Source organism: Pelagihabitans pacificus, assembly GCF_009371985.2.
In the GTDB taxonomy this organism is placed as follows: domain Bacteria; phylum Bacteroidota; class Bacteroidia; order Flavobacteriales; family Flavobacteriaceae; genus Pelagihabitans; species Pelagihabitans pacificus.
The window spans coordinates 173,015-370,641 of sequence record NZ_VIKU02000005.1; the positions used below are offsets into that span (position 1 = coordinate 173,015).

The 197,627-nt window shown below is 44.5% G+C and carries 179 protein-coding genes, 2 tRNA genes, 1 rRNA gene, 1 pseudogene and 2 riboswitches (1 of these 185 cut by a window edge); of the genes and pseudogenes, 68 read left to right on the forward strand and 115 right to left on the reverse strand.

All coding sequences use genetic code 11. The annotated features are described in order from the left end of the window. From FK220_RS16160 to FK220_RS16175, 4 genes are all read right to left on the reverse strand, one after another. A protein-coding gene (locus tag FK220_RS16160; RefSeq protein ID WP_152575383.1) for a penicillin-binding protein crosses the window boundary here: on the reverse strand, positions 1–234 show its 5' end (the start). 1,773 nt of this gene lie to the left of the window's left edge; the window shows 234 of its 2,007 coding nt (coding positions 1–234); its start codon is at positions 232–234; its stop codon lies off the left edge, out of view. Further along, positions 235–561, reverse strand: a complete 327-nt coding sequence (locus tag FK220_RS16165) for an FtsL-like putative cell division protein (protein WP_152575384.1) — start codon at positions 559–561, stop codon at positions 235–237. 78 nt (positions 562–639) lie between these two features. Beyond that, the gene (rsmH, locus tag FK220_RS16170; RefSeq protein WP_152575385.1) at positions 640–1,533 is read right to left on the reverse strand and encodes a 16S rRNA (cytosine(1402)-N(4))-methyltransferase RsmH; all 894 of its coding nucleotides are present in this window, start codon (positions 1,531–1,533) and stop codon (positions 640–642) included. Beyond that, positions 1,523–1,996, reverse strand: coding sequence for a division/cell wall cluster transcriptional repressor MraZ (locus FK220_RS16175; RefSeq protein ID WP_152575386.1), 474 nt, complete (start codon positions 1,994–1,996; stop codon positions 1,523–1,525). The genes rsmH and FK220_RS16175 overlap by 11 nt, the downstream gene beginning before the upstream one ends. Before the next feature lie 225 nt (positions 1,997–2,221). Between FK220_RS16175 and FK220_RS16180 the strand changes: the two genes are divergently transcribed. Continuing rightward, the gene (locus FK220_RS16180) at positions 2,222–2,986 is read left to right on the forward strand and encodes an alpha/beta fold hydrolase (RefSeq protein WP_152575387.1); all 765 of its coding nucleotides are present in this window, start codon (positions 2,222–2,224) and stop codon (positions 2,984–2,986) included. A 76-nt stretch (positions 2,987–3,062) separates the two neighbouring features. Then, positions 3,063–3,680 carry a ribosome biogenesis GTP-binding protein YihA/YsxC gene (gene yihA, locus FK220_RS16185; RefSeq protein WP_152575388.1) on the forward strand — a complete coding sequence of 206 codons (618 nt, stop codon included), beginning with the start codon at positions 3,063–3,065 and terminating at the stop codon, positions 3,678–3,680. A 48-nt stretch (positions 3,681–3,728) separates the two neighbouring features. Here the strand turns inward: yihA and FK220_RS16190 are convergent, their stop codons facing one another. Further along, on the reverse strand, positions 3,729–4,109 hold the full coding sequence (locus FK220_RS16190; protein ID WP_152575389.1) for a GTPase: 381 nt from the start codon (positions 4,107–4,109) through the stop codon (positions 3,729–3,731). Between the two features lie 51 nt (positions 4,110–4,160). Between FK220_RS16190 and bla the strand changes: the two genes are divergently transcribed. The 3 genes from bla (at position 4,161) to FK220_RS16205 (ending at position 7,443) form a co-directional block, all read left to right on the forward strand. Further along, positions 4,161–4,901: a subclass B1 metallo-beta-lactamase gene (gene bla, locus FK220_RS16195; RefSeq protein WP_152575390.1), complete on the forward strand. Its 741-nt coding sequence runs from the start codon at positions 4,161–4,163 to the stop codon at positions 4,899–4,901. A gap of 30 nt (positions 4,902–4,931) precedes the next feature. Beyond that, complete coding sequence (locus FK220_RS16200; protein ID WP_238719069.1) at positions 4,932–6,554, forward strand: alkaline phosphatase D family protein; 1,623 nt, start codon at positions 4,932–4,934, stop codon at positions 6,552–6,554. A gap of 88 nt (positions 6,555–6,642) precedes the next feature. Continuing rightward, the gene (locus FK220_RS16205) at positions 6,643–7,443 is read left to right on the forward strand and encodes a DUF6503 family protein (RefSeq protein WP_152575391.1); all 801 of its coding nucleotides are present in this window, start codon (positions 6,643–6,645) and stop codon (positions 7,441–7,443) included. On the opposite strand, the gene gldC is transcribed toward FK220_RS16205, so the two are convergent. Both gldC and gldB read right to left on the reverse strand, forming a co-directional pair. Continuing rightward, positions 7,444–7,782, reverse strand: a complete 339-nt coding sequence (gene gldC / locus FK220_RS16210) for a gliding motility protein GldC (RefSeq protein WP_152575392.1) — start codon at positions 7,780–7,782, stop codon at positions 7,444–7,446. 3 nt (positions 7,783–7,785) lie between these two features. Further along, entirely contained in the window at positions 7,786–8,769 is a 984-nt protein-coding gene (gldB, locus tag FK220_RS16215) for a gliding motility lipoprotein GldB (protein ID WP_152575560.1), read from the reverse strand. A gap of 71 nt (positions 8,770–8,840) precedes the next feature. Between gldB and nadE the strand changes: the two genes are divergently transcribed. Together nadE and FK220_RS16225 are read left to right on the forward strand one after the other, a co-directional pair. Further along, positions 8,841–9,629 carry an NAD(+) synthase gene (nadE, locus tag FK220_RS16220; protein ID WP_152575393.1) on the forward strand — a complete coding sequence of 263 codons (789 nt, stop codon included), beginning with the start codon at positions 8,841–8,843 and terminating at the stop codon, positions 9,627–9,629. A gap of 166 nt (positions 9,630–9,795) precedes the next feature. Further along, complete coding sequence (locus FK220_RS16225) at positions 9,796–10,425, forward strand: response regulator (RefSeq protein WP_152575394.1); 630 nt, start codon at positions 9,796–9,798, stop codon at positions 10,423–10,425. A 93-nt stretch (positions 10,426–10,518) separates the two neighbouring features. On the opposite strand, the gene dnaG is transcribed toward FK220_RS16225, so the two are convergent. Further along, the gene (gene dnaG / locus FK220_RS16230) at positions 10,519–12,501 is read right to left on the reverse strand and encodes a DNA primase (protein ID WP_152575395.1); all 1,983 of its coding nucleotides are present in this window, start codon (positions 12,499–12,501) and stop codon (positions 10,519–10,521) included. 214 nt (positions 12,502–12,715) lie between these two features. Here dnaG and FK220_RS16235 point away from each other — a divergent pair, with 214 nt between their 5' ends. From FK220_RS16235 to FK220_RS16250, 4 genes are read left to right on the forward strand one after another with little or no spacing between them, the layout of a single operon-like run. Then, positions 12,716–13,141 carry a hypothetical protein gene (locus tag FK220_RS16235; protein WP_152575396.1) on the forward strand — a complete coding sequence of 142 codons (426 nt, stop codon included), beginning with the start codon at positions 12,716–12,718 and terminating at the stop codon, positions 13,139–13,141. A gap of 38 nt (positions 13,142–13,179) precedes the next feature. Continuing rightward, positions 13,180–13,785, forward strand: coding sequence for an SIMPL domain-containing protein (locus FK220_RS16240; protein WP_166204963.1), 606 nt, complete (start codon positions 13,180–13,182; stop codon positions 13,783–13,785). Between the two features lie 31 nt (positions 13,786–13,816). Then, positions 13,817–14,761 (forward strand): DUF4846 domain-containing protein, encoded by a 945-nt coding sequence (locus FK220_RS16245; protein WP_238719071.1) that lies wholly within the window; start codon positions 13,817–13,819, stop codon positions 14,759–14,761. A 34-nt stretch (positions 14,762–14,795) separates the two neighbouring features. After that, entirely contained in the window at positions 14,796–15,041 is a 246-nt protein-coding gene (locus tag FK220_RS16250) for a zinc-ribbon domain-containing protein (RefSeq protein ID WP_152575398.1), read from the forward strand. 88 nt (positions 15,042–15,129) lie between these two features. Here the strand turns inward: FK220_RS16250 and FK220_RS16255 are convergent, their stop codons facing one another. The 12 genes from FK220_RS16255 to rsgA form a co-directional block, all read right to left on the reverse strand. Beyond that, a complete protein-coding gene (locus tag FK220_RS16255) occupies positions 15,130–16,188 on the reverse strand; it encodes a coiled-coil domain-containing protein (protein ID WP_152575399.1) in 1,059 nt (352 codons plus the stop codon). A gap of 137 nt (positions 16,189–16,325) precedes the next feature. Continuing rightward, entirely contained in the window at positions 16,326–17,096 is a 771-nt protein-coding gene (locus FK220_RS16260; RefSeq protein ID WP_152575400.1) for a hypothetical protein, read from the reverse strand. Next, entirely contained in the window at positions 17,083–17,646 is a 564-nt protein-coding gene (locus FK220_RS16265) for an RNA polymerase sigma factor (RefSeq protein ID WP_152575401.1), read from the reverse strand. The genes FK220_RS16260 and FK220_RS16265 overlap by 14 nt, the downstream gene beginning before the upstream one ends. Positions 17,647–17,762: 116 nt before the next feature. Next, positions 17,763–18,740 carry a polyprenyl synthetase family protein gene (locus tag FK220_RS16270; protein ID WP_152575402.1) on the reverse strand — a complete coding sequence of 326 codons (978 nt, stop codon included), beginning with the start codon at positions 18,738–18,740 and terminating at the stop codon, positions 17,763–17,765. A 128-nt stretch (positions 18,741–18,868) separates the two neighbouring features. Next, on the reverse strand, positions 18,869–19,912 hold the full coding sequence (gene rlmN / locus FK220_RS16275) for a 23S rRNA (adenine(2503)-C(2))-methyltransferase RlmN (protein WP_152575403.1): 1,044 nt from the start codon (positions 19,910–19,912) through the stop codon (positions 18,869–18,871). 120 nt (positions 19,913–20,032) lie between these two features. Continuing rightward, positions 20,033–21,082 carry a tRNA preQ1(34) S-adenosylmethionine ribosyltransferase-isomerase QueA gene (gene queA / locus FK220_RS16280; protein ID WP_152575404.1) on the reverse strand — a complete coding sequence of 350 codons (1,050 nt, stop codon included), beginning with the start codon at positions 21,080–21,082 and terminating at the stop codon, positions 20,033–20,035. Between the two features lie 86 nt (positions 21,083–21,168). Continuing rightward, positions 21,169–22,398: a 3-phosphoshikimate 1-carboxyvinyltransferase gene (locus tag FK220_RS16285; RefSeq protein ID WP_152575405.1), complete on the reverse strand. Its 1,230-nt coding sequence runs from the start codon at positions 22,396–22,398 to the stop codon at positions 21,169–21,171. A 43-nt stretch (positions 22,399–22,441) separates the two neighbouring features. Beyond that, complete coding sequence (locus FK220_RS16290) at positions 22,442–22,768, reverse strand: nucleotide pyrophosphohydrolase (protein WP_152575406.1); 327 nt, start codon at positions 22,766–22,768, stop codon at positions 22,442–22,444. A gap of 3 nt (positions 22,769–22,771) precedes the next feature. Further along, positions 22,772–24,787 carry a DUF3857 domain-containing protein gene (locus FK220_RS16295; protein WP_152575407.1) on the reverse strand — a complete coding sequence of 672 codons (2,016 nt, stop codon included), beginning with the start codon at positions 24,785–24,787 and terminating at the stop codon, positions 22,772–22,774. 27 nt (positions 24,788–24,814) lie between these two features. Continuing rightward, positions 24,815–26,728, reverse strand: a complete 1,914-nt coding sequence (locus FK220_RS16300) for a DUF3857 domain-containing protein (protein ID WP_152575408.1) — start codon at positions 26,726–26,728, stop codon at positions 24,815–24,817. Positions 26,729–26,811: 83 nt separating this feature from the next. Next, positions 26,812–27,264, reverse strand: a complete 453-nt coding sequence (dtd, locus tag FK220_RS16305) for a D-aminoacyl-tRNA deacylase (protein WP_152575409.1) — start codon at positions 27,262–27,264, stop codon at positions 26,812–26,814. Between the two features lie 21 nt (positions 27,265–27,285). Continuing rightward, on the reverse strand, positions 27,286–28,245 hold the full coding sequence (gene rsgA, locus FK220_RS16310) for a ribosome small subunit-dependent GTPase A (protein WP_152575410.1): 960 nt from the start codon (positions 28,243–28,245) through the stop codon (positions 27,286–27,288). 223 nt (positions 28,246–28,468) lie between these two features. Between rsgA and FK220_RS16315 the strand changes: the two genes are divergently transcribed. Next, complete coding sequence (locus FK220_RS16315) at positions 28,469–28,909, forward strand: hypothetical protein (protein WP_152575411.1); 441 nt, start codon at positions 28,469–28,471, stop codon at positions 28,907–28,909. 76 nt (positions 28,910–28,985) lie between these two features. Here the strand turns inward: FK220_RS16315 and FK220_RS16320 are convergent, their stop codons facing one another. The 4 genes from FK220_RS16320 to FK220_RS16335 all read right to left on the reverse strand — a co-directional run bounded on the left by FK220_RS16320 (position 28,986) and on the right by FK220_RS16335 (position 33,079). Next, on the reverse strand, positions 28,986–30,068 hold the full coding sequence (locus tag FK220_RS16320; protein ID WP_152575412.1) for a bifunctional 3-deoxy-7-phosphoheptulonate synthase/chorismate mutase type II: 1,083 nt from the start codon (positions 30,066–30,068) through the stop codon (positions 28,986–28,988). Between the two features lie 118 nt (positions 30,069–30,186). Then, positions 30,187–31,047, reverse strand: coding sequence for a prephenate dehydrogenase (locus FK220_RS16325; RefSeq protein WP_152575413.1), 861 nt, complete (start codon positions 31,045–31,047; stop codon positions 30,187–30,189). Positions 31,048–31,109: 62 nt separating this feature from the next. Then, positions 31,110–32,255 carry a pyridoxal phosphate-dependent aminotransferase gene (locus FK220_RS16330; RefSeq protein WP_152575414.1) on the reverse strand — a complete coding sequence of 382 codons (1,146 nt, stop codon included), beginning with the start codon at positions 32,253–32,255 and terminating at the stop codon, positions 31,110–31,112. Continuing rightward, on the reverse strand, positions 32,252–33,079 hold the full coding sequence (locus FK220_RS16335) for a prephenate dehydratase (protein WP_152575415.1): 828 nt from the start codon (positions 33,077–33,079) through the stop codon (positions 32,252–32,254). The genes FK220_RS16330 and FK220_RS16335 overlap by 4 nt, the downstream gene beginning before the upstream one ends. A gap of 333 nt (positions 33,080–33,412) precedes the next feature. Between FK220_RS16335 and gldA the strand changes: the two genes are divergently transcribed. Continuing rightward, positions 33,413–34,306, forward strand: coding sequence for a gliding motility-associated ABC transporter ATP-binding subunit GldA (gene gldA / locus FK220_RS16340; RefSeq protein WP_152575416.1), 894 nt, complete (start codon positions 33,413–33,415; stop codon positions 34,304–34,306). Between the two features lie 14 nt (positions 34,307–34,320). Here gldA and FK220_RS16345 read toward each other — a convergent pair whose 3' ends face one another. The 19 genes from FK220_RS16345 to FK220_RS16435 form a co-directional block, all read right to left on the reverse strand. Further along, positions 34,321–35,862, reverse strand: coding sequence for a M20/M25/M40 family metallo-hydrolase (locus FK220_RS16345; RefSeq protein ID WP_152575417.1), 1,542 nt, complete (start codon positions 35,860–35,862; stop codon positions 34,321–34,323). 86 nt (positions 35,863–35,948) lie between these two features. Beyond that, positions 35,949–36,416, reverse strand: a complete 468-nt coding sequence (locus tag FK220_RS16350; RefSeq protein ID WP_152575418.1) for a hypothetical protein — start codon at positions 36,414–36,416, stop codon at positions 35,949–35,951. Between the two features lie 65 nt (positions 36,417–36,481). Then, a complete protein-coding gene (locus FK220_RS16355) occupies positions 36,482–38,809 on the reverse strand; it encodes an outer membrane beta-barrel family protein (protein ID WP_152575419.1) in 2,328 nt (775 codons plus the stop codon). Between the two features lie 82 nt (positions 38,810–38,891). After that, on the reverse strand, positions 38,892–39,881 hold the full coding sequence (locus tag FK220_RS20125; protein WP_238719072.1) for a LuxR C-terminal-related transcriptional regulator: 990 nt from the start codon (positions 39,879–39,881) through the stop codon (positions 38,892–38,894). Positions 39,882–39,974: 93 nt separating this feature from the next. Then, complete coding sequence (locus FK220_RS16365; RefSeq protein ID WP_152575420.1) at positions 39,975–41,309, reverse strand: hypothetical protein; 1,335 nt, start codon at positions 41,307–41,309, stop codon at positions 39,975–39,977. Between the two features lie 144 nt (positions 41,310–41,453). Beyond that, positions 41,454–42,554 carry a serine hydrolase domain-containing protein gene (locus FK220_RS16370; RefSeq protein WP_317168343.1) on the reverse strand — a complete coding sequence of 367 codons (1,101 nt, stop codon included), beginning with the start codon at positions 42,552–42,554 and terminating at the stop codon, positions 41,454–41,456. Between the two features lie 49 nt (positions 42,555–42,603). Next, positions 42,604–43,464, reverse strand: coding sequence for a head GIN domain-containing protein (locus FK220_RS16375; RefSeq protein WP_152575421.1), 861 nt, complete (start codon positions 43,462–43,464; stop codon positions 42,604–42,606). Between the two features lie 71 nt (positions 43,465–43,535). After that, positions 43,536–44,630 carry an acyloxyacyl hydrolase gene (locus FK220_RS16380; RefSeq protein WP_152575422.1) on the reverse strand — a complete coding sequence of 365 codons (1,095 nt, stop codon included), beginning with the start codon at positions 44,628–44,630 and terminating at the stop codon, positions 43,536–43,538. Between the two features lie 78 nt (positions 44,631–44,708). Next, positions 44,709–45,662, reverse strand: a complete 954-nt coding sequence (metF, locus tag FK220_RS16385) for a methylenetetrahydrofolate reductase [NAD(P)H] (protein ID WP_152575423.1) — start codon at positions 45,660–45,662, stop codon at positions 44,709–44,711. Positions 45,663–45,945: 283 nt separating this feature from the next. Continuing rightward, a complete protein-coding gene (gene metH / locus FK220_RS16390) occupies positions 45,946–48,633 on the reverse strand; it encodes a methionine synthase (RefSeq protein WP_152575424.1) in 2,688 nt (895 codons plus the stop codon). A 131-nt stretch (positions 48,634–48,764) separates the two neighbouring features. Further along, a complete protein-coding gene (locus FK220_RS16395; RefSeq protein ID WP_152575425.1) occupies positions 48,765–49,775 on the reverse strand; it encodes a homocysteine S-methyltransferase family protein in 1,011 nt (336 codons plus the stop codon). A gap of 100 nt (positions 49,776–49,875) precedes the next feature. Continuing rightward, positions 49,876–49,994, reverse strand: a riboswitch (SAM riboswitch). 173 nt (positions 49,995–50,167) lie between these two features. Further along, positions 50,168–51,229, reverse strand: coding sequence for an NAD(P)/FAD-dependent oxidoreductase (locus FK220_RS16400; RefSeq protein WP_152575426.1), 1,062 nt, complete (start codon positions 51,227–51,229; stop codon positions 50,168–50,170). A 65-nt stretch (positions 51,230–51,294) separates the two neighbouring features. Beyond that, positions 51,295–52,119, reverse strand: a complete 825-nt coding sequence (cobA, locus tag FK220_RS16405) for a uroporphyrinogen-III C-methyltransferase (RefSeq protein ID WP_152575427.1) — start codon at positions 52,117–52,119, stop codon at positions 51,295–51,297. Position 52,120: 1 nt separating this feature from the next. Further along, positions 52,121–54,211, reverse strand: coding sequence for a nitrite/sulfite reductase (locus tag FK220_RS16410; RefSeq protein WP_152575428.1), 2,091 nt, complete (start codon positions 54,209–54,211; stop codon positions 52,121–52,123). 80 nt (positions 54,212–54,291) lie between these two features. After that, entirely contained in the window at positions 54,292–55,539 is a 1,248-nt protein-coding gene (locus FK220_RS16415; RefSeq protein WP_152575429.1) for a sulfate adenylyltransferase subunit 1, read from the reverse strand. Between the two features lie 53 nt (positions 55,540–55,592). After that, positions 55,593–56,492, reverse strand: coding sequence for a sulfate adenylyltransferase subunit CysD (cysD, locus tag FK220_RS16420; RefSeq protein WP_152575430.1), 900 nt, complete (start codon positions 56,490–56,492; stop codon positions 55,593–55,595). A 132-nt stretch (positions 56,493–56,624) separates the two neighbouring features. Next, positions 56,625–57,248, reverse strand: coding sequence for a phosphoadenosine phosphosulfate reductase domain-containing protein (locus FK220_RS16425; RefSeq protein ID WP_152575431.1), 624 nt, complete (start codon positions 57,246–57,248; stop codon positions 56,625–56,627). 6 nt (positions 57,249–57,254) lie between these two features. Continuing rightward, positions 57,255–57,524 (reverse strand): DUF2061 domain-containing protein, encoded by a 270-nt coding sequence (locus FK220_RS16430; RefSeq protein WP_152575432.1) that lies wholly within the window; start codon positions 57,522–57,524, stop codon positions 57,255–57,257. A gap of 190 nt (positions 57,525–57,714) precedes the next feature. After that, on the reverse strand, positions 57,715–58,125 hold the full coding sequence (locus FK220_RS16435; protein ID WP_152575433.1) for an RrF2 family transcriptional regulator: 411 nt from the start codon (positions 58,123–58,125) through the stop codon (positions 57,715–57,717). Between the two features lie 255 nt (positions 58,126–58,380). Here FK220_RS16435 and FK220_RS16440 point away from each other — a divergent pair, with 255 nt between their 5' ends. After that, positions 58,381–58,917, forward strand: a complete 537-nt coding sequence (locus FK220_RS16440) for a lipocalin family protein (protein WP_152575434.1) — start codon at positions 58,381–58,383, stop codon at positions 58,915–58,917. A gap of 54 nt (positions 58,918–58,971) precedes the next feature. On the opposite strand, the gene FK220_RS16445 is transcribed toward FK220_RS16440, so the two are convergent. From FK220_RS16445 to metK, 4 genes are all read right to left on the reverse strand, one after another. Continuing rightward, positions 58,972–60,135, reverse strand: a complete 1,164-nt coding sequence (locus FK220_RS16445; RefSeq protein ID WP_152575435.1) for a trans-sulfuration enzyme family protein — start codon at positions 60,133–60,135, stop codon at positions 58,972–58,974. 176 nt (positions 60,136–60,311) lie between these two features. Continuing rightward, positions 60,312–63,698 carry a bifunctional aspartate kinase/homoserine dehydrogenase I gene (gene thrA / locus FK220_RS16450; RefSeq protein ID WP_152575436.1) on the reverse strand — a complete coding sequence of 1,129 codons (3,387 nt, stop codon included), beginning with the start codon at positions 63,696–63,698 and terminating at the stop codon, positions 60,312–60,314. A 52-nt stretch (positions 63,699–63,750) separates the two neighbouring features. After that, positions 63,751–65,043, reverse strand: a complete 1,293-nt coding sequence (locus tag FK220_RS16455) for an O-acetylhomoserine aminocarboxypropyltransferase/cysteine synthase family protein (RefSeq protein ID WP_152575437.1) — start codon at positions 65,041–65,043, stop codon at positions 63,751–63,753. Positions 65,044–65,161: 118 nt separating this feature from the next. Further along, positions 65,162–65,287, reverse strand: a riboswitch (SAM riboswitch). Positions 65,288–65,362: 75 nt separating this feature from the next. Further along, positions 65,363–66,619, reverse strand: a complete 1,257-nt coding sequence (metK, locus tag FK220_RS16460) for a methionine adenosyltransferase (RefSeq protein ID WP_152575438.1) — start codon at positions 66,617–66,619, stop codon at positions 65,363–65,365. Between the two features lie 546 nt (positions 66,620–67,165). Here metK and FK220_RS16465 point away from each other — a divergent pair. Further along, complete coding sequence (locus tag FK220_RS16465) at positions 67,166–67,780, forward strand: deoxynucleoside kinase (RefSeq protein ID WP_152575439.1); 615 nt, start codon at positions 67,166–67,168, stop codon at positions 67,778–67,780. Between the two features lie 58 nt (positions 67,781–67,838). Here FK220_RS16465 and FK220_RS16470 read toward each other — a convergent pair whose 3' ends face one another. Further along, positions 67,839–68,837, reverse strand: a complete 999-nt coding sequence (locus FK220_RS16470; protein ID WP_152575440.1) for an App1 family protein — start codon at positions 68,835–68,837, stop codon at positions 67,839–67,841. Positions 68,838–69,194: 357 nt separating this feature from the next. On the opposite strand from FK220_RS16470, the gene FK220_RS16475 reads away from it, so the two are divergent. Beyond that, positions 69,195–69,899, forward strand: a complete 705-nt coding sequence (locus FK220_RS16475) for an energy transducer TonB (RefSeq protein WP_152575441.1) — start codon at positions 69,195–69,197, stop codon at positions 69,897–69,899. Positions 69,900–69,980: 81 nt separating this feature from the next. Here the strand turns inward: FK220_RS16475 and FK220_RS16480 are convergent, their stop codons facing one another. The 4 genes from FK220_RS16480 to FK220_RS16495 all read right to left on the reverse strand — a co-directional run bounded on the left by FK220_RS16480 (position 69,981) and on the right by FK220_RS16495 (position 76,741). Further along, entirely contained in the window at positions 69,981–72,374 is a 2,394-nt protein-coding gene (locus tag FK220_RS16480) for a sodium-translocating pyrophosphatase (protein ID WP_152575442.1), read from the reverse strand. Between the two features lie 111 nt (positions 72,375–72,485). Beyond that, the gene (locus FK220_RS16485; protein WP_152575443.1) at positions 72,486–73,013 is read right to left on the reverse strand and encodes an inorganic diphosphatase; all 528 of its coding nucleotides are present in this window, start codon (positions 73,011–73,013) and stop codon (positions 72,486–72,488) included. Positions 73,014–73,166: 153 nt separating this feature from the next. Beyond that, entirely contained in the window at positions 73,167–75,659 is a 2,493-nt protein-coding gene (locus FK220_RS16490; RefSeq protein ID WP_152575444.1) for a DUF5686 family protein, read from the reverse strand. 104 nt (positions 75,660–75,763) lie between these two features. Further along, positions 75,764–76,741, reverse strand: coding sequence for a pyruvate dehydrogenase complex E1 component subunit beta (locus FK220_RS16495; RefSeq protein WP_152575445.1), 978 nt, complete (start codon positions 76,739–76,741; stop codon positions 75,764–75,766). 170 nt (positions 76,742–76,911) lie between these two features. Here FK220_RS16495 and FK220_RS16500 point away from each other — a divergent pair, with 170 nt between their 5' ends. From FK220_RS16500 to FK220_RS16535, 8 genes and pseudogenes are all read left to right on the forward strand, one after another. After that, positions 76,912–77,652: an electron transfer flavoprotein subunit beta/FixA family protein gene (locus tag FK220_RS16500; RefSeq protein ID WP_152575446.1), complete on the forward strand. Its 741-nt coding sequence runs from the start codon at positions 76,912–76,914 to the stop codon at positions 77,650–77,652. Between the two features lie 53 nt (positions 77,653–77,705). Further along, positions 77,706–78,674 (forward strand): electron transfer flavoprotein subunit alpha/FixB family protein, encoded by a 969-nt coding sequence (locus tag FK220_RS16505; protein WP_152575447.1) that lies wholly within the window; start codon positions 77,706–77,708, stop codon positions 78,672–78,674. Positions 78,675–78,758: 84 nt separating this feature from the next. Then, positions 78,759–79,388 (forward strand): bifunctional nuclease family protein, encoded by a 630-nt coding sequence (locus FK220_RS16510; RefSeq protein ID WP_152575448.1) that lies wholly within the window; start codon positions 78,759–78,761, stop codon positions 79,386–79,388. A 24-nt stretch (positions 79,389–79,412) separates the two neighbouring features. Then, positions 79,413–80,879, forward strand: a complete 1,467-nt coding sequence (locus FK220_RS16515; RefSeq protein ID WP_152575449.1) for a NupC/NupG family nucleoside CNT transporter — start codon at positions 79,413–79,415, stop codon at positions 80,877–80,879. A 96-nt stretch (positions 80,880–80,975) separates the two neighbouring features. Beyond that, complete coding sequence (locus FK220_RS16520; RefSeq protein ID WP_152575450.1) at positions 80,976–81,800, forward strand: thymidylate synthase; 825 nt, start codon at positions 80,976–80,978, stop codon at positions 81,798–81,800. Between the two features lie 107 nt (positions 81,801–81,907). Further along, positions 81,908–83,071: an ergothioneine biosynthesis protein EgtB gene (gene egtB / locus FK220_RS16525; RefSeq protein WP_152575451.1), complete on the forward strand. Its 1,164-nt coding sequence runs from the start codon at positions 81,908–81,910 to the stop codon at positions 83,069–83,071. Between the two features lie 56 nt (positions 83,072–83,127). Beyond that, positions 83,128–84,102: an L-histidine N(alpha)-methyltransferase gene (gene egtD / locus FK220_RS16530; RefSeq protein WP_152575452.1), complete on the forward strand. Its 975-nt coding sequence runs from the start codon at positions 83,128–83,130 to the stop codon at positions 84,100–84,102. Continuing rightward, positions 84,099–84,378 (forward strand): annotated as a pseudogene (locus FK220_RS16535) (DUF427 domain-containing protein). The gene egtD and the pseudogene FK220_RS16535 overlap by 4 nt, the downstream one beginning before the upstream one ends. A 50-nt stretch (positions 84,379–84,428) precedes the next feature. On the opposite strand, the gene FK220_RS16540 reads toward FK220_RS16535, so the two are convergent. Continuing rightward, complete coding sequence (locus FK220_RS16540; protein WP_152575453.1) at positions 84,429–84,725, reverse strand: isoamylase early set domain-containing protein; 297 nt, start codon at positions 84,723–84,725, stop codon at positions 84,429–84,431. 154 nt (positions 84,726–84,879) lie between these two features. Further along, the gene (locus FK220_RS16545; RefSeq protein WP_238719073.1) at positions 84,880–85,956 is read right to left on the reverse strand and encodes an aminotransferase class V-fold PLP-dependent enzyme; all 1,077 of its coding nucleotides are present in this window, start codon (positions 85,954–85,956) and stop codon (positions 84,880–84,882) included. Between the two features lie 71 nt (positions 85,957–86,027). On the opposite strand from FK220_RS16545, the gene FK220_RS16550 reads away from it, so the two are divergent. Together FK220_RS16550 and FK220_RS16555 are read left to right on the forward strand one after the other, a co-directional pair. Beyond that, positions 86,028–86,417, forward strand: coding sequence for a 2TM domain-containing protein (locus FK220_RS16550; protein ID WP_152575455.1), 390 nt, complete (start codon positions 86,028–86,030; stop codon positions 86,415–86,417). A gap of 11 nt (positions 86,418–86,428) precedes the next feature. Then, positions 86,429–86,911: a dihydrofolate reductase gene (locus tag FK220_RS16555; RefSeq protein WP_152575564.1), complete on the forward strand. Its 483-nt coding sequence runs from the start codon at positions 86,429–86,431 to the stop codon at positions 86,909–86,911. Positions 86,912–87,021: 110 nt separating this feature from the next. Here FK220_RS16555 and murI read toward each other — a convergent pair whose 3' ends face one another. Then, on the reverse strand, positions 87,022–87,810 hold the full coding sequence (gene murI, locus FK220_RS16560; RefSeq protein ID WP_152575456.1) for a glutamate racemase: 789 nt from the start codon (positions 87,808–87,810) through the stop codon (positions 87,022–87,024). Between the two features lie 6 nt (positions 87,811–87,816). Beyond that, positions 87,817–89,502: an alkaline phosphatase PafA gene (pafA, locus tag FK220_RS16565; RefSeq protein WP_152575457.1), complete on the reverse strand. Its 1,686-nt coding sequence runs from the start codon at positions 89,500–89,502 to the stop codon at positions 87,817–87,819. A 112-nt stretch (positions 89,503–89,614) separates the two neighbouring features. Between pafA and FK220_RS16570 the strand changes: the two genes are divergently transcribed. Then, positions 89,615–90,352, forward strand: coding sequence for an MlaE family ABC transporter permease (locus FK220_RS16570; RefSeq protein ID WP_152575458.1), 738 nt, complete (start codon positions 89,615–89,617; stop codon positions 90,350–90,352). Beyond that, a complete protein-coding gene (locus tag FK220_RS16575) occupies positions 90,352–91,119 on the forward strand; it encodes an ABC transporter ATP-binding protein (RefSeq protein ID WP_152575459.1) in 768 nt (255 codons plus the stop codon). The genes FK220_RS16570 and FK220_RS16575 overlap by 1 nt, the downstream gene beginning before the upstream one ends. A 24-nt stretch (positions 91,120–91,143) precedes the next feature. Here the strand turns inward: FK220_RS16575 and FK220_RS16580 are convergent, their stop codons facing one another. The 9 genes from FK220_RS16580 to porV all read right to left on the reverse strand — a co-directional run bounded on the left by FK220_RS16580 (position 91,144) and on the right by porV (position 101,154). Continuing rightward, positions 91,144–92,613, reverse strand: coding sequence for a DUF389 domain-containing protein (locus tag FK220_RS16580; RefSeq protein ID WP_152575460.1), 1,470 nt, complete (start codon positions 92,611–92,613; stop codon positions 91,144–91,146). Positions 92,614–92,615: 2 nt separating this feature from the next. Then, a complete protein-coding gene (locus tag FK220_RS16585; protein ID WP_152575461.1) occupies positions 92,616–93,695 on the reverse strand; it encodes a mannose-1-phosphate guanylyltransferase in 1,080 nt (359 codons plus the stop codon). Between the two features lie 87 nt (positions 93,696–93,782). Further along, positions 93,783–94,385 (reverse strand): SprT-like domain-containing protein, encoded by a 603-nt coding sequence (locus FK220_RS16590; protein ID WP_152575462.1) that lies wholly within the window; start codon positions 94,383–94,385, stop codon positions 93,783–93,785. Positions 94,386–94,682: 297 nt separating this feature from the next. After that, on the reverse strand, positions 94,683–95,363 hold the full coding sequence (locus tag FK220_RS16595; protein WP_152575463.1) for an SDR family NAD(P)-dependent oxidoreductase: 681 nt from the start codon (positions 95,361–95,363) through the stop codon (positions 94,683–94,685). Continuing rightward, on the reverse strand, positions 95,363–96,412 hold the full coding sequence (locus tag FK220_RS16600) for a M28 family metallopeptidase (protein ID WP_152575464.1): 1,050 nt from the start codon (positions 96,410–96,412) through the stop codon (positions 95,363–95,365). The genes FK220_RS16595 and FK220_RS16600 overlap by 1 nt, the downstream gene beginning before the upstream one ends. Positions 96,413–96,496: 84 nt before the next feature. After that, positions 96,497–98,149 (reverse strand): pyruvate dehydrogenase complex dihydrolipoamide acetyltransferase, encoded by a 1,653-nt coding sequence (locus tag FK220_RS16605; RefSeq protein ID WP_152575465.1) that lies wholly within the window; start codon positions 98,147–98,149, stop codon positions 96,497–96,499. A gap of 4 nt (positions 98,150–98,153) precedes the next feature. Continuing rightward, positions 98,154–99,152: a pyruvate dehydrogenase (acetyl-transferring) E1 component subunit alpha gene (pdhA, locus tag FK220_RS16610; protein WP_152575466.1), complete on the reverse strand. Its 999-nt coding sequence runs from the start codon at positions 99,150–99,152 to the stop codon at positions 98,154–98,156. A 191-nt stretch (positions 99,153–99,343) separates the two neighbouring features. After that, the gene (gene cdd / locus FK220_RS16615; RefSeq protein ID WP_152575467.1) at positions 99,344–99,829 is read right to left on the reverse strand and encodes a cytidine deaminase; all 486 of its coding nucleotides are present in this window, start codon (positions 99,827–99,829) and stop codon (positions 99,344–99,346) included. A 173-nt stretch (positions 99,830–100,002) separates the two neighbouring features. Beyond that, a complete protein-coding gene (gene porV, locus FK220_RS16620; protein ID WP_152575468.1) occupies positions 100,003–101,154 on the reverse strand; it encodes a type IX secretion system outer membrane channel protein PorV in 1,152 nt (383 codons plus the stop codon). Between the two features lie 462 nt (positions 101,155–101,616). Between porV and gldJ the strand changes: the two genes are divergently transcribed. Beyond that, a complete protein-coding gene (gene gldJ, locus FK220_RS16625) occupies positions 101,617–103,281 on the forward strand; it encodes a gliding motility lipoprotein GldJ (RefSeq protein WP_152575469.1) in 1,665 nt (554 codons plus the stop codon). 66 nt (positions 103,282–103,347) lie between these two features. Beyond that, positions 103,348–104,622 carry a UDP-N-acetylmuramoyl-tripeptide--D-alanyl-D-alanine ligase gene (locus FK220_RS16630; RefSeq protein WP_152575470.1) on the forward strand — a complete coding sequence of 425 codons (1,275 nt, stop codon included), beginning with the start codon at positions 103,348–103,350 and terminating at the stop codon, positions 104,620–104,622. An 83-nt stretch (positions 104,623–104,705) separates the two neighbouring features. On the opposite strand, the gene FK220_RS16635 is transcribed toward FK220_RS16630, so the two are convergent. From FK220_RS16635 to FK220_RS16650, 4 genes are all read right to left on the reverse strand, one after another. Continuing rightward, positions 104,706–106,409, reverse strand: a complete 1,704-nt coding sequence (locus FK220_RS16635; RefSeq protein ID WP_152575471.1) for an efflux RND transporter periplasmic adaptor subunit — start codon at positions 106,407–106,409, stop codon at positions 104,706–104,708. Position 106,410: 1 nt separating this feature from the next. After that, entirely contained in the window at positions 106,411–110,103 is a 3,693-nt protein-coding gene (locus FK220_RS16640; protein ID WP_152575472.1) for an efflux RND transporter permease subunit, read from the reverse strand. 182 nt (positions 110,104–110,285) lie between these two features. Beyond that, positions 110,286–110,360: transfer RNA gene (locus FK220_RS16645), tRNA-Val, on the reverse strand. Positions 110,361–110,446: 86 nt separating this feature from the next. Then, positions 110,447–110,986, reverse strand: coding sequence for a DinB family protein (locus FK220_RS16650; protein WP_152575473.1), 540 nt, complete (start codon positions 110,984–110,986; stop codon positions 110,447–110,449). A 179-nt stretch (positions 110,987–111,165) separates the two neighbouring features. On the opposite strand from FK220_RS16650, the gene FK220_RS16655 reads away from it, so the two are divergent. The 4 genes from FK220_RS16655 (at position 111,166) to FK220_RS16670 (ending at position 118,392) form a co-directional block, all read left to right on the forward strand. Further along, a complete protein-coding gene (locus FK220_RS16655; RefSeq protein ID WP_152575474.1) occupies positions 111,166–114,381 on the forward strand; it encodes a DUF1553 domain-containing protein in 3,216 nt (1,071 codons plus the stop codon). Between the two features lie 68 nt (positions 114,382–114,449). Next, the gene (locus tag FK220_RS16660) at positions 114,450–115,913 is read left to right on the forward strand and encodes a DUF1501 domain-containing protein (RefSeq protein WP_166204965.1); all 1,464 of its coding nucleotides are present in this window, start codon (positions 114,450–114,452) and stop codon (positions 115,911–115,913) included. A gap of 22 nt (positions 115,914–115,935) precedes the next feature. Further along, positions 115,936–116,997, forward strand: a complete 1,062-nt coding sequence (locus tag FK220_RS16665; protein WP_152575475.1) for a twin-arginine translocation signal domain-containing protein — start codon at positions 115,936–115,938, stop codon at positions 116,995–116,997. 21 nt (positions 116,998–117,018) lie between these two features. Next, positions 117,019–118,392 (forward strand): c-type cytochrome domain-containing protein, encoded by a 1,374-nt coding sequence (locus FK220_RS16670; protein ID WP_152575476.1) that lies wholly within the window; start codon positions 117,019–117,021, stop codon positions 118,390–118,392. A gap of 61 nt (positions 118,393–118,453) precedes the next feature. On the opposite strand, the gene FK220_RS16675 is transcribed toward FK220_RS16670, so the two are convergent. Then, on the reverse strand, positions 118,454–118,843 hold the full coding sequence (locus FK220_RS16675; RefSeq protein WP_152575477.1) for a lipocalin family protein: 390 nt from the start codon (positions 118,841–118,843) through the stop codon (positions 118,454–118,456). Positions 118,844–119,025: 182 nt separating this feature from the next. Between FK220_RS16675 and FK220_RS16680 the strand changes: the two genes are divergently transcribed. From FK220_RS16680 to FK220_RS16720, 9 genes are all read left to right on the forward strand, one after another. Next, a complete protein-coding gene (locus FK220_RS16680; RefSeq protein WP_152575478.1) occupies positions 119,026–119,769 on the forward strand; it encodes an SDR family oxidoreductase in 744 nt (247 codons plus the stop codon). Positions 119,770–119,772: 3 nt separating this feature from the next. Then, positions 119,773–120,012, forward strand: coding sequence for a DUF7218 family protein (locus tag FK220_RS16685; protein ID WP_152575479.1), 240 nt, complete (start codon positions 119,773–119,775; stop codon positions 120,010–120,012). Between the two features lie 172 nt (positions 120,013–120,184). Next, entirely contained in the window at positions 120,185–120,841 is a 657-nt protein-coding gene (locus FK220_RS16690; RefSeq protein WP_152575480.1) for a DUF2461 domain-containing protein, read from the forward strand. Between the two features lie 69 nt (positions 120,842–120,910). Further along, positions 120,911–121,519: a nitroreductase family protein gene (locus FK220_RS16695; protein ID WP_152575481.1), complete on the forward strand. Its 609-nt coding sequence runs from the start codon at positions 120,911–120,913 to the stop codon at positions 121,517–121,519. Between the two features lie 3 nt (positions 121,520–121,522). Then, entirely contained in the window at positions 121,523–121,963 is a 441-nt protein-coding gene (locus FK220_RS16700) for a nucleoside deaminase (RefSeq protein ID WP_152575482.1), read from the forward strand. 19 nt (positions 121,964–121,982) lie between these two features. Then, positions 121,983–122,282, forward strand: a complete 300-nt coding sequence (gene hpf, locus FK220_RS16705; RefSeq protein WP_152575483.1) for a ribosome hibernation-promoting factor, HPF/YfiA family — start codon at positions 121,983–121,985, stop codon at positions 122,280–122,282. Between the two features lie 412 nt (positions 122,283–122,694). Further along, positions 122,695–127,710, forward strand: a complete 5,016-nt coding sequence (locus FK220_RS16710; protein WP_152575484.1) for a translocation/assembly module TamB domain-containing protein — start codon at positions 122,695–122,697, stop codon at positions 127,708–127,710. Continuing rightward, positions 127,703–130,021, forward strand: a complete 2,319-nt coding sequence (gene tamL, locus FK220_RS16715) for a translocation and assembly module lipoprotein TamL (RefSeq protein ID WP_152575485.1) — start codon at positions 127,703–127,705, stop codon at positions 130,019–130,021. Before FK220_RS16710 ends, tamL begins: the two co-directional genes overlap by 8 nt. A gap of 75 nt (positions 130,022–130,096) precedes the next feature. Further along, positions 130,097–131,044, forward strand: coding sequence for a YihY/virulence factor BrkB family protein (locus FK220_RS16720; RefSeq protein WP_152575486.1), 948 nt, complete (start codon positions 130,097–130,099; stop codon positions 131,042–131,044). Positions 131,045–131,100: 56 nt separating this feature from the next. On the opposite strand, the gene FK220_RS16725 is transcribed toward FK220_RS16720, so the two are convergent. From FK220_RS16725 to FK220_RS16745, 5 genes are all read right to left on the reverse strand, one after another. After that, on the reverse strand, positions 131,101–132,300 hold the full coding sequence (locus tag FK220_RS16725; protein ID WP_152575487.1) for a Pycsar system effector family protein: 1,200 nt from the start codon (positions 132,298–132,300) through the stop codon (positions 131,101–131,103). 39 nt (positions 132,301–132,339) lie between these two features. Then, a complete protein-coding gene (locus FK220_RS16730) occupies positions 132,340–136,044 on the reverse strand; it encodes a ShlB/FhaC/HecB family hemolysin secretion/activation protein (protein WP_238719074.1) in 3,705 nt (1,234 codons plus the stop codon). Between the two features lie 182 nt (positions 136,045–136,226). Continuing rightward, entirely contained in the window at positions 136,227–136,910 is a 684-nt protein-coding gene (locus FK220_RS16735) for a head GIN domain-containing protein (protein ID WP_166204967.1), read from the reverse strand. A 105-nt stretch (positions 136,911–137,015) separates the two neighbouring features. Then, positions 137,016–137,186: a hypothetical protein gene (locus FK220_RS16740; RefSeq protein WP_166204969.1), complete on the reverse strand. Its 171-nt coding sequence runs from the start codon at positions 137,184–137,186 to the stop codon at positions 137,016–137,018. A 14-nt stretch (positions 137,187–137,200) separates the two neighbouring features. Further along, complete coding sequence (locus tag FK220_RS16745) at positions 137,201–138,559, reverse strand: NAD-dependent succinate-semialdehyde dehydrogenase (protein ID WP_152575490.1); 1,359 nt, start codon at positions 138,557–138,559, stop codon at positions 137,201–137,203. 183 nt (positions 138,560–138,742) lie between these two features. On the opposite strand from FK220_RS16745, the gene FK220_RS16750 reads away from it, so the two are divergent. Next, positions 138,743–139,072 (forward strand): YtxH domain-containing protein, encoded by a 330-nt coding sequence (locus FK220_RS16750; RefSeq protein ID WP_152575491.1) that lies wholly within the window; start codon positions 138,743–138,745, stop codon positions 139,070–139,072. 1 nt (position 139,073) lies between these two features. Beyond that, complete coding sequence (locus tag FK220_RS16755) at positions 139,074–139,427, forward strand: hypothetical protein (protein ID WP_152575492.1); 354 nt, start codon at positions 139,074–139,076, stop codon at positions 139,425–139,427. A 276-nt stretch (positions 139,428–139,703) separates the two neighbouring features. Here the strand turns inward: FK220_RS16755 and FK220_RS16760 are convergent, their stop codons facing one another. From FK220_RS16760 to FK220_RS16790, 7 genes are all read right to left on the reverse strand, one after another. Then, entirely contained in the window at positions 139,704–140,228 is a 525-nt protein-coding gene (locus tag FK220_RS16760) for a DUF3124 domain-containing protein (protein ID WP_152575494.1), read from the reverse strand. A gap of 67 nt (positions 140,229–140,295) precedes the next feature. Then, positions 140,296–141,330, reverse strand: a complete 1,035-nt coding sequence (locus FK220_RS16765; protein WP_152575495.1) for a helix-turn-helix transcriptional regulator — start codon at positions 141,328–141,330, stop codon at positions 140,296–140,298. A gap of 165 nt (positions 141,331–141,495) precedes the next feature. After that, the gene (locus FK220_RS16770; RefSeq protein ID WP_152575496.1) at positions 141,496–141,975 is read right to left on the reverse strand and encodes a hypothetical protein; all 480 of its coding nucleotides are present in this window, start codon (positions 141,973–141,975) and stop codon (positions 141,496–141,498) included. Between the two features lie 100 nt (positions 141,976–142,075). Further along, entirely contained in the window at positions 142,076–142,585 is a 510-nt protein-coding gene (locus tag FK220_RS16775) for a Dps family protein (protein WP_152575497.1), read from the reverse strand. A 147-nt stretch (positions 142,586–142,732) separates the two neighbouring features. After that, positions 142,733–143,335, reverse strand: coding sequence for a DUF2652 domain-containing protein (locus tag FK220_RS16780; RefSeq protein ID WP_152575498.1), 603 nt, complete (start codon positions 143,333–143,335; stop codon positions 142,733–142,735). A 15-nt stretch (positions 143,336–143,350) separates the two neighbouring features. Then, positions 143,351–144,628 (reverse strand): DUF2254 domain-containing protein, encoded by a 1,278-nt coding sequence (locus tag FK220_RS16785; RefSeq protein WP_166204971.1) that lies wholly within the window; start codon positions 144,626–144,628, stop codon positions 143,351–143,353. Positions 144,629–144,641: 13 nt separating this feature from the next. Further along, positions 144,642–145,355: a flavodoxin family protein gene (locus FK220_RS16790; RefSeq protein ID WP_152575500.1), complete on the reverse strand. Its 714-nt coding sequence runs from the start codon at positions 145,353–145,355 to the stop codon at positions 144,642–144,644. 206 nt (positions 145,356–145,561) lie between these two features. Here FK220_RS16790 and FK220_RS16795 point away from each other — a divergent pair, with 206 nt between their 5' ends. From FK220_RS16795 to FK220_RS16810, 4 genes are all read left to right on the forward strand, one after another. After that, a complete protein-coding gene (locus tag FK220_RS16795) occupies positions 145,562–146,137 on the forward strand; it encodes a hypothetical protein (RefSeq protein WP_152575501.1) in 576 nt (191 codons plus the stop codon). Between the two features lie 80 nt (positions 146,138–146,217). Continuing rightward, on the forward strand, positions 146,218–146,646 hold the full coding sequence (locus FK220_RS16800) for a hemerythrin domain-containing protein (protein WP_152575502.1): 429 nt from the start codon (positions 146,218–146,220) through the stop codon (positions 146,644–146,646). Between the two features lie 25 nt (positions 146,647–146,671). Further along, positions 146,672–147,766 carry a DNA topoisomerase IB gene (locus tag FK220_RS16805; RefSeq protein ID WP_152575503.1) on the forward strand — a complete coding sequence of 365 codons (1,095 nt, stop codon included), beginning with the start codon at positions 146,672–146,674 and terminating at the stop codon, positions 147,764–147,766. Positions 147,767–147,844: 78 nt separating this feature from the next. Next, on the forward strand, positions 147,845–148,732 hold the full coding sequence (locus FK220_RS16810) for a mechanosensitive ion channel family protein (RefSeq protein WP_152575504.1): 888 nt from the start codon (positions 147,845–147,847) through the stop codon (positions 148,730–148,732). 38 nt (positions 148,733–148,770) lie between these two features. Here the strand turns inward: FK220_RS16810 and FK220_RS16815 are convergent, their stop codons facing one another. Next, entirely contained in the window at positions 148,771–148,983 is a 213-nt protein-coding gene (locus FK220_RS16815) for a hypervirulence associated TUDOR domain-containing protein (protein WP_152575505.1), read from the reverse strand. 289 nt (positions 148,984–149,272) lie between these two features. On the opposite strand from FK220_RS16815, the gene FK220_RS16820 reads away from it, so the two are divergent. Beyond that, complete coding sequence (locus FK220_RS16820) at positions 149,273–149,545, forward strand: hypothetical protein (RefSeq protein ID WP_152575506.1); 273 nt, start codon at positions 149,273–149,275, stop codon at positions 149,543–149,545. A gap of 70 nt (positions 149,546–149,615) precedes the next feature. Beyond that, positions 149,616–150,065, forward strand: a complete 450-nt coding sequence (locus FK220_RS16825) for a ferritin-like domain-containing protein (RefSeq protein ID WP_152575507.1) — start codon at positions 149,616–149,618, stop codon at positions 150,063–150,065. A gap of 63 nt (positions 150,066–150,128) precedes the next feature. Here FK220_RS16825 and FK220_RS16830 read toward each other — a convergent pair whose 3' ends face one another. The 3 genes from FK220_RS16830 to FK220_RS16840 are packed head-to-tail and all read right to left on the reverse strand — an operon-like array spanning position 150,129 to position 152,552. Further along, positions 150,129–150,554, reverse strand: a complete 426-nt coding sequence (locus FK220_RS16830) for a BLUF domain-containing protein (RefSeq protein ID WP_152575508.1) — start codon at positions 150,552–150,554, stop codon at positions 150,129–150,131. 54 nt (positions 150,555–150,608) lie between these two features. Continuing rightward, positions 150,609–151,439 carry a formate/nitrite transporter family protein gene (locus FK220_RS16835; RefSeq protein WP_152575509.1) on the reverse strand — a complete coding sequence of 277 codons (831 nt, stop codon included), beginning with the start codon at positions 151,437–151,439 and terminating at the stop codon, positions 150,609–150,611. Between the two features lie 57 nt (positions 151,440–151,496). After that, positions 151,497–152,552: a helix-turn-helix transcriptional regulator gene (locus FK220_RS16840; protein ID WP_152575510.1), complete on the reverse strand. Its 1,056-nt coding sequence runs from the start codon at positions 152,550–152,552 to the stop codon at positions 151,497–151,499. A gap of 220 nt (positions 152,553–152,772) precedes the next feature. Between FK220_RS16840 and FK220_RS16845 the strand changes: the two genes are divergently transcribed. After that, complete coding sequence (locus tag FK220_RS16845; RefSeq protein WP_152575511.1) at positions 152,773–153,486, forward strand: SOS response-associated peptidase family protein; 714 nt, start codon at positions 152,773–152,775, stop codon at positions 153,484–153,486. On the opposite strand, the gene FK220_RS16850 is transcribed toward FK220_RS16845, so the two are convergent. Together FK220_RS16850 and FK220_RS16855 are read right to left on the reverse strand one after the other, a co-directional pair. Continuing rightward, positions 153,481–154,506 carry a helix-turn-helix domain-containing protein gene (locus FK220_RS16850; RefSeq protein ID WP_152575512.1) on the reverse strand — a complete coding sequence of 342 codons (1,026 nt, stop codon included), beginning with the start codon at positions 154,504–154,506 and terminating at the stop codon, positions 153,481–153,483. The two genes, FK220_RS16845 and FK220_RS16850, sit on opposite strands and share 6 nt — an antisense overlap. Before the next feature lie 157 nt (positions 154,507–154,663). Further along, positions 154,664–155,710 carry a helix-turn-helix domain-containing protein gene (locus FK220_RS16855; protein ID WP_152575513.1) on the reverse strand — a complete coding sequence of 349 codons (1,047 nt, stop codon included), beginning with the start codon at positions 155,708–155,710 and terminating at the stop codon, positions 154,664–154,666. A gap of 223 nt (positions 155,711–155,933) precedes the next feature. Here FK220_RS16855 and FK220_RS16860 point away from each other — a divergent pair, with 223 nt between their 5' ends. From FK220_RS16860 to FK220_RS16870, 3 genes are all read left to right on the forward strand, one after another. Continuing rightward, complete coding sequence (locus FK220_RS16860; protein WP_152575514.1) at positions 155,934–156,095, forward strand: DUF1328 family protein; 162 nt, start codon at positions 155,934–155,936, stop codon at positions 156,093–156,095. 17 nt (positions 156,096–156,112) lie between these two features. After that, complete coding sequence (locus tag FK220_RS16865; RefSeq protein ID WP_152575515.1) at positions 156,113–156,319, forward strand: hypothetical protein; 207 nt, start codon at positions 156,113–156,115, stop codon at positions 156,317–156,319. Between the two features lie 206 nt (positions 156,320–156,525). After that, on the forward strand, positions 156,526–157,044 hold the full coding sequence (locus tag FK220_RS16870) for a DUF421 domain-containing protein (protein WP_152575516.1): 519 nt from the start codon (positions 156,526–156,528) through the stop codon (positions 157,042–157,044). Positions 157,045–157,092: 48 nt separating this feature from the next. Here FK220_RS16870 and FK220_RS16875 read toward each other — a convergent pair whose 3' ends face one another. Next, a complete protein-coding gene (locus FK220_RS16875; protein WP_152575517.1) occupies positions 157,093–157,515 on the reverse strand; it encodes an arsenate reductase family protein in 423 nt (140 codons plus the stop codon). A 132-nt stretch (positions 157,516–157,647) separates the two neighbouring features. Between FK220_RS16875 and cls the strand changes: the two genes are divergently transcribed. Next, positions 157,648–159,069 carry a cardiolipin synthase gene (gene cls, locus FK220_RS16880; RefSeq protein WP_152575518.1) on the forward strand — a complete coding sequence of 474 codons (1,422 nt, stop codon included), beginning with the start codon at positions 157,648–157,650 and terminating at the stop codon, positions 159,067–159,069. A gap of 10 nt (positions 159,070–159,079) precedes the next feature. Continuing rightward, positions 159,080–159,682 (forward strand): hypothetical protein, encoded by a 603-nt coding sequence (locus tag FK220_RS16885; protein ID WP_152575519.1) that lies wholly within the window; start codon positions 159,080–159,082, stop codon positions 159,680–159,682. Between the two features lie 12 nt (positions 159,683–159,694). Here FK220_RS16885 and FK220_RS16890 read toward each other — a convergent pair whose 3' ends face one another. Together FK220_RS16890 and FK220_RS16895 are read right to left on the reverse strand one after the other, a co-directional pair. Further along, positions 159,695–161,218, reverse strand: coding sequence for a GH3 family domain-containing protein (locus tag FK220_RS16890; RefSeq protein ID WP_152575566.1), 1,524 nt, complete (start codon positions 161,216–161,218; stop codon positions 159,695–159,697). 97 nt (positions 161,219–161,315) lie between these two features. Further along, complete coding sequence (locus FK220_RS16895) at positions 161,316–161,879, reverse strand: type 1 glutamine amidotransferase domain-containing protein (RefSeq protein WP_152575520.1); 564 nt, start codon at positions 161,877–161,879, stop codon at positions 161,316–161,318. Between the two features lie 239 nt (positions 161,880–162,118). Here FK220_RS16895 and FK220_RS16900 point away from each other — a divergent pair, with 239 nt between their 5' ends. From FK220_RS16900 to FK220_RS16910, 3 genes are read left to right on the forward strand one after another with little or no spacing between them, the layout of a single operon-like run. After that, positions 162,119–162,715 carry a fasciclin domain-containing protein gene (locus FK220_RS16900; protein ID WP_152575521.1) on the forward strand — a complete coding sequence of 199 codons (597 nt, stop codon included), beginning with the start codon at positions 162,119–162,121 and terminating at the stop codon, positions 162,713–162,715. Between the two features lie 7 nt (positions 162,716–162,722). Beyond that, the gene (locus FK220_RS16905; protein WP_152575522.1) at positions 162,723–163,352 is read left to right on the forward strand and encodes a fasciclin domain-containing protein; all 630 of its coding nucleotides are present in this window, start codon (positions 162,723–162,725) and stop codon (positions 163,350–163,352) included. 35 nt (positions 163,353–163,387) lie between these two features. After that, positions 163,388–163,531 carry a hypothetical protein gene (locus FK220_RS16910; RefSeq protein ID WP_166204973.1) on the forward strand — a complete coding sequence of 48 codons (144 nt, stop codon included), beginning with the start codon at positions 163,388–163,390 and terminating at the stop codon, positions 163,529–163,531. A 106-nt stretch (positions 163,532–163,637) separates the two neighbouring features. Here FK220_RS16910 and FK220_RS16915 read toward each other — a convergent pair whose 3' ends face one another. From FK220_RS16915 to FK220_RS16925, 3 genes are all read right to left on the reverse strand, one after another. After that, on the reverse strand, positions 163,638–163,784 hold the full coding sequence (locus FK220_RS16915) for a hypothetical protein (RefSeq protein WP_166204975.1): 147 nt from the start codon (positions 163,782–163,784) through the stop codon (positions 163,638–163,640). A gap of 222 nt (positions 163,785–164,006) precedes the next feature. Next, positions 164,007–164,537, reverse strand: coding sequence for a hypothetical protein (locus tag FK220_RS16920; RefSeq protein ID WP_152575523.1), 531 nt, complete (start codon positions 164,535–164,537; stop codon positions 164,007–164,009). 265 nt (positions 164,538–164,802) lie between these two features. Beyond that, positions 164,803–165,645 carry a bacteriorhodopsin gene (locus tag FK220_RS16925; protein ID WP_152575524.1) on the reverse strand — a complete coding sequence of 281 codons (843 nt, stop codon included), beginning with the start codon at positions 165,643–165,645 and terminating at the stop codon, positions 164,803–164,805. 274 nt (positions 165,646–165,919) lie between these two features. On the opposite strand from FK220_RS16925, the gene FK220_RS16930 reads away from it, so the two are divergent. After that, positions 165,920–167,305 carry an NAD(P)/FAD-dependent oxidoreductase gene (locus FK220_RS16930; RefSeq protein WP_152575525.1) on the forward strand — a complete coding sequence of 462 codons (1,386 nt, stop codon included), beginning with the start codon at positions 165,920–165,922 and terminating at the stop codon, positions 167,303–167,305. A 74-nt stretch (positions 167,306–167,379) separates the two neighbouring features. On the opposite strand, the gene FK220_RS16935 is transcribed toward FK220_RS16930, so the two are convergent. Further along, entirely contained in the window at positions 167,380–167,802 is a 423-nt protein-coding gene (locus FK220_RS16935; protein WP_152575526.1) for a BLUF domain-containing protein, read from the reverse strand. Positions 167,803–167,816: 14 nt separating this feature from the next. Beyond that, complete coding sequence (locus FK220_RS16940) at positions 167,817–168,845, reverse strand: helix-turn-helix domain-containing protein (protein WP_152575527.1); 1,029 nt, start codon at positions 168,843–168,845, stop codon at positions 167,817–167,819. 732 nt (positions 168,846–169,577) lie between these two features. Between FK220_RS16940 and FK220_RS16945 the strand changes: the two genes are divergently transcribed. Genes FK220_RS16945 through FK220_RS16960 form a run of 4 tightly spaced genes read left to right on the forward strand, consistent with a single transcriptional unit; the run spans position 169,578 to position 174,684 of the window. Beyond that, positions 169,578–170,258: a DUF4331 family protein gene (locus FK220_RS16945; RefSeq protein WP_152575528.1), complete on the forward strand. Its 681-nt coding sequence runs from the start codon at positions 169,578–169,580 to the stop codon at positions 170,256–170,258. Positions 170,259–170,281: 23 nt separating this feature from the next. Further along, complete coding sequence (locus tag FK220_RS16950; RefSeq protein ID WP_394352433.1) at positions 170,282–171,043, forward strand: DUF4331 family protein; 762 nt, start codon at positions 170,282–170,284, stop codon at positions 171,041–171,043. Between the two features lie 10 nt (positions 171,044–171,053). After that, positions 171,054–172,403 (forward strand): tetratricopeptide repeat protein, encoded by a 1,350-nt coding sequence (locus tag FK220_RS16955; RefSeq protein ID WP_238719075.1) that lies wholly within the window; start codon positions 171,054–171,056, stop codon positions 172,401–172,403. A 55-nt stretch (positions 172,404–172,458) separates the two neighbouring features. Then, positions 172,459–174,684, forward strand: coding sequence for a TonB-dependent receptor (locus tag FK220_RS16960; protein WP_152575529.1), 2,226 nt, complete (start codon positions 172,459–172,461; stop codon positions 174,682–174,684). Between the two features lie 200 nt (positions 174,685–174,884). On the opposite strand, the gene FK220_RS16965 is transcribed toward FK220_RS16960, so the two are convergent. From FK220_RS16965 to FK220_RS17050, 18 genes are all read right to left on the reverse strand, one after another. Then, a complete protein-coding gene (locus tag FK220_RS16965; RefSeq protein ID WP_152575530.1) occupies positions 174,885–175,679 on the reverse strand; it encodes an anti-sigma factor in 795 nt (264 codons plus the stop codon). A 1-nt stretch (position 175,680) separates the two neighbouring features. Beyond that, the gene (locus FK220_RS16970; RefSeq protein WP_152575531.1) at positions 175,681–176,214 is read right to left on the reverse strand and encodes an RNA polymerase sigma factor; all 534 of its coding nucleotides are present in this window, start codon (positions 176,212–176,214) and stop codon (positions 175,681–175,683) included. A gap of 105 nt (positions 176,215–176,319) precedes the next feature. Further along, entirely contained in the window at positions 176,320–177,921 is a 1,602-nt protein-coding gene (locus tag FK220_RS16975) for an ATP-dependent DNA ligase (RefSeq protein WP_152575532.1), read from the reverse strand. Continuing rightward, complete coding sequence (locus FK220_RS16980) at positions 177,918–178,943, reverse strand: ligase-associated DNA damage response exonuclease (RefSeq protein WP_152575533.1); 1,026 nt, start codon at positions 178,941–178,943, stop codon at positions 177,918–177,920. The genes FK220_RS16975 and FK220_RS16980 overlap by 4 nt, the downstream gene beginning before the upstream one ends. Positions 178,944–179,014: 71 nt before the next feature. Further along, on the reverse strand, positions 179,015–179,446 hold the full coding sequence (locus FK220_RS16985; protein ID WP_238719076.1) for a hypothetical protein: 432 nt from the start codon (positions 179,444–179,446) through the stop codon (positions 179,015–179,017). Position 179,447: 1 nt separating this feature from the next. Beyond that, on the reverse strand, positions 179,448–180,953 hold the full coding sequence (locus FK220_RS16990; protein ID WP_152575534.1) for a cryptochrome/photolyase family protein: 1,506 nt from the start codon (positions 180,951–180,953) through the stop codon (positions 179,448–179,450). Then, positions 180,920–181,063, reverse strand: a complete 144-nt coding sequence (locus FK220_RS16995) for a DUF2256 domain-containing protein (RefSeq protein ID WP_152575535.1) — start codon at positions 181,061–181,063, stop codon at positions 180,920–180,922. The genes FK220_RS16990 and FK220_RS16995 overlap by 34 nt, the downstream gene beginning before the upstream one ends. A 179-nt stretch (positions 181,064–181,242) precedes the next feature. After that, the gene (locus FK220_RS17000) at positions 181,243–181,890 is read right to left on the reverse strand and encodes a flavin reductase family protein (protein ID WP_152575536.1); all 648 of its coding nucleotides are present in this window, start codon (positions 181,888–181,890) and stop codon (positions 181,243–181,245) included. 334 nt (positions 181,891–182,224) lie between these two features. Beyond that, the gene (locus FK220_RS17005; RefSeq protein WP_152575570.1) at positions 182,225–182,542 is read right to left on the reverse strand and encodes a TIGR03643 family protein; all 318 of its coding nucleotides are present in this window, start codon (positions 182,540–182,542) and stop codon (positions 182,225–182,227) included. Between the two features lie 31 nt (positions 182,543–182,573). Continuing rightward, positions 182,574–182,795 (reverse strand): hypothetical protein, encoded by a 222-nt coding sequence (locus tag FK220_RS17010; RefSeq protein ID WP_152575537.1) that lies wholly within the window; start codon positions 182,793–182,795, stop codon positions 182,574–182,576. A 38-nt stretch (positions 182,796–182,833) separates the two neighbouring features. After that, positions 182,834–183,001, reverse strand: coding sequence for a Lacal_2735 family protein (locus FK220_RS17015; RefSeq protein ID WP_152575538.1), 168 nt, complete (start codon positions 182,999–183,001; stop codon positions 182,834–182,836). A 480-nt stretch (positions 183,002–183,481) separates the two neighbouring features. Next, positions 183,482–183,556: transfer RNA gene (locus tag FK220_RS17020), tRNA-Val, on the reverse strand. 59 nt (positions 183,557–183,615) lie between these two features. After that, the gene (locus FK220_RS17025; RefSeq protein ID WP_152575539.1) at positions 183,616–184,827 is read right to left on the reverse strand and encodes a bifunctional folylpolyglutamate synthase/dihydrofolate synthase; all 1,212 of its coding nucleotides are present in this window, start codon (positions 184,825–184,827) and stop codon (positions 183,616–183,618) included. Then, the gene (locus FK220_RS17030) at positions 184,828–185,769 is read right to left on the reverse strand and encodes an energy transducer TonB (RefSeq protein ID WP_152575540.1); all 942 of its coding nucleotides are present in this window, start codon (positions 185,767–185,769) and stop codon (positions 184,828–184,830) included. Further along, positions 185,769–186,155 (reverse strand): ExbD/TolR family protein, encoded by a 387-nt coding sequence (locus tag FK220_RS17035; protein ID WP_152575541.1) that lies wholly within the window; start codon positions 186,153–186,155, stop codon positions 185,769–185,771. Before FK220_RS17035 ends, FK220_RS17030 begins: the two co-directional genes overlap by 1 nt. Before the next feature lie 8 nt (positions 186,156–186,163). Further along, positions 186,164–186,856: a MotA/TolQ/ExbB proton channel family protein gene (locus tag FK220_RS17040; RefSeq protein ID WP_152575542.1), complete on the reverse strand. Its 693-nt coding sequence runs from the start codon at positions 186,854–186,856 to the stop codon at positions 186,164–186,166. A 50-nt stretch (positions 186,857–186,906) separates the two neighbouring features. After that, complete coding sequence (gene nhaD / locus FK220_RS17045) at positions 186,907–188,244, reverse strand: sodium:proton antiporter NhaD (RefSeq protein ID WP_152575543.1); 1,338 nt, start codon at positions 188,242–188,244, stop codon at positions 186,907–186,909. A 13-nt stretch (positions 188,245–188,257) separates the two neighbouring features. After that, the gene (locus FK220_RS17050) at positions 188,258–189,490 is read right to left on the reverse strand and encodes a Glu/Leu/Phe/Val dehydrogenase dimerization domain-containing protein (protein ID WP_152575544.1); all 1,233 of its coding nucleotides are present in this window, start codon (positions 189,488–189,490) and stop codon (positions 188,258–188,260) included. Between the two features lie 275 nt (positions 189,491–189,765). On the opposite strand from FK220_RS17050, the gene FK220_RS17055 reads away from it, so the two are divergent. The 3 genes from FK220_RS17055 to FK220_RS17065 all read left to right on the forward strand — a co-directional run bounded on the left by FK220_RS17055 (position 189,766) and on the right by FK220_RS17065 (position 197,300). After that, complete coding sequence (locus FK220_RS17055; protein WP_152575545.1) at positions 189,766–190,908, forward strand: acyl-CoA dehydrogenase; 1,143 nt, start codon at positions 189,766–189,768, stop codon at positions 190,906–190,908. Between the two features lie 406 nt (positions 190,909–191,314). Further along, positions 191,315–195,823, forward strand: coding sequence for a glutamate synthase large subunit (gene gltB / locus FK220_RS17060; protein WP_152575546.1), 4,509 nt, complete (start codon positions 191,315–191,317; stop codon positions 195,821–195,823). A gap of 10 nt (positions 195,824–195,833) precedes the next feature. Beyond that, entirely contained in the window at positions 195,834–197,300 is a 1,467-nt protein-coding gene (locus tag FK220_RS17065) for a glutamate synthase subunit beta (protein WP_152575547.1), read from the forward strand. Positions 197,301–197,553: 253 nt separating this feature from the next. On the opposite strand, the gene rrf is transcribed toward FK220_RS17065, so the two are convergent. Continuing rightward, a 5S ribosomal RNA gene (gene rrf, locus FK220_RS20325) occupies positions 197,554–197,627 on the reverse strand; the annotation flags it as partial.

Below are 197,627 nucleotides of genomic sequence, written 5' to 3' on the forward strand. Positions count from 1 at the left end.
CGTATAACGCGAGACCGAGGTAGCCAACAAACTACCATCATCGGAGTAGAGATTACCACGATTCGGTGCTATGGTGAACATTTTGGTAGTACGCTCTTGGGCCAAGTCGCGATATTTCTCACCATCGACCAACTGTATGCTTACCAACTTTACCATAACGGCAATGGCAAATAGAAACAGGCCTGCTGTTACTACGTATAAACGAGTGAGTATGTGCTTGTCCTTAACGGCCACTTATTCGTCTCCTTTGATTGATTTTACCCTAATTTTTCTTGGCGGCACTTCTGACGGGTACAACTCTTTTTCGGCAACAGTCGTCGTGATAGTCGATTCCAATTTTAGTCGCTGCACATCTTTGTGCACATCCACAAACTGACTACGTAATTCTTTCACCTCTTCGTTCAGGGCCGCAATTTGATGCACTTTCCTGTCGGCACTATGACTACTTCCGATCATGACCGTCGCCAGGAACGAAACAAAAATGATGAACAGCCAGTTCTTCGGGGCATCGCCACTTACCAGAAACTTTCCTTTTAAAATGTCTAGAATTCCGTTTTTCACTTTTGTTTTATTTAATTTTCCTCTCCCCCTTTTGATTTCAAACAGGATTGCTTAAGACTGAAAACAATTCCTGTCATTTCATATTCTTTCGGCGATTCTCAACTTGGCACTTCGGGCCCTGTTGTTCGCCGCTATCTCTTCTTTGGTCGGCACTACCAAGGGGCCGACTTTTTTAAAGGGCACCTTGACGTTTCCATAAAAATCCTGCTCGGCCTCCCCTTCGAATTTTCCAGATCTGATAAATCGTTTCACCAAACGATCTTCAAGGGAATGGTAGCTGATCATACTGATCCTGCCACCAACCTCCATCAAATCCGGTATCTGGAGTAAAAACTCCTTGATCGCGGCTATTTCCTGATTTACTTCGATACGAATGGCCTGATATACCTGGGCCAAAATCTTATGCTCTTTGGCACCGGGCAAGAAACGCTTCAAAACGGCCTTTAACTCGGCCGTGGTCTTGATAGGCGCCTTGACCCTTACTTCTTCGATCGTTTTTGCCATCGCATTGGCGTTTCGTAGCTCACCATATTCAAACAACACCCTTCTCAGGTCGTCATAGGAATATTCATTGACCACTTCGTAGGCCGAAATCGGATTCCGTTGGTTCATTCGCATATCGAGATCCGCATCGAAACGGGTTGAAAAGCCCCGCTCGGCTTGATCAAACTGATGCGAGGATACTCCAAAATCTGCTAGTATACCATCTACCTTTCGAATGCCATAGAACTTTAAGAACTGTTTGATGTAGCGGTAGTTTTCATTGATCAATGTAAACCGGTCATCGTCAATGGCATTTTCCAAGGCATCTTCGTCTTGATCGAATGCAAACAACTTTCCGCCGTCTCCCAGCCGTTTTAATATTTCGTTGGAATGCCCTCCGCCACCGAAGGTGACATCTACATATATTCCATCTTTTTTAATGTTGAGTCCGTCGACGGACTCTTTCAGCAAAACCGGATTATGATACATCGTCGTTCGTATCACCTTCCGTTCCCATCACCTCTTCGGTCAAAGCTTCAAAATCGACGGCCGTCTCATCCAACACTTTTTCATAGCTTTCCTTATCCCATACCTCTACCATATTAATGGCACTACTAAGCACTACCTCTTTTTTAATGTGGGCCACCTCGATCAGATTTTTTGGAATCAACAAACGCCCGGTACTATCGATTTCGACCATTTTCACACCTGCGGTAAACCGTCTGATAAAGTCACTGTTCTTTTTAAGGAAACGGTTTTTCTGGTTCATCTTTTCCATCATGGCATTATATACTTGCATGGGATAGAGTTCCAAACAAGGCCTGAAAACCGCCCTTTTTAAGACAAAACCATCATTTAACAAGGGAGACATCTGATTCTTTAGCGCAACAGGCAGCATTATCCTACCTTTGGCATCAGCTTTACAATCATATGACCCAATGAAGTTTATCACCTTAAATGGTTGGTTTTTGGTTTAATAACTCAAAACTACAAATTTTATTACCACATTTTACCACAAATTACCACTTTGTTGATAATTTTTGTGGCATTACTGTGTATTTTGGCAGCCAAAGAGGGAAAAAACGATGTCTCTTTTGTAAAGAAGGATACGTCCCGATTTGTTACTATTCTGTGTTAAATACCTATATTTGCCGATAAAGCCAACGCAGTTCCCTGAATGGAAGACAAACTAATCACCGAAGGAAAATACCGGTATATCGAAATAGGGGAAGGTGCCCCTATTATCATACTACATGGACTCATGGGCGGTTTGAGTAACTTCCATGGGGTTACCGAGTACTTCCCCCCGAAAGGTTATAAAGTATTGATTCCCGAATTACCGATCTACGACATGCCGGTCATGAAGACCAACGTAAAGCAATTCGCCAAATTCCTGGAAAAATTCATCGAGTTCAAAGGACTGAAAGATGTGATACTTTTGGGCAATTCCCTTGGGGGTCATATTGGGCTATTGCATACCAAAATGTATCCTGAAATGGTCAAGGCCTTGGTGATTACAGGAAGTTCGGGATTATATGAAAGCGCCATGGGGGATGGATACCCCAGACGTGGCGATTACGATTTTATCAAAAAGAAAGCCCAGGATGTATTCTACGATCCCGCAGTGGCTACCAAGGAAATCGTGGACGAGGTTTTTGAAACCGTGAACGACCGTAACAAGGTCATCCGTACCCTGGCCATTGCAAAAAGTGCCATTCGCCACAACATGGCAAAAGACTTGCCAAAGATGAAAACCCCGACCTGTATCATATGGGGTAAAAATGATGGGGTTACCCCTCCGGATGTTGCGGAGCTTTTCCACGAATTATTGCCCGATTCCGATTTGTTCTGGGTCGATAAATGTGGCCATGCCCCCATGATGGAGCACCCCCAAGAGTTTAATAGAATTTTGGATGCCTGGTTGGAAAAGAGGGGCTTTTGATCCAAGATCAAAATTTTAGTTTCAGGCTTCCAATTTCCGCCTTTCCAAAACTAGATACCCCGAAAAACAATGAATCGTGAAAATCAAGTCCGCCGACTTCATCATGAGCAATTCCGATGTGGCAAAATGCCCTAAGGAGCCCTTGCCCGAATATGCTTTCATCGGGCGATCCAACGTAGGGAAATCTTCCTTGATCAACATGTTGACCAATCGTAAAAGTCTGGCCAAAACCTCGGGAAGACCTGGAAAAACACAGCTTATCAATCATTTCAAGATCAATGGCAACTGGTTTTTGGTCGATTTGCCGGGCTATGGCTATGCGAGGGTCTCAAAAAAAAGCAAAAAGACATTTCAGAAATACATAACCAACTACTTTGAGCAACGAAGGCAATTGGTTTGTTCCTTCGTTCTGGTTGACATTCGTCACAAGCCTCAAAAAATAGATATGGATTTTATGGAATGGCTAGGCGAAAACGGCATACCTTTCTGTATTGTCTTCACCAAAGCCGACAAATTAAAACCGGTCATGATCGAAAACAATGTGAGCGCGTATCTGGAGGAACTATTGGAAGGTGCTTGGGAAGAAGCCCCAAAATACTTTATCACCTCTTCATCGAAGGGAATCGGACGGGAAGAACTACTTCGTTTTATCGACGAAATCAATTCTGGCTTCTTCGAGGAAAACGCTAAATAGGATAAAAAAACTTCAAGTTTCTACTTTCGGGATTTGCTGCCAGGAATTTCACCCTGCGGTACGTTCATTAATCAAAACGATGAGTTCCTCTACCTTTTTTAGGGCGTTCAACTCCTCGGTTCTTATCAGAATATCCAATCCATGACTACTTTCAACCAACACGATCGGAAAAGTAAACTTATATCCGAACTTTGATTTATAGGCCTTTGAAAATTCATCACGATGCAGAAACGCCATCTGCAAATCGGAATGCCGTCTAAATTGTCGCCACCCCCTATTCTCCGCAAAGGTACCGTAGGTAATGTTGCATAGACTACATTCATAGGTGCTCGGGCTAAAAATTTTGTGGGCACTATCGACTACCCTATTCCGAAAACCAGCATCGGAATTATAGACGAAGATGAGTTTTTGAGCTGTGTTCGATTCCATATTTGAAAGGTAATAGTTTATCTTTATAAAGCATAAAATCACTTGGGTTCCATGAATTTCAAAACGACCACTCTCTTTATTCTTGTCGTCTTATCCCAAACATTTTGCATGTCCCAAGAAAAAGTAGTGGCCTATAGTTCGGACAACCTGAAGGTCATAGCCCTTTCGGAAAATAGCTATGTGCATATTTCGTTCTTGAAAACCAAGGAGTATGGAAAAGTGGCTTGTAACGGCCTTGTTTATCTAAACGATAAACAGGCTTTAGTTATCGACACCCCTGTCGACCAAACCAGCTCATTGGAATTAATCCAATGGATTACCGAACAACGGGACCATCGATTGCACGCCGTGGTCGCCAATCATTTTCATCGGGATTGTCTCGGGGGGCTAAAGGCATTTCACCAAAAAAACATTACCTCCTATGCCAATAACGCGACCCTATCTTTGGCGAAGGAACGAGGGAGTACGGTTCCACAGAATGGTTTTGACAACGAATTACGTCTTGAAATTGGTAAGACCACTGTAATCAACCGATTTTTGGGACCTGCCCATACTTCGGACAATATTATAACCTACCTACCGGAAGAGGAGTTACTCTACGGTGGATGCATGGTGAAATCAATGAATGCGAGCAAGGGTAATCTGGCCGATGCCAATGTCGAGCAATGGGGTACCACCATCGAGAAAATAAGGAATTCCTATCCAGATCTCAAAATCGTTGTTCCCGGACACGGGCCCTCCGGTGGCATGGAGTTGTTGGATTATACGGAAAAACTGTTCGAAAGAGAGTAAGTCGGATTGCCTTAGTTTAATTGAAAACAGATGATGATGAATTACAAATATGTCTTTGCAGCACTGCTTTTGATGAGTATCATTTGCTGTACCCACAAAAAGAATAACCCAAAACCGCCGGAAGCCCCGTTTTCCGAGGTTGACACCTTGGCCATTAATGACTGGTGGAACAGGGCCGACAATCCGATTATCAACTTGAAGGTAAATCGGGACAGTGTGGTAGCTTTTGGACTCTACACCGTATCGAACAACACCTTAAAACTAAGCGCACAACTGTATCCGCTCTACCCGGAGGAAACCAAGGTAGTGCGTCTCGAAATAAAGGAAAATGATGGTTGGAAGGAAATACAACAACAGGAAGTAAATCCCCTGGGTTGGTCCGCCCTTTTCCGTATCAAGGGTTGGGACACTTCTAAAGACATATACTATCGAATACGACATGGGGAAAAGGCAACATTTGAAGGACGTATTAGAAAGGACCCCAGGGATAAGGAACAAATCGTACTGGCGGCCCTTTCCTGCAATTCGAACAAGGATAGGGGAATGCGGGAAAACTATGTGCGCAACATCAACTACCAAAATCCAGACCTTATCTTTTTCGCTGGCGATCAGTCGTATGATCATACGGAGCACACGGCGGCCTGGTTGAAATTTGGGTTGCAATTCAGGGAAACCTTTCGAAACAGACCCTGTATTACAATCCCGGATGATCATGATATCGGTCAAGGAAATCTTTGGGGTGAAAACGGCAAGATATCCACTTCGCAAGGAAGTCCGGATGGGGGCTATCGGTACCATCCCGAATATGTAAAAATGGTCGAACGATGCCAGACAGCCCATTTGCCCGACCCTTATGACCCCACACCAATCGAAAGGGGAATCGGCGTGTACTATACCAACTTAATTCTGGGAGGAATCGATTTTGCCATTTTGGAAGACCGAAAATTCAAGTCAGGTCCCGAAGGCAAGATTCCCCAGCAGGGACCCAGGCCCGATCATATTAGAAATCCTGATTATGATCCTTCCTCCATCGACCTCCCCGGACTTACCCTTCTAGGAGACCGACAACTGGAATTCTTGGAAGATTGGGGTAGCCGGCGTGCCGAAATGCCCAAAGTAGTTCTCTCACAAACCGGGTTCTGTGGTGGCGCACACATCCACGGCAGCTTGGATAATCGATTGCATGCCGATTTGGACAGTAACGGTTGGCCCCAAAGCGGACGTAAGAAAGCGCTGGAACTGATCCAAAAAGCAAAGGCAGTGCATATTGCCGGCGATCAGCATCTTGCAACCGTCATAAGGCATGGCATTCATAAATTTGGCGACGGCCCTTGGGCCTTCGTGGTTCCCGCTATCGTGAACGATTATTATAGCCGATGGTGGTGGCCCGAAGATGAAAAATCGGGCGCTAACCCAAATCCGAACACTACCCTCCCCTGGACGGGCGATTACCTGGATGGTTTCGATAATAAAATAACAATGATGGCCTATGTGAATCCGGAGTCACCCTCAAAAGGAGGGGGTTACGGACTAATCCGATTCGATAAAATCGAAAGAAAGGTTACTTTTGAATGCTGGCCGCGGTACGTAGATGTAACCAAGGTCGACGCCCAACAATTTGAAGGTTGGCCGATTACCATCGGTTTGGAGTGAGCCAGTAGATTTTGACATCAAAAAAATGGTTATCACACGTAAGTATCCCGCAGTAAATGCGTCTTATTTTGGAAGTAAAGGAATATAGATGAATACGACCAGGCTTATTTTTTTATTAGTACCCATACTATTCATCTCCTGCAACCAAAAGGATGCTTCAAAAAAAACGGTGACCGAAGAAGCGATTCCAGCGAAAAATCAAGACGCAACGAAGAAAAATCGAGCCGACATACTCACACAGGAGACCATCTCGGCGCACGGAGGTGAGTTGTACGACAAGGCGCACTATGCGTTTACGTTTCGCAATAAACGGTATACTTTCCGTAACGACAAAGGCCGCTATATCTATACCGTAAAAAGCGTTAAAAACGGGGACGAGATTTATGATACCCTTGAAAATGGACGGCTAACCCGACGGATAGACAACAACATTATTTCACTCTCGGAAAAAGACGTGGCCAAATATTCCGAAGCACTCAACTCAGTCATCTATTTCGCTACCCTTCCCCATAAACTGGCCGATCCTGCGGTGAACAGAACCTACTTGGGAACGACGACTATCAAAAATAACCCTTACGATATTTTGGGAATTACTTTTCAAGAAGAGGGCGGAGGAAAAGACTTTGATGACGAATTTCATTATTGGATCAACCAAGATACCAAAACGGTCGACTATTTGGCCTATAGCTATAGCACCAACGATGGCGGGGTTCGCTTTCGTGCCGCGTACAACCCTAGGAATATAGATGGTATTCGGTTCCAGGATTATATTAATTATGAAGCCCCTATCGGGACTCCCCTAAAAGAACTTCCCAAACTATACGAAGAGGGGAGGTTGAAAGCGCTTTCCAGAATTATCACGGAAGATGTGATGAATCTAAAAAACTGATTATTTTTCTTTCAAGTCCATTTTTTCCGCAAAATAGTCGCAAAAATCCTTCATGGTTGCGGTCATTTTTTCATCTTGAGTCGCCTTCATAAAGGTATCGGACAGCGACACCAAAGTTTGATGGAAGAAAATCTTCATCTCGTCGACCGGCATGTCCTTGGTCCATAAATCGATTTTTAACGATTCCTTGTTTTTGCTGTCCCAAACCGATAAGAGCATGGCCTTGGCCTCCTCATTATCCACACCACCATCCTGGGCCGACCAGGTCAGCTGTTCCGGCACCCTATTTTCATCCAACCCGACCCGGAGCGTTATTTCCGACGTATGAAGCTTTGACATTTCTTATTTATTAGGTTTATAGTTACTTTTCTTAAAAATTTCGTCCGCTGGCAGGTTAAGTAATTGTTGAAGACTAACGGAATTCTTCTCCATAAAGGCCCTAACAATTTGCCAACCCATGTACCGACCAATACGGCCGGGAGATTCATTATCAAGTTCCAGACCGAACTTGGAGAACGGGGCGAGATCCAAAAATCTTGGATTCAATTTGGTATCGGTACTATACAAATATTCGTTCTCGACAAAGTTACGCCATATAGGTTCTTCATTAGCCGCTGCCCAAACCAACTGATCCTCGGTATAACCGATTTTCACGGCATCGGAAGCCAATGGCATCAATTTATCCTTCAGATACAGTTCCTTTCCATAGTAAATCATCTGGGCCAAAAAACTACGCTCTCGAGGTTTGGGCACCACGGATTTTGCAAAAGCCGAGGCTACATCCGATACCAAAAACCGTTTTTCCAGGCCTTTTGCAAGGTAATTGGACATTCCCTGATAAAATTCATGCCCTGAACCTAAATAATTGTCCAACCCGATAAGGACTAACGAATCCGTGGCAATAATCCTATTCTGGTAATCTACGTTGTTGGTTACCGTGATAATCCTTGGTACTTTTTGCTGCGGAAAATAATAGCGAATATGCTTGTAAAGGAGCTCCAAACCCTTTCGCTGTTCCTTAAAGTCCGGAAATGCCTTTTTTACTTCGGAGCGAAGCACTAGTTGTAATGAGTCGCTCAACATGGCGGCCCAAACACTATCGGCAAATTGTTCGGGAAAAAGATACGGATACTTTCTTTTAAGCTTTGGAATATCCTCGGCCTTGGCGCCATCGAATTCCAGATCAAAACGGGAAACTTCTAAGTTCAATGGTATTTTGGCTACCTCTTCCGATACTTTTGGATCATCATTACAACCAAAAAACATCGCTATTGTTGTCAGAATCACAAAAAGCTTGGAGATGTTCCCAAGAAACGGTCGCTTCATTTTCCTTTTAGGCATGAACACTTTATTTTTACGGTGGCAAAGTTAATTGTTTTTAAATCATACGTTCTTCTATGCAAACCGAAAAAGTAGTAAATCACATTGTAGATTGGTTAAGGGATTATGCAACCAATGCCAGAATAAAGGGTTTCGTCATTGGAGTATCCGGTGGCATTGATTCGGCCGTTACTTCCACACTCTGCGCCAAAACGGGACTCGATCTTCTTTGTATTGAAATGCCCATACACCAAGCCGAAAATCAGGTTAACCGAGCGTCCCGGCATATTGATTGGCTTCAGGAAAATTTTAAAAATGTACAAAGACAACCCGTAAACCTTACCCCAATCTTCGATAGTTTCGTCAATGCCCTTCCTACGGTGGAGAACGAAGAAGAGCGATTCATGTCATTGGCAAACACCAGGGCACGACTTCGGATGACCACACTTTATTACTTTGCCGCGCTAAAGGGATATCTGGTCGCAGGCACCGGTAACAAGGTGGAGGATTTTGGCGTTGGTTTTTATACCAAATACGGGGATGGTGGTGTAGACCTTAGCCCAATTGCAGATTTACTAAAAACACAGGTATACGAGCTAGGGAGATTTCTCGGTGTGAGCGAAGAAATTATGAAGGCGCCACCCACCGACGGACTTTGGGGCGATGACCGAACGGATGAAGATCAAATCGGTGCTTCCTATCCCGAACTTGAGTGGGCTATGAAAATGCAGGACGAAGGAAAAACGGCCGATGACTTTTTAGGCAGGGAAAAGGAAGTTTTTCTTATATTTACCAGATTGAACAAGGCAAATCGGCACAAAATGGTGCCAATACCCGTTTGTAAGATTCCGACGTCATTTTTATGACATCTTATCCTAAATTATTGTGGTATAGTCGAATAAAATATTAAAATTGATAAATTGTGCAAAAAAAAATGCATTTTTGATAAAGATTTAAAGCATTAAGCCTTACATTGCATGTCAGTATTAGTGGACACGCGACCAACATACCAAATAGATATAAACCTGTATTATGATTAAAGTAATTATCGCCGACAATCACCCGATTATACGGATGGGCGTAAAACATGTGCTAGAAGCGGCGTCTGGCATAGAAGTAATCGATGACGTTGCGACCACAGAGGAATTGTTCGCGAAATTGGATAAAGTGACCCCGGATGTCGTCATGTTAGAAATGGATATTCCAGAAGTTAACGGTATTGCGGCACTTAGAAAAATAAAGAAAGAGTTTCCGGATGTCAAAGTATTGATGTACAGTGGCCAGTCTGAAGATGTATATGCATTAAGCACTATCAGGGCAGGGGCTTTTGGTTACTTATCGAAAGCGTCCGATATTGACTATTTAATTTCCGCCGTGCGCAAAGTCGCGGAAGGCAACATGTTCATCACCAATGAACTGGCACAACGTCTCGCCTTCGACGAAGGAACGCAGAAACCAAGAAGATTTTTTAGAAAACTGTCTTCTAGGGAAGTCGAAGTGTTGAAGTTGTTGGCAAGTGGGAAACGTAACAAAGATGTTGCACTTGGCCTCAACTTAAATGAAAAAACGGTAAGCACCTATAAAGCACGTTTAATGAAAAAATTAAATGTAGACAACATGGTAGACCTGCTACAGCAAGCAAAGGCTTTGGAGCTCTACTAGTTGATCGACCGAAAATAATTCTTAAAAGCCTCTTTAATGGAGGCTTTTTTTTATTGCCAAAAGGTCCCTATTCGGAAAGGTGACAGACCCAATTCAAGAAAGTACCCTATTCAGTTTTTGGTTGAGCAGTTTGTTCAAGTTCAGGTAGTTCATAATCTCCTCCAAGGTTTCCCGATTATCGCTTTCGGTCTCCTCTTGGGTGTTTTTTTGTAGCGATGCCATTCTCTTTTTGATCAAAAAACAGCGCAAGGTCAAAATAGTCTCACTTACCAGTTGTGCCACCCCCGTTTTTTTCCCTTTCGGATAAATATCTTTTCGCTCCCAATTATGTAAACGATATTTCTCCTCTTCCATCAAAATGGATGAAATCTCCGAAATCGTTTCTTGGTCCAATTCGGTCATAAAACTGTTGATCGAAAAGTCCTCATTGGCATTTAATTCTTCGATAAGCTTATAGTAAATTTCCCTAAAATGCGCATTGGCCAATTCAATTTCATCTTCCTGTAAATCAAGATAAATCTTTTCATATACTTTTGCTACCACTGACTCGGGTTCCAATTCCAAATTACCTTGGTCATTTTCCTTGAGTACCAAATCTTCGAACGCTTCTTCCTTATCACCATACAATAACAGCATCTCAATAATTTTACGCTCTAACTCGTATTGCACGTCTACTTTTTCAACACTGGCCTCATTTTTGACTACCTCAAAAGCCTTTTGTCGCTGGGTTTGTTCCTTAGCCGCATCGGTAATCTCCTTTTTACCTATTTGAGCCAAGGTGCTGAAGAGTACGGCCTCCGATACGTTCATAATATGGGCACACTCTTGAATATAAATCTCCCTCTTGATCGCGTCGGGGATTTTGGCAATGCTATTGACGATGTCACGAACCGTATCGGCTCTTTTTATCGGATCATTGGCAGCTTCCCTGGCGAGAAGATGGGCCTTGAACTGGATAAAATCTTTGCTGTTTTGCTCCAAATAGGCGGCCACCTCTTCCAATTCGTTGTCCTTCGCAAAGCTGTCCGGATCTTCTCCCTCCGGAAACGAACATACCTTTACATTCATGCCCTGTTCCAGGATGAGGTCGATTCCCCGTAAGGAAGCTCTGAGTCCGGCCGCATCGCCGTCGAACAGTACGGTAATATTTTTGGTCAATCGATTGATCAATCGAATCTGTTCCGGGGTGAGGGCTGTACCACTTGAGGAGACCACATTCTGAATGCCGCGTTGATACAATTGAATCACGTCGGTATATCCCTCCACCAAATAACAATTGTCTTCTTTGGCTATTGCCTGTTTCGCGAAATAGATTCCATACAGTACCTTGCTCTTATGGTAAATGGCACTTTCCGGTGAGTTTAGGTATTTGGCCGCTTTCTTGTCGTTGGTCAATATTCGCCCTCCGAACCCAAGCACTCTGCCGCTCATTGAGTGAATGGGAAACATCACACGCGCCTTGAAACGATCGAAGGTTTTCGGATTGCTGGAATCATTGGCATTCTCCTTTACGATGGTAAGACCAGTCTTTTCGAGGTAATCCAACCGATATCCCTTGTCAAGGGCCGCCTTCGTAAATCCGTCCCATTGATTCAAACAATAACCCAACCCGAATTTTTTGATGGTGTCATCGGTAAAGCCCCGCTCTTTGAAGTAGGTCAGCCCTATCGCCTTTCCCAATTCAGTATCCCATAACATTTCGGAAAAGTGCCGTTGTGCGAACTCAGAAACTAAATACATGCTCTCCCGTTCGTTAGCTTCCTGCTTCTGTTCGTCGGTTCGTTCGGTCTCCTCGACCTCGATATTATATTTTTTTGCCAGGTATTTTATTGCCTCTGGGTAGGTAAAATGTTCGTGCTCCATTAAAAAGGCTACGACGTTACCTCCTTTACCACTACTAAAGTCTTTCCAAATCTGCTTTACGGGGGAAACCATGAAACTAGGAGTACGCTCATCGGTAAACGGACTCAAACCTTTGAAGTTGGAACCCGATTTCCTTAACTGTACAAAATCGCCAATAACCTCCTCTAATCGAGCGGTCTCATATACTTGGTCTATGGTAGCTTTAGAAATCAAATTGTATAGGGCCCTAAGAATAATTCAATTCATCAGTATCGGTAAATATAAGCTAAAATCCAAGCTTCCAAAAGTTCATATCCCCTTTTTCAGGGGGTGTATTTTCCCTATGTCAAGGGTAGGGAAAAGGGCAGGAACCCCACAACTTTGTACCATCGAAATTTAACCGCCGAACTATGTCGGTAAAACCTTTAACAATCTAAAAAACAATCGTATGATCTGGGGAATTTCATTAGTACTATTAAGCATTATTGCCGTGCCATCCTTGATATTGGCAAAAAAACCGAACGCCAAAGAGTTATTGGAAAAAATCGAACCGTATCAGGGCTGGATCGGTATCGTATTTTGCTTCTGGGGGGTGTGGGGTGTCATAAACGCCATAATGAACTTGGGTTGGCTTTCCGTAGCGCCAATCTATTGGATAACCTTTTTGGTGGGCAATAGTGTTTTAGCCACCTTGGGTTTCATGCTTGGGGCGGGGCTCATGAACAAACTATTTTTGTCAAAAAATGAGGCCGCGAAGGCCAAGGCAGAGGAGCTACGGGCTAAAATTGCCCCTAAACAGGGCAAATTAGGTATCTTAGGCCTAGTCGTTGGAACGTGGATGATTATCGCCTCCTTCCTATTCACGATCACTTAACAGCATTCATTTTATAAAACCATTAAAAAGCAATGACCATGAAAAAAGGAATTTTGAGTATCATCTTCATTTTGAGCAGTATGGGTATGATGGCACAGACCAATCAAAATCAAATCTCGGTAAGTGGTGTTCATACATACAGTATCACACCCGAGTATTCTTCTAAAATGATTGTCAGCCTTGCAAATGTCTACTATGATACACAGACGATGGGTATGTCTGAAATAAAATCGGGCTATCTGGACAAGTTAGCCAAAGTAGGCATTAGTAGCGACCGTTTAACCGAAGACGATCTTTACTATGCCCTTATGGGGTATGACAAGGAAGGAACCATTATAGAATTCAAGACGAACTCACTGGAGGAAATGAAAAAATTCCTGAAGGTGAAGTCCATCGGTGTGACGAAATCAGATGCTACCCTAAAGACGGTGCTGACGGAAGAGCAAATGGCCGAATATGCGAAAGCAGCTTATGGGAATGCGAAAAAGAAGGCGGAGGCAATTGCCAAAAAAATTGGAAGAACCGTTGGGAAGGCGATTTCCATTAACGACTCGAACAGTACCAAAATCAATGAGTCATTATATTATGGAAGTAATTTCGAGTCAAGGGAATATTACATCTCGGTTTCCTTTGAACTATTATAAAACTAGTTGGTTGTTTAAATACCCTGTTTACTTGGGAAAGAAAAATCGTTTTCCCGGAGAGTTCGAACAGGGTTCTTTTTATTCATTAGGAATGGTATACAGAAAGCACGTTACTTTAGGTCTATTGCTGGTTTGTTTTTCCTTCATTGTACCCGGCTGCCGATATTCGGTGTCACAGAAGAAAGTACAGACTGAGGCGCAAGCGAACGAAAACCTAGGGACTTCCTTTATGAACCCGAACGGGCCTACCATCTTCTCTCGCTTCGAAACACCTAAAGGTTTTGAAAAAGTAGCAGTCGATAGCTCCTCTTTTGGGTATTTCCTGAGGAATCTCCCCTTAAAGGAGCCGGATGCCCCCGTACTGTATTACAATGGGGAAGTCAAACCCAATTCAGCCATTTACGAGGCCGTAGTAGCCCTTCCTATTGGAAAAAAAGACCTGCATCAGTGTGCCGATGCCATCATTCGATTACGGGCCGACTATCTTTATCAGGAAAAAAAGTACGACAGCATCCATTTCAATTTTACCAACGGATTCAATGCTGCCTATGCCGAGTGGCGCAAGGGCAAGCGCATTGTGGTCAATGGCAATCGTGTATTTTGGAAACAAAAAGCCCGGCCCTCCGACCGGCCGGAAGATTTTTGGAACTATCTCGAAATGGTCTTCAGCTACGCCGGTACCGCTTCGCTCGAGAAGGAGCTCGTATCCATAAGCCCGTACGAACTTCAAATCGGGGATGTTTTCATACAAGGTGGTTTTCCCGGCCATGCGGTTATTGTGGTAGATTTGGCCAGCCATCCGAACACGGGTGAAAAAATATTTCTCCTGGCACAAAGCTACATGCCCGCCCAAGAAATACAGGTTTTAACAAATCCGAATGACGATACCCTAAGCCCTTGGTACCGTGCCGAAACAGCTGATCAGGTGACTACCCCCGAATGGATTTTCGAATGGAGGGATTTGAAACGATTTTGAGATTCGATATCTTTAAGCAAACCATGAGCGATAGATGATTCTCTTTTTCGGAACGAGGCCAGGCAAGACTGAAATAAAACAACTCAACGGCGTAAACTGCCCTTATTGTGGGCAGCAAGGAACGATGACCGTCTCACGAACCAGTAATTGGTTTCATCTTTTCTGGATACGGATTTTCAAAATATCCAGTTATAGGATGGCGGAGTGCTCGCATTGCAAAAGGGTCTTTTATCAAGAAGAATTCACGGAGGCGATGCGGACCGCCATGGAAGGCAAATGAAATTGCTACCGCCCAGATACAGAAAATCTTCCCAAAACCATCCAGAGGTTTTGGGAAGATTTAGCTTTACGCGAATCACCATTTTTTTTTACAGATCGAACCGAAGCCCCAAGGAAATATTATGTTGTTCGATAGCTGCATCCTTAAAAATGGGGCTTAGATCATACTTTGCGTAGAGTTGCACCCCACCGACGCCTATGTAGCCACTAAGCCCATAGACAAAATCGCTGGTGTTGTACCCTCGCTTCAACTTGTCCTTGACGTTATCCCCATCACGGGTGTATTTCAACTTTTGACGGGTACCTAGGTTAAAACCGCCGTAACCCCCTATTCCCAAACGAAACTTCCGGTGAATGGAATAGCGAATACGGTCTTCGGTCTCGGATACTCTTGAGGGTCCAAATTCGAAATGCACCGGAAATACAAGATTATCCATACGGAATTTGGACTTCCTGAGGTCAAAATCGAATTCCTGTAGCGAAGTTTCCCCATTAGTGACCACAAAATATTGATTATCCTTTGGTTTTAGACCATTGAACTGTAAGGATATCCCATAATGGAACCGCATGAAATTTGAATTCTGAAATACGCGTGTTCGCCAGTTCCAACCTAGTTCAAAGAACCTACTACCTCCAATTTTATAGGGAGAATCTTCTAGGGACTGCCCTTCGATAATGGCATTGTTAAGTCCGACTGCGACCACGAAATCCGAATAGGTGCGCCGATCGTAACGTGGTTGCCTTCTTTCAAATACATGCCATGGCTCCCCGTCTACGTTGATACTGAACCCGACACCATCGCTAACAATGGAAAGTTCCGAGTTTTCTTTTAACACCTCTCCTTTGTTGCGGTCCAATAAAGCGATTTGATTATCGACTATGGCAATTCGATCCTCAATGTTCATTGCTCTTTTTTGGGCAGCACTTTCCTTGAGCACCTTCGCTTCTTCCAAACTGATCAGCCCTTCATCAAGACGGTCATTGATATCTTCTACTTCCCTTTTCAAGGCTTCCTTTTCCTGTTGGGTAATCTTTTCCTTCAGGGTCTTCAGCTCCTCTATCCTTTCCTGATAACGTTCTTGGGCAACCAGTTGCGAAGACATATTCGATACCAGTAATGCCATTAAAAAAAGTGTTATTGTTCTCATTTGTACTTGTTTTTACAGCCCTCCTTACCCCCGAAAGGGGGAGTCGGATTGAAGGCTTGATTAGTGATTGATGAATAAACTTCTCCCTGCCCCATTGCTACACAATGGGGTAACTTGTTCTTTTAACTATGCTTGGATTAATCGTTGCGTTGGGCCACCGCAGTACGCACTTTAAGGAAACCCGTTTTTAGCTTTTCGAGTATTTCATCCCGAAACGATTGATCGAGTTCCTCTTCCACATCGGCCAACAAAGCCATGGCATCTACGGTCTGATCGTTTCTTAATAGCCGATTCGATACCAATTCCCTTTGGGCTTGTAGCAATAGTGAATCTACTTCGGCCTCCGTTAGGACAATATCGTTCTCTTCCAAATCATCTACTTTCGCCAGCACCTCGGCAATCTTTAGATCGATGAATTTTTCTGTATTATCTTTCAAAACTTGTATGTCGGCTTCGACCACGGCACTTTCCACTACCTCATCGGCAACTTTTGAAGGATTGGAATCGGTACTGGCCTTCTCATTTAAAAATAGCTCCTGGGAGGTATTCCGGGATGTTTCGCCGGTTTTGGCCATACCCTGTTCTGCAGCTTTTACCACGATTTCCTCGACCGTGTTCGTCTCCTTTTTCACCCCTTCCAAAGACGGCTTTTCCACTTTGCTCGCAGGGGTAGTTACGATTTGTGGTTCGTCGACCACTACAGATTTAGTAGTATTGAGGTACCATAGTGAAAGTAGCAAAAGAGCGGCTACACTTGCCGCAATGCCCCACCAAAAATTACCCTTGTATTTTGGTTCTTCGACGGCATCCAGCTCATGGGAAATCTTTTCCCAGGCATTTACCGAGGGTTGTATCTCCCGTCGTCGTAACTGCTCCTTAATGCGCTTTTCAAATTTATTCGGTTCCATAACCAATAATATTTTGTTTTCTTAATTGTTCTTGCAACAGTTTTCTTGCCTTGAACAGTTGTGATTTTGATGTACTCTCCGAAACACCCAGTAATTCTGCAATTTCTTGATGCTTGTACCCCTCTACGGCATACAGTACAAAAACGGTTCGGTACCCATCGGGCAAGGTATCGATCAATGATTGGATATGTTCCGCGTCTATTTCAGTAGCGGTCACCGCTCTCTTATGGGCCATCTCCTCATATATTTCCCCATCGTACACTACAAATTGTTGTTTTCTAAGGTAGGAAATACTCTCGCGAACCATAATTCTTCGAATCCAGCCTTCAAAACTTCCCTCATGCCTAAAACTTCCCAAGTTTTTAAAAACCTTTACAAAACCGTTGATCATCACGTCCTCGGCAAATTGGACATCCTTTACGTAACGCCTGCAGACCCCGAGCATTTTTGAAGCATAGGTATCGTACAACCGTTGTTGCGCCTCGCGGTTTCCCGATGCCGATTTTTTGATCAGCTGCTTTTCATTTTTAAAAAAATGTATGATCTGCAAAACGGTTTTGGTTATCTTCTATTTGGATAGACGCACCGAACATTAAAAAAGTTGCCTAGTAGTATGAAAAAAATTAATCGCTCCATTAAGATGCTGAAAATCAATTATCTAAGAGTTTATATTTTTCTGTCCACCACATAATTTACCATCAATTCCAGGGCACTCTTATATTCCGATTCAGGATAAACGGCCAATAATTGCAACGCTTCTTCCTTAAAGGATAACATTTTCTGAACGGCATAATCAAGCCCTCCTTGTTGCTTGACAAAATCGATTACTTCCCTCACTCTTTTTTTATCCTTGTTGTAGTTTTTGACGGAGTTGATCAACCACTTCTTTTCTTTGGAATTGCAGTTGCCGAGAACATGAATCAGCGGGAGTGTCATTTTCTGTTCCTTGATATCGATACCGGTAGGTTTGCCGATTCGTTCTTCCCCATAATCAAAGAGGTCGTCCTTAATTTGAAAGGCCATACCACATAGTTCCCCAAATTTTCTGAATACCGCTACTTGATCTTTATCGGATGATACCGACTGTGCTCCCATAGCGCAACACGCTGCTATCAAGGTAGCCGTTTTTTGGCGTATGATATCATAGTATACCTCTTCCGTAATATCGAGCCGTCTTGCCTTTTCGATTTGCAATAGCTCTCCCTCGCTAATCTCCCGCACGGCTACGGAGATAATTTTGAGCAAATCGATATCATCGTGTTCAATACACAGTAGGAGCCCTTTTGAGAAGAAGTAATCACCTACCAAAACGGCGATTTTATTCTTCCATAATGCATTGATTGAGAAAAATCCCCTTCTTTTATGGCTTTCGTCAACTACATCGTCGTGCACCAAGGAGGCGGTGTGTATCAACTCAATGACCGATGCTCCCCGATAGGTACGTTCGTTGACCTTCCCTTGGTTCAACAATTTGGCCGTCAAAAAAACGAACATGGGCCGCATCTGTTTGCCCTTTCGGTTTACGATATAGTAAGTAATACGATTAAGGAGTGCCACCTTGGAAGACATCGAATCGCGGAACTTGGTTTCAAACAGCTCCATTTCGTGCTCAATCGGCTCCCGTATTTGCGATACAACTTTCAATAGGTTCTCTTTAGCCTCTTATCTCTCCGGCGAAGGTTAAAATTAGGGAAAAGATGACAGTAAACGGTAGAGAGTATTCAGTAATCGGCAATTTTTACCGGTTGACTACTATTGAATACCACTTAGATTCATGACTTGTTGGCCAATTGCCCGCAAGCGGCATCGATATCCTTTCCTCGGGAGCGGCGTACCGTGACGGTAATGTGGTTTCTTTCCAGGGTATCTACATACATCTGAATAGCCTTATCACTCGCTTGCTGAAATTCTCCATCGTCAATGGGGTTGTATTCGATAAGGTTTACTTTGGAAGGGGCAAACCTGCAAAACTTTACCAGCGCATCGACATCTCTTTGGGTATCGTTGATTCCTTGCCATACCACATATTCATAGGTAATCCTACTTTTGGTCTTTTGGAACCAGTATTCCAAGGCTTCCCGGAGATCCGCCAAGGGGAGGGTGGCATTAAAAGGCATGATTGAAGTCCGAATCTCGTCAATGGCGGAATGTAAGGATACCGCCAGGTTGAACCTTACCTGTTCATCGGCCATTTTTTTTATTATTTTGGGTACTCCCGAAGTAGAGACGGTTATCCGTTTCGGGGACATGCCCAGACCTTCGGGTGAGGTTATTTTATCGATCGCTTTCAGCACATTGTTATAATTCATCAACGGCTCCCCCATACCCATGAACACTATATTACTTAACGGTCTGTCGAAGTAGAGACGACTTTCATTGTCAATAGCGACTACTTGATCATAGATTTCATCGGGGTTTAGATTGCGCATGCGCTTTAGGCGTGCCGTCGCGCAGAATTTACAATCCAAACTACAACCAACCTGACTCGATACGCAAGCCGTGGTGCGGGTTCTGGTGGGGATCAATACCGATTCGACGACCAGTCCGTCGTGTAATCGAACCGCATTTTTGATGGTGCCATCTTCGCTGCGTTGTATCTGATCGACCCGAATATGATTTATTACAAAATAATCTTCCAACAGTGCCCGGGTCTCTTTTGATATATTGGTCATAGCATCGAACGAATGGGCCGATTTTTGCCACAGCCATTCGTAAACCTGATTGCCGCGGAAGGCTTTGTCGCCCTGCGTCACGAAAAAGTCCCTTAACTGATTTTTGGTCAGGGCCCGGATGTCTTTCTTCTTCTCGATCTGCATACGCTTTGAAACTAAAAACCCCTCTTTATCTTTTGATGACGGATAGAGGGATTCTTCAGGTTTTACGGAAACTCGCTTTGGGTTTCCAGAAAATCTTGCTTTTTTAGGAGCAGCGGTAGGTTATAGTATTAACATCGCATCACCGTAGGAGTAGAATTTGTACTGCTCCAAAATAGCTTCCTTATAGGCCCTCTTCATCAAGTCATGCCCTATAAAAGCCGATACCATCATTAACAAGGTCGATTTTGGCAAATGAAAATTGGTGACCATTGCATTGGCAATGCTAAACTCATAGGGGGGGAAAATGAATTTATTGGTCCACCCATCGAACGTGTTCAACATGTGATCGGAAGAAACCGCACTCTCCAGTCCACGCATGGCGGTGGTGCCCACAGCGCAGATCCTTTTCTTCTTCCGCTTGGCATTATTTACAATTTCAGTGGCCTTCTCATCGATAATCAGCTCTTCACTGTCCATCTTATGTTTTGAAAGATCTTCGACCTCAACCGGGTTAAAAGTCCCAAGACCCACGTGCAACGTCAACTCGGCAAAATCAATTCCCTTAATTTCCAATCGCTTTAAAAGATGCTTCGAAAAATGGAGCCCTGCAGTAGGTGCCGCGACAGCTCCTTCGTGTTTGGCATAAATGGTCTGATAACGCTCTTCATCTTCCGGCTCTACCGTTCTTTTGATATATTTAGGTAAGGGTGTTTCCCCGAGCTCCCTCAACTTTCTGCGAAAATCAATGTACGAACCGTCATAAAGAAAGCGAAGTGTTCTACCTCGCGAAGTGGTATTGTCGATCACTTCCGCCACCAACGTCTCGTCATCGCCGAAATACAATTTATTCCCAATGCGTATTTTACGGGCAGGATCCACCAAAACGTCCCAAAGGCGTTGTTCCTCGTTCAATTCCCTTAAAAGAAATACCTCGATCCTAGCTCCGGTCTTTTCTTTGTTACCGTATAAACGGGCTGGAAATACCTTTGTATTGTTCAGTACCATCACATCTCCCTCATCGAAATAATCGATCAAGTCTTTGAACATTTTATGTTCAATTTTCCCGGTTTCACGGTGAATGACCATTAATCGGGACTCATCCCTGTTCTCTGCGGGATATTCTGCTAGTAGATTCTGTGGAAGTTCAAAATTGAAATGCGATAGTTTCATTGAGTAAATTTAAGTTGGGCTTTTGCGGCTGCAAATATACGACCCGCAAATAGGGGTTGTCAAGTAAATGCATGATTAATTGGAAATTATGTCTTGCGGATATCTATGCCCAGTTTTTTCAGGTCTTTCCAAAAATCCGGGTATGATTTGGAGACTACCTGCGCATCATTGATGTATAGGGGCGTTTTTAAGGCTAACGGGGCAAATGCCATTGCCATCCTATGGTCATTGTAGGTATCGATAGCCACATTTTCAACCCTATTTTTCCCAGGTGACAGTGTCAAGCTCTTATCGCTTACCGAAATATCGGCCCCAAGTTTTGACAGCTCCGTATCCAATGCCTCCAAGCGATCGGTCTCTTTAATTTTAAGGGTATGCAATCCGGTGAGGTTGCAACCGATTCCCAGCCCAAAACAGGTAACGGCAATGGTCTGGGCAATGTCCGGGGCATTGGCCAGGTCCAAGTTCAGCGTTTTTGATTTTGGGTTTCCTATTTTCTTGAGTTGGATTTCGTTTTCATAAAAAACAGTTTTCACTCCTAGATCCCTGTAGATTTCCGCGAGCACACTATCTCCTTGTAGACTGTTCCTTTTATAGGAAGACAAGATAATTTCGGCACCAAAATCACTGAGGGCCACGATACTATAAAAATAACTGGCAGAACTCCAGTCCGATTCAACGGTAAGCGTTGCAACATCGACGGAAGCCTTTGGATATATCCTGATACGATTGCCTTCAAAGGAAGTTTTGACCCCGATTTCGTTTAAAAGACCCAAAGTCATTTGGATATAAGGCACCGAAGTGATCTTTCCTACCAGTTCTAGCTGGAGTCCGTTCGAAAGGCTGGGCGCGATCAAAATAAGGGCAGAAATATATTGGCTGCTAATGTTGGCAGGAAGACTCACCGAATCCTTCAACAACTTTTTCCCTTTGATCCGTATGGGAGGATAGCCCTCTTCTCTCTCATACGAAATCGCTGCCCCTAAACTTTTAAGGGCTTCTACCAATACTTTGATAGGGCGCTCCGTCATTCTTTGAGACCCCGTCAACGTAACTTCCTTACCCTCTTGGGAAGCAAAATAGGCGGTTAGAAACCGCATGGCCGTGCCGGCATGGTGAATATCGACAACACCGTCATGTATCTTCAATCCTTGCTGCATTACCTGAGAATCATCGGAGTTCGATAGGTTATTGATTTCAACATTGGGGTACAGTGCCTGTAACAGCAATAGGCGGTTCGACTCACTCTTGGAGCCGGTTATTTGAATTTTTGAATATAACTTTTTCTGTGGCGGACCGGAAAGGTATAGCTTCAAGTTGACGTATTTAAGACCTTAAAAAGAAAGCTCAAATATAAAACTATTTGAGCTTTTTGTTATTCTGGTGCCGATCATGGTCACGCTTTGCCTTTAGGGCAAGTTTTTTGTCGAAGGCCAACTGCAAGTCTATTCCTGTTTGATTGGCCAGACAAAGTACAACGAAAAGTACATCGGCCAGTTCTTCGCCCAGGTCTTTTTCCTTATCGGACTCCTTTTCACTTTGTTCGCCATAGCGGCGTGCGATAATCCTAGCGACCTCGCCTACCTCTTCGGTCAGCTGGGCCATATTAGTGAGCTCATTGAAGTAACGAACCCCGTGTTCCTTTATCCACTTATCGACCGCGAGCTGTGCATTTTTTATGTCCATCGTCTAAACTTTGGACAAAACTACCTTTTCATTCATTTTTTCTATCATTTTTTTATAATATTCTTTTAAGGAACCATAATAAACGGATGGAATGATAGGTTGGTTGATTTCGGAACTCACTTTCAATTGTATCATGTTGCCCTTATCGATGATTTCATACTTAAAGCTGCCTAAGGCATCGGGCATGGCCATAGCCATCGGTTCAGGCAAGGTTTCTACTTTGTACCCTGCTGGAAGATTGATGGAAGAAATAACACTCCGGCCCGATGGATATCCGAAATCAACCGGAAATTCCCTTTTCTCCAGCTTGAAAGGGTTTTCGGTAGTCCTTAAAAAAAGCATGGGAGAAAAATAGATCTTATCCGCAACAACGTCAAAGGCACCCTCATCATAATACTCGTAGGAAGTTACGGCCGCCTTGGAGAGATCATTACGGTTCTTTACGTTGAAATTATCGATTTCAATACCTCCATTCTCGTTTTCCAACTTTTCCAAATAGTCTTCTTCATTTGTCTCGTTGTAACCTTCTCTAAATTGGATGGCATCGTGATTGGTATAAGAAATACGAATCTTTCCGTTGACATCCCCATTTTCTTCCATAACTGCGCTGCAGAATATTTTCTTGGAACTGTTTTCTTGCGGATACAGGTCTACCAGTGAAGAGCTACCATCCTTTTTGATAATTCTGCCTTCCCAGTTCAAAGTTCGAAAAGGAAGCACATTGGGTGTGCTGTACGCATGGGTCGCATCCAACAACACCGTACCACCCTGTAACTGCACCCCGCAAATGACATAGTCGTACCCTTCCCGGGTCGGAAATATCGGAATACCATGCTTTCTCGTACTGACCAATACGGGATTGGCATCCAAACCTGCGTAGCGCAACATCGAAGTAAGCATTAAATTGATCTCAGCGACATTACCAGTGCGTTCCTTAAAGGCTTTTTTTACACCATCGCTGGTGTACTTACCATAAAAACCATTCCATTTTACCTTGGATTTTATAAAGCTAAAAATGATTGCCAATTTTTCGACATCGGTGGTGGCCGCCGCTACCAAAGGATCTATTTCATCCTCAAAATAACCGGTTTTTTTAAGTTCGGCCCCGAAACCGGGATTTTCGTAGATCGATTTCACTACGGCTTCCCAATCGGTGGCGTATTGTTTCATCGGGCTGTTCGGAAACTTGGTATAGCTCAGCTCATATTTCATTCCCGACCGATAATTATCGATAGACCCAACATGTGGTTCCTCGTGGAGTGCCGGAATATTTTCCAAATTGTAATGCGCTATAGTAATTCGATAGTTGATGGTGCCCTGCTCGGTGGTACTTCTTGGGCCGATCCAATTACCCGTTGCAACCTTTTGGGCGATATTCACTGTTTTGAGGGTGTTTTCGACCTTGGGCACAACACTCAAAAAGCCTTTGGTATTTACCCTATAATTGAAGTACTCCGGCATCTCCATCGATGCTTCCAACTTGTTGACGGGTATATCATGCTGAAAAACGAACTCATCTACTTGGGCTATAAAGGGGGATGAAATTTTGTATTTATATTCGATGACTGAACCCTCTTTCAGATTGGGCATGGTAAATGATTTTTCATACCAGCTCTCGGTGAGTTCCATGGTAAACTCCCCATCTTTTCCCAATTTCACATCCTTCACTTTTCCTCCCTCCAGATTATAGGTATATGCTTTGAGCCCGGAAATCGTTTCCCGATCACTACCATCTTCGTACAGCCGTATTTTTTTGGTAGCATAATCAAACCCGGCCGGGTCATAAATTTTAACACGCTCGTGTACATCGGTATTCAGTTGAAACCCTTGTCCATTGACATAATCGAAATAGGTTCTGCGATACTTGTACAAATAGGCCGCGACCGCAGCAGTATCTCTGGGATGTGTCTTTTCTTCGAGCTCAGCCTTTGAAACTTTGCCAAATTTGAAATCCTGGGCAAAAAGGCCGTTTACGACAAACAAACATGTCGCTAAAAGGGGGAAGGGGAAATGTTTCATATTACAAAAAATTGGTCATTACAAAGCTTATGGATTGGTTTTTACGAGCACGATCTGCGCATTGTCATTTCGTGCCACCTGTTTTCTGAAATCCCTGTATAGATTGTATTTTTCCTTAGGATAAAAACCTTGTTTAATGAGCAGGCTTCTTTGGTATTGTACCGTATTCATCTCGGGATGATATTGGATACGCATAGTATAGCGGCCGAACTCGGTATCGATCTGTTTTGGTTCGGGTATTGCCTCCACATTAAATCCTTCCGGGAGTTTGACAAGGAATTCATCCTCATCAAAGAATCCCCGTTGTATGTCAAATGGCTGTCTTCGATTTCGGTACCTATCAGGGATGTACGAATTTCTGTTGAAGGCATTGACGGTGAATAGGATGCGGTCACCACTCAAAGTAGCGTAGTTAACGGCGTTGAAGGGCACCTTTTCGGTAAAAACTATACTATCTCGATTGTTTTCAAAACGATACGTCCCGATCTTTAGATTATTGATGTTATCCCAATAGTCTTTGTAATGTTTCACGACCTCGTCGTGATCCAGCGTTTCGAGCTTGAAATGGTTGTCATATTGTATGCCCTCCGTTTCGATCCGTGCCTCGCCTGAAATATGCCCTTCGTGCGAAAGGGTATAATCAGCCGTTGTTTTTTGATAGTTCTGTTCGTTCAGATACGAAACGGTACGAACGATTTTACCTCCTTCCGGAGTTACGATCAGGGCATTCCTATCATCTGTAAAATCACCGACAAAACCAAAGGGATGTACCTGAGAGGTACAATCGATCCAATAGTATTGCCCTTTATAAGGAATAGCCAAAATAGCGTGATTTCCCTGCAATCTTGCAAAGTCGGAATCAAAATCCACTTTTCGTTCTCCTGCATGGATTACGGTGTAAAAGGATGCCACGTCGACTGCCTTCAACAGGGCGTGGGTATAATTGGACAGTCCCTTACAGTCCCCGTACTTGACGCGATCAACATCGATAGCACTTATGGGCTTCCATCCTCCGATTCCAATCTGTACGCTTACATATCTGGTGTTTTCCTGAACGTATTTGTAAACAATCTTGGCTTTTTGCAAGTCATCTGTTTCACCTTTTACCAAATTCCTTACCTTGGCAATTGTTTCTTCATTCAAGATGTCCCTATCTTTCAGCAAGGTATTGTCGATCCAACCACCTAATTGCTTCCAATCGGCTACCGAGGCATCATGCCCCTTTAACGTAAAATCCTTTAAACGTACGGCCAATCTAGGTGCGATACTTCTAAAACCCGGACTCAGGCTTTCCGGTCTAATGGCCGGAATATTCGTGGCCGTAAACAGGAGCTGTCCAGGTTCTTCCTTTTCGACCAGGGAAAGACCCTCCAAATTGTATTTCTTTATATCCGGCTTCAGCCCAGGATCATCATAGGTGATTTCGTAATGACTTTTTTCAACGCTCGACAAATAACCTCCCAAGAAGTACCATGGTGGAAAAAAGCCCGTATCGGATGTCTCTACCTCATACCTGAATTCAAGGGTATATGGGTACTGAATAGGCGTATAGTCAAATGTCAGCAAGCGGTCATCAGTATACAGCGAAAAACCGTCAACGGCACTAAGATCCCGAAAGTCTTTCTTTTTGATATGCTCGATTTCCCGACCCTGACGGTCGTAAACAAATGCCTCGATTTTTTTTATGTGGGTTTCCTTATCATGGGAAGCGGTGGTTCTTACGTGACGATTGCCCCTCTTATTCATTACGGTTACTGCCCGCCTAACCGTGTAGGTCATTTTTTGGGGAGAACCGATATGTATTTTCATATAGTCTAACCGTACTACCGCATTGGCATTATCGGTAAGACTTTTATCCAATAAAAGGGCTTGGTATTTATTTTCTTGTGCAGACGACACGAACATGCAAAGGAGGGAACTTGCAAGAAAAATAAAACGCATTGGTGTTGGTTTGGTTTGGTACTTATATAGAAAACGGTAATTCCTACAATTTGTGCGCAAATCTAAAAAAAATCTTAAAATTCCTATTCCTTATTCTTGGTATCTACGATGATTGTCACGGGACCATCGTTCAACAGCGCAACTTTCATATCGGCACCGAATATACCAGTCCCTACCTTACGACCCAGATCGCTTTCCAATTGCTTTATAAAAGTCTCGTATAAAGGAATGGCAATGGTCGGCTTCGAAGCTTTGATGTAAGAGGGGCGGTTGCCTTTCTTGGTGGAGGCGTGTAGGGTAAATTGGCTTACGACAATTGCATCTCCTCCTACCTCTACCAACGAATGGTTCATCACTCCGTCGCTATCATTAAAAATCCGTAGGCAGACGATTTTTCTCGTAAGCCATTCGATATCCTCCAAATTGTCGCCGTCTTCGATACCCAATAGAATTAGGAGTCCGTTTTCAATTTCGGAAACCACCTCTTTATTAACGGTAACGCTTGCCTTTGCAACTCTCTGTATTACTGCTCTCATAGTCGCTTTGCCATACTTTACTTACTGGGATGCTTTAGGATCGTGATCATCAATTCGGTGAATATTTTCCTCGTCGGAGACCATCTGTACGTAACTTTTGTAACGGCTCCATGCTACCTCATTGTTTTCAAGTGCCTTTTTGACCGCACATTGCGGCTCATCGATGTGCAGGCAGTTGTTGAACTTACAGTCGCTTTTCAATCGAAAGAATTCCGGAAAATAATCCCCGATTTCATCTTTTTCCATATCTACGATTCCGAATCCTTTGATACCTGGGGTATCGATAATCTGCCCACCAAAGTCTAAATCGTACATTTCGGCGAAGGTAGTAGTGTGTTGGCCCTGCAAGTGTTGTAGCGATATTTCGGAAGTTTTAAGGGATAGGGCCGGTTGTATGGCATTGATCAAAGTCGATTTACCGACCCCGGAATTACCCGCGAACATACTGGTCTTGTCTTTCATCAATTCGCGCACCTTATTGATATTCTTACCGGTCTTTGCCGAAATGCCAATACAGGTATACCCGATAGTTCGGTACAAAGAGGCCAAATACTTCACTTCGGCCAATTCCTCATCATTATAGGTGTCGACCTTATTAAAAAGTAATACCACGGGGACATCGTAGGCCTCGGCCGTTGCCAGAAACCGGTCGATAAAGAGCGTGTAGGTAACCGGATTGTTTAAGGTAACCATTAAAAAAACTTGGTCTAAATTGGCTGCGATGATATGGGTTTGCTTCGATAATTTGACCGATTTTCTGATGATATAGTTCCTCCTATCACCAATGGCTGAAATTGTTCCCACCTCCGCATCACCCATTCTTTCTATCTCAAAGGTTACGTTATCCCCTACCGCTATAGGATTAGTGCTTTTGATTCCTTGAATACGAAACTTGCCCTTAATACGACATTCGTAAAAAGCACCATCCTCGGCCTTAACGCTATACCAACTACCGGTCGATTTATATACTTTGCCCTTCATTCATCAGTGCAGTTTCAAAACTTATGACAAAATAACGGTTTTTTGACCATACATACCCTTATCGTTGGCCTTTAAAAGAAAGGCGCGGCAACCGGTCTGCTACCCATATACTGGTAGTGGGTTCTCACGGATTTCCAGTATTTCAGCATATTTTGAAGTAAATGATTTTAAAAACTGATGCCGAGTCTTTAACTTCATTCGCTAATCATAAAAACAGACCGTTATGAAAAAAATCTCCTTGTTCGCCTTGCTTTTTGTTGTCGCCCTTTTTGATATGACCGCTCAACAGTATAAGGTCATCACCAGTGTAGAATCGATCGTACCTAACGGATTGGGACGTTCAAGAATCGTAGATTCCCAGGAAGAAAAAGATTTTTCACAGTTTACCTCCGAACAAACCGAGGAAGACAATTCGCGAAATAAATCAAAACGCAAGGAAATTCGAGTGAAGAATTTCGAGGAGACCAAGCTTTTGAATTTCTACAATCTCGGGGGCATCCGATTTCAGAATATCGCCGCCAATGATGCGGTTATCTCTTCAAAAATCAATGCCCTTGTCGCAGACGGTTGGGAACTGGCCTTTGTAGTCAGTGGAGTAGAAAGTAATGCCGGCACCGAAGACGGACAGGGTATTTTTATTACCCGGTACATTTTCAAAAAATAATAAAAGCAAGTAACCGATACCGGTCAAAGCGAATCATCGTTTTGACCGGCATCGGTATGACTCCGCCAAAGATGCACTATGCATTAATAATCTTCTCCTGGTGATTAATCGACTCTTGGTGGATTGCCTTGAACATCTTCAAAACAAATTCTTCGCTCAATCCTTTGGTCTCACCCTCTAAAATCATCGCCCCTAAAATTTGGTTCCATCGGTTTGACTGAAGTACCGCAACGTTCTTTTGCTTTTTCAACTGTCCTATCCCATCGGAGACCTTCATTCGTTTTCCCAATGTCTCGATCAACTGGTGGTCCAAAATATCAATTTGCGCCCTTAAGTTGCTAAGTTTGCGGGTATACTCGGCCTCGCTATCGGTTTCTTTCCTTATTTTTAAATCCTTCATAATCTGTACTAGGCGGGCCGGGGTCACCTGTTGTGCCGCATCGCTCCACGCATTGTCGGGATCGTGATGCGTTTCGATCATCAAACCATCAAAATTCAAATCCAAAGCGGTTTGGGAAACATCAAAAATCATATCACGTTTTCCGGTAATGTGGGAAGGGTCATTAATTATCGGTAAGTCGGGAAACCTGGTCTGCAGATCGATAGCTAACTGCCACTCCGGGATATTCCGATACTTCGTTCTTTCATAACTTGAAAACCCTCGGTGTATTACCCCTAATTTTTTGATATTCGCCGTATGTAGTCGCTCTACGGCCCCTAGCCAGAGCGAAAGGTCGGGGTTTACAGGATTCTTGATCAACACCACTTTGTCGGTACCTTCCAGAGCATCGGCGATTTCCTGAACGATAAACGGACTCACGGTTGACCTAGCGCCTATCCACAACAAGTCGACATCGTGTTCCAAGGCCAATTCAACGTGGGCACGGTTGGCCACTTCAGTAGCCGTTTTTAAACCGGTTTCCGCCTTTACCTTTTGAAGCCATTTTAGTCCAAGCGCCCCTACGCCTTCAAAATTGCCGGGTCTCGTACGCGGTTTCCAAATACCTGCCCGGTAATAGTTGACATCGGTATCTTTCAATTCATTGGCGATACGCAATACTTGCGCTTCGGTTTCGGCACTACAGGGCCCGGCAATTACAAGGGGATGACCGAGATTCATGTCATCTAACCAGGACCTCATTTCTTTTGTATTTTCCATCGTTCTATAATTCGTTTTTAGTATGGCTTTTCTATGTTCAACTATGTATCCTTGGAGAGGAAATATACTTAGTGCAAATCACTAAACCCAATCCGTATAGGTCAATTTCAAGTAATGCTTATTTCTTGGTCAACGGTATTCCGTCTAAAATTTCCTTTATCTTGTTCGTATCGTTCATTTCCTTGTAGATACCCTCATAATCTTGCCTGAGCAGCAATTCCTTAAAGGCTTCCAAGTTGGCAATATACTCTTCCAAGGTCTCTATCACGTTTTCCTTGTTCTGCTCAAAAATCGGCGTCCACATTGCCGGGGAACTTTTGGCAAGACGCACCGTGCTTTCAAAACCACTACCTGCCATGTCAAAAATATCGCGTTCGTTTTTTTCTTTCTCGATAACGGTCTTTCCCAACATAAAAGAGCTGATATGTGATAAATGCGACACGTAGGCGATATGTTTATCGTGCGCCTCGGGATTCATATAGCGAATGCGCATCCCCATTTCCCTGAACAGTTCCAAGGCCCTTTCCTGCAACTTAAAAGCCGTTTTTTCCACTTCGCAGATGATATTGGTCTTGCCTTCATATAAATGTTCAATTGCCGCCGAGGGGCCTGAAAATTCGGTTCCTGCAATGGGGTGACATGCGAGGAAATTACGTCTTTTGTGATGGTCTTCCAGTGCCTTACAAATTAGGTTTTTGGTTGAACCTCCATCGAACACTACGCAATCGTCGTTCACCAGCTCCAAGATTTTGGGAAGCTCCGTTACCGAAGCATCCACTGGAATACTTACCAAAACCATATCGGCCTTTTCCAGTTCTTCATAGGCTGACATGAAGTCGATCAGTTTCAAATCCAACGCCTGCTGCAAGTGATCTTTATCGGTATCGATACCGTAAATTTTACTTTCGGGGTGTAGGCGTTTGATATCCTTTGCAAAAGACCCCCCGATCAAACCGATACCGATGATGAATACGTTCATTTTCCAGATATTAGCTACTAGCTATTCACTAAAGCGTTTCTTCCTTGATTATACCCAAATTGCTAAAACCTTTCAATGGCTTCCGTTATTTTTTCCTCCTTTACACAAAGCGAGAAGCGAATATATCCTTCCCCATTGCTACCAAAAATTGTTCCCGGTGCTATAAAGATATTTTTTTCGTAGAGGACGTCATCTATAAATGCCTCGGCCGATTTGCTGCCTTTGGGCAACCTCGCCCACACAAACATCCCTACCGCATTCCTATCGTAACTACAACCGAGTTTATCGACCAATCGGAACATTAAATTTCTCCTATTCCCGTAGATAACGTCCAATTTCTCGAACCATTCCTTTCCACTTCGCAACGCTTCGATAGCCCCTTTTTGAATGCCGTAGAACATTCCTGAATCCATATTGCTTTTCACTTTTAAAATAGCATCGATGTGGTCGGCGCTTCCCAATACCATTCCGACACGCCACCCGGCCATATTGAATGTCTTACTGAGTGAATTCAGTTCCAAAGCAACTTCCTTGGCTCCCTCCATCGCCAACAGACTATTCGGATTTTTACTCAAAACAAAGCTATACGGATTGTCATTGACCAACAGCATATTATTTTCTTTGGCAAAGTCGACCAGCTCTTGTAATTGATTGGAATTGGCCGTAGCACCGGTTGGCATATGTGGATAACTTACCCACATCAATTTCACCTTGGACAAATCTTGGGAACGCAGATCTGCTAAGTCGGGGAACCATCCATTTTCTTCCGACAAATGATATAATTTAGGAGTGCCACCGACCAATTTAGTGACCGCCATATAGGTGGGATAGCCCGGATTGGGTATCAACACCTCATCGCCCTCGTTTAAAAAAGCCATGCTGATGTGCATGATACCCTCTTTGGAACCCATTAGGGGCAAGACTTCCGAACCTGGATCTACCACTACCCCGAACTTGGACTCGTAAAAATCGGCAATCGCCTGTCGCAACTCCGGTAAGCCCTGATAACTCTGATATTGATGCGCCCCCACCTCAACAATCGATTCCTTAAAGGAAGCGATGACCGCATCGGAAGGCGCCAGATCGGGACTTCCAATGCCCATGTTGATGATCGGTCGACCTTTGGCAATGAGTCCACGTACCTCCCTCAGTTTTTTGGAGAAGTAATATTCCTCGACGGTATGTAAACGATCCGCGGTGCGTATCATATTCGTGCGTTTTTATATTCACCCAACACCCTAAAGTCTTCCGACATGATGTTCAAAAGTGATTTCGCCTTATCGAAATGGTCGTATTCCTCAAAAGTAACATCCACGAAAAAGGCATACTTCCATGGCGTTTTAATTATCGGAAGGGATTGTATTTTGGTCAAATTCAGATTGCAATCGCTCATAACGTTCAGTACAGTTGCCAAACTACCCCGTTTATGGTCGGTAATAAATCGGATGGAAGCCTTATTGATTTCAGCTTTTGGCAGTTCCTTATTTTTTGTCTTTACAATGATAAAACGGGTAGCATTATTTTTAATGGTCTGTATCTCCGCAGCTACGATGTCCAAATCATACAAATCTGCCGCTACTTTGGGGGCGATTGCTGCGATTCCCTTTAATTTTTGTTCTTGAATCCGTTTTGCAGTCTCCGCGGTATCGACATCTTCCACCAGTTTGATGTTCGGATGGTCTTTAAAAAACTCCTTACACTGCAACAATGCCATCGGATGGGAGCGTACCTCTTCGATATCATCCATGGTCTGCCCCCTTAACACCATAAGATTATGATGAATGTTCAGGTAGTGTTCCCCGATAATATGAAGATTGTTCCGGTAAACCAATGCATAATTGGGAATAATGGATCCGGCAATTGAATTTTCAATGGCCATAACCCCCTTGTCAGACGAGCCATCGAGGAGGCGTTCTACCAACGAATCGAACGACATACATTCAACCAGATCGACCTCGTTGCCATAATATTCCCTGACCACTTGGTGATGGTTCGAACCCTTTATTCCTTGAATCGCTATTTTTAGACGCATCTCTTGCTAATATGGATGAAATGAAAAAAGTCCCGCTTATCGCGGGACTTTATATCATATCACTTTTCAATATCCTATAACAGTCCCGCTTCTCTTTTAAAGAAGTAAAAAAAGAAACCGTTATAGAAATACTGTCTTGTCATTGTACACTTAAACTTTGGCTAAAGTAACAATTAAATTTAGAAATCATATTCCCGAGTACTATTTTTTTGATTTTTTTAGATTAAGGGGATTCCCATTGCGAATCAATAAAACATACTGTTCGTTTATTGAGAATACGCGTTGGTCCCAAATCGGTGGTTATTGTTTATTTTTGAATTTAAAATAAAGGCAATGTCTATCACCGTCAAAAATATTACCAAGACTTTTGGTACCCAAAAAGCACTCGACCATGTATCGTTTGAATTGGCAAAGGGGGAAATTGTTGGGTTTCTTGGTCCGAACGGCGCGGGTAAGTCGACCATGATGAAGGTGTTGACCACCTATCATGTAGCAGATGAGGGCGAGGCCACGGTTAACTCGTTCGATGTCTTGAAAGACAAAAAAAAGGTACAAGAAAGTGTCGGTTATCTACCGGAGCACAATCCCTTGTATCTAGACATGTATGTAAAGGAGTACCTTGTTTTTAACGCCAACGTATATAAGGTGGATAAAGATCGAATTGCCGAAGTCATCGAAAAAACAGGGCTTGCACCGGAAGCCCATAAAAAAATAGGGCAACTCTCCAAAGGATATCGCCAACGGGTGGGGCTGGCGGCTGCAATGCTCCATGATCCCGACGTTTTGATATTGGACGAACCAACTACCGGTCTCGATCCGAACCAGTTGCTGGAAATAAGAAAACTCATTCGGGAAGTCGGAAAAGAAAAAACCATTTTGCTTTCAACACATATCATGAAAGAGGTAGAAGCTGTATGTGATCGAGTATTGATTATCAACAAAGGGGTGTTAGTGGCCGATAAAAAATTATCGGAATTACGTGAAGATGAGGATCAAATCATCGAAGTGGAATTTGATTACCGCGTAGAAGAGGCATTTTTAAACAGACTTCCCCATGTAACCCATGTAAAGAATGTGAGCGGCTTTGTCTATCACATCACCTTCAGTACATCGAATGATATGCGCCCAGCGGTATTCGATTTTGCGCACGACAACCAGCTCAAAACACTTCAGTTAAGTAGAAAAAGTAAAAATCTGGAGAGTTTGTTCAGCGAATTGACTTCTTGACCCCTAACGACCAATCATAGTTCCTCCGTCAAAATCGCTATCATCGTCTTTATTCCTTCCCGATAGTTTCCCAGTCTTAGGTTTTCATTCGGACTGTGCTGATTGTTATCCCGATTGACCGTCGGAACCGTTACGGCAGGAATGTTCAAGGTGGTCACAAAAGGGGATATCGGAATCGAGCCGCCACTCATTCGAATCATGATGGGTTCTTCTCCGAAAGCCTTTTTCAACGCTTTCCGAAGCCATTTCCCAACCTCGGAATCAAAATCGGTACGAAAAGACTGGTACGATATCTCCGAGGTGAAGGTAGCTATCTTCTCGTTGGACAACCGCTCATCCTTGGTCGGCACTCTATCGATTACCTTATATCCTTGATTTTCAATATGTTCTTTTATAAGCAGCAGTAGCCGTTCCGGGTCTGTTTCCAAAACAAGGCGCACATCGATTTCAGCCCTTGCCCAAGCAGGTATGATGGTTCGTACTTTTTCATCGATCCAACCAGACTGCATCCCACGAATATTGAGTGAGGGGTATTGAATGGCTTCTTGGTAGTAGCTTCCCACTTTGTCGGTAGAAGCGATTTGAAGTCGTTCCTTTATCCGCTCTTCATTGTCGGGTACCTTTCTCAAGACGCGTTCGGTCTCGGCGTCGATGGAGACTCCATCATAGAAACCTGGAATCGTCACGCGTCCCACATCGTCTTTCATGGAAGCCAACAACTTTGATAAGCGGAGGGCAGGATTTGGGGCATAGTTTCCAAAATGACCACTGTGCTGGGGAACCACGGGGCCGTAGGTGGTAAGGGTAATCGTTGCGATACCACGGGCACCGAATGTGAGCGTTGGTTTGTTGGTAATATGCCTGGGACCATCAAAGATGATGAGCATATCGGCTTTCAGGGCTTCTTCATTTTCTATGACCGCCTTGGGCAGATGGGGGGACCCCAACTCTTCCTCAAAGTCCATAATTACCTTAATGTTGTAGTTGGGAACACTATTTTGGGAAGCAGTGGCGTCCAACGCCGCCAAAAACATGGCCACCGGTCCTTTGGCATCGCTGGCAGATCGAGCAAAAACCCTGTAATCATCCTCAAAGGATGTGGTATCGTCCCACACTATTTGTTCCCATTCCCCTGTTCCATCGGGCTTTTTGAGTACGGGCTCATAGGCACTTTTTTGAAACCATCGGGTGCTATCGACCGGCTGTCCATCCAATTGCAAATAGATAAGGACCGTTTTTTTGGCCTTGGGATGCGATCGCTGTGCCAGCAATAAGGGAACCGTTGGTGTTCGCAAACGTCGGGTATCAAAGCCACGGTTCTCAAATGCTTTTTCGCACCAAACAATGTTCCGCTCGATATCGTCAGGATAGAAGGCGTCATTGGGGATGCTGAGCAATTCCCTTAGTAATGGGAGGGACTCTGTTGCATATTTGGCGGATAAACGGTCTATTTCGGTTGTCTGCTGTGCCCTACTGGAAGTAGCAAGCAACAAACAGAAGATGAAAACGCATTGAAATTGGGTGATAGTTTTGAAACAAGTACCGTTATAAATCATCTTAGCGACCGTTTGGAATTAAACCCAAGGGTCGCTAAGATACTATAATTCCCAGGTCGATACGAAAGGGGAAGTAAAAAATACCCTTAGAACTTTAAAGCCAGCCCAAACCCATTTTCATTGCTGGTCGGCACTAATCGATAAGAGGTTTTTGAACCTAAGGCATCATTGTATTCAAGAATCGCTTTTTTCTTGTTTTTTTTGGCCGCGTTAAAGAAAATCGAGCTGATGATAGCAGTACCGGCAAAAGCAATGGCCGGAGCCGTCACTACCTTGTCATCGTTATATTCCACTATGAACCAAATGCCCGCTCCGAGATTGGCCGTTCCGGCGATGAGTCCGCCCAACGACTGCTTTTTATACTTCTGCCAGTTCATTTCGGCTACCGTGCTCTCGGTCATAATGGCGTCAATTTCTTTCCAACTTAACCTCTTTTTATCCTGGTAATATTCATCGCCCCACGAACCTTGAAATGAGGTGATTTCCTGGGCACTTAAACCAAAGGCGAAAGTAGCAATGAACAAAACAGTGAGGGCAAACTTTGAATACTTCATCTCTTTTTTGTTTAAAGATACTTGTTTTTTATTAAACAGATTGATATTTAACCTTGATCTAACAATTATCGTATCCTATCTAATCCTTGGTCTATATCCTTATTTTTATAGTTTAGGTCTTTCACTTTTCCAAAGGAGTATTTGAGTGAAAGGACAATCTCCCGTGCATCGGCAAAGTAAGCACCTTGGGCCTCGACCCCATCTACTGCATAGCTTTCCTCAAAGTTCATGGCCCTTGTGATATCGTTGAATCGCAAGGAACAATCTAGTTTCTCAAAAAAAGTCTTGGTGATCGCCGCTTCGAGAACGAGCAATCCGTTTCTTTTGAAAACTCCTTCGTAACGATCGGTTAGCCCCCAACCTCCAAAAGCCAAGGTCATATCTTTTCCAACTTTGAACTGATGATTCGTATAGAGGTAAAAGTAAGGTTTTGAACTGCCCATGGCAGCATCCGGATCCTCTATTCGCCGCATCGAAAGGGTACCGTAGTTGGTGGAAGTCCATATACCGCTCGTGAACGGCATATTCAAAGCTAGTTCTAAAAAATACTCCTTATCAAGATTCCTTTGTGAAAGCACCGCACGCTCTAGTTGATCATCATAGGCAATGGTAAAATAGGTAGGATTCTCTATGCTCGAATAACTGATCGTAAACGAATTGTTCTTTAATTGAAAAACCGTCGATAGTTCTTCGGTAAGGGTCGGGACCAGGTTTACATTACCGGAACCCTCTAAAAAAGGATTGATGAATGCGGTAATCGAACTTGCCCTGGAATAATTCGGTCGTGTTATATTTTTTGCATAATTGACCGTGATGCTTTTCGTGCTGTCCAATGCGATATTGAACATGGCTTTGGGAAAAAAATTGGTTTGCTGCCGATCGACCAACGGTATCGTTTGGGTCGTTTCCCCACCCTTGACGTTATTTTTTTCCACCCTTAGCCCCGCGTTAAAGTTCATCTTTTCACCGACCCCAACGGATAATTGCGTATAACTCGCATAAAGTTGTTCCGAATAATCATAGTCGATTGTTGAAAGGCTGTCTGGCTGAAAAAATAGGATTTCGGTAAATGCATTCGCACGGGCCTCACTCAGGTTTGCACCGATTTCCCATTTAAAGTTGTTACCAAAGGTCTTTTCGATATCAAACCGATAGGCTAATACCCCTATGCGATACTTTTGATATCTATCTTGGGCATTAAAAAGTCCTGTATCATTAAAGTTATTAAAAATATCAGTGTCCAACTCTTGAACAAAAGATGAATATTGTAGTCCGGTAAAGACGTTCATGCCATTACCCAATTTCTTGTTATAATTGAGATTCGCGCTTACGAAATCCTTACTGTTATCATTCAAGGTCCGGGTGACGATGGTATCTTCAATAAGCCCTTGTCGAAGAAAGGTATCGGTATCTATCGGGAAGGTATCGGTCTGCAATCGGATATTGGTATTCGCCGAAAAGTAGTCGGTTTCGTTTATTTCGTAGGAAAGGCCGACTCCCATATTGATTTGTTTCCTATCATTGGCCTCTATCAATACCAAATAGTCCGAAAAAGCATTTTGGGCAGGAATGGAAAATTCGAAACTGTTGCTCTCCCAGGTTTGCAAATCATTGTATCCAAAACTGGTCTTCAGGCTCAATTTATTTCTACCCAGATTAAGATTGATTCCGTTGTAGTTGTTAAAATTTCTTTTGAACGAGAGCATTTCCGATAAATTGACCATCACGCCCTCGCTGTCCATAGACTTACTGGTTATCAATAATACTGCCCTCCCTTCAGCTTCATATTTTGCCGACGGATTTCTAACAATCTCGATGCTGCTGATAGTTGCTACCGATAAGGCTTTGAATTCTTCCAAAGATATGCGTTGATTCCCTAGATAAATTAATGGAATCCCCTTGCCTAGAACGGTTATCGATTCCCTATCCGGACTTATCCGAATGCCCGGAAACTTCGACAGCAAGTCAACGGGATCCGGAATTGAGGAAAATACGGGATTCGTAACGTCTATTTCCAGGTTTCCGTTTCGGTTAGTGACCATCGGTTTGGCCGCCGTAACCGTAACCTCGTCCAAATCGGTTCTGCTTTCCTGTAAGCGGATTGTGAACAATTGGTCACTATCAACCACTACATGCAGCTCTTCCACCTCATAACCCAAACAGGAAATTTGTAAACGATACCTACCGAAAGGAATCGCCTCGAATAAAAATCGTCCCTTGTTCACCGTAGTGTATTGGAGCAACGCATCATTATCCTTTTCATATAACAAAATATCACCCACCGCGACGGGTGTATTTTGTTCATCGGTAATCTTGCCGGAAATTAAGTAGTGGGTCTGACCGAATCCAGATAAATTGGCGAACAATAAAATGATCAAACACGATCGATACATGGTTTTCGTTTGCTACGCAAGTAACAAAGTGAATTGTATGTATCGAAAACAACAGGGTCCTATTTAAGGACTAGTACCCCTACTAATTTTGATGTCGTTGCAGCAACTCCTTTCTTCCGGACACCTGTAATTTGTTGTAGATATTGGTGATGTGTGTCTTGACCGTACTAAGACTGATAAAGAGTTCTTCGGCAATCTGTTTATTGCTCTTGCCCTGCAGGATGAGCTGTTGCACATTTTGTTCCTGTTTGCTCAAATCGTTTAGGGGAGGTAGTTTGCCCGAGCTCCGTATGCGAAAAGTCATGACCAAAAGTGCTACCAGTAACATGCATAGGATGATATTCACGATAGCACTGGTCCGATAACGACGCTCGGCTATTTCGGTTGTTAGAAAAGCCAGTTTATTTTCCAAAAACAGGTATTCCCCCCGGTCAATATCGCTCTTCTTCAACTCGCTCAACAAGGCCAAATAATAGTCGGGGTTTTTGGCAATATCTTTTTCCAATAATTGCTGATAATCCAGCTGTTTGATTCCGATCAATTTTACCATTAAAATTTGCAGCGAGTCCTTGGCATAACTTTTCAAATTGAGTACATAAGCACTTGAAAGACTATCCTCTTTTTTGACTTCAACGGCCCGCAAAGCGGTTTCATACCTGCGTAACCGTCGCCATTCGCGATCAGCTATGTTGGTATTCGTATAATCAGCAAATGGGATACCGCTTCTTTTAAAATAAATGCTGTCGTTCCTTGAAAAAATGAACAGCTGTTCGGTCCGAAGGGTGCGCCTCAAGGCATTTTCCACTTGTTCGATATAAATGCGATAGATGGCATCCTTATCGGTTATTTTCAACTTTTTAAATGAAAAGAAGCCGTTTTCGTCAACGGCGGAACGAGCAATAGGGGTTTCCTGGCCATTATCGGACAGGTCTTCCAACGCTACCCGACTCAAATATACATGTCCATTGGGTATGGAAACCGCTTCCAAGTCTAGATGGCCCGAAATATGGGTTTGGGCAGCGAGTTGGAAACCGCCCAACAGAATAACAACCACAAATGCTAGCCTAACCATAGGTCTAAGTTAATCGATTCCAAAAAGAATGGCAACTCGAAATACGGGTCCTGACTTTCGGCATCCTATAAGCACTGTTGCTGAAGCCATTTTTCAATCTTTGGATAAGGAGACACTTGCTTCCGGGACGAGATAAAATGGAATCGACCATTCCGAGACCACTTCTTTTTCAAATTTTTTCTTCACACGGAGCACATTTTTACCGGCGTTCATTTGCCCGGTATCCAGGTAACAGATCACACCAAACTGACCTGTTTCCGGATGGTTCTGTTTAATAAAATCGACCCGGATTCTTACTTCGTCCACGAATATTTGGTTGTACTGCTGGTAGCAGTCAAGGTATTGGGCCCGTATGAGCCTGGTGTTTTCGTCCTGATTCCGGTTCTCGTCCTCCTCGAAGGGTCCACATATTTTCTCCTGATATTTCCGCTCGTTACCGTAAATGGGAATAAAAAGTTTCAACACCTTGGATTCTATCACGTCGGAATCGATTTCCGGGGTCAATAAAAACCCGCTGTCCCCATTTTGATTGCGATAATATTCCTTGTACACCGTATCCTTATAAAACCGATCTGGTCGAACCAGATGTACCATATCGGACTTGGCCCCCATCACCACCGATACCACCATTCCACAAAATAAAAATAGGAGCAATAGGCCTATCAAGGGTTTCTTTTTTTTGAAATTGGAGCCGAAGGTCATGGTGATTTGCAGCAATATCTTGTACAATGGTCCGTACATGGCCATGGATCCAACCCGAACGATCCTGTACATCCAAGTCTGCACGATTACATTTTCCTTGAATATTTTAAGGTTGCCCACAATACCCATTACCGTCTGAATAATGAACAGCAGCGCTATGGCTCCTATCGGTATCAGCAATAATTCCTTGGGAATATACTCCGATAGCACGTTGAACGCAAAGAGGTAGATACTCAAGGTAATGGCCAGATAAGCGTAAATTAATAGCAGGCAAAAAGCCGCAGCGAAGATAACACTGCAAAGTTCGTCTACTTTTTGGATGGTTTCCTCCTGCTTCGGAAGAATCGAAAGAATTTTTTCAGTATATATCTTGGAATACGCACTGTCTTCCAGACTGTAGTCCGGAAATACGGAATTCAGACCCACAAGACCCACCCAAAATGCCCTCAAAAAGAAGTGGATAACAAACATGGAAACCAAAATACTGACCGCCAGCAAACCTGAAATAACAATAAAATAACCGAGAGGGTACTGTTTCGGGGGAAGGAGGTCGATAAAACGATAGGTTGCCCAAAAAACAACATCGAACAATTGAAACGTTCCGAAGGTAGCTATCGCGGAAACCAGTAGCTCTGCTTCCCAACTTTCATCCTTCAAACGTTGTAGCCAATGGCTCGATCTCGCACCGGTCGGTTCTTGGGCAGGGCTCTTCTCTTCTCCTTTCATATTTCGGTCAACTTTTGGTCGGTTAAGAATCATGTCCACCTCCCCATCATTTTCCCGGACATCCATGGGGAATGAACCAACGAGGTCGGTAGAACCATATGGTAATATACTTTTTTTTGGCGATTTCTTCCAAAAGGGATTTTCTTAAAAGGAAGGTTTCTTTGACGTCATCAAGAGGTTGACTGTTGTATCCAATACGTCCTGCACCTTTGGGTCGGTACAGTTGATGAGAATAGCAACAACCATCTGCTCATTTGGATACACAAAAAAGTTCGAATACCCCCCAACCCCATTACCTACATGTCCGTAATAGGAACGGCCCTTGGTATCCTCGCTCACTTGCCAACCAAGTCCGTAATAGGTCGGGGTCCCATTGATGTTTTGGGAAGTCAAGAAAGGCTGCAAGGTTTTTTTGTCCAAAATTTTCCCTTCCAGATAAGCTTGACCCAATTTAGCTATGTCCCCAGAGGTCGACAGATACCCGCCTCCGGCAAGTTTATAATGATTGTTTACCGGAATCGCCTCCCGAAACCCTAATCGATTCCTTGAATAGGAGGTAGCCAATCGATGTGCTCCCGGCCAAGTGTCGGAACCCTTCTTGGCGGTGGGTGCGAACGTATGGTCCATTCCCAAGGGCTCCAATACCTTCTCGTGTACATACTCTACAAACGGTATACCACTTGCCTCCTGCATCGCCAAGGAAATCAACACCCAGTCATAGCTATTGTAGTGGTAACCGGTACCTGGCTCAAAAAGTAAGGGGTCATTCTTAAAAAGGTCGATACCTTCCTTAATGGAATAGGGTCTGTTGAGCCCATATTCGGTTCCGCGATAGCTACGTATCCCCGCCGTATGACTTGCTAACTGCCGAATCGTGAAATCGTATTTCTTTTTGGGATAATAGGGTACATAGGTACGGAAAGAAGCATCCAGATCAATGATTCCTTCTACTACCATATGCGCCAAGGCCGTCGCCGCGATGGGTTTGGAAACACTGGCAACACGAAAAACCGTCTCTTCCGGTATGATTCGGGTTTTTGCTTCCAAATCGGCATGGCCGTAGCCCTTTTGAAAGATGGTTTTCCCTTCTTCAAGCACCGTTACCGATAAACCGGGAATCTTTTGTTGATTTACCAAATCGGCTAAAAGGTCGTCTGCTTTGACTAGCCCCTCCAAACGGGTATCATCACCGAGAATCCTTTTCTTGGCAAAGAGGTTATTTAGATATTTGGCAATTGGATTCACAGCTCTAGGCACTTTTACATCTTACTTGACATCCTTCAAAAGTGAGTGATCAGTCTTTAAAGAGCAATCTTCCCTTATACAATTCCTCCACCGCTATTTCGTCGGGTCGTGTGTTACTGATCACGTCCCCGGTTCCCCGAATCACCCCTCGTATCGATAGTTGGGGATCTACCAGGATGTCGTTCGAACCGCGGTGGTTCACTACCACATTCTGTACCATTAAATCCTCGGCCTCGATACGGGAATCGCCCGCGGCGATAGTAATATTAAAAGTTTCACTGGTTCCCCTCAGCTTAAAATAGGCAATGCCGTTTACAACCACATTGAGGTTCTCGGCAGCTACTTCCAAATCGAAGGCTCCGTCGGTCGTCTCGGATTCCGTATTAACAAAACTCTCTGAAATCAATCGTAAGTCAGCATAGGACAAAACACTATCGCTTTCTACGGGCCAACCGGTACTACTCCGTATTTCGGTCAGGTTCGGCACCGTTACGTATACCTTGGTGACCCCGTATTCCCGAAAAAAATTACAGTCGTTGGTATCGCGCAATAGTAGGCGGCTTCCACTGACCACAGCGGTCACTTCCTCACGGAGATTGTCGCCGGTTTCGATTTCGACTTTCTGGGTCTCCCCCTGTTTTACGATGAGTGATATATTTTCGAAAACGGTAATTTCTGTAAAGGGGTCGACCATCACCTCCTCCCTGATAAGCTCACCGGTGCTTTGAAAACAATCCAGGGCCGATTCCGAGTTACAGGATGCAATTAAAAAACCAGCTAGCGCATAAAAAATTATTTTCACCGCCTTCGGGAATACCCCCTTTTTGTATAGTTGGCTTTCTCCCACTTCGGTCGAGCGATGCCGATCAAGGGAGAAACGCAGTGTACCGAATTTTAGATGTATTCGCATATTCAGCTGTTTATGGCACGAGTCAAATCGTCTTAAGTCTTGGCTCTTACCCCTGTTTCCCATTTCCCAAATTACAGGCGCACCCCTACCCCGAATTCTACGGCTTCAGCGGCGGCGGCATGTGATTTCAACGTGATGGCGCCAAACCATTTTTTTCCAAAATACCGTTTCAATCCAATCCGGTTGTAGACCCTTCCCTCAAAATCGAAGGGATAGTACACATAGTATCCAAGCTGTGTGATGACACTCAATTTATTAATAAAAAGCTCATGGCCCAAGAAAAGTCCGACCCGCTTGAAATCGGTATCCGCCGAGACATTGTTTTCAGGAAAAGAAATACTTTGATAGCGGATCAACTCCTTTAGAAAATTACTAAAAAAAATATCCGTCCCCAGTTGAAGGGCACTTTTACGACCTAATCTTTTATCGGTATAGGCCGAAACAATGTAAAAGGGAAACTGCCCGGCCCCAATATTATCACTTTCGTTGATTCCGGACCTAAAAACCAAGTTATAGCGCAAAGGCTCCTTAACTTTTGGTTTCTCCCTAGTGATATATTCGTTTGCCTCGTCCCCGATGGAGTAAATCAACCCCGCATTGAATGCCAGCGTATTCGTCGAGGTGTTCGGCGCCCTAACATTCGCGTTGGAATAATGAACCACCGTAATACCGGCCTTCAGCCCTAGACCATCTAAAATATACTCTCTTCGGTAGTTCAAGGTCAAATAAGTACTACTCAACAACCGAGATCCATAGGCATTGTTTCTGAAATTCTCCGTTCTATCGTAGGGATTGGTTGCAAAAGAGATCCCCTGACCTATCCGAAATTGGAGATTTCGCTTAAAAAAGTAAAAATTATAGTGGGCATAGAGTCCGAAGGTTTTTCCCAAAGTTGGGTTGTGGGTATCCTGGTAAACGAACGAGGCACCCGAATCCGGGTAGTTATACCATTGTTGCCATTCTTCTTCGCCAAAGGTTTTTCTACTATATCCCAGAATAATACCGGAAGGGTGTTCCGAAATAAGATGTGAGATATCGGTATTGTGCAAAAGAATAGATCCGTAAAAGGCATTGGCGTCCAAGGTGTACTTTTTCGCTACTCCTCCTTCTTGGGAAAAACACCAACCTATCGAAAAAAGAGAAATTAGCAGTACCCTGGGGCTCATGGGGGTCAAAGGTAAAAATATTCAAGGTGTAAAGTTCCAGGTTTGGTGTAATATTATTTGCACCCTAAACCGAAAATTTTAGAAGACCTTGCTAGCGATCGCCTTGATATTATCCGATTTTCCCATCGAGTAATAATGCAATACGGGTACCCCGGCCGCTTTCAATTCCTTTGATTGTTCAATGGCCCATTCGATACCTACTTGCCGTACCGCCTTATTGTCTTTGCAAGCTTCTACCGAATCGATCAAATCTTGAGGCAAGTCAATTCGGAATACTTGGGGTAGTAACTGTAAATGCCGCTTCACCGCGATGGGCTTTATCCCCGGAATAATAGGCACCTCGATTCCCATTTGCTTGGCAGCCTCCACGAATTCAAAATACTTTTTATTGTCGAAGAACATTTGGGTCACCACATAGTCGGCCCCTGCATCTACCTTTTCCTTTAAACGGATGAGGTCCGATTTCAACGAAGGTGCTTCCAAATGTTTTTCGGGATAGCCGGCCACTCCAATACAGAAATCGGAGCAGTTATCCGTTTCGATGACCTCGTGCAAATACTTGCCACAGTTCAGGTTTTGAATCTGTTCCACGAGATTCAAGGCATAGGGGTGGCCTCCTTTTGTGGGCTGAAAGTACTTTTCCTCCCGCATGGCATCCCCACGGAGAGCCATTACATTATCGATGCCCAAGTAGTGGCAGTCGACCAACAAATACTCGGTCTCTTCCTTGGTAAAACCACCACAGAGTACGTGGGGTACGGTATCCACGTCGTATTTGTGCTTGATAGAGGCACAGATTCCCACGGTGCCCGGCCGCATTCGGGTCAGCTTTTTATCCAGAAGTCCATCACGGTCGATGTACACGTATTCCTCCCGTGAAGTAGTTACATCGATAAAGGGTGGTTTGAACTCCATCAGTGGATCTATATTGCCATATAGCTCTTCAATGCTACGCCCCTTTACCGGCGGAATAATTTCAAAGGAGAACAAGGTGTTCCCCGCCGCTGCTTCAATATGATCTGTTACTTTCATAATCCTCTCCCCTCGCCCTCTCCAAACGGAGGAGTGCTTCCCGGGATTTATTTAATTAATATTTCATTAAGGGCGTTACCCTGACAAAAGTTGTCGTTTTGTCCGGGCCGGGCTTTCGGCAGTCGCTTCCCGAGACCGCTCGGGAGCGCTTCAACAATGCCTCTATCCCTGACGCGGGCCTCTCCGAAAGCACGGGAAGCCATTTCACCAAAGTCCCTTTTTACCAAACTGTTACGAGCACCCCAAAAGTCCCAAAACTTTAGAAATCTCTTTTGTACCATCCTTAGTCCGCGATATTGGGCGCCAGCCATTTAGCAGCTTCATCAATACTGATTCCTTTTCGCTCGGCAAAATCCCGCACCTGGTCTTCCTTTATCTTTCCGAGACCAAAATACCGTGCTTTCGGGTTTCCAAAATAATATCCACTAACCGAAGCCGCTGGCCACATGGCCAGACTTTCGGTCAATTTTACCCCAATGCGTTGTTCGACCTGCATCATTTCCCAAATCGTCAATTTCTCCAAGTGGTCCGGACAGGCCGGATACCCTGGTGCAGGGCGAATGCCTTTGTACGATTCGTTGATCAATTCCTGATTACTCAAATCCTCACCATCCGCATAGCCCCAATGACGGGTACGTACCTCCTTATGAAGGTATTCGGCGAACGCTTCGGCCAATCGATCGGCCAAAGCCTTTATCATAATCGAACTGTAGTCGTCGTGATTTTTTTCATATTCCGCCGCTACCGTTTCCGTACCGAATCCTGTGGTGACGCAAAAACAACCGATGTAGTCCTGAATACCCGATTCCTTGGGTGCAATAAAATCGGCAAGGGCATGGTCGGGCACCCCTTCTTTTCGTTGCAACTGCTGTCTTAACGTCCGGAACACATGCGTTTCTTCATTTACACGAACCTCGATGTCATCGTCATCAACACTGTTGGCGGGAAAAAGACCAAAAATTCCTTTGGCCTTTAATTGCTTTTTGGCCAGTATCTCCCGCAGCATCTTTTGGGCATCGGCAAAAAGCTCGTTCGCCTGGGAACCAACCACTTCATCCGTTAGGATATCCGGATATTTACCATGCAAGTCCCAGCTCCTGAAAAAAGGTGTCCAGTCGATAAAGGGTACCAACTTTGTTAGATCGAGGTCCTCGATGACCTGGATGCCCAATTCGTTGGGTTCTACGATTTGCGCCGTTTGCCAGTCTATCTTGAACTTATTGGCCCTAGCGACTTCAATCGGCTTATACTCCTTTTGAACAGATCTTTTCAGGAATTTGTCACGGAAAACCTCATAATCTTCCTTAATCGTTCGTTTATAGGCATCCTTGCTTTCCTTTTGTAGGAGGTCGCCAACTACCGTCACCGCTCTTGAGGCATCGTTCACGTGCACAACCGCAGCTTCGTAGTGTGGGTCGATCTTGACGGCGGTATGGGCTTTGCTGGTAGTCGCCCCACCAATCAATAAGGGAACGGTGAAGTTCTTTCGTTGCATTTCTTTTGCCAGGTGCACCATCTCATCCAAAGAGGGCGTAATCAGCCCACTTAGCCCTATGATATCAACATTGTGGGCGATGGCTTCCGCGATGATTTTTTCCGGAGGCACCATCACGCCTAGGTCCACTATTTCATAGTTATTACAAGCCAGCACCACACTTACGATGTTCTTACCAATGTCATGTACATCGCCCTTTACGGTAGCCATCAAAATTTTTCCCGCCCCTTGGGTGTCCCCCACTTGTGGATTGTTCAGTTTCTCTTCCTCTATATAGGGCAATAGGTAAGCCACTGCTTTTTTCATAACCCGGGCGGACTTCACCACTTGTGGCAAAAACATTTTTCCACTTCCAAAGAGATCCCCTACGACGTTCATTCCGGTCATCAAATGACCCTCGATAACCTCAATGGGTTTATCAACATTTTGCCGGGCTTCTTCAACGTCTTCCTCGATATACTGGTCGATTCCTTTGACCAAGGCACGTGTTATACGATCTTGTAACGGTTCCTTTCTCCAAGAAAGGTCTACTTTGCTTTCCTTGGCCCTGCCTACCACCGATTCGGCGAAGTCGAGCAGCCGTTCCGTGGCATCTTCCCTTCGATTCAGGATAACATCCTCCACACGTTCCAACAGGTCGTTGGGAATATCGTCGTACACTTCCAACATGGTAGGATTAACGATGCCCATATTCATCCCGGATCTGATGGCATGGTAGAGAAAAACCGAATGCATCGCCTCCCTGACCGGATTGTTCCCCCGAAAACTAAAGGAAACGTTGCTCACTCCCCCGCTTACACTACAGTGCGGAAGGTTCTCACGAACCCATTTGGTGGCCTCGATAAAATCGATGGCATTGCGTTTGTGTTCCTCCATTCCGGTTGCGACCGGAAAAATGTTCAAATCGAAAATGATATCTTCCGGCGGAAAACCTACCTTGTTCACCAAAATATCGTAGGAACGCTTTGAAATTTCGATTCTCCTGTCGTAATTGTCGGCCTGGCCCACCTCATCAAAAGCCATCACAATCACCGCGGCACCATATCTTTTAATGCGTGTTGCCTGATAAATAAACTGCTCTTCCCCCTCTTTCAGACTTATCGAATTTACAACGCATTTTCCTTGAACAACCTGTAATCCGGCTTCGATTATCTCCCATTTAGAGCTATCGATCATGATAGGTACACGGGCAATGTCGGGTTCGGCGATAACGAGGTTCAGAAACTTCACCATAGCCTCCTTGCCATCGATGAGTCCGTCATCCATATTAATATCGATAATCTGTGCACCACCTTCTACCTGTTCACGGGCCACATCCAGGGCCTCTTCGAATTTCTCTTCCTTTACCAGGCGAAGAAACTTTTTTGAACCGGCCACATTGGTACGCTCCCCCACATTAATAAAATTGCTTTCAGGAGTAATGACCAAAGGCTCCAGACCGGATAATTTGAGATATTTGGGTTTAGTTTCGTTCATTATTGATTGTGCAATACTTCGATAAAAGGTTTATAAAAATGATGCAAGGGTCTTTTTCGTTATTGATATCGGCGTGAATGTTGAACTTGTCCTTCGGTGCTTGTACCTCCGTAATTCCGACAGACCTGCCATCATACCGAAACGTATTCGCCCTCAATGGGTCGGGGAGCATATTCACCGACCAACCGTGCAATCGCAGCGATATGCTCGGGAGTAGTTCCACAACATCCGCCCACGATGTTTACCAACCCTTTTTCTACATACTCCTTGATTTGGGCCGCCATTTGTTCGGGCGACTCATCGTACTCGCCGAACGCATTTGGCAAACCTGCATTCGGGTGAGCAGAAACCGCATAATCCGTGCGACCGGACAACACCTCTAGGTGGGGCACCAATTGACTCGCCCCCAAGGCACAGTTAAACCCGACCGAAAGTAAAGGAATGTGGGAAATCGAAATCAGGAAGGCTTCGGCCGTTTGTCCCGATAAGGTTCTCCCGGAAGCGTCGGTTATCGTACCGCTAACCATAATAGGGACTTCGATACCGCGTTCCTCTTTTACTTCTTCGATGGCAAATAGGGCCGCTTTGGCATTCAATGTATCAAAAATAGTCTCCACCAAAAGAATGTCGGCGCCACCATCGAGCAAGGCTTCCACTTGTTGTTTATACGCAATCCGCAATTCTTCAAAAGAGATTGCCCGAAACCCTGGGTCGTTGACGTCTGGTGACATGCTGGCGGTCTTGTTCGTTGGACCGATGCTCCCCGCAACAAATCGAGGCTTATCGGGCTCCTTGGCGGTAAATTCCTCCGCCACCTTTTTGGCTATTTTGGCCGATTCATAGTTGAGCTCATATACGAGGTCCTCCATATGGTAATCCGCCATCGCAATCGTAGTTCCGGAAAATGTATTTGTCTCCACAATATCGGCACCTGCTGCAAAATACTTTCGGTGCACCTCTGCGATTGCTTCCGGTTGGGTCAACGACAATAGGTCATTGTTTCCCTGTAACGGGTGTTCCCAATCTTTAAAACGTTCGCCACGAAAGTCTTCTTCTTGAAACTTATAACGCTGCAGCATGGTACCCATGGCACCATCCAATACCAATATCCGCTGTTTTAATACCTCTTGAATCTTGCTCATTGATCTCGTTTATACTATTGCGCTCAAAAAAACCTTTGTAAATCGAACAATCGTTACGTAGTAATGCTATCAAGTAAGGGAAGAGAAGGAAATACTCCTTGAGTTATCTGCCTGGATACCGGGCTGAACCCGATAGCAGGTAGAATGTAGCACCTTCTTTAAAGTAAAGGGTTGCTAAGGCTTCGTAGGGTCTAATCCCTCCACCTTTCTTGATAACTTATTACAAATTTTCTAATGAACTGGGTGCAAAGTAACGGCACCCGCGATTCAAAAGCAAGGAATGTGTTCGCTTTTTGGAACTTATTGGGTGAATGGCGTTTAACCATCGACCAAATTAAAGTCCCCTGAATCCTAAAATCACAGAGGCCTCGGCACTAAATGGATATGCTTGATCAAGCGATAGGTTGCACCACTTCTTTTTTGGCTTCCTTCCTACTACCATCAAAACCCTCGACTCCCCCTACCGTGGTGTATTTCATCACATAGCGTTTTCCCGGATTGATTATTTGATAAGCGTACTGGCACATGACCGCCGCCTCATGAAAACCGGAAAGTATTAGTTTCAACTTGCCTTCATAGGTGTTGACGTCACCGATAGCGAATACCCCGGGAATATTGGTCTGATAGTCCTTGGCATTGTTCACCTTAATCGCATTTTTTTCAATTTCCAGACCCCAATCACCGATAGGGCCTAATTTTGGAGAAAGTCCGAACAGGGGGATAAAGGCATTGGTCTCCACATAGGTCTCCCCTTTATCGGTATCGTTATGTCTGATGACGACCGCTTCCAAATGTTCGTCTCCGTATAGTTTTTTCACCTCCGCTTCCGTATACAACTTGATTTTTCCCTGTTTCGCAAGTTCGCTTGCTCTTTCAACCGAATCCAGGGCCCCTCGAAACTCTTTTCTTCTATGTACCAATGACACTTCAGATGCCACATCGGCAAGATAAATCGCCCAGTCCAAGGCGGAATCCCCGCCACCGGCAATGACCACCTTTTTATTTCGATAGGTTTCGGGGTCCTTGATTATGTAGGACACCCCTTTTTCCTCAAAATCGGTAATCGAATCTATGGGAGGTTTTCGCGGTTCAAAGGAGCCCAATCCTCCTGCAATGACGACGACCCGGGCATGATGACGTGTTCCTTTATTGGTGGTTACAATGAACGAACCATCGTCTTGCCGATCTAACGTTTCGGCTCGTTCGCCAAGCGTGAATCCGGGATTGAAAGGGCCAATCTGTTCCATCAGGTTGTCGATTAACTGCCCCGCCAAAATCTCTGGAAAAGCCGGGATATCGTAAATGGGTTTCTTGGGGTAAATTTCTGAACATTGCCCCCCTGGCTGCGGCAAAGCGTCGATCAGATGGCATTTAAGTTTTAGGAGTCCGGCTTCGAACACTGTGAAAAGTCCGGTCGGACCTGCGCCGATAATGAGTATATCTGTTTGAATCATCCTTTAATTTTTTGCTTCATCCGAAGCTATTGTTTTTACCTAATAACTGTTCACTATAATTGATGCTATACCGCCAATAGCTCCCTGCTTGCGATGGTTTCCGATAAGCGGTTCATCGCTTGCCGATGCCGTACGACTTCCCCTATGATAATGATTGCCGGGTTCGACACTTTCTGTTTCACTACTTCACGGTCTATGGTCTTAATAGTACCTATGGCTACTTTTTCATTCTTCATGGTGCCATTTTGAATGATGGCAACCGGTGTATCTCCCTTACCCCCCTCTTTGAAAAGGGTCGTGATCTCTTGAAGCTTTCCCATTCCCATCAAAATCACGACCGTGGCGTTGCTCTTTGCCGCTAGTCGTACGTCCGAGGATAAGCGATGATCTTTGGTGGTCCCCGTAATCACCCAAAAGCTCTCGGTAAGACCTCTTTTGGTCACTGGTATTTGTTGACTTGCAGGCACGGCCAAGCAGGATGATATGCCCGGAACCATGGCGACCTCCAAACCATTGGCCGCCGCATACTCCATCTCCTCTGCCCCACGACCGAATACAAAGGGATCCCCTCCCTTTAATCGGACTACATGGCCATGAGTCCTGCCTAGACTGACGATAAGTTCATTGATCTGCTCTTGTTGGTAGGAATAGCACCCCTTGCGTTTCCCCACAAAAATTTGATCCGCCTGGGGTGCATATTCCATCAACTTGGGGTCGATCAATGCGTCATATAGAACAACGTCGGCACTTTGCAATGCCTTTATTGCTTTAAGGGTAATCAATTCCACGTCACCGGGGCCTGCACCGACCACCGTTAGTTTTCCGTCATTTCTTTCCTGTCCCCCGGAGGTAGACAGGGGCAAATCTGTACCATGTGTAGGATAGCCCATATTATACTTCTTGGAGTTCCCGGGTTCGGTATTGCCCCGCGACTTTCAGAAAGTCACAAGCTTGTGCCATGTACGTTTGGGCAAAACGCTCCGATGGAGCATTTTTATTCAGTTGTAAGACCAAGTCTTCGAATGAACCCTGTTGGGATATTCTTCCCGTATCGATGAATTTCGTATCAAAATCCTTGATGATACTTGCGTGGGTATTGGTCTTGGTTCTTTCAGCGGTCAATAGAGCTTTGGCAGCGTTGACCATTGAAGAATAGGAATAATAGATACTCGCAGCCCATTTTTCCGCCTCTAGCGCTTCTGCTGCACGCTGTATTTTTTCGTCACTTTCCAACAGGAGGGTCGCCACCAAATCTATGACAACCCCGGCGCATTCCCCGACTCCGATAGCCTTGCGATAGGTCTTGGTCGTTCCCCAATCGATAAAGTCTTCAGGTACCAAGTTATCGACCGATGTAAGTGTTTTGAGCAAATCGTAAAAGTATTGCTCCCCTTTTTTTACATAATAGTCCGTGTAGGTAAGGCCCTGTCCGTATGAATCATAGTCATCGAGTACAAGCCGTAAAGCCTGTGGGCCGCGTTTACTGGGGATCTTTACCACCTTATCGGCAAAACGTCCCTTCCCGTTACCGTAGTTGCCTCCTCCCAAAAGAACTTGTAGTGCCGGGGCGACCAATTTGTCCTTGGTGCGAATGCTCATCCCTTGAAAACCTATATGGGCCATCGTGTGTTGTCCGCAGGCGTTCATACAACCACTGATCTTGATGATCACATCGGGATTATCGATGTACCGTGGATATTCCGCTTTGATAACGCGTTCCAATTCCCGGGCAATTCCTGTGCTGCTGGCAATGCCCAGATTACAGGTATCGGTTCCAGGGCAGGCGGTGATGTCCAAGGCTGTATTATATCCCGTTTCAGCAAAACCCAATTTTCTTAATTCGCTGTAAAAAAAAGAAATCGATGCTTCGGGTACAAACGGTACCAAAATATTCTGGCGTAAGGATAGTCGGAGTTCACCCCTTGCATATTTCTCCACCAACCGGGCTAATAATCTTGCCTTATCGGTATAGAAATCACCTAAAGGCACTTTGATCCCTATAGCGACATAGCCTGATTGTTTTTGAGGTACCAAGTTGGTCTTTTTCCATCGTTCAAAGGTCTTTGTATCCTGTATCGTAACGATTGGGGCTACGGTTTTGGGAGCCTTGACTGTGGGAGCGGTATCCGGGTCGATGATTACGGATTTATGGGGAATCGCCTTTTCCTCGTTCCTCAGTAGCCTTTTGAAGCTATCGAGGCCTATATCCTTCAATAAGAACTTCATACGTGCCTTGGCCCTACTTTTTCGTTCCCCATAGCGATCAAAGACCCGAACCACCCCTTCCATCAACGGAATAATCTTATCGGTCGGCAAAAAGCCGTACAGTACATCGGCGTGCCGCGGTTGCGATCCCAGGCCACCTCCTATCAATACCTTAAATCCTCGAACACCATTTTTCATTTTAGCGATGAAACCTAAATCGTGCATATAGGATAAGCCTGTATCGGAATCGCTCGCCGAAAACGACACCTTGAATTTCCGCCCCATTTCCTGCCCGATAGGGTTTCGAAGAAAATATTTGAAGATTGCATCGGCGTAAGGAGAAACATCGAATGGTTCATCAACATCGATACCGGCGGTTTCACTTGCAGTTACATTTCGTACGGTATTGCCGCAGGCTTCCCGGAGGGTCACCTCATCCTTTTCCAATTGTGCCCACAATTCTGGAGTTCGGTCGAGGTCTACATAGTGTATTTGAATATCCTGACGTGTGGTAATATGAAGCCTTCCGGTAGAATATTCATCGGCTACATCACTGATGCGCCTCAATTGACGGGCCGTGACCCTCCCATAGGGCAATTTTATGCGGATCATCTGTACCCCTTGTTGCCGCTGTCCATAGACCCCTCGTGCCAAACGCAGACTACGGAATTTTTCCCCATCGATAGTTCCTTCCTTGAACTGGCGGATTTTGGCTTCCAGTTCAATGATATCTTTCTCCACAATCGGATTCTCTATTTCCGTCCTAAAGCTTCGCATTTTATATCTGTTTTCCTATCGGTTAAATAGGTAATTATCTTTTGTTCCTGCCAGATTTTTTCGTTCGAATAAACATGCCCTTAACCGATGAACCCCGCCCCTACGGTATTATTGGTTTGGGAATCGATTATGATAAAGGATCCGTTTGTTCGATGCTCTTTAAACCTATCAAAGAAAATGGGCTTGTTCAACCTAAAACTTACCTCTGCAATATCATTCATTCCCAAAGTGCTTACGTTGGGATCCACTCCCGAATAATCCGGTTCGATCTTGTGGTGGATGGTCTCCACTTTCCCCAAGACCTTGTTGACCCCATGTTGTACGATGTATCTGTTACCTACGGTCAAATCTTGGGAATCCATCCAGGAGACCGTAGCTGTAAATCGTTTGTCGACCATCGGTAGGTCACCAACCTTTACCAACATGTCGCCCCTGCTTAGATTGATTTCGTCTTCTAAGGTAATCGTTACCGAAGATCTTCTGGAGGCCGTACCACACTGTTGATCATAAAACCAGATTTCCTTGATTTTGCTACGTGTCTGCGACGGAAGGGCCACTACCTCATCACCGACGTTCAATTCGCCACCGTATACTTTCCCGGCAAAACCCCTAAAATCGTGGTGCGCCTCCGTTTTAGGACGGATGACATATTGTATCGGAAAACGCGGTGTACCCACATTGTAAATGTCTTTGTTATCCAAGGCTTCCAGATGCTGCAACAAGGTTGGCCCATTATACCAAGGGGTGCGTACCGATTTGTGTACAACATTATCGCCTTGGAGGGCACTTACCGGAATAAAGGAAATCTGCTGTTCCTGATACTCCCTTTTTTGCATCAGCTTCTGAAAGTCAGCTTTGATTTCGTTGTATTGGTCCTCCGAAAAATCGACCAGATCCATTTTATTGATGGCTACCACAACATCCTTGATACGCAAAAGGTTGTTGATAAAAAAGTGGCGATGGGTTTGTTCGATGACTCCTTTTCGAGCGTCGATCAAGATGATGGCCGCTTGGGAGGTCGAAGCTCCGGTAACCATGTTTCTTGTGTATTCCACATGGCCGGGTGTATCCGCAATAATGTAACTTTTCGTATCGGTGGAAAAATAAATATGTGCCACATCGATGGTGATCCCTTGTTCCCGTTCCGCGACCAAGCCATCAGTGGCCAAGGAAAAATCCAAATAATCATAGCCGTTTTTCTTACTGGTTCGCTCGATGGCCTCCAGTTTATCGGTAGTCAGTGATTTGGTGTCGTACAAAAGCCTACCGATCAAGGTACTTTTGCCATCGTCTACACTTCCTGCCGTTGCTATTTTTAATACTTCCATTTCTTGGTATTTAAGGGGCTGTACATGGTAGCGCCCACCTATTTGTTTAGTAGTTAAAAGTACCCTTGCTGTTTTCTTTTTTCCATGGCGGCCTCCGAACGCTTATCGTCAATTCGGGCACCGCGTTCAGACAGGGTCGACTCGCGTATCTCCTCGACTACTGAAGCGATATCGGCAGCCTCGGAGAACACTGCCGCCGTACAACTCATATCCCCAACCGTGCGAAAACGGACCATTCGTTCCAAGACTTCTTCATCTTCCTCTTGAAATACGTAGTCGGAATGGGACCAAATCAATCCGTCCCTTAAAAAGACCTTACGTTTGTGGGCGAAGTAAATCGAGGGGATTTCTATTTTTTCTTTTTCGATATAGGACCAAACATCGAGTTCGGTCCAGTTCGAAATTGGAAAAACCCTTACATTTTGACCTAGTTCAATCTGGCCATTGAGCATATCGAACAATTCGGGACGTTGGTTTTTTTCATCCCATTGTCCGAAATCATCACGGACGGAGAAGATACGTTCCTTAGCCCGTGCCTTCTCCTCATCCCTTCGAGCCCCTCCGATACACGCATCGAACTTGAATTCTTCGATGGCATCCAGTAAGGTGGTGGTCTGCAACGAATTTCTACTGGAATATTTCCCCGATTCCTCTTTCACCTTTCCTTGATCGATAGAGTCCTGCACCTTTCTTACAATCAACTCCAATCCGAGTTCCTCGACCATCCGGTCTCGAAAATCGATTGTTTCCGGAAAATTATGACCGGTATCGATATGTAGTAAAGGAAACGGAATTTTTGCTGGCCAAAAAGCTTTTTGTGCCAATCGGACAAGGGTTATCGAGTCTTTTCCTCCCGAAAACAACAGTACGGGGCGCTCGAACTGAGCGGCCACCTCCCGTAAAATATAGATGGCTTCGTTTTCCAAAGGATTTATATGTGATGTGTCTTTCATTATAAAGTTCAAATTCAAGTATCAAGTTCAAGTGTCAAATTCAAGCGCGGGTTCACATTTTTAGAATGTACTCCGCCGTACTACCGCAATCATCTTAGTTTCTTCTCTTTTCTCTTTCCGCCTTCCTATTTTCTAAGTATGCAGACCACATTCCCTGTTCCCAAGAACCTTGGTCGGATCGAAATAGCGGTGCTCATTGGGAAGACCGTGCTCCTTTAGGTACGCATCCAACTGGGTATCGCTCCAATGGTAAAACGGACTCACTTTCAGCACCCCATCTTTGCCAAGACTCAAAATATCCAAGGAATCACGCAATGCAGTCTGGCCTTTTCTCAAATTCGTAAACCATATGTCGGGCCGATACTTATCCATGGCCCTTCGAAATGGCTCCAGTTTTACCTGTTCGGTAAACTTCGCATGTCTCGGGTCTTCTATCCCAGGAACCCCCATTAGCACATCTCGATGTGCCGATGTTTGTTTGGGAACAAATAGATCGATATTCAAGTGCAACCTGCCAATCAATTCTTCCGCATGTCGATATGTGTCCTGGGTATTATAGCCGGTATCGCACCAGATAACCGGAATGTCTTGCTTTACCGCTACCACCGCGTGCAGTATTGCTACTTCATAGGGGCGAAAATTGGTAGTTACTACGGCCCGGTCGGATTGGTTCACTGCCCATGAAATGATTTCTTTTGGTGAAATACCTTGAAACTGCCCATTCAGTTTTTTAATTTGTTCCTTTATCAATGACATGGTTATTTATTTTGTTTTTCCCCAAGAAATCTTATTCCAAATACGTTCGTGAAAAAAATAAAGCACCATCTTGGTAATGAAGTCAATACTGGCAATCGACGCCGCTAGAACAACCTTTCCGGTAAGTAGATAAGATATCAATAACGTGTCCATAGTGCCAATGAAGCGCCAGCTTACCGCCTTTGCTACACTTCGAATGGGCTTTTCTGAATTCTTGTCTGAGGTATAATGACTTTTAGACGATTTTTTATCCAGTACGAGTTGGTCTACAATCATGAAAATGTATTATTCTAATTACCCTATATATTTAGTAGGAATATCAAAACTAATTTTATTCTACTATCTAGTACGTCAAAAACCATTAAAAATTACTTTTACCCTATAGATTTAATAGATTAATAAAAAAATGCCCTGATTATTGAGGATAATTTACTTGTTTTGAATAAAACGAATGAAAAAAAGGGTACTACTTGACCAAATCGGCCAGCGTATTATTACGATACACTTCCAAGGTGCTATCCCGCACCTTGAGCATCAGGGTATGTACCGAACAAGCATCCTCATCGGGACAGTCATCGCACTTTTCATAGAAATTAAGGCTTACACATGGCACCATGGCAATTGGTCCTTCCAAGACCCTCATAACATCCGTCATCAGCACTTCCTCGGGTTTCTTTATGAGATAATATCCTCCGCCCTTGCCTTTTTTAGAACCCAAAAAACCCGATTTACGTAGCGACAATAAAATGCTCTCCAAAAACTTTTGGGAGATATTCTCATGTTGGGCAATTTCAGAAATCTGTACGGGCGTGTTCCCTTTTTGGGAAGCCAGATATGTCAGTGCCTTTAGCCCGTATTTTGTTTTTTTCGAGAGCATGGAACGAAGATAGCAAATAAAACATTCCTGAAGCCAAAGCTGCTTTTGGCAAGTCGGTACGACCGTCAAAAGAAGTTTGCACCGAAATCCTATGGCTCGAACGGAATAGCCATTGGAATCCTTCGGTTCCAAACCGCCAATTGGAGCAAGCCGACCACGGCTTTTACGAAACAAGAACCATTGGTCGAAAAAACGGTTTTGCAGATACGTTTTTAACACTCCATACGTTCTCGTAATCTACCAAATCATTTAGGAATGAAAAAACTACACCTTATCGTATTTTTGGCAACTGCTTCCCTTTTCGTTGCTTGTGAAAAAGATAGCACCGAGGAGTCTATTAAAGAGGTTGCTGTGGAGCAATCGGCACTTTTGGGCACTTGGGAAGTGACGGGCTATGAAATCGAGGAAGGTAAGTCGGTCACCGAAGCCGACGGACAGCGTATTACACAGGAATACACTTCCTACGGAAAGGACTATGACATGACGGTAGAGTTTAACGAAGACCCGCGGACCGTTGTAAGCAATGGTTCTTATACCGCTGTCATCACCTATTCCTTGTTGGGACAGAAATATACGCAAGAGGTCCCTGCTTATTCCCTATTCGAAAGTGCTGCGTGGAGCTTGGAGGGTTCCGAAATCGTCATAGGGAATGATGGGGAGGAAACGCGCGCCAAGATTATCGAGATGTTGGAAACAAAGTTGGTGATGACTTGGGACTACGATGAAGTTCTGGAAACAGATGGCGCTATGGTCACCACAACCGGAAAGTTAACCCTCACTTTGGAGCGGTAAACCATCTTTAAAAAACAGATTCAAAAGGTTGGTTCTTTTAAAGTACCGGCTTTCTTATCGTAAGGCATGGTCGATATCGGAGATAATATCGTCGATATGTTCCAAACCTACCGAGATACGTACCATTCCGTCAGAAATACCCACAGCAGCCCGCTCCTCTGATGATAGCTTACTATGGGTGGTAGAAGCTGGGTGTGTTACAATACTGCGTGAATCTCCCAAATTTGCCGATAACGATAGGAGTCCGATCTTGTCGAAAAATTCCCTTCCAGCCTTTTTCCCCCCTTTGATTTCAAAGGCGACCACACAGCCCCCCGCCTTCATTTGCCTTTTGGCAACTTCATAGTTGGGATGGGATTTGAGAAAAGGATATTTCACCCAATTCACCTTTTCATGACCTTCCAAAAACGTAGCCAATTTCAAAGCGTTGTTACAATGCCTATCCACACGAACAGCCAATGTTTCCAGGCTCTTGGAGAGCATCCAAGCGTTAAACGGGGATAAGGCGGGACCGGTTATCCTGGAAAATCTGTATATTTTATCTATTAAGTCCCTTCTTCCGACCGTTATACCTGCGAGCACCCTACCTTGTCCGTCCATTAACTTGGTCCCGGAATGAATGACCAGATCCGCACCGAAGGTAATAGGTTGCTGCAAGTAAGGGGAGGCAAAACAATTGTCGATGATCAACATCAAATTATGCCTTTTTGCAATCTTGGCCAGTGCCTCCAAATCGAGAATATCAACCCCTGGATTGGTCGGTGATTCGGCGTATATCAATTTGGTCTTCGGGGTAATCATCGCCTCGATCTTCTCCAAGGCATCTATTCTAAAGTAGGAATGGTCGATGTTCCATTTGGGAAAGAAATTGGTCAACAATGAATGGGTCGATCCAAAAATACTTCGGGCCGACAGTATGTGGTCTCCACTCTCCAACAGTGCCGCAAAAGTTGAAAATACCGCTGCCATCCCCGAGGCAAAAGCAAACCCGTCTTCAGCCCCTTCCATCTGGCATACCTTCCGGATAAACTCCGTCGAATTGGGATTGGAATATCGTGAGTAAATGTTCCTGTCTTTCTCCTCCGCAAAAGATGCCCGCATATCCTCGGCATCCTCAAAAACAAAACTGGAGGTAAGGTACAACGGCACGGAATGCTCCAGAAATTGCGTTCGTTCAATTTGTGTGCGTACGGCGTTGGTTTCGAATTTATGATTCATCTTATTTTCTCATTTACAGTGATGGAACCTCTTTCAACCTGTTAAATTTTGATTGATAATTTTCTAAGACCAAAGACAAGAAATCGAAGAAAATAGGACATATGATAGGGCCGCCACCGTTTTATCTTTCTTTACTTGGATCAATCTTCTCCGCCCTATCATCTTTTTTCTCCGCATTACCCCTTTTCAGCTATCCTTAGAATATCCCCGAACACCCCTCTGGCGGTCACCGCGGCCCCTGCTCCCGCTCCTTGGATAACCAAGGGATTTTGACCATATGACTCGGTATAGATCTCGATTATGGAATCGGAGCCTTTCACCTGTCCGAGGGCACTTTCCTTGGGAACCGAGATAAGTTGTACATCGAGTATTCCCTTTTCTTTCTGGAGGTTTCCATGAAGGTCACCGACATAGCGTAAGACCCTTCCGGGCTTCTGATTTTTTTTGATTTCGTTGAACGTATCGTCGAGCACGTCCAAGTTGTTCAGGAAAAATTCAACTGATTCCGACCGCAACACTTCCGGAATCAAGTTTTGGATATTGATATCATAAAACTCATTGTGCAGATCCAACTCCCTTGCCAATATCAACAATTTTCGACCTACGTCGTTGCCCGAAAGATCTTCCCGGGGATCAGGCTCGGTAAATCCTTTTCGCATCGCATCTTTCAGGATGACCGAAAATGGGGCATCCACCTCGGAAAACGTATTGAAAATGTAACTTAGGGAACCCGAAAACACCCCTTTGATCCGAGTGATGTTCTCTCCTGATAGATGCAACAGCTTAATGGTATCGATTAGCGGAAGCCCTGCTCCCACATTGGTTTCATATAGATACTGTTTTTGATTTTTTGAAAGTTCGTCCCGCAATAGTTGGTAGTAATCGAATCCCAACGTATTGGCAATCTTATTGGACGATACCAAATCAAATCCGTTTTCGGTAAAATCGAAGTAATGGGCCACAAAATCAACACTGGCGGTATTGTCAACAGCGATCAAATTCTCCAAGTGATGTTGTTTGGCATAGCGGAAGACATCTGTCATTTCATACGATTTCCCCTTATCCTTGATAGCCGATTTCCATCCTTTTTTGATACCATCCTTGTTCAACAGTATTTTTTTGGAATTGGCTACAGCAAAAATGTTTAAATCGATACCCTTTCGTTTTTCAATCGTGACGGCAGATTTTAGAATTTGATCGATTAGGGTACCCCCCACATTTCCGTGACCGAATAGCGCTAGATTTACTTTTTTACTGATTCCAAATATCTGCCCGTGCATCACATTTAAGGCTTTGTGCAAATCGGACTTCCTGACCACAAGACTCACATTCTTTCCCGAAACCGTATTATTGAACAACAGGGGTATGATCTGGTTCTTGATCAAGGCGTTATAAGGCTTGTGGAATGTACTTAAATCCTGACCGATAATTGAAATAACCGAAACTTCGCCAACCACCGTGATAGTATTGATGTCCTTGGATTTAAAATCGGTACTAAATTCGTTATCAAGGGCTCTCTTGGCGTCCTTGGCCCTGTTTTGGGGTACTACCAAACCGATTCCCCTCTCTGAAGATCCCTGGGAAATTATACTTACACTAATGTTATTCGCCTCGAGTGTCTTAAAGATACGGGCATCGATGCCTACTTTTCCCAATAAGCCCCTACCTTCCAAATTAATCAACGCGACATCCTCTATTACGGAAAGCGATTTGATTCCGTCTTTGCTCGACTTCGCGCTGATAAGGGTTCCCTCGTTATCCCCATTATAGGTATTCAAAATTCGAAGCGGAATGTTTTTTTCTATCAATGGAATGATTGTCTTCGCATGTAGTATGGTCGCCCCAAAGTTCGCGAGTTCGTTCGCTTCACTGTAGGATAGATTGGCGATGCGTTTCGCCTCGGGAACCAAATCGGGATCGGCCGTATAGATGCCATCGACATGGGTATAATTCTGTAATTCCTCGGCATCCAAAAAATTGGCCAACAGGGCCGCCGTGTAGTTGCTGCCGTTGCGCCCGAGGGTGGTCGTTTCACCAGCTTCGGTCGAGGCGATAAACCCGGTGATGACCGGCACCGTATCAGGACCCAGTTTTGCAAATCGTAGCAAAACGTTCTCCTTGGATGGCTCATCGAGCAATTTTGCATCACCGAAGGTATCATCGGTTTTGATGAGTTCCCTGGCATCCAACAATTGGGCCCTTGCCCCCTTGCCGATCAATAATTTGGTAATCAACTTAGCGGAAATCAGTTCTCCGTAGGCCAGCACCTCATCCTTTATCTTCCCGCTGTAGTCCCCTAACAGCGATACACCTTCAAAAAGCTGTGCCAAACCCCTGAACTCGTCGGACAACTTTACGTTCGAAAACGTATGCTGTTGGTATTTCTCGAAGATTTCGAAATCTTCTTTATAATCCTCCCCATTGGCCGCTTTGGTCAAAATGGTTTCCAACTGATCGGTCGCCTTTTCCCTTGCCGACAAAACCACGGCAATATGCTCCCCTGCCTTTGCTTTGGCTTCTATGATATCCAACACCCTACCAAGTCCTTCACCGTTACTAAGTGATTTTCCCCCGAATTTCAGAATTTTTATTTTTTTGGAGCGCCCATTCCTGTTGAAAATGTTGTACAACAGTTTTTCCATCTGCTCGAACTCCATCAAAAAGGCATCATGCCCATGCAACGACTGCACCTCGCCGTAGGTTACGTTGCTATTGGCCTGAGCCAATTGCTTAAAGGTTTCCTTGTTCTCGTTGGCGGTAAAAAACAAATCGGAATCAACACCGATAATATGGATATTGGTATTGCTGTTCTGAAGGTTGATAAAATTGTCGTCACCATGCCTGGTGATATCAATGGTTTTGAGCAATTGGTTCATCAACTTGTAGGCAGACAGCTGGAAACGCTCTTGCAGTTTTTTTCCATGATGCATCAACCAACTCTCCACATTGAATATCTGCAGTTCTTCATTGGTGCTTCGCTTGAAGCGTTCCTTGAAGGATTCCGGAGTACGGTAACACAACATGGCATGCATCCGTGCGTCATGCACTGGCTGACTTGAATTGACCAAAAATTGCTCTTGAATTTGGCAGTTGGCAATCAACCAGTCGGTAGATTTCCAATCGGATGCCACTGGAACCAGATGTTCGGTTATCGTTGGATTTAAAGCTGCCATTTCCCACGCAATGCCCCCGCCCAGGGAGCCTCCGATGATGGCAAAAAGCTTCTTGATTTTCAACTGTTCCAAACCCAAAAGAAAAATTTGGGCAATATCACCTGCCACAAAATCCTTGTAGTTATCAATAACAAACTTATCATAACCGTTACCGGGGATATTGAAAGCCAATATGGTATAGCTATTGGTGTCTATACACTTACCAGGTCCGATCAAGGCCGACCACCAACCTTCTTCCCCAGCCACATTGGAATTTCCGGTGAGGGCATGGTTGACCAGAACCACCGGAGCCGAATGAAGATCCCTACCGAATATTTGGTAGGAAAGTTCGATATCCTGGATTGCCCCACTTAGTGCGGTATAATGAGGTAAACTAAGGTGATTTAGCATTGGCTATGGGTATTGGCACCCAAAGATTTAACTCTTTGGGTGCTACAAAGTGTTAGGCAAAAACCGATTTGTCAATGGTGGAAAAGGCACTGACCAAATCGGCCTTCAAATCTTCCACATCTTCCAGACCTACCGACAAACGAATTAGGTCTTTCGTGACACCGGTAGACTCCTGTGCCGTATCGTCCAATTGTTGGTGCGTGGTACTGGCCGGATGGATAATCAAGGACTTGGTATCCCCAATGTTGGCCAGTAAGGAAAAAATCTTGGTTTCGTCGGCTATTTTCTTGGCCGATTCAAAACCGCCCTTCACCCCGAAGGTAACGATACCACTTTGACCCTTGGGTAAATAGGCTTCCGCTTGGGCGTAGTATTTACTGCTTTTAAGACCGGGATAGTTGACCCAGGCAACTTCCGGTCTACTTTCCAACCATTCGGCGAGTGCCAAAGCGTTTTCGCTATGCTTTTTCATGCGCACGGAAAGGGTTTCCAAGCCTTGAATAATCTGCCATGAATTGAACGGGCTTGGAGCTCCGCCGAAATCCCGCAATCCTTCGATACGTACTTTGGCGATAAAGGCTGCAGGTCCAAGCGCCTCATGATATACCAAACCGTGGTATCCCGGGGAGGGTTCCGTGAACTCCGGGAACTTACCGTTACCATAGTCAAAGGTTCCTGCATCTATGATGATTCCGCCCAAGGAGGTTCCATTTCCATTGATATATTTGGTCAAAGAATGTATAACAATGTTCGCCCCATGCTCAATAGGATTCAAGAGCGCAGGCGTCGCTACGGTGTTGTCCACTATAAAAGGTACCTTGGCGGCCTTGGCCTCGGAAGAAATTGCTTTTAGATCAAGTACATCCAACTTCGGGTTTCCTAGGGATTCGGCAAAAACCGCCCGAGTATTCCCTTGCACCGCTTTTCCAAAATTGGTGGGATCTTCCGGGTCTACAAAGGTTGTCGTAATGCCCAACCTCGGTAAGGTATTCGCCAATAGATTATAGGTTCCCCCATAAAGACTATTGGAGGCGACAATATGATCTCCGGCACGTAAGAGCACCAGAAGAGCAGTCGAAATGGCCGCCGTTCCCGATGCCGTAGCCACTGCTGCGATACCACCCTCCAAGGCTGCAAGCCGCTGCTCCAGCACATCATTGGTAGGGTTGTTCAAACGTGTGTAGATAAAGCCTGGTTCGGAAAGGTTGAACAGATTGGCCGCGTGATCGGCATTGTTGAATACATAGGCCGTACTTTGGTAAATGGGGACTGCCCTAGTTCCACCATTGGCGGCTACGTCGTGTCCGGCATGTAATGCGTTGGTTGAAAATTTTTGTTCGCTCATGATTTTGTTTTTTAATCGTTAAACATCAAATTAAAAAAGCCAAACCTTCCCCACCGTCGTTGCGGACAAGTAAAATCAAAGAGTTATAAGAAAGCTTAAATTACAGAAGTAACTTGTTGCGTTATCTGTCACGCCTCAGGCGTGATAGAATTTAGCACCTTCTCCGTATCTGACAAGCCGTCTGGATAACAAAGGGTTGCTAAGGCTTCAAAGGGTCTATTCCCTCCACCTTTCTTGATAACTATTCAATACGTGTTTGAACTTTGGAAATACAAATATATAAGGGGGGAATGGAAAATCCCCCCTTTTTTTCAAAAAATTACAGCTTAAAGGCTTTTTTTACCTTGTCTACCATATCCAATTTTTCCCAGGTAAAAAGTTCTACTTCTTTCTCAATACGGCCATTATAGGGAGACTCATAAACTTTTTTCACCGTCTTCGGTTCTTTACCCATATGGCCGTACGCAGCGGATTCCAAATAAATCGGATTTCGTAACTTCAAACGCTTTTCAATGGCAAACGGGCGCATATCAAATAATTTTTCGACTTTTTTAGCAATCTCCCCATCGGTCAGATCGACCTTTGCCCTACCGTAGGTATCCACGAAAATCGAGGTGGGTTCCACCACTCCGATCGCATAACTTACTTGCACCAAAATCTCATCGGAAACTCCGGCAGCCACTAAATTCTTTGCAATATGCCTTGAAGCATACGCCGCACTTCTATCTACCTTACTGGGGTCTTTGCCACTAAAGGCACCACCGCCATGTGCCCCTTTCCCCCCATAGGTATCCACAATAATTTTGCGTCCTGTCAATCCAGAATCCCCATGGGGACCACCGATCACAAATTTTCCCGTTGGGTTGATATGGTACTTAATTTGGTCGTCGAATAAATTCTGAATCTTCTTCGGCAATTGCTTTTTAACTTTGGGAATGACAATTTCAATGATGTCTTTCTTAATTTTTTCCAACATCTTTTTATCGCTTTTGTCGAAGGCATCATGTTGGGTGGATACTACAATGGTATCAATCCGCTGTGGCACGTTATCATCCGAATATTCGATTGTTACCTGCGACTTGGCATCGGGCCTTAGGTAATCGATTTGATTCTTAGCTTTTCTTAAATCGGCGAGCACCTGTAATATCTTGTGCGAGATGTCCAAAGCTAAGGGCATATAGTTTGAAGTCTCGGTGGTCGCATAACCGAACATCATTCCCTGATCTCCAGCACCTTGCTCTTCTTTTTTTCCACGATCGACCCCTTGATTAATGTCTTGCGACTGCTCATGGATCAATGAGATGACCCCACAGGAATCGCCGCTGAACTGATAGGCACCTTTCGTATATCCTATTTGGTTAATGACGCCTCTCGCGATGTTTTGAACATCCAAATAGGTCTTGCTTTTTACCTCCCCGGCAAGGACTACCTGTCCTGTAGTAACCAAGGTTTCACAAGCGACCTTGCTTTCCGGGTCGAATGCTAAAAAATGATCCAAAAGTGCGTCGCTAATTTGATCGGCCACCTTATCAGGATGTCCTTCACTTACAGATTCAGAAGTAAATAAGTATGACATAGTCTATAATTTTTTTTGAAGGGATTTGACGATGTCGCTAAAAGAAGAATGATATGGATATGGTATCTATATCAACTGCTTTAGCATTTTTTAATGTCGATTTTAATTCGACAGCTGTCTTTTATGAGACAGGTTCTGAAACTTATTCAGAACTTAGAGGTTGCAATCAGTCAAATCCTTCCTCCTTTGTTATCCGGGCAAAAATAAGAAAATACTTTTGTCTTGAAAGCTATTCTTTTGAGAATTGTTCAAACTACCATAAATTTCGATATAATACCGGAATATCAAAACTTGCCCCTGTAAGGGGATTGTCCTATATTTCTGAATGGAATCGGTCTATGCCCTATTGGGATTTGTCCTGTACCCTTTCAAATTTAGGTGACACTTTCAACGTCATTTTAGGCCCTGGCGTACCACTGTTCTAAAACTTTTGCCATAAGCTATTTTCAAGGTATTTGGGCGTATATTTTTTCCCAAACTGGATATACTTCGTATATTGTGTGCCATCTCTTTAAGCAGATAACCAACCCTTAAAATAACGCGATAATGCACATTGCAGTTGCAGGAAACATAGGTGCCGGCAAGACTACCTTGACAAAATTATTGGCCAAACATTACAAATGGGAAGCCCATTTCGAGGAAGTAGTCGACAACCCCTATCTAGATGATTTTTACACACAAATGGAGCGTTGGAGCTTTAACCTGCAAATCTACTTTCTGAACCACCGGTACCGCCAGATTTTGAAAATTAGGGAAAGTGGTAAAAACGTTATCCAGGACCGTACTATTTATGAGGATGCTTTTATCTTTGCCCCGAACCTTCATGCCATGGGGCTCATGACCAATAGGGACTTTACCAACTACAAAAGCCTGTTCGAATTGATGGAAAGCTTGGTACAACCGCCGGACCTATTGATCTATCTCCAAAGCTCCATACCCAATCTCGTCAATCAGATTCATAAACGGGGCAGGGAATATGAAAATTCGATTTCCATTGATTACCTCAGCCGTTTGAACGAACGTTACGAAGCCTGGGTACATACCTATGAAAAAGGGAATCTTTTGATCATCAACGTCGACAATCTAAACTTTGTCGACAACCCCGAAGACTTAGGAACGGTAATCAACAAGATCGATGCGGAAATCAACGGCCTATTTTAACCGATAGCAGGTCTCATCGCACAAGACCTATCGCAGAAAACATGCGCTTGCCAACATGTTAAATTAGACCCAGTTGTTTCGCGTGAATACCGGCTTGGCCGCTGTCTTCCACAAAGGAAACAGGCGTATGGTATTCTTTGAATAACATCCTGATCCTTCTCATACGTTTCCGGTGGCCGACATCACGTAGATAAATGGCAATAATTCTATTCGGATACCGTTCGTTAATGGCCTTGTAGATATCCGCATCGTGTTCCCCGCTATCGCCAATAAGGACAAAACGGAGTTTTGGATAGGTATTGAGAATATTCTCTATTTCATGTGTTTTATGGGGCTTTTCCGTTTTACGATTGCCTAGGGTGGCCGCCATACTTCGTAAGAGGATCGGGCCCTTTGGAAAACGGTTCTTGTTTAAGAAAAACTCCAAGTAACGATAAAGGTTCCATGGACTATTACTTACATAAAAAATGGGATTGGCTTTGTCGCCCGATTTTCCCCGATGCAGTTGATGGTAGAATTCGGCGGCACCTTCCAGAGGTATTCGAATGGAAGCGTTTTTGAAAAAGGTATTATATAGGGCTTTCCATTTCAGGAAAGAGGCCACTCCAGTATGGAGAATGGTATCGTCAATATCACTAATGACGCCAAAATCCGCTGTTGACGAGGGAATCAACATTTCCCCTGGGAAACGATTTCCTTTTTTGATTTTTCTTCCTAAAAAGGGATTCGAGTAAGATAATTCATAAGAGAGCCATCCTTCACTATTGGTAAGTTCGCCCAGACCCGAGAGGGACTCGTCAAGCAAATAATATCCATGCTTGTCGGTAAAGGTATCAACCGATTTCCCATTCGGAAGTAAGACGTCCAAAGGAGCGTGTTTGATCTCATCGGTTTCGAAGCGTCTATAGGTATTCCGTAGAATCCCGTACCAGCCTTTTTCGGCCAAATCGATTTCCTCGTCCTCTAGGGCCCTACCTCTTAAATAAAGGTGTTCGTCGGTACCATAGGTCTGGAAGGCGATAATTTGTAACTCGTCTTTCTTGCCGAAAATTCGCATGGCTTAAAGATAGGGGTAAATGAATTGATGGCTTTCAAATTTAAATTAAAACGAACACCGCTAGTACTATCATTGCCAGTAAAATATACGTTGTTTTGAGTATCCTTTCCGGATAAATATGTCCTATCTCCCTACGGTTCGAACCACCGTTCAATTGGCAGCGTCCAACATGATTCCAATTTTTCCCATTCCCTCGATCAAAAGCCGACTTCACTCATTGGCCCTAGTAATCCAGCTCCTGATCGCCTAGGTTTGAAGTGTACCAACCTATTGGCCTACCATCGATCCGGATAGATGGTCGACTTTTTAAATCAGTATAAAACCAGCTTGTAGATAACAGGCACAAAACTTAGGGAAATGGAACTAAAAAAGAACAAGAAAGCGGACCTGAACAGAAATCGGGGTCTTTATTTTATCACTGGTCTGGTGTTGGTTATGGCTTTGTCATACATCGCCTTGGAGTGGAAGACCTATGATGACCCCACGAAATTTGACACCGGACTACACATTCAGGACGAGTTGACCGAACCCGTCCCCATAATTTTGCCGAATACCCCACCCCCACCTCCACCCCCTATCGCTCCAACGGTAATAGAGGTGACACCCGACGATGACCCAGTGGAGGAAACTGTCATAGAAAGTAGCGAACCAGACCCCAAAGAAGAAATTTTGGATGTGCGCGAGATAAAAACGGAGGAAGTAGAGGAGGATGTGCCCGTTTCATTTATCGTAGTGGAAGATGTGCCTATTTTCCCGGGTTGTGAAGAAGCCACTGACAAAAGAGGTTGCTTCCAAACAATGATGAAAAAGCATATTGAGAAACATTTTAGGTATCCGGAAATTGAAAGGGAAATGGGAATCCAGGGCAAAGTATCGGTGCTATTTGAAATACAAAAAGATGGAAGCATCGGGAATGTTCGGATGCGTGGTCCTAATGAAAACTTGGAAAACGAGGCTGCGCGTATTATTTATAAACTACCAAAAATGACTCCCGGAAAGCAACGGGGGACCCCTGTTCGTGTGCCTTTTGCACAACCCATTGTCTTCCGATTACAAAATTAATCAGCAGCTTTTTCTAGACAGCAAAAAAAGGATGCAACCTTGACCGTTGCATCCTTTTTTAGTGGGTAGTATCTCAAAAACTTATTTCCGGATGTCTCCCTTTTCGATGGTAACTTCCGTCTCTGTTCCTTTTGTATTTACAGTAGCAGTTTCGAATTCCTCGATTTGCTTTTTTACTTCGGCCTTTGTTCCTGTAAAGGTTTTTTCTTCGGTTACTTTTTCCCCGTTTACAACACTGGTATATGCGATGGTAGCTTCCGCCAAGTCAGAACTTGTGGTATCCATGGTCACGGTGATCGTTTTTTCCTCCTGATGGATGTCACCGGCCATACCGGTTACGCTCAAAGCGATACTCGGTGCGATAACCAGGGCTACGACCGACATGAGTTTCAACAAGATGTTCAGGGAAGGGCCCGAGGTATCTTTAAAGGGATCACCGACCGTATCACCAACAACGGCTGCTTTATGCGCATCGGTTCCTTTTCTACCTTGCTCCTCGATCATCTTCTTCGCATTGTCCCAGGCACCACCGGCGTTGGACTGGAAAATCGCCATCAATACACCACAGGTGGTCACCCCTGCCAACAATCCACCAAGCATTTCGGCCCCCCCAATGAAACCGACCGCAACGGGAACAGCAATGGCCAATAGACCCGGAAGTACCATTTCCTTTATCGAGGCAGTGGTGGAAATCGCCACACACTTATCGTATTCGGCAACGCCATCGGCTGCATCAAAGGTAGCGCGTTGAGCAGGAGTTGCCTTGGACATGTCGGAATCAAGGTCACGCATGACCTCCAAAGCCGCTTTCAATTGTGGGATATCCCTAAACTGTCGCCGTACCTCCTCGATCATGGCCATAGCAGCGCGACCAACGGCGTTCATCGACAGTGCCGAAAATACAAAGGGGAGCATTCCCCCGACCAACAGACCTGCCATCACCGTGGGTTTGGAAACATCGATTGCGGTAACATTGGCGGTTTGCATAAAGGCAGCGAACAATGCCAAAGCGGTCAAGGCCGCAGAAGCGATCGCGAATCCTTTTCCAATGGCGGCCGTTGTGTTCCCGACCGCATCCAATTTATCGGTACGCTCACGAACCTCACTTGGCAATTCGGCCATTTCGGCGATGCCCCCCGCGTTATCGGAAATGGGTCCGTAGGCATCTACGGCCAACTGGATGCCAGTATTGGCCAACATCCCTACCGCCGCAATCGCAATTCCATATAAGCCTGCAAAATGATGGGATACCAGAATCGCAATGGCAATTAAAATAATAGGAATCATAGTCGACATCATTCCGACACCGAGACCTGCAATGATATTGGTTGCCGCTCCCGTTTCGGATTGCCGAACAATCGCCGTTACGGGTTTTGTGCCTGTCCCTGTATAATATTCGGTAACCTTACCAACCGCCAATCCGGCGACAAGTCCTGCAAGTACCGCAAAGAAAACACCGATTGCGCTATACTCGGTACCGCCAAACATCCAGCTTTCCGGCAGCATGGTGGTGATAATGAAGTATGAAGCTACCAACATAAGCGCAGCCGATCCGAATTCCCCTATATTAAGGGCAGTCTGTGGATTACCACCGTCCTTTACCTTTACAAAGAAGGTTCCGATAATCGACATGATAATTCCGATAGCAGCCAGCACCAAGGGAAGATACACCGCTCCAAGCCCATCAAAAGCTCCTGTAAAAGCGGGAATTTGGGTAAAAGCGGCACCCAATACCATGGTACCAATGATAGAACCTACATAGGATTCAAAAAGGTCGGCCCCCATTCCGGCCACATCCCCAACGTTATCCCCCACGTTATCCGCAATAGTCGCCGGGTTCAACGGGTGATCTTCAGGAATACCGGCTTCCACTTTCCCAACCAAGTCGGCACCGACGTCGGCAGCTTTGGTATAGATACCTCCACCAACACGGGCAAACAGCGCAATAGAGGAAGCCCCCAAGGAAAATCCCGACAATACGTTCAACACTTCACCGATTTCCCATCCTTGACCACTGTATAGCATAAATAATCCGCTTAGGCCCAAAACCCCGAGTCCGACCACTCCGAGTCCCATTACGGCACCTCCCGCAAAAGCAACTTCCAAGGCTTTTCCCAAGGAAGTCCTAGCGGCTTGGGTAGTACGAACGTTCGCCTTTGTGGCGACGCGCATACCGATAAATCCGGCCAATGCGGAACAAATCGCGCCAACGATAAACGATACCGACACCATTCCGTTGGAACCTTCCTCGTTACTTCCCTTGAAGAATAATAGAATGGCTACCGCCACCACAAAAATGGACAATATCTTGTACTCGGATTTGAGGAACGACATGGCACCGTCGGCGATATTTTTCGCGATTCGGGCCATTTTGGCGTCACCGACTTCTTGCTTGGCAACCCATGCATTTTTAATGCCTACAAAGACCAGGGCTAGAATTCCAAATGCTGGTAAAAACTGAACAATATACTCCATGTTGTTTAAGTTGTTTTAAGTTTTTTTTAACGGCTGCTAAAGTAAGAAAAACGAACAGAATAAAAAAAGCCGTTTTTTCAGGTGAAATGACTCTTAAAAACAACCTCTTTTTTAGATGGTAAAAGAGCGTTTCTTTTTGTGTTCACTTTCTTCGTAGCGCTGTACACAATTATGATAGATTTCAATTGCTTCTTTCGCATCTCCCCAGCCTCCGACGTCTACCTTCTTCTTTTCCAAATCTTTATAGACCTGAAAAAAATGTTCGATTTCCTTCAATCGATGTGGGTTGATATCGCTGATATCGTTTCTCTTATTCCATATCGGGTCGGAGACCGGCACACAGATGAGCTTTTCATCAGGGCCCTTTTCATCGGCCATATGAAAGACCCCGATGGGTTTCACCTCCATCACGACCATGGGATAGGTAGGTTCGGTGCCCAGAACGAGCACATCAAGCGGGTCGTGATCCAAGGCCAAGGTCTCGGGTACGAATCCGTAATCTCCAGGATACATCATCGACGAAAATAGCGTTCTGTCGAACCTTATTTTATGCAAGGTAAAATCGTATTCGTACTTATTTCGGCTTCCTTTCGGGATTTCGATCAATACATCAAAAACTACTTGCTTCTTTTTACTCATTTCGGAATCTTTTATTAGTCTTTTTGTGTATGCAACGAAACGAATTTAAAACATCGAAATTGCCTTTTGTCCAAGGTTAATTTTTCAACCGTGTTTTGTTAATAGTGTAGGGGGAAATAAGCATTTTCCCCTTCGCGGAAATGAAATTGGTTTTTAGAAGCTGAACCCAAACGTACCCGTTACTGCAAACGGTCGTGCATTCGGACGATCCAAATAGTTGCCCCTAAAGTTAAAATCGATCCGGAATATTTTGAAAATATTACCGATTCCGACCGAATATTCGTAATAGATCCGCTCGTCAGGGGAGATCAACGGAATATTGGTCGGGGCGTTCAATGCAATGTTACTATCTGACAATTCTCCCCAAACCCCGCGTAGACCAACTATTTCCCTTAGATTAAGCTTTCTCAGTAATGGAATTCGTGAGAAAAGTCTTCCGTTGAAGTTGTGCTCCAGGTGGACCGCCGCATAGGTGTCGGAAACGAATTCATAGAAATCCATATTCGCAAAGGTACCATAAGTGGTGAAGAGCGTCTGGTTCCCCGGAATGACATTCAACAGGCTCAACGGTACATCACCGAAGGTTTTGCCTAGTTCAATGGTGCTGTACAAACGTCCGAAACCGCCTATCTGCCACGGCTGGCTATAGGAAAACTGTAGTTTATTGTAATTGAAATCACTTCCCCACGGGCCCTCGATACCTCTTGTATAATTTAATAATATTGTACTGTAGGTGTCGTTGATATCCCGCCGTTCCACTCCGTATCCGATGGTTCTTTTTCCAGGGGTGTAAATGACCACGGTACTTACATCGAGCTGTTTTGTTTCGGAAGCGACAGTGTCGGTATCGGGATCGATATAATCTAAACTAAAGTCCTCCGGGAGCGCGGAGCGCAGTGTTCGAAAGGTAGAACCCAATCGAAAACGGACATTGGTAATCGGTTCGATCTCCAAACCAAAGGCGCTCAAATTAATATTGGTAAGCCTGTTGTTGGCCCCTACGGTCAGTACTGCCGAAGATGCGATACTTCTCCCCAACACATCGTTGGTCGCCGTAAGGCTAACCCCCAACTGCTCGATATCCCTGCGGTGGCCCCCGGAGACGATCAAGCGACTTTGTTTGTCCAACAAAAACTTACCCGAAATACCGTGTTTGAATTTTTTATCGCTGAACCCGTAAGCCATATAACCTTCCAAACGCCATGGATCGTTTTCCCCAAAATAGGTACGGGCTCCCAAACGGATTCTGGGGCCTTCGGCATCATTGAAGCCAAAAACATCGTACACGCTGCCGATATCCATATTCCATTTATCGATTTCCACATATCCGGAAGCCAAAATACTGACCAAGTTGTAGTACGATTTAAACTTGGGAACCGTTTTGAGCGTATCGAGCAATTGGTAAATGCCCTTTTCATCCTTATTTAATTCTTCAAGCCGATTTCGGGCCCAAAAAACGCTATCTTGGTTCATCACCGATGGATCGAACGGATTTCGGTCTTTTCGATAGAATTCCTTCGGTTTTTCCTCGTCAAAAACATAATTGTTGTAAACCGTTGTGCGCTTTCCGTAAACACCCCTGGATTTTTCCTTTTTCTGAAAACTAAAGTCACTTAGCATGTAATCGCGCTTCAATAGAAATACGGAATCGTTTACCACATCGAACTCCTGCTCGATATAAATTTCCTTCACCCAATTGATATTGGCACTTTTGGTGACCTCCAAATTGATATTCTTGATAGCGAAGGTAGAGTCGTTGACCCAAAAATCGCCCTTGAAGGTCAGTTCGTTTTTTCGGCGTGGATAGTAGACTATATTATAGCACCATTTATTATCGATATAGGCACTATCGCGCAACGCGTAGTTATAGGTATCGATGCCGGTACGCGATAACGGACTCGTAAAACTCTTGTCAAAAAATTTAAGGTAGTTGTTGTAGATATCGTAGTCCTGATACAGGTCGTCGACAAAGGCGATAATTGCCTGATTATTGTCGAAACCTGAATTCTTGTTCCCAAGGATTTGTTCCTTTTCCTCGTTGAGGATATTATCGCCATGCACCTTACTAAAGGTTTCATTGAGGAAAATAGGAAGATACGTTTTACCCGTAATGCGCGAAGTATCCAAATCTTGAAACACGAACTCGAGTCCCTTAAAAATCTTGCGCTGCATCAAGGCACTGTCGATGGTGTTCAGATCGAACTCGACCTTTTCATACTTATCATAAGCGTATTGTTTGAACTTCCGAATGCCGTTCTGTCTTTTTTTCGCCCAGATTTTCTTCAAAATCTCTACCGCAGGATTGTTCTTCTTCGACTGTTTTCCGGATATGACCACTACCTCTTTCAACTGCTGGGTCGATTCCTTGAGTACCACCTTCATATTATAGGTAACCCTTGAGGTCAAAGGAATTTCCAAATCTTCGTACCCTATGAAAGAAATGAGAAGGGCGTCATGGGTTTTATCCGATTCCATATAAAAACGGCCATCGTCGTTCGTAATGGTACCCTCGAAGGAATTTTTGAAGATCACATTGGCGAAGGCAACCGGGTTGTCGAACTCATCGACCACCATACCCCCCACCTTGGTCTGTGCGCTGATACTGACGGTAAATAGAAGGATAAGTGGTAAAAGAAGGTTTTTCATGTAGTTCATTCGGTTCCTGGCACTTCCAATCAAAGAATGTACCAAAAAAAAACTTCGCCTACTGTGGGTCGGCGAAGCAAATGTACCTTACAAAAAGGTTTATTTTATCGATATAACACTTTATTAACAGCTTTGATCACGTCCTCGTGGTTGGGAAGCCACTCCTCCAACAACACAGGGGAATAGGGGGCTGGAGTATCCGCAGTATTGATACGTTGAATGGGGGCGTCCAGATAATCAAAGGCGTTTTCCTGCACGTGATAGGTGATTTCGGTCGATACGTTTCCAAAAGGCCACGCTTCCTCTACGATCACGAGACGGTTCGTTTTTTTTACGGAATTCACCACGGCATCATAATCTAGAGGCTTTACGGTACGCAGGTCGATAATCTCACAACTAATGCCTTCCTTCCCAAGCTCATCGGCAGCCTTATCGGCTTCCTTGATAATTTTTCCAAAGGAAACGATGGTCACGTCACTGCCTTCCCTGCGTATGTCGGCTACCCCCAGCGGAATGGTGTATTCCCCTTCGGGCACTTCTCCCTTATCCCCGTACATCTGCTCGGATTCCATAAAAATAACCGGGTCATCATCGCGAATAGCGGATTTTAACAAGCCCTTGGCATCGGCAGGATTTGAAGGTACTACCACTTTGAGACCGGGACAGTTGGCATACCAGCTCTCAAATGCTTGGGAATGGGTCGCTGCCAATTGACCCGCAGAGGCGGTAGGGCCACGGAAAACGATAGGGCAGGGAAACTGCCCGCCAGACATTTGCCTGATTTTTGCCGCATTATTGATAATCTGATCGATACCTACCAAGGCAAAATTAAACGTCATAAATTCGATGATGGGACGGTTACCGGTCATCGTAGAACCCACGCCGACACCAGCAAAACCCAATTCCGAAATAGGCGTGTCGATGACTCGTTTGTCGCCGAACTCGTCCAACATTCCTTTGGAAGCTTTATAGGCTCCGTTGTATTCGGCAACCTCCTCGCCCATTAAGTAAATGGTTTCATCCCTTCTCATTTCTTCGGACATGGCTTCGGCAATCGCTTCCCTAAATTGTAATGTCTTCATAAGTGTGTGACGTATCTTTGATTAAAAATGCACGCAAAAATAGGAAAATATCCATTGAGTTTGGGAAGTATGGAATCAAAAAAAGAGACAAAATTTACTATGCATGCATAGTAAATTGGTTAAAATTCCCTATCTTAGCCCGAGAAATTAAACGACTAAAACGTATTTGAATGAAAATATTAGTTTGTATCAGTAATGTCCCCGATACCACCTCGAAAATCAACTTTACCGATGGTGATACCAAATTCGATACGAATGGGGTACAATTCGTTATCAATCCGAATGACGAATTTGGTCTGACCCGTGCTATGTGGTTCAAGGAAAAACAGGGTGCGACCGTACATATTGCCACCGTAGGCGAGGCATCGGTAGAACCTACCATGCGAAAAGCCCTGGCCATTGGTGCCGATGAGGGCATTCGTGTAAACGCTCTTCCCACCGACGGCTTTTTCGTAGCCCAACAATTGGCCGAGGTCGTAAAAAATGGGAACTATGACCTCATCATAGCCGGTAGGGAGTCTATCGACTATAACGGCGGTATGGTACCGGGCATGCTCGCCACGCTATTGGATATGAATTTTGTGAACACCTGTATCGATTTACAGATAGAAGGCACTAACGCAACCGCCGTTCGTGAAATCGATGGGGGAAAGGAAACCATCGCCACTAGTTTGCCGCTAGTAATCGGTGGCCAAAAGGGATTGGTCGAGGAAAGCGACCTTCGCATTCCTAACATGCGTGGTATCATGATGGCCCGAAAAAAACAATTAAATGTAGTAGAGCCTGTTGAGACAAACCACGGGACCACGGATGTCAAATTTGATAAGCCGGCCCCCAAAGGTGCCGTAAAGTTGGTCGATACCGTAGACGAATTAGTCGATTTGCTTCATAACGAGGCAAAGGTGCTCTAGTGAGGATTTATTAGACAAAAAAGATTTAGAAAAACAAACATTAAAAAAACAAGATGTCTGTACTAGTATATACCGAATCCGAAAACGGAAAGTTCAAAAAAACGGCTTTTGAAGTTGCCTCCTATGCCTATGAGGTAGCCAAACAGATGGGTACTACGGTGACCGCCGTTGCAATAAACTCCGACAATCCCGAAAGCTTGGGCACTTATGGGGTTGCCAAGGTCTTGCATATTTCCGACGATAGTCTTAGTCCATTTAATGCAAAGGCGTATGCCCATGCAATCGAACAGGCGGCGCAACAAGAAGGAGCGCACATAGTAGTAGTCGGCTCTAGCGCCGATTCCAAATTTTTGGCACCGATAGTGGCCGCCAAATTAAGTGCGGGCTATGCACCCAATGTGGTGGCCGCCCCGGAAAACACCAATCCGCTTACGGTAAAAAGAATGGCTTTTAGTAACAAGGGATTCGCCCACACCCAACTCAACACCGATCATAAAGTTATCGGGGTGTCGAAGAATGCCTTCGGGACCGTCGAAAATAAGGTCGATACCGCTGTGGAGGCCTTTACTCCCTCATTGAACGATGCCGATTTCACCACTAAATCCGTCGAAGTCGACAAGGTGGTCGGAAAAGCGACGATTGCCGACGCCGATATCGTAGTATCCGGTGGTAGAGGATTAAAAGGTCCCGAAAATTGGGGCATGCTCGAGGAATTGGCCGATGTATTGGGAGCGGCGACCGCCTGTTCCAAACCGGTTTCCGATATGGGATGGCGTTCCCATAGTGAACACGTGGGACAAACCGGAAAGCCCGTGGCAACCAACCTGTATATCGCAATCGGAATCTCCGGAGCAATACAGCACTTGGCCGGAGTCAGTGCCTCCAAGACCAAGGTAGTGATCAATACCGACCCAGAGGCCCCGTTTTTCAAAGCGGCTGATTATGGGATTGTGGGAGATGCCTTTGAAGTGGTACCCCAACTTACCGAAAAATTAAAGGAATTTAAGGCCCAAAACGCTTAATTTTTGTTAATTTGCAACCCTTAAAGGGCTGTTTAAATACTGGTACGCCCAAGCATTTAAACAGCCTTCCTTTTTAACGGGTATATGAGCTTAGTAAGATTAAAAATAAAGGGGATATCCTACAGCCAAACGCAGAACGGGGCCTATGCCTTGATTTTGAATGAAGTAGAGGGCGATAGAAAACTTCCAATCGTAATCGGAGCGTTTGAGGCACAATCGATTGCCATTGCTTTGGAAAAGGAAATCAAACCCCCCAGACCCCTCACCCACGACCTCTTTAAAAACTTTGCCGACCGTTTCGATATTGTAGTGAAGCAAGTAATTATCCACAAATTGGTAGATGGGGTTTTCTATTCAAGCATCATCTGCGAGCGCGATAAGATAGAGGAAATCATCGATGCCAGAACCAGCGATGCCATTGCATTGGCATTACGTTTCAATGCGCCGATTTTCACGTATAAGACCATCTTGGACAAGGCCGGCATCTTTTTGAAATTTTCTACCAAGGACAAGGACAAGGACGAGAGCGATGAAAGCATTATGGTCGATGAGATTCTACAGGAAGGGGAAACCGTTGAAATCGATTCCGGCACTTCCGAGGGCTACACCGAAATGACCATAGAGGAACTCAACAAGGAATTGGATAAGGCGGTGGCGAATGAAGACTACGAAAAGGCCGCCAAACTACGGGATGAAATCTCCAAACGAAACTAACCTACCGACCAATACCACCCCTGCATGAGGAAGAACAGACTAGTGATATTGTTGCTTGCTCTTTTTGCCATCCTCCCATTATTTTCACAAGATACCCTTGCCCCCGAAATCATTCGGGAAACCTTGGAATCGGCTACCATCAATGATATCCAGACCGACGCGGCAATAGATCCAGTCCCGAACCAGGGTTTTTCAATCAAAAGCTTGGGCCGCGGGGTGCTGGGAATGTTGGTACTCGTCCTGATCGCATTTCTCTTTAGCGCCAAACGAAAGGCTATCAACTGGAGGACTGCCGGAATAGGGCTTGGGATTCAGCTTTTGTTGGCAATTGGAATCCTAAAGGTTCCGTTTATCAGGGATATTTTTTCATTTTTGGGAAAGTTGTTCAATGCGATATTGAATTATACCATCGCTGGAAGTGAATTTCTTCTAGGAAATCTACTCAATCTTGAAAATCCTAACATCGGGTACATCTTTGCCTTTCAAATACTGCCGACCATCATTTTCTTTTCCGCCCTGACCTCGGTCCTTTTCTATTTAGGAATCATTCAAAGGATTGTTCAGGGTTTGGCCTGGCTCTTGACCAAATCGCTCGGAATTTCCGGAGCGGAAAGTCTGTCGGTGGCCGGGAACATCTTTTTAGGACAGACAGAGGCACCTTTGATGATCAAGGCGTATTTGGAAAAAATGAACAAATCGGAAATTATGCTGGTCATGATCGGCGGAATGGCCACCGTGGCCGGTGGGGTACTTGCCGCCTATATTGGTTTTTTGGGGGGCAACGATGAGCAGCTTCGGTTGGAGTTCGCCCGCCATTTGATCGCCGCCTCGGTCATGGCGGCACCGGGGGCCATCGTGATTTCCAAAATCCTATATCCACAGACGGAAGCCATCAACACCGAGGTGAGCGTCTCCCAGGAAAAAATCGGTACGAACTTATTGGACGCCATTTCGAATGGAACTACCGAAGGGCTCAAACTAGCCGTGAACGTCGGGGCGATGTTGCTGGTTTTTGTAGCCTTTATCGCGATGTTGAACGGTATTTTTGAATGGATCGGGGATTGGACCAGCCTCAATGGTTGGATCGCCAAAAATTCTAGCTACGACAAACTATCATTGGAAGCTATTTTAGGAACCCTCTTCGCCCCCTTAATGTGGTTGATAGGGGTCGCCAAGGAAGACATCATGTTGATGGGCCAACTCTTAGGGATCAAGTTGGGCGCCAGTGAATTTGTCGGCTACATCCAATTGGCGGAATTGAAGGATATGGCAAGTGCCCCTAGATTCACCTATAACAAATCGATTATTATGGCCACCTATATGCTTTGTGGCTTTGCCAACTTTGCCTCTATCGGTATCCAGATCGGTGGTATCGGCTCCTTGGCCCCCGGACAGCGAAAGACCTTATCCGAGTTCGGAATGCGGGCCGTTTTAGGTGGGTCGTTGGCCTCCTTGCTTTCCGCGACCATAGCCGGAATGATTTTGGGGTAGCTAGGGTTAGGTTGATAACCTTTTGATAAAATCGACCTTCCAATTTATCTTTTCACCCAACATTTTTCTACTTTAGTCCACCATAAAAAAAGAGCAATGCGGCAGTACCACGACTTACTACACCACATTTTGGAAAATGGAAACCAAAAAGGCGATCGCACCGGCACCGGCACCAAAAGTGTCTTTGGGTACCAGATGCGGTTCGACCTCAACGAGGGCTTTCCCATGATCACCACCAAAAAGCTGCATTTGAAGTCCATCGTCCATGAACTCCTTTGGTTTCTGAAAGGCGATACCAATGTGCGTTATTTGCAGGAAAACGGGGTACGTATTTGGAACGAGTGGGCCGATGACAATGGGGATTTAGGCCCCGTATACGGCCACCAATGGCGCAATTGGAACGATGATGAGATCGATCAGATCAAGGAGGTGGTCCATACCCTAAAAACCAATCCGAACAGCCGACGGATGTTGGTCTCCGCTTGGAACCCCAGTGTACTGCCCGATACCTCCCAATCATTTTCCCAGAATGTCGCCAACGGCAAAGCGGCGCTTCCGCCCTGCCATGCATTTTTTCAATTCTATGTGGCAGACGGTAGGTTGTCCTGTCAATTATACCAACGTAGTGCCGATGTCTTTTTGGGGGTACCCTTTAACATCGCCTCCTACGCCTTGTTCACTATGATGATGGCCCAGGTTTGTGGTTACAAGCCGGGAGATTTTATCCATACGTTCGGGGATGCCCATATCTACGACAACCATATGGAGCAGGTGCAACTACAACTGAGTCGGGAACCGAGACCCTTGCCGAAAATGCTACTCAACCCCGAGGTCACGGATATTTTTAACTTTAAGTTTGAGGACTTCACCCTGGTCGATTACAACCCGCATCCACATATTAAAGCGGCGGTGGCGGTTTAAAATTGGTAAAATACCTATTTGGTTTTCCTTTTTAACCATTTTTTGACCTTTTCAAGTCAATAGGGACTGTACGGTTATTCGTATCTTTATGGCAAGAACGCATTGCTATGATACTTACCGATTCCCTTTTGGATTTCTTTGTGGAAACCCGAAAACACAGCGAAGACATTTGCTCCCCCCTTGAAATTGAGGACTACGTAGTGCAGCCCATAGTGGATGTTTCCCCTCCAAAATGGCATCTGGGCCATACGACCTGGTTTTTTGAGGAGTTTATCCTGAGACGACACGGGAAGGACTACCAAGTCTTTAACGAGGATTTTTCCTTTGTTTTTAACAGCTACTATGAAACCGTAGGGAAACGTGTGGTTCGTTCCGACCGTGGAAACCTCTCCAGACCCTCCGTACAGAAGGTATATGAGTACCGAAGCTATGTGACGGATGCCATCAGAAGATTATTTGAGGAAAACCAGGACCAAGAACTGCTCGCTGTCCTGGAAATTGGTATCCATCACGAAAAGCAACACCAGGAACTGTTGTTGACAGATATCAAGTATATTCTGGGGAACAATCCGTTACTACCAAACTATTCGGATCGTTATGACGAGTATCCCGTCGAATCCCATTCCGAGGATTGGATTGCTATGGAAGAGGGGATCTACGAAATCGGTCACAGGTCAACGGACTTCTGTTATGACAATGAGCTTGGGCATCACAAGGTGTATCTACACCCCTATAGGATATCCAACAAATTGGCTACCAATCACGACTTTATCGATTTTATCGAGGCGGATGGTTATAGGCGATTCGACCTTTGGCATGCCGAAGGGTGGGATTGGGTACAACAACAGGGGATTACCTCCCCTTTGTATTGGCACCAAATCGAAGGCGAATGGCATTACTATACCCTACAAGGTTTGACAACAGTGAGATCCGCGGCACCCGTAACCCATATCTCGTATTTCGAGGCATTTGCCTTCGCCCAATGGAAGGGTTGCCGACTACCAACCGAATTCGAATGGGAAGCGGCCCAGCAGTATTTCAACTGGGGAAGCCGATGGGAATGGACCGAAAGTGCGTACCTGCCTTATCCCAATTATCGGAAAGCTGATGGGGCCTTGGGCGAATACAACGGTAAGTTTATGGTGAATCAAAAGGTACTACGGGGTAGCTCCGTGGCTACCCCCATCAAACATAGCCGCCCCACCTATCGGAACTTTTTTCAACCCAATTTACGATGGCAATTCACCGGATTGCGATTGGTACAATCGTAATTTTACCCTTTCACCGATAAACGTATAGTTTCACCCCTATTTACGACAGAATAGTTATGCAGCAAGAAACAGCGACTACTTTCGAGACCCAATTCGAGGAGGAAGTTCATGACGGACTCAACGCATTCCCAAAACGATTGCCCTCCAAATACTTTTATGATGAAATCGGCGATAAGCTCTTTCAGGACATTATGCATATGCCCGAATATTATTTGACCGACGCGGAGCTCGAAATTTTCGAAACCCATAAAGCCGAAATTACCGAACGGTTCGCCGCCGATGGCCAACCCTTTAATCTAATCGAACTAGGTGCCGGCGATGGCAAAAAAACCAAAATCCTTTTAAAACAGCTTTCCGAAAAAAATATCGACTTTACCTACGAACCCATCGATATTAGCCAAAATGTGCTTGACGGGCTTGAAAGTTCGTTGCATAGGGAACTACCGGAAGTAAAGGTAGCAACACAACAAGGGACCTACTTTGAGGCGTTGGAACGTATCAACACGGACGATGGCACACGAAAAGTCATCTTGTTTTTGGGTTCCAATATCGGCAATCTATTGCATGAACAGGCCATCGTTTTCTTAAAACACGTACAGGATCTCATGCAAGAAGATGACCTTTTCTTTGTTGGGCTGGATCAGAAGAAAAACCCGCAGACTATCTTGGATGCCTACAATGACCCCGCAGGCATCACAGCCGAATTCAACAAGAATATCTTAAGACGCATCAACCGGGAACTGGAAGCGAACTTTCGTCTCGATGCCTTTCTTCATTGGGAAGTTTACGATCCCGAAACGGGAACGGCAAAAAGCTATTTGGTTTCCAAGAAAAGACAAACGGTTGAAATTAAAAAACTGGATTTAGATGTCAATTTTGAAGCTTGGGAAACCATCCATACCGAGATTTCGCAAAAATATGATGATGCAACCGTTGCCTGGTTGGCCGAGCAGTCGGGACTGCAAGTAACGCATCAATTCGCCGACCAAGCGAATCAATTTAAAAATTATATCTTCAAAAAAAGGGAATGAAAGCAATTTGGAACAATACGATTGTCGCAGAAAGTGATGACACGGTAGTGGTAGAGAACAACCACTATTTCCCCCCGGAAAGCATCAAAAAAGAATATTTCAAAAAAAGTACTACCCATACCACCTGCCCTTGGAAAGGGGTTGCATCGTTATACCCTGGAAATTGATGGAAAAAAGAACGTAGACGCCGCCTGGTTTTATCCAGAGGTAAGCGAATTGGCCAAAGGCATCAAGGGAAGGGTTGCCTTTTGGAAAGGGGTGAGTGTGGAAAAATAAAAAACCGGATAGTCAAAAACTATCCGGCTTTATTTTCCGTTCAAAAAGGACTAAAGTTCTAAAACCGCGTTTTCCGAACCTGCGTAATCGTTCCACTGGTAACGATCTGCTTCCGCTTCGTTTACGTAATTTCCATCAATGATGTATTTGAACTCGTAGCTACCTTCTTTTGGCAATTCAAAGGTACCTTTGAAATTTCCATTTTTCAATTTTTTCAACATGCTCCCTTTGGGATTCCAATTGTTGAAGTCGCCTACAACGGCTACTTTTTTAGCTTCTTCGGCAGGAACTGTAAAAGTTACCTTGCATACTGGTTTTGTCTTTAGATATTGTTTAGCGATTGCCATGTTTTCTAATTTTAAAATTTTGGGCAAAATTAAAGTATAAATCTCCTAGTATCCAATGATTTAAGTCAGTTTTATTAATTTGGTAATATTCCCCGTGCTTTTAAATTGGTTCAACAAAAAACCCGCCGTCTATTTCTTAAGTATGTAAGATATACTATCCTGTTTTTAAGATTCTTACAATAGCGTCGATTTCCGCTTCGGTATTGTAAAAGTGAAAACTAAGTCGAATACCACCACCACGTTGGGAGCATACAACGTCGTTTTCAACGAATTTTTGAAATAATGCATCATCTCCCTTGATATTAAAAATGGTACTGTGTGATGATCTCCCGACCACCGATTCTTCCAATAGCCCGAGTTCGGTAAACGCCGTTTTGGCTTTCTTGGACAGCACCTCCAGCCGTCGTTCTATCGTTTTCATGCCAATACCATTTAGAAACTCCAATGAAAACTTCAAACTTCCAAAATTAAGGGTATCTAAATGACCAGGCTCCAAACGCTTTGCAAAACGAACGTTGTCTTTGCCATCGACATTACCATTGGCGGCATTGAAACCGGTAGATTGCAGCGCGATTCGGTCTTCGACGCCGTCCTTAAAGAACATGAATCCGTTTCCGTAACCGGCCAACAACCATTTATAGGCACTTGTCCCCATAATATCCAAGGGGGAGGCCTCAAAATCGAAATCGGTCATACCACAAAATTGGGTGCCGTCGGCGATGATCAACAGATTCGGAAATTCCTTTTTTAGAGTAGCCAGGAAGTCCATATCGATTTGAATGCCATTGACCCATTGTACGATACTCAAGGCCAGAACGCTGATATCGTCCGATTTCACTTTCTCTAGAATATTCGCTTCCAAGTCGGCATCCAATTTGGCATAGGACACTTGAAATCCACGATCTTCAAAAGGCCAATTGACCGATGGGTAATCACTTTCGATCAATAAGATCCTATGTTTGCTATCCAACCCATCCAATAGCATATTGAGCCCCAAAGAAAAGTTGGGCACCAAAGCGACGTTTTCCACCTTGCAATTGAAAAAATGACCTACCCGTTTTCGAATCTCCGGAATCCCTTCGATCATCGCCTTCATCTTCATACGACTCCCCCCGATCAGAAAATCAAGATCGTGTTCCTGACGCCACTCCAAAAGCCCATCATAGAGTAATCCGGATGCGGCGGTGTTCGCATAGATACATTGACTTAAAACGGGGAACTGTTTACGCATTTTTTCCATAGGCCATAAAATGGCGAATTGGTAATTCGCCGTATCTTTGTTGTTAAAGATACTTCATCGCGATGTTCTCCAAAAATAAAAATACCAAGGAGCTGGACTTAGAGCAGCATGAGCTACTGGAGCAAGCCCACGCCCGTATCAAACAGAAAAAAAGATTATACACCCACTTTGTGATTTTTTTAATCGGTAGCGTGTTTTTAATCTTGGTGAATAAAATTCTGAAGTACGGGGCCACCTACGATTGGTTTATCTGGGCCATTACGTTTTGGGCGTTTTTGTTTGTCATACATGCCTTCAACGTCTTCGTTAGCCAAAAATTCATGGGAAGGGATTGGGAACGTAGCCAACGGGAAAAGTTGGTCGCCAAACAGCGACAGCGAATCGCGGAATTACAAAAGGAAATCGAAACCGATTTTCCGTTGTCAAACGTCAATAAAAAAAAAGAGCCGTGACCAAAATTACGATGATAGCCGCCGCGGCAGAAAACAATGCATTGGGGAAAGACAACGATTTGATCTGGCACCTGCCCGATGATTTCAAATACTTCAAGAATCGCACCACCGGCCATCCCATTATCATGGGCCGAAAGACCTTCGAAAGCTTTCCCAGACCCTTACCTAATAGAAAGCATATCATAATTACCCGGGATAAGGACTACATAGTAGATTTTGAAAATTGTAGCGTGGTACATTCAGTGGAAGAGGCTATACATTCTGTTAAAAACGAGGGGTTGGCATTTATTATCGGCGGAGGTGAAATTTACAAACAGGGAGAGCCGTTCGCACATACCATCGAACTCACAAGGGTACACGCACACTTTGAGGAGGCAGATACTTTTTTCCCGGAAATCGACGGGACTGTCTGGGAGTTGAAAAGCGAAAAATTTCATCCAAAAGATGAACGGCATGCATATGACTTTACATTGATGATCTACGAGCGCAAGTAGCGTTTCTTAAATTAGTTATCATTTTATGTTAGAGTTGCTGACTTACCCCTTAAGGATGTCTCACGACTCTGCACGAAGAAAAAAAGGTCACCGAGAAATTTTTGTCAAAATCAAAAATCCAAATAGGAGACTTCTACTCGGGTATCGGTATCCACCAAAAAACCAGTCAGTACGGCTACGTCAGCATTGGTATAAAAAATCCCGTTGGCCGATACTTCCGAGTGGTTCAATAAATCATTTCGTTCCAAAACGGCTTTGGTCTGGCGTGCCACTGCTTCACCTGAATCGATAATCTTCACATCTGCCGGCAACAGCTTTTTTAGAATTGGTATCAGATATGGGTAATGCGTACAACCCAAGACCAGAAAATCGATTCCAGCTTCAAGCATGGGTTCTAGATACCGTACCAAAAGTTCTTCGGTCTCCAGGGAATTTACCTTCCCGGCCTCGATTAGGGGAACGAGTCCGGCACCTTCTTGCTCTACAACCGTGATGCCATGGGCATGATTCTCCGCGGTACTGTGAAATAGCCTGCTGCTAAGGGTTCCCTTGGTAGCCAAAATTCCCACGCTTTTGGATTTGGAAAGCAGCGCGGCCGGTTTTATGGCAGGTTCAATGCCAATAAACGGCACAGGATAGGCCTTTCGTAAATAATCGATGGCATTTGTAGTGGCAGTATTGCAGGCTACTATTACCAGTTTGCAGCCCTTCTCCAAAAGTAATTCGGTGTTCTTGACACTTAGGGCGACAATTTGTTCAGGGGACTTTGTTCCATAAGGTGCATTGATGCTGTCGGCCAAATAAACGGTGTTCTCGTGAGGAAGCAGTTTGTTGATTTCTTTCCAGATGGAGGTGCCTCCGACTCCGGAATCAAAAAGCCCTATGGGTTGGTCGTTCATTTTTAATCAGTATTTCAGTACCTCTGCAATCGGTGAGCCGGTAGTTCCACTTGGAAAGGATATTCCTAACAACACTGCTAAGGTTGGTGCTATATCGGGGATTTCGGTTCGTTCTGCGGTGCTTCCATTTTTAATCCCTTTTCCATAGAACAGCAGCGGCACATGAGTATCGTAAATCTGGGGGGAGCCATGGGTCGAACCGGTCATCGAATAACTCGTGGTTCCTGGTGCTAGAACGATAAGAATATCCCCGGATCGTTTTTGATTGTATCCGTTTTGAAGGATGTAGGGGATGCCATTGGTATAGAAATTGTCTTTCATCTGCTGCGCAGTATACACCCGATCAATAGCAGGATACCGTAGTAATTCATTGGCAATGGTCCGCTGTACGTCCGCAGGATCTAAATCAAGGTTTTTGATGATTTTATGATTTAAAAAAAATTGATAGTTTGAGAAGTTCTTGACAATTTCCCTTGTACCAAAATTAAACTGTAAAAAAGGCACTAATTGCGTCCTTATACTATCCCATTTCATATATCCGGCAGGTATTCGCTGTGCCTTTAGATAAGCGGGCACTTCAATGGCCCCATGATCGGCCGTGAGAAAAACAGTGTAATCACCTTTCCCCACCTTTTTGTCGAGGGCCTTGAGGAATCGCTCCAAATCCAGATCTAATCGCAGGTAGGTATCCTGTATTTCCTTGGAATTCACTCCGAACTTATGTCCGACGTAGTCGGTGCTAGAAAAGCTGACAGCCAAAAAATCGGTCATCCCATCGGCACCCAACTGCTCTCCCTCCAAAGCGGCCAATGCAAAATCGGTCGTAATGCTGTTACCGTAGGGTGTATATTTCAATATTTCGAAATCTGCATTTTTATTTAATAGGTTGGGCGTACTATGGGGAAACGTAGGAGTCGATTCGGTTTCAAACAACCCCTCGTACGGATTATCATCGGGTCCGCTTTCGATATAGGCGGATATATCCTTAAGTGTAGTCCATGGTTTTTTGTAGCTCTTGATGATACCGGACGCGTTAAAATCATCGACCCATTTTGGCAGGGTGGGTCCATAATAGCTACTACTGATCCATTTGCCCTCATCATCGCCATTAAACCAGTAGGCCGCATTGGCGGTATGGCCACCGGGCAGGACTGCGCCCCTATCTTTAAGGGCGATGGCGATGGTTTTTCCCCGCATTTGTGTGTGAAGCCGTAATTCGTCGGTGATGGTACTCACCACCATCCGGTGGGGCGACATTTTCCCCGCATCCGAACTGGTTCCGACCGACATATAGGTGGTATCCGAAGCACAATATACTTCGGTTTCCGACACCTTATCGTACCAATCATTTCCTATAATCCCATGGGTAGCGGGCGTTGTTCCGGTATAAACGGAAGCATGTCCCGGTCCTGTACTGGTCGGTGCATAGTTAAAGTGATTGTTCTTACAATTAAATCCTTCATTCACCAAACGCTTGAAGCCCCCATTCCCATAATGGTCCCAAAAACGGGTGAGGTAGTCGTACCGCATTTGATCTACGACGATGCCTACGACCAATTTGGGACTGGTCTTTAACTCAGTGGGTGTGGCTTCGTTCGCCTTACTTTTTGACTTCCGTTGGGCAAGCGATGCCTGCGGGCTAAAACTTAATAGAAAAAGTAAGAAAGGGACAAAAATAAAATGCTTTGACATTCTCGGTTTATTGATGTGGCAAAAATAAATAAATTCAACCTGATTATTTTAAATGGAGGTTAAATGATAGCCTTTATTGTTATTTTTACGGCAAGAAGTCTAATTTTATTGCATGATTCACCTCTCTCAGATTGGCAGTTACTTTTTAATGCTACGTGAGGTCTTCAAAAAGCCAACCAAATGGCGAATCATGAAGACCTTGATTCTAAAGGAGATAGACGAGCTGGTGTACAGTTCTTTAGGTATTATCATTTTCATATCATTCTTTATCGGCGCGGTGGTCACCATACAGACGGCATTGAACCTTAGCAATCCGTTGATTCCAAAAAACTTGATCGGATTTGCCACCCGGCAGTCGGTCATTTTGGAATTTGCCCCAACTTTTGTTTCGATTATTATGGCCGGTAAGGTAGGCTCCTATATTACCTCTAGCATCGGTACCATGCGAGTGACCGAACAGATAGATGCCTTGGAGGTTATGGGGGTAAACGCCCTTAACTATCTTGTATTTCCAAAGATTATAGCCATGCTGTTTTATCCCTTCGCAATCGCCATATCTATGTACGTTGGTATTTTTGGAGGGTGGCTCGCCGGAGTTTTTGGAGGCTTTTTGACCAGTGCCGATTTCATAACCGGACTCACCCTCGACTTTATCCCATTTCATATTGCCTATGCCTTTATCAAAACTTTGATTTTTGCAATGATCATTGCCACCGTTCCTTCGTTTCACGGGTTTTACATGAAAGGCGGTGCCTTGGAGGTTGGTAAGGCAAGTACGACCTCTTTCGTTTGGACGAGCGTGGTCATCATTATCTTGAATTACATTCTAACACAACTTTTACTGGGCTGATGATCGAAGTAAACGACATACACAAATCTTTTGGGGATTCCCACGTACTAAAGGGCATTACCGCAACCTTCGAAAAAGGGAAGACCAATTTGGTCATTGGTCAAAGCGGTTCGGGAAAGACCGTTTTCCTAAAATGCCTATTGGGGCTGTTCACACCGGAAAAGGGATATATCAGCTATGATGGAAAGATATATTCCAAACTGTCGGACGATGAAAAAAGAAATCTACGGCAAGAAATGGGAATGGTATTTCAAGGTAGTGCCCTTTTTGACAGTATGACGGTTGCCGGCAATGTCCAATTTCCGCTCGAGATGTTTACCAAACAGTCAAAATCCGAAATGGAACATCGGGTCGATGATGTACTAAAACGCGTCAACTTGATCGATGCGCATCATAAATTCCCCTCTGAAATTTCAGGGGGAATGCAAAAACGGGTCGCCATCGCCCGAGCCATTGTCATGAACCCAAAATACCTCTTTTGTGACGAACCTAACTCTGGGCTCGATCCCAAAACGGCTATCGTGATCGATGATTTGATCAAGGAGATTACCGAGGAATATGATATCGTAACGGTCATCAATACCCATGATATGAACTCGGTAATGCAAATAGGTGAGAAGATTCTCTTCCTCAAAAATGGCTTTAAGGAATGGGAGGGAACCAAACACGAAATCTTTAAGACCGACAACGAGGCCGTCACCAGTTTTGTATACTCATCGGACCTCTTCAAAAAGGTGCGACAGATGTACATCGAGGAACGGAATTGATTTCTTATCTATCGATCGGGCTTCCTATTCCATCACACTGCGAAGTTGAACGGTCGTGTCTTTTAATCGGACCTTGAGCCATTCCAGTATTTTCTTGTTGTCGTTGGTCATCTGACGTTCGGTAAGACCCCTTTTCCATCGCACCTCAAAAATAGCGATGGTATCGACCTTCTTGAAATCGGTCCTCACGGCATTGTCATATCCTAGGGAGACTAGATTCGCATAGTTGGCCTTCGCCTCCGAACTAATGTCCAAAAACGGAATTTGTTTGGCCTCCAAACGTTTCAATCGGTTCAACTCCGACTCCAACAGCTGTATCTTCTCATCTTTCCCGACCAAAATGCTTTTTTGGGATTCGTACAACTCGGTCGCGTATTTGAACTGATCCAACTCTTCATTCCTTCCCCCTTGTACTACTTGGAAATCGGCATCCTTTAGTCTGGGAAAGTCCTCGTTCTTTTGTTTGTTCCAAGTCGCGATAACCGTAGCGGGGATGGTCTCGTTCCCCATACAAACCACTTCAATGATCGGGTTCTTGCCTTGGTTGTATTCGATGTCGGTAAAATCTTCCAAGTAGCGGCCTTCCCCTGAAAATTGGTACTTACCAATGGTTTGTGCGACAAAGTCATTGGCTTGTTTCCTGAAAATCGATTCCTGAAACACGTTGTAAAAGGTCCACCCAGCAGGGACCATTATCAACAGGGCGACAAAAGAAGCAATCCGGGCGATGTTTCTTCGTTTGCGGGAGTTCGCGTAGCGAACCATCGGAAACCTCAGGATTTTTATGACCAAAAAGGTCGCCAACGCAATGAAAATGGTGTTGATCGTAAAAAGGTACATCGCACCCCAGGCGTATTCCCAATTGCCCAAGGCCAAGCCAAAACCAACGGTACACAGGGGCGGCATCAATGCGGTAGCAATGGCTACCCCAAAAATTACCGATGCAATGGTTCCCTTTTTTGCCCGAGCGATAACCAATGCGAGTCCACCAAAAAAGGCGATCAACACATCCCGAATATCGGGAGCGGTCCGCGCCAATAGTTCCGAAGACTCTTCCCGTAGCGGGAACAAAAGGAAGAACAGATAGGCGGTGAGTATACTTAAAACCACCATGACCGCGAAGTTCTTCAAAGAACGCCGCAGGGTATCGATGTCGTTGATTGCCAACGATAAACCGACGCCCAGAATAGGCCCCATAAGCGGTGAAATTAACATTGCTCCGATCACCACTGCGGTCGAGTTGGCGTTCAATCCGACTGACGCAATAAAAATGGAACAGATCAATATCCAAGAGGTATGTCCCTTAAACGGAATGTCGGCAATAATAGCCTCCCTGGTTGCCTCCTGATCGGTATTGGGCCGAATATCGAGCAGGTCGTTCAAAAAAGACTTGGTACTGCCTAGCAAACCCTTAAAATCCCTTTTAACTTCTTCTTCCTTGCCCGAAGGTTTCTCGGTAGGTGTGATATTATCTTGATCTAAACCGTTACTCATAACTATGCATATTGATCTCCGAACTTCTCCTTTACTTTGGCCAATACTTGTTTGATGTCTTGCTCCTTCGATTTCGGATATATCAAAAGTACCTCTTCTTTATCGACAATGATATAATCTTCCAACCCGTCGACCACAATAATCTTCCCTTTGGGTGAGCGAATCATATTCCCGGTAGCGTCTTGGCTGATGACCTTACTGTTGACCACCGCATTGCCGTGTTCGTCTTTGTTTAGCTTATCGTACAAAGAACCCCAGGTTCCCAGATCGTTCCAGTCAAAAGTGGCCGGAAGCACAAAAATTGCCTTCGAATGTTCCAAAATCGCATAATCGATCGAGATATTCTCGGCCTTGGGATAATTTTCACTGATAAAAGCCTTTTCATCCGCATTGTTGTAACAGGACATTCCCGCCTCAAATAACGAATATTGATCTGGCTGATAATTCTTGAAGGCATTTACGATCGTGTTTACACTCCACATAAAAATACCTGCATTCCAAAGAAAATTTCCTTGCTCCAAGAATTCTTTCGCCGTCCCGTAATCGGGTTTCTCCCTAAACTGATACACTTTTTTGAGTCCGTCACCGCTTTGCTTCTCGAATTCGATATAACCGAAGCCCGTATTCGGAAAAGTAGGTTTAATTCCCAAGGTACACAACACTTCTTCCCTCCCACATTTTTCAAAACAGCTAATCACATCCTTAGCAAAAGCGTCTTCATCTTCGATCCAGTGATCACTGGGCGCTACGATCATGACCCCATCGGGATTCATTTTTTGTATTTTCAAGGCCGCATATAAAATACACGGGGCGGTATTGCGCATCGCAGGTTCCAAAACCACTTGCTCTTGCGTCACCATGGGCAACTGCTCGAGGACAAGATCGTTGTAGCGCTCATTGGTCAGGATGAGAATATTTTCGGTAGGCACAAACTTGTTGAGACGTTTGAAGGTTTTTTGGATCAAGGTTTCGCCCGTCCCGAGCATATCGTGAAACTGCTTCGGGTTTTCCGTTGTACTTACGGGCCAAAATCGGGATCCAACCCCGCCAGCCATCAATACTGCATAATAGTTCTTGTTCATGTCATTTCGTTTATGAAAGCGGTGGGCAATTTTTACCGACCGCGACCATTTTCATTTCAATCGACAAAGCAGGTGTGCGCAGCCCGATTATTCGCTTAAAAGTTCGACCTCGGCATTTGGTTGAAAAAGATAAACCTTCCCTGTCGCCAAGTCGACACATTCGTATCGTTTTACTCTTTTATTGCCCTTCTTAAAGCATTTGCCATTATAAATGCGAAAAATACTACCTAAAGGTAGCTCAAAAACGTAGGTTTTATCCGTTTGTTGCGCATCATATTGTTTCAAAGCTATGGATAATTGGGCATCGGTACTACTACTGGCCTTTGGATTCCTAAAATGCTTCGCCAGAAGGGGCAAAAGTTTCGACGGAAAGATTTCCGGACGTATAAAAGGGAGCATTAAATGTTGAAAGGTATGTTTCCATTCCAATCCATGGGGCTTGATGCTTCGTCCGTATTTCTCAAAGGCTACCAAATGAGCGATTTCATGGACCAAAGTAATGAGAAATCGGTATTTGTTTAAAGTGGCATTGACCGTGATCAGGTGCTTTCCATTGGACATTCTGCGGTAATCCCCATGGCGGGTCACCCGTTCGTTCACTATTTTTAAATGTACTCCGGTCTGTTTGATCAACACTAAACAGGGGTCTACCGAACGCTCGGGAAGGTATTTCTGAAGGATGGTATCCATTGGGCACAAAAATACTTCATTTGTTTGATACCTGTTATGTTCCGTGCGATGGTAGTTGATGATGCCTTCTGTTAAATTCCCCGGTTGTAAATATACCGCTCCCGGAAGATGGTGGAATGTTGGGCGTCGACATCGAGTTTGAAGTAGCTACCATCAAATGGTTACAGTTTACCAAACATATGAAAACCAATGATATCCAGATAATGTGGAACGGACGAAAAAGAATCGGAAAACACTTCAGGACAAGGTTTCAATCTAGAGAATTCCGTATCCAAACTATCTACAAAAAATGGTCGTTTAAGGGGTGCTACTGGATACCTGTAACAACTTACCATTATAAAACTTTTGCCCGGTCAAGGCAAAATCCTTGATGTAGGTAGCCATTTCCAAGGCGGTTAGGGGGGCTTGGTAACCTGGGAAAGCCTCCTCCAACATCTCGGTCTGTACGGCTCCCAAGGCCAACACGTTGAAAGACGGACCGGTTTCCTTGAATTCCTCTGCCCACAATTCGGTCAAGGTAATAACAGCGCCCTTACTGGAGCTATAAGCGGAGAGTCCCGGAAACTTCATGCTCCCTTGCACTCCCCCCATGGAACTGATGGTGACCACGTGCCCGTTTTTTGGCATGTTGGGCAATACAATTTTGGTAATAGCGGCTACCCCGAATACATTCACTCGATATATTGCTTCAAAGGCCTCCATGTCGGTCTCTAAAAACGGTTGATTGAGAAGCTTCCCAGCGTTGTTGATAAGGATATCGACGGTCTCAAAATCACTTCGCAAGAAAGCTTCCAACTTTTTCAGGTCCGGTATTTTAGAGAGGTCGAAAGAAAATGAAACGATATTGGGATGTTGCAAATCGGAAATCGGGGCATCATTTCTGGAAAGGGCAAGTACGCGGTGTCCGTCGTCGGCAAATAGTTTTGCCAATTCAAATCCTATTCCCCTGCTTGATCCGGTGATTATAATGTTTGCCATCAGTAATAGAAGATTTCCTTGGTAGGAGCATTGATGATTCCTTTCATCACCGGAATAGACTCATTGACCACCTTGGCCATGTGTTCATAATTCATTTCACTGGTTTCATCACCCACCTTATGGTAGTGGCCATAATTGGTAAAATCAAAAGTGCTATAGGTTTGGGAGGGTACGTTAAAAGCTTCGTGAAAAGGGAAGTTGTCGGACCGTTTAAATAGGTTGAACTCCTGCGCCTTGGGTAAAAACCCCGCAAAGGTATCATTGGCGTATCGGTTGCTTATATCGGCCAGGTTGGAGAGTTGGTAACCCGTGACATATAATAAATGGTCTTTCCCCACCATCGGAACGCCTACCATTTCAAAGTTCAACATTACGTACAAGTCCAAATCCTCGTTACTTAATTTTTCCGCCAAATGTTTAGATCCCAAAAGTCCTTTCTCTTCTGCCGAGAACAGGGCGAAGATGACACTTCGCTTGTTGCTTCTTGAAGCACCGAAATAACGCGCCAGTTCCATAACTGTTGCGGTACCGGTGGCATTATCGTTGGCACCATTGGCGATGGTGTCCCCGTTTTCCCCTTCAACCTTGCCAATGTGATCGTAATGGGCGCCTATGATAACAAATTCATCTTTTAGGGCAGGGTCGCGACCTTCCAGATAACCGACTACGTTGTAGGCCGGAACATCGATATTGGAAAGCGTGTCCTTATAGGTTCGAAAATATGGTTGTATCCCATTGGAGGCAAAACTATCCTCGATCAGTTTGGCCGCTTTTTCGATTCCTTCACTTCCCGTATCGCGTCCTTCCAAGTCATCCGAGGCCAAAAACTCCATCAAAAACTTGATCTTAAAAGCATTGGTAAACCCGGTGTTCGACGCATCGGCCTCCATCTCCGCACTTTGCTCTTTGGCCGGACCTGTCGGTACGTCTACGATACTTCGATCCCATTGATAGGTTTCTGTTTTCTCCAGGGTCACATCCTGTTTTAGTTTACTGGAGCTGCATGCGAACAGCGCGGCCAGGAGCAAAAGGGATAGGGATTTCTTCATAGTTGTAATTTAATCTTCTAAGGATAAAAAAGCATCCCTATGATTTTGGGATGCTCGTTTTGTTTCGATCCAGACATTTTGGGTCTAAGCCAGCATAGTGACCGGATTCTCCAAATAGGCCCTCAAGGTCTGTAGGAACTCTGCACCCGTAGCCCCATCCACGGTTCTATGGTCACAGGCCAAAGAGACCTTCATTGTATTACCTACCACGATTTCCCCATTTTTGACAACGGGTTTCTGCACGATAGCCCCAACGGATAATATGGCCGAATTGGGCTGATTGATAATGGATGTGAATTCCAATATTCCGAACATACCGAGATTGGAAACGGTGAAGGTGCTGCCCTCCATCTCCGCAGGGGTCAATTTCTTGTTCCTAGCCCTCCCGGCCAAATCCTTGACCGAAGCTCCAATCTGTGTCAGGGTCATTTGATCGGTAAATTTCAATACAGGCACCACAAGTCCGTCTTCAACGGCTACGGCTACCCCCACGTGTATATGGTGGTTATACCGTGTGGTGTCCCCATTCCAAGTTGTATTGACCTGAGGATGTTTTTTCAGTGCCATGGCTGCCGCTTTTACCACCATATCGTTAAAAGATACCTTGGTGTCTGGCAAGCTGTTTATTTGGGCACGTGAGGACATCGCATTGTCCATATCGACCTCAATCATCAAATAATAGTGTGGAGCGGTAAATTTGGACTCCGCCAGGCGCTTCGCGATCGTCTTCCGCATCTGGGAGTTCTTTACCTCCTCGCTTCCCTCTTCACCCACGGGTAAATTGATGGGAGCCGTAGCGATTGCAGAAGTCGTAGGCGATTTTTCTTCAACTTCGGGCGCTGTTTCAACCTTCGCGGCAGGTTGGTAATTCTCGATATCTTTCTTTATGATTCGGCCGTGATCACCCGATCCGGTTACTTGGGAAAGATCGATACCCTTGTCCGCAGCGATTTTTTTGGCCAAGGGAGAGGCAAATATGCGCTGACCATCTGAAACCGTTTTCGGTTGGGCCGCACTCTCTTCCTTGGGAGTTTCTTCCACCTTGTCTTCGACAGTACTAGTAGTAGCCTTCCCTGCACCGGGCTTCGCATTCAACACTGCTTGTACATCGGTACCTTCCGGCCCGATAACCGCCAGCACTGCGTCCACCGGAGACGATTCCCCTTCCTGAATACCGATATGTAATAACGTACCCGAGTAAAACGACTCGAATTCCATCGTGGCCTTATCGGTTTCGATTTCGGCCAGTATATCACCTTCCTCGACAGTATCGCCTACCTTTTTCAACCAAGTTGCCACTGTACCTTCTTCCATGGTATCGCTCAAGCGGGGCATTTTAATCACCTCGACTCCCTCTGGAATTTCGTTGGAAACCGATGCTTCCGATTTTTCTTTGGTTTCGGCTTCGGATTGTTTGTCCTCTTCCGGGGCTTCCGTTTTATCGGAGTCTTCCCCGGAAGACGAAGTGTCCCCGTTCAATAAACCCGAGATGTCTTCGCCCTCTTCCCCGATTATTGCCAAAAGGGAATCTACGGGAGCACCGTCACCCTCTGCAATTCCTATGTGCAAAAGGGTACCTTCATGAAAAGACTCAAACTCCATCGTTGCCTTATCGGTCTCGATTTCAGCTAAAATATCTCCCTCTTCGATTTTGTCCCCTACTTGCTTCAACCATTTTGCCACGGTACCTTCTTCCATGGTATCGCTCAAACGGGGCATATTGATTACTTCTGCCATTTACTTAAAGTTTATGTGGTACAAAAGGAAAATCTTCCTGTTCGTAGACCATGTCGTATAATTGTTGCTTCGGTGGATAATCCGATTCTTCGGCGAATTTCTCACATTCCGACACCAAATCCTTCACCCGTTTGTCGATGGCCTTGATTTCTTCATCGGTAGCATACTTCTTTTCCTTGATAACTTCAAGCACCTTGGTAATCGGGTCTATTTTCTTGTATTCCTGGACTTCCTCCTTCGTCCTATAATGCTGGGCATCTGACATTGAGTGTCCTCGATACCGATAGGTTTTCATTTCCAAAAAGGTGGGACCACCACCACTCCTGGCGCGCTCGATCGCCTTACTCATTTCTTGGGCTACTGTTACGGGATCCATACCATCGACCGGGCCACATGGCATCTCGTACCCAAGTCCCAATTTCCAGATTTCGGTGGAATAGGAAGTTCTTTCGACCGAGGTACCCATGGCGTAGCCGTTGTTCTCACAGACAAAAACCACCGGTAGCTGCCAAAGCATGGCCAAATTAAATGCTTCGTGCAAAGAGCCCTGACGTACCGCACCATCTCCCATGTAACAAAGGGTGACATTGTCCCTTCCAAAATATTTATCCCCGAAGGCCATCCCTGCCCCTAAGGGAATTTGCCCGCCTACGATTCCATGCCCACCGTAAAAACGGTGCTCTTTGGAAAATATATGCATCGATCCCCCCATTCCTTTTGAGGTGCCCGTTACTTTTCCGTATAGTTCTGCCATTACTCTTCTCGGATCAACGCCCATGCCTATGGGTTGTACGTGGTTCCTATAGGCAGTAATCATTCGATCTTTGGTAAGGTCCATCGCGTGTAGGGATCCCGCCAAAACCGCTTCCTGCCCATTGTATAGGTGAAGAAAACCCCTGACTTTCTGCTGGATATATACGGCGGCGAGCTTGTCTTCAAACTTGCGCCAGAATAACATATCCTCGTACCACTTTAGATAGACTTCCTTGGTAATTTTTTCCATTGATTATGTATTATATGCCATTCAAAAAAAACCTGAAACATACCGATAGCGGCCAGGTTAGGATTAAGGGAAACAAAAATACATATTAAATCATTAGTGGAAAAAAATTGAAGTAAAAGGTTTTTGGAAAAGATAAGGCTAGGATACTACCCGGATTTATCCGCTTGCTAGGCATTTTCCAAAGCTTCGGACTATTTCAAAAAAGAAGCACCGAAGGCAAGTGGCAATAAATCCGCCACGGAATCACATTCAAGTACGGAACCCACTTCACCCATCATTAGGATACGGATCGGATGCGCTTGCTTTACTTCGTATTCGGAAATGGATTGTCTACAATTTCCACAGGGGGCCGCTGCCCGATCTACCGTATAGTTTTTGGAAGATGCAGAAATGGCAATCGTTTTAATGGTTCCTTTCGGATACAATGCCCCTGCCTGAAAAACGGCGACCCTTTCCGCACAGAGGCCCGAAGGGTAGGAAGCATTTTCCTGATTACTCCCGATGACTATCGCCCCGTTACCCATCAATACGGCTGCCCCTACTTGAAATTGGGAATAAGGGGCATAGGCATTTTTTCGGGCGTTGATAGCGGTCAACATCAACTTCTTATCTTCCTCCGCAAGTTCTTCGATCGATTCGAAAATAGAAAGTTCAAATGTTATTTTTTGCTTTTGCATGGTGGGCGGTTTGGGTCTGGTTGAGAACCTTTATATGGTTCGATGCTTTCCCGCATGACAACTAAAAGTACGTTTTTTCCTTTTTACCTTTTGTCACGGTGCTTTTGTATATAAGAAAAACCTGCACGAAGGCAGGCTTTTCTTATTTTTTTGTCTTATTCCGTTCGAAACGGTTAATCGTTCAACATTTCGTCCCCAAGATTAAAGGCAAGCGAGAAACGCAGTGAGTTTTCCAATGGGTTCTTGACCTGTGAGGTAGAGAACAAATAGGAAAGGTCTATTTGGACAACGTTGAATTTGAAGCCGGCACCAAGGGTAAAGAACTTTCTGGCACCTTTTTCCTCACTTTCGTTGAAATATCCCGTACGAACCATAAACGAGTCCTGATAGGTATATTCTGCTCCTAGCGCCCAACTGAATTCCTTGAGCTCTTCCCCGAAACCATCGGGCGCATCTCCAAATGACTCAAAGACACCGCTAAAGAAACCTATTTGTTGGTACTCGTCGTTGTCGGAAGCATCGATATCGCCATCCCCGTCAAAATCTCGGGGCGTTGGAACCAAGAGCTTATTAAATTCAGAGGTGAAGGCGATGACGTTGTCCTGATCCAAAATCATATCAAAACCGAGTCCGAGGCCCAAATTAGTGGGAAGAAAGTTCTCTTGCCCACCTTCGTCATATTGTATTTTACCTCCTAAATTGGATATGTTGAAACCGCCTCTCCAACGACCATCAAAACTGCTATAGCCTATTTCCCTGGATCGATAGTATCCCGCCACGTCAACTGCAAACGCATTAGCAGCTTGTGAGTCGGTATTTCCGGTGGTTTGTGGCAATCTAAGATTGGAACTGATGAACCTACCGGCAACGGCCATGGAGAACGTAGGGCTCAGTTTTAAGGAATAGGAACCGTCCAAGGCCAATTCGTTTGGCTTTACCAAGGTAGCCGGATCATTGATCGTTTGCCGTAACTCTATTTCACCAAGGGTAAAGTACCTCAAACTGACAGCAAAGGCACTTTGGTCGTCAATCTTATTGAAATAACTACCACTGAGCAACCCAATGTCCTTTATTACACTTTCCAAATAGGGGGTATATCCGAGTCCTATGCCCATTTTTCGATCTGCAAAAGCAAACTTTGCAGGGTTCCACTGTTGGGAATAGGCATCGGCAGAAGTTGCCACCCCTATGTCTCCCATACCGGCCGATCTGGCATCTGCGGCAATGGTAAGAAATGGTACCGCCGTGGTAATTACCCGATCGTTGTCCTGGGCAGATAATTTGCAAGCAACAGCCAATAGTGTCAGTATCGCTAATTTTTTCATTCGTTCCTTTTAAAGATTTAGTTATTTAAGAAAATTACCAAAGGGAAAACTCCCAAAAGTATGGTTATATTACATGCTTAAACGGGCATTTTAGCATTATCTTATATAGCAGGTGTTTTTTTTCGATGTAACTGGTACTTTTTAGTGTAATTACCTTCCTTTTGGTTAACGGAAAAATTAAAACAAATTCACATGAGCGATAATCCTTGGAAAAAATATCACCGGACATAAAGAAAAGTCGGCACTAAATAATATTCTAGACTTTACGCCGTTATCTTTTTAAACCTACGCATGGGGCACACAAAGCTTGCGGAGCGTTTTGGGCAAAAATTTATTGAACAGATAAAATATAATACCCAAATCACCGTTTTACATGCCGAAAGTGACATTAAAATTAATCAAAATACAAACTCGAATTGCCTTGAACCCGTGATTCGAAACATTTGAACTCAAGTCCTAATTATGAAAAAACAGTTTATCAAAGTTGTACTTTCTTGTGCGGTAATCGCAGGCGGCTTTACGGTTACCAGCTGTAAAAAGTCTTCCGGATCAAAAGACGTGTCCAGAGCTACCGGGTGGAAAATTAACGCCAAAGAGGGAGGATTCCAATACAATACCGATTTCAAGGAGCAGGAGACCGCTCCTGGTCTTGTTTTTGTTGAGGGAGGTACATTTACCAAAGGTAAGGTGCAGGATGATGTAATGCACGATTGGGACAATACGCCTACCTCGCAGCATGTGCAGTCTTTTTATATGGATGAGACCGAGGTCACCAATGTGATGTACTTAGAGTATTTGGATTATTTGAAGAGTGTATACCCTCCCGAAAATCCGAAGTATGCGAATATTTACAAGGGAGCACTTCCCGATACTTTGGTATGGAGAAACCGTTTAGGATTCAATGAAACCATGACCAATAACTACCTGAGACATCCGGCTTATGCCGAGTATCCCGTTGTAGGTGTTAATTGGATCCAGGCTACGCAGTTCGCCGAATGGAGAACCGATCGGGTCAACGAGGTAATGTTGGAGCGCGAGGGCTATTTGGCCAAGGATGCCAAATATAAAGCAGCTACCGGAGAAGTCGGTGGAACCTTCAGCACGGAGACCTACTTGAACCGTCCGGAATCCGTTTATAATGGACAAATAGATTCGCTTCAAGGGAAGCAGAAAAAAGATAGTGTCAACACCTTTGCCAAAAGAAGTAGCGGTGTAATTATGCCAGAATATAGACTACCAACGGAAACCGAGTGGGAATATGCCGCACAGGCCAACCAAGGTTCTAGGGAATACAACAATTACCGAGGTAGGAAAAAATATCCATGGGACGGTGATTATACCAGAAACGGACAACGCGTTGGTCGTGGGGATCAGTTAGCCAACTTTAAGCAAGGTAAGGGAGATTACGGTGGAATTGCAGGATGGTCAGACGATGGTGCCGACATCACCGCACAGGTAATGTCTTACAAGCCAAACGACCTTGGACTTTATGATATGGCAGGCAACGTGGCAGAATGGGTAGCGGATGTTTATCGCCCTATCGTAGATGACGAGATAAGCGACTTCAACTACTATCGAGGAAATATCTACATGAAAACGGCCATAGGTGAAGATGGGAAGGTGAACATTCTCAGGGATAGTATTATATATGATACGCTTCCTACGGGAAAAATAGTTGCGGTCAACTTACCAGGTGAAATAAAAATGGTGCCTGTTGATGAAAATGAAACCTATTTAAGAACCAATTTTGACTCCAGTGATAATAGGGGTTATAGGGATGGTGATCCGGGATCATCTAGGTTCTTCGATCAATTTAGTGATGAGGAGGAGGAAGACCAACGAAAAATGTACGATTCCCCAAAGCATAAAGTGGAGCGTGATTCTACAGGAAAGCTCATTAGACAGTACGACGAATCGAACAGCCGAACAACCTTGATCAACGATGAGGTTCGCGTATTCAAAGGAGGTTCTTGGAGAGATAGGGCCTACTGGTTAGATCCCGCCCAGCGAAGGTATTTGCCTCAGTATATGGCTACCGACTACATTGGTTTTAGGTGTGCTATGTCGAGGGTAGGTTCCAAATCGAAATCAAAGAACAAAACCCCAAGAGGAAAGAAAGCAAAGTAAGCTAATACGCAATTTAGCACAGAAGTCCCGACGGATCCGTCGGGACTTTTTTTATACTTTTGCCTCATGACCATTGAACAACTGCACCAAGTCTTTTTAGACTTCCCCCATGTTTCTACCGACACCCGGAAAATTGTAGAAAATTGCCTCTTTTTTGCACTCAGGGGAGAAAACTTTAACGGCAATGCCTATGCGCAGGAAGCGCTGCAAAAGGGAGCAGCCTATGCAGTAATCGATGATAAGGGATACCTTACTTCCGACAAGACCATCCTAGTTGATAACGTGCTGCAAACACTTCAGGATCTGGCCACTTTTCACAGAAACCATTCCAATGCTAAAGTAATCGGCCTTACCGGAAGCAATGGAAAGACCACGACCAAGGAGTTGATTTACGAGGTACTTTCCAAAAAATATAAAACCATCGCTACAAAGGGCAACCTAAACAATCATATCGGGGTGCCCCTTACCCTACTTTCAATAACCGAGGATACCGAAATCGCCGTGGTAGAAATGGGCGCCAATCACCAGAAGGAAATTGAATTTCTGTGTAGTATTGCGCAGCCCGATTTCGGATACATCACCAACTTTGGCAAAGCCCATTTGGAAGGTTTTGGGGGCGTGGAAGGCGTCATCAAAGGCAAGAGCGAGCTCTACGAATACTTAATGGCCCATAACCAATCGGTGTTCATGAACGCCGATGACCCGATTCAATTGGAAAAATTGGGCAGCTACATAAAAAAGTACGGGTTTAGTACCGAAAAGACCGACTACTACAGAATCGAATTTTTAGAAGCCGACCCTTTTGTTCATTTGAAGTTTGAAGGTGTGACCGTATACACGCAACTCATTGGCAGCTACAATTTCGCCAATTGCGCAATAGCGATTTTGATCGGTAAGTATTTCAATGTTCCCGTTACAGACATCAAAGAAGCCTTGGAAGCATATGAACCTAAAAACAATCGTTCCCAAATCATTGAAAAAAACGGCCACCATATCGTTTTAGATGCCTATAATGCGAACCCGACCAGTATGAAAGCGGCTTTGGAAAGTTTTGACAAGATGGAAGGCACCCGCAAAGTGGTTATTTTGGGAGACATGTTCGAGTTGGGTGAGACTGCTGCCGAAGAGCACCAAAATATTGCCGATTTAGCGGATACAATGTCTTTTGAAGAAGTCCTTTTAACCGGAAAAAATTTCTATCAAACGACTACTAAATCGAAAAAATATGAATCTTTTGAAACGCTGGCGGCGTACCTAAATAAAAATCCTATGCCAGAAAGTACATTGCTGATCAAGGGATCTAGGGGCATGGCTTTGGAACGGGTGTTGGAATTGTTATAAAGTTTTGCCTTCGGAAGGAAACGTTTTCCTTTTGTCAAAAGCTACATCCAGGACACGGCAAGACCCCAGTATGACTGGTCGCTTTATTGAATCGTCTTGGTGATACTGCCACAACCAAGCATCTTGTCCCCAAAGTACGGATTGCGTATTTGGTCCTGAAAACTCAACCAAGTGGCTCCTTGGTTATTATCGGCCATCGGACAGAACTGCACGTATATCGGTTGATCCAAATCACTGAAATTGGAGGCGATTGCCACCATATGTTCGGATAATGGTTTAAACGCTATCCGTTGTTGCTCCAAATCGGCACCGTTGGAAATTCTTTGAACCTGTTCCTTGATTTTCCGAAGATGGGTTCGAAGGATTTCTTCCAACATGGCATCTTCCAATTGCGACAAGGCTTGCTCCATGGACTTTGCATGTTCAACGGCCTTGGATGCATCGGAAGCTACTAAAGCATCCTTCAATCCGGTATATCGATTTATAATGAGTGAAAACCTGTTTTCAAAATCCCCGTTAAAATTCATCGCCATTTCACTCCCTTCCATAACAGGCATCGATTCTTTAGAAGACATCATCGATTTTTTGCCTTGCAGTTGCGCGGCGGCATCCACCGTAAATGTACCATTGGTCACCACCTCATCGCCCGAAGTAAGTCCATCGAGTACGATATAGGAATCTCCAATAGTATTTCCCAAGGTTACCTCGACCATTTCAAAGGTAGGCTGCCGAGGATCAGGTTTTACGTATACCAGGGAGCGTTTTCCTGTCCATAAGACGGCAGACTTTGGCACGGTAAGCACCTGGTCGAAATTGGCTGCCTTTACAATACCTTCGACGAACATACCGGGTTTCAGAAACCCATCTTTGTTTATCAAGGTAGCCCTAACCGCCACGGTTCTTTTAGAAGCGTCCAATACCGGGTCGATAAAGGCTATTTTTGCAGTAAAAGCCCTTCCCTTGAATGCCTCGGAGCTTATACGGATTTCCTGCCCTACCCTTAGAACGGGGAGTTGATTCTCGTAAGCATCGAATACGGCCCATACCGTATATAAGTTCGATACTTTGAACAAAGGATCTCCCTGTTTGTAGAAATTACCTTCGGAAGCCATGACTTCGGTCACCGTTCCCGAAACATCGGCAATAATCGGAAAGTTCATTATCGGTTTCCCCGTTTTCAGTAGCTGATCGATCTGGGCATCGTTCATTTTCCAAAGGCCCAATGTATTTCGGGCGGCGGCGTACAATTTGTCATGGGTGTCTTTATACGATGCCGAGGTTAAGAGCTTATCCTGAGCGGCATATAGCTCGGGAGCGTAAATTACACCCAATTTTTTTCCTTTTTTGATATACTGTCCAACGTAGTTGACATCCAATTCCTCTATGCGCCCATCGAAGACGCTCGTTTGTACCGCATCGGTTTGTTCATTCGAGGTGATTTTACCCGATAGCACCAAGGTATTTCCTTCAATATCGCCTATACCGATTCGAGTGGTCTCTATATTGGCCAAGGCCATTGCGTTCTCGGTCATTTGAAACTGATTGGCCGCAAGGGCCCTGCCGGCAGTTTTTATTGCCGTCAAATCCATTCCGCAGAGCGGACAACTTCCCGTTTCGGCCTGTTGGATCTGAGGATGCATGGCACAGGTATATGCCAGCGCTTCTTCATTAGTGGCAGCATGTTGGTGATCCATCGGGTCGTCACTTCCCCCTGCAACCAAATATCCTATGAACAATCCTGCCGCCAAGACTAGCAAATACCCACCATATTTTCTTATCAAATCCATTTTAATCATTTTTGCGTTCTACATAGCTCAATGCCGCTTCCTTTTTCCAGCTAAACAGTACCGGGACGATCAACAGCGAAATCAAAGCAACCAGCATACCCCCGAAAGCGGGAATCGCCATGGGAATCATGACGTCGCTTCCCCGACCAGTCGCCGTCAATATGGGCAACAAGGCCAGCATGGTAGTTGCCGTAGTCATCAGGCAAGGGCGAATTCGTTTTTTTCCCGCTTCCAATACGGCCGCCCTTATCCCCGTAACATCCTTAGGCACCTCTTTATCAAAACGTTGTTTTAGATAGGTGGCCATCACCACGCCGTCGTCGGTAGCAATCCCAAAAAGCGCAATAAAACCGACCCATACGGCAACGCTTAGATTAATCGTCTTCATGTTGAACAAATCCCTGAAATTGATTCCTCCAAGCCCGAAGTTCATGAACCAGCTTTGGCCGTACAACCAAATCAATAGGAATCCTCCGGCAAAAGCTACCGCCACCCCGGTAAAGACCATAAATGAGATCGAAACGGAACGGAACTGCAAATATAAGATCAGCAGTATTGCCAAGAGCACCAAAGGTACCACAAAAGTCAGTGTTTTCTCCGCACGCATCTGGTTTTCATAGGTTCCGGCAAAGGCATAGCTGATTCCCCCTGGAAGCTTTAATTCATTTTTTTGAATGCTTTCTTCGATTGCGAGCCTGGCATTTTCGACCACATCGACCTCAGCAAAACCCTTTGCCTTGTCAAAGAGCACGTAGCCGACCAAGAAACTATCCTCACTTTTTATATTTTGTGGTCCCTGCTCATAACGGATATCCACTAGCTCGCTCAGAGGCACCGAAACATCATCCTTGGATTGCAGATAAATTTGTTGCAAGTCTTCCGGTGTACCCCTCAGTTCCCTTGGATATCGGACACGTACCCCATAGCGTTCCCTACCTTCAACCGTCTCGGTTAGTATTTTACCCCCCACGGCTACTTCGATCACCTCCTGTACATCAGCGATGGAGATACCATAGCGTCCGAGTTTGTTTCGATGGATATCGACCAGCAGATAAGGTTTGCCTGTGATACGGTCGGCGAAGACCGCTTCCGGCTTTACTCCATCGACTTTCTTCAAAATCGTTTCCAATTGGAGTCCGAATGCTTCGATTTGATTAAGGTCTTGCCCTTTTACTTTGATTCCCATTGGGGCCCGCATACCGGTCTGGAGCATCACCAAACGGGTTTCGATCGGTTGTAATTTTGGAGCGGAGGTTACTCCTGGCAATCGAGTCGCCTTGGAAATTGCCTCCCAAATATCTTCTTTATCCCTAATTTCAGGCCTCCAATTGCGATAGAACCTCCCTCCATCTTCCTCAACCAATTCTTCGCGATCCGAGCCGTTTCCCGAAGCCGCGACCCCCCCGGATTTTGTAACGAAAAGTCCTTCCTCGTTGGTTTTGAATTCCACCGGCCTTCCGGATTCATCCAAAATGTACTCCGGCTTATAGAAAATCACATTCTCGTACATGGAGAGCGGTGCTGGATCGAGTGCCGAGGCAACCCTCCCCGCCTTACCCACCACGGTGGCAATTTCAGGAATACCGGCAACGGCCATATCCAATTGTGCGAGTACCCTTTTGTTCTCGCTCACACCGGCATGTGGCATAGAACTGGGCATTAAGAGAAAGGAGCCTTCATCTAAAGAAGGCATAAACTCCTTACCTGTATTGAGCATAATTACCAATCCCAGAATTAGTAACACCGAAGGGACACTTAAGAATAAAACCTTGTTTGCCAGTGCCCAATTCAAAATACGTTCATAATAACTCCTAAAAAACAAAATGACCCCTAGAACCAAAAAACAAACCAATCCGACAAAGAAAAGGTTGATGAGCACATGGTAGCCATAACCCAAAGGACGCCAGTAATACCCTAATAGAGTTAAAATTGAAAGTAGACTCCAATAGGACTGAAAACGCTTTTCCAATGTTCTTGAAATCCTATCAAACCTGCCAAGAAGCCCAATCATACTAAAACCGATGAGAATAAGGCCCAGAAAGTTGCCATATATAAGACTTCCCAACCCAATGAGCCCCAACATCCCGTACAGCGCCATACCCAGGGTCTTCTTTATGGGAGCCCTATTAAATAACCGAGCTGCCGCCGGTGGTATCAGAAAAAGAGCAACAATCATCGAAGCCGTAAGCGCCGCTGTTTTGGTGAAAGCCAGTGGGCTAAAAAGTTTACCCTCTGCCCCTGTTAACGTAAAAACAGGAATAAAACTGATAATCGTTGTCAAACCTGCCGTAAGGATAGCCCCTGAAACCTCAATGGTCGCTTCGTAGACTATCTCATCGACCTTACGATTATCAGGGTTCAACTCCAAATGTCGCACAATATTTTCCCCCAAGATGATTCCCATATCGACCATAGTACCGATAGCAATGGCGATTCCCGACAAGGCAACGATATTGGCGTCGACCTTAAAAAACTTCATGGCTATGAATACCATTAATACCGCGATGGGCATCAAACTTGAAATCAATAGGGAAATCCTCAGATTGAAAAGCAATACGATTACCACCAAAATAGTAATAAGCAGCTCATAGGTAAGGGCGTCGCCCAAGGTACCCAAGGTTTCCTCGATAAGTTCGGCCCTATCATAAAAAGGCACGATCGTTAGCTTGGAGACGCGACCGTCTTTCAAAGTTTTTGAGGGCAGCCCTGTTGTGATTTCCTTGATTTTTTCCTTGACCCCTGAAATCGTTTGCATCGGATTCGCCCCGTAACGGGATACCACTACACCACCGACTACCTCGGCTCCTTCCTTGTCCAAGATTCCACGTCTTTCGGCCGGACCCAACGATACTTTGGCAATATCCTTGATGCGAATCGGAGTGAAGTTTTCGGTACGCACCTCTGCATTTTCGATATCCTCGACACTCTCGATATACCCAAGGCCCCTCACAAAATATTCGGCCCGATTCATTTCCAGTGTCTTGGCACCAACGTCCTTATTGCTTTCCCGTACAGCTTGGACGACCTCGGAAAGTGCCACGTTATACTGCCGCATCAGTTCGGGATTGACATCAACTTGGTACTCCTGAACATATCCACCAATCGAAGCTACTTCGGAAACCCCTTTCGCCGCAGCGAGTGCATTTTTCACATAAAAATCCTGAATGCTCCTTATCTCGTGTAAATCCCATCCTCCGGTGACCTTTCCTTCCGCATCCCTTCCTTCCAGCGTATACCAGAACAACTGCCCTAGGGCGGTGGCATCAGGTCCGAGGGTCGGTTGTACATCAGAGGGTAACAAATCACCTGGCAAGGAATTCAGCTTTTCCAGCAGGCGACTACGTGCCCAGTAGAAATCGACCCCCTCCTCAAAAATGACATAGACACTCGAAAAACCGAACATTGAGGAACTACGAACGGTCTTGATGCCGGGAACCCCCAATAGGTTGGAACTAAGGGGATAGGTAACCTGATCCTCTATATCTTGTGGGGAGCGGCCTTCCCATTGTGTATATACGATTTGTTGATTTTCACCGATATCGGGAATGGCGTCAACGGCAACCGGTTTTTGGGGCAATAGCCCCTTTCCGAGATCAAACGGGGCATGCACGATGCCCCAAATCAAAAACAGCAGCAACAATACCAGTGCCACCAATTTGTTTTCGATTAAAAATTTGATGCCTTTGTTCAGCATTGGCAATGTTTAAAAAGGTAGTATCCGTTCGTCGAGAAACTCCCGTAAACCTTAACGTTCAAAAGTACTAAATGATTGTAGGCGGTACGGAACTATTTCATCGGAAAAACCAAAAATAAACATGAATCGGGAAAACTCCGCTGACGAAAGTCATAGTACCTCTCTATATGGAAGAAGAAAAGTGGGTCATATTGGATTCGAACCAATGACCTCTGCCCTGTCAAGGCAGCGCTCTAAACCAACTGAGCTAATGACCCATGAATGGAGGGCAAAAATAGCCAAAAGATTGTATTTATTGAATATCGAGGCAAAAATATTGGCATCAAACCCAAAGAACCCTATTTCACCAGGTATACTCAGGGGGTCGTATATTGTTCATACGTAAATACAGATTCGCTTTGGCACGGTGGTTCGCCATATGATCCTGGACATAGAATAAGGCAAACGCCCTACTAACCTTGTTACCGCTGTGATACATGGTACATGTTTCATCGAGTTGCGCCTGACCGATGGCAATAATTACCCCGGTGGTGTATTCGAAGCTTTTTACGAGCATTTCAATAATCGCCTCCTTACCCATTTCACCGGCATCGGGTGTATTCGGTTTTACCTCCATTCCCTGTACATATCGCTTGGTCAACAACTCCGAAGCGGCTGCTATATGTACCATTTGCTCCGCAAAACTTTTGCTGACCTCGGTAGGTCGGTATGCGTACAGCTCCTCGGGCATTGTCTTCGCAACGGCCAGGCAATGCTCCGTAGCTTCTTGCCAGACCGGCAAATACATTCTCGTAAAGTCGGTTTTCGGGCCAACTTCGGTTTGGGCATTCATTACGCCAATAAAACACAAAAAAGGCCCCCAACACAGTATCTTTTTGAACATACGAATCACTTTGTCTAATTATGTATAAGCGATCGGAACTAAATCAGCGACAGCGCACGCGATTTCAAGTCACCGACCGTATTTATTCAAAATTATGACATAAATAACCAATCATAGCGTACCCTTTAAAATTCAAAGCCAAAAAAATGTATATTTAAAAGGATTAAAACCCTTTTCCGATGAAACGAAAGGTCTTATTCCTGGTTTTAGGGTATTGCTTACTGTCTTCCTGTTCATTCAATGCACCGGCAGAAATCACCAGTGCCTATCAAGATCTCCCCGAGACCATTGATTTCAATTTCCATGTAAAACCCATCTTGTCGGATCGATGCTATACCTGCCATGGTCCTGATGCCAACACCCGAAAAGCAAATTTACGCTTAGATCTGCAGGAAGAAGCCTTCAAACGGCTCACTAGTGGCAACCATGCGTTTGTAGCCAAAAAACCGGGACGTAGTGAAAGTATTGAACGTATCCTAAGTGACGATCCGGAACGCTTAATGCCCCCACCGGAATCGAACCTCAACTTAACGGCCAGGGAAAAAGCCATTTTAATCAAATGGATTGAACAAGGGGCTCAATGGAAACCCCACTGGGCATTTGTCAAGCCTAAGAAACCCCCTCTTCCCGAACAGGAAAATCCCGATTGGACAGTTCGAAATGAAATAGATTTGTTAGTACAACGGCAATTAAGGGAACAGGGGCTTGAACCTTCAAAAGAGGCCTCCAAGCAGCGCCTGTTGAGACGGGTTTCGATGGATCTGACAGGCTTGCCCCCCACTTTGGAACAAATCGACGCTTATATGAACGATCAAAGCCCTGACGCCTATGAAAAGGTCGTAGACGAATTGTTGGCAACGGATGCCAATGCCGAACGGTTGGCTTTGGATTGGATGGATATTTCCCGATACGCGGATTCCCATGGATTACATGCCGATGGATGGCGGTTGATGTGGCCATGGCGCGATTGGGTCATCAATGCCTTTAAACAAAACATGCCCTATAATCAATTTATTACCTGGCAATTGGCCGGGGATTTACTCCCCGGTGCCACCAAGGAGCAAAAATTAGCGACCGCATTTAATCGCAACCATCCGATGACCGCTGAAGGCGGGGCCATTGAAGAGGAATTTCGCCTAAACTACGTTTGGGATCGGACGGAAACAGTGGGTACGGCGCTGTTAGGGCTTACTGTTGCCTGTGCACGTTGTCATGACCACAAATTTGATCCTATTTCCCAAAAGGATTATTTTCAGATGACCGCCTTTTTCAATAATGTTAAGGAGTTGGGAATGACGGGAGATGATGGCAATTATGGCCCTATGTTGGCATTACCGGACTCCCAAACCGAAGAAAAATTAAACGCTCTGGACAAGACCATCCAACAAAAATCAAAACAGTTGGAATTGACCAAAAAGGAGCTAAAAGACCTGAATACCTTCATGAATAAATTACCCGGGAATTCAAGGAAAAATGGTTTGGTAGGGCATTATCCCTTGGAAAGGCTATCGCCACGACCAGGAAAAAAGAAGGGCTACCTTGTAGATGGCAATCCCGCCGTTACAATACGTGAATCCCCAAAAATAGTAGAAGGTAAAAAGGGGAAAGCCTTTGAGTTCACAGGGGAATACGACGAAGTTCATCTTGATAATGTTCCCAATTTCGAATGGACGGACAGATTTTCGGCAGGACTATGGCTTTACACCACCAAACGACAGGCCGGGAAGACCCAGACCCTTTTGGGCACCACTGGTGAAAAAAACAACTTTTGGCGCGGCTGGGATTTTTACCTCGATAGCTTGAACCATCTCAATGTGCGCTTGATCCACTCTTTACCCCATAACTATATTCATGTACGATCAAAAGACTCTATCAAAACTAAAGAGTGGCGTCATGTGGCCTTTACCTATGATGGTTCCGGAAAGGCCGAGGGACTCACACTTTTTATAGACGGAGAAGAAATAGGGACCAACATCCCATACGACAAACTATACAAGTCGATCAAAACAATCACGGTAGCCACCCATCAACTCACAGATCAACCTGTAAGAGTCGCGAAAAGTTATAGAAACTACACGGGGGAAAACGGCATTTTTTTAGGACGAATCGACGATATTCATATATATTCAAGAAGGTTGGTGCCTTTGGAAGTTCGTCATCTGGCCAAAGAAGACGGTAATCTGGAAAATCCAGACAATTCCTGGGCCGCAGACTATTGGGTAAGTCAGTCGCCCGAAGTAGTGAAATTAGAAAAAGAGCTGAAAAAACTGCGTGGTGAATGGCTTTCCCATATGAATCCGGTGATGGAAGTCATGGTTATGGAAGAAATGCCAACACCAAGACCCACTTTTGTTTACAACCGAGGGGATTATGAGCAGCCGATGTACGAAGTAGATGCCAACACGCCGGAAGTCCTGCCCGCATTTTCTAAAGATTATCCCAAGAACCGTTTGGGTCTTTCGCAATGGATCTTTTCGGAAGACAATCCGCTTACGGCAAGGGTCACCGTGAATCGATACTGGCAAATGCTATTCGGCAATGGCTTGGTAGAAACCCCACAGGATTTCGGTGTTCAGGGCTCCCTACCCTCCCACCCCGAATTAATCGATTGGCTGGCAACTTCCTTTGTGGAAAGTGGCTGGGATGTAAAGGCACTATTAAAAACCATGGTAATGTCACATACTTATCGGCAAACCTCCAAAGCTTCCTTGGACTTACGGGAAACAGACCCGACCAATCGCTATTTGGCCAGAAGTAATAGTTATCGGCTTCCCGCTGAGATGATACGGGACAATGCTTTGGCAGCGAGCGGTTTATTGGTGCAACACGTGGGAGGTAAAAGCGTGAAGCCTTATCAACCGGGCAATTTATGGATCGAAAAGAACAGCTTTTCCCACAAATTACTGAACTATAAGGAATCGGAGGGTGATAGCTTATATCGTCGCGGGTTGTACACCTTTATAAGACGCACCTCACCCCATCCTGCCATGACGGCCTTTGACACACCCTCCAGGGAGGTTTGTACGGTAAAACGGGAAAACACCAACACTCCTTTGCAGGCATTGGTATTAATGAACGATACCCAGTTTGTGGAGGCCTCCAGGGTTTTGGCGGAACGTATGCAGAAGGAAGGCGGTACAAGTTTGGAGGATCAGATTACTTACGGTTTTCGGTTGGCAGTGAGCCGGAAACCAAAAAAGGAGGAATCGGAAATCCTAAAAGAGTTGTATGAACGTCAATCAGAGCGATTTATAGCCTTTCCAAAGGAGGCAAACGAATTATTAACGGTCGGTAAAAAACCGATGGACCGAGCATTGAATCCGTCGAAGACCGCTGCATTGACGATGGTCGCCAATACCATTTTAAACCATGATGAAACCTATATGAAACGCTAAATAAAGTTCAAGTGTCAAGTTTGGGTACAACCCTTCTGAAATTGGCACTTGAGCTTGAGCTTGAAAACATGTGTACACACCACCATAATAAAAATTATACCCGGAGGGATTTCCTGACAAAAACCACTTTGGGGATGGGGGCGTTATCGATGGCCTCAATGCTCGACCCTATAGGCCTTTTCGCTAACGAACAACCGTTGATTCGTACCCCAAACGATGGAGGGGGCATTTTGGGCAAACCACACTTTCCCGCCAAAGTGAAACGTGTCATTTATTTGTTCCAAAGTGGGGCGCCCTCGCAGTTAGATCTCTTCGATTACAAACCACTTCTGAACAAAATGAACGGACAGGACCTACCTGAAAGCGTGCAACAAGGGCAGCGACTTACGGGAATGTCCTCGGGTCAGGCCAGTCTTCCCATTGCCGGGTCCATTTTTGATTTCAAGCAACATGGCGATAGTGGGGCCTGGATGAGTGATTTGATGCCGCACACTTCGAAAATTGTCGATGAGCTCTGTTTTATCAAGTCGATGTATACCGAAGCTATCAACCATGATCCCGCGGTTACTTTTTTGCAAACTGGCTCCCAACTACCTGGGCGACCTTCCATCGGATCGTGGGTGAGTTATGGTTTGGGTACCGATAACAAGAACTTGCCAGAGTTCGTGGTCTTGGTCACTAAGGACAAATACGGGCAGCCGCTCTATTCCAGGTCCTGGGGCAATGGCTTCTTACCTTCGCAACATCAAGGGGTACAGTTCCGTGCGGGTAAAGACCCCGTATTGTATTTGACCAATCCACCCGGGGTCGATGGCAAAAGCCGAAGGGAACAGCTCGACCATTTACAACGATTGGAACAGATCAATCACCAAGATGTGGGAGATCCCGAAATCCTAGCCCGGATGGCACAATACGAAATGGCGTTTCGTATGCAGACTTCGGTACCTGAAATCATGGATACCAGCGATGAGTCCGACTACATCTACGAGATGTACGGTGAAGATAGCCGCAAGCCCGGCACCTTTGCGGCGAATTGTATCTTGGCAAGACGATTGGCCGAGCGCGATGTAAAGTTCATTCAGTTGTACCATCAAGGGTGGGACCAACATGGTAACCTCCCGAACGCCATCAAGGTACAATGCAAGGAAACGGATCAGGCTACCGCCGCCTTGATTACCGATTTGAAACGACGGGGCATGTTGGAGGATACCTTGGTCATATGGGGAGGCGAGTTCGGTCGTACCAACTACTCACAAGGTCAGCTGACCCCCGATAATTTTGGAAGGGACCATCATCCGAAATGTTTTACCATATTTATGGCGGGGGCGGGAATAAAAAAAGGATTCACCTTTGGCGCTACCGATGATTTTGGATATAACGTAGTCCAGAATCCGGTGCACGTGCACGATTTTCAAGCGACACTGATGCACTTGTTGGGCGTAGATCATGAACGCTTGACCTTCAAGTTTCAAGGCAGGCGGTATCGCCTTACCGATGTACACGGAAAAGTGGTCAAGGACATCCTTGCCTGATTCAAATATTAAACGAAGTAAAATGAAGAAAAACAACCACCAAAGAAGGGATTTTATCAAAAAATCCGCGTTGGCTGCGGGAGCCGGGCTCCTCGCACCTCGTTTTACGTTTGGCATTACACATTCAAACAAGCATATGAAGGAAATCGTTGGTCATGGAAATTTTAAGTACAGTGTTGATAAGGAGTGGGGCGTACAAGATCCATCCAAAACTCCGGTAAACGATTGCCATGAAATGGTGCTCGACAGTAAAGGACGCATCTTGATGACCACTACCGGGGAAAACAACAACAACATTATCATCTATGACCAATCCGGAAAGGTGCTGGATTCCTGGGGCACGGAATTCCCGGGGGCCCATGGTCTCTCCATAGCCGGGGAAGGAAGCGATCAGTTTTTATTCATTACCGATCCGGACACCCACAAGGTTTGGAAAACAACTTTGGACGGCCAAATCATTATGACCCTGGAAAGACCTAAGGAAGTAGCGGGGTACACCAGCGACGATCAATTTAAACCGACCGAAACGGCCATCCTGCCCAATGGTGATTTCTATGTTGCCGATGGGTATGGACAAAACTATATTATTCACTACAATGCCAAGGGAGAGTATCTAGGCCACTTTGGCGGTTCTGGTGACGAAGACGACCAATTCAACTGTTGCCATGGTATTACATTGGATACCCGAGACGAAGCCAACCCTACTTTATTGATTACATCTAGGGCCAACCAACGGTTTAAAAGGTTTTCGCTGGACGGAAAGCATATGGAGACCATTCAACTCCCCGGTTGCTCGGTATGTAGGCCGGTCATCCATGGGGAAAATATTTATTTTGCGGTCATTGTGACCGAAACTTGGGACAACTGGGACGGGATGTTAGCGATTTTGGACAAGGAGAATCAGGTAGTATCCCTTCCTGGGGGCAGTGCGCCCGAGTACCGTAAGGGCAGCTTGGTAGCCCCTGTCTACGATGGAAAGACCTTCCGAAATCCTCACGATGTATTGGTAGATGACGACGGTAATCTCTACGTACCACAATGGGCATCGGGAAAAACGTATCCCATTAAACTAAATAGGATATAATTACCAAACTGCAACCCATTCATGATTCCATTGGAATTTACCACCTTTATCGGGCGTTTTCATCCACTCTTCGTGCATCTACCTATCGGTTTTCTGTTGCTGGCCATTTTGTTGGAATGGTACGAGAAATATACTAAGACCGACAGCAAGAGTAAGCTGGTACCCTATGCCTGGTTTCTAGGCGGTATCAGCGCAGCGATAGCGGCCCTTTGCGGCTGGTACTTGGGCGAAACCGGGCTTTACAGGGAAGAGGACCTTTTTGTACATCGCTGGCTAGGGATTGCATTGGTGGTAGCCTCCTTTCTAGGCTGGTACGTCAAAAAGAATCGGGAAAAATCCAGTTCGTTGGTCCAAAACGGATTTAACATCCTCTTGCTGGGAATGCTTTTCGTGGAAGGCCACAAGGGTGGAAATCTGACACATGGCGACAGCTATCTGACAGAATACGCTCCCGAACCCCTTCAAAAATTGCTTGGTGCAGAGGTAGGAAAGGATTCATTACCAGAATTTAGTACACCGGACTCCGTACAGCTTTATAATGACCTAGTATACCCCGTATTCGAGACCAAGTGCATCGCCTGCCATAACGACGAGGTACAAAGGGGCGGGTTGAATATGGCCACGACAGAAGCCTTCCAGGTCGGCGGGGACAACGGCCCTATCGTTATAGCCGGAAACAGTCTTGAAAGTGAGCTTTTCCATAGAATCACCTTGCCCCAGCGCAATATCAAGTTCATGCCACCCACGGAGGAAACGCTTACCTACGACGAAATTAAGGTGGTGGAGTGGTGGATTGAGCAGGGCGCTTCTTTCGAAGACCGAATCGTCTCGGTGGCGGTAACGGAAACCATCAAACCCGTCTTGCTTAGAAGATATGGGCTTGACACATCACCCAAACCTTGGTACGAAATGGTACAACTTCCTTTTTTGGACAGTGGAACGCTTACAGCCATTGAAAACCAAGGTTTTGTCGTTAAATCGTTAGGGGGCGATAATCCACTTTTGGATATTGCGTATTCCGGTAACGACCTGACACGGGAACAATTGAATGCATTGGAAAACGTAAAGGAGTACATTACCTGGCTTTCACTGGCCGGAACCAATGTGCAAGACGAATGGCTTTCGATGGTAGCCAACTTTCCCAATCTGACGCGTCTTCAACTCGAAAAAACAACCATCTCAGATAAGGGAATTCAAAGCATAAAAGGTTTGGAACATTTGGAGGCGCTCAATTTATACGGTACGCGGGTCAGCGATTCGAGTCTCGCCATTATCGGGAAATTAAAAGAACTTCAACGCGTATATCTTTGGAATACACGGGTCACCTTAGAAAACGCCAAACGCCTAGAAGAGTCAAAAGAGGGTTTGGAGGTAGTAATCGGCGAAAATTTTTGAATAAAAAAACATCTTTGCCAGCAAAGATGTTTCCTGTTTCCCAACGAAATAGAAAAGTACATTATTCCTTTACAAGTTCCAAGGTCTGAACGTTGTTCTCGCCATCGGTCGACTTCCATTTTTGGTACTTGTTCTTATTCTCCAAATAAATCCAGGTTTTGGCCAATTCGCTGTCATCGCCCTCTATCGTTACATAGTTTTCGGTGGAGGACCAAGTAAATGGCGCCGAGTCCGACTGTTCGATGCCTAAAACAGTATAATCCAATTGTTTTTGACCTGTGTTATCCTTGTTAAAAGTCATGGTGCCGATATTTTGCAACGTAGTGCCCTGTTCTCCCGGGGTTACGCGTTCATACTTCTGTACTGTCCAGGTACCTACCAATTTGTGGGCGCACGATGTAAAAAGAAATGCGCTCAATAGCATTAAAAAAAAGATTTGTGTTCGTTTCATAGTTTCAAGTTTTAAACAAAATTAATTATTCATACCGAAGACCGTTGTCCCAAATCCCCTTAATGCTAGCTCAAATAAGCTAGGCGGCATCTGCACGTCGTTTACATGGATTTCCGTTAAAGTTTTGATGGATGGGGTCAACCGAAGGAATTTTGAAATGGGAATTTTGTAAAAAAGATATCATGAAATTAAAAGACAAAGTAATTATTATCACTGGTGCCTCTAGCGGCATTGGAGAGGCTACCGCGAAACTGCTGGCCAAGGAGGGAGCCAAAGTCGTACTTACTGCCAGAAGGGCGGAACGCCTTCACGAGCTAAAGGAAGCTATTGAGGCCATGAACGGTGAGGCACTGGTAGTTCCTGGCGATGTAACGAAGAAAACAGACTTTGAAGAGGTCGTGGAAAAGACGTTGGAAAAGTTTGGAACCATTGACGGGTTGGTAAACAATGCTGGTCTCATGCCGTTATCCTTTATCAAAAACCTACACACCGAAGAGTGGGATACGATGATCGATGTCAACATTAAAGGCGTATTGAACGGTGTAGCGACTGTGTTACCAACCATGATGGAACATAAAAGTGGGCATATCATCAATATCGCTTCCAGTGCGGGACGAAAAATCTATCCGGGCGGGGCAGTGTACTGTGCCACCAAAGCAGCGGTACGAATGTTCTCGGAAGGATTGCGACAGGAACTATCCCCTACGTTTGGAATCAATGTCACCTCCATTGAGCCGGGATTCGTCTCTACCGAGTTGATGAACACGATTACCGATAATGAAATCAAGGAACAAATGTCGGCAATGGCCGAAATGACGCCGTTGGAATCGGAAGATATCGCCGAAGCTATACGATATGCCCTTTCACAACCTACCCGGGCAAATATCAACGATGTATACATAATGCCAACGGAGCAAAAGCAGTAAATCATGGATAGACCCAGTATTCAAAACGAGGAACAATACGAAGCCTTAAGGGACCAAGGCTATAGTAAGGAAAAAGCGGCACGCATTGCCAACACCGAAAATGCAGGAAAAAAGGGAGGCGGTTCCCAGAAATACGAAGAACGCACTAAGAAAGAATTGTACGAACAAGCACAGAAAGTGGGCATTGAGGGCCGTTCAAAAATGGATAAACAAGAATTGATCGAGGCGTTGCGGAACCACTAGGAAGTCGGTTAACTAACGTTATAAACGTCTTGTAGTAATTAAATCTATTGTTCCATTCCATATGGGAAAGCTTAGTTTGATAGCTAGATAGCGGCAAATGGTTATTCTATCCAATCCAGTAAAAACGAAACAACGACATCCTTTCAAAACCGTAATAATTACAATAGCAGATATGAGTTTTTATAAAATGTACGACTTCCTACGCGATTTGGAGAAGAATAATTCCAAAGCCTGGATGGACGAGCATCGAACCCGGTACGAGGAAATAAGGTATTGGTTCATTGATTGGTTGGATGCCTTGGATGACAAGCTTTCGGAAGAAGATGCGGCTTACCATCCCACACCCGGCAAAAAAGCCATCAGCAGAATTAATAACAATCTACTCTATCATCCCGAGAAACCAACCTATAAAAATCATTTTGGGGCCAATTTGGATAAAGCTCCGGGAAAGGCTGCATTTGTGATTCATTTAGGAACCGATACCTCCTTTATCGGTGGTGGATTTTACCATCCGAAACGCGAAGTCCTCAAACAGTTGCGAAAGGGCATCGATACAAGGGGAGATCGCTTAAAGAAAATAATGGAGCAAAAATCCTTTCGGGATACTTTTGGCACTTTGGTCGATGTATCCCCTCTAAAGACCGCTCCCCAGGGCTATTCCAAGGAGCATCAACATATCGACCTGCTCAACCACACTAGCTTTGTGGTTACCTATCGGTTGACACAGAAAGAGGTACTATCGGATGATTTTAAAAATAGCATAATATCCCTCTACCATGAAATGAAGCCCTTTCGAAAATTTTTGAATGATGTGGTGGCCGATTGCTAAAATTGGTATTTACGATCACGGAAAGGAAAATAAGAATCAAGAGTGTTTAAAAAGAACTAAAACAAAAAAATGACAGAAAAAGAAGCATTACAACTGGATAAAAAAGCAAAAACAGCGTATCAAATTTTCCCATTGTTACAAATGCGATGGAGTCCCCGTACTTTTGACGAGCGGGAGATTACCAAAAAAGAACTGAACCAATTGTTCGAAGCGGCCCGATGGGCAGCCAGCTCTTACAACAGACAGCCATGGCGTTTTATTTATGCGGAGAAAGGTACCGAGTCATATGATCGGGTGGTGAGCTGCCTTAGTGATTTTAATAAGCAATGGGCGACCACCGCCCCGATACTGCTATTGACCGCCTATAAGGAGAAGACCGAAAATGGGGACGAGAATTTTCATGCGTTACACGACTTGGGACTTAGCCTAGGTAATATGAGCGTGCAAGCGGAGCATATGGGTATTGCTATGCACCACATGGCGGGAATCGATTGGAAGAAAGCACAGGAAGTTTTCGAGGTGCCGGAAGGCTTTCACATTACCACGGCCATCGCAATAGGCTATTATGGTGGAAATCCCGATAGTCTTCCCGAGGATTTAAAGCAACAGGAAATGCAGCCACGTAGCCGCAATCCCATCACGGATTTTGCTTTTGAAGGAACCTGGAAAAGCGACTAGTATATGGAGGAGCACCAACATTATATGCAACGAGCCATTGCCTTGGCCCAAGAAGGGAAAAGTCATCCGGATGGGGGGGCTTTTGGAGCCGTTATCGTCAGGGATGGTCATGTAATTGCCGCTGTTCACAATTGGGTGAAAGGGTCCAAGGATTGTACCCAACATGCAGAACTGAAAGCGATACAGAAAGCCTGCCAGGTCTTGGAAAGCCAAGACCTCTCCGATTGCATTCTCTATACCAGTTGCGAGCCCTGCCTAATGTGTTTGGGTGCCTGTCATTGGGCCAAATTCAAACAAATTTTCTTTGGGGCCAGTGCCCAGGACGCAAAAGAACACGGATATATTTATTCAAAGGTATTTTACGACTCGGATACCGATGAAAGAAACCAAGAATTTAAGATGCAGCAACTGCTTCGGGACGAAGCGGTCGCTGTTTGGAAATAACTTTAAAACTAAAATTAAGATGCAAATAATATTTGAATACCACGATGTAAGCGCTAGTGACCGACTAGAATCCGTTGCAACCGAAAAGCTCAACCACCTACAGACGAAATTTGACTTTGTCCACCGGGCCGATGTTTTTTTTAAAAAAGTAAACAGAAGTGACGACAAGGAGCAAGTATGCGATATTCGGTTGAGCATGCCGGGACCTAGAATCTTTGCCTCTACCAATGCCGTATCCTTTGAGTCGGCCATTGCAGAAACGATTAGGGATTTGGAAGATCAACTGAGAAGACACAAGGAAAAAATGGGCGCTCGTTAATTATCAACAAAGTGAGCCTTTACCACTGAAAACGGTTATTTGAATACCATTTGGCATTCATAGATTACATATTCAAAACAAGTGCTATAGCAATAATGATGACCAGTGTCAATACTACCCATAGATTGTAGGTTCGCCTTTTTATTTTTTTCCGTTTTCTTAGGGATGGTTTCATTTGCATTGTAATTTTTACACCAAGACAATAGACTAGGACATATGCGTAGTCACAACCGTGCCGGCTACTTGAAGAAAATCTATTGTTACTACAAAAAACGGAATAAGTCTGAAACGACCTTATTCCATATGATCAAAATTTTCGCTGTAATAAGTTAATAGAATATTAAGAGTACGATTTTGATAGAAGATTTACCTTTAGTGTTAGTTGGTCTTCTTTTTACGGCAACCCCCATAGATGAACAAAAAGAAACGCATATATCGCATTTTAAAACGCATCGCAAAGGGGTTTGCGATGCTTTTTCTTTTGTGTATACTCATCATTCTATTCATACGAAGTCCTTGGGGACAGCGGGTGATAAAAAACCAACTCGTTTCGTACGTTGTTGGGCAAACGGGTGCAAAAATGACCGTGGACAAACTCTTCGTCACCTTTTCGGGTGATTTGGAGCTGCAAGGGCTCTATCTGGCCGACTTACAGAATGATACACTCCTGTATTCCAAAAACTGGAACGCCGACCTTGCGTTCGGCCCACTGCTTTTTGGAAATACCCTGCAGATAGAGGAACTTGAATGGACGGGCGTGGTCGCCAATATCACCAGGGATGCCGATACGGAAGAATTTAATTTTACCTTCCTTTTGGATGCCTTTGCCCTAGAAGAACCGGAACCTGAAGAAGAAAATACGGAACCGATGTCCTTTGAAGTTCAATCCATAGCACTTACCGACTTCCGAATACGTTATTTGGATCAATTTTTGGGCGTTGAAAGCGATTTGGAAATCGGAAAGCTGCAGTCGGGATTCGAAAAATTGGATTTGGAACGACTGCAGTTTCATTTTGATGAGACCCTACTTTCAGATTCCAATCTCTCCTATCTACAAAGTGCTGCATTTCCTGAAACAGCCCAAGAAGAGGATTCGCCCCTGCCACAATTGACCTTCGAGGAAATAGGCATAAAAGGGGTCGAACTACAATACCGTTCCCTCTCGGAAAGTCTTTCCATGAATGCCATGATCGATCGTCTTACGCTTGGGATACCAACGATTAATCTTGACACCGACACTTTTGAAATTGATGAACTATCGCTTTCGAACTCCAAAATAGCCTTGGAACTTACCGGAGAGATGGAAACAGCCGCAACGAAGGAGACCGAGGTCAACCCAGCTTTTTCATGGCCAGACATCCGAATCAAGGCAAGCAATATCGATATTAGTCGGAACGAGTTCATTTTCAATGCAAACCCAACTACCGACTCCGATAGCATTCAAAATGTATTCGACCCTAACCAGCTACATGTTACGGGGCTAGGATTCACGGTAAGCGTATTGGACTACAGACCAAAACAGCTTCGGATGGCCATTGAGAGATTTGAGTTTGAGGATAAAAGTGGCTTGGCCCTGCAGACATTCCAAATGAAAGGAACTATGAATGAAGAACGGTTACGGTTTTCCGACTTGCACATCCAAACCTCGGAAAGTAGCATTCAGGGTTCGATCGCATTGGATTATGAATCGCTTAACAAATTATTGAATCAGCCCGGGACCGTCAAGGTCGATGCAGAATTACCTTATTTTAAGATAGGATTGAAAGAGTTACTTGTTTTTCAACCAAACCTGGCAACAAACGAGCTATTCATGGCGGTAGCGGAATCGCCTTTTGTGGGTCGGTTGATGATTCAGGGTACCATGGCAGCGCTTGCTTTGGAAAATACCGAGGTCACATGGGGGGATCGAACCTCCCTGGACATTGCAGGTATTTTGTACCAACCTACCTCGATCGATTCACTTCACTTTGATATCAATAACCTTCAGGCCGTTTCAAGCCGGGAAGATTTGCAAAAATTCCCGGCTTTGAAGGACAGTTTGTTAACGCTTCCGGACAAGATGGTTCTATCAGGAAAGGCATCCGGTTCCCTTAGCGATGTAGCAGCCAATGTAAACTTGGAATCCACATTGGGCTCTATTCGTTTTAAAGGGCGCGGAGGTGTTCCCGATATTCCCTTTGTGAATGGAACTGTGACAGTCGATAGCCTAGAGTTGGGCACTTTGTTGAACAACCCCGAATTCGGGCTCTTGCAGTTTACCGTTGATGCCTCCCTTTCAGGTGAAAAACTGTCTACGCTCGATGGGAATTTTGACCTTAGGCTCGCGTTACTTGAATGGAGCGGATACCGCTTCGATAACCTATCATCCAACGGAAAAATCGATGACGGCCAAGGAACCATCGACCTGGCCTATACAGATATAAACCTCAACTTCGACTCTCGAACCGCAGTTCGCCTCGACAGTGCCGATTACGATGTCTCCACAACCATCGATCTTAAGGGAGCCGATCTAAATGCGCTTGGCTTGATGGAAGAAAATGTTAAGATAGGCGCCCAAATAAAGGGAGGGTTCAAAGGAACCAAGGAGGACTATACGATTACCTCTGAACTTTCCGAAGTGGTCTCTGTGCGAAATGACGAACAATTTCAAACGGGTGACATCATGGTGAACATCGATGTCGGTCCCGCCTCTTCCACTGCCAACATTGAAAGCGATTTTCTAAAGGCTCGTTTGAACGCTAGTGGTACTCCCAATCAAATAATCGTTGCCTTACGCCAACAATTCGAAGGCTATTTTGAGGAAAATGTACCAAAGCCTGCACCAAACGACTCCCTTTCCTTATCAATGAATGCAAGCCTTACCCCGGAACCCATTTTGACCGAGGTATTTTTGAAGGGGATTACCAGGCTTGATTCGGTTTCCATGAATGCCTCTTACAGCGCCGCTACAAAAAAAATACATGCGGAACTACACCTACCGTATGCCGAATATCAAGGTGCCTTGGTCGACAGTCTCCACTTTACCGTCGATGGTGACGCCACCAACCTTTCGTTCTCATCCGGCCTGGCAAGTTTGCAGTACGAACCCGTTCATATCAAGAAGACCTATTTCGAGGGAAAGCTCGGTAATCAAGAACTGCTATTGGACTTCCTCTCATATGACGAAGACGAAAAATTGATGCACGTTGCCTCGGAAATGCGGTGGGTGCAGGATACGTTGCAGCTACATATCGATCCGACCGAACTTATCTTTAAGAAAAAACCATGGTCTATCCCCGATAACAACCTGCTGGTCTTTTCCAAAAACAATCTTCATTTTGAGCAAATGCGCTTTTCAAGGAATGATCAGTTGATTGAATTGAGCGATGCCGTTTCCGGAATTGCTACCGAACATCTTGGCATCCTTTTTAGCAATTTTCGGCTACAGACTTTTTTAAGTCTATTCAATCCCGACGAATCCCTTGTCTCCGGAAAAGTACAGGGTAAATTGATTTTGGAAAACCCTTTTACGGCCACGGGCCTGATTGCCGATATGCAAATCGAGGATTTGGGACTACTCGACAATCGTCTGGGAAATCTTGATTTGGAGGCCTCCTCCCAAGGACCATCCGATTACGAACTGGATCTGGCCCTTAAAGATGGTGGAATACTCCTCGACCTTTCAGGTGAATACAGAGCCGCTGCCCAAGGTGCCGCCACATTGGATTTGTTGTTGGATATCGAAAAACTGGAAACCGCCGTCATAGCGGGGTTTTTAAAGGGGGATCTGGCAAAGCCCAAAGGTTACCTTTCCGGAAAATTCGATCTTATGGGTACTATGGATGAACCTATCTATAAGGGTACGCTTTCATTTAACGATACGGCTTTTGAGGTCGTTCCCTTGGACACTACCTTCGAGATTACCGATGAAACCGTGACTATCGATGAGAAGTCGGTACGCTTTGGGGAATTTACCATCCGGGATGCCAAGGGAAGTTTTTTTACGGTTGAAGGAAGCATCGATACCGAGAATATCCCCAACCCCGGATTCGATTTGAATTTCAAGACCGAGGAATTTCGGTTGCTCGACTCTACCAAAGAGGACAATGAACTCTATTATGGCATTGCCAGCATCGATGCCGATGTGGACCTGAAGGGTACCTTGGACTTGCCCGAACTGGACGGTCGACTTCGGATTCGTAAAGTGACTGAATTAACCTATGTAGTCCCGGAAGAACAACTGGACATCGAAGAACGCGACGGAGTGGTCATTTTTGTAAATCGTGAAAATCCCAATGCCATCCTTACCCGTAGCGAAGAACGTTCAGCTCCAGATCTGTTCAGGGGTTTTGACATCTCCCTGCTAGTCGAAGTGGCAGAAGACGCTCTTTTTTCGGTCGTTTTGGATGAAAAGACCGGGGATGTTCTTCAAGTGGCCGGGGATGCGACCTTGAATCTAAACCTCAGCCCGAACGGATCAGTAGGGCTTACTGGGAAATATGAGCTGACCGATGGCTACTATCGCACGAGCCTTTACAACCTGGTCTCGCGAAGGTTCGACATCAATCCCGGGAGTACCATCACTTGGAAAGGTGACCCCATGGATGCCGATTTGGATGTTACCGCCATCTATCGGGTAGAAACCTCCGCCGCTCCTTTGATGGCAACGGAAACTTCCGGGGTAGAGGCCGGGCTGGCCGCCAAATACCAGCAAGTGATGCCTTTCTTGGTCTATCTAAACGTCGATGGTGCGCTCACCTCCCCCAAGCTGTCTTTTGATTTGGGCATTCCCGAAAGTGCGCAGGGTGATCTTGGTGGTGCGGTTTATGGCAAGGTACAGCAATTGAACGAACAGGAAACCGAGCTCAACAAACAAGTTTTTTCACTTCTGGCCTTGAACCGCTTTTTTCCTAACACGGGAAGTGATGGTAGCAGCGGCGGGGCAGCGGGATTGGCAAGAAATAATATCAACAAGGTGCTTTCCGGAGAATTGAACGCATTTTCCGATAAAGTATTGGGCGACAGCGGGTTTGAGTTGGATTTTGATTTGGATAGTTTTACCGACTATTCGGGGGAAAGCGCACAAGACCGTACCCAATTGAATGTCAACGCCCGAAAGCGACTGTTCGATGACCGCTTGATCGTGACCGCGGGCAGTGCCATCGATGTGGAGGGAAGTGCCCAAGCAGGACAAGAGGAAACACCCATAATCGGGAATGTAAGCCTGGAATATTTACTGACGGAGAATGGACGGTATCGCCTAAAGGGCTTTCGAAAGAGCGAATATGTCAACGTCATCGACGGCCAATTGATCGTAACCGGACTCGCCCTTATTTTTGATAGGGAGTTCAATTCGTTCAGTGAACTGTTCAATCCCCTGAAAACCGATTCCAAAACAACGCCTCAAAAGGAAAAGCAGCCAACCCAAAGCAAAAAAAAGGATGATTAGTAGGATATGGAAAACCCTGCCACCATTGTACTTGATGGTACTTTGCCTAGTACAGTCCTGTAGTGTACAGCGATTTGTTCCTGAAAACGAACGGTTGTACGGGGGAGCTGACATCCAAATTGAAAAAAATGATAGCATCGAGAAGATTCCTGCGGTCAGGAACGAGTTGGAATTACTCTTACAACCACAACCCAATACCTCATTTTTGGGAATGCGACTACCACTCTTTTTTCACTTTAAGGCACAAAGGGAACGTCCAGGTTTTCTTTACAGGTGGTTGAATAAAAATTTTGGGGAAGAACCGGTGTATTTTTCGGATGTCGATCCCCAGCGAATGGAAGGGTTGATGCGAAACAGGCTCGACAACCATGGTTTTTTCTATAGTACGATACAGTCGGAAATTGATAGTACGCACCAGGCGGCTACCGTTTCGTACCGTGCCACGATCCCACAACCCTATGTGATGGAAAGGTACCAATTAGAAAGCGATAGCTCCCAAGCCTACAAGGCGATCGGCGAGACCTTGGGAGAATCGCTCTTGGAGAAAGGTGATCGGTTTGACCTTGCGTTGATGAAATCGGAACGGGAACGTATCGATAATCGTCTCAAACAGCAGGGGTATTATAATTTCAATCCCGATTTTTTAATTTTTGAAGCAGATACCAACCAATATCGGAACAGGCGTTTTGACCTGTTCCTGAGGTTTAAAAAGGAAGTTCCGCAAAAGGCAAAGATTCCGTATGAAATCGGAAAAATTACCGTGTACCCCGAATACAAGATTACCAACGATACCACACGCCAGGAACATACGGTCTACGAAGGAATCGATTTTGTTCAAGATGACGATTTTTTCAAACCCAAGCGTTTGGCGCCTTATATATTATTAAAGGAAGGACAACGTTACAACGCCGAAACGGCAAGGTTGACAAGCAACAGGTTGTCGGGCATCGGTAGTTATAAGTACGCCAATATCCAGTTCAAGGAAGTTGACACCACCCTACAAAAAGACAGTACGGGACTGTTAAACGTCGATATCTTCCTTTCACCCCTTACCAAAAGGTCCTTACGGGCGGAACTAAAGGCAATCACTAAATCAAACGGTTTCACCGGGCCTGGAATTTCGGTTACCTACAGCAATCGAAACCTTTTCCACGGAGGAGAAACACTCAATATCAACGGTAGTTTTTCCTATGAGGCCCAGCTCACCGGAGGTAATAATGAAGGACTTAATAGCATCGTCGGCGGGCTTAAGACCGAGTTGGTGATTCCCAGACTGGTACCCTTTTCTCCCAGTAGGTTCCGATATGCGGTGCCAAAAACCAGAATCAGCCTTGGTGGTGATTTCTTGAATCGAAGCAAGCTGTATACCCTGACCTCCATTAATAGCGTTTTCGGCTATACCTGGAACGCCAATAGATTTGTTTACCATGAACTCAACCCGATCAGTGTCAACTACACCAATCTTGCCAATACCACAGCGGAATTTGATACCATTTTGGATGAGAATCCTTTTTTACGAACCAGTTTTGAACAACAGTTTATCGCCGGGCTCAACTACGGCTTCACCTATAACGAATTGGTAGACGGGGATAAGACACGACCCATTTTCTTTTCGGCCAATTGGGATATTGCCGGAAACCTGCTCAATCTGGTGAGTGGTGGAAAAAGGGAAGTCTTTGGTCTAGAGTATGCCCAATATGCGAAACTCGATGCCGATTTTCGATATTATTGGAAATGGGGTAAGCAGCAAACATTGGTCAGTAGGCTGTATGCAGGGTGGGGTCTCCCCTTTGGAAATTCGGTGACCTTACCCTTTGCCAAGCAATTTTTTTCCGGAGGGCCCTATAGCGTTCGAGCCTTTCAAATACGGTCGTTGGGTCCCGGCACCTTTCAATCGACCGACACCGATGGCAGCAGTTTTTTTGACCAATCGGGTAACCTTCGGTTAGAGGCGAATCTGGAATATCGATTTCCCATCTGGTCGTACTTAAAAGGAGCGTTCTTCGCCGATGCCGGCAACGTGTGGTTGACCTATGATATCGACCTTCCCCTCGATGAGCCGGAAGAAAGCAGGGCTTTCAACGAAGAGTTGATAGCCAAAGGGCGTTTTGGTTCAAATTGGGTCAGCCAGCTGGGAGTGGGAGTGGGACTAGGGCTTCGAGTAGATATCCAGAGCTTTGTGATTCGATTGGATGTAGCCTCTCCTTGGCGAGTTCCGTATCTCCCGGAAAACGAACGAAGCCGAATACCTTTTTTCGGAAGTGGCGACAATAATCTAGTATGGAATTTTGCAATTGGATATCCATTTTGAACAACACCGACCCATTTATGAAATAAGTAAAAAAAAACGATGTCTTGAAGATTGTTTGATATAAAACCAAAGACGATGACCGACAACAATGAGTTCAACAACGAATCACGACAGGGCAAAGGAAAATTCAAACTGCGCCATCTCCCCTCGATCATTGCCGAAACGTATAGGGAATGGATGTCGAACAGCCCTTTTCGACTGAGTGCGGTGGTAGCGTATTACGCAGTCTTATCGCTCCCGGCCTTGCTTATTATCATCCTAAACAGTGTCGGGGCCATCTGGGGAACCGAGGTAGTACAGGGAAAGTTGTCGGACGAATTCTCAATGGCCTTGGGGAAAGATGCCGCCGCCGCGATCGAAGCCATGATACGGGAAACCCAAGACCAAGAAAAGAATACGATTTCCACCATTATCGGTATAGCCGTATTACTTTACGGTGCCACGGGGGTATTTTATCAACTAAAAATTTCATTGAACAACATCTGGTATATCAAGCCCAAACCCAAGGTGTTGATCTGGAAGATTATTATGGATAGGGCCCAAAGCTTTGCTTTTATCCTAGTCATCGCCTTTCTTTTATTGACCAGTTTTATTCTCACCGCCGCTATTACCGCCCTTACGGATTTCATATCGTCGCAGCTTCCCGACATCGTACTATACCTTGCCTATTTACTTGATTTTATCATTTCCGTGGCAATAATATCCTTGCTGTTTGCCCTGATGTTCAAGTTCCTCCCCGACGTTAAAATCCGATGGAAAACGGTTTGGGTCGGTGCCGTACTCACGGCGGTATTATTTGTGATAGGCAAGTTGCTCTTGAGCCTATACTTTGGTCAGGCACAGCCAGGTTCTACCTACGGGGCCGCGGGTACTTTGATACTGATCCTGTTATGGGTATCCTATTCAAGTTTACTGCTTTTTTTCGGAGCGGAATTTACCTACGTGTTTGCGGAAAGGTATGGTCACGGCATACGGCCCAGTGAAATTGCAGAGGTCGATACGGCCCGAAAGCAGGAAAATTGATGTCGGTAATCGTGCCGGCGTCCTGTCCACAATCACTAATTAGGATGGGTTCCCTCCTACATTACCTCCATAATTCGTTCCGGTCCATAAAATTTGAATGCGATGCCGAAGGCAATGACCGATAGGATCATCCCCAACATAAAAATGGTATAGGTCCATCGTAATATACGATACTTGCGTTCCAGGACGATTCCGAGATAGTACAGGTCCTTGGTGAGCGATTTATAGATATAGTCCTTGTCTTTCAGCATCGTACCAATTGCTGCCTCGTAATCGGAAAGCTTCATTTTGTGAAAATTCCCAAAAAACAAGAGGTTTACCCTTTTCTTTGCCACGTCTTCCTGTGTAAACGTTCCACTAGTCACATTAGGGCGGGTGGCCGAGATGGAAAGAATCATGGATACGATGCTGAACACGATAAAAATAGCGGTCGGTACGATTAAATAATCGTTGGAAGGATTATCCAATTTTGGAAGCAAGTTCGACAAGGCCAAAGAAATGATTATGGCATTGACCGAAAGCAAAATATTAGACTTCGTATCGGCAATATCGCTAAGCTTAATATGATTCCGCAAGGTGGTACGATAAAGCGTTTGAATTCCCCTATCCGGACTCTCATTTTTGAATTTGGCCTTCAACCGCTCTTTTTTGATCAACCGCTTTTCTTTTTTACGGTCCTTGATGAGTCTTCTTAGGTTTTTATCCTTTCCCGGTTGCCAGTTTTCCTGGGCATAGGCAGTATAATAACGATGCTGTGTTCGAAACAATTGAATGTTTTCATTGCGCCATTCGGAGGTCGAGTAGTCTGCCTTTCCGGTATTGGATAGCTCCTCCCGTAAGGTTTCGGAAATGGCGCGAAAACTTTTTACCGAAAGGTGTCGGGCGTCGGCATCCCGAATGATCCGCTCCAGTTCGTTGGTGGGCTCATGTTCCCGGTGCGTTGCCATGATCAAGGAGCACACTTGTTCAATAAAATGCGGATCCTTGCCAAGTTCCTTAAGAAACGGTTTTGCAATGCTACAACTTTCCTTTTCATGGCCCTCAATGGTGACCGTATATCCCGTATCGTGCAGCCAAGCGGCCAGCAATAGTTGTTCCTTCTCTTCCTCGGTATGCGCTCCCGCTTCCAAAATTTCGCCTACCGCCCCAACCACCCTTTGGGTATGCCGCAGATTATGGAATAAAAATTCCGGACCTAGCTGGGTCGTCAAATGTTCCGTTACGAACGTACCGGTTTTCTCTATAGCTGTTTCCATCTCTCTATTAATTCGTTTACAAAGGTCACCAAAGGAATATCAAAATCCAAAACCGAAACCTACTTGGACCATAATGTCTTCGCTGGAGTTGAATACTCCGGCGTTGAATCCCAAATAGTTTCCTACCCCCACCCATAGCCCGATTCCTTGGGAAGTATGCCATCGGTCGGAGTTCTCATTGGGTTGCCAAACGCGACCATAATCAAACCCACCATAAGCACCCATGGTAACTGGTGCCAAAGCGGTCACATACCTTTTTATACGCCACCGGAGATCGGAAGACTGGTAGAAATACGACCTACCCGTGAAGCGTTCATCGCGAAATCCCCTTAATCCGTTATCTCCGCCAAGCGAGGGTGCATGGTAAAAGAAATAGTCCCCTCCAAAATTGGTTTTGTACTCGGCAGTGGTTCCAAACACCAAATCTCCTGAAGGAATCAATTTTCGACTTACCTCTGTTCGAAAAGCAAAATAGCCAAATTGATTATCATTTAACGACAAGTTTGCTTTGTATCCCAATGTAAGTCCAAAATACAACCCTTTGGTAGGGAAATCATCCGCATCATCGTTATAATAATAAAGCGATGTTTCCCCACCCGTATAGTATTGACGATTAAATATTTCGTCCCCAAAATTCTCTCTCGTGAACAATCGATCCCCTACCGCACTCAATTGATAGGACTCGAATAGGGGTCGAATACGCAGGGTGTAGTACGTAATCCCGGCACTTAGCTTAAATTGCTCCAAACGGGCACGATAGTAATCCCTTCCAAAAGTTTCCTCATTATTGAACGAATCGTTCCCAAGACCAAAAAAGTTCTTGGCATAACGATCGGAGGTCGCATAGGCGTCGACCTCAAAATTCCATTTAGGAAAGATGTTTGCGAACTGGCCCTTGTATGTAAGTTCCGTCGCTTGAAACTTAAAATGATATTTCGCGTGTAGCATATGCTTTTGACGAAATGGGTTTCCGTTGAAACCATTATAGATGAACGTATTCTTGGCTCCCAGAAACAGCCCATCGTCGGTTCGAAAACCAACGGTCGGCACCAAAATATTTCTACTGGGCTTAAAATGACGCCAGTGAAAAGTATTGGTCTTATACACATCTGTCAGCTGTTTGGCAGGATTCAATGCCTTGAAATCGGTTTCCTCATACGTCCAATCATATACTTTAAGTTTTTGCTTGTTGGTGATGGTAAATATATCTTTGCCATAGCCCCCTATCAATCGAATAAAAATCTTGGCTTTGTGGTCTCCAACGACCTCAAAACGGTCATCGTCTCCCAGGCCGTATATCCATATTTCCTTGGTTTCCCCGGGGTCGAATGTCCGCTGATAGAACTTTTCGTTGACCTCGTCGGTCAGCAGGCGTCGAATGATTACCGTGGTCGACCCGTTCCGTTCCCGAACCACTTTAATCACGTCGTCTTTTTCGGTGCCATGAAGGGCTACGGTTCGATTTAAGTGGGCCCCGTATTCGCGCGCATATTTCGGTAGGTCTTTCAACCGTTGTTTGAGACTTGCCTTTATGTAGTTCGAGGTGGAATCCTGAACCTCTTTTGGAAGTCGTAGGAATGCCTCATCGATAATGGTTTCCGGAAGATTCTGCTGGATGTAAAGGGCTTCCCGCTCCCAAGCCGCCGCATCGTAATCGGGTAATAAGGTTTGGTCCAATCGGTTGCCATTGTAATTGATCCATTTGACATCTTCGATGGTAGGGCCATATGACTGCCACTGTCTCGTAATTGGAATAAACCACTGTATCACTTCGACGGCATTACCGTCGAATCGGGGAAATGCATTGTCCCTATCCCTTGGAACCGGCATAAATTCCCTCTCCCCATCGGGTTTTTCGTATTCGACCCAGCGCCATTGGTCTTGATGACGGTCCCAGTCACCTAACAACATATCGAATACCCGGGCGCGTACATAACTCTGTTGGTCTACTGTGTAAGACTCGTCCCGTTTTATTTTTTCCAGCATGTCGGTCGTACTCTCAAAATCGGTTACTTTACCTTTTTCATCTATCGTACGGCGATACCCCTTGTAATTCACCTGTTCATCGGAAGGCCGTTGTTCGATATAATACAATTCATTTCCGAACTCCCCATTAAGGCGGCCCAGAGCCTTTTGTTTCGGGACATAGAACAGGCGTGTGTCGGCATGATTGACCCCGACCGCCCTGGCCATCGGGTTAATGACCATTTGCATATAAGGATGGGCCGAGGTGAAAAAATCGGAAATCAGTCGTTCCGGGAGGGAACCCATGTAATCGTCCTCGGTATAGGCCACTCCACGGACACTAAATTTTAGGTATTTTAGGGGATCTTTTCGGAGGGAACGCATCGAAAACTCACGTTGATCGCTATCTTCCAACCGAATGGAATAGGATTGATGGCCCCCTCCTTTCTTGGTAACTTCCAAACCACCGTATAGCGTGTCTAATAGGGAAACAGGTGCGGTTACCGGAATTCCGTAATAGCGGCGGTAACGTTTGCCCCAAAGATATTCGAAGAATGCCGTCCGCTCCTTTACTCCCTCCGGACCGTAGACCGAACGCTTCTGGGTCTTTGGCAATTCGGTCTGAAAATTTTCAGGTACCGAGTTTTGGGGAAAAGGGGGTACAAGGTCGAACGTATATTCTTTGTCGGCGGTCAGGAAGGTAACGGCCGAGGAACCATCGGTATAATAAACCAATTTGGCGAAACCCGGAGCCCCATAGGTAAACCTTCCTTCATAGGGGAGCGTGCCGCCCACGGCAGTGATATAATCCTTAGATCTCCTAGTGGGACGCACCTCACCGAGTGCCCCACTAATAAGTTGATGGATATTCCCTCCGGAGAGGTATTGCAGATTCTGTTCATGACCTGAGACTATCGTGATACGATCGGATTTTTTGGCTAAGGAACTGACCAAAATTCGTAGGTGATTGTATCTTCTAGACAGTAATTTGTCAGGGGAAAAAGCAGCTAGATTGTCTACCCCGCTCAACAAAGAGCCCACAATGGGTAGCGGTAACAAATGGCTCTTTAGACTTTTGGGTCCGGCAAATTCACCATTACTAAAAATAGGATGGTGCATGGCAATGACCAGATTCTTTTCCTGCGCATCATTGATATACCCTTCCAATTCTTCGGCGAAGCGTCGCCGGGTCACCACATCGGTACATTTGCTATTGATCCCTTCTACCCGGGACCAATTCGAATTGAACCATTTGGAATCGATTAGAAGCAAATCTAAATTTTCATTGATGATGCGATAGTCCAAGGGGCATCCGTTTTTTGGAAAGACATACTCATCCTGTACTGGATACTCGTCCAGATATTCCTCTGTCTTTTCCAGGTCTGAAATCTTTTTGCCCTTCCATTCATTGTTTCCAGGCAGAAATATGGTAAAACCTTTGAAATTCCCGATGAGATTCAACTGTTGCCCAATCAATTTCCTGTCGCGTGACCACGCGTCTTTTTCATCGGAAATATTATCTCCCAAAAGTAACAAGGTGCTATTGGCCTCCGCAGTCTGTAACTCCCGCTTCAAGATAGCCAGTACGGTTTCTCGGTCATTTTCGTATCCATTGCCAAACCCTCCGGCCAAAAAAAGTACATGATCAATTTCCTTTGGATCCCCCGCAACTTCGATCGGAGCAAGTTGAGGCCGATAGGTAGCACAGGAAGTGGGCACTATCAAAAAAATGATTCCACATATCAATGAAGCGATCAAGTGTGAATACGATTTTTCCAAATGTTGTATTTTTTTGATAAACGATTAACTGAAGTTAAGAAATAAAAAAAGGAAGGCACGGTCCCCACCAATACCTTCCTACGTCTTGCTATATGACAATGTCATATACCTTAACCTACTTTTGTAAAATTAACTCTAAGGTTGCGCCTTCTTTTGCCCATATTACCCATTTATTGACCCATTTACCGGACCACAATCTGACCTCCTAAGGTTTTGTCTTCCTTGACCGTCTCCGGATTTCCATATATTTCAATGGTACCGCCAGCGGTTACATTGGCATCTACGAATTCGTCGCTGTTGACGATGGCGGTTCCTCCAGCGAAAACAGTGACGTCTGTTTGGGATGCCGCCAATTTCTTACCGTCAAAGTCACCTCCGCTCCTGATATTAATTTCTTGATTCGTCGCGCTGCCCGTAACTTTTATCTTTCCCCCGGTTACCGCTTTGGTGTTCAAATTTCTGGTGGATACGACCGCATGCACTTCCCCCCCTTCCTGGGAACGCAAGGTAAGGTAGGGAGCTGTTAGTTCACCATCCGTTTTGATGACCGCCCCTTCGTTAGCGTCAAGAAGGCTTAGATTATTCGTATAATAAATGGTAACAAATGTCTCGTTTCCGGCCAAGAAGTTTTCAATTTCCATCTGTATCTTTAGCAAGCCATCCTTATTGACCAACTTTACCTCGTCCTGATTATCCCCGGAAATGACCGCGCTATTTTTATCGCTTTTTACCAAAGTGACATTGACCCGATCAAAGGCCTTGATTTCATTGAAATTATCGAGTTCTACTATGGTCTTATTTTCTTGAGCGGTAAGTGAAAGGCCCAAGAGACCACTTAATAGGAATGTCGTTATGATTTTTTTCATATTGTAGTGTTTTAGGATTATTTGCATTCTTTTCAAATGTAACAAGGTAGGGTGCTACAAATTACCCCTATCGCTCCAAATATTGATGCATACTGAAACACGTTACTAAAGGGGGCTTGTGAAATAAAAAGCCGACGCAATGATACCCAATAGCAACAGCGCCAGCACGAGAACGATAAAATAGGCACCCGTTTTTGTCTTGATATTCTTCTGAAAGATATACTGTCGGGTTGGTTCTTCGGGTTCTTTAATAAATTTGGTTTCCTCTTGCTTCATAGACTCTTTTTAATTTAATTGATATACACGGTTTTTTCATTGACGAACGCCAATATACCCTCTCGGGAAAGTTCTCTTCCATATCCGGAGTTTTTGGTACCTCCAAAAGGAAGCCTTGGATCTGACTTCACCATTTCATTTATAAAGAACGCCCCGTCCGGAATTTGGGAAATCGCTTTGCGGGCCTCTTCAATATCCTGGGTAAAGAGCATGGTTCCCAAGCCAAAATCGGAATTCCTTGCCATATCGATGGCGGCTTGTCTGTCCCTTACCTTAATAATGGCTGCTACCGGTCCGAAGGTTTCTTCCTTAAAAACGGGCATTTCCGCTGTTACTTTCGTCAGTAATGTTGGCTCGAAATAGGCTCCCTTTCTTGTGTTACCCATCACTACTTCAGCTCCCATTTCAACCGACTTTTTTACCTGGTCTTCCAACCCTTTTGCTAAATCCTCACGCGCCATGACGCTGATGTAGGTGTCCTCATCCATAGGTGATCCGGTTACAAACCCGGCTACTTTCTTTTTGAATTTGTCGAGGAACTCATCATAAATTGTTTCTACCACGATAAAACGTTTGGCAGCGATACAACTCTGCCCGTTGTTTTGCATACGCGCTTTAACCATTATATCAAGATGTTCGTCCAAATCGGCATCCTCCCAAACAACACACGCATTATTACCTCCCAGTTCCAAAACCGTTTTCTTTAGATTTTTACCTGCTATTTCGGCGATGGCCCGCCCCGCTTTTTCACTGCCCGTCAGGGAAACAGCTTGTACCACCTCATGACCGATCAATTCCTCAATGGCTTCATGGTCGGCCAATATCGCTTGAAAACATCCCTCAGGATAGCCCGCATCCACAAATAGCTGTTCAAGGGCCAAGGCACAACCTGTTACGTTTTCGGCATGTTTTAAAATAGCCGTATTCCCGGCGGTCAAGGTGGGGGCGGCAAAACGCAACACTTGCCAGAAAGGATAATTCCACGGCATAATGGCCAAAACCGTTCCCAAGGGGTCATAACTGATAAAGCTTTCAACGGCATCGGTCTCGATAAGGGCGTCCGACAAAAATTTTGCCCCGTTTTTAGCATAAAAATCACATACCCAGGCACACTTTTCTATTTCAGCCCTGCTTTGTACGATAGGCTTCCCCATTTCTTCGGTCATGAGTCGGGCCAAGGAGTCTGTACGTTCCAATAGTAAATCGGCCACCTTTTTTATCAATGTGGCTCTTTCAGTAATATCGGTTGCCGCCCACGCCGGGAAGGTGGCAGCGGATTTCTGCAGACAGTTGTTTATTTGTTCTTCGGAAAATCGTTCGTATTTCTTGATAAGTTTGCCCGTAAACGGGTTTGTAGTTTTAATGGTTGCCATATCGGTTTTTTATGTTGAATACAAAGATAGGGTCAACCAAAAATTGTCCTTGGTGCATATCCTATGAATATTGACCCGTTCGGCCTTCGGTAAAAACGTCAAGCTTTCTTCTGTTTGAGCTAAGGAATTCCAGTTTGATACCTCATCTTTGCAATGAACAAACTATTAATAACAATTTTATTTATGAGCAATAATTCAAATACAGCTTTAGGAATATTGGCCGGAGCGGCCATCGGTGCACTGGCCGGTATTCTCTTTGCCCCGGACAAGGGAAGTAATACAAGAAGAAAAATTGCCGAACAAGCAGCAGCGACACAGGAAAGTTTAAAGGAAAATGCACTGGATTTAAAAGAACGTGTCTCGGAAACCGTTGCCGTTCAAAAGGAAAACTTGGGCACAAGAGTGGAAAACCTCGTTTCCGATGTCAGCTATAAAACGGAAGATGTGATTACCACCTTGGAGGCCAAATTGAAAGAATTGAAAGCCAAGAACAAACAATTACAGAAAAGCTAGGATGGGCGTTTTCGATTCGTTGGAATCTACCTCCAAAGATGCTTTTGCCTCTGGTGAGCATTTTTTTGAATCCTCAAAGAAATATTATGAGCTGAGGATTTTTAAGCAACTCGCCATAACGACCACTTCATTGGTCAAAATTGTCTTGGTCGGTAGTTTCTGTTTGTTAGGCCTTCTTTTCGGGACTGTTGCCTTGGCCATCTATCTCGGTGATTATTTTGGCAGTCTGGTTCAAGGGTTTTTAACGACTGGGGTAATTTTATTCTGCATTGCCATCATTATTTTGCTTCTTAGAAAAAAGATGGATAAAAAAATCATTAGAAAACTTAGCGAAACCTTTTTTGACGAACCATGAAGCATTACAATACGCTAGAAGAAATTAACCATGACCTTAAGCGATATAGGTTACAACGCGAAATTGCTCTCGAGGAGGTCAAATCCATTAAATATCAACTTCAGAACGATTTACAACCCGCTAACTGGTTAAGCACTGTCTTGAGTGCCCTGAAAAAATATGGTATTATTTATTTTATACGTAAAATATTCAAATGATTACAGTGGTTTGTTAGGTTGATTGTGAAAAGCGTGTCCAACAGTGTAGATGCGCTTTTTGCTTTTCATATGGTCCCCGTTATTTGCCAATGGAATAGCCATCCGTCGCGAACGCAAACCCCTTATTACCATTTTCCCCTATCATAATCGCTTGCACCAAGGGTTCGATATCGGGTTGTTTGGCACTCATGACTACAATGAAATTGGCTCCTGTTCCTCCCAGCTCATTCTCTCTTTCTATTACGTAGTTGATGGTTGCCATAGGTTTGATGCTGATAGTGTTATCGATAAAGCTTTTCACTAACGTACCATCCGTATCGTAATAATCGATTTTTGATACAAAAAGCGAATCTTGGAAGCTGGTATTACGAATACTCAAGGTAGCGGCCAACAGCGTATGTTGATTTACCGCATCTACGTAAATATCACTATAAATGGGTACATATACCGTGTCGTTAAAAGCGATTTCATCTTTTTTTACCGGATTCTCCAGCTCCAGCGATTCCAGCTCGTCTTCTCCCGTCGCCGTTCGATTTGGTCGCTGTTCCACACATGCGTTCAAAAAAAGAATGATTAAAAGAAGAGGGGTGTAGCTTCGTTTCATATATCTACTATTTGATTTTTTTTGGATGATGTCAGCCTTCTAAACTTCAACAGCTTCCGCATACTTCTCAAACGGCCATTGGAACGAGCACATTTTCCTGGTATTCGCTAGGACTGATACCGAACTTTCTTTTGAAAATTTTGGAAAAGTAACTGCGACTGCTAAATCCGATGGAATAAACAATTTCTGAGATATTCATATCGGTGGTATTCATATAATCGCGGGCCTTTTCCAAACGTACATGTCTAATGTACTCCGTAACGGTGCGCGCATAGAGTACTTTAAAACCTTCCTGCAGTTTTGCCTGGGACAAACCCGAATGCAAGGATAACATCTCCAGGGAATAGTCTTTCGATACGTCTTTCAATATCATCTGGGCTACTTTCCTTACAATTCTAAGTTCCCTATTCAGTAAACTGGTTTTCGGCCGCTTGTTTTTGACCACCTTATCATGATCATGAATATGCATCGCCAAAATCTCGTAGACCAGACCCTCAATCTGCATAATTCGAATCATTCCCTTCGATTTCACCCTTCGCAAAGCAGTTATTTTATCGGCCAGTTTCAGGTCATAGGTGCCATAAAATGCATAAGCCTGTTCATGGTCGGTGTCCAAGAACACTTCATAGAGTTTACGATTAAGCTCGTCGACATTGTTCAACCGTTTGTTCAAGAACTTCTTGCGGCTGATTTGAATCACATTGATCGCCAATTTCTCCAATTTGGGAAAATATCCGTAATTGAGACCACCTTCCCTACTGGTAATGATAACCGACTGAAACTGCTCCAGTTTTCTGGTTTCGGCTTCGGATTGGTAACCGAACCGATGCTTGCAATACCCCTCCAGACAGTACGTAAAATGAATGGGATTGTATTGGGAAGCATCCATTTGAAGTTCAACATCGTCCATAAACGTGATATCATATTCCAAAAGGCTTACACCCCAGTCGAAGGTGATGAATCGAATACTTCCTTTGGCATTCCCATTATCCACCGTAAGGGTATGTTCGCCCCAGCGCTCATTTATCGTCCCACCAATGACTTCCTGTATTTGTCTTACGGTTCCTGCAGTGCTTTCTGCATCAACGACTATCTTAATCATCCGTATGGTTGTTGAAGATTACTGTATTTTGATTTTGTTCAAATATAATTAATTAAAAGTTAAACAAAATATAAGATTTTAGTTTTTAATGTGCCAAAGCAAATCAAAAATTGACAAAAAAAACCTCCAATGGTAGGAGGCTTTTACTTCATAAACGACGTTGTTTTATAGCACCATTATAAATTCATCCACGATAAAGAAATCCTTATCCGCCGTATTGGCAAAATAAATTCCCTCTCCTATGATGTACTCCAGACTCTTTCCATCTACCTCAACGGCAAACCCTTTATCGGTTTGGACGAGTTCAAAGGTGTCCGCCAACTGCTTTTCATATCGCAATACCAAAATTCTGTCCAGATTATTATCCACTGCACTGTTGATGGTAATCAATTTGGAGACTTGTGCAGGTTCATTTTTTCGGTCCCAATTCTCTAGGTTCTTGGTACTTTGTTCAAAAGAGGCCTTGTAGTCCCGTTGTTCCTGGATGGTCACTTTATAAGGTATTTTTGTCCCATCCTTGTCGTAGTTGAAGGTTTTAATCGTAGTGGTATTCAATTTTCCAGTGGTAACAGTATCTGTTTGTGCGTTCATCGTTACCATTGAGGAAGCAAACAGCATACCTGCCAATATCTTTACTATTTTCATTTTTTCTTATTTTTAAATTAAACTTATATTTCTCGATATCATTTGAAAAAGGTGCTTACATTAATATTATAAGCACCTTAACTTCTACTCTATTTTGGATTTATGATACCTTTTCCCTGTCACTAACTTTTAGCTGGTCCCTTGTATCTTGCCTAAAGGCATCCAGCATCCAACTTATCTTTTCCAATTCGCCCATATAGGCTCCAATCATATCCAAAGTTCCTTCATCACCTGCTTCTTCAGCGACCTTCATCACCCGACTCATTTGCTTTAAGATTTCCCCATGGTCTTTTAAAATTTCATCGACCATTTGGACATCGGATATCAAAGGGGAGGTTTCTTTAATCGAAGACACTTGCAAGTATTCGCCAAAAGTACTGATAGGGTGATAGCGCAAGGTTAAAATACGCTCGGCCAACTCATCGATTTTTGTTTTGGCATCATTGTACAATTCTTCGAATTTATTATGCAAATCAAAAAAGTTCTGCCCGAGGATATTCCAATGAAAGGCACGTAGTTTTTGATAGTACACGTGATAGTCTGCCAAGAGCAGATTTAGTTCGGAAACAATGGGTTCAATCTTTTTTTCGTTTATATTTAAATAGTTCATTTAGGTATAATTTTATATTACTTATTGTGACTCTCACAATTTTAACTTGTTATTACAAAGATAACTATGAAGCGACACTCCCTTTTGCTCATTTGCTAGGGATGTTGACGTTTTTAAGGGTAGACATTCAAGATGGTATCGATGGGGCTATTCCAACAAAGGTTTCAAACCGATATAGTGATAGCGGATCGGCCCTACATGTTCGTACACCTCCCGATGTTGCTTTAGTTCTCCCCATGGCAAATGACCTTGAAGGGTTTCACGAGGATACTGTTGTGTCAACGCTTCCGACAAGAGGATGTACTCGTCTATTGCAATCGTATTCTTCAGTAATCTATGGGCGACAATCAAATCTTCCCCCAGTAGTTTAATTCGTGCCCCTACCTTCACGGGGGCAATATTCGTACCGTAGTGCAATATGATTTTGAGACCAAGGACCTCTGGGATCAGGGCCGCACTATCCATTTCCCGGTATCTGGTTCTTAATTCATTCAATTGCTTATAAAATTCGGTATAAAAGTAGCGGCATTGGTCTACCAATGCCCGAAAGGAAGGTAATTTTCCCTGTCGGTAGAAAAGCACGGCATCTCCTTCGATTTCAGAAATCTTAAGTCCAATTTCATTGGAGTATACTATGTTGTTTAAAAGACTCGGTATTACTTTCGAACTCAGTTCAAAATCGGCTTCTCCCATAAACTCGGTGAAACCACTAATATCCGGTATGCATAATAAAGTGGGCTGTGCCTTCATTGTTCTAAGCTTTTGTTATGTTAAGAGTTGCTCAAGCGTGTTTCGATCTTTCTTATTGGAGATGTTATCCTCGATATCCTCTTTAATAGCATTCAACTCGCTAACGATTGCCTCGTGGGCCCTCGGGTCATTGCTACAACCCCTGTCGATATATTTCAAGGCCTTTACAAGTTCCGATAACACGGCCACATCGTTTTTTGCATAACGTCGTATCGGTTGCATCGTCGCCTGTAGCAGTGTATCGGCCGTGATATAGTTCTTTATAAGATACAAGGAGATTTCCTCATGGTTCATGCCGGTTTTTGGGGGTATGGTCAACGCCTTTCGCAACAGCTGACCCATTTTATGGACCGCCTCGATAGCGGTTCCCGGATCGTTGATGCCCGGTGACATGGCCTTTACAGCGATTTCCATCAGTTTTGTAAGCGTACTGACATAGCTTTCCGCACCATGACGATCTGATGAGATGTGCATCGCGAACAATAGCGAGTCCCGTTCCGAATCCGTAATAACCTGTTCGATACGCAGTGCCGTCTCCCCTTTCCACAAATGTGCATCGACATGTGGCAAAATTTCAATTCGTTGGGTCTTTTCCTTTAAGGAAGGTTCGATCAAGGCGGTATCGAAACCTTTGAAATAACCGGTCCTATCCATCCTGATCTCATGCCATTCCCGGGTATCTGGAAGTTCCTCGTCAGACCGATTTTCCACCTCATCAAGTATCTCCTCCAACGATTGTTTTCCAACCGTGAAAATGTTTTCAACGATACGATGTATTTGGATGGAGGATGAAATACCGTGGATAAAGGTAACGAACAACCCAAGACATACAATCCCGAACAGGGCCGCAATCATGACCAGCAGCCCAAAATGGTTACCATCGGAATTTCTGGAACCTAGGACAATTAATCCCATTAAACAATAGATAAGAGTACCTATATAGGTGCCTAAAATAATTTGATGTCTTTTATCCGATATAAGGCCGGGCAACAATCTCGGGGAAAAGTTGGTCGATGCCTGGTTTAAAACGACCATCACCATGGTAAAGCTAAAGACCGTAAGTGAAACCACTCCCCCGATAAGAACCGATAACAGGGTTTTGGCAATCTCGAGGTCCCTTATAATAAATTCGGGGAACGTATTTTTAAAGGAAGACAGTAACGGTCTTCGTTCCAAGGTTACCATTACCAATCCAAAAACTAAAAAGCAGGCACTGATCACTACCGGATAAAACGCGATACTGGTATAGATTTGTTTATATATCTTCTTAACGAATTTGAGCGCAGTTTTCATGGTTTCGTTGGTTTCATCGATATTCGGGATTTTCGAAATTCCACCGGGTTCCGTCGTCCCATGCATCCCTGGAATTACCGTAGGAGGGGAAACCTTCCGCTTCTTTGAGCATTTTTGCCAAATGCAGTAGATTGTAGGTCATGAAAGTGGTATTGCGATTGGTGAATTCGTTGTTTTTGGCACCGGATTCCTCGTCGAGGTAACTGGGTCCGGGTCCGGCTTCGCCTATCCAGCCACAATCGGCTTGGGGCGGTATGCTAAAACCCAAATGTTGTAGGGCATATAAGATTCCCATAGCGCAATGCTTAATGCCATCTTCGTTACCGGTAATGATGCAGCCTCCCACCTTGCCATAATAAAGGTATTGCCCTTTTTCATTGGTTTGTGCACTCATACCGTACAATCTTTCGACCAATTTAGTCGCAATCGACGATTTTTCGCCCAACCATATGGGCGTTCCGACAACCAGGATATCAGCTTGCTTAATTTTTTCAAATACACGCGGCCAGTCGTCCCTCGAGACCCCTTCATCGGTCATGTCGGGTTGCAATCCCACTGGAATGACATGGTCGGCCAGCCGCAGGTAGTCAACGGAAACGCCCTCGGCTTTCATAATATCCATTGAAACGTTCATTAGGCCCTCCGTGTGGCTCTTCTTGGACGAGTCCTTGAGCGTACAGTTAACATACTGGGCCTTGAGCCTGGAGAAATCAGGTTTGTCTTTCATGATATAGGGTTTATAACCTTAAAGGTCATGATACCGTTTGTATCCCAATGACCCAATTGGTCTTGAAGTTAGCCTAATCGCAACAATATCGCAACTATTGACACAAGTGGTCTTAAAACAGTCAAGGATACTTTTTATCAAGCACGTTATTGTGAGACTGGCACTGTACTTTAGCGATTATCGAAGTCTAATTTAAAACCTATTATATGTTTCAAAGAATTTTGATCGTCATGTGCGCATCCTCCCTGATTTTGGGATGCAACATTAAAAAAGAAGAAAAAGGAGAGTTGCCGGAACTTGACGTAGACGTATCCGCGGACGCCGGAGAACTTCCTGAATACGAGGTAAACTGGGCCGATGTAAACGTGGGCACCACTACGAAAACGGTGAGCATACCTAAGGTGGTGGTCGTCATGGAGGAAGAGGAAGTCGAGGTACCCTATATCGATGTGGATATGCCCAATGAGACCAAGGAAGAGCGGACCATAATGGTCGAAGCGGAAGTGACCGATAAGGAACATACCCTGGATATCGACGAAATTTGGGCCAACGACACCAACTTATATGTAATTTCCACACTCACCCCAACGGAAACAAGCTTAGGGGATAAAAAGATGCGGGTTTCCGATCAGGTCACCATGAACGCTCCGGACCTAGCCGTAAAGCATTATATCGTTGGTGTGCGTCCAGACAGGGTGTTCAACACTCAATATGTCTATGTGGACAATCTGGATGATCTCAAAAAGGACATGGAAGGATATACGGTAATCTATAAAAGATAATACTTAGTTAGTTGGTTGGTTGTACAAATGGTCTTGGTATTTCTTAAATATCAAGGCCATTTCCCTTAAACATAAAGCATATGGATATTTTTGAAGCACTTCGTAAAGATCATGACAAACAGCGGGATCTGCTGTCAAAACTGGTGTCAACTTCCGGGGATTCCAAGAGTCGAAGAAAAATTTTTGAGGATTTAAAAAAAGAATTGGAATTACATGCAGATGCCGAGGAACGCTACTTTTACGTACCTTTGATAGATAGCGACAAGACACAGGAAAAAGCGAGGCACAGTATTGCGGAACATCATGAAATCGACGAATTCATCGAAAAACTTCAAGACACCGAGATGGATTCATCCAGCTGGTTGAAAATAGCAAAAAATCTAAAGGAACGCGTAGAGCATCATCTTGAGGAGGAAGAACATGAGGTCTTTCAAATGGCGGGCAAAGTACTTTCCGATGAGCAAAAGGGAACCTTGGCAGAGGACTATCGCTCCCACATGAACACGTAACAATAAATACATTTTTAAATCTGGCATGGCACTGAAACGTTTTGATACCGAGTTTGTAGAGGCCATCCTAAAGGAACCGGAGACAGCCATCGAGAAGTTGGATTTGATTTATGTCGACAGTAGCAAACTGGCTATTGAACGACTAAAAAAAGGCGACCAATTCCTGTATGTATTGAACGGACGGCCGCTATCAGAAACCAAACAGATAAAGCGTATCGAAGATTTGGTAATTCCACCGGCATGGAAGGGTGTTAAAATTGCCGATTTGGATAACGCTCACTTACAAGCCGTTGGTAATGACCTGCGTAAAAGAAAGCAATATAAATACCATCCGCTGTGGACCAAGGTCAGAAACCAAACCAAGTTCTACAAAATGACCGTCTTCGGGCAACAGTTGCCAAAGATTAGGGAGCGGGTTGAACAAGACCTGGACCAGGAGGGATGGCCGAAAACAAAAGTACTTGCTTTGATTATCCGATTAATGGAGGAGACCCATATTCGAATCGGCAATGAGCAATATGCCAAAAAGAATAAGACCTACGGCCTTTCTACCTTGCGCTCAAAACACGTGACAAGCCTCAAAGACAAGGTACGTTTCGAATTTACCGGAAAACGAGGAAAAAAACATAAAATCACCTTGAGAAATAAAAAACTGGTTCGTTTGGTAAATCGTTGTGAGGAAATTCCCGGTTGGGAACTTTTTAAATTTTTTGATAAGGACGGAGAAAAACAAACGGTAGACAGCGGCATGGTCAACGAGTACATTCATCAAATCAGCGGTGAACTTTTTACAGCGAAGGATTTTCGCACCTGGGCAGCCTCAATTGTTTTTTTCAATAGCCTAATGGATATGGACACTGCCACCGATGAAAAAGAGCTTGCCAAAAATATCTTGGGCGCCTACGATATCACTGCAAAGGAACTGGGAAATACCCGTAACGTTTGCAGGCAATACTACGTACATCCGCTATTGCCGAAGTATTACGAATTAGGGAAGTTGAAGGGCTATTTTAACAAAGTAGATACGGTTGAACCCATCGAAAATCTTTCTCCGGCCGAAACGGTGGTTTTGGAACTCCTGGCGGATTACAAACCAGCTTTCGAACTGGAGGCTATGTAATCGAGGCGTTGCGAACGTGGTAAGGATGGATGTGAAATAATACAAGTAGGAAAACGACCTTCATAAAAACTAGCGAATATGGAAAAACAGTTTAGGGAAGCCTGGAGCAAGATGATCGAAAAATTGGAATCTTGGGTCGATATGTTAGTCGTAAATATCCCCAACCTTATCATCGCCTTGGTGGTTTTTGTCATCGCCCTGTTGCTATCCAGATACATCAGTAACCTTTCGATGAAACTGATGGACAAGAGCAAACTACAGGAGTCGATGAAAAATTTGATTTCCAAGGTGGTCTCGATAGTAGTGGTCCTCATCGGGCTGTTTCTCGTACTGGGAATCCTAGACCTAGGAAAGGCACTGAATACGATCTTGGCAGGTGCAGGAGTTGTTGGGTTGGCGGTTGGACTCGCCTTACAGGGAGCCCTCGCCAATACCTATTCCGGAATTGTATTGGCCTACATAAAACACCTTAAGTTCGGGGATTGGATCGAAACCAATGGTTTCGAAGGAGAGGTGGTGGATCTCGATTTGAGATCAGTGACCTTGAAGCAACCCGATAACAATTTGGTTTACATCCCGAACAAACTAGTGGTGGAAAATCCCATCAAAAACTTTTCGACCACTGCCCAGTCCAGGGTTATTTTGGAATGCGGGGTAGCCTATGATTCCGATTTGCGGGCTGTAAGGGATTTGGTCGTCAACACCATTTCAAAATCCTTTAAGGCGGTTGAAAATGAAGAGGATGTCATTTTTCTATTCAAGGAATTCGGCGATAGCTCCATTAATTTTGAAACACGGTTTTGGATCGACTCGACCTCTGCGTTGGAAGTGGCCAAGGCAAAAACAAAAGCCATGATAGAAATCAAGGAGGCCTTTGACAAAAATAACATTACCATACCGTTCCCGATACGTACCCTCGATATTCCAGACTCCATACATATTTCGAAGGAGTCTTCACAGGATTGACAAAAAATGGGGGTTTGCCGGGTTCTTTTGCCTTTCGACTAATCTACCCGTTCGACCTCGCTTTCACTTTTCAATACATGGTCGCCATCATCCTGACGAATGTATAAGGCTTTGTTGCCTTCTTCCCCGTCACGGGTCACTTCTGTACCATTAATTGTTTTAGTCGTTTTGGAGGTGTACGTCTCCTCGACCTTTCCCTGGGCGGTACCATTGCCCCAGTTCCATTTTACGCGAGTTCCTTTTTGAATCATAATTATTTGTTTTAATCGAATTTGCGTTTCCTGCCGTATCAAATAATTGGAGAACCTACGGCAGGAAAAATTTGATGAGCGATCAAAATGCGCAAATTCTGCAGTAAAAAATATGAACGAAGAATTCAAATATCCAAATCCTATTGCGCAAAACTGAGCTCGAACCGATGCAATCTTGACTCGATTGATTTTAGCTTTCTGCCAGGATGCAAAAAGGTCAATCATTCTAGCTTTTGGACCAATTAGACCCACTTGTAAAAAATAACTTTGAAGAAAACACTTCAACGCTATGACCTTTATCATGGGCTTATCAACAGGTATCATCCGCGTCCTTGTCTTAAGGGCCCTGGCAAAGTCATTCAATATACGAAAAGTGGAACCCTTGGAGACCGAGATACCGGTGCGGAAAATTCCCATAGAGGAAAAAGTGGCCCCATTTGTAAAAATTCACTTGAAACATATGGAGGAATCACAGAAAACAAATCAAAATCAATCAATTAGTCGCTTAAAGGATAAGGTAGAAAGCTTTAAGCATCGAAACAGATTTTACGATATCACCTAAAACAAGGATGATAGGATGTTTACCGATACGCATCGCTAAAAAAAGGTATCGCTAAATTAAATTTTAAACCATGAGTACGTATACAGAAACCGTTTCCAATAAATTGAACGATCTTTTAGAAAAAACTTATGACGCCGAAAAAGGATTCAAACAGGCCGCAGAAAACGTAGAGAATGCCGCTTTAAAGGACTTTTTCGAACGTAAGTCGTCCGAACGGTACAATTTTGGCCACGAGTTAAAGGAGGAAATCAGAGCCTTCGGCCAGGAGGTCGATAAGGGAGATAGCCTTACCTCAAAGGCCCATAGGGCTTGGATGGACCTAAAATCTTTCTTTTCATCGGACAATGCGGAAGCCATGCTCGAGGAGGCCATGCGAGGTGAAAAAGCGGCTATTGAGGAATACAATGATGTGCTGTCCGAAACTACTTTGCCTCCCAGCACTTCGCAGCTATTAACAAGGCAAAGAGACACCATACAGGAAGGCCTTGCAGTCATTTCAAATTTGGAACACGCCAGCTAAGCCGGAAAGTCTGTAAGGATAAAAAATGGGAGGTATAGCTACTATGCTTCCCTTTTTTTACTGTCAATTCTTGCTCAGCAAGTCCCTGACACTTTTAAAGAATAGAAGACCAGTCTTACTGGACCGGGTGAATAGCTTGGAATTATCAAAAAAAGTGTTCAATTGATGTTTTTTAAAAATTACGTCCTCTTCAGGGTCACCAAATTCGTAAAATGCCATATTCCAATCGTAAAAAATACGCGAAGTCATTCGTTCTTCCATAAGTAATGAAAGGGATTCGTGTCTAGGGTCTTGGGCAATTTTGTCGTACAATTTATGTACCTCTTTAGCTTCCCCTTCCAATAATTGTATGAACTGTTTTTGATGGTAGAGCAGGCAACCCGTTATCCGATGTTCTTTGTTGAAGATTCGAGCATCCTTCAACATTTCATATATTTCAGGTGAATCAAAGGAATCCACCGCCTTGGAAGTATAAATGAGTGCATTCATGGTAGTTGTTTTTATTTATTGAATCGGTTGTTCGACTTAAAGGTCTTCATGACATTAGACATTGGCCGCAAAGGCCCCGTATTTCAGCAGGGCCACGAAAACGACACCACCGATGAGATTTCCTGTCAGGGCAGTGATTTCAAAACCGGCATAATCGCTCCATTGCAGATCTCCGGTAAGCAATACCCCTGAAAAGACTTCAATGCTGCCCACGATGCTGTGATGTAGCCCTGCCAAACCGATTACCAATGTTATCAGGTATATCAAAATAATTTGACTGGAAGAACTTTTTACGGACGAAACCGACCATGACAAAAGTCCCATCAGCCATCCTGCGAGCACGGCACTGCCAAATATGGTCAATAGATCGTAGTGCGCAACATGCTTTGCCACGGCTATGATAGACGAGGTGGAGATAATGCCCAGGGCCGGACCTATCCAAAGCAGGAATAGTGAAATAAGGAAGCCCCCTAATAAGTTCCCTACAATAACAACACCCCAGAGCGCCAATAACTCTTGAATCCCGTATTTACCGTGCAACACGGGCAGGGATAACAAACTGGTTTGCTCGGTAAACAAGACCGATTTTCCCATAACGACCAGAATGAAACCGATCGGGTAGGCGAAAGCGCAGATAAAGAAGACCGTTTCAGAATCGTAGGAAGCGCTAAAAAAAGTGTGAAAAATGGCCACCAACATAAAACTGAAGCCAATCTCGAGCCCCGCGGAAAGGGAACTTAGGAACGTACCCAATTTCTGGTCCTTGAAGCGCGCCAGCCCCTCACAAAGCTGCTCTACCAGAACCGCCTCATGACCCTTATGGTCTTGTTGCTCGGAGGCGATTTCCGTAACCGCTTTTTCAATCTTATCTTTTTTATCGGTCATATGAAGACAAGGTATTACTTTTTCCAAAGACACCCACCCTATGGTACGAACTTATTTCTAATGATTTTCAGTAATCAGTACCTGTCCAGGGGCTATCCCCGTACTGTAAACCCTGTTCTTATACATTTTGGGACTACATCGATATTTCGCCTTAAAAATCTTGCAAAAATAGCTTCTACTCGTAAAGCCGATGGAATACACTACTTCCGATACATTCATTTCGGTGGTTCGTATCAAATACTCGGCCCGTACGAGTCGGCAGTCCCTTACATACTCCCCAATCGTCATGTCGTAGATGAATTTGAAACCCTGTTGTAGTTTAGCGGCTGACAGTCCCGAGCGTCGACACAAACCATCGACCGAGTGCTGTACTTCAGGATAATTCTTGACAAAGTCGCCTATTTCGCTTACAATCCTTAACGCACTTTTCGAAAGCGTGCTACTTGCTTGCAGACCATGTTGCAATTCTATATTGAACTGTTCGATCTGTTTCGCCAGTATCAAATGGCAAATTCCCTCAAATTGCATCAGGGTAGAGACATCGTTCGCGTATTTGGCATTTTCCATAAGCTTAATGAGTTCGCCGATTTCAAGGTTCAATCGCCCTAGGTGAAAATATCCCTCATTGCTATCGATAGTGTCGATCAGCGCTAAGGTCTTTGCATCGAATCCATCGGTATCCCCTTGGAACTTTTTGATATAGCTATCTTTCTCCAGACGTATGAGATTAAGGATCATGCGTTCATCCTTACGTATCAATAGTTCACTAGCGGTATCCTTTTTATTCGAAACAACGGCGGTCTGTAACTCTTCCAACTTGGCAATGACATCGTGGCCGTCGAACTTATGAAAGCAATTACCGCGAAAGCAATAGAGAAAATAAATCATGTTACTGGTAGCCAGTTCCAATCGCATCGAGATATCCCTATTGATAAGAATATCGAACTCCATCGCAATAAGTCCTTTGTCGAAGCACACACATCGTACCTCCCCAACCCCTAAAACAGGAGCTATCTTCAATACCTGAATACCATTTTCGTAAACTACTTCCCCGTCCAACGACCTGCTCAGACGTCTTAATTCCTGTAATGCCCTTTTTTTTCTTGTTTCCATAACACCTTATTCCCATACCTGTTAAACCGTCGTCAACCGACCTCTTCAAAAGTACCGGTTATCGAAAGTATCGATTGCCATTTTACAGGATTTGTTTAACGATATTCGGATTAATGTCGGAAATAGAATGTTAATCTTAAACAATTAATTTTTAACGGGTTATATTTTTAATGATAAGGAACAATGACTCCTATCGGTTTTTCGTTACTTGCGTTGAATTATGTACTACAAGCTCTCAAATACTGCGGAACGAATAAGAATTGAGCATCTGTTCGAGGTCACTTTTAAATATCCCCATCTGTACAGACCGGAACTCATTATCAATGGTTTGAACGAAACCAACGTGCCCATTATCACCAAGGAGGAGCCCGATAAGATCTCATTGTCGATTTGGGGCTTGCTACCCGAGGATTTTAACGACGACTGGTCCTCTTTTCAAAACCTCACCAATACCCTTAATATTGATAAAGGTAGACTCTACAGTGATTCTTGGTGCCTAGCCGCCTTCAAAAAACGGAAATGTTTGATCGTTGTTACGGGTTTCTTTACTTCTTTCTTAAAAAATGGGCAAATATACCCGTATCATATAGGACTCCCCGATGGTGAACCTTTCTTTTTGGCAGGTATTTATAATCGTTTAAGCGACGGTTTCCTAACCTGTTCCCTGCTGTTAGGTCCGGCTGAAGCCCATATAACGAAGTTTCAGAATTTGGCCAACACCATGCCATTGATTATCCCGAAGGACTATTCGGAACTATGGCTTGGAGAAGATTTTGAATTAAACGAATTGACCGAACTAACGAAGTACCCAAGGAGAAACCGATTAAAGGCCAATCCTATCGCAAAAGATTTCTTTAAAAACAATATTACCTTTGATGGTATGTTGCATCCGATGGATTATTTGGATATCCCAAAAGACGACGGTGAACTATGAACTTCGCCTTTTACTGGTTTTCTTATAATCGGTGGGCAAAATAGCATACTCTTCCCAAAAAATCTTGGAAAAATAACTTCTACTCTTTATCCCGATATGGTACACGATTTCCGATACAGACATATCCGAATTCTTCAGTAGGTCGCGTGCAATTTCCAATTTAATTTGACGAACGTATTCATTTACCGACTTGGAATACAACAACCGAAATCCAAGTTGAAGTTTTTTGGGGCTCAGACCGGATTCTTCGGACAAGAGCTTAATAGTCATAGGTTCGGAAATACTGTCCACTATGAACTCACTTAACTGGTGGATTCTGCGGATATCCGATTTCGACAGCGATTCCGGAAGTACCTCCTTACATTCAAATTCATGATGTTCCATCAGCTGCAGTGCCAAAATCAGATACAATCTTCCTTCCAGTGAAAGCGTCCGAACAATTCCACTGTCGCGTACCGCGCCCAGCGCTTTGACCTGGTCGGCTATTTTTAGGCTATAGCTTCCAGTATGGGCATAGGGTAGGTCGGAATTTTCATCCTGAAAAACAGAAAATAGCAAATCATTTAAATAGGTGACATTGTTATTCCTTTTTTTTAGAAACTCCTTCTTTCTGATCCGTATAAAATTAATTTTCAAATTCGTGTTCGCCGGAAAAACAAATGTTTTTTTGGAAGCCCGCTTGGGGGATATGATGATATTTTGATACCGCTCCAAATCCATCATTTCCTGTTCGTCACCTTCCTGATACTGCAGGGACCCTTCGGAAATGAATATAAATTCCACAGGGGATGCTTTTGAGGTATTAAAAATAATCTTTGTGGTTTCGTTTAAGCAAATATCACAATCCAACAACGAAACACCCCAATCGAATTCAATGCTTCGTATGAGTCCTTTCCCTTTGTTATTTTCAAACTTGAGCACCGACTCTCCCCACTGCCTATCAAGTGTTCCTTCGAGACAATCCTTTAATTGCCGTACTATTAACTCGTCTTTGCTACTTTTAATAACAATTTCTTGCATGATTAAAGTCCTCCCCCTAACTAACTGGTAGTGCAAAGAACTTATATCATGGAACAGCAGATTAACAAAATAGAAATCGAAATTAACACAAAAGAACCCATTTTATGTTGAAAGAATTTGTTAAAGTGTCAAACGAGGTCGATTTAAAATGCGATTATTAGGCCGTTTTTGGTGAAGTATCTTGGGAATTGCGCACTTTGGCCATGTATTCACTAGGGCTCATCACGTACCGTTCCTTGAAAAGTTTGGAAAAATAACTTCTGGAATTAATGCCTATTAGATACGTAATTTCGGTAATGTTCAAGTCGGAGGTCTCGATCAATTCTTTTGCCTTTTCGATTTTGGCATTTCTGATATATTGGTTCACCGAGGAACCGTACAAGTGTTTGAAACCCGTTTGAAGGGTATTTTGATTAAGGCCGACCCTTTTGGAAAGCGAAAGTATGGTTCCAAGATTTTCCAGCTCTTTCTTGATGATCTCGGCAGCCTCCTCGATACGCTCTACGGTCGATTGCCTTAGTATCTTACGTTTATCCGGTTCGGAAAGGTCATCAAGGTACAATCGAAGATGATGGGCCAAGATTTCATAAGCCTTTCCTTCCAGGAATACTGCCCGGGTAAAACCCAGCAATTCACATTCGATCGATTCCTCAATTGCCCTGGCAATATCGAGACTGTAATGTCCCTTATGGAAGAACAGATTAATACCGTTGACATCGCGAAAAAGTTCCTCCAGTTCGGTGTTCATTGCAGAGAGAAAATCTTCGATCTTTGTCTCGAATAGTTTTCGATTGATTTCCAGACTAAAAAAACAGACAGGCTTGTTGGCAGGTATGGTCAGAATATTGTAATGCCGTGTATTGCCGGAGAGTATGACACTTTCAAGCCGTCGGATTTCATGGCTTTCCTCTTTACCGGAAAATTGTTGTTGAATAGCCGACTCTCGATTGAAAAGTATCTTCAACGGTTTCACTTGTGAACGACACATTTCAATCTGTATGGATTCGTTGAGTTGCACGTCCACATCGATAATCCCCACGCCATGGGAAAATGAAATGGCCTTCATATAGCCTCTTCCCTTATCCGAAGGTACATCGAAACAAATTTCGTTATTTTCTACCGCGCAGTCGGCACCCAATGTTTCCGCAAGTGCTTCCACAACGTTGCGAACATCCAAATCCTTAATTTGAATCTTATGTAACATTACCTTTCATTAGTGCCGCTACCAAATGTAGGGTTTTTATTTAATACCCATACGTCCTACATTTCAAAATAACCGTGGCTTGGATAGGTTTTAGCCAGCCTTCGGCCCGTAGCAAGCGGTATTCATGTAAACGGGTCAATTATTTTCCTGTATCGACCAAGAAAACCACCGAAAAATAGGAATATTTGATTCAAAGAAGTACTAACCCTTAAAAACAAACAATATGCTACGTTGGACAATCATTTTTATCATTTTGGCAATCGTTGCCGGTATTTTCGGATTCGGAGGCATTGCTGCGGGAGCGGCGGGAATTGCCAAAGTTTTATTCTTTATCTTTATAGTACTGTTCATTATCTCTTTGATAAGAGGAAAGAAAACGGTATAACCCTAAAATCAACACTGATGAAAAAGTCTATCACACTATTTGTAACACTTGTCGTGTCATTATTTATCCTGTCTTTATCGAGCTGCCGGGAGAAATCAACCAGCGAAAAAGTAGAGGACGGCGTAGAGGAGGTCGGCGATGAGTTGGAAGAGGCCGGGGACGAGGTCGAGGATGGAATGGAGGAAATGAAGGAAGAAGCCGAAGACGCCGTGGACGATAACTAATATCAAATTGTTCCGAAGGGCGGGGTAGTCCGCCCTTTTTTTTAGCAAGATGGGTCGTTTTTATAAAATTTTTAAAACTAAGAAAACCCGTACAGCCCGCATAAAGGCCGCTACTGCCGTAGGAGGCTTATTCTTTTTTATCGCCTTGGCGTTTATCATCTTCGTCATTTTCAAAATCATAGGTTGACCCCTTTAAGCAAAAGTTAATGAAAGAATACCTGGGTAGTGATGTAAGCATGGTTTGGGGAATCCTCTTTTGTGCGGTGGGCATTTATGTTGCCACCGTAATCTTCACCCGGGTCGCAGGCAAGCGTAGTTTTTCCAAAATGTCGAGTTTTGATTTTGCCATGACCGTAGCTTTGGGCTCCGTCATTGCTACAACGGTGGTATCCAAATCGGTTACCTTGGTCCACGGAATTGTAGGGCTTTTTATTATTTACTTACTTCAAATGATTGCTGCACATTTAAGACGCTATAAATGGTTTAATTCGATTACGGACAACGTTCCACTCATGTTGATGGACGGAGAGACCATTCTTTATGAGAATTTAAAAAAGTCAAAAGTCACCGAGGCAGATTTGCGCAGTAAACTTCGAGAGGCCAACGTCTTGCGATTGAGTGAGGTTAAGGCGGTTATTTTCGAATCCACGGGTGACATTTCCGTATTACATGGAAAAGAAGTTGAAAACGTGCAACCGTTCATTTTAGAAGGGGTTACCCGGTAGAAAAACACCGCTGAAGCATATAGGGATACGAACAGGTATCGCTTTATCCTATTTCTTTTGTTTATTATAAGGCTTTTCCAAACCTGCACTGTCCGGTTCCAAAAGACGTGTAAAATCTGAAGGATTGTGAACGGCGTGGAAATGGGTACCGACCACAGCAATGGGAAACGCCATCGCTTCCGGGTACTTTTCCAGTACTTTTAACCAGTCGTGTTCATCCATCACCACTTCATCGTTGCCATACTCTTTCTTAAAATCAGGATGTTTGGTATCTATCAGATCCGATATCCTAATGTCCAAACCTGATGCAAGCTCTGCCCACTGGGTCCCGGTTATGCTTTCTTTCGCCAAATCGATACCCATAAATGCCTTTTCGGTAGCTTTTGCATACCCAAGGGTCTGTTTCCCCAAGGAATTTCCGGAATGATAGTACAGCTTGACCTGGTTTTTGTCTTTTGATAATACGCTCATAATCTTGCTTTTTATAAAATTATTTTAAATCGAATCAAAAGATTGACGCGTTTGGTGTACAAGGTAGCACTATCACATCAAATCATTGCAATACGATGAACAAAACCCTATCTTGGAACAGCAAAAATTCGAATGCTTACTACTATCATCATTTTATACGGGGCTGCCACGGTCTGGGCCATTGTCAGCATCATCTTTCATGGTTCCCGTCCCAGCCGTTCGGTAAGTTGGGTACTCACTATTTTATTTCTCCCTCTAGTGGGACCCCTTCTTTACTATCTTTTTGGAGTTAACCGAAGGAAATTCAAGTTCTACAAGCTTCGCAGCGGCCTTAAAAGAAAGCTATACGATAAAACCTATGGCGCTTCCATGATCACCGAATTTGATGAACGCCTCGCGACCTCTAAAATAGACAGGTTGGCCAAGATGCTGAGCAATAGTTCGCATAACGCCCCTTTTCCCGGGAATAAGGTACGAGTACTACATGCCGGAAGAAAAACCTTCGAATGTATTTTTGACGCCATCAAGGAAGCCAAAGAGTTTATTCATGTCCAATACTACATCTTCGAAAAAGGCGAACTGCAAGATGAGTTTCATCGTCTTTTTGAAGAAAAAATAAAGGAAGGGGTCGAAATACGATTGATATACGATTCCTTGGGCAGTATGTCGTTTAAGGGAAAACTTAAAAAGCGGTTTAGGCGTATCGGGGTCGATACCTACCCCATGATGCCGCTTCGTATAGGTAGTTTTATGTACACATTGAACTATCGCAATCATCGAAAAATAGTGGTCATCGATGGCAAGGTCGGTTTCGTGGGAGGAATGAATGTTTCCGACAAATATATCGAGGCCGAGTCGGAGTTGGGAGTTTGGGAAGACATTCACTTAAAGGTGGAGGGGCCGGCCGTAGCCAGCCTTCATCGCATTTTTATTAAAGATTACCATTTTGCCAGTCAAGAACCACCTTTGCTGCAACCCAAATACCTCCCCGAATTGGATGAGATCGGGGATGCTGTCGTTCAATTGAATGCAAGTGGTCCGGATTCCGATCAACCATCCATTTTACATCAGTACGTAGGAATGTGTCAAAGCGCGGAGAAATGTCTGCGCATCGCCAACCCTTATTTTATTCCCGGCCCTACCTTGTTGACCGTAATAAAAATGGCCGCCTTGAGCGGGGTTCAGGTAAAATTGCTTGTTCCCAAAAAATCCGACTCCTTCTTGGCCAAATACAGTATGCATGCCAATTTCGAAGTTCTTTTGGAGGTTGGCGTAGAAATATTTCTAAGAAATGACTTTTCCCACAGCAAACTCATCATCCTAGACGATAAGCTCTCCTCAATAGGTACGGGCAACTTCGACCATCGCAGCTTTGAGTACAACTTTGAGACCAATGCTTTGGTCTATGATCAAACCATCACGGAAGACATTATAAAAGTATTTGACAAGGAATGCGAAGAAGCCTCCCGTCTCGAATATGAGGAGTTTAAAAAAAGATCAAGGCTACAAAAATTTAAGGAAGGTTTCGCAAAATTCTTTAGCCCGCTTTTATAATCCATGAATAATGCGCACCCTATTTGTTCTAATACTTGCCATGACCACGATTCACGCACAACAAAATATCCCCAAGAGCATCCGCAAAGAGGCATTATTGGCCCTATCCCATTATCCCCTATTGGAACAGACCGACATCACCTTTAAGTTCAAAAAAAAGCTACATAAATCCATTATGAAGGCCCAGCCTAAGTTTGGAGCACTTTTCAAATCGAGAAGAAAAAGAGGGTATGTGATATTAATAAGCGAAAGCTTTCAATTGGGTGATTCGTTGTTCAGAACCAAAAACTTGGATTCCGATATCCTTATCGGGTGGTTGGGACATGAACTAGGGCACATTATGGATTACCGCAACCGAAGCAATCTGAATCTTATCGGATTTGGGATCAACTACTATTTTTCCAAACAATTTATCAAGGAAGCCGAACGTGCCGCGGATGGCTATGCGGTTGCAGCCGGCCTTGCCCCCTATATTTTAAAGGCCAAAAACTTTATTTTAAACAAGGCCGGTATCTCGAAGAAATATCGAAATCGGATCAAGGAACTTTATCTCTCGCCCGATGAAATCATGGTATTGGTGAAACAACTGGAAGAAACCAAAGAAACCGAATAACGGTTTGGATTCTCAAAATTTCCCGAGGAAATCCTCCCACTCGGCAAATTTATTCTCGCCCATTACGCGTTCCATTTTCACTTGTCCACCCTTTTTCTTATGCTCCGCACTCCATTCGTGAAATACCTCCGGATGTATGGTATGTACCTTTACACCCTGTAGGGCTTTGCCACGCGCCACCTTATAATTTTTGTTCGCCTCCTTCAAAAAATCATCAAGGGAGGAGGAAAGTTTTTCTAGAGGAACATCCGCTTCGGTTCCCAAATACCAGCTATGATAAAATCCGTCTTCATATTTTTTGGCACAAAGGGTATACTCCGGTATTTGAACATCGAATTTCTGTTCCAAATGGTGAACGGCGTTGTTCAACTTATTTACGGAGAGTTGTGATCCTACCGTATTCAAGAAGAATTTGGTTCGTCCCGTTATTCTAATTTCCGCCCTTTCGACATCTGTGAATTCGATGGTATCCCCTATCATGTATCGCCACGCGCCTGCTACGGTGCTCATGACCAACACGTAATCCCGGTCCTTTTTTACTTCTTCAAGAGAGAGTGCCGTCGCATTTTCCGAGAGCGAACCGTCCTCCTTTATCGCATCTTCGTCAAAAGGAACGAATTCAAAGTAAATGCCGTTATCGGTTATCAATTGCATGGCATCGGTTTCGGGCCTGCTCTGAAAAGCGATGAAACCTTCGGAGGCCAAATAAGTGTCGATAATCGTAATCGGTTTCCCCATTAGCGCATTAAAACTTTTCTCATACGGACCAAAAGCAACGCCTCCCGAAGTATACACTTGTAGATTTGGCCAGATTTCGTGAATATTTTCCAGGTTGTGCGCATCAATAACTTCTTTGAGCATTAATTCCATCCAAGAAGGAATACCGCTGAGGGCACCGATATCCCAATTGGGGGCCTCTTTGACTATCTTAGCGACGCGCTCGTCCCAGTCATCGATTTGGGCAATCTGTTCCCCGGGTTTGTAGTACCCCCTAAACCAAGACGGAATATTACTTGCGCTGATTCCACTGATCTCTCCCTCCAAATGATTTTTCTGTTCAACCAAATCGGTAGAGCTTCCTAACATCAAAATCCCTTTTTCGAAAAAATCCGGTGGAAGATCAAAATTTCTAAGGGCCAAAACCTGCTTAATACCCGCCTTTTGGATAGCCTTTATCATCGCATCGGTTACGGGAATTCGTTTACTGGTCTTTCCAGTGGTTCCGGAACTCAAGGCATAGTAGTTGGGATCACCCGGCCAAGTAACATCGGTAGCCGAGGTAGCATGCTGCCGATGCCACCATTCCTTATCGATTTTATGATAGTCGAAAAAAGGAACGGTGTTGACAAAAGTCCGCTTGACATTGCCTGAATTCAGAATCTTGTCGAACTTATAACGCTTTCCGAATTCGGTAGCACGACCCTTCTCAAGCAGCTCTTTTAATACTTGTTCCTGTTCGGCGATGGGATTCCTCTCCGGAAGTACCCAATCGGTGGCGTGTATGACCCCTTTTACCAGTTCTCCTAATAGTGGCATCTCTTTGCTGTGCTTAAATGTTGACTTCAAATAAAAAGAGCGAATCGTACGTCCGCTCTTTCCGTTTATTTTCTTTTCATAGTAGGCATTGCCTTTTTTACGCATCGACCACTTGGTCCTCGTGTTTTCCTTCTAGAATTTCCTCGATAACCTTATTGATAAAGGCAGGCAAATCTTTTGGATTTCTGCTAGTAACCAATCCTTGGTCGACCACTACTTCTTCGTCGACCCAATGGGCCCCTGCATTCATCACATCATCTTTTATGCTATGGTAAGATGTTACCTTGCGATTTTCGATGACGTTCGCGCTAATCAACAACCAAGGTGCATGACAGATTGCCGCGACCGGTTTTCCACTTTTGAAGAAAGCCCGTATAAAATTCAAAGCGTCATCATGTGTTCGTAGCAAATCCGGGTTTGCTACTCCTCCCGGCAAAACCAATCCATGGTATTCCGATGAATCGGCATCTGCCACTAATTTATCCACTTGGGTACTTTCCCCCCAATTATCTCCATGCCAACTTTTAATGAATCCTTCTTTCACCGATAGTATATGTACGGTAGCACCCTCTTGTTTCAGGGCTTTTAGTGGTTCAAATAATTCCGATTTTTCAAAACCATCGGTAGCCATGATGGCGACTTTTTTATTTTTCAGTTTCATTGTGTATTTTCTTTTGGTGTTATAAATAAAATTTTTTTCCTCTGTTTCCAAAGATAGTTGATGGTGATTCTTTCGTTTAGCTGATATGCCCCTTATTTGAGCGCAATTGAATTAATAATGGGAGTCTTTTGTAGCCGAAATCAACCCAATCTAGAATATGCAGGGCATTACCATCAAGACTTTTCGCGAATGCATCATTGAATTGCCTGCTGGCTTGTTATCTTTCGCGAAAAGCAAAAATGAAACGAATAAATGTATTATTGATACTTATTTTTCTTTTGGGCTGTGGCGAATCCCAACAGAAACAACGACCGGAAAGTATTTCCGACCAGACCCCCATTTTAAACGAAGAATTGGTCGATACGCCCCCCGATATGACCCTAAACGATATCCGTTCGGTCCTTGATATCATACGGGGTAATACAGAGTTCGATTCTTTCGATAAAGCGCTGGTATCTGCCGAAATGATTTCAATCATAGACAGTATTGACGATGTAACCATATTCGCACCTGTGAACGAGGCCTTCAATTTACTGTCGGACGACAAGCAGGCACAATTAAAATCTCCCGATGGAAACGAAAATATGACCCACATATTGAAGTACCATATGGTGGAGGACGAATATGATTTAGCCACTTTGCGTTCTACCGTCGTCCTTAAGGAAGGGACTCTTCGTTTAAAAACTTTTAATGGAGGATACATCGCCTTACAGTTGAAAAACGATACACTGGTTATCACCGATGAGCTTAGTATGGAAACTAGAATTATACTGGGCGATCAGGAAGCCTCCAACGGCGTGGTACACGGTATAGAAAAAATTTTGCTCCCCCAATAGAAACTCAATGAGCATATCACTACCAATAAACTCTCTTAAACGCTTTGTAGCCTACGTATGGATATTTACGTCAATACTATTTGCAAGTTGTTATGAGACGGGAAAAAAAGAGTACAAATCGGCATTCGAAAAGGAAGTCAATAATGAGGCAGATAACAAAACCAGCATACCGGTGAATATGGCTTTGGGTAATTTACATACCATCACTGATATCGTTGAAAGGAATCCTGAATTTCATTCTTTCAAGAAAGCGCTGGGAAGTACTGCTATGCTGGACAGTATCACTGCACAGAAGAAAGTGACCTTATTTGCTCCGATCGATGGTCCGCTAATTTACAATGACTCGGTCAGTATTTCCCAACGCGACATGGAAACTACCAACTTCTTACGGAAGAAATGGGTGTTGAATTATATCGTAAACGGCCAGCTTGACATAGCGGATATAAAGAGTCTCCTGGCCAAAGAGAATGAATTAATACAGCTGCCTACTGTTGGAAAAAGTATACTTACCCTTGTTCAGGAAAATGGGATTATACATGTGAAGGACGGACTTAACTTGGAATATGACTTGGTCATTGCCAATCAAAGTGCAAAAAACGGAATAGTACACGGATTACAGTACCGAGGAACAAAATAAAAAGTAAATCTGATTATTAATTAAAATTGAAAACTATGGGAATTTTTGAAGACAACAAGAAATTTAAAAGAAAAGTAGAACAGACCAATCCGACCAATCCTACGGGAAAAACGGATTTGGATACCAATGATTTCGATATCGATGAGAGAACCATTAAAGAACAGCAGAACAAGAAATAGACGGTTCCAGTTGGTAACGTATGACAATATAAAACCCTTGAAATTTCAAGGGTTTTGTTAGTTGTACAAAATGGGAATTTCCCACCTTCGGAAAAAAACCGAATAGCTATGACTCGGAAGTTACAGAAGTTTCTTGAGCGGAAACCTTTATGATATTTCGTATCCTTCTCCACAAAATATCGGAAGCGATCGAAGGTTCCTTAAGTTCCCCCATCAGATGTTCCAAAGCCGAAGATTCATTGATACTTAGCATTCTTAAAATTTGTGCAATTTATATTAAAAAAAGCTAGACAAATGACATTCTTGAAAGGGAAGTTAGCAATATTGACCGTGTTTCACAACTTATGCCATTTTACAAGGATTCTTAATACCTTCCTTGGGTCGCGCAAAATGCCGATAATAAAAAAGGTCTTCGAAACAAATCGAAGACCTTTTATTTAAGGCAAGTAGTACCGAATTCTAATTCAGAGGTACATTAGATACCCAAGATTTTAGCATCCACAAAAAACACTGACTTTACATCGATATAACAGTCCGATGTAAGTACCTCATCGGTGACCGTATTCAAACGTAAATTGAATTTATCCTTTTTAATATATTCCTTTATGTCCCTATCCGACGTATCCAACTCCAATAGGGAACCGATATCTTCGGGTACCTCGGTGATAGCGGCGATTGGGACTTCCTCCAACCCTTCTGCGGAAATAAATATCTCTACCGATTTCAGGAAGCTAAAATCCTGATTATCGGGGGATGTGATATTGAGTCTTAAACTCTTCAGTTTTATCTCTTCTATTAAATCTTTGCGGGTATCATTAACGGCAAATTCAGATTCGGAGTTCGTTTCAACATCCGGGGTAACAACATCGAAAGGCAGGTTGATGTTTGCAGCCGACTCAATGACCACGCTACTATCATAGTCCATATCGAACTTGGTAAGATCATCTATCTTGTCACAAGCGAACAGCAAAAAGACACACAGAATTATTGGTAGGATTTTTTTCATGTTTTTGATTTGGGATTGGGTATTTATAACGTTCGAAACCGCGAAATAGTATGCGTGGAATATGACGCACCCTACCTCTTCCTTACCACCAAGGTATTGAATGACCGCTGACCGAATTTGCGAATAGCCTAGGCCGCAAACCTAACCCCCAGCCGTTAGCGTGTCCGACACCCCGAAACAGTCGAGGACAAACTTGTACCAACAAAAAAGGCACCCTTTAAGATGATGGTATCAGGGCTTTCGATAGCCTGCCGATATCGCTTGATTATCCCAACTGCTTGTAGTCATATCCCTCCTCTTTGCTCATGATCATAGCGACGTTGCCCAACAGCACGCCGTAAATGACCTTCGAGGCGATATCGGCAATGGTATAGGTGATTTGTCTTCCTACTACCCCCGACTCGTTGAATAGGGCTCCCTCGATTCCAAATAGATGCGGCATCAGATACGCTCCGGGATATAAAAACCAGGAGATCAAAAACAATACCCAAATCGATCCCAACACTTTCTGGGCTTTAGGTGGTATGCCTTCTTTACCTTCTTTGATTACCTTGTTCATCAACCATAGGATATGGAAGAAGAAAACTGTTGATATCGCACCCCAGACGAAAAATTGGGTAAGATCGGAAACCTCGTAAAATTGTCCGATATACCCGGTGATGATCATCATAGCGCCAGAAAACCAAAATTGATTTCTGACAGATGTGAAGTTCGATTTGGTAAGCGATACGACGAACAGAATCTGAAATAACAACATAGGCACATCGATAAGCCAATTTAGATAACGATATCCATTGTTGAACAAATCCCCTCGTGTGTCCAAAAAATAACGTCCGGCCTCTTGATTAAAAGTAAAAGACGTAGTCCAATTACCCGCTTGGGCGAACAGCAGTAGGAACGCCGATACCATGACTACCCCGGAAAGAATATTCGACATACGATATTTGGGAGATACTGTTTTCAAGGTAAGTACAAAGTACAACAAGCCCGCGAGCATCACGGCATAACCCAACGTAAGGGTGTGGGATACCATCTGGTATGCCATCTCGGAATAACCGTCGGTCATACCGATATAATTTTCAAAATTTGCATCAATGAATTTGTCCATAGTCTTTTTTTTTACAAATTTATCCTTATGAAACCCATTTACCGTGCTTTTTCGATTTAAATAGTGATGGTTTTGATTAGGGCTTCGACCATTTTTTGCGAAGAGACCCTTGCAATTGATCGAATCGATCTATATCGATATCCAAAACCCGGAGATGCTATCAATAATTCCACTTACATGGCCCATTTCCTACAAATGCACTAAAATGCATCGGAATAACATCCGTGGGAACCCCATCGGTAGACTATCTTTACAGCCATAAAACCAATTCAATATGACTCCCTCCAAGGATTACCCGGAATACGGACTGCAAATCCCAAAAAGTGAAAAAGCCAGAATCATAGTGGTGGGTGGTGGTTTTGGGGGGTTGAACTTCTTGAAAACAATACCCAAAAATCAGTTTCAGATAGTTCTTTTCGACAAACATAATTATCATACTTTTATACCGCTGCTCTACCAGGTCGCCACTAGTGCGTTGGAAGCTCCTTCCATTGCTGACCCGCATAGACGCATCTATGGAAAACGGAATGATGTTTTCTTTCGTTCCGTTAAGGTAATCGGAATACAGCCGGAAGAGAAAATTGTCGAGACCTTCATAGGTACGCTCGAGTATGACTTTCTGGTGCTGGCCTCAGGCTCTGTTCCCAATTACTTTGGAAACAAAAGCCTAATGAAAAATGCATACCCCCTGAAAAGCTTGCCCGACGCAACGGCACTTCGAAGCAAAATTTATCAGAATTTGGAAGAAGCGACCTTGACCAAGTCCGAAGAAGAACGCAAGCGCCTAATGAACTTTGTAATCGTAGGCGGCGGGCCCACTGGGGTGGAAGTCGCCGGTGCACTTTCGGAATTGCGTAAATACGTGCTTCCTCTCGACTACAAGGATCTTGATTTAGGCCAGATGCAAATCAAAATTGTGGAAGGAGCCGACAAGGTTCTCGGTGCATTTTCATCCAAGTCAAGTAAAAAAGCATTAGGGACCTTGAAAAAAATGGGTGTACGAATAATTTTTGACAGACTGGTTTCCGATTTTGATGGTACAACGATCACCTATGAAAATGGCGAAAAGGAAAAGTGCGGAATGCTAATTTGGGGAGCGGGCGTTTCGGGAGCCATCATCAACGGACTGAAAGACGAAACTGTAAAACAAGGTCGGTACATAACAGACCCCTACTGCAGAATCAAGGGCTACAATACTATCTTCGCCATTGGGGACGTCGCCTTTTTTGAAGACGAGCGCTATGAAGACGGCCTCCCGGGTGTTGCACAGACCGCGATACAACAAGGTAAGTATACCGCCAAACTACTATCCCGAATCACCAAAAAAAACAATGCCAAAGGGCATACTTATTCATTGGAAGATGAGTCGCCCTTTCGTTATTTCGATAAAGGGAGTTTGGCGACCATTGGTCGTAACAAAGCGGTGGCAGACCTGCCCATGAAGCTTAAATTCTCAGGTTTTATTGCCTGGTTACTCTGGGCGGTAGTTCATTTGTTCTACCTCAACGGTCTGCGCAATCGTTTACTTACCTTCCTTAACTGGGTAATGAACTATTTTAATTACGAAAACAAGGTACGGCTCATCATACATCCTACCTTCAAGACCGAAAACGTACATTCCAATAATCTGGCGGAAGAAACGAATAAATCAGAGGGCTAACGGTATCGAAAGACTTTTTGGCGCATTGCCGATACGGTGCTTCCCCTAAACAGGATTTGAATAAATCCCGGCATTTATTCCTGAAGAAGGTCAAACGCCGTATCCTTGAAAACCCGAAACACTTCGTTTGAACCTTTGTCGGTATTCGCCGAATTGAAGTAGATTTCAAGCAACTGTCTTTTTTGGGTAATATCCTTATCGCTTCCTGAAAGGTCGTAAAAGGCCATCGACCAATCTTCCCATAATCGTCCATTACCGTCGTTTTCGAGGATGACTTTTACATCATGATGTCGATTATCCTCTTTGATCCGCCCGAATAGTTTTTCCACCTCTTCTTCGGCTCCTTCCAGTAATTGTAAAAAGACACCTTTGTAAAAAATGATACAACCGGTTATCCCGTGTTCCCTGTTGTAATTTTTCGCGCCCAATAGCATTTTGAAGATGGCTGTTGGACTAAAATCGGCGTGTGCCTCGGACTCGTAGATGATGGAATACATTACAATCGATTGGATTAAGCCACAATAGGTTTGACCCCACTTCTCACATAATCGGAGGGCCTGACGCCAAAGCGACGTTTGAAAATTTTTGAAAAGTAGCTACGGCTCGTGAACCCGATGGCATAGACCACCTCCGAAATATTCATCTCACCGTCTTCCATTAGTTTCGCAGCGAGGTCAACACGCTTTTGAGTAATATAGCTAGCAACATTATTGTTATACAGATACTTAAATCCCAACTGCAATTTTGCCGGACTCAGGCCCGAGATGGAGGACAGGCGTTCGACCTGTAAATTTTCGGTAATATTATCCATAATAAAGGCATGAAGCGCATGTATTTTATCGATTTCACTAGGTCGTATCGGAGAATTCACATGTTTCCCCTTGGTATCTGCCTGATACCTCTTTATTTGGGAAGCCAGCGTGTTTAAAATAGCTGCTTCAATAAAAAAAACATCCTCAACACTGTTCACGGTTTTATTGACCAACACCTTCACATACTCCGCCGTCCTAAAACAAATTCTTCCCAGGTATCGATGACCCTCTTTAAGCTCCAGGGCATTATTGAGATTCCCAATCCTTGCGCTCAGGAGGAAACGAATATCTTCCTCTGGGTGTCTTTCCAGCGAAGCGTTGAAAAGCAAATAGCTCATTTTTATCTCACTGGAGGAAGGAAAATGGAGCATATTCTTCTTGTTTTTCAATCTTCTGACAATCGAGTTTTGTCGAAATCCGATTTCCTCAAACGAATTGTTTCTTGAAAAACCTTGGGTTATAAAGCCTTCAAGACAAAAAATGAAGTCGATTACAGTGCCATTCGTATTACCGACTTCCAAAACTAAATCCTCGTTCAGCTTCAGATTGAAGACAAAAGCTTGAAGTTCGTCCGATACTTTATATGCTTTGATATACCCTTTTCCCATAGAACCGTTCAGATGAAAAGTACACAAACCGGTATCCTCTGTATGCTCACCGGAATACTTCCTAGCAATAGCGCCCAGGTCGGCTACAAAATCGTTTCCGTCAATTTGAATATGTTCCATAGTTTCAAACGGTTGTCAATTTTTAACTATCGATTATTTATAAAAGTTCCAATACCCTGTTAGGATACTACTTTAATCGACTACCCATCTAGACCCGTGAAAAAAAGTTGCGATATACCAATTTTCTGCGATCAAATATATCGGGGCACTAATGGATTTCCATGGTCGATCAAAGTAACGGCAATCAGGAAAAAACGGCTATCGATTTTGGGTAAAAGGTTAACGTTATCGTGCCGACCCTTGAAAATTGGATGCTCTTAGTTTTTAAAAGGACTACGAAATCGCTTAAAACTTCACCAACCGATCGAGCCAATGAAAACGGCGTACGTAAGATAAATATCGGAGTACATAAACCACTGCCAGGGGGTTGATAGCGATAGCCGGATTACCTTGAGCAAGCTTCGTCCCTGGTGCACTGTCACAAAATCCAAAAACCAAGTGCCTCCCCACTTTCTTTCTCAGTGATGATCTACACCAAGTTCATCTTTAGATCAAAATGAAAAGCGATACTTGAGAAGTTCGGCTTTCTTGGTACCGATGGGAAGATTCGAAGAGTATCCCGCTGTCAGGTAGCTCCTAATCTGAGGAAGCCCACGATTGTTTACAGCGCCCGAGGCAGGGAAAAATCATGCCAGCATCATAGTTTTTAACATATTTTTAACACCCAAAGGCAAACCCTAGAATTTCATCTTCGTACGTAAGGGCAAATTATTAATCCTAAAAAACTAAAAGATGAAAAAAACAAAACTGTTTTCAGGCCTTGGCGTACTGGCTTTGATCGGAGGCATTTTAGTAGCCGCCGACCATATCGATGCGCCTTCGTCTTCGGGCACTACCGCCGACATCGCAGATTTCTATGGTTTTGAACCAAGCGAAGGTTCGGACCATACCGTATTCGTTGTCGATTTACAATCAAACGTGTTGCCAGATTTGGCTTACGGCACCTTTGATGAAAGTATTTTGACCGAAATCAACATCGACACCAATAACGATCTTGTAGAAGATTTGGTCATCCAGGCCATCCCAAGAAACGGAAGGATGTACTTTTTTGGTTTGCAACCTCCGTCACAAACCGGATTGAGCGGTACCATATTGGTCGATGCTCCCTTGGGATCTGTAGAGATTTCTCAAGCTACCGCCATTACCGAGACAACTTCCGACGGCATACAGCTATTTGCAGGGCCTCGTCAAGATGCTTTCTATTTTGACTTTTTCCAGTTTAACGCCGTCATTGGGGGAATGGCACCCGGCGGATTTAAAACTGCCGATGAAGCAGAAGATACTTTCAACGGAGCGAACACTATGTCCATTGTAGTAGAAGTACCGAATAGCCTTTTGGGGAGTACTTCGGGAACAAACGCCCTAGGTCTTACCGTTTACAAAGCATGGGTTACTACCAACAAAAAACAATAACGAATCTTTTTAAAATAGTTCAAATGAAACGACGTATTCTATATTTCTGTTTAACAGTGGGAGCAATTACAACCTTTGCGGCCTGCAGTAACGACGACGAACCGATGCCCGTAGTAATGGCAACCTGTAGCGATGGTATCATGAATGGTAATGAAACCGGTGTAGATTGTGGCGGCAGCTGCACCCCATGTGAGAATGGCATGGGAATGGAGCCCGATTTTTCAGGCACCTACACCCAGGTTGATTTTATGGGTCGCCCCGGTATCAATACGGTGCTGAGCGCGGACGATGCCACCAAAGATGCCCATAATAACGCCATCCCTTCTGAAATGGCCGCCATGTTTCAAGCTAGTTTTGAAGCGAGACTGGAAGCCTATCACGATGTATATGCGGAATTATTGGGACTGGACCCAATGGATGTGAATTACGAGAATAATATTCTTGGGCTCGATGCAGCGACGCTTACCGGCTATTTGGCGGCAGATGTACTGGAAATTGCCCCGGATTTGCCCACTACGTATTTTGATCCCGGTACGGATGCGGATATGGACGGCAGTATCCTGGTACCCGATGGGGATGAAGTAGCGCTGACCGGAAGAACACTACAGGACGATATCATCGATGTCTCCTTGATTTTATTGTTCGGAGGCGAGACCGGAGATCGTTTTAGCGGACAAGACACCGATATGGACGGAACCCCCGACTTGCCGAGATTAACTTCCGACGGGGTGAGCCTTACGGCAACGCCGACCGATACCTTCCCCTATTTAGGTGCTCCCGAATAAATCAATCACTATGAAAAAGAGTGTTTCGAGGGAGGCGGTTACGCCTCCCTTCAGAAACATTGGAACCCGAAAATTGTATAAAATGAAATATATCAGCCTTTTTTTCCTAATCGCCGGTTTTATGTCATGCAGCCATCCCAAGCAAGATGGCATCACAAATTCAGAGGATTACGACCGCTATCTCGTTGCCTCTGCAGTCGATACTACCTCGAAATACTTCGAATTGTGGAATTCAAAAATTAAGTCGGACAGCATCCAATTAGTAAGCTTTGGAATCGTAGCCGGTGAATACGGCCGCTATTTTCAGAAGACAGGGGATATCCGTTTTTTAAAAAAAGCGGAACAGGCCTTGAAAAAAGCAACCGATATCGCCGCGATTGGACGGGCAGGTTATTACAGGGCCTTGGCAAGGAACTACATTTCGCAACATCGCTTCAAAGAGGCCTTGGAAGTAGGCAAAAAGGCATATGCAGTCGGAAATGGTTTGGACCAAACCAAAGCGTTGTTATTCGATATCCATATGGAGCTTGGAAATTATGAAACCGCTCGCGCCTATTTGGATAGTATTGGAGATTTCAAGGGTTTTGATTTTTTGATCCGTCTGGCAAAATGGAAAGACCACAAAGGAGACTTATCCCATACCATTCGGTTAATGGAAGATGCTACCACTAAGGCGGAACTTTCAAAAAACAAGGACTTAATGCTTTGGTCCTATACCAATATTGCCGACTACTACGGACATGCCGGCAACATTCGGGCATCGTACGAATACTATCTTAAATCACTGCAGCTCGACCCTGGAAATGCCTATGCAAAAAAGGGAATCGCATGGATCGTATACTCGCATGAAAAAAATCCGGTTGAAGCACTTCGCATCCTAAATTCGGTCACAGAGAGTAATAAAAGTCCTGATTACCATCTACTCAAAGCGGAAATTGCCGATTACATGGGGGATACCGCTTTGTATCGATTGGAGCTGGAACAGTACACAAAAGAAGTTGCCCATCCCTTTTATGGGCAAATGTACAACGTATACACTATCGACTTTCATCTGAACGAATCGAAGCAGTACAAAAAGGCCCTTCACCTTGCGCAACAAGAAGTTGACAATAGGCCTACCCCTGAAAGTTACAGTCTGTTGGCATATGCTTACTTCAAAAAAGGGGAGCCAGAACGAGCCGTTGCGCTGATGAAGGAACATGTCGAAGGAAAAACCTTCGAACCTACCGTCTTGCTACGTTCGGCCGAAATATACAAGGCTACGGGCAATACTATTAAAGCTGAATCGCTGAAAGAGATGCTCATGGAAACCAGTTATGAGTTGGGGCCGAGCACGAGCGATAAGATCGCTTCGCTTTAAGCAATTCCGTCTACTCTTCACTTAAAAATAATGCTAATCATTGATATCATCTAGTATGCGCTTTTTCGTATCGCTTTGCCTGCTCTTCTCGTTGGTAAGAATTACTGCCCAAGACATGAACGGACAATTGGTAGATTCCATGGGAATTCCCGTGGAAGGGGCCTACATTTTCAATCATCGCTCACAGGCCCATGCCCACAGTGATGAAAACGGATTCTTCAAAATTTCACAGACCATCCCTGGGGACACCTTAAGGATGGGAGCACTTGGTTTTAAAAAAATAGTAGTTCAAATTACCGAACAGCAAACTACCAAGAGAGTTACGTGGGTTTTTGACGAAGCTGCTTTTGAGCTTAACGAAGTAGTCATACGACCCACTATCGATGCCTTAAAAGTAATGACCGAAATCGATTTACAAACACAACCCGTACGTTCCTCTCAAGAAATATTACAGAAGGTCCCTGGTCTCATTATTGGTCAGCATGCCGGCGGTGGCAAAGCGGAACAACTGTTCTTGCGTGGATTCGATATCGACCACGGAACCGACATCGCCATTTCGGTTGATGGGCTTCCCGTAAACCTGGTATCCCATGCCCATGGCCAAGGGTATGCCGACCTGCACTTTGTAATCCCTGAGACCATAAAGAACATCGATTTTGGAAAAGGCCCCTATAACCCGGACAAGGGGAATTTTGCTACTGCTGGCTACGTTGGTTTTAAGACCAAGGACGTTCTGGGCCAAAACACCTTACAATTAGAATATGGGGACTTTGGTTTTAATCGCACCTTAGGCCTTTTTAATTTTGTAAACACCAAAAGCAACAAGGCGTATATGGCCACCGAACTGGTTCGGTTCGATGGGCCGTACGTGAGTCCACAGAATTTCTCCAGATGGAACCTCTTTGGAAAATATACCGCCCGTTTAGTGGACGATAGTAGCCTATCGGCAACGCTTTCCCATTTTACAAGTACTTGGGATGCCTCGGGACAAATACCCCAACGTGCCGTGGACAACGGAACCATATCCCGTTTTGGGGCTATCGATGATACGGAAGGTGGCCAGACATCGAGAAGCAACCTCAACCTAAGCTACCATAAATTGTTGGGAGAACAAACGCTTTTGAAGGCCAATACCTATTTTAGCCAATACAATTTCGAATTGTTTTCGAACTTTACATTTTTTCTGGAAGATGCGGAGAATGGTGACCAAATCAAACAACGTGAAACCCGCAATCTATTCGGAATGAACGTTGGTATCGACAAAAAAATCAGTAGGGAACAAAAAGATATCGGATTGCAATCAGGAGTAGGCTTCAGGACCGACGCCATCGACAACAACGAGCTTTCCCGTACTATAAATCGCCGGACAACGCTCGAAAACATACAATTGGGCGATGTAAGTGAAACAAACCTGTTTGGCTATTTGAATTTGGAGTTTCCCCTCGGAAACCTCCTTTTAGCACCCGGGTTCCGAGTCGACCATTTTTCTTTTGGTTATGTTAATACGCTCAGTACCACTTATGACAACCAGACTGTGGACAAAATCCTTTTCTCACCCAAATTGAATATCATATATCATGCCGATAAGGATGTTCAATTCTTTCTTAAATCGGGTATGGGTTTCCATTCGAACGATTCGCGGGTATCCGTAGCCAGAAGTGGGGAAACCATTCTTCCAAGAGCCTATGGCGTTGATGTCGGAACCCTATTTCGACCACATTCCAAATTACTGATAAACACCGCCATTTGGTACTTGCTTTCCGAACAAGAGTTTGTGTACGTCGGGGATGCAGGCATCGTGGAACCCAGTGGAAAATCCCGACGTTACGGACTCGACTTTGGTCTACGTTATCAACTTACCGACTGGCTTTTCATGAACACCGATCTCACCTATACCAAAGCAAGGGCTATCGAAGAGCCCCAAGGAAACGACTTTATTCCCCTTGCTCCCGATTTTACGTTTGTAGGTGGATTCAACCTGACCAACTTGGGGAAATTTTCGGGCGGATTGCGCTATCGGTATCTTGATGATCGCCCTGCCAATGAGGATAATTCCATTATAGCGGAAGGCTATCTCGTGTTCGACGCGAATCTAAACTACCAGTGGAGCAAAAACTTTTCAATCGGCGTCTCCATCGAGAATCTTTTTGATACCGAATGGAACGAGACACAATTTGCGACCACCTCGAGGCTTCAAAACGAGCCAACTCCCATAAATGAGATCCATTTTACCCCGGGGACACCATTTTTCGTAAAAACGAATCTGCGCTATACTTTTTGAAAGATCACAAAAGGTATTTATGAGGTATAGACCGCAAACAGCCTCTACTTTCAAACCATACCCTGGGAAAAGCATAAAGGCATCTGGAATCTTATCGAAAAAACCACCTGTGCCAAGAAGCGATTCGTACTCTAACCAATGAATAAAATCCTACCCTGATCAGGTTACATCAAATATTTGTCGTGCTTAGGGATAGATTTCTAACCTGAAACGGTTCCAAGGGTATATAGTTGTTCAAGATTGGGAGATGCACTGCCACCGGCCGGTTCCAAGGTAATTCCAAAGGCCTCGGATGAATTATTATTTGCCAATTCAAATATGCGATTTTCATCGGCAGTGAAATCTTCCAGCAATCCCACACTGGTCGGTGTAAGCGGGTTTAAGGTGAGCGACCACACTTGATACACCATTCCCTCCGGAGGATCTGGCAGACCTTGCGCATCTACCAACAATTTTTGCTGTTCCTTGTTCCAATATATTTTGGCATAGGAGCTAGGTGCTACTTCCTGCCCTCCCAAAGGCACTACTTCTACGTTGCGATCACGTAGGTTTTCCAAAAGAGCTTTTGATCGCGCAAGGGAATTCCGGGCCTCCTCAATTTGTTTTTCCAAATAGAGACTCTGCTCTTTGAACAATTTAATTTCCGATGTAAGCGCTTCATTTTGCATATAAAGGTAAGCCAACCCAACAGTAAGTAGCAAGGAGGCCGCCCAACCAACATACCAAAATGCATTGACCCGCTTCTTTTTCAACGGAACCACCTCGGAGCTCTCATCGATTTCAATTTTCTGTTTAAAAACATCAAAGCTCAGAGGCACCTTTGGAGACACCGCCTTTGACAAAGCCAGTATAGACGCCTCAATTTCCTCGATTTCAGTTTGGATTTCGGGATACGTTTTGGCATATTCGGCAACTTTCAGGTTTTCCTCCTCTGAAAGTTGACCGGCCACATAAAGCTCCAAGATACCTGACGCTATGTATTCCTTTATATCCATATTACTTTTTCAAACTTTCCCTCAGCTGGGAAATACAACTCCTGTTCCTAGTTTTTACCGTCCCCAAAGGGATTTCCAATTCTTCCGCGACTTCCTTTTGAGTGTATCCCTTAAAATAGAGTAAGTCAATAATCTCGACACACCGCTGTTTCAATCGGTTTATCAAGGCCCGTATTCCTGCAACGTCGGTCGTGGCCTCATCGGCATTACCTACCTGTTCAAGGATACCTACGAAGGAGTCGGCGGAAAGGTTCTTTTTTTGATTTTTGTAGGATTTTGAACGCATTTCATCGATGGCCGCATTTCTCGCAATGTTCAGGATCCATGTAAAAAAACGTCCCTTGGCACTATTATAACTGGCAGCGTTATGCCAAACCTTTACGAATACATCTTGACATAGTTCTTGTGCCAAGGCCTCGTCACGAACAATCGTATTGATGACACCACAGATATTTTCAGCATACATACCATAGAGCATTTCAAACGCGGAGGCGTCTTTTTGCTGAAAACGGGTGATCAATACTTCTAACTGCATGATAAATAGCTGGGACGAATTGCGTAGGACAAGGAGCCCTTTCAAAAATAGGTTTTAATGTCCAATAAATCCCTACCCAATTTCAAATATCGATGCCTGGTTCGTTTATGGAATCATCTGTTTCAGATCATCCAAGGAGTTGGCTTCCTCGATTTTTTTATCCTTCCGCCATCGTAGAATCCTTGGAAAACGGGTAGCGACCCCACTTTTGTGGCGTTTGGAGAGCGCAATTCCCTCAAAGGCGATTTCGAATACCAATTCCGGCGTAACACTCCGTACCGGACCAAAACGCTCCAAAGTATTCGCTTTGATAAATTTATCGACTTCCCGGAATTCGGCGTCCGTTAACCCGGAATAGGCCTTTGCAAAAGTCACCAATTCCCGCTCGCCCGTTTCATTTTCGTCCCATAGCGCAAAGGTATAATCGGTGAAGAGGTTGCTGCGTCGGCCATGGCCCCGCATGGCATAGGTTAGTACGGCATCAATAGTTAGCGGATCGACCTTCCACTTCCACCAATCCCCCTTTTTTCTTCCCACTAGGTATGGGGAATCTTTACGTTTGAGCATCAAACCTTCGCTTCGGACCTCCCTAGATCGTTCGCGTTCCTTGGCCACGGATTCCCAATGGTCAAATACCAGGGTTTCCGATAATTGCATCACAGGTGCATGTGCGTTTGTCTTCTTGAACAGCTTTTCGAGGATGGCCCTTCGTTCCTTAAAAGGTTTCGAACGGATATCGTTACCCTCCCATTCCAAAACATCATAGGCCTTTAAGATTACCGGAGTCTTTGCCAACAAGGCCTTGGATACGTTTTTTCGCCCGATTCTTGTTTGTAGGTCATTGAAAGTGCCGATTTTTCCATCCGGAAAGGGCAGTATTTCCCCATCCAATACGGTACCGTTCGGAACAACCCCTACCAACTTCTCAAACTCGGGGTATTTGTCGGTCACCAACTCCTCCCCCCTGCTCCACACAAACAGCTCGTTTTGTCGTATGATGACTTGGGAACGAATCCCGTCCCATTTATGTTCGGCATACCATTCCGACACGGCACCCAAGTCCTCCACCGTTCCCTCGATAGCATAGGCCAGGTAAAAAGGATAGGGTTTTGAAATATAATCGGCCGCATTTTCCTGCAATATCAGCTCCTCAAAAGTGGTCTTCATAGGGCTCCAATCTCCCATGAGCTTATAGGCCAAAATATCCTCATCGATGCCTGTGGACTTTGATAAGGCACGGGTCATCAGTTTTTGACTGACCCCGATACGGAATCCGCCTGTCATCAGCTTGTTAAACACAAAACGTTCGTAGTAATCGAGACTGCGCCAGTTCTTGTGCAAATAATCCTTTTTTTCTACCTCGTCCTTCGCTTTCAACTGAATCATTTCTTCCAGGAATTCGGAGAGCGATTTCTCCGTCGATTGCTTTCCATCGGGAATGATAAGGGCAATTGTCTCCGCCAAGTCCCCGACGATATGGTACGATTCCTCAAACAGCCAAAGGGGAATCTCCGCTAGCTCCGTGGCCCACTCCCGTAAAAGGGTGGTATTTACAGGCCGGGGCGGACGCCGATGCGAAAGAATGGCGATAGTCCATAACTTGTCCTGATCGTTGACCGTATCAAAATAATCGGCCAAGGCGGCGACCTTGGTGTTGGTCTTGTTGGTGCTATCCAACGTTTTTATAAGCGCGGCAAAATGCTTCATGTGTTCGCTTCCTTTTCCTTGGCTGTTTCCATTTCTGCCAGTTCCCCTTCGAACTGGGTCTTCTCGGTGCGGGCATCATACCCCAACTCCCTGAGATAACGGGAAAAGATATCGGTATATCCATGGGTGGAAATAATCTTTTCCGCTCCGGTCGCCTGGATACTTTGCAGCAAGCCATCCCAGTCGCAATGGTCGGAAAGTACAAATCCTTTATCAATGGCCCGACGCCTTCTTGCCCCCCGGAAAGTCATCCAGCCACTCGCGGAAGCAGTTACATAGGGAACCATTTTACGAATCCAAGTACTCCCGTGGGCAGAAGGAGGTGCCAAAATCAGCGCTCCCCTGAAATCCTCTTTTTTGGTATCCCTCGTTACTAAGGTGGTCTCGGGAAAATCAGCTATCGAACGTATTACATTGGTCATGTTCTCAATGGCGCCATGGGTAAGGATTCGCCCGATGGATGGATCTAGGTGCTTAAGAAGCCGCTGCGCTTTGCCCAAGGAATAACCAAATAGGATGGAACAGCGACCCTCCGATCTGTTCTCGGCCCACCAATCGTTGATATGGCCCATTACTTCCTCTTGGCGTGTCCATTTAAAAGCCGGAAGGCCAAAAGTACATTCCGTTATGAACGTGTGGCACTTTATGGGCTGGTAGGGCACGGCCAGTCCGTCATCCTCGGTTTTATAATCCCCTGTAAAGACCCAAACTTCCCCTTGATACTCGACCCGTACCTGGGAAGATCCGATGATATGGCCCGCTGGATGTAGCGAAAAAGTAACCCCGTTGACCTGAAAAGTTTCGCCCCACTCCTTCCCTGTCACCTTGATATCTCCCAAACGATGTTTAATAATCGGGATGTTGGTGTGATGGGTAATATACCTTTTATGTCCCCAGCGGGAGTGATCGGCATGGCCATGGGTTATAATCGCCTTATCAACCGGTTTCCAAGGGTCAAGGTATACGTCGGCCTGGGCACAGTAAATACCTTTGGCGTTAAAAAGAAGTAGCGGCTGCCGCATGGGTAGAATGATTTTAATTGTACTTCAAGTTACTGTTTACTTTCTATTTTCACCTAGACGATTGTTTGCCGTCACGAATAAAAAACCGCCGTTGCATCTATAATCAAGATGGTACTCCATAAAAAAGTTCTCAACCAATTTTGCCGGACCAGTTTACGAAGTAGTCCGTCTTTTAAGTCTCCTTTTGCAATAGCATGGTGCATCGGGACAAATTGGGCAAAGGTGGAAATCCATACTGCAATAACCAAACCCATAAGCGTTGCGGTAACAACGTCGAACACCTCAACTATCTGAAAAATTACCAGAAAAAGCTGCCCGAACATCAGCGGAACAACAATTATGGAAATAGCTTTGGTATAGCGCTCGTGCCATCGCATCAGGTCCGATTTCTTATAATACCGAAAACTGGGATATACGACCAGTTGTACCATCCATATCAGGATTACCAATCCGAAATCGAACAGGAGTCGCACCATATCAAAATGTTCTACAAGTCTCGACATATCAGGAATCCAAACTTTCCAAGTAGCCCTCTGCGATTTTCAAGTGGGACTGTCTCTTCTCATTTGACATTCTATCCAGACTTCCGACCAACATGCTTAAACGAGGGTTTCCCGAGAAAAAATCCCGATGGGTGTGCATAAAGCGCCAAAAAAGTCCGTCCCACACTTCTTGCCAATCACCCTTTTTGTAATCGCTCATCTTCATCAAATAGTTACTTCCGCTGATATAAGGCTTGGTAGACATGAGTCCACCATCGGCATACTGGCTCATGCCGTAAACATTAGGAACCATTACCCAATCGTAGGCATCTATAAAAAGTTCCATAAACCATCGGTAAACGGCATCGGGATCAAATTCACAGAGCACCATGAAATTTCCCAGTACCATTAAGCGTTCAATGTGGTGGCAATAACCCGTTTTAAGCACTTTTTTAATGGTCTGGTCGATTGGATAGATACCGGTTGTACCATCATAGAAAGATTTGGGTATTTGTCGGGTAAAGCCCCAAAAATGTTTCAATCGTTCGTCTCGTCCGCGGGAGATATATACCCCACGGATAAATTCGCGCCAACCGATAATCTGACGGATAAAACCTTCAATTGAATTAATTGGCACCTCGTTCTCCTCGGCAAACGAAAGACTCTTTGATACAATCTCATCCGGAGTAATCAGCCCCACATTCAGCATGGGTGTTAGTACGCTGTGATTCAAAATGGTTTCTTCGGCGACAATGGCATCTTCATATGCGCCGAATTCCATAAAGCGGTTTTCTAAAAACTGTTGAAACCATTCCTCGGTAGTTTGATAGTCGGTCGGATATAAAAGTTGCTCCGACAAGTTGCCATAATGTTGGGAGCAATTGGTTTCGACATAAGACCTTGCTTCCTTATAATATGTATTTACGTCGGGATATTGAATGGGGGGCGGTGTTTTCCTTGCAGGATATTTTTTTCGGTTTTCGGTATCGTAAGTCCATTTTCCCCCTGCTGGATTACCCTTTTCATCGACCAGAATGTTTCTTTTTACCCGTTCGTCTTTATAAAAACTAGTTTGGAAATATTTCTTTTTGTCTGTTTTGAAAAAACCCTTGAGGTCTTCCCATGTATTCAACCACATGGGTGAATCATGACGCTCACTCTGTATTCCCAACTTTTTACAGGCTTCTTCGACCCGGCGTTCAAGCCAGTAGTCGGTAACATCCACATAGTGAAGTTCGGTACAACCCTGTTCTTTTAAAAAGGGAATCAACTTCCGGACATCCGAGATGGCTTTCCCCGTTTCCACGTAATGTACAACCCTGCCGTGGTCTTTTAGAAAACCCTCGAAAAACTTCATGGTCGCTCGATGGTATGCTATCTTTTGTTTATGAAAGGGGTACTGTTTAAAAAATAGAAATTCCTCGACCAAATAGATCGGGTGTTCATTCTCAAGAAGCGGATGTTCCTTAAAGAGTTGATGCGGAAAGATGATATTTATCTTATTACCGATTTCTTGTTTCTTCGACATTTTTCGCTACAGTATTTTACTTGATCCCATTCCTTTGCCCATTTTTTACGCCATGCAAAGGGTCTCCCGCATACCGGACATATTTTTTGAGGCAGGTGTTGTTTTTTCATGATTCGATAAGGATCAATTTTAAATGTTCCTCAATGTCGTAAACTAGAACTTTTCAAATGACAGCATAACTGTAAAGCGCAAAAATTTACCGTTAAAGGGTTTAAATCCGAAACCAAATGGCCTTCCCATCTACGGCTAGCCAACAAGGTCAACCATTACTTCGAACCTACTGTGGACCTTATTCGGTTTGATTTTTCTCAAAATTGGGTACTTCCGATACCCTTGCGTATGGAAATCGTCGTAGTTTTTTTAGACTGTAATAGGTATTAAGTCCAGAAATACCCACAGTATCGATGGCTGCTAAATCGACATCGTCTTCCTCTCCAAAAACTTCTGGAGGCAAAACCAAATGTTGGATTTCACCAATAATCAACCAAGTATCGTTCAACTCAATTGGAATCGCCTCCTTAAAATACATTCCCATCTTTAAATGGCTTTCCTTTACAAAGGGCGCCTCAAAACCATCTATGTATTCCTCGGTGAGGCCACATTCCCGAAATTCCGAGACTTCCGCCTTAAATTTGGCCGAAGTATAATGGGCCTGTTCGATGATTCCGTTGTGGATGTGGTTAATGGTATATTGACCATTTTGAAGCAGATTTTCATAGGTATGTCGGGGAACTTCCCCGGTTGGACGTAAAATAAAGCCTTGTAAGGGTGGATTACTACCCAAATGAAATACGGAATTAAAAACGCCCAGGTTAGTGACTCCTGAACTAGATACCGTTCCGATCAAATTAGCGGGTTTCACTCCTGAAACAGCATTGATAATTTTAAGTCGCTGGATCGAATCTAATTGTTCTATGGCTACTTTAGTGTAGTGCATTCCCTTTTTTCTTTTGTCTTTCAACCCATTCTGACACTTGTTCCAAATTTTGAAAAGCGAAGAAAAATAGCTACGAATGTCGAACCTCCAGCCAAGGGGTGCCTCGATGCCCCTGTTATGCTCTTTGTTGGAATATTGGTCATGAAAAACCGTGGGAGTCGAACACTCTTTAATAATTCAAAGAACGCTACATAGAAAGAAAAGTAGATCAAATAGCGTTCGATACATCCTTGTTCGACCCGATAACCAAAAGGATGGATAAGGGATGTCCGTTGAAGTATCTCGACACAGCGCGTGGGGAACAGGGGAACTTTTTGCTCAATCAGCACCGGCATTATCGCTTACTTATTTTATTACCACTGATCGATCGTTGTCTTGTACATTTAAAGCGGTCGATTCCAGGATTTCGTTTTTTAAGATGTTTATGGCTTACACCCGAGTTCACCCTTTTCCTCCAAAGTTTGAAACTACTGGATTTTAGTTGGGATCTCATTAACCTGATGACCTCTTTCTCGGGCAAACCAAATTGGTATTCGATGGCCTCGAAAGGTGTACGATCTTCCCATGCCATCTCAATAATACGATCTATTTGTGGCTCGGTTAATTTGTTGTCGTACTGGGTAGCGAGCACTTTTGGTTGAACATTGGCCATTTCAGTATTTACAATGCCCGTTTTTCCCATACTATACGTTCAAGTTGCCTTTCAACCTTTTATCGATTTTTTGCTTGATTACGGTCAATCGTTTCATAATGTCCATAATCGCGCTATCTTTTTTCTCCTTGTATATTTCGTTGAGTTCCAAAATCAAAGCTTTGGCTTCCCGTGAGGCGGAAACCCGGTCGCTTGTACTCATACCAGATTTTTTTCTAGATTCGAACTCTTGAACCCTTTCCATTAAATCCATTCTGTTACTTTAAAATATTTAATATCCCAAGTATATGATTATTTCTCAAGCTTTACAATTTGTTTCATAATTTCCTCCGCTTCGAAGACCTTGTCATCACTTAATTTTCGATTGGAAGTGGATAGCTGATGCGCTTGTTGCATTAGTTTTTTGTACTTGTCCTGAAGTACCTCCATCTCTGATTTCTTTTTGAACAATCCAAACATAGCTATCCAGTATTATTTGTTATGATTTTAACTGTTCCAAAGGTATAAAACGTTTAATCATATTTAAAATTAATTAAACAAAATAACAATACTTTAACTCGCGAGATATGTTGCTATTTCAAATTCTTTTGTACGAGTGGTTTCGAAGGCTTTTCGGTCCCTTATAGTGGGTAACAAGTAATTGGTAGGTACTGGATTGCAGTAGATAGGTAAGATTGTATATCCTTGGTTGACACCGCTCCTGCAAATAGGATTCCAAAGCCTATCGGCTTACGTGAATTTTTTATCGAATACCCATATGGATTACTGGGCCCGAGCATACGAGGGATTGCATATCCCGCGTTGCGTCCGCTCCTGCAAATAGGATTCCGAAGCCTATCGGCTTCAGGAATTTTTTGTTTCGTACAGCTTTAAATTTCCAATTCCAATTTTCCGAAACAAAAAATTCCGATGAAAAATTCATCGGAATCCTGCTTGATGTGGGCAATGAGGGATTCGAACCCCCGACCCCCTCGGTGTAAACGAGGTGCTCTAAACCAACTGAGCTAATTGCCCGTAAAGGTGTGCAAATATAGAACGTTTTTAGGAACGCCAAAAGAAAAAAGAACAAAAAATCAAAGCGCTTCCGCGACGGTGAAATTACTGCCGCCGACAAAGATAAAGTCGTTTTTTGAGGCATTTTTCCTGGCTGCCTTCAAGGCTTCCATTACCGATGTATAGGTTGTTCCTTTTAAACCAAACTTGGCAGCCTTTTCCTTTAGGAAACTTCCATCCAAACCCCTGGGGATATTAGGTCTGGAAAAATAATAGACGGCATCTTTGGGGAACAACGGTAGAATAGTTTCCAAATTCTTATCCTTCACAAAACCGAGAACAAGATGCAACATATCATATTCCTGTTTGCTTATTTGTGCGAGTACCAATTGCAGCCCCTCTGTATTGTGTGCAGTATCGCAAACAATTTTTGGATGACGGCCCAAAACCTGCCATCTTCCCATTAGACCAGTATTTTCCACTATTTTTTGAAGTCCGGCAATGACGTCCACCTCCCGAATCTCGAAGCCCTTAAGTTCTTTTAAGGTAGCTACTACCCCTTTGACGTTCTTGGCTTGATAGTTTCCCAACAGGGATGTCTTGTAGGGTTTTTGGTCAATTCTATCGGCAAATATCAATTTTGAATTTTTTTCCAAGGCAATATTTTCAAAGACCTCGGCAATCTCTTCCTGGTATTCGCTTACGATGACCGGGATTCCGTTTTTGATAATCCCTCCTTTTTCATACGCGATTTTATCCAACGTATCGCCCAGCGTATCGGTGTGGTCGAATCCAATATTTGTGATCAACGACACCTCAGGGCTTATGATGTTCGTGGAATCCAGTCGACCTCCAAGTCCGACTTCAATAACGGCAATATCGACCTTCCTTTTTGCAAAATAGTCAAAGGCCATACCTACGGTCATCTCAAAGAACGACAGTTGATTCCTTTCGAAAAAAGCCCTGTGCTCAGTAATGAAATCGACAACGAATTGCTTGCTAAGTGGTTTTCCGTTGATACGAATACGTTCCCGAAAATCTTTGAGATGGGGCGAGGTATACAGACCCACTTTATAACTTGCTTCCTGAAGGATCGAAGCCAACATATGACTACTGGAACCTTTGCCATTGGTACCAGCGACGTGAATACTTTTAAATTTTTTATCAGGATTGTTAAGATGACTCGCCAATCTTTGGATGTTATCCAACTTATGGTTCAATGCGGCTTTCCCTTTTTGTTGGTACATCGGGAGTTGCGCGAACATCCACTCAAGCGTTTGTCCGTAGGTCACTTATTCCCCCAATTTGAAGTTGACGACCACAAAACCTACTTGTTGGCTCGGTGCCTTTGAATCAAGGTTCCATTTGTGCAGGAAAGCGGTCTTTTTGGCGGGTTCCAACAGGCAGGCGGCATTATTTGTGGTTCCTTTCACCCCAGGGGTAGCGCTGACCACTTTACCGTTTCTGTCAACCACTATTTTGACAACTACACGCCCTTCTTCGTTACATTCCTGTTGTACCTTTCCTTTGCTTACCAGCGAACGTCCATTGAGCCCATATCCACCGGTTCCGCTTCCAGAACCGGGACTTCCGTAATAGCTGGTCGCATAAGGATCCCCATCAGGTTGTCCCTTATCGCCTGAGCGCGTGTCATCCCCTTCAGAACCCGAGGCGGTACCGTCCGATTTGTTGAGGCCGCCCATCAACTCGTCAAGCTTTTTCTTTTTCGCTTCCTGTTCGCGTCGGGCCCTTTCCTCGGCATCCCTTTTTTGTTGCGCTATCCTCGCAGCCTCCGCTTTTTTTCTTTTTTCGGCTTCCTCTGCCTTTCTCTTGGCTACTTCTGCCGCCTCGTCCGCTTTGCGTTTCGCCTCCCTGGCCTGTTTGATTTTGATGGCTTCCGGGTCTTCTTTGGTAAGCACCTTTTCGGCAGGGGCCTCCTTGCTTACTTCTTCGGGAACCTCTTCCTTCACTTCCTCGACCACTTCTTCTACGGCCTGTTCTTGTTTTGTTGGCTCTACGGGCGGTGTTTCCATTGGTTCGGAGCGAACTCTTTGCTTGGGCTGAACTTGACCACTGCCAAAATCAGTAGTTCCGAAATTTACGGAAATTCCATTCTCAATAGGGGGGTCCAAGTAGTTGAGGCCTATATAGAACATAATAAGCAACAACACACTCAGAAGTAGCGTGGTGAGTGTAAAGGATTGTTTTTTGTGTCTCGTGTTCAGGAACGACATTAGTTCGGTCGCACGGCCAGGATGACTTTGTAATTATTCCGGTTGGCGATGTCCATAACGTTTACCGCCTCTTTGATGGCAACGCTTTCTTCCGCCCTAAGAATAATAGTCGGTTTTTCTTGACCTTTTAGTGCCTTTTTTAATTCAATTTCAATGTATTCTCCGTTGATTCGCTCGTTGTTGACAAAATACTGTAAGTTCTTGTCTATACTTACCGATACGTTTTGTGTATTGGTTGATTTACCCCGAGCCTTGGGCAACAACAAATCCAAGGCGTTGGGGGAGTTAGCGGTTAGCATAAAGAAGATCAGTAGCAAGAAAACGATGTCCGTCATCGATGACATGCTAAAATCCGGGCTTACCTTATTTCTTCCTTTCAATTTCATACGGGCCTCTATAAAGGTTCGTTCAATAGATCTAAGAATTCCACTGCATTGGCCTCCATTTTGTGAACGACCTTATCCGTTCTGTTTACCAAATGGTTGTATCCCATATACGCTATAATTCCAACGATCAGTCCCGCTACGGTAGTGGTCATTGCGGTATAGATGCCGGAGGCCAGTGACCCCATTTCCGCCTGTCCGCCACTAGTGGCCATTTGGTGGAATGCCAAAATCATACCAATTACCGTTCCAAGGAAACCGATCATAGGTGCGGCACCAGCTACAGTGGCCAAAATACTGACATTCTTTTCCAACTTATAGACTTCCAAAGTCCCGGCATTTTCGATGGCCGTATTGATATCGTCCAACGGTTTCCCGATTCGTGACACTCCTTTCTCGGTCAATCGGGCAACCGGGGAATCGGTTTGGGCGCACAACATTTTGGCAGCGTCCAACTTTCCGTTTGACACATAATCGCGGATCTGGTTCATAAAATTCTTATCAATTTTGGAAGCGGCTTTGATAGCGAGGATTCTTTCAAAATAGATGTAAAGGGCCACTCCCAACATGACAAATAGTACCGAGATAATCACAATGCTTCCGGTACCACCGTTAAAAATCAAATCAATGACCGATAACGTTTTTTCTTCAGAGACCAATTCCCCCATTTCCGGGTCTTGGGCCAAGTCTTGAAACAATAACATATATATTCTCTTCTTAAGGTTGCCTTAATAACGGTATTTTGTCGATTAAATTATACGTGCAATACAAAATCTCTCATCAAAATAAATGCGCCCGCACCAGCTACAAAACCGATTAATGCCAACCAGCTTATTTTTTTGAGATACCAAAAGAAATCGATTTTCTCCATTCCCATGGCCACCACACCCGCTGCGGAACCAATGATCAACATACTACCACCCGTCCCGGCCGAATACGCGATGAAATGCCATAACGGGTCGTCCATCGCCTGGGCGAACATTCCCATACTGGCAGCTACCAAAGGCACGTTGTCGATTACGGCCGACCCCACACCGAATAGCATCACCACGATATCGGTATTCGGTATGGCCGTGTTCAAACTTTCGGCATAATTAAAGAGTAATCCTAAAGATTCTAAAGCGGCAACCGCAAGCAAAATTCCTAAGAAGAATAAGATACTAGGTAGCTCAATTTTTGAAAGGGAGTGGTGTACAGGACTATGATGCCCAACCGTGTCATGGCCCTCTCCCTCGATCGTGGATATACTAAACTTGGAACTACTGTAAATTTCGGCAAAAGTAGCCACTACAGCCAATGATAACATCATCCCAACATAGGGCGGTAAATGGGTTACCGTTTTAAAGAAGGGAACGAAAACGATCGCTCCCAATCCCAAGTATAACATCAACCCGCCGTACTTGGATTTTGGTGCTTCCATCTCGTCGATTTCACTTTCGATAAAACCGCTAAATGCCTTGTAACGGCTAGCCACCAAAACGGGTATCACCATGCAGACAATCGACGGCAACAATACGTGTTCTATCAATTGAAGGGCCGAAACCTTATTGGCTATCCACAACATCGTGGTGGTCACGTCACCAATGGGAGACCACGCACCCCCTGCGTTCGCTGCAATTATGATCATCCCTGCGAACCAGAGCCGGGTTGTACGATCCTTTATTACTTTTTGCAAAATCGTAATCAACACGATGGTTGCGGTTAGATTGTCGATTATCGCCGATAATATAAACGCTAAAATCGAAAACAACCACAAGAGCTTCCGTTTACTCCTAGTTCGTATAAAGCCCTTAATGGTGGCAAAACCATCAAAGTAATCAATGATTTCCACGATGGTCATAGCACCCAACAGAAAGACCAGAATCTCCGCGGTTTTGCCCAGATGATGGAGCAGAATCTCGTCGATATGGGTAGGTTCTAGCTCGCGAAGCTCGGCATTCACCTCGAATACGTCCATATGTGCAAGCGCGATTATCGCCCATAAAATTGCCATCATGGCCAATGCAGGAATGAGTTTATCGATTTTTAAAGTGTGCTCCAGGGTAATGGCCAGATAGCCTGCCAAAAAGACAATGATAATGATGGTCTCCATATTCGGTCGGTTTTTATATTAGCTGTTTCAGTGCGATCTCAAATCCGGTTTCGCAGATATTCGTTTTTGTTGGATTTTGCTTAAAGATATTCAAAATTGCTTTTCTAATGGTATCGGAGGTATCTTTAAATATCAATTCATCATCCATCCCAACTCTTTTCTCCATAAAATAGGCAAACACCCTTGCCATTCCACAGTTACTCACAAAATCGGGCAGTAGGCTTACCCGTCCATCGGTATATTCCATTATGGGGCCAAAAAATATTTCCTTATCGGCAAAAGGCACATTGGCCCCTGAGGAAATAACCTCCAGTCCAGTATCGATCATCTTGGTAATCTGTTCCTTGGTCACAAGTCGGGATGCGGCACAAGGCATGAAAATTTCGGTGGGCAAGGTCCATATTTGCTCATTGATTTCCTCAAACGGAATCATGGTATCCGCATCGGCCATAAGACTGTTGCCTTTTTTATTCAAAAAGAAATGTTGGATTTCTTCAAAGGAAAAACCCTCTTCCTTTACAACACCACCGGCCCGGTCTAGAATCCCCACAACCTTCGCGCCCATTTGGGCCAAATAGTAGGCGGCGGCAGAACCCACATTTCCAAAACCTTGGATAACCGCCCGTTTTCCCATGACATTACCCCCGTAAATATCATAATAATGGCGTACGGCTTCCGCGACTCCGAAACCCGTAATCATATCCGCCACCGTATATTTTCTGGAAATATCGGGAGAGTACTTATGATCTTCCAGAGGTTTGATGACTCCCAATCTCAACTGCCCTATACGATTGATCTTATCGGCCTCCGTCGGTTTAAAATGACCATTGAAAACCCCTTCCTGCGGATGCCATACCCCCGCATCCTCGGTAATCGGGATTACCTCATGGGTCTCATCAACGTTCAAATCGCCTCCCGTACCATAATAGCTTTTCAACAAAGGAGCGACCGCATTGTACCAACGTTCCAACACCCCTCTTTTGCGGGGGTCGTGCGGATTAAAATTGATACCCGACTTTGCTCCGCCGATAGGAGGACCCGATACCGTAAATTTTACTTCCATCGTTTTTGCGAGGGAAAGCACTTCGTTCATATCGAGTCCTTCCCGCATACGCGTGCCTCCGCCCGCGGCACCCCCGCGTAGGGAGTTGATGACCGTCCATCCTTCGGCTTCCGTCTCAGGGTCTTTCCAATTAAAAACGATTTCAGGTTGTTTCTCTTCGTATGCCTTGAGTAATTCTTTCATGGTAATTGATTGTTAAAATTATGTGATCTTGTTTTGCGTTCTGCTTCGGTTTGAAACTCTGTTTGTCATCCCCCATGAGGGGCTACTGCTGATCCATAATTTTGTCTTTTAACCAATTAAAAAAACGAAGTGAACAAATATAAAAATTTGAAGTGGGATTAAAAGCTTTGCCATCCTTTTCATAGGAATAATGCCCTGCTAAAACTGTAATCGGTTTGCCTAATTTTTTATTACATAACCGTATATTTGCACGAAGCCAAAATAAAATTTTTTATATGGATTTTTTACTGTCGGAAGAACACCAAATGATTCAACAAGCCGCGAGGGATTTCGCCCAAAATGAATTACTGCCCGGGGTAATCGAAAGGGATGAAGCACAAAAATTTCCCGCAGAGCAGATTAAAAAGTTAGGGGAATTGGGTTTTATGGGAATGATGGTCGACCCAAAATACAACGGCAGTGGAATGGATACGCTTTCCTACGTTATCGCTATGGAGGAACTATCCAAAATAGACGCTTCGGCCTCCGTAGTTGTTTCGGTAAACAATTCTTTGGTATGTTACGGACTGGAGGCGTATGGGACAGACGAACAAAAACAAAAATACCTGACCCGCTTGGCCTCCGGGGAAATCATCGGTGCGTTTTGCTTATCGGAACCGGAAGCGGGGAGCGACGCCACTTCACAGAAAACCACTGCCATCGATAAGGGGAATCATTATGTATTAAACGGTACGAAAAACTGGATTACCAACGGCAATTCCGCCGAAGTTTATCTGGTCATCGCCCAAACCGATAGGGAAAAAGGTCATAAAGGTATCAACGCCCTTATCGTTGAAAAAGGCATGTCAGGGTTTGAGATCGGACCCAAGGAAAACAAACTAGGGATCCGCGGCAGCGACACCCACTCCCTGATATTCAACGATGTAAAGGTACCCAAGGAAAACAGAATAGGGGAAGATGGTTTCGGATTCAAGTTTGCGATGAAAACCCTTTCCGGCGGACGTATCGGTATTGCAGCCCAAGCACTCGGTATTGCGGCCGGTGCGTATGAATTGGCCCTTAAATATTCCAAAGAACGAAAGGCTTTTGGAACCGAAATAAGCAACCATCAGGCAATTGCCTTTAAGTTGGCCGACATGCATACCCAAATCGAGGCCGCCCGCCATATGGTATACAAGGCCGCTTGGGACAAGGATAATGGGGTCAATTACGACCTTTCAAGTGCCATGGCCAAACTATACGCTTCACAAGTAGCCATGGACACGACGGTGGAAGCCGTCCAGATTCATGGGGGCAACGGTTTCGTAAAGGATTATCACGTAGAACGCCTCATGCGCGATGCCAAAATCACCCAGATTTATGAGGGTACTTCGGAGATTCAAAAAATAGTCATCTCCCGCGGTATTTTAAGGGACTGAAGCTTTTCAAAATTCAAAATGAGTGCTTGTGGTGCTGTGGCGTCAAACTGCCATCACGTTACTGCTTTTTTTGGACATCGCCTAATTGCGTTAACTGGTTATTTCCCTATACCCCCTCTTTTTCTTGAAAGTAAACATGAAAAATCCACTTGTTTGGGGAGTAAGCACTATTCATGAGGGGGTCAAGCAGATGAAACTGATTTCTTTTTACACATACCCCCTGAAATCCGGAAAGATTATCCTCATAGAGGTCCTTTTTATTGGAATCATAAATTAGACCGCTAAAAATTCACATTTGTACATTTTTTAAGGTTTTATTTAAAACCTTGATTTTTTTATTTGATTTACTCGAAAATGATGATTATAATTCAACTAAAACTATATTTTTGAAGAAATGTCATGATCTATGAAATTGAAAAAACAAGGATTGTACCTGCCGGAATTTGAGCATGATAACTGCGGTGCCGGGTTTATCTGCAGTCTGAAGGGAAAGAAGTCGAACGATATAATTCACAAGGCCCTCGAGATATTGGATAAGTTAGAGCACAGGGGGGCTGTAAGTGCAGATGGAAAAACCGGTGATGGAGCGGGGATTTTAATAGATATTCCTCATGATTTCTTTCAAGCCGAATGTAGCTTTGAATTACCGGCACCGGGAGAATATGCGGTCAGCAATGTATTCTTGCCCCAGAAAGAAAATCAGCGAAATTTCTGCATTTCGATATTTGAGGAAAACATAGCAAAACAGGGGTTACGACTCTTAGGCTGGCGTGATGTTCCCGTAAATAGGTCGGTACCAGGGCGTATTGCCATGGAAACCGAGCCGTTCGTAAAACAGGTTTTTATCGGGAAAGAAAATTCGGAGCAAAACGAATTCGATTTCAACCTTAAGTTATTTATTGCCCGAAAGGTTACCGAGCATGCTATCCTCGATTCAAAACTCTCGGAAAGCAAATTTTTTTACCTGCCTAGTCTTTCCACAAAAATCATCATATTCAAGGGCCTTCTGATGCCCAAGGATATTAGCCTTTACTACAAGGATTTAATGGATTCAAGGGTAGTTACCCGACTTTCCTTGGTACACCAGCGATTTTCGACCAACACCTTCCCTACCTGGGATCTCGCACAACCGTTCCGCTATATGTGTCACAACGGGGAAATCAATACCTTGCGGGGCAATGTTACCCGCATGCATTCGCGTGAAGAGTTGCTTAAAAGTGATTGGTTCGGTGATGAAATCAAAAACATACTTCCTATCATACTTCCCGGCAAATCGGATTCCGCCACCATGGATATGGTCGTTGAACTATTGCTAATGACTGGCCGATCACTCCCAGAGGTTATGATGATCCTGGTTCCCGAAGCTTGGGAAAAGAATCCGGATATGTCGGAGGCTAAAAGGGCTTTCTATGAATATCATAGCTGTATGATGGAGCCTTGGGACGGCCCGGCCTCCATTCCTTTCACCGATGGCAACTACATTGGCGCGGTACTCGATAGAAACGGTTTACGACCTTCTAGATATTCGGTAACAAAGAATGGCTATGTCATTATGTCCTCCGAGACAGGCGTAGTCGATATCGCTCCTGAGAATGTGGAATTTCATGGCCGTTTAGAGCCCGGAAAAATGTTTTTGGTAAACATGGAAGAGGGCCGTATCGTCAACGATGAGGAAATCAAGGAAGAAATTGCGCAAAGACATCCCTACAAAAAATGGTTGGACCAAAACTTGGTTCATCTGCGAGATATCCCTTATAACGACTGTCCGTTGTTCCTAGGTGAAGCTTCTTTGGACAAAAGAAAGGCAGCTTTTGGATATACCCTTGAGGATATCAATACCATAATCCTGCCGATGGGCAAGAACGCAAAGGAACCGATCGGTTCCATGGGATCGGATACGCCTATTGCAGTTTTGTCCGAACGACCACAATTGATATACAATTATTTCAAGCAGTTGTTCGCCCAGGTGACAAATCCACCTTTGGATGGTATCCGGGAAGAATTAATCACCGATATCAGCCTTACCCTCGGCAGTGACCAGAATATTTTCGATTTTAATGAACTACACTGCCGCAAGTTAAAAATCCAGAATCCGGTCATCTCCAAAGAAGATCTGGACAAAATCAAAAACTACGATGCGAGTCCCGACTATCGCGTGACATCCATTCCTATTCTTTATGAAATCGAAAAGGGGCTGAACGGTCTGGAAGATGCCTTGGATTCGATTTTAAAAAAGGCGACCACCGAAATCGACCTTGGGACGAACATAATCATTCTATCAGACCGAAACGTAAACGAAAAAATGGCCCCTATCCCAGCGCTTTTGGCCTGTTCATTCGTGAATAGTGGTCTGCAACGCTTGGGCAAACGCTCCAAGCTCAGTGTAATCGTCGAATCGGCCGAACCCCGAGAGGTGCATCACTTTGCGTTATTATTCGGTTTTGGGGCGAGTGCCATCAACCCTTATTTGGTAAATGAAATCATCGGAGAGCAAATAGAAGAACACGATATCACTGATTTTACCTTTGACGAAGCCATTAAAAACTACAACAAGGCCATTGGAAAGGGCATCCTCAAAGTAATGAACAAAATCGGTATCTCCACACTGAACTCCTATAGGGGGTCGCAACTGTTTGAATGTATCGGCATCAATACCAAAGTAGTCGATAAATATTTTCCAAATACGCCCACCCGAATACAGGGTATTGGGCTCTATGAAATAGAAAAAGAGATTGCAAAAAGACATTCCAAGGCATTTGCCAAGAAAGAAGTGGCCGCGAATTTGGACCTTGAAATGGGCGGGGAATATCGATGGAGAAGAGATGGGGAGAAGCATATGTTCAATCCACTTTCAATCGCAACGCTACAGAAAGCAGTGCGTAATAATGAGCCCAATACGTACAGGGAGTTCTCCCAAATGGTCAATGAGCAATCCAAAAATTTGATGACTATTAGAGGATTGTTCGAATTTTCGAACTTTGATCCAATTCCTATTGAAGAAGTAGAGCCATGGACCGAAATTGTTAAGCGTTTTAAAACGGGTGCGATGTCCTATGGCTCTATCAGTAAGGAAGCCCACGAAAATCTTGCCATTGCCATGAACCGCATCGGCGGCAAGAGTAATTCCGGTGAAGGAGGAGAGGATTCCGAACGGTTTTATAAAAATGCCACAGGCGATTGGCGTAATAGTGCCATAAAACAAGTTGCTTCGGGGCGTTTTGGCGTCACTTCCGACTATCTGACCAACGCCCAAGAAATACAGATTAAAATGGCACAGGGCGCCAAACCTGGGGAAGGCGGACAGTTGCCAGGTCCGAAGGTAAATCCGGCCATTGCCAAAACACGGAATTCAACACCCTATGTTGGTCTTATTTCCCCACCTCCCCATCACGATATCTATTCGATTGAAGATTTGTCACAACTCATTTTTGATTTGAAATCGGCCAACCGCGAAGCACGAATCAATGTGAAACTCGTGTCAGAAGTGGGTGTGGGAACCGTGGCGGCAGGGGTTTCAAAGGCAAAGGCCGACGTTATTCTTATTTCAGGCTTTGATGGCGGTACCGGAGCATCGCCCCTTACCTCCTTAAAGCACGCTGGTCTACCCTGGGAATTAGGGATTGCGGAAGCCCAACAGACCCTTGTCATGAACGACTTGAGAAACCGAATTGTTTTAGAGTGCGACGGACAGTTAAAAACAGGGCGCGATGTTGCAGTCGCCTGTTTGCTTGGCGCGGAAGAATTTGGTTTTGCCACCGCTCCCCTGGTCGCTTCCGGTTGTATCATGATGCGGGTATGCCATCTGAATACTTGTCCGGTAGGTATTGCTACCCAAAATCCGGAATTGCGTAAAAAGTTCGAAGGCAAACCGGAGCATGTTGTCAATTATATGTATTTCGTGGCCCAGGAACTAAGGGAAATCATGGCAAAGCTTGGCTTTCGAACCGTTGATGAAATGGTAGGTCAAGTACAAAAGCTCGATCGCAAGAAAGCCATTGACCACTACAAGTCTGCAGGAATCGACTTGACGCCCATTTTACATCAGGTTGCGGTACCAAAAGGGACCAAATTTTACAACACCCAAAAACAACATCACGATATCGACCAATCGATTGAGTTTGAAATCATTGAGAGGGCCAATCCATCGTTGTTCCGAAAGGAAAAATTGACACTGGATTTTCCCATCAAGAATACGGATCGGGCGGTAGGAGCCATCATTAGTAATGAAATTTCCAAAATTTACGGAGCACAAGGCCTGCCGATCAATACCTTAAAAATCAACTTTACCGGGTCTGCCGGCCAAAGTTTCGGAGCCTTCGCTACTAGAGGGTTGACCCTAACCGTGAATGGCAATACGAACGATTATTTAGGAAAAGGACTTTCCGGTGCAAAATTGGTCATAAAAGTACCCGATGGGTCTACCATTGTACCCGAAGATAACGTAATTACGGGGAATGTAACCCTGTACGGTGCCACCGCAGGTAGGGCATATATCAACGGTAAGGCAGGAGAACGTTTCTGTGTTCGTAATTCAGGCGCCAAGACGGTCGTGGAAGGTATCGGTGATCATGGCTGTGAATATATGACCGGCGGTGTGGCGGTCATACTTGGTGAAGTCGGGAGAAACTTTGGGGCCGGAATGAGCGGTGGTATCGCCTATGTGTACGATAAGAACAAAAACTTCGAAAGGAAATGTAATAAAGAGGCGTTAAACCTTTTGCCAGTGGAGGAAGAACAGGATATTGAGCAATTAAAGGACTTGATTGAAAGTCACTACAACTATACCATGAGCCCATTGGCCCAGCGAATTTTGGAAAATTGGGACAGCTGTTTAAAAGATTTTGTCAAAGTGTTCCCCGAAGAATATCGCCAAGCCTTGATCCGTTTGGAAAAAGAAAAATTACAAACAACATAAATATCGAGACATGGGAAAGATAACAGGGTTTTTGGAGTTCGATAGAAAAGTGGAAGCCTATGCTCCCGTAGAGGAGCGGGTGAAAAACTACAAGGAGTTTACCCGGCCCCTCAAGGAAAAGGAGTTGAAAGAACAGGGTGCGCGCTGTATGGATTGCGGCATCCCCTTTTGCCATAGCGGTTGCCCGTTAGGGAATTTAATTCCTGATTTCAACGATGCCGTGTACCGGGGCAAATGGGAAAAGGCGGCCCACATTCTACATTCGACCAACAACTTTCCGGAGTTCACCGGTCGTTTATGTCCCGCGCCTTGTGAGGAAGCCTGCGTATTGGGAATTAATGAAGATCCCGTCTCCATTGAGAATATTGAAAAAAATATCGCGGAGAAAGCTTTTGAAAACGGATGGGTCAAACCGGCACCACCTATTACAAGAACCGAAAAAAAAGTGGCGGTCATCGGGTCCGGACCTGCGGGATTGGCTGCGGCGCAGCAGTTGAATAGAGCGGGACACTGGGTGACCGTTTTTGAAAGGGATGAGAAACCTGGCGGATTATTACGCTATGGTATCCCGGATTTCAAGATGGAAAAACATGTCATCGATCGTAGACTGCAAATTTTGGAAGAAGAGGGAATCGAGTTTAAATGTGACGTACATGTAGGGGTAGACGTTAAGGCGGAAGCACTGAAGAATGATTATGATGCGATTGTACTTTGTGGAGGTGCTACGGTGCGAAGAAATTTACCGATTGAAGGAGCGAACCTGAAAGGGGTTGTCCAGGCTATGGATTTTTTACCGCAAAACAACCGTCGGGTCGATGGAATAAAAAAGTTCGAGAACGAAATACTGGCTACCGGTAAGGACGTCGTCGTCATTGGTGGTGGTGACACGGGTTCCGATTGTATCGGCACTTCCATCCGACAGGGAGCGAAATCGGTCTCCAATTTTGAAATCATGCCGATGGCGACCACCGACCGGCCTGAAGGTCAACCATGGCCCTTTTGGCCGATGCGCTTACGAACAAGCTCCTCCCACAAGGAGGGAGCCGAACGCTATTTCAGTATCTCGACCAAGAAGTTCGTAGGAGATAAGGACGGTAACCTGACCGGGCTTGTCACCGCTGAAGTCGAATGGATTCACGAGCCAGGAAAACGACCCATTTTGAAGGAGATTGAAGGTACCGAAAAAGAATGGAAATGTAATCTGGCCTTGCTGGCACTCGGATTTACCGGCTCTGAAATGACCCTGGCAGAGCAGTTAGGATTGGAAGCTGATCCACGTACCAATATCAAAGCATCGACAAAAGACTATAAAACCAATGTTCCCGGTGTATTTGTAGCAGGTGACCAACGCAGGGGGCAATCGCTGATTGTTTGGGCCATTTCGGAAGGTAGGCAGGCCGCGCATCATGTCGATACCTATCTAATGGGAGAATCATATCTACCGTTGAAAGGCGAGGGCGATTTGCCGAGAGTGTAAAAAAAGTTTCCCCTTGTATGAATTAGTTGGAATAGCCGCCTCTTTAAGGGGGCGGTTTTTTCATGTAAAATAGAAACGGTTAAAGAATCAGACCTTCAGAAGAGGGAAAACCTTTAAAGAAGAAAATGAATCGAGGGGGTTGATTCGTAATTTTGTTAAAACGAACCGGGTTTTGTACGGTCGAGCCCTTCGTCTCCTCCGGGCCCTTTTGCATAAAAAAAGCCCCGCATCTTTCGATGCGGGGCTTTTCGAGGTAAGGCGGCGACCTACTCTCCCACTTGGTATAGCAGTACCATCGGCGCTAACGGGCTTAACTTCCCTGTTCGG

Coding starts and splice junctions, on each gene's coding strand:
- gldA (WP_152575416.1), top strand. CDS start 33,413: ATGTCTATCACCGTCAAAAATATTACCAAGACTTTTGGTACCCAAAAA.
- porV (WP_152575468.1), bottom strand. CDS start 101,154: ATGAAAAAATTAGCGATACTGACACTATTGGCTGTTGCTTGCAAATTA.
- FK220_RS16675 (WP_152575477.1), bottom strand. CDS start 118,843: ATGAAACGAACACAAATCTTTTTTTTAATGCTATTGAGCGCATTTCTT.
- FK220_RS16545 (WP_238719073.1), bottom strand. CDS start 85,956: ATGCGTAAACAGTTCCCCGTTTTAAGTCAATGTATCTATGCGAACACC.
- FK220_RS16980 (WP_152575533.1), bottom strand. CDS start 178,943: ATGCGGCAGCCGCTACTTCTTTTTAACGCCAAAGGTATTTACTGTGCC.
- FK220_RS16745 (WP_152575490.1), bottom strand. CDS start 138,559: ATGGCAACCATTAAAACTACAAACCCGTTTACGGGCAAACTTATCAAG.
- tamL (WP_152575485.1), top strand. CDS start 127,703: ATGATTAGTAGGATATGGAAAACCCTGCCACCATTGTACTTGATGGTA.
- FK220_RS17005 (WP_152575570.1), bottom strand. CDS start 182,542: ATGGCCAATGTTCAACCAAAAGTGCTCGCTACCCAGTACGACAACAAA.
- pafA (WP_152575457.1), bottom strand. CDS start 89,502: ATGTCAAAGCATTTTATTTTTGTCCCTTTCTTACTTTTTCTATTAAGT.
- FK220_RS16635 (WP_152575471.1), bottom strand. CDS start 106,409: ATGGATTTGATAAGAAAATATGGTGGGTATTTGCTAGTCTTGGCGGCA.
- FK220_RS16630 (WP_152575470.1), top strand. CDS start 103,348: ATGACCATTGAACAACTGCACCAAGTCTTTTTAGACTTCCCCCATGTT.
- FK220_RS16205 (WP_152575391.1), top strand. CDS start 6,643: ATGAATACGACCAGGCTTATTTTTTTATTAGTACCCATACTATTCATC.
- FK220_RS16300 (WP_152575408.1), bottom strand. CDS start 26,728: ATGCGTTTTATTTTTCTTGCAAGTTCCCTCCTTTGCATGTTCGTGTCG.
- FK220_RS16180 (WP_152575387.1), top strand. CDS start 2,222: ATGGAAGACAAACTAATCACCGAAGGAAAATACCGGTATATCGAAATA.
- FK220_RS16335 (WP_152575415.1), bottom strand. CDS start 33,079: ATGCGTCTAAAAATAGCGATTCAAGGAATAAAGGGTTCGAACCATCAC.
- FK220_RS16190 (WP_152575389.1), bottom strand. CDS start 4,109: ATGGAATCGAACACAGCTCAAAAACTCATCTTCGTCTATAATTCCGAT.
- FK220_RS16735 (WP_166204967.1), bottom strand. CDS start 136,910: ATGAAAAAAATCATAACGACATTCCTATTAAGTGGTCTCTTGGGCCTT.
- FK220_RS16580 (WP_152575460.1), bottom strand. CDS start 92,613: ATGAGTAACGGTTTAGATCAAGATAATATCACACCTACCGAGAAACCT.
- FK220_RS16240 (WP_166204963.1), top strand. CDS start 13,180: ATGAAAAAAGGAATTTTGAGTATCATCTTCATTTTGAGCAGTATGGGT.
- FK220_RS17015 (WP_152575538.1), bottom strand. CDS start 183,001: ATGTTTGGATTGTTCAAAAAGAAATCAGAGATGGAGGTACTTCAGGAC.
- hpf (WP_152575483.1), top strand. CDS start 121,983: ATGCAAATAATATTTGAATACCACGATGTAAGCGCTAGTGACCGACTA.
- FK220_RS16605 (WP_152575465.1), bottom strand. CDS start 98,149: ATGGCAGAAGTAATCAATATGCCCCGTTTGAGCGATACCATGGAAGAA.
- FK220_RS16570 (WP_152575458.1), top strand. CDS start 89,615: ATGATTCACCTCTCTCAGATTGGCAGTTACTTTTTAATGCTACGTGAG.
- gltB (WP_152575546.1), top strand. CDS start 191,315: ATGAAATTGAAAAAACAAGGATTGTACCTGCCGGAATTTGAGCATGAT.
- FK220_RS17055 (WP_152575545.1), top strand. CDS start 189,766: ATGGATTTTTTACTGTCGGAAGAACACCAAATGATTCAACAAGCCGCG.
- FK220_RS16600 (WP_152575464.1), bottom strand. CDS start 96,412: ATGAAGAAATCCCTATCCCTTTTGCTCCTGGCCGCGCTGTTCGCATGC.
- FK220_RS16990 (WP_152575534.1), bottom strand. CDS start 180,953: ATGTCGAAGAAACAAGAAATCGGTAATAAGATAAATATCATCTTTCCG.
- FK220_RS16550 (WP_152575455.1), top strand. CDS start 86,028: ATGTTCTCCAAAAATAAAAATACCAAGGAGCTGGACTTAGAGCAGCAT.
- FK220_RS16320 (WP_152575412.1), bottom strand. CDS start 30,068: ATGGAAAATACAAAAGAAATGAGGTCCTGGTTAGATGACATGAATCTC.
- FK220_RS16665 (WP_152575475.1), top strand. CDS start 115,936: ATGAAGAAAAACAACCACCAAAGAAGGGATTTTATCAAAAAATCCGCG.
- FK220_RS16885 (WP_152575519.1), top strand. CDS start 159,080: ATGCGCACCCTATTTGTTCTAATACTTGCCATGACCACGATTCACGCA.
- FK220_RS16345 (WP_152575417.1), bottom strand. CDS start 35,862: ATGATTTATAACGGTACTTGTTTCAAAACTATCACCCAATTTCAATGC.
- FK220_RS16640 (WP_152575472.1), bottom strand. CDS start 110,103: ATGCTGAACAAAGGCATCAAATTTTTAATCGAAAACAAATTGGTGGCA.
- FK220_RS16965 (WP_152575530.1), bottom strand. CDS start 175,679: ATGGATATAAAGGAATACATAGCGTCAGGTATCTTGGAGCTTTATGTG.
- FK220_RS16910 (WP_166204973.1), top strand. CDS start 163,388: ATGGGAATTTTTGAAGACAACAAGAAATTTAAAAGAAAAGTAGAACAG.
- FK220_RS16780 (WP_152575498.1), bottom strand. CDS start 143,335: ATGAAGGCACAGCCCACTTTATTATGCATACCGGATATTAGTGGTTTC.
- FK220_RS16365 (WP_152575420.1), bottom strand. CDS start 41,309: ATGAAAGGAGAAGAGAAGAGCCCTGCCCAAGAACCGACCGGTGCGAGA.
- FK220_RS16940 (WP_152575527.1), bottom strand. CDS start 168,845: ATGGAACATATTCAAATTGACGGAAACGATTTTGTAGCCGACCTGGGC.
- FK220_RS16520 (WP_152575450.1), top strand. CDS start 80,976: ATGCGGCAGTACCACGACTTACTACACCACATTTTGGAAAATGGAAAC.
- metK (WP_152575438.1), bottom strand. CDS start 66,619: ATGTCATACTTATTTACTTCTGAATCTGTAAGTGAAGGACATCCTGAT.
- FK220_RS16835 (WP_152575509.1), bottom strand. CDS start 151,439: ATGACCGATAAAAAAGATAAGATTGAAAAAGCGGTTACGGAAATCGCC.
- FK220_RS16375 (WP_152575421.1), bottom strand. CDS start 43,464: ATGCGAATACATCTAAAATTCGGTACACTGCGTTTCTCCCTTGATCGG.
- metH (WP_152575424.1), bottom strand. CDS start 48,633: ATGAACGAAACTAAACCCAAATATCTCAAATTATCCGGTCTGGAGCCT.
- FK220_RS17050 (WP_152575544.1), bottom strand. CDS start 189,490: ATGAAAGAATTACTCAAGGCATACGAAGAGAAACAACCTGAAATCGTT.
- FK220_RS16470 (WP_152575440.1), bottom strand. CDS start 68,837: ATGCGAATTTTCGGCAAGAAAGACGAGTTACAAATTATCGCCTTCCAG.
- FK220_RS16355 (WP_152575419.1), bottom strand. CDS start 38,809: ATGTATCGATCGTGTTTGATCATTTTATTGTTCGCCAATTTATCTGGA.
- rsgA (WP_152575410.1), bottom strand. CDS start 28,245: ATGAAGGGCAAAGTATATAAATCGACCGGTAGTTGGTATAGCGTTAAG.
- cdd (WP_152575467.1), bottom strand. CDS start 99,829: ATGCAAAAGCAAAAAATAACATTTGAACTTTCTATTTTCGAATCGATC.
- FK220_RS16540 (WP_152575453.1), bottom strand. CDS start 84,725: ATGGCAATCGCTAAACAATATCTAAAGACAAAACCAGTATGCAAGGTA.
- FK220_RS16480 (WP_152575442.1), bottom strand. CDS start 72,374: ATGGAGTATATTGTTCAGTTTTTACCAGCATTTGGAATTCTAGCCCTG.
- FK220_RS16900 (WP_152575521.1), top strand. CDS start 162,119: ATGAAACGAATAAATGTATTATTGATACTTATTTTTCTTTTGGGCTGT.
- FK220_RS16695 (WP_152575481.1), top strand. CDS start 120,911: ATGACAGAAAAAGAAGCATTACAACTGGATAAAAAAGCAAAAACAGCG.
- FK220_RS16690 (WP_152575480.1), top strand. CDS start 120,185: ATGAGTTTTTATAAAATGTACGACTTCCTACGCGATTTGGAGAAGAAT.
- FK220_RS16995 (WP_152575535.1), bottom strand. CDS start 181,063: ATGAAAAAACAACACCTGCCTCAAAAAATATGTCCGGTATGCGGGAGA.
- FK220_RS16805 (WP_152575503.1), top strand. CDS start 146,672: ATGGCACTGAAACGTTTTGATACCGAGTTTGTAGAGGCCATCCTAAAG.
- FK220_RS16890 (WP_152575566.1), bottom strand. CDS start 161,218: ATGCCACTATTAGGAGAACTGGTAAAAGGGGTCATACACGCCACCGAT.
- rsmH (WP_152575385.1), bottom strand. CDS start 1,533: ATGTATCATAATCCGGTTTTGCTGAAAGAGTCCGTCGACGGACTCAAC.
- FK220_RS16945 (WP_152575528.1), top strand. CDS start 169,578: ATGAAAAAAACAAAACTGTTTTCAGGCCTTGGCGTACTGGCTTTGATC.
- gldC (WP_152575392.1), bottom strand. CDS start 7,782: ATGTCAAAGCTTCATACGTCGGAAATAACGCTCCGGGTCGGGTTGGAT.
- egtD (WP_152575452.1), top strand. CDS start 83,128: ATGCAGCAAGAAACAGCGACTACTTTCGAGACCCAATTCGAGGAGGAA.
- FK220_RS16985 (WP_238719076.1), bottom strand. CDS start 179,446: ATGTCGAGACTTGTAGAACATTTTGATATGGTGCGACTCCTGTTCGAT.
- FK220_RS16750 (WP_152575491.1), top strand. CDS start 138,743: ATGAGCAATAATTCAAATACAGCTTTAGGAATATTGGCCGGAGCGGCC.
- FK220_RS16455 (WP_152575437.1), bottom strand. CDS start 65,043: ATGAGCGAACAAAAATTTTCAACCAACGCATTACATGCCGGACACGAC.
- rlmN (WP_152575403.1), bottom strand. CDS start 19,912: ATGCAGATCGAGAAGAAGAAAGACATCCGGGCCCTGACCAAAAATCAG.
- FK220_RS16655 (WP_152575474.1), top strand. CDS start 111,166: ATGAAACGAAAGGTCTTATTCCTGGTTTTAGGGTATTGCTTACTGTCT.
- nhaD (WP_152575543.1), bottom strand. CDS start 188,244: ATGGAGACCATCATTATCATTGTCTTTTTGGCAGGCTATCTGGCCATT.
- FK220_RS16415 (WP_152575429.1), bottom strand. CDS start 55,539: ATGGAAGTATTAAAAATAGCAACGGCAGGAAGTGTAGACGATGGCAAA.
- bla (WP_152575390.1), top strand. CDS start 4,161: ATGAATTTCAAAACGACCACTCTCTTTATTCTTGTCGTCTTATCCCAA.
- FK220_RS16325 (WP_152575413.1), bottom strand. CDS start 31,047: ATGAACGTATTCATCATCGGTATCGGTTTGATCGGGGGGTCTTTTGCA.
- nadE (WP_152575393.1), top strand. CDS start 8,841: ATGCAAACCGAAAAAGTAGTAAATCACATTGTAGATTGGTTAAGGGAT.
- FK220_RS16720 (WP_152575486.1), top strand. CDS start 130,097: ATGACCGACAACAATGAGTTCAACAACGAATCACGACAGGGCAAAGGA.
- FK220_RS16855 (WP_152575513.1), bottom strand. CDS start 155,710: ATGTTACATAAGATTCAAATTAAGGATTTGGATGTTCGCAACGTTGTG.
- FK220_RS16895 (WP_152575520.1), bottom strand. CDS start 161,879: ATGAAACTGAAAAATAAAAAAGTCGCCATCATGGCTACCGATGGTTTT.
- FK220_RS16955 (WP_238719075.1), top strand. CDS start 171,054: ATGAAAAAGAGTGTTTCGAGGGAGGCGGTTACGCCTCCCTTCAGAAAC.
- FK220_RS17035 (WP_152575541.1), bottom strand. CDS start 186,155: ATGAAATTGAAAGGAAGAAATAAGGTAAGCCCGGATTTTAGCATGTCA.
- FK220_RS17030 (WP_152575540.1), bottom strand. CDS start 185,769: ATGTCGTTCCTGAACACGAGACACAAAAAACAATCCTTTACACTCACC.
- FK220_RS16685 (WP_152575479.1), top strand. CDS start 119,773: ATGGATAGACCCAGTATTCAAAACGAGGAACAATACGAAGCCTTAAGG.
- FK220_RS16800 (WP_152575502.1), top strand. CDS start 146,218: ATGGATATTTTTGAAGCACTTCGTAAAGATCATGACAAACAGCGGGAT.
- FK220_RS16795 (WP_152575501.1), top strand. CDS start 145,562: ATGTTTCAAAGAATTTTGATCGTCATGTGCGCATCCTCCCTGATTTTG.
- murI (WP_152575456.1), bottom strand. CDS start 87,810: ATGAACGACCAACCCATAGGGCTTTTTGATTCCGGAGTCGGAGGCACC.
- FK220_RS16330 (WP_152575414.1), bottom strand. CDS start 32,255: ATGATACGCACCGCGGATCGTTTACATACCGTCGAGGAATATTACTTC.
- FK220_RS16920 (WP_152575523.1), bottom strand. CDS start 164,537: ATGAAAAAAATCCTACCAATAATTCTGTGTGTCTTTTTGCTGTTCGCT.
- FK220_RS16970 (WP_152575531.1), bottom strand. CDS start 176,214: ATGCAGTTAGAAGTATTGATCACCCGTTTTCAGCAAAAAGACGCCTCC.
- FK220_RS16425 (WP_152575431.1), bottom strand. CDS start 57,248: ATGTCATTGATAAAGGAACAAATTAAAAAACTGAATGGGCAGTTTCAA.
- FK220_RS16295 (WP_152575407.1), bottom strand. CDS start 24,787: ATGAAACATTTCCCCTTCCCCCTTTTAGCGACATGTTTGTTTGTCGTA.
- FK220_RS16440 (WP_152575434.1), top strand. CDS start 58,381: ATGAAAAAACTACACCTTATCGTATTTTTGGCAACTGCTTCCCTTTTC.
- FK220_RS16495 (WP_152575445.1), bottom strand. CDS start 76,741: ATGAAGACATTACAATTTAGGGAAGCGATTGCCGAAGCCATGTCCGAA.
- FK220_RS16250 (WP_152575398.1), top strand. CDS start 14,796: ATGATTCTCTTTTTCGGAACGAGGCCAGGCAAGACTGAAATAAAACAA.
- FK220_RS16575 (WP_152575459.1), top strand. CDS start 90,352: ATGATCGAAGTAAACGACATACACAAATCTTTTGGGGATTCCCACGTA.
- FK220_RS16235 (WP_152575396.1), top strand. CDS start 12,716: ATGATCTGGGGAATTTCATTAGTACTATTAAGCATTATTGCCGTGCCA.
- FK220_RS16840 (WP_152575510.1), bottom strand. CDS start 152,552: ATGGAAACAAGAAAAAAAAGGGCATTACAGGAATTAAGACGTCTGAGC.
- FK220_RS16785 (WP_166204971.1), bottom strand. CDS start 144,628: ATGAAAACTGCGCTCAAATTCGTTAAGAAGATATATAAACAAATCTAT.
- egtB (WP_152575451.1), top strand. CDS start 81,908: ATGATACTTACCGATTCCCTTTTGGATTTCTTTGTGGAAACCCGAAAA.
- FK220_RS16775 (WP_152575497.1), bottom strand. CDS start 142,585: ATGAACTATTTAAATATAAACGAAAAAAAGATTGAACCCATTGTTTCC.
- FK220_RS16435 (WP_152575433.1), bottom strand. CDS start 58,125: ATGCTCTCGAAAAAAACAAAATACGGGCTAAAGGCACTGACATATCTG.
- thrA (WP_152575436.1), bottom strand. CDS start 63,698: ATGCTAAATCACCTTAGTTTACCTCATTATACCGCACTAAGTGGGGCA.
- FK220_RS16410 (WP_152575428.1), bottom strand. CDS start 54,211: ATGCGAAGCTTTAGGACGGAAATAGAGAATCCGATTGTGGAGAAAGAT.
- FK220_RS16660 (WP_166204965.1), top strand. CDS start 114,450: ATGTGTACACACCACCATAATAAAAATTATACCCGGAGGGATTTCCTG.
- FK220_RS16760 (WP_152575494.1), bottom strand. CDS start 140,228: ATGAAACGAAGCTACACCCCTCTTCTTTTAATCATTCTTTTTTTGAAC.
- FK220_RS16765 (WP_152575495.1), bottom strand. CDS start 141,330: ATGATTAAGATAGTCGTTGATGCAGAAAGCACTGCAGGAACCGTAAGA.
- FK220_RS16710 (WP_152575484.1), top strand. CDS start 122,695: ATGAACAAAAAGAAACGCATATATCGCATTTTAAAACGCATCGCAAAG.
- FK220_RS16755 (WP_152575492.1), top strand. CDS start 139,074: ATGGGCGTTTTCGATTCGTTGGAATCTACCTCCAAAGATGCTTTTGCC.
- FK220_RS16960 (WP_152575529.1), top strand. CDS start 172,459: ATGCGCTTTTTCGTATCGCTTTGCCTGCTCTTCTCGTTGGTAAGAATT.
- FK220_RS16500 (WP_152575446.1), top strand. CDS start 76,912: ATGAAAATATTAGTTTGTATCAGTAATGTCCCCGATACCACCTCGAAA.
- pdhA (WP_152575466.1), bottom strand. CDS start 99,152: ATGGAAAAAATTACCAAGGAAGTCTATCTAAAGTGGTACGAGGATATG.
- FK220_RS16515 (WP_152575449.1), top strand. CDS start 79,413: ATGAGGAAGAACAGACTAGTGATATTGTTGCTTGCTCTTTTTGCCATC.
- FK220_RS16400 (WP_152575426.1), bottom strand. CDS start 51,229: ATGATTCAAACAGATATACTCATTATCGGCGCAGGTCCGACCGGACTT.
- FK220_RS16740 (WP_166204969.1), bottom strand. CDS start 137,186: ATGAAGCAAGAGGAAACCAAATTTATTAAAGAACCCGAAGAACCAACC.
- FK220_RS16915 (WP_166204975.1), bottom strand. CDS start 163,784: ATGCTAAGTATCAATGAATCTTCGGCTTTGGAACATCTGATGGGGGAA.
- FK220_RS16820 (WP_152575506.1), top strand. CDS start 149,273: ATGACCTTTATCATGGGCTTATCAACAGGTATCATCCGCGTCCTTGTC.
- FK220_RS16315 (WP_152575411.1), top strand. CDS start 28,469: ATGAAAAAAATCTCCTTGTTCGCCTTGCTTTTTGTTGTCGCCCTTTTT.
- FK220_RS16865 (WP_152575515.1), top strand. CDS start 156,113: ATGAAAAAGTCTATCACACTATTTGTAACACTTGTCGTGTCATTATTT.
- FK220_RS16845 (WP_152575511.1), top strand. CDS start 152,773: ATGTACTACAAGCTCTCAAATACTGCGGAACGAATAAGAATTGAGCAT.
- FK220_RS16850 (WP_152575512.1), bottom strand. CDS start 154,506: ATGCAAGAAATTGTTATTAAAAGTAGCAAAGACGAGTTAATAGTACGG.
- FK220_RS16350 (WP_152575418.1), bottom strand. CDS start 36,416: ATGAAGTATTCAAAGTTTGCCCTCACTGTTTTGTTCATTGCTACTTTC.
- FK220_RS16200 (WP_238719069.1), top strand. CDS start 4,932: ATGATGATGAATTACAAATATGTCTTTGCAGCACTGCTTTTGATGAGT.
- gldJ (WP_152575469.1), top strand. CDS start 101,617: ATGAAAAAACAGTTTATCAAAGTTGTACTTTCTTGTGCGGTAATCGCA.
- FK220_RS16260 (WP_152575400.1), bottom strand. CDS start 17,096: ATGGAACCGAATAAATTTGAAAAGCGCATTAAGGAGCAGTTACGACGA.
- FK220_RS16430 (WP_152575432.1), bottom strand. CDS start 57,524: ATGATTGTAGACCAACTCGTACTGGATAAAAAATCGTCTAAAAGTCAT.
- FK220_RS16475 (WP_152575441.1), top strand. CDS start 69,195: ATGGAACTAAAAAAGAACAAGAAAGCGGACCTGAACAGAAATCGGGGT.
- FK220_RS16510 (WP_152575448.1), top strand. CDS start 78,759: ATGAGCTTAGTAAGATTAAAAATAAAGGGGATATCCTACAGCCAAACG.
- FK220_RS17000 (WP_152575536.1), bottom strand. CDS start 181,890: ATGCACTACACTAAAGTAGCCATAGAACAATTAGATTCGATCCAGCGA.
- FK220_RS16585 (WP_152575461.1), bottom strand. CDS start 93,695: ATGAACAAGAACTATTATGCAGTATTGATGGCTGGCGGGGTTGGATCC.
- FK220_RS16870 (WP_152575516.1), top strand. CDS start 156,526: ATGAAAGAATACCTGGGTAGTGATGTAAGCATGGTTTGGGGAATCCTC.
- FK220_RS16930 (WP_152575525.1), top strand. CDS start 165,920: ATGACTCCCTCCAAGGATTACCCGGAATACGGACTGCAAATCCCAAAA.
- FK220_RS16860 (WP_152575514.1), top strand. CDS start 155,934: ATGCTACGTTGGACAATCATTTTTATCATTTTGGCAATCGTTGCCGGT.
- FK220_RS16790 (WP_152575500.1), bottom strand. CDS start 145,355: ATGAAAGACAAACCTGATTTCTCCAGGCTCAAGGCCCAGTATGTTAAC.
- FK220_RS16445 (WP_152575435.1), bottom strand. CDS start 60,135: ATGAATCATAAATTCGAAACCAACGCCGTACGCACACAAATTGAACGA.
- metF (WP_152575423.1), bottom strand. CDS start 45,662: ATGAAAGTAACAGATCATATTGAAGCAGCGGCGGGGAACACCTTGTTC.
- FK220_RS16595 (WP_152575463.1), bottom strand. CDS start 95,363: ATGGCAAACATTATAATCACCGGATCAAGCAGGGGAATAGGATTTGAA.
- FK220_RS16465 (WP_152575439.1), top strand. CDS start 67,166: ATGCACATTGCAGTTGCAGGAAACATAGGTGCCGGCAAGACTACCTTG.
- FK220_RS17065 (WP_152575547.1), top strand. CDS start 195,834: ATGGGAAAGATAACAGGGTTTTTGGAGTTCGATAGAAAAGTGGAAGCC.
- FK220_RS16975 (WP_152575532.1), bottom strand. CDS start 177,921: ATGAAGCATTTTGCCGCGCTTATAAAAACGTTGGATAGCACCAACAAG.
- FK220_RS16875 (WP_152575517.1), bottom strand. CDS start 157,515: ATGAGCGTATTATCAAAAGACAAAAACCAGGTCAAGCTGTACTATCAT.
- FK220_RS16490 (WP_152575444.1), bottom strand. CDS start 75,659: ATGAAAAACCTTCTTTTACCACTTATCCTTCTATTTACCGTCAGTATC.
- FK220_RS16935 (WP_152575526.1), bottom strand. CDS start 167,802: ATGTATTCCATCATCTACGAGTCCGAGGCACACGCCGATTTTAGTCCA.
- FK220_RS16555 (WP_152575564.1), top strand. CDS start 86,429: ATGATAGCCGCCGCGGCAGAAAACAATGCATTGGGGAAAGACAACGAT.
- gldB (WP_152575560.1), bottom strand. CDS start 8,769: ATGAAGCGACCGTTTCTTGGGAACATCTCCAAGCTTTTTGTGATTCTG.
- cobA (WP_152575427.1), bottom strand. CDS start 52,119: ATGGGCTATCCTACACATGGTACAGATTTGCCCCTGTCTACCTCCGGG.
- dtd (WP_152575409.1), bottom strand. CDS start 27,264: ATGAGAGCAGTAATACAGAGAGTTGCAAAGGCAAGCGTTACCGTTAAT.
- FK220_RS16825 (WP_152575507.1), top strand. CDS start 149,616: ATGAGTACGTATACAGAAACCGTTTCCAATAAATTGAACGATCTTTTA.
- FK220_RS16290 (WP_152575406.1), bottom strand. CDS start 22,768: ATGGACATAAAAAATGCACAGCTCGCGGTCGATAAGTGGATAAAGGAA.
- FK220_RS16255 (WP_152575399.1), bottom strand. CDS start 16,188: ATGAGAACAATAACACTTTTTTTAATGGCATTACTGGTATCGAATATG.
- FK220_RS16950 (WP_394352433.1), top strand. CDS start 170,282: ATGAAACGACGTATTCTATATTTCTGTTTAACAGTGGGAGCAATTACA.
- FK220_RS16810 (WP_152575504.1), top strand. CDS start 147,845: ATGGAAAAACAGTTTAGGGAAGCCTGGAGCAAGATGATCGAAAAATTG.
- FK220_RS16670 (WP_152575476.1), top strand. CDS start 117,019: ATGATTCCATTGGAATTTACCACCTTTATCGGGCGTTTTCATCCACTC.
- FK220_RS16650 (WP_152575473.1), bottom strand. CDS start 110,986: ATGTTCAAAAAGATACTGTGTTGGGGGCCTTTTTTGTGTTTTATTGGC.
- FK220_RS16380 (WP_152575422.1), bottom strand. CDS start 44,630: ATGAGCCCCAGGGTACTGCTAATTTCTCTTTTTTCGATAGGTTGGTGT.
- queA (WP_152575404.1), bottom strand. CDS start 21,082: ATGAAACTATCGCATTTCAATTTTGAACTTCCACAGAATCTACTAGCA.
- FK220_RS16485 (WP_152575443.1), bottom strand. CDS start 73,013: ATGAGTAAAAAGAAGCAAGTAGTTTTTGATGTATTGATCGAAATCCCG.
- FK220_RS16505 (WP_152575447.1), top strand. CDS start 77,706: ATGTCTGTACTAGTATATACCGAATCCGAAAACGGAAAGTTCAAAAAA.
- FK220_RS16590 (WP_152575462.1), bottom strand. CDS start 94,385: ATGGATACCATCCTTCAGAAATACCTTCCCGAGCGTTCGGTAGACCCC.
- FK220_RS16680 (WP_152575478.1), top strand. CDS start 119,026: ATGAAATTAAAAGACAAAGTAATTATTATCACTGGTGCCTCTAGCGGC.
- cls (WP_152575518.1), top strand. CDS start 157,648: ATGCTTACTACTATCATCATTTTATACGGGGCTGCCACGGTCTGGGCC.
- FK220_RS20125 (WP_238719072.1), bottom strand. CDS start 39,881: ATGGTTAGGCTAGCATTTGTGGTTGTTATTCTGTTGGGCGGTTTCCAA.
- FK220_RS16225 (WP_152575394.1), top strand. CDS start 9,796: ATGATTAAAGTAATTATCGCCGACAATCACCCGATTATACGGATGGGC.
- cysD (WP_152575430.1), bottom strand. CDS start 56,492: ATGAAAGACACATCACATATAAATCCTTTGGAAAACGAAGCCATCTAT.
- FK220_RS16925 (WP_152575524.1), bottom strand. CDS start 165,645: ATGGACAAATTCATTGATGCAAATTTTGAAAATTATATCGGTATGACC.
- FK220_RS16815 (WP_152575505.1), bottom strand. CDS start 148,983: ATGATTCAAAAAGGAACTCGCGTAAAATGGAACTGGGGCAATGGTACC.
- FK220_RS16770 (WP_152575496.1), bottom strand. CDS start 141,975: ATGAAAATAGTAAAGATATTGGCAGGTATGCTGTTTGCTTCCTCAATG.
- FK220_RS17010 (WP_152575537.1), bottom strand. CDS start 182,795: ATGGATTTAATGGAAAGGGTTCAAGAGTTCGAATCTAGAAAAAAATCT.
- FK220_RS16700 (WP_152575482.1), top strand. CDS start 121,523: ATGGAGGAGCACCAACATTATATGCAACGAGCCATTGCCTTGGCCCAA.
- FK220_RS16395 (WP_152575425.1), bottom strand. CDS start 49,775: ATGAGCAAGATTCAAGAGGTATTAAAACAGCGGATATTGGTATTGGAT.
- FK220_RS16725 (WP_152575487.1), bottom strand. CDS start 132,300: ATGGAAACAGCTATAGAGAAAACCGGTACGTTCGTAACGGAACATTTG.
- FK220_RS17040 (WP_152575542.1), bottom strand. CDS start 186,856: ATGTTATTGTTTCAAGACTTGGCCCAAGACCCGGAAATGGGGGAATTG.
- FK220_RS16830 (WP_152575508.1), bottom strand. CDS start 150,554: ATGAATGCACTCATTTATACTTCCAAGGCGGTGGATTCCTTTGATTCA.
- FK220_RS16905 (WP_152575522.1), top strand. CDS start 162,723: ATGAGCATATCACTACCAATAAACTCTCTTAAACGCTTTGTAGCCTAC.